At 60.3% G+C, this 200,314-nt stretch carries 165 protein-coding genes, 4 tRNA genes, 1 pseudogene and 1 riboswitch; of the genes and pseudogenes, 51 read left to right on the top strand and 119 right to left on the bottom strand.

Going from position 1 to position 200,314, the window contains the following annotated elements:
- Positions 1–363 precede the first annotated feature (363 nt).
- The 13 genes from CXQ93_RS15400 to pyrR all read right to left on the bottom strand — a co-directional run bounded on the left by CXQ93_RS15400 (position 364) and on the right by pyrR (position 15,791).
- Complete coding sequence (locus tag CXQ93_RS15400) at positions 364–2,580, bottom strand: primosomal protein N' (RefSeq protein ID WP_104111305.1); 2,217 nt, start codon at positions 2,578–2,580, stop codon at positions 364–366.
- A gap of 183 nt (positions 2,581–2,763) precedes the next feature.
- Positions 2,764–3,966: a methionine adenosyltransferase gene (gene metK / locus CXQ93_RS15395; RefSeq protein WP_104111304.1), complete on the bottom strand. Its 1,203-nt coding sequence runs from the start codon at positions 3,964–3,966 to the stop codon at positions 2,764–2,766.
- 82 nt (positions 3,967–4,048) lie between these two features.
- Positions 4,049–5,437, bottom strand: coding sequence for a phosphopantothenate--cysteine ligase family flavoprotein (locus CXQ93_RS15390; protein WP_104111303.1), 1,389 nt, complete (start codon positions 5,435–5,437; stop codon positions 4,049–4,051).
- A 31-nt stretch (positions 5,438–5,468) separates the two neighbouring features.
- Positions 5,469–5,726 (bottom strand): DNA-directed RNA polymerase subunit omega, encoded by a 258-nt coding sequence (rpoZ, locus tag CXQ93_RS15385; protein ID WP_044575390.1) that lies wholly within the window; start codon positions 5,724–5,726, stop codon positions 5,469–5,471.
- A gap of 74 nt (positions 5,727–5,800) precedes the next feature.
- Entirely contained in the window at positions 5,801–6,424 is a 624-nt protein-coding gene (gmk, locus tag CXQ93_RS15380) for a guanylate kinase (protein WP_104111302.1), read from the bottom strand.
- On the bottom strand, positions 6,421–6,741 hold the full coding sequence (mihF, locus tag CXQ93_RS21135; RefSeq protein ID WP_104111301.1) for an integration host factor, actinobacterial type: 321 nt from the start codon (positions 6,739–6,741) through the stop codon (positions 6,421–6,423). The genes gmk and mihF overlap by 4 nt, the downstream gene beginning before the upstream one ends.
- A gap of 144 nt (positions 6,742–6,885) precedes the next feature.
- Positions 6,886–7,812 carry an orotidine-5'-phosphate decarboxylase gene (pyrF, locus tag CXQ93_RS15370; protein WP_104111300.1) on the bottom strand — a complete coding sequence of 309 codons (927 nt, stop codon included), beginning with the start codon at positions 7,810–7,812 and terminating at the stop codon, positions 6,886–6,888.
- Positions 7,805–11,113, bottom strand: coding sequence for a carbamoyl-phosphate synthase large subunit (carB, locus tag CXQ93_RS15365; RefSeq protein WP_104111299.1), 3,309 nt, complete (start codon positions 11,111–11,113; stop codon positions 7,805–7,807). The genes pyrF and carB overlap by 8 nt, the downstream gene beginning before the upstream one ends.
- Entirely contained in the window at positions 11,113–12,294 is a 1,182-nt protein-coding gene (gene carA / locus CXQ93_RS15360; protein ID WP_104111298.1) for a glutamine-hydrolyzing carbamoyl-phosphate synthase small subunit, read from the bottom strand. Before carA ends, carB begins: the two co-directional genes overlap by 1 nt.
- Positions 12,295–12,296: 2 nt before the next feature.
- A complete protein-coding gene (locus tag CXQ93_RS15355) occupies positions 12,297–12,839 on the bottom strand; it encodes a hypothetical protein (protein WP_308470630.1) in 543 nt (180 codons plus the stop codon).
- Positions 12,836–14,164 carry a dihydroorotase gene (locus tag CXQ93_RS15350; protein WP_104111297.1) on the bottom strand — a complete coding sequence of 443 codons (1,329 nt, stop codon included), beginning with the start codon at positions 14,162–14,164 and terminating at the stop codon, positions 12,836–12,838. The genes CXQ93_RS15355 and CXQ93_RS15350 overlap by 4 nt, the downstream gene beginning before the upstream one ends.
- Positions 14,161–15,183, bottom strand: a complete 1,023-nt coding sequence (locus CXQ93_RS15345) for an aspartate carbamoyltransferase catalytic subunit (RefSeq protein WP_104111296.1) — start codon at positions 15,181–15,183, stop codon at positions 14,161–14,163. Before CXQ93_RS15345 ends, CXQ93_RS15350 begins: the two co-directional genes overlap by 4 nt.
- Complete coding sequence (pyrR, locus tag CXQ93_RS15340) at positions 15,180–15,791, bottom strand: bifunctional pyr operon transcriptional regulator/uracil phosphoribosyltransferase PyrR (protein ID WP_104111295.1); 612 nt, start codon at positions 15,789–15,791, stop codon at positions 15,180–15,182. The genes CXQ93_RS15345 and pyrR overlap by 4 nt, the downstream gene beginning before the upstream one ends.
- 207 nt (positions 15,792–15,998) lie before the next feature.
- Between pyrR and CXQ93_RS15335 the strand changes: the two genes are divergently transcribed.
- Entirely contained in the window at positions 15,999–17,372 is a 1,374-nt protein-coding gene (locus CXQ93_RS15335; RefSeq protein WP_104111294.1) for a PrsW family intramembrane metalloprotease, read from the top strand.
- Between the two features lie 96 nt (positions 17,373–17,468).
- Here the strand turns inward: CXQ93_RS15335 and nusB are convergent, their stop codons facing one another.
- From nusB to CXQ93_RS15265, 14 genes are all read right to left on the bottom strand, one after another.
- The gene (gene nusB / locus CXQ93_RS15330; RefSeq protein WP_104111293.1) at positions 17,469–17,918 is read right to left on the bottom strand and encodes a transcription antitermination factor NusB; all 450 of its coding nucleotides are present in this window, start codon (positions 17,916–17,918) and stop codon (positions 17,469–17,471) included.
- Positions 17,918–18,481 carry an elongation factor P gene (gene efp, locus CXQ93_RS15325; RefSeq protein ID WP_104111292.1) on the bottom strand — a complete coding sequence of 188 codons (564 nt, stop codon included), beginning with the start codon at positions 18,479–18,481 and terminating at the stop codon, positions 17,918–17,920. Before efp ends, nusB begins: the two co-directional genes overlap by 1 nt.
- Positions 18,482–18,687: 206 nt before the next feature.
- Entirely contained in the window at positions 18,688–19,188 is a 501-nt protein-coding gene (locus CXQ93_RS15320) for a lipopolysaccharide assembly protein LapB (protein WP_104111291.1), read from the bottom strand.
- A 1-nt stretch (position 19,189) separates the two neighbouring features.
- Complete coding sequence (gene aroB, locus CXQ93_RS15315; RefSeq protein WP_104111319.1) at positions 19,190–20,293, bottom strand: 3-dehydroquinate synthase; 1,104 nt, start codon at positions 20,291–20,293, stop codon at positions 19,190–19,192.
- Positions 20,294–20,302: 9 nt separating this feature from the next.
- Entirely contained in the window at positions 20,303–20,803 is a 501-nt protein-coding gene (locus CXQ93_RS15310) for a shikimate kinase (protein WP_258069039.1), read from the bottom strand.
- A gap of 71 nt (positions 20,804–20,874) precedes the next feature.
- Entirely contained in the window at positions 20,875–22,074 is a 1,200-nt protein-coding gene (gene aroC / locus CXQ93_RS15305; protein WP_104111289.1) for a chorismate synthase, read from the bottom strand.
- A 5-nt stretch (positions 22,075–22,079) separates the two neighbouring features.
- Positions 22,080–23,018 (bottom strand): shikimate dehydrogenase, encoded by a 939-nt coding sequence (locus tag CXQ93_RS15300; protein ID WP_308470629.1) that lies wholly within the window; start codon positions 23,016–23,018, stop codon positions 22,080–22,082.
- Positions 23,019–24,368 (bottom strand): endolytic transglycosylase MltG, encoded by a 1,350-nt coding sequence (gene mltG, locus CXQ93_RS15295; protein WP_104111288.1) that lies wholly within the window; start codon positions 24,366–24,368, stop codon positions 23,019–23,021.
- Complete coding sequence (gene ruvX / locus CXQ93_RS15290; protein WP_258069038.1) at positions 24,365–24,955, bottom strand: Holliday junction resolvase RuvX; 591 nt, start codon at positions 24,953–24,955, stop codon at positions 24,365–24,367. Before ruvX ends, mltG begins: the two co-directional genes overlap by 4 nt.
- Before the next feature lie 7 nt (positions 24,956–24,962).
- Positions 24,963–27,644: an alanine--tRNA ligase gene (gene alaS, locus CXQ93_RS15285; protein ID WP_104111286.1), complete on the bottom strand. Its 2,682-nt coding sequence runs from the start codon at positions 27,642–27,644 to the stop codon at positions 24,963–24,965.
- Positions 27,645–27,762: 118 nt separating this feature from the next.
- Positions 27,763–27,999: a hypothetical protein gene (locus CXQ93_RS15280; protein WP_104111285.1), complete on the bottom strand. Its 237-nt coding sequence runs from the start codon at positions 27,997–27,999 to the stop codon at positions 27,763–27,765.
- A 27-nt stretch (positions 28,000–28,026) separates the two neighbouring features.
- Positions 28,027–28,401: a DUF948 domain-containing protein gene (locus tag CXQ93_RS15275; RefSeq protein ID WP_104111284.1), complete on the bottom strand. Its 375-nt coding sequence runs from the start codon at positions 28,399–28,401 to the stop codon at positions 28,027–28,029.
- A gap of 206 nt (positions 28,402–28,607) precedes the next feature.
- Complete coding sequence (rpsD, locus tag CXQ93_RS15270; protein ID WP_104111283.1) at positions 28,608–29,234, bottom strand: 30S ribosomal protein S4; 627 nt, start codon at positions 29,232–29,234, stop codon at positions 28,608–28,610.
- Positions 29,235–29,593: 359 nt separating this feature from the next.
- Positions 29,594–31,051 (bottom strand): replication-associated recombination protein A, encoded by a 1,458-nt coding sequence (locus tag CXQ93_RS15265; protein WP_104111282.1) that lies wholly within the window; start codon positions 31,049–31,051, stop codon positions 29,594–29,596.
- 31 nt (positions 31,052–31,082) lie between these two features.
- On the opposite strand from CXQ93_RS15265, the gene CXQ93_RS15260 reads away from it, so the two are divergent.
- Complete coding sequence (locus CXQ93_RS15260) at positions 31,083–31,688, top strand: acVLRF1 family peptidyl-tRNA hydrolase (RefSeq protein ID WP_104111281.1); 606 nt, start codon at positions 31,083–31,085, stop codon at positions 31,686–31,688.
- Between the two features lie 52 nt (positions 31,689–31,740).
- Here CXQ93_RS15260 and CXQ93_RS15255 read toward each other — a convergent pair whose 3' ends face one another.
- Together CXQ93_RS15255 and CXQ93_RS15250 are read right to left on the bottom strand one after the other, a co-directional pair.
- Positions 31,741–33,117: an FAD-binding oxidoreductase gene (locus tag CXQ93_RS15255; protein WP_181036179.1), complete on the bottom strand. Its 1,377-nt coding sequence runs from the start codon at positions 33,115–33,117 to the stop codon at positions 31,741–31,743.
- 300 nt (positions 33,118–33,417) lie between these two features.
- On the bottom strand, positions 33,418–34,242 hold the full coding sequence (locus CXQ93_RS15250; RefSeq protein WP_104111279.1) for a GNAT family N-acetyltransferase: 825 nt from the start codon (positions 34,240–34,242) through the stop codon (positions 33,418–33,420).
- A 182-nt stretch (positions 34,243–34,424) separates the two neighbouring features.
- Here CXQ93_RS15250 and CXQ93_RS15245 point away from each other — a divergent pair, with 182 nt between their 5' ends.
- Positions 34,425–35,039 carry an RraA family protein gene (locus CXQ93_RS15245; RefSeq protein ID WP_104111278.1) on the top strand — a complete coding sequence of 205 codons (615 nt, stop codon included), beginning with the start codon at positions 34,425–34,427 and terminating at the stop codon, positions 35,037–35,039.
- A gap of 33 nt (positions 35,040–35,072) precedes the next feature.
- Here CXQ93_RS15245 and CXQ93_RS15240 read toward each other — a convergent pair whose 3' ends face one another.
- The 3 genes from CXQ93_RS15240 to hisS all read right to left on the bottom strand — a co-directional run bounded on the left by CXQ93_RS15240 (position 35,073) and on the right by hisS (position 39,120).
- Positions 35,073–35,615: a GNAT family N-acetyltransferase gene (locus tag CXQ93_RS15240; protein ID WP_104111277.1), complete on the bottom strand. Its 543-nt coding sequence runs from the start codon at positions 35,613–35,615 to the stop codon at positions 35,073–35,075.
- Positions 35,616–35,773: 158 nt separating this feature from the next.
- Positions 35,774–37,576, bottom strand: a complete 1,803-nt coding sequence (gene aspS, locus CXQ93_RS15235; protein WP_104111276.1) for an aspartate--tRNA ligase — start codon at positions 37,574–37,576, stop codon at positions 35,774–35,776.
- Between the two features lie 197 nt (positions 37,577–37,773).
- On the bottom strand, positions 37,774–39,120 hold the full coding sequence (gene hisS, locus CXQ93_RS15230) for a histidine--tRNA ligase (protein WP_104111275.1): 1,347 nt from the start codon (positions 39,118–39,120) through the stop codon (positions 37,774–37,776).
- A 245-nt stretch (positions 39,121–39,365) separates the two neighbouring features.
- Between hisS and CXQ93_RS15225 the strand changes: the two genes are divergently transcribed.
- The 3 genes from CXQ93_RS15225 (at position 39,366) to CXQ93_RS15215 (ending at position 42,696) form a co-directional block, all read left to right on the top strand.
- Positions 39,366–40,190 (top strand): peptidylprolyl isomerase, encoded by an 825-nt coding sequence (locus CXQ93_RS15225; protein WP_104111317.1) that lies wholly within the window; start codon positions 39,366–39,368, stop codon positions 40,188–40,190.
- Between the two features lie 121 nt (positions 40,191–40,311).
- A complete protein-coding gene (locus CXQ93_RS15220) occupies positions 40,312–41,787 on the top strand; it encodes a DUF349 domain-containing protein (RefSeq protein ID WP_104111274.1) in 1,476 nt (491 codons plus the stop codon).
- A gap of 165 nt (positions 41,788–41,952) precedes the next feature.
- Positions 41,953–42,696, top strand: coding sequence for a hypothetical protein (locus tag CXQ93_RS15215; protein WP_104111273.1), 744 nt, complete (start codon positions 41,953–41,955; stop codon positions 42,694–42,696).
- 55 nt (positions 42,697–42,751) lie between these two features.
- On the opposite strand, the gene CXQ93_RS15210 is transcribed toward CXQ93_RS15215, so the two are convergent.
- From CXQ93_RS15210 to pdxT, 9 genes are all read right to left on the bottom strand, one after another.
- A complete protein-coding gene (locus tag CXQ93_RS15210; RefSeq protein ID WP_308470631.1) occupies positions 42,752–45,055 on the bottom strand; it encodes a bifunctional (p)ppGpp synthetase/guanosine-3',5'-bis(diphosphate) 3'-pyrophosphohydrolase in 2,304 nt (767 codons plus the stop codon).
- Between the two features lie 212 nt (positions 45,056–45,267).
- Complete coding sequence (secF, locus tag CXQ93_RS15205) at positions 45,268–46,272, bottom strand: protein translocase subunit SecF (RefSeq protein ID WP_104111271.1); 1,005 nt, start codon at positions 46,270–46,272, stop codon at positions 45,268–45,270.
- On the bottom strand, positions 46,272–48,038 hold the full coding sequence (secD, locus tag CXQ93_RS15200) for a protein translocase subunit SecD (RefSeq protein WP_104111270.1): 1,767 nt from the start codon (positions 48,036–48,038) through the stop codon (positions 46,272–46,274). Before secD ends, secF begins: the two co-directional genes overlap by 1 nt.
- 94 nt (positions 48,039–48,132) lie before the next feature.
- Complete coding sequence (gene yajC, locus CXQ93_RS15195; RefSeq protein WP_104111269.1) at positions 48,133–48,516, bottom strand: preprotein translocase subunit YajC; 384 nt, start codon at positions 48,514–48,516, stop codon at positions 48,133–48,135.
- Positions 48,517–48,837: 321 nt separating this feature from the next.
- The gene (gene ruvB / locus CXQ93_RS15190) at positions 48,838–49,962 is read right to left on the bottom strand and encodes a Holliday junction branch migration DNA helicase RuvB (RefSeq protein ID WP_374953417.1); all 1,125 of its coding nucleotides are present in this window, start codon (positions 49,960–49,962) and stop codon (positions 48,838–48,840) included.
- A gap of 12 nt (positions 49,963–49,974) precedes the next feature.
- A complete protein-coding gene (gene ruvA / locus CXQ93_RS15185; RefSeq protein WP_104111268.1) occupies positions 49,975–50,610 on the bottom strand; it encodes a Holliday junction branch migration protein RuvA in 636 nt (211 codons plus the stop codon).
- 80 nt (positions 50,611–50,690) lie between these two features.
- Complete coding sequence (gene ruvC, locus CXQ93_RS15180) at positions 50,691–51,278, bottom strand: crossover junction endodeoxyribonuclease RuvC (RefSeq protein WP_104111267.1); 588 nt, start codon at positions 51,276–51,278, stop codon at positions 50,691–50,693.
- Between the two features lie 3 nt (positions 51,279–51,281).
- Positions 51,282–52,037: a YebC/PmpR family DNA-binding transcriptional regulator gene (locus CXQ93_RS15175; protein ID WP_104111266.1), complete on the bottom strand. Its 756-nt coding sequence runs from the start codon at positions 52,035–52,037 to the stop codon at positions 51,282–51,284.
- A gap of 2 nt (positions 52,038–52,039) precedes the next feature.
- Complete coding sequence (pdxT, locus tag CXQ93_RS15170) at positions 52,040–52,726, bottom strand: pyridoxal 5'-phosphate synthase glutaminase subunit PdxT (protein ID WP_104111265.1); 687 nt, start codon at positions 52,724–52,726, stop codon at positions 52,040–52,042.
- Between the two features lie 132 nt (positions 52,727–52,858).
- On the opposite strand from pdxT, the gene asnB reads away from it, so the two are divergent.
- From asnB to CXQ93_RS15155, 3 genes are all read left to right on the top strand, one after another.
- Entirely contained in the window at positions 52,859–55,543 is a 2,685-nt protein-coding gene (gene asnB, locus CXQ93_RS15165; RefSeq protein ID WP_104111264.1) for an asparagine synthase (glutamine-hydrolyzing), read from the top strand.
- A 92-nt stretch (positions 55,544–55,635) separates the two neighbouring features.
- A complete protein-coding gene (locus tag CXQ93_RS15160) occupies positions 55,636–57,660 on the top strand; it encodes a M3 family metallopeptidase (RefSeq protein ID WP_104111263.1) in 2,025 nt (674 codons plus the stop codon).
- 4 nt (positions 57,661–57,664) lie between these two features.
- Complete coding sequence (locus tag CXQ93_RS15155; RefSeq protein ID WP_104111262.1) at positions 57,665–58,345, top strand: N-acetyltransferase; 681 nt, start codon at positions 57,665–57,667, stop codon at positions 58,343–58,345.
- Positions 58,346–58,431: 86 nt separating this feature from the next.
- Here the strand turns inward: CXQ93_RS15155 and CXQ93_RS15150 are convergent, their stop codons facing one another.
- From CXQ93_RS15150 to CXQ93_RS15120, 7 genes are all read right to left on the bottom strand, one after another.
- Positions 58,432–59,337 (bottom strand): dihydrodipicolinate synthase family protein, encoded by a 906-nt coding sequence (locus tag CXQ93_RS15150; RefSeq protein ID WP_181036178.1) that lies wholly within the window; start codon positions 59,335–59,337, stop codon positions 58,432–58,434.
- Between the two features lie 145 nt (positions 59,338–59,482).
- Complete coding sequence (gene pdxS, locus CXQ93_RS15145; protein WP_104111260.1) at positions 59,483–60,385, bottom strand: pyridoxal 5'-phosphate synthase lyase subunit PdxS; 903 nt, start codon at positions 60,383–60,385, stop codon at positions 59,483–59,485.
- Between the two features lie 108 nt (positions 60,386–60,493).
- Positions 60,494–61,120 carry a phosphatidylinositol phosphate synthase gene (gene pgsA / locus CXQ93_RS15140; RefSeq protein ID WP_104111259.1) on the bottom strand — a complete coding sequence of 209 codons (627 nt, stop codon included), beginning with the start codon at positions 61,118–61,120 and terminating at the stop codon, positions 60,494–60,496.
- Positions 61,120–61,698: an HIT domain-containing protein gene (locus CXQ93_RS15135; RefSeq protein ID WP_104111258.1), complete on the bottom strand. Its 579-nt coding sequence runs from the start codon at positions 61,696–61,698 to the stop codon at positions 61,120–61,122. Before CXQ93_RS15135 ends, pgsA begins: the two co-directional genes overlap by 1 nt.
- The gene (gene thrS, locus CXQ93_RS15130) at positions 61,695–63,701 is read right to left on the bottom strand and encodes a threonine--tRNA ligase (protein ID WP_374953419.1); all 2,007 of its coding nucleotides are present in this window, start codon (positions 63,699–63,701) and stop codon (positions 61,695–61,697) included. The genes CXQ93_RS15135 and thrS overlap by 4 nt, the downstream gene beginning before the upstream one ends.
- Positions 63,679–67,224 (bottom strand): DNA polymerase III subunit alpha, encoded by a 3,546-nt coding sequence (locus CXQ93_RS15125; protein ID WP_258069035.1) that lies wholly within the window; start codon positions 67,222–67,224, stop codon positions 63,679–63,681. The genes thrS and CXQ93_RS15125 overlap by 23 nt, the downstream gene beginning before the upstream one ends.
- Positions 67,208–67,651 (bottom strand): hypothetical protein, encoded by a 444-nt coding sequence (locus CXQ93_RS15120; protein ID WP_104111256.1) that lies wholly within the window; start codon positions 67,649–67,651, stop codon positions 67,208–67,210. The genes CXQ93_RS15125 and CXQ93_RS15120 overlap by 17 nt, the downstream gene beginning before the upstream one ends.
- A gap of 275 nt (positions 67,652–67,926) precedes the next feature.
- On the opposite strand from CXQ93_RS15120, the gene CXQ93_RS15115 reads away from it, so the two are divergent.
- Together CXQ93_RS15115 and CXQ93_RS15110 are read left to right on the top strand one after the other, a co-directional pair.
- On the top strand, positions 67,927–68,433 hold the full coding sequence (locus CXQ93_RS15115) for a GNAT family N-acetyltransferase (RefSeq protein ID WP_104111255.1): 507 nt from the start codon (positions 67,927–67,929) through the stop codon (positions 68,431–68,433).
- 10 nt (positions 68,434–68,443) lie between these two features.
- Entirely contained in the window at positions 68,444–68,866 is a 423-nt protein-coding gene (locus CXQ93_RS15110; protein ID WP_104111254.1) for a VOC family protein, read from the top strand.
- 54 nt (positions 68,867–68,920) lie between these two features.
- On the opposite strand, the gene CXQ93_RS15105 is transcribed toward CXQ93_RS15110, so the two are convergent.
- Positions 68,921–69,646, bottom strand: coding sequence for an SOS response-associated peptidase (locus CXQ93_RS15105; RefSeq protein ID WP_104111253.1), 726 nt, complete (start codon positions 69,644–69,646; stop codon positions 68,921–68,923).
- A 97-nt stretch (positions 69,647–69,743) separates the two neighbouring features.
- Here CXQ93_RS15105 and CXQ93_RS15100 point away from each other — a divergent pair, with 97 nt between their 5' ends.
- The 3 genes from CXQ93_RS15100 to CXQ93_RS15090 all read left to right on the top strand — a co-directional run bounded on the left by CXQ93_RS15100 (position 69,744) and on the right by CXQ93_RS15090 (position 71,877).
- Positions 69,744–70,001 carry a mycoredoxin gene (locus CXQ93_RS15100; protein WP_104111252.1) on the top strand — a complete coding sequence of 86 codons (258 nt, stop codon included), beginning with the start codon at positions 69,744–69,746 and terminating at the stop codon, positions 69,999–70,001.
- A 158-nt stretch (positions 70,002–70,159) separates the two neighbouring features.
- On the top strand, positions 70,160–71,260 hold the full coding sequence (locus tag CXQ93_RS15095) for an S-(hydroxymethyl)mycothiol dehydrogenase (protein ID WP_104111251.1): 1,101 nt from the start codon (positions 70,160–70,162) through the stop codon (positions 71,258–71,260).
- Positions 71,257–71,877: an MBL fold metallo-hydrolase gene (locus CXQ93_RS15090; protein ID WP_104111250.1), complete on the top strand. Its 621-nt coding sequence runs from the start codon at positions 71,257–71,259 to the stop codon at positions 71,875–71,877. The genes CXQ93_RS15095 and CXQ93_RS15090 overlap by 4 nt, the downstream gene beginning before the upstream one ends.
- A 204-nt stretch (positions 71,878–72,081) precedes the next feature.
- On the opposite strand, the gene CXQ93_RS15085 is transcribed toward CXQ93_RS15090, so the two are convergent.
- The 3 genes from CXQ93_RS15085 to CXQ93_RS15075 all read right to left on the bottom strand — a co-directional run bounded on the left by CXQ93_RS15085 (position 72,082) and on the right by CXQ93_RS15075 (position 74,214).
- Entirely contained in the window at positions 72,082–72,795 is a 714-nt protein-coding gene (locus CXQ93_RS15085) for a lipoate--protein ligase family protein (protein ID WP_104111249.1), read from the bottom strand.
- Positions 72,792–73,613 carry a thioesterase family protein gene (locus CXQ93_RS15080; RefSeq protein WP_104111248.1) on the bottom strand — a complete coding sequence of 274 codons (822 nt, stop codon included), beginning with the start codon at positions 73,611–73,613 and terminating at the stop codon, positions 72,792–72,794. Before CXQ93_RS15080 ends, CXQ93_RS15085 begins: the two co-directional genes overlap by 4 nt.
- 61 nt (positions 73,614–73,674) lie before the next feature.
- Positions 73,675–74,214 carry a DedA family protein gene (locus tag CXQ93_RS15075; protein ID WP_258069033.1) on the bottom strand — a complete coding sequence of 180 codons (540 nt, stop codon included), beginning with the start codon at positions 74,212–74,214 and terminating at the stop codon, positions 73,675–73,677.
- Positions 74,215–74,454: 240 nt separating this feature from the next.
- On the opposite strand from CXQ93_RS15075, the gene CXQ93_RS15070 reads away from it, so the two are divergent.
- Together CXQ93_RS15070 and CXQ93_RS15065 are read left to right on the top strand one after the other, a co-directional pair.
- On the top strand, positions 74,455–76,086 hold the full coding sequence (locus CXQ93_RS15070) for an AMP-binding protein (protein WP_104111247.1): 1,632 nt from the start codon (positions 74,455–74,457) through the stop codon (positions 76,084–76,086).
- 117 nt (positions 76,087–76,203) lie between these two features.
- Entirely contained in the window at positions 76,204–77,121 is a 918-nt protein-coding gene (locus CXQ93_RS15065) for a hypothetical protein (protein ID WP_104111246.1), read from the top strand.
- Here CXQ93_RS15065 and CXQ93_RS15060 read toward each other — a convergent pair.
- The gene (locus CXQ93_RS15060; RefSeq protein WP_104111245.1) at positions 77,114–77,662 is read right to left on the bottom strand and encodes an NUDIX domain-containing protein; all 549 of its coding nucleotides are present in this window, start codon (positions 77,660–77,662) and stop codon (positions 77,114–77,116) included. The genes CXQ93_RS15065 and CXQ93_RS15060 overlap by 8 nt on opposite strands.
- Before the next feature lie 181 nt (positions 77,663–77,843).
- Between CXQ93_RS15060 and CXQ93_RS15055 the strand changes: the two genes are divergently transcribed.
- Both CXQ93_RS15055 and CXQ93_RS15050 read left to right on the top strand, forming a co-directional pair.
- Complete coding sequence (locus CXQ93_RS15055; RefSeq protein ID WP_104111244.1) at positions 77,844–78,770, top strand: hypothetical protein; 927 nt, start codon at positions 77,844–77,846, stop codon at positions 78,768–78,770.
- On the top strand, positions 78,767–80,287 hold the full coding sequence (locus CXQ93_RS15050; RefSeq protein WP_146073234.1) for a hypothetical protein: 1,521 nt from the start codon (positions 78,767–78,769) through the stop codon (positions 80,285–80,287). Before CXQ93_RS15055 ends, CXQ93_RS15050 begins: the two co-directional genes overlap by 4 nt.
- A gap of 94 nt (positions 80,288–80,381) precedes the next feature.
- Here the strand turns inward: CXQ93_RS15050 and yiaA are convergent, their stop codons facing one another.
- The 5 genes from yiaA to nrdH all read right to left on the bottom strand — a co-directional run bounded on the left by yiaA (position 80,382) and on the right by nrdH (position 85,197).
- Positions 80,382–80,840 carry an inner membrane protein YiaA gene (gene yiaA / locus CXQ93_RS15045; protein WP_258069030.1) on the bottom strand — a complete coding sequence of 153 codons (459 nt, stop codon included), beginning with the start codon at positions 80,838–80,840 and terminating at the stop codon, positions 80,382–80,384.
- Positions 80,841–81,061: 221 nt separating this feature from the next.
- Complete coding sequence (nrdF, locus tag CXQ93_RS15040; RefSeq protein ID WP_104111241.1) at positions 81,062–82,039, bottom strand: class 1b ribonucleoside-diphosphate reductase subunit beta; 978 nt, start codon at positions 82,037–82,039, stop codon at positions 81,062–81,064.
- 152 nt (positions 82,040–82,191) lie between these two features.
- Positions 82,192–84,312, bottom strand: coding sequence for a class 1b ribonucleoside-diphosphate reductase subunit alpha (gene nrdE / locus CXQ93_RS15035; protein WP_104111314.1), 2,121 nt, complete (start codon positions 84,310–84,312; stop codon positions 82,192–82,194).
- A 14-nt stretch (positions 84,313–84,326) separates the two neighbouring features.
- Positions 84,327–84,803 (bottom strand): class Ib ribonucleoside-diphosphate reductase assembly flavoprotein NrdI, encoded by a 477-nt coding sequence (nrdI, locus tag CXQ93_RS15030; RefSeq protein ID WP_104111240.1) that lies wholly within the window; start codon positions 84,801–84,803, stop codon positions 84,327–84,329.
- A gap of 127 nt (positions 84,804–84,930) precedes the next feature.
- Positions 84,931–85,197 (bottom strand): glutaredoxin-like protein NrdH, encoded by a 267-nt coding sequence (gene nrdH, locus CXQ93_RS15025; protein ID WP_104111239.1) that lies wholly within the window; start codon positions 85,195–85,197, stop codon positions 84,931–84,933.
- 588 nt (positions 85,198–85,785) lie between these two features.
- On the opposite strand from nrdH, the gene CXQ93_RS15020 reads away from it, so the two are divergent.
- Positions 85,786–86,718: a LysR family transcriptional regulator gene (locus tag CXQ93_RS15020; RefSeq protein WP_104111238.1), complete on the top strand. Its 933-nt coding sequence runs from the start codon at positions 85,786–85,788 to the stop codon at positions 86,716–86,718.
- 24 nt (positions 86,719–86,742) lie between these two features.
- Here the strand turns inward: CXQ93_RS15020 and CXQ93_RS15015 are convergent, their stop codons facing one another.
- The 9 genes from CXQ93_RS15015 to CXQ93_RS14975 form a co-directional block, all read right to left on the bottom strand.
- Entirely contained in the window at positions 86,743–88,155 is a 1,413-nt protein-coding gene (locus CXQ93_RS15015; RefSeq protein ID WP_104111237.1) for an aldehyde dehydrogenase family protein, read from the bottom strand.
- Positions 88,156–88,289: 134 nt separating this feature from the next.
- Positions 88,290–90,617 (bottom strand): 5-methyltetrahydropteroyltriglutamate--homocysteine S-methyltransferase, encoded by a 2,328-nt coding sequence (gene metE, locus CXQ93_RS15010; RefSeq protein WP_104111236.1) that lies wholly within the window; start codon positions 90,615–90,617, stop codon positions 88,290–88,292.
- Positions 90,618–90,692: 75 nt separating this feature from the next.
- On the bottom strand, positions 90,693–91,661 hold the full coding sequence (locus tag CXQ93_RS15005) for a methylenetetrahydrofolate reductase (RefSeq protein WP_104111235.1): 969 nt from the start codon (positions 91,659–91,661) through the stop codon (positions 90,693–90,695).
- Positions 91,662–92,053: 392 nt separating this feature from the next.
- Positions 92,054–92,860, bottom strand: a complete 807-nt coding sequence (locus tag CXQ93_RS15000; protein ID WP_104111234.1) for a hypothetical protein — start codon at positions 92,858–92,860, stop codon at positions 92,054–92,056.
- Positions 92,857–93,858, bottom strand: a complete 1,002-nt coding sequence (locus tag CXQ93_RS14995; protein ID WP_104111233.1) for a VWA domain-containing protein — start codon at positions 93,856–93,858, stop codon at positions 92,857–92,859. Before CXQ93_RS14995 ends, CXQ93_RS15000 begins: the two co-directional genes overlap by 4 nt.
- Entirely contained in the window at positions 93,855–94,838 is a 984-nt protein-coding gene (locus CXQ93_RS14990) for a VWA domain-containing protein (protein ID WP_104111232.1), read from the bottom strand. Before CXQ93_RS14990 ends, CXQ93_RS14995 begins: the two co-directional genes overlap by 4 nt.
- Positions 94,829–95,299 carry a hypothetical protein gene (locus CXQ93_RS14985; protein WP_104111231.1) on the bottom strand — a complete coding sequence of 157 codons (471 nt, stop codon included), beginning with the start codon at positions 95,297–95,299 and terminating at the stop codon, positions 94,829–94,831. The genes CXQ93_RS14990 and CXQ93_RS14985 overlap by 10 nt, the downstream gene beginning before the upstream one ends.
- Positions 95,289–96,209: a DUF58 domain-containing protein gene (locus CXQ93_RS14980; RefSeq protein WP_258069028.1), complete on the bottom strand. Its 921-nt coding sequence runs from the start codon at positions 96,207–96,209 to the stop codon at positions 95,289–95,291. Before CXQ93_RS14980 ends, CXQ93_RS14985 begins: the two co-directional genes overlap by 11 nt.
- Entirely contained in the window at positions 96,187–97,194 is a 1,008-nt protein-coding gene (locus CXQ93_RS14975) for a MoxR family ATPase (RefSeq protein ID WP_104111313.1), read from the bottom strand. Before CXQ93_RS14975 ends, CXQ93_RS14980 begins: the two co-directional genes overlap by 23 nt.
- A gap of 139 nt (positions 97,195–97,333) precedes the next feature.
- Here CXQ93_RS14975 and CXQ93_RS14970 point away from each other — a divergent pair, with 139 nt between their 5' ends.
- The gene (locus CXQ93_RS14970; RefSeq protein ID WP_104111229.1) at positions 97,334–97,531 is read left to right on the top strand and encodes a hypothetical protein; all 198 of its coding nucleotides are present in this window, start codon (positions 97,334–97,336) and stop codon (positions 97,529–97,531) included.
- 72 nt (positions 97,532–97,603) lie between these two features.
- Here CXQ93_RS14970 and CXQ93_RS14965 read toward each other — a convergent pair whose 3' ends face one another.
- A complete protein-coding gene (locus CXQ93_RS14965) occupies positions 97,604–98,809 on the bottom strand; it encodes an ROK family transcriptional regulator (protein ID WP_104111312.1) in 1,206 nt (401 codons plus the stop codon).
- Between the two features lie 195 nt (positions 98,810–99,004).
- Positions 99,005–100,225 carry a methyltransferase gene (locus tag CXQ93_RS14960; RefSeq protein WP_308470628.1) on the bottom strand — a complete coding sequence of 407 codons (1,221 nt, stop codon included), beginning with the start codon at positions 100,223–100,225 and terminating at the stop codon, positions 99,005–99,007.
- A 149-nt stretch (positions 100,226–100,374) separates the two neighbouring features.
- Between CXQ93_RS14960 and CXQ93_RS20875 the strand changes: the two genes are divergently transcribed.
- From CXQ93_RS20875 to CXQ93_RS20865, 3 genes are all read left to right on the top strand, one after another.
- Positions 100,375–100,548, top strand: coding sequence for a hypothetical protein (locus tag CXQ93_RS20875; protein WP_219817366.1), 174 nt, complete (start codon positions 100,375–100,377; stop codon positions 100,546–100,548).
- A 66-nt stretch (positions 100,549–100,614) separates the two neighbouring features.
- Positions 100,615–100,851: a hypothetical protein gene (locus CXQ93_RS20870; RefSeq protein ID WP_219817365.1), complete on the top strand. Its 237-nt coding sequence runs from the start codon at positions 100,615–100,617 to the stop codon at positions 100,849–100,851.
- Positions 100,848–101,216 (top strand): aquaporin, encoded by a 369-nt coding sequence (locus CXQ93_RS20865; protein WP_219817364.1) that lies wholly within the window; start codon positions 100,848–100,850, stop codon positions 101,214–101,216. Before CXQ93_RS20870 ends, CXQ93_RS20865 begins: the two co-directional genes overlap by 4 nt.
- Here CXQ93_RS20865 and CXQ93_RS14950 read toward each other — a convergent pair.
- The 14 genes from CXQ93_RS14950 to CXQ93_RS14885 all read right to left on the bottom strand — a co-directional run bounded on the left by CXQ93_RS14950 (position 101,210) and on the right by CXQ93_RS14885 (position 116,924).
- Complete coding sequence (locus CXQ93_RS14950) at positions 101,210–101,611, bottom strand: YchJ family protein (RefSeq protein ID WP_104111228.1); 402 nt, start codon at positions 101,609–101,611, stop codon at positions 101,210–101,212. The genes CXQ93_RS20865 and CXQ93_RS14950 overlap by 7 nt on opposite strands.
- 202 nt (positions 101,612–101,813) lie before the next feature.
- Positions 101,814–101,889: transfer RNA gene (locus CXQ93_RS14945), tRNA-Ala, on the bottom strand.
- A 112-nt stretch (positions 101,890–102,001) separates the two neighbouring features.
- Entirely contained in the window at positions 102,002–102,769 is a 768-nt protein-coding gene (locus CXQ93_RS14940; protein ID WP_258069027.1) for a histidine phosphatase family protein, read from the bottom strand.
- Positions 102,770–102,817: 48 nt separating this feature from the next.
- Entirely contained in the window at positions 102,818–103,210 is a 393-nt protein-coding gene (gene rsfS, locus CXQ93_RS14935; protein ID WP_104111226.1) for a ribosome silencing factor, read from the bottom strand.
- Positions 103,211–103,237: 27 nt separating this feature from the next.
- Positions 103,238–104,974 (bottom strand): hypothetical protein, encoded by a 1,737-nt coding sequence (locus CXQ93_RS14930; protein ID WP_104111225.1) that lies wholly within the window; start codon positions 104,972–104,974, stop codon positions 103,238–103,240.
- Positions 104,974–105,657, bottom strand: coding sequence for a nicotinate-nucleotide adenylyltransferase (gene nadD, locus CXQ93_RS14925; RefSeq protein WP_258069042.1), 684 nt, complete (start codon positions 105,655–105,657; stop codon positions 104,974–104,976). Before nadD ends, CXQ93_RS14930 begins: the two co-directional genes overlap by 1 nt.
- Positions 105,650–105,895: a hypothetical protein gene (locus CXQ93_RS14920; protein WP_104111223.1), complete on the bottom strand. Its 246-nt coding sequence runs from the start codon at positions 105,893–105,895 to the stop codon at positions 105,650–105,652. Before CXQ93_RS14920 ends, nadD begins: the two co-directional genes overlap by 8 nt.
- 178 nt (positions 105,896–106,073) lie before the next feature.
- On the bottom strand, positions 106,074–107,354 hold the full coding sequence (locus CXQ93_RS14915) for a glutamate-5-semialdehyde dehydrogenase (RefSeq protein ID WP_104111222.1): 1,281 nt from the start codon (positions 107,352–107,354) through the stop codon (positions 106,074–106,076).
- A 56-nt stretch (positions 107,355–107,410) separates the two neighbouring features.
- Positions 107,411–108,538, bottom strand: coding sequence for a glutamate 5-kinase (proB, locus tag CXQ93_RS14910; RefSeq protein ID WP_258069026.1), 1,128 nt, complete (start codon positions 108,536–108,538; stop codon positions 107,411–107,413).
- Positions 108,539–108,561: 23 nt separating this feature from the next.
- A complete protein-coding gene (gene obgE, locus CXQ93_RS14905) occupies positions 108,562–110,178 on the bottom strand; it encodes a GTPase ObgE (RefSeq protein ID WP_104111220.1) in 1,617 nt (538 codons plus the stop codon).
- A gap of 159 nt (positions 110,179–110,337) precedes the next feature.
- Entirely contained in the window at positions 110,338–110,595 is a 258-nt protein-coding gene (rpmA, locus tag CXQ93_RS14900; RefSeq protein ID WP_038462850.1) for a 50S ribosomal protein L27, read from the bottom strand.
- 58 nt (positions 110,596–110,653) lie between these two features.
- Positions 110,654–110,962: a 50S ribosomal protein L21 gene (gene rplU, locus CXQ93_RS14895; RefSeq protein ID WP_044573640.1), complete on the bottom strand. Its 309-nt coding sequence runs from the start codon at positions 110,960–110,962 to the stop codon at positions 110,654–110,656.
- Positions 110,963–111,359: 397 nt separating this feature from the next.
- The gene (locus CXQ93_RS14890) at positions 111,360–113,015 is read right to left on the bottom strand and encodes a bifunctional hydroxymethylpyrimidine kinase/phosphomethylpyrimidine kinase (RefSeq protein WP_104111219.1); all 1,656 of its coding nucleotides are present in this window, start codon (positions 113,013–113,015) and stop codon (positions 111,360–111,362) included.
- Positions 113,006–113,104, bottom strand: a riboswitch (TPP riboswitch). (Overlaps the previous gene by 10 nt.)
- A gap of 166 nt (positions 113,105–113,270) precedes the next feature.
- On the bottom strand, positions 113,271–116,924 hold the full coding sequence (locus CXQ93_RS14885; RefSeq protein ID WP_104111218.1) for an Rne/Rng family ribonuclease: 3,654 nt from the start codon (positions 116,922–116,924) through the stop codon (positions 113,271–113,273).
- A gap of 382 nt (positions 116,925–117,306) precedes the next feature.
- On the opposite strand from CXQ93_RS14885, the gene CXQ93_RS14880 reads away from it, so the two are divergent.
- On the top strand, positions 117,307–117,933 hold the full coding sequence (locus CXQ93_RS14880) for a vitamin K epoxide reductase family protein (protein WP_104111217.1): 627 nt from the start codon (positions 117,307–117,309) through the stop codon (positions 117,931–117,933).
- Between the two features lie 369 nt (positions 117,934–118,302).
- Here the strand turns inward: CXQ93_RS14880 and ndk are convergent, their stop codons facing one another.
- The 7 genes from ndk to CXQ93_RS14845 all read right to left on the bottom strand — a co-directional run bounded on the left by ndk (position 118,303) and on the right by CXQ93_RS14845 (position 126,100).
- Positions 118,303–118,719: a nucleoside-diphosphate kinase gene (gene ndk / locus CXQ93_RS14875; protein WP_062288228.1), complete on the bottom strand. Its 417-nt coding sequence runs from the start codon at positions 118,717–118,719 to the stop codon at positions 118,303–118,305.
- A 43-nt stretch (positions 118,720–118,762) separates the two neighbouring features.
- The gene (locus tag CXQ93_RS14870; protein WP_104111216.1) at positions 118,763–119,212 is read right to left on the bottom strand and encodes a DUF4233 domain-containing protein; all 450 of its coding nucleotides are present in this window, start codon (positions 119,210–119,212) and stop codon (positions 118,763–118,765) included.
- 3 nt (positions 119,213–119,215) lie between these two features.
- Positions 119,216–120,598 carry a folylpolyglutamate synthase/dihydrofolate synthase family protein gene (locus CXQ93_RS14865; protein ID WP_104111215.1) on the bottom strand — a complete coding sequence of 461 codons (1,383 nt, stop codon included), beginning with the start codon at positions 120,596–120,598 and terminating at the stop codon, positions 119,216–119,218.
- Positions 120,598–123,888: an isoleucine--tRNA ligase gene (gene ileS, locus CXQ93_RS14860; protein WP_104111214.1), complete on the bottom strand. Its 3,291-nt coding sequence runs from the start codon at positions 123,886–123,888 to the stop codon at positions 120,598–120,600. The genes CXQ93_RS14865 and ileS overlap by 1 nt, the downstream gene beginning before the upstream one ends.
- Positions 123,889–124,261: 373 nt before the next feature.
- Positions 124,262–125,029, bottom strand: coding sequence for an SDR family oxidoreductase (locus CXQ93_RS14855; RefSeq protein WP_104111213.1), 768 nt, complete (start codon positions 125,027–125,029; stop codon positions 124,262–124,264).
- A gap of 47 nt (positions 125,030–125,076) precedes the next feature.
- Positions 125,077–125,421, bottom strand: coding sequence for a DUF488 domain-containing protein (locus tag CXQ93_RS14850; RefSeq protein WP_104111212.1), 345 nt, complete (start codon positions 125,419–125,421; stop codon positions 125,077–125,079).
- 208 nt (positions 125,422–125,629) lie between these two features.
- A complete protein-coding gene (locus tag CXQ93_RS14845) occupies positions 125,630–126,100 on the bottom strand; it encodes a MepB family protein (protein WP_253599494.1) in 471 nt (156 codons plus the stop codon).
- Positions 126,101–126,152: 52 nt separating this feature from the next.
- Between CXQ93_RS14845 and valS the strand changes: the two genes are divergently transcribed.
- Positions 126,153–128,774: a valine--tRNA ligase gene (gene valS, locus CXQ93_RS14840; RefSeq protein WP_104111210.1), complete on the top strand. Its 2,622-nt coding sequence runs from the start codon at positions 126,153–126,155 to the stop codon at positions 128,772–128,774.
- Positions 128,775–128,905: 131 nt separating this feature from the next.
- Here the strand turns inward: valS and CXQ93_RS14835 are convergent, their stop codons facing one another.
- The 14 genes from CXQ93_RS14835 to CXQ93_RS14770 form a co-directional block, all read right to left on the bottom strand.
- Positions 128,906–129,730: an SGNH/GDSL hydrolase family protein gene (locus CXQ93_RS14835; RefSeq protein WP_104111209.1), complete on the bottom strand. Its 825-nt coding sequence runs from the start codon at positions 129,728–129,730 to the stop codon at positions 128,906–128,908.
- A gap of 6 nt (positions 129,731–129,736) precedes the next feature.
- Positions 129,737–131,080 (bottom strand): UDP-glucose/GDP-mannose dehydrogenase family protein, encoded by a 1,344-nt coding sequence (locus tag CXQ93_RS14830; protein ID WP_104111208.1) that lies wholly within the window; start codon positions 131,078–131,080, stop codon positions 129,737–129,739.
- On the bottom strand, positions 131,077–132,222 hold the full coding sequence (locus CXQ93_RS14825; RefSeq protein ID WP_104111207.1) for a glycosyltransferase family 1 protein: 1,146 nt from the start codon (positions 132,220–132,222) through the stop codon (positions 131,077–131,079). The genes CXQ93_RS14830 and CXQ93_RS14825 overlap by 4 nt, the downstream gene beginning before the upstream one ends.
- A 580-nt stretch (positions 132,223–132,802) precedes the next feature.
- On the bottom strand, positions 132,803–133,429 hold the full coding sequence (locus CXQ93_RS14820) for a DsbA family protein (RefSeq protein ID WP_258069024.1): 627 nt from the start codon (positions 133,427–133,429) through the stop codon (positions 132,803–132,805).
- A gap of 113 nt (positions 133,430–133,542) precedes the next feature.
- Positions 133,543–134,829 (bottom strand): ATP-dependent Clp protease ATP-binding subunit ClpX, encoded by a 1,287-nt coding sequence (gene clpX / locus CXQ93_RS14815; RefSeq protein ID WP_104111206.1) that lies wholly within the window; start codon positions 134,827–134,829, stop codon positions 133,543–133,545.
- Between the two features lie 188 nt (positions 134,830–135,017).
- Positions 135,018–135,692, bottom strand: a complete 675-nt coding sequence (locus CXQ93_RS14810; RefSeq protein ID WP_104111205.1) for an ATP-dependent Clp protease proteolytic subunit — start codon at positions 135,690–135,692, stop codon at positions 135,018–135,020.
- Positions 135,693–135,724: 32 nt separating this feature from the next.
- Positions 135,725–136,345 (bottom strand): ATP-dependent Clp protease proteolytic subunit, encoded by a 621-nt coding sequence (locus CXQ93_RS14805; RefSeq protein ID WP_104111204.1) that lies wholly within the window; start codon positions 136,343–136,345, stop codon positions 135,725–135,727.
- 276 nt (positions 136,346–136,621) lie between these two features.
- Positions 136,622–137,992 carry a trigger factor gene (gene tig, locus CXQ93_RS14800; protein ID WP_104111203.1) on the bottom strand — a complete coding sequence of 457 codons (1,371 nt, stop codon included), beginning with the start codon at positions 137,990–137,992 and terminating at the stop codon, positions 136,622–136,624.
- A gap of 89 nt (positions 137,993–138,081) precedes the next feature.
- Positions 138,082–138,154, bottom strand: a tRNA-Pro gene (locus CXQ93_RS14795).
- Between the two features lie 185 nt (positions 138,155–138,339).
- Positions 138,340–138,410 (bottom strand) — tRNA-Gly (locus CXQ93_RS14790).
- A gap of 239 nt (positions 138,411–138,649) precedes the next feature.
- Positions 138,650–139,792, bottom strand: coding sequence for an Fpg/Nei family DNA glycosylase (locus CXQ93_RS14785; RefSeq protein WP_104111202.1), 1,143 nt, complete (start codon positions 139,790–139,792; stop codon positions 138,650–138,652).
- Between the two features lie 33 nt (positions 139,793–139,825).
- Positions 139,826–140,299 (bottom strand): ribose-5-phosphate isomerase, encoded by a 474-nt coding sequence (locus CXQ93_RS14780; RefSeq protein ID WP_062288188.1) that lies wholly within the window; start codon positions 140,297–140,299, stop codon positions 139,826–139,828.
- A 93-nt stretch (positions 140,300–140,392) separates the two neighbouring features.
- Complete coding sequence (locus tag CXQ93_RS14775; RefSeq protein ID WP_104111201.1) at positions 140,393–141,388, bottom strand: hypothetical protein; 996 nt, start codon at positions 141,386–141,388, stop codon at positions 140,393–140,395.
- Positions 141,389–141,392: 4 nt separating this feature from the next.
- Positions 141,393–142,430 carry a DUF1648 domain-containing protein gene (locus CXQ93_RS14770; protein ID WP_104111200.1) on the bottom strand — a complete coding sequence of 346 codons (1,038 nt, stop codon included), beginning with the start codon at positions 142,428–142,430 and terminating at the stop codon, positions 141,393–141,395.
- 235 nt (positions 142,431–142,665) lie between these two features.
- Between CXQ93_RS14770 and pepN the strand changes: the two genes are divergently transcribed.
- The 5 genes from pepN to CXQ93_RS14745 all read left to right on the top strand — a co-directional run bounded on the left by pepN (position 142,666) and on the right by CXQ93_RS14745 (position 148,177).
- The gene (gene pepN / locus CXQ93_RS14765) at positions 142,666–145,227 is read left to right on the top strand and encodes an aminopeptidase N (RefSeq protein WP_104111199.1); all 2,562 of its coding nucleotides are present in this window, start codon (positions 142,666–142,668) and stop codon (positions 145,225–145,227) included.
- A 153-nt stretch (positions 145,228–145,380) separates the two neighbouring features.
- Positions 145,381–146,208, top strand: coding sequence for an SGNH/GDSL hydrolase family protein (locus CXQ93_RS14760; RefSeq protein WP_181036176.1), 828 nt, complete (start codon positions 145,381–145,383; stop codon positions 146,206–146,208).
- 20 nt (positions 146,209–146,228) lie between these two features.
- Positions 146,229–146,711 (top strand): OsmC family protein, encoded by a 483-nt coding sequence (locus CXQ93_RS14755; RefSeq protein WP_104111197.1) that lies wholly within the window; start codon positions 146,229–146,231, stop codon positions 146,709–146,711.
- Between the two features lie 76 nt (positions 146,712–146,787).
- A complete protein-coding gene (locus CXQ93_RS14750) occupies positions 146,788–147,564 on the top strand; it encodes a mechanosensitive ion channel family protein (RefSeq protein WP_258069023.1) in 777 nt (258 codons plus the stop codon).
- 163 nt (positions 147,565–147,727) lie between these two features.
- Complete coding sequence (locus CXQ93_RS14745; RefSeq protein WP_374953418.1) at positions 147,728–148,177, top strand: globin; 450 nt, start codon at positions 147,728–147,730, stop codon at positions 148,175–148,177.
- A gap of 29 nt (positions 148,178–148,206) precedes the next feature.
- On the opposite strand, the gene CXQ93_RS14740 is transcribed toward CXQ93_RS14745, so the two are convergent.
- Both CXQ93_RS14740 and CXQ93_RS14735 read right to left on the bottom strand, forming a co-directional pair.
- Positions 148,207–148,875 (bottom strand): hypothetical protein, encoded by a 669-nt coding sequence (locus CXQ93_RS14740; protein WP_104111194.1) that lies wholly within the window; start codon positions 148,873–148,875, stop codon positions 148,207–148,209.
- Entirely contained in the window at positions 148,875–149,363 is a 489-nt protein-coding gene (locus CXQ93_RS14735; protein WP_104111193.1) for a thioesterase family protein, read from the bottom strand. The genes CXQ93_RS14740 and CXQ93_RS14735 overlap by 1 nt, the downstream gene beginning before the upstream one ends.
- A gap of 137 nt (positions 149,364–149,500) precedes the next feature.
- Between CXQ93_RS14735 and CXQ93_RS14730 the strand changes: the two genes are divergently transcribed.
- Positions 149,501–150,406 (top strand): acyl-CoA thioesterase II, encoded by a 906-nt coding sequence (locus CXQ93_RS14730; protein ID WP_104111192.1) that lies wholly within the window; start codon positions 149,501–149,503, stop codon positions 150,404–150,406.
- 196 nt (positions 150,407–150,602) lie between these two features.
- Here CXQ93_RS14730 and ettA read toward each other — a convergent pair whose 3' ends face one another.
- The 3 genes from ettA to CXQ93_RS14715 form a co-directional block, all read right to left on the bottom strand.
- Positions 150,603–152,285, bottom strand: a complete 1,683-nt coding sequence (gene ettA / locus CXQ93_RS14725; RefSeq protein ID WP_104111191.1) for an energy-dependent translational throttle protein EttA — start codon at positions 152,283–152,285, stop codon at positions 150,603–150,605.
- Between the two features lie 94 nt (positions 152,286–152,379).
- Complete coding sequence (locus CXQ93_RS21130) at positions 152,380–152,898, bottom strand: DUF6993 domain-containing protein (RefSeq protein WP_258069022.1); 519 nt, start codon at positions 152,896–152,898, stop codon at positions 152,380–152,382.
- A 68-nt stretch (positions 152,899–152,966) separates the two neighbouring features.
- Entirely contained in the window at positions 152,967–153,575 is a 609-nt protein-coding gene (locus CXQ93_RS14715; RefSeq protein WP_181036175.1) for a single-stranded DNA-binding protein, read from the bottom strand.
- A 184-nt stretch (positions 153,576–153,759) separates the two neighbouring features.
- Here CXQ93_RS14715 and CXQ93_RS14710 point away from each other — a divergent pair.
- The 3 genes from CXQ93_RS14710 to CXQ93_RS14700 all read left to right on the top strand — a co-directional run bounded on the left by CXQ93_RS14710 (position 153,760) and on the right by CXQ93_RS14700 (position 156,867).
- Positions 153,760–153,835, top strand: a tRNA-Arg gene (locus CXQ93_RS14710).
- A gap of 402 nt (positions 153,836–154,237) precedes the next feature.
- Positions 154,238–155,734, top strand: a complete 1,497-nt coding sequence (locus tag CXQ93_RS14705) for a class I SAM-dependent DNA methyltransferase (RefSeq protein ID WP_104111189.1) — start codon at positions 154,238–154,240, stop codon at positions 155,732–155,734.
- Positions 155,731–156,867 (top strand): restriction endonuclease subunit S, encoded by a 1,137-nt coding sequence (locus CXQ93_RS14700; protein WP_104111188.1) that lies wholly within the window; start codon positions 155,731–155,733, stop codon positions 156,865–156,867. Before CXQ93_RS14705 ends, CXQ93_RS14700 begins: the two co-directional genes overlap by 4 nt.
- 262 nt (positions 156,868–157,129) lie before the next feature.
- On the opposite strand, the gene CXQ93_RS14695 is transcribed toward CXQ93_RS14700, so the two are convergent.
- Entirely contained in the window at positions 157,130–158,329 is a 1,200-nt protein-coding gene (locus tag CXQ93_RS14695) for a protein kinase family protein (protein WP_104111187.1), read from the bottom strand.
- A gap of 598 nt (positions 158,330–158,927) precedes the next feature.
- Between CXQ93_RS14695 and CXQ93_RS14690 the strand changes: the two genes are divergently transcribed.
- Positions 158,928–162,320: a DEAD/DEAH box helicase family protein gene (locus tag CXQ93_RS14690; RefSeq protein ID WP_258069040.1), complete on the top strand. Its 3,393-nt coding sequence runs from the start codon at positions 158,928–158,930 to the stop codon at positions 162,318–162,320.
- Between the two features lie 944 nt (positions 162,321–163,264).
- On the opposite strand, the gene CXQ93_RS14680 is transcribed toward CXQ93_RS14690, so the two are convergent.
- A complete protein-coding gene (locus CXQ93_RS14680; protein ID WP_104111185.1) occupies positions 163,265–165,712 on the bottom strand; it encodes a hypothetical protein in 2,448 nt (815 codons plus the stop codon).
- 765 nt (positions 165,713–166,477) lie between these two features.
- Here CXQ93_RS14680 and CXQ93_RS14675 point away from each other — a divergent pair.
- The 6 genes from CXQ93_RS14675 to CXQ93_RS14650 all read left to right on the top strand — a co-directional run bounded on the left by CXQ93_RS14675 (position 166,478) and on the right by CXQ93_RS14650 (position 172,244).
- Positions 166,478–167,503 carry a DUF4192 domain-containing protein gene (locus CXQ93_RS14675; RefSeq protein ID WP_104111184.1) on the top strand — a complete coding sequence of 342 codons (1,026 nt, stop codon included), beginning with the start codon at positions 166,478–166,480 and terminating at the stop codon, positions 167,501–167,503.
- 46 nt (positions 167,504–167,549) lie between these two features.
- The gene (locus CXQ93_RS14670; RefSeq protein ID WP_104111183.1) at positions 167,550–167,786 is read left to right on the top strand and encodes a glutaredoxin family protein; all 237 of its coding nucleotides are present in this window, start codon (positions 167,550–167,552) and stop codon (positions 167,784–167,786) included.
- 235 nt (positions 167,787–168,021) lie between these two features.
- Positions 168,022–169,353, top strand: coding sequence for a hypothetical protein (locus CXQ93_RS14665; RefSeq protein WP_146073233.1), 1,332 nt, complete (start codon positions 168,022–168,024; stop codon positions 169,351–169,353).
- Positions 169,354–169,951: 598 nt separating this feature from the next.
- Entirely contained in the window at positions 169,952–170,386 is a 435-nt protein-coding gene (locus CXQ93_RS21275; protein ID WP_308470627.1) for a hypothetical protein, read from the top strand.
- Between the two features lie 456 nt (positions 170,387–170,842).
- A complete protein-coding gene (locus CXQ93_RS14655) occupies positions 170,843–171,064 on the top strand; it encodes a helix-turn-helix domain-containing protein (protein WP_104111181.1) in 222 nt (73 codons plus the stop codon).
- Entirely contained in the window at positions 171,057–172,244 is a 1,188-nt protein-coding gene (locus CXQ93_RS14650) for a site-specific integrase (protein ID WP_146073232.1), read from the top strand. The genes CXQ93_RS14655 and CXQ93_RS14650 overlap by 8 nt, the downstream gene beginning before the upstream one ends.
- Before the next feature lie 215 nt (positions 172,245–172,459).
- Here CXQ93_RS14650 and CXQ93_RS14645 read toward each other — a convergent pair whose 3' ends face one another.
- Positions 172,460–175,000, bottom strand: a complete 2,541-nt coding sequence (locus CXQ93_RS14645; protein WP_219817362.1) for an AAA family ATPase — start codon at positions 174,998–175,000, stop codon at positions 172,460–172,462.
- 447 nt (positions 175,001–175,447) lie between these two features.
- Between CXQ93_RS14645 and CXQ93_RS14640 the strand changes: the two genes are divergently transcribed.
- A complete protein-coding gene (locus CXQ93_RS14640; RefSeq protein ID WP_104111178.1) occupies positions 175,448–176,740 on the top strand; it encodes a restriction endonuclease in 1,293 nt (430 codons plus the stop codon).
- Between the two features lie 1,032 nt (positions 176,741–177,772).
- On the opposite strand, the gene CXQ93_RS14635 is transcribed toward CXQ93_RS14640, so the two are convergent.
- Both CXQ93_RS14635 and CXQ93_RS14630 read right to left on the bottom strand, forming a co-directional pair.
- The gene (locus CXQ93_RS14635) at positions 177,773–178,438 is read right to left on the bottom strand and encodes a response regulator transcription factor (RefSeq protein WP_104111307.1); all 666 of its coding nucleotides are present in this window, start codon (positions 178,436–178,438) and stop codon (positions 177,773–177,775) included.
- Positions 178,439–178,463: 25 nt separating this feature from the next.
- Complete coding sequence (locus CXQ93_RS14630) at positions 178,464–179,477, bottom strand: sensor histidine kinase (RefSeq protein WP_258069021.1); 1,014 nt, start codon at positions 179,475–179,477, stop codon at positions 178,464–178,466.
- Positions 179,478–180,125: 648 nt separating this feature from the next.
- On the opposite strand from CXQ93_RS14630, the gene CXQ93_RS14625 reads away from it, so the two are divergent.
- Complete coding sequence (locus CXQ93_RS14625) at positions 180,126–181,187, top strand: hypothetical protein (protein ID WP_104111177.1); 1,062 nt, start codon at positions 180,126–180,128, stop codon at positions 181,185–181,187.
- 313 nt (positions 181,188–181,500) lie between these two features.
- Here the strand turns inward: CXQ93_RS14625 and CXQ93_RS14620 are convergent, their stop codons facing one another.
- From CXQ93_RS14620 to CXQ93_RS14610, 3 genes are all read right to left on the bottom strand, one after another.
- Complete coding sequence (locus tag CXQ93_RS14620) at positions 181,501–181,908, bottom strand: hypothetical protein (protein ID WP_104111176.1); 408 nt, start codon at positions 181,906–181,908, stop codon at positions 181,501–181,503.
- 145 nt (positions 181,909–182,053) lie between these two features.
- The gene (locus CXQ93_RS14615; RefSeq protein ID WP_104111175.1) at positions 182,054–182,863 is read right to left on the bottom strand and encodes a hypothetical protein; all 810 of its coding nucleotides are present in this window, start codon (positions 182,861–182,863) and stop codon (positions 182,054–182,056) included.
- A 194-nt stretch (positions 182,864–183,057) separates the two neighbouring features.
- Complete coding sequence (locus tag CXQ93_RS14610; RefSeq protein ID WP_104111174.1) at positions 183,058–183,882, bottom strand: hypothetical protein; 825 nt, start codon at positions 183,880–183,882, stop codon at positions 183,058–183,060.
- 715 nt (positions 183,883–184,597) lie between these two features.
- On the opposite strand from CXQ93_RS14610, the gene CXQ93_RS14605 reads away from it, so the two are divergent.
- The 3 genes from CXQ93_RS14605 to CXQ93_RS14595 all read left to right on the top strand — a co-directional run bounded on the left by CXQ93_RS14605 (position 184,598) and on the right by CXQ93_RS14595 (position 194,132).
- The gene (locus CXQ93_RS14605) at positions 184,598–185,509 is read left to right on the top strand and encodes an Abi family protein (RefSeq protein ID WP_104111173.1); all 912 of its coding nucleotides are present in this window, start codon (positions 184,598–184,600) and stop codon (positions 185,507–185,509) included.
- Positions 185,510–186,743: 1,234 nt separating this feature from the next.
- Positions 186,744–192,359 (top strand): Ig-like domain-containing protein, encoded by a 5,616-nt coding sequence (locus tag CXQ93_RS14600; RefSeq protein ID WP_146073231.1) that lies wholly within the window; start codon positions 186,744–186,746, stop codon positions 192,357–192,359.
- A gap of 96 nt (positions 192,360–192,455) precedes the next feature.
- Complete coding sequence (locus CXQ93_RS14595; protein ID WP_104111171.1) at positions 192,456–194,132, top strand: copper resistance protein CopC; 1,677 nt, start codon at positions 192,456–192,458, stop codon at positions 194,130–194,132.
- Between the two features lie 68 nt (positions 194,133–194,200).
- Here CXQ93_RS14595 and CXQ93_RS14590 read toward each other — a convergent pair whose 3' ends face one another.
- Both CXQ93_RS14590 and CXQ93_RS14585 read right to left on the bottom strand, forming a co-directional pair.
- The gene (locus CXQ93_RS14590) at positions 194,201–195,025 is read right to left on the bottom strand and encodes a sensor histidine kinase KdpD (protein WP_181036173.1); all 825 of its coding nucleotides are present in this window, start codon (positions 195,023–195,025) and stop codon (positions 194,201–194,203) included.
- A 253-nt stretch (positions 195,026–195,278) separates the two neighbouring features.
- Complete coding sequence (locus CXQ93_RS14585) at positions 195,279–195,944, bottom strand: response regulator transcription factor (RefSeq protein ID WP_104111169.1); 666 nt, start codon at positions 195,942–195,944, stop codon at positions 195,279–195,281.
- Between the two features lie 1,263 nt (positions 195,945–197,207).
- Between CXQ93_RS14585 and CXQ93_RS14575 the strand changes: the two genes are divergently transcribed.
- From CXQ93_RS14575 to CXQ93_RS14555, 5 genes and pseudogenes are all read left to right on the top strand, one after another.
- Positions 197,208–197,570, top strand: coding sequence for a metalloregulator ArsR/SmtB family transcription factor (locus CXQ93_RS14575; protein WP_104111167.1), 363 nt, complete (start codon positions 197,208–197,210; stop codon positions 197,568–197,570).
- Positions 197,567–198,673: a cation diffusion facilitator family transporter gene (locus tag CXQ93_RS14570; RefSeq protein ID WP_104111166.1), complete on the top strand. Its 1,107-nt coding sequence runs from the start codon at positions 197,567–197,569 to the stop codon at positions 198,671–198,673. The genes CXQ93_RS14575 and CXQ93_RS14570 overlap by 4 nt, the downstream gene beginning before the upstream one ends.
- Positions 198,674–198,951: 278 nt before the next feature.
- Complete coding sequence (locus CXQ93_RS21125) at positions 198,952–199,158, top strand: hypothetical protein (protein WP_258069020.1); 207 nt, start codon at positions 198,952–198,954, stop codon at positions 199,156–199,158.
- 219 nt (positions 199,159–199,377) lie between these two features.
- Positions 199,378–199,686, top strand: a complete 309-nt coding sequence (locus tag CXQ93_RS14560) for a heavy-metal-associated domain-containing protein (protein WP_104111165.1) — start codon at positions 199,378–199,380, stop codon at positions 199,684–199,686.
- 107 nt (positions 199,687–199,793) lie between these two features.
- Positions 199,794–200,314, top strand: a pseudogene (locus CXQ93_RS14555) (heavy metal translocating P-type ATPase); the annotation flags it as partial.

The following is a 200,314-nucleotide window of genomic DNA, read 5'->3' as shown; positions in this document are numbered from 1 at the left end:
ATATCCGGGCATTATTGCTGGCCACCAGTGGGTAGATAACCTGACCGCTGGTGGGCAGAAACTCATGGCCCTTGACAGACGACCAAGCGCTGCAGGTCAAAGCATGCTGGGTGCTCAAAACCCCTCATAAGTCATCAATAGCTATGACGCCCGCTTTTACAACCCAACCACAGCATTCTCGAGACACTTCGGCACCGACGGCGGGTCAACGCCCCCTTCCGTTCCCGGATCTGGGTCAGCTACCGCAGCCAGCACCAGCTCTGGGAGCTCGCACATCATCCGACACGGTAACCGCACCAACTCACCATTGTCAGACCCATACGCAGCCTCTAAGAAAGTTTTAGTAACCTGTTGTGCCGTGTTTTAGAGGACGTCCAAACCATCGCATCGCACTTGGACGGGAGAGCCTACCCTGCGAGCCGCGTTGGACGCCTTCAAGGCACGCATACTGGCCGTGACGGTCGCCGCCATGGAGTAAGGAAAGAGCAGGATAGTCCGGTAATCGGGGGCATCCTCAGCATCGGCACCTCCAGCGCTCGAAGCACCCAGGTGCGCTGCCGCAACGGGCGCGGGTCCGATGCTGCGCACAGTATCCGGCAACTTCAATGCAGCCACAAACGCCTCCACGTCGCTTTCTTGCCCCGTCAACGAGGCCAGCCTCATGGCCGGCGGCAAGCCGAGTTGATGACGCAGCGCGAACTCTCGTTCTGCGTGCCCAGCAGGATCCCAGCGCACCAGCGCAGCCACCTCAGGAGACTCATCTGCGGTGACAACCACGATTCCGCCATCCTTAGCGGAGCGCACCAGCGCAGCCGCGTTCATCCACCGGCGCAGCGTTTCCTCGCCCGCACGCAATGACTCCCTCCGAAGCATGGAATCACCATCGAGCAAGAGCGCAGCCGCGTAGCCGTGAGAAGCCACCGGCTCGGCACCAATGGTGGCCACCACGATGGCCGGTTTATCCGGAACCATTGTTTTGATGTTGTCCCCGGAGGAGGAAATAACAGGCACCGATGGGAATGCCCGGCCTAGCTCTTCGGCAGTGCGCAAGGCACCCACGGTGATTGCCCGCAACTGATTGAACCCGCAGGTGTTGCAGCTGAAGGCATTCTCGGGCTGCCCACACCACTTGCAGGTCACCGCTACGGAGGCAGACCCAGCTGCACGGCTTTGCATAAGCGGGCCGGTGCAGTGCTGGCAGCGGGCCACTTCACGGCAGCGCTGACAGGCAAGTGCCGGCGCATACCCGGTCCTAGCTACCTGAACCAGCACCGGTCCAAACTTCAGAGCCGCCTTGGCAGTCTCCCAAGCCCGGTGAGGCAGACGCGCCATGGCCGCTGCAGGATCGCGTTCTTGTTCGAAGGAGTCCGAGGTGCTGATGACCCTGGCCGCGGCCTTACGCACCTCCGGACGGGCGGCAACAAGGTCCTGTGCCCAGCCCGTCGCAACGAGGCGTTGAGACTCGCTACTTCTACTGTGCCCGGCCATCAAGACAGCAGTATCTTCAATACTTGAACGAAGCAGCAGTACATCCCGGCTGTGCTGGTAGGGGGCGCGGCGTTCAACGTGCAGCTCATCACCGTCATCCCAGCAACAGACCAGGCCCAGATCCGCCACGGGTGCGTAGGCAGCCGACCGCGTGCCAATGACAATCTTTACGTCACCTGACAGGACGCGGAGGAAGTTGGCATAGCGGAGGCTGGGGCCGTCGTCGGCCGTTAGCTTGACGAAGCTGTCCGCTGGGAGCACCTGAGCGAAGGCATGATCCAACAGCTCAAGGTCCCGAAGATCCGGCACCACCACGATGGCTCCCCGACCCGACAGCTGACAATAGGCCACCACCTGAGCAAGCTGCCGGTGCCACGACACGGGACCGAATCCGTGAAGGGTCCCCAAGACAGCCTTGGGGCTATCTCCCATGGCAAGGCGGGTCAGAAAGTCCTCTGCATGCGGGTAATCACCGAAGAGGGAATGACCCGGCTTGGCAGCCGCCGGTGGCTCTAAGAGGGGCTCCAGATGGGGATCGTGGGCCACGGCTCCCCCGGTTCGGCTAGCATCGGCGCCTGCGTCAGCCCCTGACCCACCAGAACCTCCAGCAGCTCGCTCGGCAGCCTTCTTCAGGTACACCTTCTCCAGGCTGGCCACCCGGGGAGGAACGGCAACACGAAGCACATCTGCAACCGTGCCGCAGTAACGAGCCGCCACCTGATGCGCCAGCTCCAGCACCTGCGGAGCCAGCACAGGGACAGCGGAATACACGCGGCTGAGAGGAACTAAGCGCTCGCTCTCGGATACTGCCACGCGAGCAACCAGGAAACCATTGAGGTCCTGGCCGGAGAACTTCACGCGCACCCGCACGCCCGGCTGCGCCTCGGCGTCGAGCTCTAAGGGAACGGAGTAATCAAAGATCCGGTCAAGGTGCGGCAGCGGAGAATCAATGACAACGTGTGCCACCGGCAGAACAGGTGCCAGCACTACGCCGCTGTGCGGATCGGCCACGCGTTCTTTGGCCACAAAGCCACTAAGCAGGCTCAGCTGCACACCCTCGCCCGGGCCATCATGGTGAGCTGAATCAGCCATGGCATTCTCCTGCGATTGGTGGTGCGGCAAACCCGCCTGACTAAGCCCCAAGGGCTCACCCGCTTGGGCTTGCCCCTGAGGGCTTGAAATTTCAGCCGGAAAACTCGGCCTAAAACAAGCTAAGCACAGGCCACTGACAAAGTAGTCGGCGGGCTGTGCTCAGCTGTGGATAACAAAAAGCGATTATGCGTTGAAGTAAGCCTTCAAAGCATCGACGCGATCGAGGTTTTCCCAAGTGAAATCGGGATCGTTGCGGCCAAAGTGACCGTGAGCGGCCGTCTTGGCGTAAATGGGACGCTTGAGGTCAAGGCTGTCAATGATGGCCATGGGGCGCAGATCGAAGATGGCCGCAATGGCATCCTCGATGCGGCGCGGATCCACTGTTTCGGTGCCGAAGGTCTCAACGTAGACACCCACCGGGCGAGCCACGCCAATGGCATACCCGACCTGAATTTCCGCGCGTGAGGCCAGCCCTGCAGCCACAACATTCTTAGCAACCCAGCGCATGGCGTAGGCGGCGGAACGGTCAACCTTTGACGGGTCCTTACCGGAGAAGGCGCCGCCACCGTGGCGGGCCATGCCGCCGTAGGTGTCAACGATGATCTTACGACCGGTCAAACCGGCATCGCCCACGGGACCGCCCACCACGAACGGGCCGGCCGGGTTCAGGTACGTCTTCAGGCCGGAAACATCCAGACCTGAGGCTTCCATGACCGGAGCAATAACGAACTCGCTCAGATCGGCGCGCAGCTTGTCCAGCATGGTGCCTTCGGCGTGCTGACTGGAGATGACAACGGTATCGACCGAGACGGGCTTTTCGCCGTCGTACCCGATGGTCACCTGAGTCTTGCCATCCGGGCGCAAGTATTCCAGCAGGCCTGACTTGCGCACATCGGTGAGGCGCTCGGAGAGCCGGTGCGCCAAGAAGATGGGAGTGGGCATGTAGGAGGCTGTCTCATTGCTGGCGTAGCCAAACATGAGGCCCTGATCGCCGGCACCCTGGGAGTCGTACTTGTCCACGGCGGTGCCTTCACGGACCTCGAGGGCGTTGAAAACACCGTCGGAGATGTCCTGTGATTGCTGACCGATCGAGACGGACACGCCGCAGCGGGCGCCGTCGAAACCATTGGCCGAGGAATCGTAGCCAATGTCCAAGATGGTGTTGCGGACAATCGCCGGGATTTCCACGTACGCATTGGTGGTCACCTCGCCCGCCACATGAACCAGGCCTGTGGTGGCCATGGTCTCAACGGCGACGCGGGAGTCCGGGTCCTCGGCCAGCAGCGCATCAAGGATGGCGTCGCTGATCTGGTCACAAATTTTATCGGGGTGGCCTGCCGTCACGGATTCGGACGTAAATAGGCGCAGGGGGTTCACTGAAGTCACTGTTCTACTTTACTTTGGGATAGCGCGCCACCCATTGCTGTGAGACACGGTTTGTCATACATAGTGTGTTGCCGGTGAGCTGTTAGGTTCGCCCGAGCCGTTGTGCAATGACACGCACGACGGCGTCTGCCACCTGGCGCTTACTGCCTCCGGATTGCACGGGGGCGGCACCGTCAAGAGCCAAAATCTCCACGTGGTTGGTGTCCTGACCGAAGACCCGCTCGCTGCCGGAATCCCCCGGCCCAACTTCATTGACAACCAGCAAATCGCAGCCCTTGCGGCGCAGTTTCGCTTCAGCGTAGCTGCGGGCATCGGCTTCGTCGTCACCGGTTTCTGCAGCGAATCCAACGATGAGCTGTTGTTGGTTCTGCGCGGATCTGTGCGCCACGAGTTCAAGCAAGATGTCCGGGTTGCGGACCAAGGTAATGACGGGGTCCTCGACGTTGTCACGCTTTTTGATCTTGCCAGAGGATACGTTCGCCGGGCGGAAGTCCGCCACGGCAGCGGCCATGATGACCACGTCGGCCGAAGCCGCCGCTGCCAGAGTTGCCTTCCGCAATTCAAGCGCAGTCTCAATCGACTGCAGCTTGGCACCCGCGGGAGGGGGCACTTCCAGATGCGCATGGATCAAGGTGACGGTAGCGCCTGCGGCCAAGGCCGCTTGCGCCAGTGCCACACCCTGCTTGCCAGAAGACTTATTGCCCAAGAACCGCACTGGGTCCAGAGGTTCACGCGTTCCACCAGCAGTGATCAGCACGTGCATTCCGGTTAGCAGGCCAACTACATCCGCCGAAGACTCAAGCAGCGCGTCATCTCCCGGCTGATCCCCTACGCTAGGTGCGGTGTCCGCGGACGCCGGCAATCCGGCGTCGTGCTGTGCTTGCTGTGCCACAAGCTCAAGCGGAACCAAAGAATCAACAGCAGCCGTAGAAACGGCCGCCGTGTCGCCGTCAAGCAAGGCCATGGCAGCAGCAAAAATCGCTTCCGGCTCGGGCAGCCGGCCAGGACCGGAGTCCACTCCAGTCAGCCGCCCCACGGCAGGGTCCACAACGTGCACGCCGCGAGAGCGCAGTGTGGCAACATTGGCTTGCGTGGAGGCATGCGCCCACATTTCCGTGTGCATGGCCGGGGCAAAAAGCACCGGACCACGGGCCATCAGCAACGTGGTGGTCAACAGATCGTTGGCGTGTCCGCCAGCGGCCTTCGCCAAAAGATCGGCGGTGGCCGGGGCCACCACGATCAAATCGGCCTCATGGCCGATCCTCACGTGGTTGACCTGATCCACGGCGTCAAAAACATTGTTGGTGACGGGTCGCCCGCTCAGGGCCTCCCAGGTTGCGACGCCCACAAAATTCGTGGATGCGTCGGTGGGAATGACCGTGACCTGGTGGCCGGCCTCGGTGAAGAGGCGCAGCAATAAGGCTGCCTTGTAGGCGGCGATGCCGCCGCCTACGCCCAAGACAATGTTCAAGGTAGACACAGTGGGTTTGATCGAGCTGCCGTTACGCGGTCTCGACGGGAGTGGAAACCAGCAGGCCCTCGTCGATTTCACGGAAAGCGATGGAGAGGGACTTCTCGTTCAGCTTGGTGTCTACCAGCGGGCCAACGTACTCGAACAGGCCCTCGTGGAGCTGAGCGTAGTAAGCGTTGATCTGGCGTGCGCGCTTGGCACCAAAGATGACCAGTCCGTACTTCGAGTCGGCAGCTTCAAGCAGCGAATCGATCGAGGGATTGATGATGCCTTCGGGTTGTGTAGTCAATTACTTCTCCAAAAAATCGAAAGGGTGTCTTGCAGATCCAACACTGTAGACGTTTAACGGCCCACGTTGCTGGCTCAAGCAGTGTGGTGAGGGGTGAGCCCCATCAGTTCAACAAGCGCGGCTGCAGCCCGGCTGACATCGTCATTGACAATGACGTAATCAAATTCCGGGGCGGCAGCAAGTTCCAGTTTAGCGGTTTCCAAGCGGCGGTGCTGTTCTTCGGCCGTTTCTGTGCCGCGTCCCACCAATCGGCGGACCAATTCGTCCCAATTCGGAGGGCCTAGGAACACAAAATCAGCCTCGGGCATGGCTTCTTTCACCTGGCGTGCGCCCTGCAAATCAATTTCCAACAGCACCGATTTTCCAGCGGCCACAGCAGCCTGGACGGTGCTGCGCAAGGTGCCGTAGCGGTTCACGCCGTGGACAACCGCCCACTCGAGGAGTTCGCCGTCGGCCACGAGGGAATCAAATTCCTCCGCTGACCGGAAGAAGTAGTGCACGCCTTCTTCTTCACCCGGGCGTGCCGGGCGGGTGGTGGCTGAAACGGACAGCCACACATCCGGGTAGTTGTCACGAATGAACGTTGAGACAGTGCCCTTGCCGACGGCGGTGGGCCCGGCCAGAACCGTCACGCCGCTGTGCGGCTTGGTGCGGACGGTACTTTCAGACGGCACGGACGGCACAGATACTTCGCTCATGACTTTTTCCCAAGGTAGCTAATCAAGGCTCGGCGTTGGTGCACGCCCAAGCCACGCACCCTGCGCGTTGGGGCTATCCCCAGCTCGCTCATGATCACAGTTGCACGTACCTTTCCAATGCCCGGAAGGGCTTCCAATAAATCGCTAACTCTAAGTCTGTCCAAGGCAGGCTCGGCCGCAGCCGCATCAAGCACGTCGGCCACACTGGTCTGCCCTGTTTTTAAATCTAGTTTTATCTGGGATCTGACCGCCCGGGCTGCAATGGCCTTAATCCGCGCTTCTGCGCGTTGTTCATGCGAGAGGTGCGGCAAGTTCACGAAAAAGCTCCCTGATGACGGATATCCCCGGCGCGGATGGCGAACACAATAATAGTGTCGAACCTATCCGCACCGGGGATGCAAATCAATCTGCTGGCGCACTTGGCGCAGCCTGAGCAGCTGTTACAGCATGGCGTGCCGGAGTTACTTTAGCCCGGCGAGCGTTTGTGTGGTAGCTGCCCGCAGAGCCGCAATATCCGGTCCGGCAGCGAGGATGCCCCTGCTGGAAGTGCCCAGTACGGCGGGATAGGCAGCCCCGAAAGTGAGCGCCATGTCCGCCCCCGTGGCACCCTGCGCACCGAGGCCCGGAGCCAGAATGGGCCCGTGCAGCGCGGCCAAATCAATGCCGAGCTCACTCAGAGCACTACCAACGGTGGCGCCAACAACCAGTCCAACCGAACCCAGAGCCTGTTCGGCGTAACGGCGATTCTCCTGCGCGGCCGCTTCGACAATGCGCTTGGCCACCGACTCGTTTCCGCCGACGTGCTGAACGGAGGCGCCCTCGGGGTTGGACGTCAATGCGAGAACAAACACACCCCTACCATTTGCTGCCGCAAGATCCAGCGCCGGACGCAGCGACTCAAAACCCAGATACGGGCTCAAAGTCACCGAATCGGCTGCAAGAGCAGATCCATCACGCAGCCAAGCGTCGGCATAGCCGGCCATGGTGGAGCCAATGTCTCCACGCTTGGCATCCGCGATACTCAGCACCTCGGCCTCCGCAGCGGCTGCCAACAGTTCCTCCAGAACCGCCATACCAGCAGAACCGTGACGCTCGTACAGCGCCACCTGCGGCTTGATGGCCGCAGCAAGAGGCTCAACTGCTTCCAGCACTGTCAGCGAAAAGCTTCGCAGACCCTCGACGGAATCCTCAAGGCCCCAGGCTGCTAGCAGTCCCGGGTGCGGGTCGATACCCACACACAAAGGACCGCGGGCGAGCATCGCCGCGGCGAGCCGCGCACCAAATCCCCTGATCGCTCCCCCGTCTCGCAAGCTCGCCGCGGGGCCCTCGCGATCGGGGGCCCCAGCAGCGCGGCCGTCGTGATCCTGTGGTGCATTGTTGTTAGGCATTCGCAGCTGCCTGACCTGCCGCCAGAACCTTGGCGTGTTCCTGCAGGCTAGTGACATCCCACTCGTAAGTGCGCAGTGCCTCCATGGCCTGGACTGCCACGTTGAACTCAGCCACCGTGGTGATGCAGGGCTTGCCGATGGAGACGGCTGCCGCACGGATTTCGTAACCGTCGCCACGAGCCTCGCCACCTGAAGGGGTGTTGAAGATCATGGCGATCTCGCCGTTGTTGATCAGGTCAACAATGGTGCCTTCACCGGTTTCGGAGACGCCCTCACCGATCTTGCGAACGATGGTGGACTCGATGCCGTTGCGACGCAGCACGTCCGCGGTGCCTCCGGTGGAGACGATTTCGTAGCCCAGATCGGCCAGGCGCTTGACGGCCATGATGATGGAGCGCTTGTCACGGTTGGCCACCGAGACGAAGACCTTGCCTTCGAGCGGCAAGGCGCCGTTGGCGGCCGCCTGGCTCTTGGCAAAGGCAGTGTCGAAGTGCTTGTCAATGCCCATAACTTCACCGGTGGAACGCATTTCCGGGCCCAGCAGGGAGTCAACAACGTGACCCTCCACGGTGCGGAATCGCGCAAATGGCATCACGGCTTCCTTGACAGCAACGGGGGCGCTGTCCGGGAGGGTGCCGCCGTCGCCAATTTCAGGCAGGATGTGGTGCACGCTGCGCAGGTGGGCGATGGACACGCCAACACCAATCAGCGCGGCTGCCTTGGCCATCTGCACGCCGGTTGCCTTGGAAACGAACGGGACGGTGCGTGAGGCACGCGGGTTGGCCTCAAGTACATAGAGGATGTCTGCGGCCAGCGCGAACTGAATGTTGATCAGGCCGCGGACGCCTACACCTTCAGCGATGGCACGGGTTGCCTTCCGGACGCGCTCCTGCACGTCCTTGCCCAAGGTGATGGGAGGCAGCACACAGGCCGAGTCACCCGAGTGGATGCCGGCTTCTTCAATGTGCTCCATGATGCCGCCAAGGTACATGTCCTTGCCGTCGAAGAGAGCGTCGACGTCAATTTCGATGGCGTCTTCCAGGAACCGGTCAATCAGGACCGGGTGGGCCTCGGTGATTTCAGTGGCGTTCTTGATGTAGCGGGACAGATTGGCCTCGTCGTAGACGATCTCCATGCCGCGGCCGCCCAAAACGTAGGACGGGCGGACCAGCACGGGGTAGCCGATTTCGTCGGCGATCTTCTTGGCGTCGTTGAAGGACACGGCAGTGCCATTCTTGGGCGCAATCAAACCGGCGTTGTCCAGCACGCGCGAGAACATGCCGCGGTGCTCGGCCAAATCGATGGCTTCCGGGGAAGTACCCAAGATGGGCACACCGGCGTCGGCCAGTTCTTGTGCCAACTTCAGCGGGGTCTGGCCGCCCAGCTGGACGAACACGCCCAAAACGCCGCCGGTACGCTCTTCAGCGGCAATGACCTCGAGGACGTCCTCAAGGGTCAGCGGCTCAAAGTACAAGCGCGTGGAGACGTCGTAATCGGTAGAGACGGTTTCCGGGTTGCAGTTGACCATGACTGTCTCATAGCCGGCCTTGCGCAGAGCCATGGAGGCGTGCACGCAGGAGTAATCGAACTCGATGCCCTGGCCAATACGGTTCGGACCCGAGCCGAGAATGATGACTGACGGCTTCTCGTGCAGCGCAATCTCATCCTCTTCGTCGTAGGAAGAGTAGTGGTACGGGGTGTAGGCGTTGAACTCGGCCGCGCAGGTATCAACCGTCTTGTACACCGGGCGGATGCTCAGAGCCTGGCGCACGCCGCGGACAACAGCCTCGGAGTTGTTGGTCAGGGCACCGATCTGGGCGTCAGAGAAGCCGTGGCGCTTGGCCAGCTTCAGCATTTCCGGGGTTAGGGCGGTGGACTTACGGATGGTTGCCGAAACCTCGTTGAGAAGAACCAGCTGATCCAGGTACCAGGGATCGATACCGGTGGCTGCGTACAGCTCTTCGATGGTGCCGCCGCCGAGCAGGGCACGCTGCACCTGAGCCAGGCGATCCGTGGTGGGGCGCTTGGCTGCCTCGATCAAATCCGGGACATCCAGGGCGTTGACCGACGAGAAGTCCAGGCTGGCGCCCTTCTGCTCCAAGGAACGCAAGGCCTTCTGCAGGGCCTCCGTGAAGTTACGGCCAATGGCCATGGCCTCGCCAACACTCTTCATGGTGGTGGTCAGCGTGGGGTCCGCCGCCGGGAACTTCTCAAACGCGAAGCGCGGAACCTTGACAACCACGTAGTCCAGGCTGGGCTCAAAGGAGGCCGGCGTCTTCTGCGTGATGTCGTTCGGGATCTCGTCCAAGGTGTAGCCCAAGGAGAGCTTCGTGGCGATCTTGGCGATGGCGAAGCCTGTTGCCTTCGACGCCAGGGCCGAGGAACGGGACACGCGCGGGTTCATCTCAATGACGACGACGCGGCCAGTGTCGGGCTCAATGGCGAACTGGATGTTGCAACCACCAGTGTCAACGCCAACCTCGCGGATGACGGCGATGGAGATGTCACGCAGGTTCTGGTATTCGCGGTCCGTCAGGGTCATGGCCGGGGCCACAGTGATGGAGTCACCGGTGTGAACGCCAACCGGGTCAAAGTTTTCGATGGAGCAAACAACCACGACGTTATCGTTCTTGTCGCGCATCATCTCCAGCTCGTATTCCTTCCAGCCCAGGATGCTCTCTTCAAGCAAAACCTCGGTGGTGGGGCTGTACTGCAGGCCCTGGCCCACAATGCGTTCCAAGTCCGACGGCGTGTACGCCAGGCCGGAGCCCAGCCCACCCATGGTGAATGAGGGGCGGACGACCATGGGGTAACCCAGGTCTTCAGCGGCGGTGTACGCCTCTTCCATGGTGTGGATGATGTGGCTGCGTGCTGATTCAGCACCGCAACGCTCAACGACACCCTTGAACTTTTCGCGGTCTTCGCCGAGCTCAATAGCCGCGATGTTCGCGCCGATCAGCTCGACGTTGTACTTTGTCAGCACACCGTTCTTATCCAGCGCGATGGCGGCGTTCAACGCGGTCTGGCCACCGAGGGTGGGCAGGATGGCGTCGGGGCGCTCCTTGGCGATGATCTTCTCGATGACCTCGGGGGTGATCGGCTCAACGTAGGTGGCGTCGGCGAACTCGGGATCGGTCATGATGGTGGCCGGGTTGGAGTTGACCAGGATGACCCGCAGGCCCTCCTCCTTCAGAACACGCAGCGCCTGGGTGCCGGAGTAATCAAACTCGGCAGCCTGGCCAATCACGATCGGGCCGGAGCCAATGACCAAAACTGATTTGAGATCTTCCCTCTTTGGCATTACTTGTTTTCCTGGCTCTGTGCGGTCTTGCTAGCGGTCATAAGAGTGATGAACCTGTCGAACAGGTAGGCGGCGTCGTGCGGGCCGGCCGCGGCTTCGGGGTGGTACTGCACCGAGAAGGCGGGGATGTCCAGGCAGGAGAGGCCTTCAACAACCTGATCGTTGAGGCTGATGTGGCTGACCTCAACGCGGCCGAAGCGCTCTTCGGGGGCCTGGGTGGGTCCATCTAGCGGGGCATCAACGGCGAAGCCGTGGTTCTGGCTGGTGATTTCCACCTTGCCGGTGCTGCGGTCCATGACGGGCTGGTTGATGCCGCGGTGGCCGTAACGCAGCTTGTAGGTGCCGTAGCCCAGGGCGCGGCCCAGGATCTGGTTGCCGAAGCAGATGCCAAAGTACGGCACGCCAGCGTCCAGGAAGCTGCGGACGAAAGTCACCTGGCGGTCGGCCGTGGCGGGGTCACCGGGGCCGTTGGAGATGAAGACGCCATCGGGGTTCAGCGCGGAGGCTTCTTCGAAGGTGGTGGCTGCCGGCAACACGTGCACACGCACGCCACGCTCGGCGAAGCGGGTGGGCGTCATGGCCTTGATGCCAAGGTCCAGGGCTGCGATGGTGAACAGCGGCTCACCCTCCCAGCCGTGAGCGGAAGGCTCGACGACGTATGCCTCGTCGACGCTGACCTCTTCAGCCAGGCGCAGACCTGCCATGGACGGCTGTGCCAAAACCTGGGCCAGCAGCTCGGCTTCTGGAGCGGATGCGTCGGCGCCGGAGAAGATGCCGGCCTTCATGGCGCCACGCTCGCGCAGGTGGCGGGTGATGGCACGGGTGTCCACACCCTGGATGCCAACGATCCCCTGGTTGGTGAGCTCGTCGTCGAGCGTTCCCTCGCTGCGCCAGTTTGACGGGCGGCGGGCGGCGTCGCGAACAACGTAACCGGCAGCCCAGATCCGAGTGGACTCATTGTCTGCCTTGTTCACACCGGTGTTGCCGATGTGCGGTGCCGTCTGAACAATCAACTGACGGGCGTAGGAAGGATCCGTCAAGGTTTCCTGGTAACCGGTCATGCCGGTGGTGAAGACTGCCTCGCCCAGGGCCGTGCCCTGCGCTCCGTAGCTGGTGCCACGGAAAGTGCGGCCGTCTTCCAAGACCAAAAGTGCCTGTGCAGGCATAGTTGCATCACTCATTCTCAATTGTTCTTTCCGTTGCTATGTGTGTCGCTGTCATTAGGCGGCAATGCCTGCGATCCCTGCAGTTCCTGCAATGCGAGTATTAATGGACGCTTGGCGCCTGCCTCGGTGGTCCGGAATCCGGTGTCCACCGCAGCGTTTGCTAGTTGCCAGCTGATAACAACCAGCCCATCCTTCTCTACAAATTTACCGGCCATTCCGGCTTTGGTATCCACTTCGATGAGCGCGTCTTGGGCGATGAAGAGGTTTTGGCCACCTTTTCGCTCAATCACCACACCCTCAGGGTGTACGTGGACAACAGCCGGGGTGCGGATTCCCAGGCTTTGGACGGCCACTCGATCAAGCCAATCGCCGGCCGAGGTGGTGACCACGTATTGGCCCGGAACGCTGATGATGGCCTCAGCAAGATCATCGGGCACTTCTGGCAGGTGTGCCAGCGTGCCTTGACGCTTGAGCTTGTTCCGCCATCCCCAGGCCATCAGCCCGAAGATGATCAGCATCGGTAAGCCTGCGGAGATGACGATGAGTGCTTCCTTGCTCACTGCTGTGTCACCGCCCGGTAAGGGGTGTTCAGCTTGCCATCCAAAACGGTGGGGTGGCCGTGGAAGAACGTGGCAACAACCTTGCCGGGCAAGACCAGCCCGGCAAACGGTGAGTTGCGGCCCTTGGTGGCCATGGCGTACGGGTCAACGTTCCAGCGCGCGGCAGGGTCAACCAGGACAATGTTTGCCGGCTCCCCTACTTCCAGCGGACGGCCCTGATCAGCCACTTGGCCAATCTGGGCCGGGGTGGTGGAGGTGACGCGAGCAAAGTCGGCCCACGTCATCAAGCCGGTTTCAATCATGGTTTCCTGCACTACCGACAGGGCCGTTTCCAGTCCTGTCATGCCCATAGCCGCAGCAGCCCATTCGCATTCCTTGGCTTCGCTGGGGTGCGGGGCGTGGTCGGTGCCCACAATGTCAATGGTGCCGTCGGCAAGAGCCGCACGCAGGGCGTGCACGTCCGCGTCGGCGCGCAGCGGTGGGTTGACCTTGTAGACCGGGTTGTAGCTGCGAACCAGTTCTTCAGTCAGCAGCAAGTGGTGCGGAGTGACCTCGGCCGTGACGGAAATGCCGCGTTCCTTGGCCCAGCGGATGATCTCCACGGAACCGGCAGTGGACACGTGGCAGACGTGCAGGCGTGAGCCCACATGCTGGGCCAATAGCACGTCGCGGGCAATGATGGACTCTTCGGCCACGGCCGGCCAGCCTGTCAGGCCCAGGTCTGCCGAGACCACGCCTTCGTTCATCTGGGCGCCTTCGGTGAGGCGAGGTTCCTGCGCATGCTGGGCGATCACGCCGTCGAACGCCTTGACGTATTCCAGGGCGCGGCGCATCAGGACGGGGTCACTGACGCAGATGCCATCGTCGGAGAAGACCCGGACGCGGGCGCGGGAATCTGCCATGGCGCCCAGTTCGGCCAGCTGGGTGCCGGCCAAGCCTACTGTCACGGCGCCAACGGGGCGTACGTCAACCCAGCCGGATTCGCGGCCCAGGGTGTGAACCTGCTCCACCACACCGGCGGTGTCGGCCACCGGTGAGCTGTTGGCCATGGCGTGGACTGCGGTGAAGCCGCCCAAGGCTGCAGCGCGGGTACCGGTTTCAACGGTTTCGGCATCCTCGCGGCCGGGCTCGCGCAAGTGAGTGTGCAGATCAACCATGCCGGGCAGGGCTACCAGCGCGCTGGCGTCGATCACGGTGGCATCGCCCACGACATCGGTGGTGAGGTTCTCCCCCAGGGCGGCAATTACGCCGTCGCGCACCAAAATGTCCGTTGTCTCTTGGCCCAACAACGACGCTGAACGAATCAAGTAACTTACGGCAGTCATGAAGGGTCCTTTACTGAAGGCAGGGTTGAGGGAACGGCGAGTTGAGCGGGAGTTTCGCGCATTTCCCCGGAAAGCAGGAGGTACAAGGCAGCCATGCGCACCGAGACACCGTTACGGACCTGGGCCAGCACGGTGGATCGGGGTGAATCGGCGGCGGCGGAGGAAATCTCCAGACCGCGGTTCATGGGGCCGGGGTGCATGATGATGGTGTCCTTGAGGTTAAGGGCATCCAGCTTGGCGAGGCGGGCGTCGTCGAACCCCCAGCGGCGGGCGTACTCGCGCGTTGAGGGGAAGAATGACGCGTTCATGCGCTCGGCCTGAACGCGCAGCATCATGACAGCGTCAACCCCGGTTTCCAGCGCGGCGTCAAGGTCATAGCTAACCTCGCACGGCCAATGCTCGACGCCGACAGGCAGCAAGGTGGGCGGAGCCACCAAGGTCACGTGGGCACCAAGGGTACGCAACAGCCAGACGTTGGATCGGGCCACGCGAGAGTGCAGCACGTCCCCCACGATCAGCACGCGCATACCGGCTAGATCGGCGCCCACCGAGGCGGTGCCTTGAATCTTTGACCAGTGGGCGCGCATGGTGAACGCGTCCAGCAGCGCCTGGGTGGGGTGGGCGTGAGTGCCATCGCCGGCGTTGATGACGGCTGCATCAATCCAGCCGGAGTTGGCCAACTGCGCGGGGGCGCCGGAGGCCCAATGCCTGATGACCACCGCGTCGGCGCTCATGGCTTCTAGTGTCTGGGCGGTGTCCTTGAGCGATTCACCCTTGGATACCGAGGAGCCCTTGGCGCTGAAATTGATGACATCTGCGGAGAGACGCTTGGCAGCGGCCTCGAAGGAGATGCGCGTTCGGGTGGAGTCTTCAAAGAAGAGGTTCACCACTGTCCGGCCGCGCAGGGCCGGGAGCTTCTTGATTTCACGTTCGCCAACGGCGCTCATTTCCTGAGCGGTATCCAGGATTTGAATGGCGTTTTCGAGGCTCAGACTTTCGGTATCAAGGAGGTGCCTCATGCGCCAGCCTCAATCACAACTTCATCGTTAGCAGCAATCCCGCCATCGATTTCGACGAGGTGCACGCGCACTTTTTCGCTTGAGGAGGTGGGCAGGTTCTTGCCTACGTGGTCTGCGCGGATGGGCAGTTCGCGGTGGCCGCGGTCAACCAGAACGGCTAGGCGCACAGCGCGGGGACGGCCTAGATCCACCAAGGCATCCAGTGCGGCCCGGATGGTGCGTCCGGAATACAGCACGTCATCGACCAGCACAATGGTTTTCCCATCGATGCCTGAGACGGGCAATTGCGTGCGTTGGGGAGCTCGTGTGGGCTGCTGGGCCAGATCGTCACGGAACATGGTGACATCGAGTTGGCCAACAATGGTGGCTGGATCCACTGTGGGATCGGTGGCGGCCAATTTGACGGCCAAGCGCTGAGCGAGCGGGAAGCCGCGTCGGGGAATGCCAAGGAGCAGCAGGTCCGACAAGCCTTTATTGGCTTCCAGAATTTCATAGGCGATACGAGTCAGCGCCCGTTCAATGTCCGCGGCGCTTAGCACTACACGGGACACAGTTACAGGAGCAGAGTTTTGCTGACTGCCCTGCGATGCTGCAGAGGAAGTAGTCATTCTCGCGTCCCCTTTCCCCGCCTCACAGGACGGAATTAAAAGGTTGGTTGCGTACACCTCAAACTACCACAGCGCCCGCATCCTCCCGCGTCTGCGCGCATGGCTGGCTGGCCGATCACTGGCACGTGTCGGACCGGGTAGGACCGGTAAGAGGCTGTTGCGCGCGGCATCTTTGAGCAGGCCAGCTATGGCCCTACGCTTGAGAGCATGAGTGAACCCGGCCACTGGCAAACCCCCGCAGCAGGGGCACCACAGCAGCAACCGCACTATGCCCAAGCACCCCTGCCCCACGTTGCAGCCCCGGGGACTGCCTTGAGTTACGCGCCCGACTATTGGGTGCACCCAGCCCCCGGCCCGGCAAAAAGGAAAACCCGCGGCACGGCCGTGAAGGTGACCAACATCATCTTGCTCTGTGTCCTTGCTTTGGTCACACTGGTGACCTTAGCGTTCTTCGCCATTTCCATTGGTGCCAACGTCTTTTTGATCTGTGGGGCGCTGGCCCTGATTCCGTTGGCCATTTGCATTGCCACGCTGATGTGGATTGACAGGTGGGAACCGGAACCCAAGACGGCGTTGCTCTTTGGATTCTGCTGGGGCGCCGGAATGGCTGTCATCACCACACTGGTCATTGGCAGCTGGGTGCAACCGCTACTCATGACCACGAACCCCACGGCCGACGCCGACATGGTGGGTGCCGTTATCCAGGCACCACTCGTGGAGGAATTGTGCAAGGGAGCAGGAGTGCTGCTGCTGTTCTTCCTGCGCCGGCGCACCTTTGACGGACCCATTGACGGTGTGGTCTATGCGGGCATGATTGCCGCAGGTTTCGCATTCACAGAAAACATCCTCTACTTTGGCCAGGCGCTCTCCGAGTCCGACGGAGCTGTGGGCGGATTGGTAGGCATCTTCATCATGCGCGGGCTGATGTCCCCCTTTGCCCACGTCATGTTCACCGCAACACTGGGTGTCTGCGTGGGCTATGCGGCCCGCAACGGTGGCACGTTAATGGTCTTGGGCGCCTGGGTTGTGGGCTTGGTTCCCGCCATGCTGCTGCACGGACTGTGGAATGGCACTGCTTTTCTGGGTGGAAACTTCTTCGTCGCCTATGTGGTACTGCAAGTGCCCCTGTTCATCCTGAGCATTGTCGGCATCATTTTGCTGCGTCGCTCGGAGGCGAAACTGACACGCAAACGGCTGTCCGAGTACGTCCCGTCCGGCTGGTTCACCCAAGAAGAAGTGCCGATGCTCGCTACGGGTTCGGGCCGTCGTCGTGCCTTGATATGGTCCAAAACCTTTGCGGCCGGACCCATCATGAAGGAATTCATCCGCTTGGCCACGCGACTGGCCTTCACCCGGCAGCGACTCCTGGTCGATGCCCGAGGCGGGGCTGGCAGCACCGCAGCCAATCGGTTCAGAGCCGGCCAGGAGTTAGAGATGGCGCTGTTGAACAAGATCACAGGCGTCCGCACAGAGCTGTTGGGTCGCCATGCGCACGCCGTGTGGCAGTCACAGAACGTGCAGGCTCAGCAAATACAGGCGCAACAGCTGCAGGCGCAGAACAACTGGCAGCAGCCCCGCTAACGGCGCAGCCGGGTGAGTTTCCCTTTCGGAACAGCCGTTTTAAACACAATGACCCGCAGCCTCAGGCTGCGGGTCATTGTACTGAAGTGCTAAGTGCTAAGCCAAGAGTGTCGGCTTGATCTGCTGCAGGCGACCCAGCAGACCGTTGATGAACTGAGGCGATTCATCTGTTGAGAGAACCTTGGCCAGTTCAACGGCTTCGCTCACGGCAACTCCGTCGGGGACGTCGTCGTTGTAGAGCAGTTCCCAGGTGCCAATGCGCAGGATACTCCTGTCCACGGCCGGCATACGCTCAAGCGTCCAGCCCTGAGAGTAGGTCTGCAGGAATTCGTCAATGTTCTCAGCCATTGCCGTCACACCTTCGACCACTTCAACCGTGTAGAGGTTGATGATCTGATCGGCGATTTCACGCCGTGCCGTCAAGGCAGACATGGCGCTAACTTCACGCTGCTCGGCCTCGAACAAGATGTCCAAGGCGCGGCGACGCGCCTTGGAACGTGCCGAATTCGGTTTGCCCGAGGGATTGTTGTCTTTAGTGCTTGCCACTACTCGCTGACACGTCCCAAGTAGCTGCCGTCGCGAGTGTCAACCTTGACCAGGGTGTTGTTGTCAACGAACAACGGAACCTGGATCTCGAAGCCGGTCTCAACGGTTGCGGGCTTGGTGCCAGCGGAGGAGCGGTCGCCCTGCAGGCCAGGCTCGGTGTACGTGATGCGCAACTGAACCGACGGCGGCAGCTCAATGTACAGCGGGTTGCCTTCGTGCAATGCAATGGTCACATTCAGGTTTTCCAACATGAAGTTGGTGGCGTCACCAATGGTCTTCGCCGACACAGTGATCTGGTCGTAGTTGTCATTGTCCATGAATACGTAGTCTTCGCCGTCCTGGTACAGGTACTGGAAGTCAGAGCGATCAACAGTGGCGGTTTCAATCTTCAAGCCAGCGTTGAAGGTCTTATCGACTACCTTGCCGGAGAGAATATTGCGCATCTTGGTGCGAACGAATGCGCCACCCTTGCCCGGCTTGACGTGCTGGAACTCAATGACGTTCCACAATTGGCCCTCAAGCTTGAGAACGGTTCCGTTCTTAATGTCGTTAGTCGTTGCCACAGTTGCCTCTTAGCGTATAAGTATTATCAAAAATCCATTGTCAATACTACCGCATGCCAAGACTCCGCGCCGCATGATTCCGCCCACTATGACAAGTACGACGCCGGCCTGCCGCCAGTGAGGTGATGCAGCGTTCGCAAATAATGCCCAAAAGGTGATGCAGCGTCGCCGGAAAAACCCCAAAAGGTGATGCAGCGTTGTCGGGCTTAGGCGCGTTCGGCCTGGTCCAGTGCCCGCTTGAGGGAGACGGTGGCTGAGTAAATGGCCGAGGCGTCGGATCCCGAGGCTACCCGCAGCTCCAACGCGGTGGCGAACGTCTTGGCAGCCGTTTCAAATGCGCCGCTGGAAAAATGTACCTTGCCCAGTTGCTGGAAAACCCACGGTTCCATGGGCGTGCCAGCAACTTCGGGCAGCAGGGCGCGGAGGATCCGCTCGGCCCTGTCGTAGTGTTTGCTGGCGCGCAGAATCTCGGCATCAAGAACTTGCAGGCGCAAGGAGCCCGGGTCACCTAGGCGTGCGTCGGCGGCCGCATCGGCAGCCTCAGCAATCAGCCCTCGGGCCAGCAGGACAAAGACCGTATCCGCGGCGTCATTGGATTCGTTCAGGGCCTGCGTGCACGCTTCTTCGTCCACCACCTCGGGCATCAACGTCATGGGGTTGACGGCTGTGCCCGGGAATCCGGCGGAGGGCCAATCTTTCAATCCCATGTCAGGACGCTATTTCTTGGTAGGCGGCAAAGAGCAGGGATTGGTCGGGAACATCGAGGATGCCGGGGCGGCCAATGCCATCGAGCACCACAAAGCGCAGCAGATCGCCACGGGATTTCTTATCGCGCTTCATGCCATCTAGCAGTGCCTGCCAGCGGTCGCGCCGGTAGCTCAGGGGCAGACCCAGCAAGTCAAGGATGGTGCGGTGCCGGTCAGCATCCTCATCGCTGAGGCGACCAACGCTGCGGGCCAGTTCGGCGGCAAACATCATGCCAACAGCAACAGCGGCACCATGACGCCAGGAATACCGTTCCGTGAGCTCAATGGCATGCCCCAAGGTGTGCCCATAGTTCAAGATTTCCCGCAGGCCGGTTTCCTTCAGGTCCTCGGAGACCACCTTCGCCTTGACGCTGATGGAGCGCTCAATGAGTTCCCGAAGTACGTCGGAGCGCGGGTCCGTTACAGCCTCCGGGTTGGCTTCGACCAGATCGAGGATGGCGGGGTCCGCAATGAAACCGCACTTGACCACCTCAGCCATGCCGGAGATGAGTTCGTTGCGCGGCAGCGTGTCCAGCGTGTCCAGATCGACCAGAACACCTGCCGGCGGGTAGAACGTGCCTACAAGGTTCTTGCCCTCGGCGGTATTGATACCGTTCTTGCCACCCACGGCGGCGTCCACCATGCCCAGCAGTGAGGTGGGCATGGTCACGAGCTTGACCCCGCGCAGCCACGTTGCTGCCACGAAACCGGCGACGTCGGTCACGGCGCCACCGCCCACAGCCACCACGGCGTCGGAACGGGTGAAATCATTCTTACCCAGCACTTCCCAGCAGAAGGAAGCCACCTGAATGTGCTTACCCTCTTCGGCATCGGGGATCTCAGCAGTGAGGGCTGTGAAGCCTGCGGCCTCCAGCTCGTCACGTACGGCGTCACCTGTCATGCGCAGCGCACGGGGATGGATCACCAAAACCTTTTTGACCCGCTCCCCCAGGAGCCCCGGAAGGTGGGCCAGCAGTCCACGGCCCACTACGACGTCGTAGTTGTCCTGCGGCAAGACGCCGGTGACCTTGATGACTGTGTTCGGTGCTGCGGGAGTGTTCTGAATATTCACGGTTTAAGAATTCTCTTTCCTTGATTCTGTTTCCAGCAGGTGGATCAGCCGCTCAACAAGCTGCGGCACATTGGAGTTGCCAACATCAAGAGTGATGTCGGCCAGCCTGGCGTACACGGGGCCGCGGACGGCCGCGAGGCGTTCCCACGTAGCGACGGGATCCGCCGCCAAGAGGGGCCGGCCGGTATTGCGGGTAATGCGCTCCCGGACGGTGTCCAGTTCTGCGCGCAGGAAAACTACAGTGGTGCGAGCCAGCAGCTGTTGGGTGCCCGAGTCCAGCACGGCGCCGCCGCCCAAGGACAGGACTACGGGTGCCGGGGCCGGTGCGTCCAGGACATCGGCGATGGCCTTGGCTTCCAGCTGGCGGAAATGATGCTCACCCTTGGCGGCAAAAATCCGCGGAATGGGCCCATGTTTGGCCACAATCTTGTGATCGGAGTCCACAAAGCTCAGGCCCAACACACGGGCCAGTTCGGCACCAATAACCGACTTGCCCACAGCCATGGGCCCAATCATGACGATGGGCCGTTGGGGCGTAAAGTCCGGCACCCCAACCGGATCCCGGCCCCTAATCATCAGTGGCCTTGAGTATCCAGATTGGCAGGAATGGCTGCCAGGTAGCTGTCCATGTTCCGTTTGGTCTCCGTGATGGAGTCTCCGCCAAACTTCTCAACGAGGGCTTCGGCCAGCACCAGTGCTGTCATGGCTTCAGCCACCACGCCGGCCGCAGGAACAGCACAGACGTCAGAGCGCTGGTGGTGCGCCTTGGCGGGTTCACCCGTGGCCACGTCAATGGTCTTTAGGGCGCGCGGGACGGTGGCGATGGGCTTCATGGCAGCACGGACTCGCAAGACGTCGCCAATGCTCATGCCACCCTCAATGCCGCCTGCGCGGTTAGAGGTGCGGATGATGCGCCCAGACTCATCGCGGACAATTTCATCGTGTGCGGCCGAACCGCGGCGGGCTGCCGTAGCAAAGCCGTCGCCCACTTCAACACCCTTGATGGCCTGGATACCCATGAGGGCACCGGCCAAGCGGGAGTCCAGACGGCGATCCCAATGCACGTAGCTGCCCAGTCCGGGAGGCAAATTGTAGGCCAAGACTTCAACCACGCCGCCGAGCGTTTCACCCTGCTTCTGCGCGGTATCTACCTCTTCAACCATGGCCGCAGAGGTGGCTGCGTCAAAGCAGCGCAGCGGATCAGCATCCAGGGCAGCAACATCGGCAAGGACCGGCAGCGCCGCGGTTTCCGGTGAGGCTACGCCGGCAATCTGCACGGTGTGGCTGACCAACTCCACACCAACGGCGGCCAGCATTTGTGCAGCAACCGCGCCAAGAGCTACTCGGGTGGCGGTTTCGCGAGCACTGGCACGTTCCAGGACGGGGCGGGCCTCATCAAAGGCGTACTTCTGCATGCCGGTGAAATCAGCGTGGCCGGGGCGCGGGCGCGTCAACGGGGCATTGCGTGCCTGGCCTTCAAGCTCAGCGGCATCCACGGGGTCAGCAGACATGATCGCTTCCCACTTGGGCCACTCGGAGTTGGCGATCTGGATGGCGACGGGGCCACCCTGAGTCAGGCCGTGGCGGACGCCACCCAAAATGGTGACCACGTCCTGCTCAAACTTCATGCGGGCACCGCGACCATAGCCTAGCCGACGGCGCGCAAGGGCGTCCCGGATGTGGGCGCTCGTGAGCTCCACGCCTGCGGGGACGCCTTCAATAATTCCAACAAGAGCCGGGCCATGTGATTCTCCGGCGGTCAACCAACGCAACATACTCTCTATCCTGCCATGTTCTGTTCATGGGAATCGCGCCTGTGCACGCCAATTGCGTCGCACATCACATTGATGACGTCCCCGACTTGCGCTGTGTCCAGTTCGCCGAACCCTCCGGCCACTGAAAACAGCTTGACTTGTTCAACACCTTGATACAAAAGCATTTCGATGCCGGCCACAACAGTTCCACCGGCTCCCTCCCAGGCCTGACCCAAGGCGCTGGGCCACGGATCATAGGCCACATCCAGCAACAGCGCGCCCGCTACGGCTTCTCCGGCGGTCGCGAATTCCGCCGCGAGCCCATCCGCTCCGCGTGGCGGCAGCGTGGAGATCACAACGTCATAGCCGGCAAGTTTTGCTGCTGCACCGTCAAAAGATTCAAGCACGACGGCGGCACCGAGAGTCGCCGCCACCTCGAGAATCCCTGCGGCCTTGGCAAAGTTACGGACAAACACCGTGATCTCCACCGCGTGAAGATGCGCCAGTGCGGCAATAGCTGACACTGCTGTGCCACCGCCACCCAAGATGGCTGCCCGGGGCCGCTCCCCCAGCCCTGCATGGCGCAGAGAGTTAAAGATCCCAGCCACGTCGGTGTTGTCCCCCAAAAGGTGCGAATGTCCGGCGTCGTCAGTGGTGATCACAATGGTGTTCACGGCCCCCAAAGCCGCCGCCACGGGCGTTAGGGTGTCCATGAGATCCACTGCCGCATTCTTCAGCGGCATGGTCACGGACAGCCCGTACCAAGTGCCGTCGGTGCGCACCTGATCCAGAAAAGCCGCCAACTGGGGCACCTGCAGATCGTAGGCCGTATAGGCGAATGGTGCACCCAGCACGGTGTACGCGGCGTTATGCATGGCCGGCGACTGCGAGTGTCCAATCGGGTGGCCAAGAACCGCTCCCTGACGAATGTCGGGCAGCGGTTCTTGCTGGGGAAGAAAGCGCACTTAGTCGCACGCCCCCGGGTTGTCATCGCACCAGGCAACGTACTTGGCGACGTTGACTTGGTGTTCGGCAAAGGTAGCCGCGTACAGCGTCTCGCCGGTCTTGAGGTTCACTGTCACCCAGAAGTAGTACGGGTTCTTTTCCGGGTGGGCAGCAGCAATAATGGCCTTGACGGCCGGCGAGCCAATGGGCCCCACAGGAAGCCCCGGGTTAGCGAAGGTGTTGTACAGATTAGACGCATCGGCCTTCTGAGCGGCGGTGATGTTGTAGGTTTTCAACCCCAACCCGTAGGCGACGGTTGCATCGGATTCCAAGCGCCCCCCGGTTTCACCGTTGGGATTGTTGATGCGGTTTTCAATGGCACCGGAAATCTTGGCGTAGTTTGCCTCATTGCCTTCAAACTCAATGATGCTGGCAACCGTCAGGATGCGGAACTGCTCCACGGGGTCGGTGACACCGGTTTCGGTGAGCGCTTTCATGGTGTTCCCGACCATTTCGCTCAGGATTTCTTTGGCATCGTATTCCAGCGGGAAACGGTACTCCCCCGGAGCCAGGTAGCCTTCCAGGTCTTTAGCCTTGGCAGGGAGCCCGAACAGTGCCGGCTGGTTGGCCAGTTTAGTGAACTCGGCCACGGGAATCCCGGTGCTCTTGGCTAGTTCCGCCATGACTTCGTTGATGCGCAGGTTCTGCGGCACGGCTGCATAGTGGACCTTGGAATCACTGACAGCCAGCAAGACGGCGACGGCGTCAGAGGCCTTCATTTGATTCTTCATGGTGAAGTCGCCTGGCTGCAAGGAACCCGAGCCATCCGCGGCGCTGAGCGCGTCAAGGAAGGACTGCTCACTGGCTACCACGTCGTTGGCTTTGAGATCGCTGGCTACGGTGCGTCCGGTGGCACCTTCCGGCACCACAATCTTCACCGTTCCCGTGCCTGGGCCCGGATAATCGGGCACAGTGAAGCCGCCCAGCATGGGCTTAACGGCTTGGACGGCAAAGAACACCACAGCACCAAACAGGACCAAGATGACCAAGAAGACAGCCGTGCGACGGCGCTTACGAACCCGTTTGGAGACCCTGCTGTTGCGGCGCGAGGGCAGAGCGGCTGCTTCGGCTTCTGCGTGCTCAGCTTCTACGTGCTCTGCCTCGACATGTTCGAAGGACGGGTGTTGCCCATGCTCTTCGTAGTGTTCATAATCTGAATGACCGGTGTAGGCCGTGTCTTCGCTGCCGTCGGGCCAGTACGTTTCGCCAGCGGCTTGCTCGTCGTCGTACTGCGCGGGCTGTCCGGGCTGCTGACCGTACTGCGCATCGGAGCTGCGGCGCCCTGACCGGTCGCGGAAAAGATCACTCATGGCGCCTCATGCGTGTCGACGGGCGCATTACTAGAGCTGATAATGGTTAATCCCTCTTCGTCTTCAGGTGAATCGGCAGTCCCCACAACGCCTGATTTGACTGCGCGCACGAGCTCCCCGACATCGGAATTGCGCGCCTTTTGCATATCTAAGGCATGCTGCAAGATTTCAACGGCCGCCACTTGATCTACTACTTTACGGTGTTCCCTGCTGTCCAGACCAGCTTGGCGCAGCGCTTGATGGGCACTGACAGTGGTCAAGCGCTCGTCCACAAGCCGCACCGGGACATGCTGACCCGCGGCCGCCAGCATATTTGCAAGATGCTGGGCATAGCCGCGAGCCATCTGCGCCGAAGCCTTTTCCTCACCCTTCATGGTGCGGGGCAGGCCCACAAAGATTTGCTGTGCACCGCGGGTGGTGGCCTCTTTGACCACCACTTTGATGTCACTATTCTTCTTTGTGTCCCGGCTCAGGGTCTTCACGGGTGTGGCCAGAATTCCGTCGGGGTCACAGCTTGCCAACCCCACCCGAACCATGCCTACATCCACACCAAGTTTGACCCCTTGCGGGTAATTCGTTTCCGTCACAAAAACCCTAGGCTCGGTTCTTCACGGCATCGCTGACGGCAGCCAGTGCGGCGCCGATAGCGTTGACGTCCTGGCCGCCACCCTGAGCCATGTCCGGCTTTCCGCCGCCGCCACCGCCCAAGATGCCTGAGGCCAGCTTGACCAGGTTGCCGGCCTTGACGCCTGCCTCGCGGGCGGCCTCATTGGTAACTACCAAGATGATGGGGCGGCCATTGCTGGCACCTGCCACGGCAATGGTCGACGGCGCTGAGCCGAGACGATCGCGCAGGTCAAGTGCCAGCCCGCGCAGATCATCAGCACTGCTGACGTCACCGGCGTCGTGAGCAATCACCCGAATTCCGTTGGCATCAACAGCGGAGCCCACCAGTGTGGCTGCGGCGGCGCTGAGCTGCTCCTTGCGGAGCTGCTCCAACTGCTTTTCCGCATTCTTGAGCTTCAATAGGGTTGCGGAGACGCGTTCCGCCAGCAAATTGGAGGGAACCTTGAGCATGTCGGTCAGCGAGCTGACCAAGGCGCGCTCGGCGGCCAAATGGCGGAAGGAATCAAGACCAACAAAAGCCTCAACACGGCGGTTTCCGGAACCAACTGACTGCTCACCCAACAGGGTCAGGGAGCCGATGCGAGAGGTGCTATCCACGTGGGTACCACCACACAGCTCACGGGACCAGGCGCCGTCGATCTCTACAACGCGCACCTCGGAACCGTAGTTCTCGCCGAACAGTGCCATTGCGCCTAGGGCCTTGGCGGCGTCCAGGTCCATGACCTTGGTGTCCACGCGGTAGTTGTTGCGGATGGCGACGTTGGCCACTTCTTCAATTTCCGAGCGGGTTGCAGTGCTCAGACCTTCACCCCAGGCAAAGTCAAAGCGCAGGTAGCCGGCCTTGTTGTAGGAGCCACGCTGGGTGGCTTCCGGGCCGAGGATCTGGTGCAGGGCGGCGTGCACAATGTGCGTACCGGTGTGCGCCTGTTCGGCGGCGTGGCGGCGTTCCCGGTCCACGGCGGCACGCACCAAAGCGTCCGCTGGCAGTTCGCCTTCGCGCACAATGGCCTTGTGGACGCTCAGGCCCTTGATGGGCTTCTGGACATCCAGCACCTCGACGACGAAGCCGTCACCTGTGATGAGGCCGGTATCGGCACTCTGGCCACCTGCTTCAGCGTAGAACGGGGTGGCGTCCAGAACCAGGGAGATTTCATCGCCGGTTGAGGCGTGCTGCACCGAGACCCCGTTAGCCAGGATGGAGCGCACACGGCCCTCCCCTTCCAGCTCGGTGTAACCGGTGAAGACCGTCTCGCCCTGAGCCAGCAGCTCGTGGAAGACGGAAAGGTCGGCGTGGCCGCTCTTCTTGGACTTGGCATCCTTCTGGGCACGCTGGCGCTGCTCGAGCATCAGGGCACGGAATCCGGCCTCATCAACGGCCAGGCCAGCTTCGCCAGCCATTTCCAGGGTCAGATCGATTGGGAAACCGTAGGTGTCATGCAAGGCGAACGCCTCAGTGGCAGAGAGGTTGCTGTTGGCAGCCTTGGATTCCTTGACGGCTTCTTCCAAACGGGCGGTGCCGCTGGCGATGGTGCGCAGGAAGGATTTCTCTTCGGCGTAGGCGATACGTGAGATCCGGGCGAAGTCGGTCTCAACCTCGGGGTAGGCGCCCTTCATTGCGTCACGGGACACCGGCAGCAGTTCCGGCAACACAGCTGTTTCCACACCGAGGAGACGCATGGAGCGCACGGCACGGCGAATCAGTCGGCGCAGCACGTATCCGCGGCCCTCGTTGGAGGGGGTGACGCCGTCGGAAATCAACATCAAGGCTGAACGGATATGGTCGGCAACAACGCGCATGCGGACATCGTCAGTGTGGTGCGGATCGGCCGGGTCCTCGGTGGAGGTGTACTCCTTGCCGGACAGCTCTGCAGCCTTGTCCAGGACGGGGCGGACCTGATCGGTTTCATACATGTTCTCCACGCCTTGGAGAATCATGGCCAAGCGCTCCAGGCCCAGGCCCGTGTCAATGTTCTTGTTGGGCAGCTCCCCTACCACGTCAAAATCAACCTTGGAGGTGACATTGTCAATCTGGTACTGCATGAACACGAGGTTCCAGATTTCAATGTAACGGGTTTCGTCGGCGATGGGGCCGCCCTCAACACCGTACTCGGCGCCGCGGTCATAGAAGATCTCCGAGCACGGGCCGGCCGGGCCGGGCTGGCCCGTGGACCAGTAGTTGTCTTCCTTACCAATGCGCTGGATGCGCTCCTCGGGGAAGCCCACCTTATCGCGCCAGATTTCCAGGGCCTCGTCGTCTTCCTCGTACACCGTGACCCACAGCCGATCGGCTGGGAGGCCGAAGCCGCCGTCGGCGATTGAGCTGGTCAGCAGTTCCCAGGCGTAGGGAATGGCGGTTTCCTTGAAGTAATCGCCAAAGGAGAAGTTGCCGCACATCTGGAAGAAGGTGCCGTGCCGGACCGTCTTGCCCACTTCTTCAATGTCGCCGGTGCGGATGCACTTTTGCACGCTGGTGGCGCGCTTGAACGGCGGCACCTCGCGGGCTGTCAGGTATGGAATGAAGGGAACCATGCCAGCCACTGTGAAGAGCAGTGACGGGTCGGAGGACACCAGTGAGGCCGAGGGCACGGGGGTGTGTGACTTGCTGGCGAAAAAATCTACCCAGCGGCGTGCAATGTCGTGCGATTTCATTAGCCTGGTGGCTCCTTCATAGTTCTATCGGGCAAAAGCTTTATCGGGCAAAAGGCTTGGATGCGCTGGCGGTGGACGCGCAGCGCGGGTGGCCGGGCAGCGCCCGGCCGGCGGTTGATCAGCGGCGGGTGGTGGCGGCGGGATCCGTGTCCACACCCAGGGCAATCCGCAAGTCACTTTCGCGTTGGTTCATGTTCTCACGGAGAGCGTCGGCGAAGTCGTGAACGGCATCGCTCATTTGGCCTACTGCACGGTTGAGTCCTGCCGGTCCCAGCGCGCCCTTGGCGGCGGTGATTTTTCGGGCTGCGATAACGCCAACTGTGATGCCGACGCCGAGCCAAAAGATTTTCTTCATGGTTTTTATCCTTGGAAAGTGCTTGGCTTAGCGGCTGCGCCGTGCGCGTGTTGGTTTTCCGCGGCCGGCAAAGGCTTGGCGGACGCCGTAGGAAAATGCGGCAACCTTGATCAGCGGTGAGCCAATGGTGGCGGCCACGAGAGCGGAGAGTGCCGAAATGTTGGCTGTGGCATCGGAGACGTTATTGGAAATTCCATCCACCTTGCCCAGTTGGGTATTGGTGGTGGCCACCGTTGCGGTGACCTCATCAATGAGCGGCGTGGTACCGTCACCAATTTGTTTGATGGTCACGCGAATCTCGTCAAACACCTTGCCCAGTTTGAGGATGGGCACGGCCAGTAGAGCCACTAAAACGGCAAAAACTCCTGCCGCGATCAGTCCTGCAATGTCGCCACCGCTCATATGCGTGTCGCCTCAATTCGTTAACTCGTCTGTGACTCGTTTGGCCAATGTGTTCGCAGCCGGGGCTGCGAAACAACATCTTTCCCCAAAGTACCTTAGTCCAAAAGTGGGCTTGGGTGGGTACAAAACAGCCCGCGGCGGAAGCCACGGGCTGTTTTGTGTTTCAAGCTGCGAATGAATCGAGCTCTACTCAATGCTAAGAAGATTTAGCGTGAGTAGAATTCAACAACCAGCTGCTCTTCACAGGTTACGGGAACCTCGGCGCGCTTGGGGCGGCGAACCAGGCGAGCCTGCAGGCTCTCCAGCTTCACGTCCAAGTAAGCCGGGACGGCGGGGAGCACGTCGCGGTGGGCGCCGGCTGCAGCAAGCTGCAACGGAACCATGGTCTGGCTGCGCGGGTGCACGTGGATCAGCTGACCCTCGGCAACGCGGAACGACGGGCGGTCCACGCGGGCGCCGTCAACCATGATGTGGCGGTGAACAACCAGCTGGCGAGCCTGGGCGGTGGTGCGGGCGAAGCCTGCACGCAGAACCAAGGCGTCCAAGCGGCTTTCCAGCAGCTCAACCAGGTTTTCACCGGTCATGCCCTTGGTGCGCTTGGCTTCTTCGAAGGCACGGGTCAGCTGTGCTTCGCGGATGCCGTACTGGGCGCGCAGACGCTGCTTTTCGCGCAAGCGTACGGCGTAGTCGCTGTCCTGCTTCTTGCGGGCGCGGCCGTGCTCACCGGGGCCGTACGGGCGGCGCTCGAGGTACTTAGCTGCCTTCGGGGTCAGAGCAATGCCGAGGGCTCGCGAAAGGCGAGCCTGACGGCGGGCACGTGTGTTGTTAGCCACTTGTGTCCTTCCAATATTTGCAATAAGTATTTGTCTGGCCTCCATTGTGGAGAGCTGGGGCTACTGCGGCCCTTCGCTACAGCACCTGGGCATGGACAACAATTCCTTCAAAAAGGCCGTGAGCACTGTAAATACACGGCAAAAAGCCGTACAAACAGTACTTGGATGTTGTGCATGGAGCCAGAGCTTGCCAGTGCGGGTTTAACTCTACCACTTCAGGGCTGGACAGACGTCGAGGCGAGTTCCTTGAGCGCCGGGCCCAGCCCGGCTTCTGCGCGCTTGTGGGCTCCCGGGCCCAGCCCGGCTTCTGCGTGCTTGTGGGCTCCTGGGCTCAGCCCCGCTGCTGCTGCGCCTTGCCGTCAGCTCTTCTTGGGTGGCGTGCCATTTGACGAGCCGCGAATGATCTCCCGCAGCCTGGTGAGCCGTGGACCGAGATCGCGTTCATGCCCGTTGGCCGTTGGCGTGTAGTAGTTCTTGCCCACTAGGTCATCCGGCGGGTACTGCTGCGTGGCAATGGAATGGGGGGCATCGTGGGCGTAAATGTAGCCCTTGCCGTGTCCCAGACCAGCGGAACCGGCATAGTGGGCATCGCGCAGCGGCGCCGGCACTGTGGTGCCCTTGCCAGCTCGCACATCGGCGATTGCTGCATTAATACCGTTGTAGGCGGCATTGGACTTGGGTGCGGTGGCCACATGCACCACGGCCTCGGCCAGGATGATCCGGGCCTCCGGCATGCCGATCAACGCCACAGCCTGGGCGGCAGCCACAGCAGTTTGCAGAGCTGTGGGATCGGCCATGCCCACGTCCTCGGCAGCAGAAATCATGATGCGGCGGCTGATGAAGCGGGGGTCCTCCCCCGCCTCCAGCATCCGGGCCAGGTAATGCAAAGCTGCGTCAACGTCGGAGCCACGCACGGATTTAATAAAGGCACTGATGATGTCATAGTGCTGATCACCGGCCCTGTCATAGCGCACGGCGGCCGCGTCTATGGCGCGTTCGGCAATGGCCAAATCAATCACCACGGGTTCATCCCCGGAATCCGTTGCCAGCTCTGACAACGCCACGCCGGCAGCAGCCTCGAGGGTTGTCAGGCCGCGGCGGGCGTCGCCAGCGGCCAAGCGAACCAGATGGTCCAAGGCGTCATCGGTCACTGTTACGAGCTTGTCCAGACCGCGCGGATCTTCCACGGCCCGTTCCAGCAGGTCTTGGATATCGGCGTTAGTCAGTGGCTGGAGCGTGAGCAAGATGGAGCGGGAGAGCAGCGGCGCAACCACGGAGAACGACGGATTTTCCGTGGTGGCAGCAATCAGCACCACCCAGCGGTTCTCCACGCCTGGCAGCAACGCATCTTGCTGTGCCTTATTGAAGCGGTGGATCTCATCCAGGAACAACACGGTGGTGCGCCCGTGCAGATCCCTGTCATTCAGCGCCTGATCCATGACCCGGCGCACGTCCTTGACCCCCGCGGTGATGGCGGAGAGTTCAACAAACTTCCGTCCCGGACCACGGGCAATGACGTGAGCTAGAGTGGTTTTCCCTGTTCCCGGAGGTCCCCACAGCATGACGGAGGCAGGCCCGGCCGCTCCCCCGGCGCTGCCACCGGCGGCCAACATTTGCAAGGGTGAGCCTGGACCCAGCAGGTGCTGTTGGCCCACCACTTCATCGAGGCTGCGGGGCCGCATGCGCACGGCCAGAGGGCTGCGTGGGCGTGACGCCGGCTCGGCACTGCCGCCGCCGAAGGACCCGCCGCCCAAGGCGAGGGTGCCGTCGTCGTCCGCGTCATCGTCCCCGCGAAGGGCACTAAAGAGGTCACTCACTCTCCTAGGCTATCCCCGGTAGTCTGGCAGCGTGAACTCAGCCCAACGCACAGCCCATGTCCGCGCCGACCGCTTGAGCGGGTGGGTGGATCGCTTCGCCGCTTCCCACCGGGGATTGGCGTCCACCACAGACACGGACGACGGCGTGCTGCTGGCCATGCGTGACGGCGCCACCGCACTGCTCTGCGCACCCTGGCCCGACGATGGTAGGCCCGGCCGCGGCACCGGGAGCCTGGAACGTTTGGTCTCACTCGCGGCTCAGGAACGCCGTCTGGCTCTTGTGCTGGTGCGGCGCGGCGGCTACGCCGTGGGTATTGCCGTGGGTGGGAAACTGGTGGCACACAAGGTGGGCAGCGCCTCTGCACGCTCCCGCGGCGGGGATGCAGGCGCTGCCGTTGCCGAACGTGCCGCACAGGAGGCTGCCCGAATTTTTGACGCAAGCACCTTTGAATACCTGGCCACGGGCGGCGACAAACTGCTGGTGGAGTCCGCTCTAGCAGCCCCGGCCCTGCGCCGCTACACAACGCTGCCCCGCCTGGCACCCCTGGCCGTGGTGGACCCGAAGATGGACGTGCTGACGCGGGCGGCCACGGACTTTAGTTCCATCCACATCAAGATCACTGACTCTCCGGCTTAGCCAGGCCACGACCAGAGAAGACATCAAGTCTCGTGCGGACCTATTGCTCGTTTCAGGCCACCGGTTTAATGTTCTGGTTGATATGGAAAAGGTTGCCGGGATCGTACTTCGCCTTGATCTTGGCCAACCGGGAGTAGTTGCCCCCATAGTTGTCCTCGATGCGGGACTGGTCATCTGCATCGAGGAAATTAACGTAGCCCGCGCCTGCCCCGTGGGGTTGCAGGGCCTGGTGGTAGTCTCTGACCCACTTCATGTTGGCAACATTGTCCGCCGGAGATTCCCACATTCCGGCGATGGCTACCGAGAAGTTGAGGTCACGGTAGGGAAAGGCCGTCTCATCCTCTCCTACGCGTTGGGCTGCGCCATTGATGGGATAGAAATGATTGGCCGTTTGGGGGCTGGGAACGCCAGCTCCAAAATTCTGGGCCACGCTGATCACCTCGTCGCTTAGCGCTGGAAGAAACTCCGCCTTCCAATACGCCTGGAGGCCCTTCGGCAGCAGCGGGTCGAACAAGGTGTTGAGCATCGGATACGGGAGCGGGCCAAGGAATGACCCCGCTACTGGGGCCACATCAAGGAATTGCTGCCACTGCCGCTCCCCTTCGTCATGGGGGCCGGTCCAGCCACCCACCACGACCACCACAGGTTTGCCGTGGTACTCCTCCGGCAGGAACGGCACCGGTGGACCCTGGTGGAATCCTAGGAAGATTCCCATATCTTCTGGAGCCGTAGCAATGTAGTCCCGGAACAGTTGCGCGACTACCTCAGCATGCTCGAGCAGATAGATGACTACGCCACCATACACCACGTCCACGGGATGCAGGTTGAATTCCAGCGACGTGACGACGCCGAAGTTTCCCGTTCCGCCACGTAACGCCCAGAAGAGGTCGTCATTCTCGGTTGCGCTGGCTGTGAGGAACTTCCCCTCTGCAGTTACCACGTCCGCGGATTTAAGATTGTCGCAGGACAGTCCATACTTTCGGGCGAGGTAGCCGATGCCACCGCCAAGCGTCAGCCCGGCAACGCCCGTGGATCCGATAATTCCGCCGGTTGTTGCGAGCCCGAAGGCGTTTGTTGCGTGGTTGAAGTCGGCCCAGGTGGTCCCTGCCTCAGCCCGGGCCGTTACGGCGGCGGGATCTACCCGGACGCCCCTGCAGTCGGCGAAGTCCAGGACGAGGCCGCCGTCGCACGTCCCGAATCCGGGCGCACTGTGCCCACCACCTCTAAGCGCAAGGTCCAGACCAGCATCGCGGGCAAAGTTGATTCCAGCAATGACGTCAGCCACCTGCGTAACACGCAATATTGCTGCGGGGCGCTTGTCAATCATGCCGTTATAGACGGTCCGTGAGGCGTCGTAGAGTGGGTGTTCGGAAGTGATGACCTGGCCGCGTACCTTTTCCTGCAGGGCCGCAAATCCGTTGTTGTCCATGGTGACTCCCATTCCCCTGACCATGCCATCATGATCAGGGACTGACCACAGCCACCCCGGCCGTGCGGGTCATTCATGACGCAGCCACGTCGGGGCCGAGGCAAGCTAGGCCCGTTCCCGTGGCGGAGACCGGATGCGCCTTGGCTGCGTGCCCTCTGGCACCCGGTTTTCGGCGTAATTCTTCAACGTGCATTTGCCGTCGAGTCCGGTAGTCGGTGTTGGAAAGCACCCGCAGGATTGACAACTAACCGAAGGATACGCCCGCCAGTTTCCTAGGTCAAGGGCAGCAGCAGTGGCCCGTCAGCAGGCCATGGGCACGCGGCGCAGCGGTGCTTGACGGTAGTGGTACCGGCCTTGTTCGGTGAACCCGGCTCGAGTGTAAAGCTGTTGGGCGCCTATGTTGGCAGCTGTCACCATGAGCCAGTAGCTGTGCAGGCCCCTGTCCTCCCCGGCTGCAGTCAGGGCACCCAAGATTTCCGTGGCGATGCCGCGGCGGCGAGCTTGGGGATGGACGGCCATGGAGTACAAGCCGCCCCACCCGGCGGAGCCTGCTACGTTCGGCATGGCGAGGCGTCCGGTGCCTACGGCCACGCCGTGTTGGTCATGAGCTGTGGCGTACAGGGCCGGTGCGGCGATAAGAATGCTGTGGGCCATAGCCATTTCCTGCGGCCCGCCGCGGCCGTCAACGCTCCACCACAGTTCCAACCAGTCCTGCGTGGGGGCATCGCTCATGGTGATGGTGCTCGTTGGCGGTAGTGGATTAGTGACCTCGACCGCTGAGCCGGGTGCCGCCGCGGGTCCTGCCGTGGCGGTCATGATGAGTGTCTGCGACTGCTTGCTATAGGACTGCTGATCGAGCAACGCTTCCAAAGCCGCGTTTTCAGCACGGTGGCTCAGCTGAAAAATCACCGGTTGGCGGCGGTCGGCGTACCAACGCGTCGTGGCCCGCAGCGCAGCGGCACTATCGCTGGGCGCCGACACGGGCCACACAGAGTTGGCTCGTTGAGTGACACCGCCGGCAGAGCGCAGGAACCAGCCGTCCAGGTCTTCTGCATCCGGGGCCGGCCACGCAGCGTTCATGAGCTGCTCTAAAAGGTCAAGGTTTCCGGCGCCCGCAATTGTCATTGCAACAGCTTAACGGCAACCGGGGACCGGCTGAGCGGCAACCCTGTGGGCGAGCCAACAGCCACAGGGTGGCGACGCCGTCGAAAGTTAGAGGAGGGTATTACGGATACCCTGGACCCGGTGCACGTCGGGGACCCGTAGGATCGCATACACGACACTCCTACTCCTCCGAAGGAAGCACTATGGCCGATCCAACGAGCTTCATTTCTCCCACAGCCATTGCCGAACAGGTCAGTCGCGCGCAGGTCCTGTCCCCTGACATTCGCCCTTTGTGGGAAGGTGCTCGGCTGAGCGGGCCGGCCTATACGGTCCGCTGCGCTCCTGGCGATAATCTGATGCTGCATGCGGCGATCCACCGGGCCCCGGCAGGGTCGGTGCTCGTGGTCGATGGCGGCGACGCTTCCCACGCGATCGCAGGAGGCAACGTCTGTGCTGTGGCGCAGCGGCGCGGGATCGCCGGATTGATAGTTGACGGTGCCATCCGTGACGTGCAGGAAATCCGTGATCTGGGATTTGCCGTCTTTGCCCGTGCTGTAGTACCTAAACCTGGTCTGAAAGCTGTAGTCCTGCCGTTGCAGCAACCGGTCAACTGCGGCGGCGTCCTGGTGCATGCTGGCGACTTCCTCGTGGCGGATGAGGAAGGGATCGTTGCCGTGCCAGGGAAAATCCTCGAATCAGTGCTTGAGTCCGTCTCTGACAAGGCGCAGGCAGAGCAAGCTCAAACGCTTGACGAATGGGAAGCGGAACACGATGAGAAGATCACTTCGATCCTCAGAGCAGCGGGAGTGGATTGGTAGCACGCAACACCCCGGGAGCAGGCTGCCGGAGGCTCAGAGCATGATGTGTGCCAGTTCCTCCGCCGTCAGCTCCCGGTCTGCGTAGACAAGCCGAATTGCCGCCGGATCCGGGTTGCCTGCATCGATTCCCCTGTGCGCCAAGGTGAGGCCAACCTTCTCGGCGACGCGTGCGGAAGCCGCGTTATGTTCGAGCAGGTACGCCACAATGGGAAGCTCGGCTCGCCTCAGCTTAGCGGCCATGATGGCTTCACGAGCCAATTCCGTTGCGAAGCCTTGGCCTTGTGTGTCAAAAGCAAAACGATATCCCAAGTTCCAAAACATATCCTGCTTGGCGGAGCAACCACCGTAGCCGATGATGCGCTGGTCACTGGGATTCTTGACCACCCACGGACCCAAACCATCACGGTCCCACACGGCAATAAACTGGTCCAGCATCATCTGGGTCTGTTCCAAATCCGCATGCCGCAGGCTGGGGAAATGTCTCCAGACGCGCGGATCGCTACAGATCTGGTGCAAGCCATCGGCGTCCTCGGTGCAGGGTCGTTCCAGGAGCAAGCGTTTCGTCTCGGTGAGCATTCAGCGATTCTACAGAATTCGCTTGCATGATGGACGGTGCTGCACACGGCACCCTCGCAGGCAACCGCGGAGGTGAGGGAGCCGCCGTCGAGCGTGAAAAAAACAAAATGCCTGCCTCCCCACTAACGGGAAGACAGGCATTTTAGGCAGGCACAAAACTACTTGGCGTCAGTGTCGCCCTTAGCTTCAGGGTCAGCCTTCTTGGCCTCCGGCTTGAAGTCAACGCCGGCTTCCTTGCGCTGCTGAGCCGTGATCGGGGCCGGAGCCTCTGTCATGGGGTCGTAACCGCCACCGGACTTCGGGAACGCAATGACGTCGCGGATGGAGTCAACACCGGCCAGCAATGACACGGCACGGTCCCAGCCAATGGCGATGCCACCATGCGGCGGGGCGCCGAACTTGAAGCCATCCAGCAAGAAGCCGAACTTCTCGTCGGCCTCGGCCTCGGAGATGCCCATGACGCCGAAGACGCGCTCCTGGATGTCGCGGCGGTGGATACGGATGGAACCGCCACCAATTTCGTTACCGTTGCAGACGATGTCGTAGGCGTAGGCCAAGGCCTCGCCCGGATCGGTGTCGAAGGTGTCCATGAACTCGGGCTTGGGCGAGGTGAACGCGTGGTGCACGGCCGTCCAGGCGCTGTGGCCCAGGGCCACATCGCCGGAACCAACGGCAACGCTGGTGGGCTCGAACATGGGAGCGTCAACAACCCACACAAACGCCCAATCCTTCGGGTTGATCAGGCCGGTGCGGTGACCGATCTCAACACGAGCGGCGCCGAGCAGTGCACGGGAAGGGGCAACCTCGCCAGCGGCAAAGAAGATGGCATCGCCGGTCTTGGCGCCAACAGCGTCGGCCAGGCCGGCACGCTCGGTGTCAGTCAAGTTCTTGGCCACCGGACCGGTGAGCTCGCCTTCTTCCTTGATCAGGACATAGGCCAGACCCTTGGCGCCGCGCTGCTTGGCCCATTCCTGCCAAGCATCCAGCTGGCGGCGAGGCTGTGAAGCTCCGCCGGGCATGACAACTGCGCCCACGTAGGGAGCCTTGAAGACGCCAAAGTCGGTGTCCTTGAAGAATTCGGTCAGATCAGTCAGTTCCAGGCCGAAGCGCAGATCCGGCTTGTCGGAGCCGAAGCGAGCCATGGCGTCTCGGTACGTCATGCGCTGGATCGGCATGGGGATCTCAACGTCGATCAGCTTCCACAACTCGGAGACAACTTTTTCGCCCAAGGCGATGATGTCATCCTGGTCAACGAAGCTGGCTTCGATGTCGAGCTGGGTGAACTCGGGCTGGCGGTCCGCACGGAAATCTTCGTCACGGTAGCAGCGAGCAATCTGGTAGTACTTCTCAAAGCCACCCACCTGCAGGAGCTGCTTGAACAGCTGCGGGGACTGCGGCAGTGCGTACCAGGAACCCGGAGCCAGACGTGCCGGCACCACGAAGTCGCGGGCACCCTCAGGGGTGGAGCGGGTCAGCGTGGGGGTTTCAATCTCGATGTAACCCTGATCGTGCAGCAAGTTGCGGGCCACACGGTTGGCTTCGGAGCGCAGGCGCATGTTGCGCTGCATGCCCGGGCGGCGCAGGTCCAGGTAGCGGTGCTTCAGGCGTGCTTCCTCACCCACCTCAACATGGTCATCCACCTGGAACGGCAGCGGGGCCGCTTCGTTCAAGACGATAACCTCATCGGCCATGACTTCGATCTCACCTGTGGCGAGAGCCGCGTTCTCATTGCCTTCCGGGCGGCGAGAGACCGTTCCGGTGATCTGCAAAACAAATTCGTTACGCAGTGCGTGGAAGATTTCTTCCTCACGCACCACAATCTGTGCCACACCGGATGCGTCACGCAGATCCAGGAAAGCCACTCCACCGTGATCACGGCGGCGGGCAACCCAGCCCGAAAGCGTGACGGTTTGGCCAATATGTTCAGCCCGCAAGGAGCCTAGGTCATGTGTGCGCAGCACAACATTCCTTTCAATGGTGGTTAACAGCCCGCGATTCCGGGCCGCACAAGTGTTTGATATGAAGTTTACCGGTGATTGAGCATCACCGTGGTCGAGCGGGCCCTGCCACCCGGTGGCGCTGCATCGATCCGTGAGAAATGGCTGTTATCAGCCCACCATAACGACCAGTTCTCACGGATCGATACAGAGGAGCGGGGCTACGCGACGATGATCTGCGGGGTCAGATCAACGGCGGGCGGCATCCACGTGGCGGGGTCGGCTTCGACCTGCTCGCCGGAGCGGATGTCCTTGACCTGGTGTGTGCCGGACTCGTCGGTGAACCACACGTACGGGATGCCGCGCTTGTCCGCGTACTTGATCTGCTTGCCGAACTTATCCGCCTTGGCGGCAACTTCGGTGGATATTCCGCGGGCGCGCAGGGCCGTTGCCACATCTTGGGCATCGCCCCAGCTGTCCTCATCAAGCAATGTGACGAGCACGGCGGTGGGAACGGAGCGGGAGGCCTTGGCAAATTCCTGGCTGAGGATCCGTGCCACGAGGCGCGTGACGCCAATGGACAGCCCAACACCGGGGAACTTGCGGTTGCCCTTAGAGGCCAGTGCGTCGTAGCGGCCGCCGGAGCAGATGGAACCCAACTGCTCATGACCCACCAGCACAGTCTCGTAAACAGTTCCCGTGTAGTAATCCAGACCGCGGGCAATGGAGAGATCTGCCACAACGGAGCCGGGCGCGCTCTTGACGGCCGCAGAAATGACCTGTTCGAGCTCGTTCAGGCCCTCTTCCATGAGCTCGTCAGTGACGCCCAGTGCGCGCACAGCAGCCACGAAGGAGGTGTCCTCGGTACGGATGGATGCCAGTGCCAGCGCCTTATCTGCCTGCTCCTGGGTTGCACCGAGCTCAGTCTTGAGCAGCTCGGCAACCCTCTCGGCGCCAATCTTCTCCAGCTTATCGATGCTGCGCAGCACGCCGGCCGTGTCCGTGAGGCCGATGCCGCGGTAGAAGCCCTCGGCCAGCTTGCGGTTGTTGATGCGCAGCTTGAAGGCGGGGATCGGCAGGGCGGAGAGCGCCTCGGCGATGACCAGCGCAAGTTCCACGTCATAGCGGAAGGGCAATACGCCGTCGGCCACTACGTCAATGTCCGCCTGCGTGAATTCGCGGGCGCGGCCCTCCTGGGGACGCTCGCCGCGCCAGACCTTCTGAATCTGGTACCGGCGGAACGGGAAGGACAAGTAACCAGCGTTTTCCACAACGTAGCGGGCAAAGGGCACCGTCAGATCGAAGTGCAGGGCCAGCGCGTTGGGATCGTCCTTGGAGGCCACGGCGGAATTTCCGTCGTCGTCCTGCAACCGGGAGAGTCCATACACTTCTTTATCGATCTCCCCCTTGCGCAGAAGATGGCCAACGGTTTCTACAGCCCGAGTCTCAATGGAGCTGAATCCGTGGAGCTCGAAGGTGCGGCGCAGAGTGTCCAGCACATGCGCCTCCACCAAGCGCTCCTCGGGAAGCCACTCGGGAAAACCGGACAAGGAGGCGTTGCGTGCCATGGGTGTTGCTCTCCTAACATGCACCGGGTCCACAAAGTTGTTCGCGGGACTCGGCGGGGCGGGTAAACGTAACGGTGCGCCGCGACCAGGTCATGCTCACCGGAGGGCGGGCATTACATGGGTAAACTGGCACCGGCTGCCATTTTATAAGGTTTGACAGCACACCCCTAACCTACCCGGCCGCGATAGCGCCGCGTGAACAGACCGTTCCATTTTGAAGGAACCATTTGAAGGAAGAGGCACCGTTGGTCAACAGCAACAAGTCCACCCGCGAAACCAAGGCCCGTGTGGCGCGCATGGAGGCCAACCAGGCCTTCCAACGGGAACAGGTCCAGCGGCGTAAGCGTGACAACGTCATCGCCTTCATCGCGATCGGCGTCGCGTTGGTCCTGGCCATTGTGCTGGCCTTGACGGTGTTCACCCCTAAGACGGACGACGTCGTCGCGGACCCGGCTGCCTCCGCGAACAGTTCTGCTCCCGCGGCCACCGCAACGGCCACGCCAACGGCTGCCGCCACCGAGGCGGCACCTGTCGAAACCAACAGTCCCACGGTTCCCAAGGCGGACACCGCCAAAGGCAAAACATTCACCGGCACCTTGACGCTCAACGGCAAGCCGCTGGGTGTGGAGCTTGACGGCACCAAAGCTCCGCAGGCCGCCGCCGTGTTCAAGTCCCTGGCCGACTCCGGCTTCATGGAGGGCAAAAGCTGCCACCGCCTCACCAACTCGCCCAATTTCGGCGTGCTCCAGTGTGGCTCGCTTAAGGGCGATGGCGCAGGCGATCCCAGCTACCAGTGGGGCCCGGTAGAAAACACCCCGGCGGACGGTGTGTACCCGGCCGGAACCATCGCTGTAGCGCGCGCTAGCACCACCTACAGTAACGGCACCCAGTTCTTCATTAGCTATGAAGACACCAACCTGCCGCAGACCGACGGCGGCTACACGATCGTCGGAAAGGTCACTAGCGGCCTTGACGTTGTCACAGCTATTGCCGAGGACGGGATCGACGGAGGTGGCTCTGACGGTGCACCCAACACCAAGGTGACGATAGACTCGTTCAAGCTCAACTAGTTTTCATCAGGCCTTCCCTGATGCGGCACAGCCGCGAACCTCAGGGAAAAGCACCACAGCGGTCCTGGCCAGATTCGTTTGTTCCATCTGCCAGCATCCATCAAGCGAAAGACTTTTAGCGGTGACACACAGTCAAGAATCCGACGAAACACTTGCCTCAACAACAGAGCTTCCCGTAACGGAAAATGCACCTGTCGAAAGCACGACGGCGGCAACTCCCGCCCCTGCACCGGCAGCCGTTCGCGCTCCCTCACCTTCCCCGGCCGCATTTGCCGCGCGCCCCAAGGCACCGGCTGCGCCAGCAGTTTCGGCACCCGTGCCCGCCCCGGCAACTCCCGCCGTCAACCTGGCCGAAGCCGCCAAGTTTGGCCGCGCTGAAGAGGACGGCCATGTCTTCTTGCTCTTGGACGGAGAAGAGTTCCCAGTTGGCCAGTACCCCGGCGCCACGCAGGACGAGGCCCTGAGCTACTTTGTGCGCAAGTTTGATGACATCCTGGCTCAGGTTGTGCTGCTCGAGCAGCGTGTTGAGGCCAAGGCCCCCACCACAGACATGACCAAGACGGTCACCCACCTGCGGGAGCAGCTGGGTGAACGCACCTCCGTGGGCGATGTCAATGCAGCTCTTGCTCGCTTGGTCACCCTTGAAGAGAACATCAAGGCACTGGCTGCGCAGGAGCGATCGGCACACGACTCGGCTCGCGCCGTCGAACTTGCCGCCCGTGAGGCAATTGTGGCCGAGGCAGAGACCATTTCTGCCGAAGATCCCGCCACCATTCAGTGGAAGATCAGCAGCGCCCGCATGAACGAGCTCTTCGAGCAGTGGAAGACTGCCCAGAAGTCGGGCATGCGTCTGGGCCGTGCAACGGAAGAAGGCCTGTGGAAGCGATTCCGCAGCGCCCGGACGGTCTTTGACCGCCACCGCCGCGCGTACTTCTCCCAGCTGGACAGCACCAACGCGACAGCCAAGAGCACCAAGGAATCCTTGATTGCCGCTGCTGAGGAACTGGCCACCTCCACCGACTGGGGCTTTGCCGCAGGGGAATACCGCCGCCTTATGGACCAGTGGAAGAGCTCCCCGCGAGCCAGCCGCAAGGACGACGACGCACTCTGGGCACGCTTCCGCGGCGCACAGGATAAGTTCTTCGCCGCCCGCCAATCCGCCAACAACGCCCTGGATGAGGAATTCGGAGCCAACTTGGTGGTCAAGGAAGCCTTGATCACCGAGGCTCAGGCGCTGCTGCCGATCAAGGATCTCAACGCCGCCAAGAAGGCGCTGCAGTCCATCCGCGACCGCTGGGAAGAAGCTGGCAAGGTGCCGCGCAATGACATGGCGCGTGTTGAGGCTGGCCTGCGCAAGGTTGAAGAAGCCGTCCGCTCCGCTGAGGACGACAACTGGCGCCGCAGCGATCCTGAAGCCAAGGCTCGCACCAGTAGCGCGCTGAGCCAGCTCGAAGCCACCATTGCAGGGCTGAAGGACGATCTGGCTGCCGCGCAGAAGGCCGGGGATGCCCGCAAGGTCGCCAAGGCCACCGAGGCGTTAGCCGCACGTGAGCTGTGGCTGGAGCAAATCCAGAAGGCCGCTGCGGACTTCTCCTGACCATGAGTTCCTGTTTTTGAACTCCTGCGATCATGAGTCCCTGCGGGATTAATCCGCGAGCAGTTTGAGACGGTTTTCACGGTTTTACAAGGCCCTCGGGCTAGGTTGTCCACAGCCTAGCCCGGGGGTCTTTTTCTTCGCCGCAAGGCGGTGCACGCTTGAGGGATGACAATCCCAACAGGCTCAACGAGCCAAGCAAGCCCCACCAATCTACAGACCGAGACGCTTCTGGCGCCGGGAACCCTCTTCATCTTCTCCGAGCTGTCCGCCATGGCCATGGACGGAGTTCTGAGCCACGTTTTTGGTCAGGTTTTCCGGCCATCCTCGCTTCCTGAAACCCCTGCCGTGCGGGCGGCGGCGCTGGCACATCACATCCCTGCGTTTCTGAGCCACCGGGCAGTGCTGAGCCAGCTCACGGCGGCGTGGGTGTACGGTTGCGCTCCACCGCCGGGAGAGATCGCCCTGCTGGTGGACAATGACGGCAACAGTGCCTCGCTGCCCCGCCGTAGCGGCTGCTCGGTGCGACAGGTCCAGTTGGACGCACCCTGCGTGCTCACCTTGGAGACCACACAGCTAACCGACGGACTGCGCACGGCGTTGGATGTTGCCCGAAGCGCACCGGAAGCCCTGGCTCGCCCTGTCTTGGCCGCCCTCGCCGGGGAGCCTGCCCTGGGGTGTCCGCTCGAGCGTATTCTCCACGCACTCGCAGGAGCGCCGCACGTCCCCGGCAAGCTCCGCGGCCAGGCCCTCGTGCAGTCAATGCTCGAAGACCCCGCGAGCCGTTCCCTTGAGGAGGGCATGTTCCGCGACCTCGAGGGCGCGGCCCTGAACCCCGCAGAGCAGACCGCCATGCTCCAAGCGTTCCTTGCCCCGCTTCTGGCTCCGCCGACAGCGGAGCCCGAATGCTAGGCGCAGCGCTGGCAGACACCAGAATTAGCCCTGAGATGGGAACCGAAACTCTACTCTACGCGCGGCGCTGGGAGCCGGTGGCCCGGTAAACGTCGTACACGCCGTCGATGCGTCGCACCGCGTTCAGGACGTGGTCCAGGTACTTGGGGTCGCCCATTTCGAACGCGAACTTGGAGATGGCAACACGGTTGGTGCTGGTGTTGACGCTGGCTGCCAGAATGTTCACATGACTCTCCGCCAAGACTCGGGTCACGTCGGAGAGCAGGCTCTTGCGGTCCAGCGCTTCGACTTGAATCTCCACCAGGAAAACTCCCGATTGTGTGGGGGCCCAATCAACCTCGACCAGCTTGTCCGGCTCAAGTTTGAGATGCAGCAGGTTGGGGCAGTCGCGGCGATGCACGGAAATACCCGAGCCCTTCGTGACAAAACCTGAGATGGGATCCGGCGGCACCGGAGTGCAGCACCTGGCCAGTTTCACCAGGACATCATCCACGCCGTGGACGATGACTCCGGAGTTTGAAATCCTTGACCGGGCATTGGAAATACGAGTTTCCAACGGCGGGGCAACTTCTTCAACATCGGCCACACCCATCACGTCGCGGAGTCGCTCCACCACTGACTGGGCGGAGGTATACCCGTCCCCCACAGCTGCGTAGAGACCAGCTATGTCTTGATAGTGGAAGTGCTCGGTCACAGCCATGAGGGCGTCATGGGTCATCATTTTCTGCAGGGGCAGATTCGCCTTCCGCATGGCCTTTGTGAGGAGTTCCTTGCCCTTTTCAATGGACTCGTCACGGCGTTCCTTGGTGAACCACTGACGGATCTTATTTCTGGCCCGGGGGCTCTTGACGAAGTTCTGCCAGTCCTGGCTGGGACCGGCTCCTTCAGCCTTGTTGGTGAAGATCTCCACGGTGTCACTGTTGGAAAGTTCACTGTTCAGTGGCACCAGTTTTCCGTTGACGCGGGCGCCAATAGTCCGGTGCCCCACTTCGGTATGCACGGAGTATGCGAAGTCCACGGGGGTTGCCCCGGCAGGCAGCGCCACCACCTTGCCCTTGGGCGTGAAGACATACACTTCTTTGGCGTTCATTTCAAAGCGCATGGAGTCCAGGAACTCGCCCGGATCCACTGTCTCCCGCTGCCAGTCCATAAGTGAACGCAGCCAGCTCATATCGTCCTGATTGGTGCCAGCTGGTACCTTATTGCCGCTCTTGTACATCCAATGCGCTGCTACACCATATTCAGCCCGCTGGTGCATTTCTCGGGTACGAATCTGAATTTCCACAAGCTTGCCGCCGGGACCCAGAACCGTGGTGTGCAGTGACTGGTACATGTTGAATTTGGGCAGCGCGATGTAATCCTTGAAGCGTCCCACCAAGGGCGTCCAGAGTGAGTGGACCTCGCCCAGCATGGCGTAGCAGTCCCCCACTGTCTCCACCAAGACCCGGACCCCAATGAGGTCGTTAATGTCATCGAATTCTTTTTTACGAACCACCATCTTTTGATAGATGGAGTAGTAGTGCTTGGGCCGGCCGCTGATTTCACCCTTGATCTTGGTGACACGCAAAACGTCAAGCAGTTCACGGCGGATCAAACCCAGCTGCTTTTCACGCTCGGGTGAGCGGTCCTGGACCATACGAACTATTTCCTCATACACCTTCGGGTACAAGGCAGCGAAGGAGAGCTCCTCCAATTCCCACTTCATGGCATTCATGCCAAGGCGGTGGGCTAGCGGAGCAAAAATATCCAGGGTTTCCCGGGCTTTCTTACTCGACGACTGGGCTGAGACAAAACGCCAGGTACGCGCGTTATGTAGCCTGTCAGCCAGTTTAATGACAAGCACCCTGATGTCCTTAGACATCGCGATGACCATCTTGCGCAGCGTTTCGGCTTGCGCGGCCTCGCCGTAATCAACCTTGTCCAATTTGGTGACGCCGTCCACCAGCAAGGTGATTTCCTTGCCGAAGTCACGTTCCAACTCGGCCAGGGTGTAGGGAGTGTCTTCCACCGTGTCATGCAGCAGTGCTGCGGCCAAGGTGCTGCCGCTCAGACCCATTTCAGCCAAGATAGTGGCCACGGCCACCGGGTGGGTGATGTAGGGATCTCCACTCTTGCGCTTTTGGCCGTCGTGGTACTTTTCGGCAATGACGAAGGCGCGCTGGAGCAGGTCCAGGTCTTCTTTGGGGTTCTTGGCGCGCACAATGCGCAACAAAGGCTCCAGGATGGGTGAGTAGCTTTCCGTGGACCAGCCGGTGAGGCGGGCTAGGCGTGACCTAGTGCGTTCACGGCGACCTGGAAAGGTGGGCCGAATATCTGCAGGCCGCTGACCGGAACCTTCACCGGTGGGCTGCGCTTTCACGCCGGAATCTGTCGCTAGCTCATTCGAGGGCGATTCATCGTTCAACGCATTACCTCCCTCACACACGTACGTCCTGTGCGCCCCTGCGCCGGGGCATTAACCCAGTCTAAGGTGCCCGGCAGAGCAATATTGACCAAAACAGGGCCGGGGTCGAATGCTTGGCATTCGACCCCGGCCCTGTTGGGTGCCGCAGAAACTTCAGTGGCGGATCCCTAAGCCGTAGTGGACACGGCAACTGCGTCATTGGCGCGGCGCTGTTGCACCTTTTTGGCCTGTTTGGCCAGAGCAGGTTCACGCTCGCGCAGCCATGAGTACATGGGAGCTGCCACGAAGATCGTGGAGAAGGTGCTCACAATAATTCCGATGAACAAGGCCAGCGAGAGGTCGCGCAGGGTTCCAGCACCGAGCAGGAGTGCACCGATGAATAGAATGGATGCCACCGGCAGCACGGCCACCATCATGGTGTTGATGGAGCGCACCAGGGTCTGGTTCACCGCGAGGTTGACCTCCTCGGCAAAGGTCCGGCGCTCGGACTTGGTGATGTCCACCGTGTTTTCTCGAATCTTGTCAAACACCACCACCGTGTCATACAGGGAATAGCTCAAGATTGTCAGGAAGCCGATGATGGCCGACGGCGTGACCTCGAAACCGGACACGGCGTAAATGCCCGCTGTGACCACCATAACCACCAGCATGCCCACCATGGCCGCAATGGACATGCGCCAGGTCCTGAAGTACAGAGCCATCAAGACGGTGGCCAACAGGACAAACACGATGAAGCCGATGATGGCCTGGCGAGAGACATCCTGGCCCCAGCTGGGACCAACAAACGTGGAAGTGATGTGGTCCTCAGTGACACCATAAGCGGACTTCAAGGCATCCTTGACGGCCAGAGTCTGGTCATCGCTGAGCCTGTCAGTCTGCACCTGCATGGTGTCGCCGGCCACGTTGGTGACTACTGCCGCCGTATCGGGGGCCGCCTCGGCAACGGCCGCTTCACCGATGGCAACATCAGTGTGCGTCACCGCGGAGATAGTGAACTGGGAACCGCCGCGGAAATCAATGCCGAAGTTGAACCCGCCACCCAACAGCGGGAACAAGATGGACAGCAATACCAAGACGCCAGCAATGCTGAACCAAATCTTGCGTTTTCCAACGAACTCGTAGGACCGTTCACCGGTGTACAGCTCGTTGCCGAAAGTAGCGAAACTCTTCATTACTTGCTCTCCTTCGAGTCACTGGACTCGGACTGTGCAGCCCCAGCGCCCTTGCTGCCAACCATTTCTGCTTCCTTCGCAGCCAACCTGCGCTCAGCGATGGTTTGGCGGCGTTCGGCTTCGCCCGCGGCACGGACGTTCTTGCCCTTGACCACGGCTGCGGTTTCTTCCGGAGTGCGGAAACGTCCTGCGCCACGGTACAGCGGAATAGCACCCAGCTGTTTCGGGTCAAGACCGGAGAAGCTGTGGCCTTCACCGAAGAACTTGGTGCGTGCCAGCAACTGCAGTGTGGGGTGGGTGAACATGAAGACCACAATAAGGTCAGCCACGGCCGTCAGACCAAGCGTGAACGCGAAGCCCTTGACGCTACCAACAGAGACAAAGTACAAGACCAGGGATGCAAGAACGTTGACGGCCTTGGAAGCAAGGATGGTGCGCTTGGCGCGTGCCCAACCGTTCTCCACGGCGGCAACGAGCCCACGACCATCTCGCAGCTCATCTCTGACGCGTTCAAAGTACACAATGAACGAGTCTGCGGTCTGTCCAATGGCCACGATAATACCGGCCACACCAGCCAGGGACAGGCGGTAGTTTTCCGCCCAGCCCAGCAGGACGATAGCCAAGTAGGTGAGGACACCTGCAATGACCAAGGAGAAAATGGTCACCAGACCAAGGGCCCGGTACTGGAACAGCGAGTAGATGACCACGAGGCCAAGACCGATCAAGCCGGCCAATAGACCCATTTCTAGCTGCTGCAAACCGAGGGTTGCAGAAATCTGAACTTCGCTCTGAATCTCGAAGCTGATGGGTAGCGAACCGAACTTCAGCTGATCGGCCAGAGCCTTGGAGCTGGCTTCGTTGAAGTTTCCGGTGATGGAAGACTGACCGTCAGTGATGACCGCTTGAGAAGCAGGCGCTGAAACGACGCTGTCATCAAGAACGATCGCAAAACGAGCCTGAGGATCGTTCGGGTTGGCCAAATACTTCGCATACAAGCGCTGTGTTACGGCCTTAAACGCGTCGGCACCCTCCGGCTTTTCCAAGGTCAGCTGAACTGACCACTGGTTGGTTGTAGCGCCCTGGGCACCGGACTGCAGACCATAGGACGCGGTCTTGATCCACTTGCCGGGAACTTCCACCGGACCGAGAATGTACTTGACGCCAGTATCGGGTTCACAGCTGACAATCGGCTTGTCCGCATCCGACGTGGTGGGGCGGTCCGTCAGCGGATTAATGCAGCTGGTGGCTTCAAATTGCTTCATGAGTGCCGCATCAACCCAGTTGGGATCGCTGGCATTCAACGGGGCGGCGGTGGGCACCGGAAGCTCAGCCTCAGGAGTTCGCTCAGCTTCCGGGACGGCACCACTGGGAGCGTCAGTAGATGCAATGACGGGGCGGAAGTTCATGTTGGCCGAAGCCTTGATGAGGTTGCGCTCCTCATCCGTGGGCTTACCCGGCATGCTCACAACAACGTTGCGGCCGCCTTCCGTGGAGATCTGGGCTTCAGAGACACCCGAACCGTCCACACGCTGGCGAATAATGGACACAGCCTGGTCCAATTGTTCAGCGGCGATATTGCTGGTTCCTTCAACCTTGGGCGCCAGAATCATCTGGGTGCCGCCCTCAAGGTCAAGGCCGAGCTTTGGCGCCCAAGTGGTGGCACCAGCGAGGACGCCCCCACCTACTGCCAGGGTGCATGCAATAATGAGCGCCGCAAGCCACAGAAGAGTTCTGCGGGCTGTTGACGCCGGACCTGTTCGTGCCATCAAGGGATCCTTCTATTGGTCACGGGATTGTGAACATGGCAATGCTGCTGCACCAAGGAAGTCCCCAGTACAGCAGCCGCCAACCCGGATAAGGCTAGTTGTCTTTGTTGTTTTCGTTCTTCAAACGTTCCAAAGAGTCTTCTACGGACTCAGGAGCATCGGGGGTCTTGTCAAGGTTCAAGGTCAGTGACGATGCATCATCGGGAACAATGGCCTCAACCTCATCCGCAGGCTCGATGATCTTGGCAACAGTCTGGCTGTGCACGGTTGCCGTGGTTCCGGGGGAGATTTCCATGAGGATCTTGTTCTCCTCAGTATCAATGGAAAGAACCTTGCCGAAAAGGCCAAAGTTGGTCATGATCTCAACACCCGGGGCCAGCTTGGAACGCTTTTCAGCAGCAGCAGCCTTGGCCTTCTTTTGCTTGCGCATCATCATGAAGATGAGCAGTCCAAACATGACGAACAAGAGAATACTCATCGGGTCCATGAGAACCCCCCAAGGGTGGAGTTGTTGGTCAGATTACTACTCAAGGCCACAGCTGGATTTCCATTCTTTAAAGTTCAAGGTCAAGTCAGCTCGAAACAAACGTGCCGGACGTCATAACAGTCTAGAGGGTAAAGCTGGACGCGAGATGAGAATCCACCCAGAACCGCGCATATCTACACAGATTGACAGCAAAAAACCTCAATTGACGGGTTTGTGCCGCTACATATGCCGCTCTGAGCGGAATTCAAAACTGTCGACGGCGGCGCTTCCATCATTCTGTGCCCGTAACCTCGGTGCCCAACCATCGCCATCTCAAACGTCGTTGTCATCTCCGTCGAAGGGGATCATGGCAGCGGCAACGGCGTTGCCTGGCATTTTCAGCCCTAGGTGGGCCCATGCCGATGGCATGGCGATGCGGCCGCGCGGGGTTCTGCCCAACAGACCTTCGCGCACCAGGAACGGTTCTGCCACAGTCTCCACGGTTTCAGGCTCCTCCCCCACGGCGATGGCTAGCGTGGACAAACCTATGGGCCCGCCGTTGAACTTATTGACCAAGGCTTCAAGAACGGATCGGTCCAAGCGGTCCAGGCCGCGGGCGTCCACCTCATACATGTCCAGGGCCGCTGACGCGGTGCGGGCATCGATGGATTCGATGCCATGGACCAGCGCCCAGTCACGGACGCGGCGCAGCAGCCTGTTGGCGATGCGTGGTGTGCCACGGGAGCGGCCGGCAATTTCGGCGAATCCGGCGCTGGTGAGCTTTAGATCCAGCATTCCTGCGGAACGGCGCAGCACCAGTTCAAGTTCGGCAACCGAGTAGAACTCAAGATGCCCCGTGAATCCAAAACGGTCGCGCAGCGGACCCGGCAACAAGCCGGCGCGGGTGGTAGCACCAACCAGGGTGAAGGACGGCAGCTCCAAGGGAATGGCCGTGGCTCCGGCACCTTTTCCGACAATGATGTCCACACGGAAATCTTCCATGGCCATGTACAGCATTTCCTCGGCCGGGCGTGACATGCGGTGGATTTCATCCAAAAACAGCACTTCGCCCTCAGTGAGTGAGGACAGAATTGCGGCCAGGTCTCCGGCGTGCTGAATGGCAGGTCCTGAACTAATACGCAGGGGCGCGTTCATCTCGGCGGCCACAATCATGGCGAGGGTGGTCTTACCGAGGCCGGGAGGACCTGACATCAGTACGTGATCGGCGCTGCGTCCACGAATTTTCGACGCTGCCAGCACCAGAGCCAGCTGCTTGCGGACCCGTTCCTGACCCACAAAATCATCAAGGTTTTTGGGCCGCAAAGCCGCTTCGAGCTCACGTTCCTCTGGTTCGGCGACGGGCGCGGCCGGATCGGTATTGGCAATGCCGGCACCTCGGCCAGCACTGGCGTTGCCAATACTGATCTGACCCGGCAGAAGCGGGATTGAATTATCCATGGCAGCCATGCTTTAGCGCACACCGCTCTTGGCTCGGGTATGGTCCTGACCGAGCCATCGCAGGGTTGCCCGCAGCACGGCCGGCACGTTGGCGCCTTCGGCCAGGTCGGGCTCGGCAGCGACGGCGGCATCAATGGCCTTGAGCGCATCACGTTCATTCCAGCCCAAGCTGGTCATGGCGGCCACAACCTGATCCTTCCATTCCATGGCGGCAGCTGCGGCAGGGGCAGCAGCCACAGCCTCCCCTGTCGGCTTGAGTTTGCCCTTGAGCTCCAGAACAATGCGTCCGGCAACCTTGGGACCCACGCCGGGAACCTTGGTAAAGACCTTGCCATCGCCGGTATCCACACCGATCCTGATGCTCTCCGGTTCCAGCACTGAGAGAATGGCAAGCGCCAGGCGAGGACCAATGCCGCTGACGGTCAAGAGCGTGTCGAAGACCTCCCGCTCACCGGCGTCGGCAAAGCCAAAAAGCGTCATGGAGTCTTCGCGCACGATCATGGCTGTGGTGAGGGTGGCCTCCTCCCCCAGCCGCAATCCGCCCAAGGTTTTCGGTGTGGCATGCACCAACATGCCAACGCCATTGACGTCGATGACGGCCTGAGCCAAGGAAAGCGAAGCTACCGGCCCACGGACAAAACTGATCATTGCTTACGTCTCCTGACAAAAACCGGACCGACTGGCCACGTTCATTATTACCCATTGTATCGAACATACGTACTAAACATCTAGCGCCACTTGGCGTCAGGCTTTTCCTTGTTCTTCTTCACTTGAGACTTAGCTTCGGCATCACGCCAAAGCTGCTGGGCCGCCGTCGTACCTGCAGAGTCCTTGCCCACGGAGCTCCCACTGCGCCAGGCATGTGCAATGGCCAGCGCTAAGGCGTCAGCAGCATCAGCGGGACGGGGAGGTTCAGACAGGCGCAACAGCCGGGTGACCATGGCCGTGACATTGGCTTTGTCGGCGCGGCCATTACCGGTGACAGCGGCCTTCACTTCCGACGGCGTGTGCATGGCCACCGGGATCCCGCGCCGGGCAGCAGCAACCATGACCACCCCGGACACCTGGGCCACGCCCATCACGGTACTGAGGTTGGTTTGGGCAAAGACGCGTTCAATGGCCAAAACATCTGGCTTAAACGCGTCCAGCCACTGGTCAACCGCTTCCGCGATTACCAGCAGCCGGGCGTCAAGGCTCAATTCATGCGAGCTTCCCACCACACCGACCCCCACGAGGGTGGCCTGGCGGTTGGGGGCGACGTCAACGACGCCGAGCCCGCACCGGGTCAAGCCCGGGTCAACTCCTAAAACACGCAGTTCCTAGTCCTCGTCAAGCGCGGCGAGAACCTCTGCGCTCATGTCGGCGTTGGAGTAAATGTTCTGCACGTCGTCCAGATCTTCCAGGGCGTCGTAGAGCTTCATGAACTTGCGGGCGTTCTCAACATCGAGTTCAACCTGCATGGAGGGGACAAAGCCAGCCTCGTCGGATTCGTACTCAATGCCGGCCTCGGTCAGGGCTGCGCGGATGGCCGGCAGGTCCTGAGGATCGGAGATCACTTCAAAGTTATCGCCCTGATCCTTGACCTCTTCGGCACCGGCGTCCAAGACGGCCATGAGCAGATCATCTTCGGTCAAATCATTCTTGGGCAGACCCACGATGCCCTTGCGGGTAAACATGTAGGCAACGGAACCGGGATCGCCCATGTTGCCGCCGTTGCGGCCAACGGCCAAACGGACCTCGGAGGCGGCCCGGTTCTTGTTGTCTGTCAGACATTCAATCAAGATGGCTGAGCCGGCCGGACCGTAGCCCTCGTACATGATGGTCTGGTAATCGACGGCGTCGCCGAGCAGGCCGGCGCCGCGCTTGATGGCGCGGTCAATGTTGTCGGCGGGAACCGAGGTCTTCTTTGCCTTGGAGACGGCAAGTTCCAGCGCCGGGTTGCCTTGGAGGTCGGCTCCGCCACCGCGGGCAGCAACTTCGATGGTCTTGATGAGCTTGGCAAACGACTTCGCCCGTCGGCTGTCGAGAATTGCCTTCTTATGCTTGGTGGTTGCCCATTTGGAGTGGCCTGACATAGTTACGCTTCTCCTCTAATCATTCGAATAAATAGCTCATGGATGCGGCGCTCCCCCGTCACTTCCGGATGGAAGGAGGTGGCCAGCAAATGCCGTGAACGAACGGCGACAGCACGAACTTCTGAATCAATCCTAGCGTTTTGCGCAGCATCCGGCAGAGTTACGCTTGCGAGCACCTGCACCCCGTCCCCCACACGCTCCACCCACGGCGCTCTAATGAACACGGCATGCAAGGGCGTTTCGGGTTGGCCGGCCGAAGCCAGACCGGTGAAATCGAGCTCCGTTTCAAAGGAGTCAACTTGGCGGCCAAAGGCGTTGCGGCGCACCGTGATATCCAGCCCGCCCAGGGTCTGCTGAGGGTTGCCTGCCATATCCGTGGCGGGGTCTGCAATGTCCTTGGCCAGCATGATCATGCCAGCGCAACTGCCGTACACGGGCAATCCCGCGGCAATCCGTTCACGGAGCGGATCCCGCATCTCGAAGATCCTGGTGAGCTTGTCAATAGTGGTTGATTCCCCGCCTGGAATGATCAAACCGTCGACGGCGGCCAACTCGCCAGGGCGGCGCACGGCAACAGCCTTGCCGCCGCATGCTTCGATGGCGCGGGCGTGTTCGCGAACATCTCCCTGCAGCGCCAAAATTCCTACTGTGGGCCCGCTTGCTGTGTTTATGGTGGAGTCAAAAGTCACGTCCCCATCATATGTGGGCGCTATCTCACACTTTTAACTTCCCTCACGCGCCGGGCTGGGTGGGCAAGAAGTCCGACGCAAGCAAGTAGCATTGACCGCAGGACTGACGTACTAAAGATGAGGTAAGTAAGTATGTGCGGAATCGCCGGTTACTACGGTTATGGGGACGATGAATCCCTGTTGCAGGAGATGAATGCCTGCATGGTGCATCGAGGCCCCGATGGTGAGGGCATCTACACGCAGGGCAACGTAGGACTGGCGCATCGACGCCTCTCCATCATTGACGTGGCCCATGGCCAGGAACCCATGTTCAGCGCCGACGGTGAAACCGTACTGGTGTACAACGGCGAGGTTTATAACTACCTTGAGCTGCGTGCCGAACTTGAGGCGCTGGGACGCACCTTCTCCACCAAGTCGGACACCGAAGTTGTCCTGCAGTCTTACGAAGAGTGGGGAGATGCCGCTTTTGACAAGTTCAACGGCATGTTCGGCTTCGCCATCCATGACCGGAAGAACAACCGTCTGGTTCTGGCCCGCGACCACTTCGGCATCAAGCCGCTGTACTACGCCACTGCCGGCACCGCTGAGGCGCCCACACTGCTGTTCGGCTCCGAGATCAAGCCGCTGCTGGCCAGCAACAAGATCACCGCCGAGGTCGATGAGCGGATCTTGTACCGCTACTTGCAGTTCCGGATCCACGACGACGAAGCCAACACGTTCTTCGCCGGCGTACAGAAGCTCATGCCCGGCGAGAAGCTGGTTGTGAACACCGTGGACACGGCAGCCGGACCGGCCGGAACCGCCACTATCAGCTCGTACACGCGGTTCAAGGAAGAACTGGCCGAACTGGCCAAAATTGAAACCCCGTACTCCCAGGCCGTCATTGACGAATACCGGGAACGCTTCACGGAAGGTGTTCGCCTGCGTCTGCAGTCTGAAGTCCCCGTGGGTACCGCCTTGTCAGGCGGACTGGACTCGTCCGCCGTCGTTGTTACCATCAACAAATTGATGCAGGAGAACGCCGCAGCCACAGACTCCCTCGGAGCCAAGCAGCAGACGTTCTCGGCTATTTTCCCCAACTCCATCAATGATGAGGAAAAGTACGCCGACGCCGTACTGGCCCGTTGTGAAGGCAACGTCATCAGCCACAAGATTCTGCCCCAGCCGGGAGAATTTGTGGATGACCTGGAAGACTTTATCCGCACCATGGAGGAGCCCATCATCTCCTCGGGCCCCTACGCCCAGTACCAGGTCATGCGCGAAGCGTCCAAGCACGTGACCGTTCTGCTCGATGGCCAGGGTGCCGACGAGATGATGGCCGGCTACATCCCCTACTACTTCGCGTACCTGCGACAGCTGAAGAAGAACGGTCAGAACGCCAAGCTGGCCAAGGAATTGGTCTCCAGCTCGGACATCTTGTTCCGTCTGGCACGGTTCCGGATCCAGAGTAAGCTCAGCTTCAAGAAGGAAGTTGGCGTTTCTGCGCTGTTGAACAAGAAGTTCACGGCCAAGTACAAGGCTGAGAAGTTCTCCAACATCCCGGATAACTTGAAGCTGCGCCTGATCGACGACCTGTTCCATAAGTCCCTGCCGGCAGTGCTGCGCTACGAGGACAAGAACACCATGCGCTTCTCCCTCGAGGGCCGTGTGCCGTTCCTGGACAAGGAAGTGGTGAAGTTCCTCTTCAGCCTTGACGATGAATCCATCATCAAGGGCGGCTGGAACAAGCGCATCCTGCGTGACGCCACCCGCGAGCTGCTGCCGGAAATGATCAGCAACCGCCGGAACAAGATCGGTTTCACCACCCCGGAAGCGGAGTGGTTTGGGCACATGAAGGAAAAGATCTACGAGATCTTCCTGTCCACTTCCTTCGGCAACCGCCCGTACTGGAACCAGGATGCCGTCATTTACGCGTTCGAGGAGCTCCTCAGCGGCAAGAGCGGCGGTTCCACCATGGTGTTCTGGCGCCTCATCAACACCGAACTGTGGCTGCGTGAATTCTTCGATGTACCCGAGGTCAAGGCCGGAATCGTGGGCAAGAGCGATTACATCCCCAACGCCGACAAGCAGTTGGACATCACGCTGCCCGACAACGCCGGAACGTTCCGCCGCTACCCGCTGCGCACCGATGTGTTCTACAAGGAAACTGACTTTGACCCGGAGGTCATGAAGTTCGTCAAGCGCTTCTTTGACGGCCTGCCTGCCGCTGGTGGGGACCATGGCGCCGCCACCGCGGACACCCCGTGGTACCTGTTCCTCTCGGAAAAGATTGTGGCCATGACCCAGGGACGGTCCATTCCTGTCTGGGACATCAAGGTCAGCAATGCGGCCCGGTTCTTCTCCAAGTTCGTCACCCGCAACCCCGGTGGCATTGGCTTGGCCAGCCCCTGGTCCATGCAGTTGGCCATCGATGAGGTGGGCCTGCCCAAGATCATGTACGCCTCCGCTCGCTCCGTTGTGGGCAAGCTGCAGGGCAAGTCCGGCGTGTTCTATGAAGTGGTTGGCCACAACATCAACGCGATCGACGGCGCTGCCGGCTACCAGGTGGGCACCTCCACTCACTCTGTGAAGTACGCGCCGGTTGACCCTGACGGCGTTGCAGCCCGCCTGAGCGCTTTGGTCCGGGCTTCGGTTCCAGCCGAGTACGCCGCAACATTTGCCGGAACTGCCATCATGGACGCGAATGATCTGGGTGTGGTGGCCTTGGGTCACGACACAGCGCTGTCCAAGACGGTTTTGGAGAACATCTTCCGCGACAACCCGCAGGGCCAGACCACGGAGACCACTCCCATGTCCCTCGTGTTCACACAGAAGTAAGCCACCGAAACCCAAGCGGCACCTTTCCAAGGACGACGGCGAAACTCTCGTTTCGCCGTCGTCCTTGGGTTAAACCATGAAAGAGTCAAAGCATGACCGAGGAAAACTCACCCAAGCCGTTCTTGCAGGCCAGCACGCTGGAGTGCCAGCTGCCGGACTTTGCCGCCATTGACGTCTCGCATTACCTGCCCGCGTTTCAGGCCGGATTTGCGCAACAGTTGGCGGAGATCGCGTCCATTACGGCCGACCGCGCCGCGGCAACGTTTGAGAACACCGTGCTCGCCATGGAGCGTAGCGGGGCCATTCTGACGCGTGTTCAGAACGTGTTTTTCAACATTGCCAGCTCCCATGGGACAGCTGATGTTCAGGCGTTGGAGGCAACGCTCGCCCCGCTGCTCGCCGAGCATGAGGACACGGTGCTGCTCAATGCGCCGTTGTATGAGCGGATGCTCGCCGTACCTTCGGAGGGCCTGGATGCCGAATCGCTGCGCTTGCTCGATGAATACCGCAAGTCGTTCACGCGCGCCGGCGTTGCGCTGGATGCCGCATCACAGGACCGTTTGCGCGAACTTAACGGTCAGCTATCCTCGCTCAGTACCGAGTTTTCACAGAATGTCATGCAGGCCGGCAATGATGCGGCCGTGCATGTTCTGGACGTGGCCGAGCTCCACGGGCTCAGCGACGATGATCTGGCGACGGCGGCGGCCGCAGCCCGCGCAGCAGGTCACCTTGACGGCTACCTGCTGACACTGATTTTGCCCACGGCACAGCCCGCCCTTGAGGTGCTGACGAACAGGGAGACGCGCCGCAAGCTCCACCTCGCTTCGGTGAGCCGGGGCAGTGGTTCAGGGGATTCAAATGTGCTGGACTTGGCCGCCGTCATGGCATCGCTACGGGCAGAGAAGGCCGCGTTGCTCGGTTTCGCCTCGGAGGCGGAGCGTTCCCTTGAACCGCAGACTGCCCCTTCCTTGGCGGCCGTGCACGCCATGCTCTCCCCCATCACCGCCGCTGCTGTGCGCAATGCCCGTGATGAGGAGGCCAAGCTGGCCGCCGTGGCAGGACATCCCATCGAAGCGTGGGACTGGGCGTTTTACTCCGAGCAGGTCCGGCGGGACGAATACGGCGTAGATCTTGCAGCGCTGCGCCCCTGGTTTGAGCTTGACTCGGTGCTGGAGAACGGCGTCTTTTATGCAGCCACCCAGCTCTACGGCGTGAGCTTTACTCTCCGAAGCGATCTGCTCGGGTACCATCCTGAGGTCCGAATTTGGGAAGTCAAGAATGCCGACGGCTCAACGGTGGGATTGTTCTTGGGCGACTTCTATACCCGTGACACCAAGCGTGGCGGGGCCTGGATGAACTCCTTCGTGGAGCAGTCTTTCCTTGACGGCACCCAGGCCGTGGTGGTCAATAACCTCAACATTCCCAAGCCTCCCGCCGGGGAGTCAACCTTGTTGACCTTCGATGAGGTGGTGACATGCTTCCACGAGTTCGGCCACGCCTTGCACGGACTGTTCTCCGCAGTGCGCTACCCGAGGTTCTCCGGCACCAACGTTCCTCGTGACTTTGTGGAATACCCGTCACAGGTCAATGAGATGTGGATTCTGTGGCCTGAGGTGCTGGCCAACTACGCCAAGCATTACCGCACGGGCGAACCCTTGCCGGAGGGGACGGCGGAGCGGCTTCAGGCCGCAGCACTGTGGGGCCAGGGGTTCGCCACCACCGAATACCTGGGCGCCACCTTATTGGATTTGGCATGGCATGAACTAGCTCCCGGTGCACCCGTGGATGATCCACTGGCTTTCGAGGCAGCAGCTTTGGCCGCTGCCGGAGTCAATCTCCCGGCGGTGCCGCCGCGCTACCGGACCGGCTACTTCAACCATATTTTTGCTGGTGGCTACGCTGCAGGCTACTACTCCTATATCTGGTCCGAGGTGCTCGACGCCGATACCGTGGCCTGGTTCAAGGCCAATGGCGGGTTCACCCGTTCCAACGGTGAACACTTCCGCACCACGTTGCTGCGCCGCGGTTTCGCTGTTGACCCTTTGCAGGCTTTCAGGGACTTTGCCGGCCGCGATGCAGATACCGCTCCCCTGCTGGCTCGTCGGGGGCTGATCTAGGCCCATGGTGACACTTGCAGATTGTCAACGGACGCAGCACGCATGGTTCCGCGCTTTGGCCGAGGCCACTGGCGGTCGGGCTTTTTCCACGCACCGCATGGACTGGGTGTGGCTTCCGGAAACCCGTGAAATGTTGTGCATGTTCCCCCAGGAAATTACCGACGCCGGCCTGCAACCGGCGCTGGCCGAAGCCGAGCGCCGCGGCGCAGCCACTGTGGGCATTTGGATGAATGCTGCCGTGCGGGAGGGGATCTTGCCGGCCTACCGTTTTGAGCGGGGCTGGCAGCCCTGGTGGATGACCCGCGCCCTGGATGTAGAAAGCGTGGTGGCGGCCAGCGAGAGTGCCGATGACCGAGTTGATTTGACCTGCCTCACGGACGATCAAGTGTGGCTGGCCACTGCTCGCAGCGCGGATAACTGGGCGGGACGCTCTTATGCGTATTTGCCGCCGAACCAACTGGGTGGCAAGCACCTGGCGGGCATCTTTGACATGGTGGTGGATCCAGACCATCGCCGTACCGGGCTCGGGACTGCCCTGCTCAATGCGCTCTCCGAGGCGGCGTTCAACGCCGGGGCGGAACATTTGTTGCTCAACGCCACCCCTGACGGTCAGCGGCTCTACCGCAACCGCGGATTCGAACTCATCGGCAAAGGCCAGACGTGGTGGTTCCACCCGCCCCAGTAACCCCCTGCAACGCCGCACCACTTTACGGCCGTTTATCAGCAACGCCGCATCACTTTACGGCCCATTCCCGACGCTCGCGCAGCTGGCTAGCCGTAAGTTGCGGCGCTTAGCTGCCAGGTTTCCTCCAGAGTGGCGGCGGCAAAGGGTCCCCGGGGCGCAGCCGTCGGAACACCGATGACGTTGGACAGGGCGTGGAGTGCGCCGATGGGGTGAGTCATGCCAGCCAGGGCGTGCGCGATGGCCTGCAACCGCGCCAGGCTGGCACCCTGCGGCGCCCCTGCCTGGGCGAGTCGCCACACGTTGATGTACTCGCCCGGCAGCATCCCTGCCAGGCCACTGTGCCAGGCATCAACATCTGGGCGTTCGTCCAGCAACTGCACATCGGAGCTGAGTCCGATGGAAAAGTCCGGCCCGACGGCCGCCCTGAGCTCGCCAACACGGCCCACGACATCCTCGCGCCGCATGGTGTCCTTAACCGCGCGTAGGTGGGTATTGCTTGCCAAATAGGCAAGGGTTACGGGGCTGACATCAAAGTGCGTCTGCATAGGTTTGTTGTAAAAGCATATCGGCAGGGTTGTTGCTTCGGAGACTGCCAGGAATAGTGCACGAACTTCCGTATCCGAAAGCGGCAAATAGGAAAACGGGGCTAGCAGTAGACCGGAGGCTCCAGCACTCTGCGCATCCTGCGCCAGGCGTACCACCTCGAGTGTGGACGGGGCGCTCACCGCCGCATACACGGGCATGGTGGATTCCCGCAAACCTTCCGAGGTACCTACCATGGCTGCTGACTCCACGGCAGTTTGCACTACTGCTTGCCGTTCACCCCTGTCAAAAGTCACCCCCGCACCAGAAGTGGCGAGCACGCTCACCCCTGATATGCCCGCGAAAGACGCGTTGCGCACGAGGTGAGCGAGAGACGCTAAGTCGAGTTCGTCGTCGTCCCTCAGGGGCGTGATGGGGTAGGCCAGAAGGCCGGCGAAGGGCAGCGTCATGGTGTCAATCTTGGCTGGGAGGAGCCAGGAACACAAACGGTTGAGGGAGAAAAGAATCTCCCTCAACCGTTTGCACGCCGGCGGCGCCGTAAAGTGATGTAGCGTCGCGAAAAACACGCCGTAAAGTGATGCGGCGTTGGAGGGGCTACCAGCCGCGCTCGGCCAGACGGTGCGGCTCGGGGATGTCGGCCACGTTGATGCCCACCATGGCTTCGCCCAGTCCGCGGGAGACATTAGCAATGACGGAGGCATCGTCGAAGAACGTGGTGGCCTTGACCACGGCTGCCGCGCGCTGGGCCGGGTTGCCGGACTTGAAGATGCCGGAGCCAACAAACACGCCGTCGGCGCCGAGCTGCATCATCATGGCCGCGTCAGCGGGTGTTGCAATGCCGCCAGCGGTGAAGAGCACCACGGGGAGCTTGCCGGCCTCGGCAACCTCCTTGACGAGCTCGTACGGGGCCTGCAATTCCTTGGCGGCAACATAGAGTTCGTCCTTGGGCAGGGCTGCCAGCTGAGCGATCTGCGTGCGGATCTTGCGCATGTGGCCCGTGGCATTGGAGACATCACCGGTGCCCGCCTCACCCTTGGAGCGGATCATGGCAGCGCCCTCATTGATGCGGCGCAGTGCCTCACCGAGGTTGGTGGCGCCACACACGAAGGGAACCTTGAAGTTCCACTTGTCGATGTGGTGCTCGTAATCGGCCGGGGTCAGCACCTCGGACTCATCCACGAAGTCCACGCCGAGGGACTCTAAAACCTGCGCCTCAACGAAGTGGCCAATGCGGGCCTTGGCCATGACGGGGATGGACACCGCGGCGATGATGGCGTCAATCATGTCCGGATCGCTGGCGCGTGACACGCCACCCTGTGCGCGAATATCGGCGGGGACCCGCTCGAGCGCCATGACGGCTACGGCGCCGGCATCTTCGGCGATCTTGGCCTGCTCAACGTTGACCACGTCCATGATGACGCCGCCCTTGAGCATGTCGGCCATGCCGCGCTTAACCCGGCTGCTGCCGGTCACAGGTGTTACCTCAGGTGTAGACACAAAAAACCCCTCTGGGAAGGAACGGAATAATTCATAAACCCGCATACGTGACATGTTTCACGGGTGCGGTCAGTCTATTCCGGCCCCCAGAGGGGATAAAAACAAGTGTTACTGTCCGTTCGAGATAACCGCCTCCATGGCCTGACGGCGGACCGTTCCCATCCTCTGGAACACCGTCACCAGGCTGGCGACGGCTAGCAGGACAAGGACGACGGCGAGCACGGCTTCGGGGATCCCGAGGCCTACCAGCCCGGTCGCCACGAGGACGACTACGAGCCGATCTGAGCGCTCGGCGATGCCGACATTTGCGGTCATGCCCAACCCTTCGGCCCGTGCCTTTGCGTAGGAGACAATGGAGCCCAGCACCAAGCACGTCAGCGCCATGGCTGCGATGAAGTGGTTGTTGCCACCGGTGTAGAACCACACCACGATGCCGGCAAAGACCGCCCCGTCCCCCACCCGATCAAGGGTGGAGTCCAGAAAAGCTCCCCAGTTGCCTTTGCGACCAATCATCCTGGCCATGAGCCCGTCAATGATGTCGGAGAACACAAAGACGGTGATGACCACTGTCCCCCAAAACAGCTGGCCGAGCGGATAGCCGATCAAGGCGCCCGCAGCAACACCCAAGGTGCCAATGATGGTCACGGCGTCGGGTGAGACCTTCAGCCGCACCAGCAGAGCCGCGATGGGGGTAAAGATAGCGGCGAAAAGTGCCCGGGCATACTTGTTGAGCATTACTGTCCTAGGTCCGTGTTATTCCAGGCATCAGCCACTTGCGCGCGGACATCACCGAGGGTTTGGGTGATGGCCTTGGTGCCGGCAATGATGGGCAGGAAGTTTACGTCCCCACCCCATCGCGGAATAATATGCTGGTGCAAGTGCGCGGAAATACCGGCACCGCCTGTGACACCCTGGTTCATGCCCAGGTTAAACCCCGAGGGGTTGGAGACTGCGCGCAGCACCCGCATCGCCTTCTGCGAGAGGGCCGCGAATTCCGCTGTCTCCTCCAGTGTCAGGTCCGTGTAGTCGGGCACGTGCCGGTAGGGGCACACCAAGATATGCCCCGGGTTGTATGGAAACAGATTCAAGATCACAAAAGCAAGCTCGCCGCGGTGCACAATGAGCGATTGTTCATCGCTGCGTTCGGGCGCCTCGCAGAACGGGCAGTCGTGTTTGCCGGTGACCTGCTCCTGCCCGCCTTTGACATAGGCGAGCCGGTGGGGCGTCCACAGTCGTTGGAAGGCGTCAGGAACCCCGGGGAGTTCAAAATCATCGACAACAACGGGCTGTGACGCCCCACCTAGTTCACTCACGCCGTACGGTTCCGAACTGCTTCAACAATGCGGCGGACGGCCTCTTCAACGGCCACGCCATTGTCCTGGCTGCCGTCACGGAAGCGGAAGGACACTGCGTTGGCATCGGCGTCGTCACCGCCGGCGATCAGCACGAACGGGATCTTGTCTTTGCTGGCCGTACGGATCTTCTTCGGGAAGCGGTCGCTGGAGATGTCCACCTCGGCACGGATGCCGGCCTTCTTCAGCTGCGCGACGACGTCGAACATGTAATCGTTGAACGCCTCAGCCACGGGGATGGCCACGACCTGAACCGGGGACAGCCACGCCGGGAAAGCGCCGGCGTAGTGCTCTGTCAGCACGCCCATGAAGCGCTCCACGGAACCGAACAGTGCGCGGTGAATCATGACTGGACGCTGGCGTGTGCCATCGGCAGCCTGGAATTCAAGCTCAAAACGCTCGGGCAAGTTGAAGTCCAGCTGGATGGTGGACATCTGCCAAGTGCGGCCCAGCGCATCCTTGGCCTGCACGGAGATCTTGGGGCCGTAGAACGCGGCTCCTCCGGGATCGGCGACCAGTTTCAGACCGGATTCAGTGGCAACTTCTTCCAGGGTGCGGGTAGCTTCTTCCCAGACGTCGTCGTCACCGACAAACTTTTCCGGATCCTTGGTGGAAAGTTCCAGGTAGAAGTCCTCCAGGCCGTAGTCCTTCAGGAGAGACAGCACAAAGTTCAGCGTCTCGGTGAGCTCCTCCTTCATCTGATCTTTGGTGCAATAGATGTGAGCGTCGTCCTGGGTCATGCCGCGCACGCGCGTCAGACCATGAACCACGCCGGACTTCTCGTAGCGGTACACCGAACCGAATTCGAACAGGCGCAACGGCAGTTCACGGTAGGAGCGTCCGCGGGAGCGGAAGACCAGGTTGTGCATGGGGCAGTTCATGGGCTTGAGGTAGTAATCCTGGCCGGGCTTGCGCACCGTGCCGTCCTCGTTCAGCTCGGCATCAACATGCATGGGAGGGAACATGCCATCGCGGTACCAGTCAAGGTGCCCGGAGACCTCATACAGGTTGGCCTTGGTGATGTGCGGGGTGTAAACAAAGTCGTAGCCGGCCTCCACATGGCGCTGGCGGGAGTAATCTTCCATCTCCTTGCGGATGATGCCGCCCTTGGGGTGGAAGATCGGCAGACCCGAGCCCAACTCGTCGGGGAAGGAGAACAGGTCCAGTTCCACACCGAGCTTGCGGTGATCGCGGCGCTCGGCTTCGGCAATGCGTTCCTGGTACGCCTTCAGGGCGTCCTTGGTGGGCCAGGCCGTGCCGTAGATGCGCTGCAGCTGCTGGTTTTTCTGGTTTCCCAGCCAGTAGGCGGCGGAGGTGCGGGTCAGCGCAAAGGCGTTGGAGATCAGCTTCGTGTTGGGCAGGTGCGGGCCGCGGCACAGATCGCACCAGATTTCTTCCCCGCTCTTGCGATCAATGTTGGAGTAGATGGTGATGTCTCCAGCACCCACCTCGACATTGACGCCTTCGGCGGCGTCAGCCACGTCGTCGTTCTTCTTGCCCAACAGCTCCAGCTTGTACGGCTCATTGGCCATGGCCACGCGGGCCTCGTCCTCGGAGACAACGCGGCGAGCGAACTTCTGGTTCTGGTTGACGATCTTGAGCATCATCTTCTCAAGGGTCTTCAGGTCTTCGGGCGTGAAGGGCTCGGCCACATCAAAGTCGAAGTAGAAGCCGTCGGTGATGTACGGGCCAATGCCAAGCTTGGCGTCCGGGCGCAACGCTTGAACGGCCTGAGCCATGACGTGGGCGGTGGAGTGACGGAGCACATCCAGACCGTCGGGGGAATCAATGGTGACCGATTCCACAGCGGCGCCGTCTTCCAATACGGCGGCAAGATCCTTTAAAACCTCATCGACGCGCATGACAACAACGTCGCGGCGTTCAAAGAACAGCTCCGCTCCGGTGGTGCCTGTGGCCACCGTAGTCGTCTCGCCGTCGACATTAATGGTGATCTGTGAATCCACTGGCACTGGTAACTCCTTGTTTGTCATGTATGGCCCCATATCCAAGCAACATACGGGGGTTGCTGTGGGCCTCTTCGATGGTATCGGTTTGCCGGGGCAGCAACCAACCCGGGCGCTCCGGGCCCGGCGGCAGATTTTGCAGGTCCCACGCCTCCAGAGCCTGGATAGTGATGCCGCGGGGACCGGTGCGCCGGGTCAGTCCCCGAATCAGCAGCATGCGGGTGCCAAAAAGCAAGGGCCCGGATTTCTCCTGTGCCTCGGTAAAGAAGGTGCTGTCCACGCAACCTGTGCCGTCGTCAATGCTGATGAACACCACCCGCTTTCCACCCCTCATGGGCGGGGTTTGGGTGGCCACCCGCACCCCCGCCACCAAAACTTCACTGTTGTTGCGCAGTCCCAGGAGCGCCTCTGCGCGGCTCACACCGAGGCGGTCCAGCAGCGGAGCATAACTTTCCATGAGGTGGCCGCTGACATCCAGGGATAGCAGGTCCAGCTCCGTGGCCACGGTTTCGGCCAGCCCGGCCTCGGGGTGTTCGGCTGCGAGCGCAGCCAGTTCTATATCCTCCATGGGCAGTGCCAGCTGCCCGAGGAGAGGTTCTTTGCGTTTGCTTCCATGGTGCGCTGGCAGGCTGTTGACGTGGGCTACCAGGTCTGCGCGGTTAGCCGTGTTTGAGGTGTGGCTTTTGGCTTGGCGGTGCAGTGAGTCAAGGGCGCCCAGCTGGGCGAGCCGCTTCAGGGTTGGCCGGCTGAGTCTGGCCCGGTCGCGCAGCTCCGCCAAGGAGTTGTAGGGCTGGCCGGCCAGGATGCGTTTGAGTTCCGTGGCGGAGAGTCCGTAGACCCCGGCGAGGCTCAGCCGGACGCCAGTGGCCCCGGGGGTCCCGTCCCCTGCATCCGTGCGTTCGGCGTGGTACTCGCCGGTGCTGGCGTTGATGTCCAGGGGCAGGATGGGGATGCCCATGCGCCGGGCTTCGGCGACGAGTAGGCGGCGCGGGTACATACCAGGATCGTGTTCCCAGAGTCCTGCCATGAATTCTGCCGGGTGATGAGCCTTGAGCCAGGCCGATTGGTAGGTGGGTACGGCAAAGGCGGCCCCGTGGGCTTTGCAGAACCCGAAGCTTCCAAAGGCGGCCAGGGTCCCCCACACCTCCTCAATGACGGCGGCGGTGTACCCCTTTGCCGTTGCCTTGTCCCTAAAGTACTGTTCTACGGTCGGTTCGACGGCGGGGTTCCCCAGCCCGCGCCGGAATTCGTCGGCTCGGGAGAGGGTGCAGTCGGTCATGGTGGCGAAGGTGCGCAGTACCTGTTCATGGAAGACAGTCACCCCGTGCGTTTCCGACAAGGCCGGGATGAGGTCCGGGTGGGCGTAGTGCGGTTTGGCGAACCCGGCCCGGCTTTCCAGAAAGGGCTTGACCATGTTGGATTTCATGGGTCCGGGGCGGAACAGGGAAATGTCAATGACGAGGTCGCTGAACTCGGCGGGGGCCATCTTGCCTACTAGCTCCCGTTGACCCGGCGATTCGATCTGGAAGCACCCCAGCGTGTGGGTGCTGCGGATCAGCTCAAAGGTGGGTTCGTCGTCGAGCGGTACGGCATCAAGGTCAATGGCCCCGTCCTCCCCTATAAAGGGAGCGTCTGGCGCATGGCCACCGTGGGCGGCGACCTCTTCACGTGAGGGGTGCAACTTGATGATCTCCCGCACCGCATGGGCCATGGCGCTCTGCATGCGCACGCCCAGGACATCGAGCTTGAGCATGCCCATGGCGTCCATGTCGTGCTTGTCGAACTGACTCATGGGCAGGCCCATGCCACTGGGCTGCACGGGGGTACGGTTCAGCAGGGTGGAATCGCCCAGGATTACTCCGCACGGATGCATGGAGATGTGCCGAGGTAAACTATCCAGCCGTTGGGTGATATCCACCAGCAGATCCAACTGGGGTGCGGGCCCATCATCCCCCTCCGTGGCATAGCGGGACTGGTTTACATGGGCTGCCAGCTCACGCAGTTCCGGCTTTTCCTCCAGTGCCTCCCGGAAGGATCCGGCCGAGAAGCGCCACAGCTGCTTGGCGATCTGATCAATCTCACCCTTCTCAACACCTAACGCCAGGCCCGCATCCCGCACGGCGCCCCGGGCCCGGTAACTGTTTTGCATACTCATCAGGGTTACCCGCTTGGCTCCGAAGCGTTCAAAGATGGCCCGGTACACGTTGTGCCGCTGTGCGCTTTCCACGTCTAGGTCAATATCGGGCAGGGTAGCCCTGTCATTGGAGAGGAACCGTTCAAAGAGGAGATCGTTGGCTAGGGGGTCCACGGCGCTGATCCCGAGTAAGTAATTGACTAACGACGACGCACCTGAACCTCGTGCGGCTCGGCGCACCCCCATGGTGCGGATCATTTCCGAGACCTCAGCCACTGTGAGAAAGTACGATTCAAAGCCAAGCTTCGAGATGGTGGCGAGCTCAACCGACAACCTGTCCCGTGCTTTTTCTAGCTTGCTGGGAGAAAGCCCAGTAAAGCGTTGGAGAAGAGCTGACTCTGTGCGCTGTTGCAGTTCTTGGCGGGCGGGTTGCAACAGGCCAAGCACATCGCTTTCCGGGGTGCGTGGCTGCTTCCAGCCCAGATCCTTGTGCGGATCCAGACGGCACTTATCCGCCAGTTGTGCCGTGTTGGCCCAGAGTTGCTGAAGTCCGGAGGTGCCGTAGCCGCCGTAGTCCGCAATGTCCCGCACTACTTTCTCCATCTCGGAGGAACTTTTCAGCCATGCCTGCCCCGTGGGTTGCAGGTCCGCCAGTTGATCCAGGGGGGCAATGTTTCTGGCGGCATCCAAGACATCGGCCACAGGGGCGTCTTCGGGTCCTGCATAGCGGACGGCGTTACTCAACACCGCCGGCACATCAAATTCATGCGCCAACTTCACCATACGCACAGCGTGGGTGGTGCTCAGCGGTGCTGCGGGGGTGTTTAAGTGGCTGGTAATTTCCGCCACGAGGGAGCCTGCGGGCATGGCTTCGCGCCACTGCCTGAATTTGCTTCGGGGAAGCAAATATTTGCGGCTTTCCATGGCCCGGCCCACAGGAGAATGCGGACCAAGTAACACTGTCAGCACAGGGTGGCCTGACGCTGGGTCAACAACGCCCTGGGCCAACTGCTCAAGTGTCAGCCCCACAGGCCGCTTGGGCTGGTGGTGCGCCAGAGAGATTAGCCGGCATAGTGCCCCATAGCCCGCGCCAGGGTGCCCGGCGGCCCCGCCATGAGCCAACACCACAACCCTTCCGGTGACTACCGGGCCGCGCTCTCCTTCTTCTACAACAGCCAGATCAACCCCGAGGATCGGATCAATACCGGCAGCCATGCACGCCTTGACATGCTTGATAGCCCCATACAGCCCGTCTCTGTCGGTGATGGCCAGGGCATCGGCGCCGTCAGCTGCGGCCGCCTGGGCCAAATCTTCGGGCCAGGACACACCATAGTGCGCGCTGAAGGCCGTGGCGGCATGCAGGTGAATGAAGTTACGCACTGTCTTCACACTCCGCAGTGCCTTCACTTTCCACAGTGCCCGCCGCCAATAATTCGGTCTCCTGAAACTGCTCCGGGCACTCCGGTTCCTGGAACTCGGGCTCCTCGGATTCCGGCTCCGCTTCGGTGACTTCGCGCTCTACCCGGGGGTGAACCTTAATGACTCGCCAGCGCAGACTGGGCCGGTACAGCAGCACGTCCATGGTCAAGATCCCGGGTTCGCCGTCACGGACCATCTGCAAGCGCCAGATTTGAGTGTCCACATACCCCACGCCTTCGCCCGGGCGCAGGCTCGTATGGTCCTGCCACCACGGGCGGCGCTGATACCAGCTCTGGGGTTTGGCAACAATTTCGTGGCACAGCCCGCGCCACCACATCCGCACAGGCTCCCCGTCAGGGGAACATTCCATGGTGACGGACTCAGTAAAGGTGCCCATGTGCGCACTCCAATCTCTACCCGACAAGGACAACCATGAGGACTTTTCAGGGCAGACACAATTTATTAGAACATATATTCGAACCTAATTTCAGTGTACGCTCAATTTCACGCGGCACCCATCCGCCACCTTGGGAAAAAACGCAAGAGCCGGCACAAAACATGTGCACAAAACGTTATGTAGATGGCTGAGAACTCGTCTTGCGTCTAGCATGGCATTATGGCTACCGGCTGAGTCCTACCCGCAGGCGCCACAACAACTTAAAGGAGCGTTCCATGACTGACATGGTCACCCTCATCGCCAAAACCACACCACTTGAACGAGAGCTCAAAACAGCATCCCGGACAGTGCAGGAAGCCGACATCACCCGTCTCGGCGAACTCTATTTCACCGCTTACGACGCAGGCGTTGCCGCAGAAACACTGGAAGCCGCCATGGCTGACATGCGGGCATCGTACGCCGGCAAATACGGCGAGTTGCTCCCCGATGCTTCCCACGTTGCCTTGGATGAGGACGGCAAGATTGTGGCCGCCGTGCTCGTCGTGGAGCATGCCCTGGGCAATGACACCCCGGATACCCCTTTCATCATTGAGCTGATCACCGACCGTGAGCACCGCCGTCGCGGCCTGGCGGAGGATTTGGTTCTGGCCACGCTGGACACCCTGTTCAACAATGGCCACAAGGACGTTGCCCTGCGGGTTGAAGCCAACAACTCCGCAGCCCTGGCTCTGTACCTCTCACTGGATTTCCACCGCTGGTCCCCCGAAGAAGAAGACGACTAAGGGGCTTTCCGTGGAGCAGCGGCTGAGCTTCATTACCTTAGGTGTCAGGGATGTTAAGCGCTCACGGGAGTTTTATCTCACACGGCTTGGCTGGACGGCGCATCACGAAGTCCCCGGCCAAGTCATCTTCTTGCAGCTCAACCACGGGCTGATCCTTTCCCTGTGGGACCGCGCCGCGATGACCGCCGAGCTCGGCGTTGAGCCATCCGACGGCGTCCCTGCCCTCACACTGAGCCACAACGTTGCCAGCCCAGCCGAGGTTGACGCGGTCTTGGCGCAGGCACGCGAGGCCGGCGCCGCCGTCGACCATCCCGCAGTTCAGCAGGAGTGGGGCGGCTACAGCGGCTATTTTGCCGATCCGGATGGCTTCCGCTGGGAAGTTGCCTACAACCCCACCTGGACCGTGGACGACGCCGGACACGTCACCGTTTAGCCGCACCTCACCCCCGGCCCGGACACCAGCCAGGGAGCCGGCAGCCAGGAAGCACTACACCGTGATGGCCTCGATGAGCTCGGGGCCATTGTTGCGTACATTGCCCACGGCTGCGCTGACAGGATCAAGAACCCACTCCGCAGCCAGGGTCCACGCTTCTGCGAGCGCAGCCTCCAGCAGAGCGCCGGGCGCCCTATTCTCCGGATCCAGCCACTCGGCCAACGCTTCTTGGCCCAGCGGTACGGGCAGGCGGTCGTGCAGGGTGGCCAGCTCCCCCTCTGTCGGGGAGGCCATGGTGAGGATGGTGGTGCTCAGGAGCCACTGATCGGGTGCCCCTTCGGGTTTGGCCGGGTCCTTCCACCACTCATACAGGCCTGCAAAAACAATCAGGGAACCATCGGCGCTGTGCACAAAGTAGGGCTGCTTACTCAAGCCGTCCGGTGACTTTTTCCATTCGTAATAACCCTGCACGGGCACCCCGCAGCGCCGGGCCTTGATGGCGGCACGGAAGGTGGGCTTTTCCAGGACAGTCTCACTGCGGGCATTGAAGGCACGCACCCCCACGGCGGGGTCCTTGGCCCAGCCGGGGACCAGCCCCCACTTAGCCACATGAACCTGCCGGTGGAGGGCGCCGTCAATGAGACGCTCCAGCACAATGGGCACATCCGAGGTGGGGGCAACATTGTAGGAGGCTCGCAATTCCAGCGAGGCCTCCGCTTCCGCTTCCAGTTCCGCTACTAGGTCTCCCACGGCCCGGGCAATGACATAACGTCCACACATGTCATCCATGGTGGCACAGGAAGCCCGGAATATCCCCTGTGCCCGGTAGCGTTGTCAGTAATAACAACCGCACACTTTCCCTCAAGGAGCATTACCCGTGGATTTCACCCCCGACGCCGGCACCATCACCATGTTCTCCACCACCTGGTGTGGCTACTGCAAACGTCTGAAGAAGCAGCTGGACGCCTCAGGCATTGGCTACACGGAGATCAACATCGAGGACGTTCCCGGCACTGCCGAGCTCGTTGAGAGCCTCAACAACGGCAACCAGACAGTGCCCACCGTCCTGTTCCCGGATGGCTCCGCAGCCACCAACCCCTCGCTCAAGGATGTTCAGGCCAAGCTGGGCGTCTAAGCACATCGTCTAAGCACATCAGGCGACGGCAAGTTTTTCGGCGCAGAGCCAACCCGCCGCCTCCTTAGCAGAGCCTCCTTAAGCACCAAATCCGTGTAGCCTTTCAGGAACCCCCAATGGATGTTCCGAGTCGGAACATGGCGCTTAAGGAGCTCTTTATGGTTAACAAGACTGTTCACAAGGTCAAGGGCGCAGTGGTGCTGAGTAAGAACGCACCTGTCACCATCGAAACCATTCTGGTGCCGGATCCCGGCCCGGGCGAGGCCCTGGTCGACATCCTGACCAGTGGCGTTTGCCACACCGATCTGCACTACAAGCAGGGTGGCATCAATGATGACTTCCCGTTCTTGCTCGGTCACGAAGCCACCGGCGTTGTCAGTGCTGTGGGCGCTGGCGTCACCAACGTGGTCCCCGGGGATCGGGTCATTCTGAACTGGCGTGCCGTATGCGGTAACTGCCGCGCGTGCGCCAAGGGTCAGGCCCAGTACTGCTTCAATACCGCCAACGCCACGCAGAAGATGACGCTGGAGGACGGCACGGTACTCTCCCCCGCACTGGGCATTGGCGCGTTCATTGAAAAGACGCTCGTTGCTGCAGGCCAGTGCACCAAGGTCGACGCCGATGTAGACCCCGCCGCTGTTGGCCTGCTCGGCTGCGGCGTCATGGCCGGCATTGGTGCTGCCATCAACACCGGTGGCGTCAAGCGTGGTGACACTGTCGCCGTGATCGGTTGCGGCGGCGTTGGCTCGGCAGCCATTGCCGGTGCGGCGCTGGCCGGCGCCACCACAGTGATCGCCGTGGACCGCGATCCCAAGAAGCTCGCCGCCGCCGTGGCACTGGGCGCAACCCACACCGTCGATGCCTCCACCGAGGACGCTGTTCTCGCTATCCAGAACCACACCGGCGGGTTCGGGGCAGATGTGGTGATTGACGCCGTCGGACGTCCAGAGACCTACAAGCAGGCTTTCTACGCCCGCGATCTGGCCGGCACAGTGGTCCTGGTCGGCGTCCCCACCCCCGAGATGACGCTGGAACTGCCGCTGCTTGACGTGTTTGGTCGCGGCGGCTCGCTGAAGTCGTCCTGGTACGGCGATTGCCTGCCCTCGCGTGACTTCCCCCTGTTGGTTGAGCTCTACAAGCAGGGAAAACTGGATCTGGACGCCTTTGTCAGCGAGCGGATCACCATCAACGATATTGAAGCCGCATTCGCCAAGATGGGCGAGGGTTCCGTGCTGCGTTCGGTGGTGGAATTCGCATGAGCGCGCGCATTGAACGGCTCGTGACCGCCGGCACCTTCTCGTTGGACGGCGGCACTTGGGACGTGGATAACAATGTCTGGATTGTTGGCGATGAGCGTTCGGTGTACGTCATTGATCCCGCGCACGACGCCGGTGCTATCGCCGCCGCCGTGGGCACCCGCACGGTCAAGGCCGTACTGCTGACGCACGGACATGACGATCACATCCGCTACGCCCGCGAGTTCGCCACCTTGGTGGAGGCCCCGGTGCTGATGAACTCAGCTGACCAGATGCTGTGGGAAGACATCTACCCGGGCACCACACCTGACGGCGCCATTGTTGATGGTGAGCGTTTCGAGATTGCTGGCACTACCTTGACGGCGCTGCACACTCCGGGGCACTCCCCCGGCTCCGTGTGCTTCTACGCGGCGGATCTGGGCACCGTTTTTTCCGGAGACACCTTGTTCAACGGTGGCCCAGGTGCCACGGGACGGTCCTACAGCGACTTCCCCACGATCGTTGCCTCAATCACCGAACGGCTGTTAAGCCTGCCGGGCGAGACAGTGGTCAACACCGGACACGGCGATTCAACCACCATTGCCGCCGAGGCGCCGGGCGTTTTGGCTGCCGGGAAGTAAAACAGATCCACTCTGCCAGCCGATGACAGCTGAGCCGATTCCAAACAGCAGATAACCGGGGTTGCCCCCGCCTTTCCGATTCCAATTGGCAGGTAAACGGGGTGCCGGACCGGTTTACCCCCTTTATCTGCTGTTTGGAATCCGAACTGTTTGGAATCAACGCCTCAATCAGGGACCGCCGGCTTGCGGGGCAGCCCGGGCAGCTCAGTGGTACACAAGCTCCGCGTGGTGCGCGTACGCCGCTAGGACTGCTGCTTCCACGCTGTCCACGGTGAGTCCCGGGCGTAGATCCTCGGCGGCTCCCGCGGTTGCCGGATCCCAGTCCAGGCCCAGCGCTGCATAGGTATCGGTCAATACTGCACGGATCGGCGCTGATTTTTCCACCACGATGACCGAGCTGAACAGCCACGCGCCAGCCACAACGCGCTGTGCCGTGCCCACAAGCTTGATGCTGTGGGCGGGGCCGCGTCCGTAAACACTGAATTCCCCAGGACAATATTCACCAGGAATCTCTCCCACCCCAGCATCCACGCCCAGTGATTTCAGGGCCTGGGTGAAGAGTTCGCCAAAGAACCCAAAGCGTCCCTTCGCGCCGAGAATGGCATCATCCTCGCGCTGAATGTGGTCCACCACCAACGTGCCTTGATGATAGGCGGCAGCCCGGCCGCCAGCCTTCCGCACCGCCGGCTCGAAGCTATGATTGCGGGCTGCTTCTTCAGCAGCGGCGAACCCAGGCAATTTGGCGTCACGTTGCCCAAAAGCCACCGTGGGTTCGGGACGATAGAAGCGCAGCATGGCTTCCCGGGTCCCGTTTTTGACCTCACCCAGCAGGTCCAAGGCGTAGTTAAGGTCGACGTCAGCACCTCGATTGACCAGCTGCCGGTGCACCTCCAGAACTGGCGCTAAGAACGTATTCACTGGGCGGACGGAATGGGGCGGACGGTAAGTATTTGTTCAGAACGTCCAAAGGGGCCCGTCACATCGTGGAGTACCGAGGACGTCAGCCCTACTCCATCGGAACCAATCGTTACGTGCGTAGCCAGCCCCAACCATTCGCCCACCGGCTCCCGGTAGAGGTGGATCGAGAGGTCCACGTTGGGATACATCCACCCGCCAGGTTTCGGGTCCATGCGGGCGGCGACACCGTTGGCACTGTCAGCCAGACCCAGCAGGCGAACCAGCGCTGAGGCGTGCTCTCCGCCGTCGAGCATAGTGTACGGGCTGTGCAGCCAGGCACGGCCGTGGCCCGGGCGGTGATCGGGCAGGGAACGGCCTACCAGAGTCTTGATGAACCCGCCGGGCCAGGTGCTCATGCCGTCCCAAGGAATCGCCGTCTCCACGGCGCCCAGAGGTTCGTCCTCATAGGCTTCAACGGCGGTGGTGTCATTCTTTTGCAGGCGCCAGGCCGTGGCGCGCACCGCCGGGCGGCCCTGCGCCAACAGCTCTACTTGGAGAAGTTCAATGGTCTTACCCGGGCGCAGAAGCGTGGTCTCAAGGGTGAATTCACCCGCCGGAATCAATCCGAGGATGTCAAAGTTAATCCGGACCAGGCGCATGTCCGCCCGATGCGCAAATTGCTCCAGCGCGTGGACCATGAGCCCGGCCACGGGTGCCATGTGCTGCTCATGTGGATTCCAGGCGCCCTGAGCATGATCAGTTGACTCGTAGCGATTCCCACCAAGGTGGCGATAGTACGATGTGGCCTTGACGGCGGTAAGTGTTGTGGAGTCCTCCATGGCAACGACTCTACCGCCAGCCACTAGCTGCCCCGCACATCAATCGCCGGCAGCTACGGCGTTAAGCCTTGGCAGTGGAGTTGCTGCTTTCCATGCCCATCACGGGGCAGTCTTCCATGGCGTTCGCATCCAGCTTGCGGGTGCGCGAGACGCGGAAGAGGTGGACACCCAGAACTACTGCACCAACAGTCACAATCAGGATGATGAGGGCCAGAGGTGAGCCCGCGGCTGCGGCAAGAGCTGCGTCAAAGGCGGCCAGGCCGATAGTGGCGTAGATGCAGGCCCAGGCTATGGAACCAACCACCGTGGCGGGGATATAGCGGCGCAAGGGCATGCGGCCAAGTCCGGCAGATAGGTTCACGGCCGTCTGAATACCAATCGTCAAGAAGCTCACGCTGACGGCGGGTGCGCCCCAGCGAGCAATGAGCTTTTCCGCCCGCAGCACAGCCGGTGAATTGAGGTGCCGCTGCAACTTCGTCTTGCGGCCACCAGCAGCAAGGCCACGGCCTGCCCAGTACGTGCCATTGGAGCGCAACATGACAATCACAAACAGGATCAAGAAGGCCCACACGAACGGGAGTGAGGTGATGCTGTCCATCATGAGTGTGAGCTCCCCAAAAAGAAAATAATATAGCAACAAAATCCTGCGTTATTAGTCTTACCTTATCTTATCGACCGCCAAGCAGCTAAGCGGCTTCCGGCCCAGGCAACAAGGCTCATCCGCTGCGTCGCAGGCGGCACGCCGGGGCACCATGTCACGCATCATCCTTGGAGTTCATCCCGCCAAAAAACACTCCGTGAGTTAGCGCACATTAACCCACGACCGTACTAGCATCGTCACATGACCATTGATGCTCATGCCTCCCAGACGTCCGGCTCCACCACCACAGCGCTGATTGAGGAAACAATTGGTGCCAATTTCCAGAAAGTGGTGCTGAAGTTTCCGGAGCGGGACGCCCTGATTGATGTCCCTTCTGGCCGTCGCTGGAGTTACTCTGCGCTAAACCACGACGTCGATGCCCTAGCCCGCGGCCTCCTCGCCACCGGTCTGACCAAGGGAGATCGCGTGGGCATCTGGGCGCCCAACGTTCCCGAGTGGGTGCTGCTGCAGTTGGCCACCGCCAAGATTGGCGCCATCCTAGTCAACGTCAACCCGTCCTACCGGGTCCACGAGCTAAGATATGCCGTCCAGCAATCAGGTATGGCCATGATTGTGGCACTGACCGATTTCAAGGGAACCAACTATCAGGCCATGGTGGAGCAAATTGCGCCGGAATGCCCCGATCTAAAGACTGCCAGCTACATTGGCACCCCGTCCTGGGACGCGCTCGTGGCGGGCGGAGAAGCGGTGCCAGCGGCCGCCGTCGAACATGCCATGGCGGCCCTGGAGCCAGGTGATGCCATCAACATCCAGTACACCTCCGGCACCACCGGCTACCCCAAGGGTGCCACGCTCAGCCACAGGAACATCCTGAACAACGGCTTCTTCGTCACCGAAACCATCGGCTTCACGGAGCACGACAGATTGTGCGTTCCGGTACCGTTTTATCATTGCTTTGGTATGGTCATGGGCAATCTCGGGGCTATCACGCACGGGGCCGCGATCATCATCCCGGCAGCGGCCTTCGATCCGGCCGCCACGCTCCGTGCCGTGCAAGAGGAGCGCTGCACAGCCCTCTACGGGGTGCCCACCATGTTCATCGCAGAGCAAAACCTGCCCAATTTCGCCAGCTATGATCTCTCCACCCTGCGGACCGGAATCATGGCCGGCTCGCCCTGCCCGGTGGAAGTCATGAAGCGATGCATGACCGAGATGCACATGGAGGGCGTCTCTATCGCGTACGGCATGACGGAAACCTCGCCGGTGTCGATGCAGACTCTCATGGACGACGACGTGGCCCACCGAACCGAGACCGTGGGCCGGGTGCACCCTCACCTTGAGGTCAAGATTGTCGATCCTGCCACGGGTGAGCGAGTCCCGCAGGGGACCCCGGGCGAATTCTGCACGCGCGGATATTCGGTGATGTTGGGCTACTGGAACGATCCGGAAAAGACAGCGGCCGCCATTGATGCGCAGCAGTGGATGCACTCCGGCGATCTTGCCGTGATGTATCCCGACGGTTACGTCAACATTGTGGGGCGTATTAAGGACATGGTGATCCGGGGCGGAGAGAACCTCTACCCGCGTGAGATCGAAGAGTTCTTGTACAAGCACCCAGACATTGCCGATGTCCAGGTGATCGGGGTGCCCGATGATCGCTACGGCGAGGAACTGTGCGCTTGGCTCCTCATGAAGCCCGGCGTCGCACCGTTGGATCAGGGCGCCATTGCCGCTTACTGCGACGGCCATCTGTCCCGGCACAAGATCCCGCGCTATGTCCTGGTGGTGGACGAATTCCCCATGACAGTCACCGGCAAGGTGCGCAAGATGGACATGCGCGAACGCACCATAGAGATTCTGGGGCTAGGGTAGCGCCGTTACGGTTGGACAGAAACGGGTTGTGGATCCGGCCGGGCCGTTACGATGGAACGGCAGGTCTCGGACTCCGGGGCTTGCCGCACTTTTCAACATGGCAAATCTGGGGGTTCCATGGAAACGCATTCAGTTCCGGCAACGGCGAGGGCACTAGTTCCTTATTTCATCCTGGGGGTGGCTTCGGCAACAATTGGCCTGCTGCCTTGGATCCTGACCGGAATGCGCCTGCCGCTACAGAATCTCTGGGCGAGCGCCACCCCGCCGGACGATATGCCGCTGGTGCTGCTGCCCTTCAGTCAGTATCTACTCACGCTGATCGTCGGGTTGCTGGTGACTGGTTCGGCCATCGCCGGCATCATCAGCCGTCTGAGCAAGCCCCGCCATCCCCGATTCGCACTCACGGCCGTGGCGATGGGGACGGTCGGCGTTCAGCTCACGGCCACCCTCCAGACTTTCAATACCGTTGGTGACGGGCTCCTGCGCAACTCGGCCGCGGAGCTTTACCTCACGGCCTTGCTGTACGGGTCAATTGCCTCGATTTTGATCGGCCTACTGGTTCTGGTGCTCATAGCGAAGGCCCCGGCTCCGGGCGCCGTTGCAGCAAGCAGTATTGCTGCGGTTTGTTGTGGACTCTGGCTGGAGGGGCTGCTCTTCCCCATCGACTCGCTGGCTACCCCGTCCGCGGCGGCGCTCGCCCTGGTCCGCTGGTCCCCGGCGGTGATTCTCGGCGTGGCGGTGGGGATCGCTGGCCTGAAATCCGTGGGACGGGTGCTCGCCGCAGTGTTCGGCGTCCTCATGCTGTGGGTAGCACCCGCGCTCTTCACTGCCATCAGTGTGGGAGGCGGAACACGAGTCCTCGCCTACCAGCCAGCCGCAATGGCACAGTTGGGTGCCGAGGTTTTCCTCAACACGCTCCACCCCACCCCCAGCACCTTGGTGCCGCTCGCCATTGCGGTCGCCGTAGCTGTGCTGGTTCTGGCCGTGAGCAGGACCGTGCGGCGCGGCAAACTCAGCCGCGTCGCGGTCAGGTGAGTTCGGCCAACCGTGCGCGTAGCTCCGGCCATGCCTTACCGAATCCCGGGTGCAGCGGGCGTTGGGCAACCTCGCTCGGCTTGACCCATTCCAAAGCCAGGCTTTCGGGGTCGCTGATGATTGCCTGGAACGGGACCACAGCATTGACCACCACGGTGGTGTAGCGCCAATAACCCACATCGAAGACCGAAGTGAATAGCAGCTCCACGTTCTCGCGAGGCACTCCCGCTTCTTCCCATGATTCGCGCAGTGCGCCCTCCACTGCACTTTCACCCACGTGTAGGGCTCCCCCAGGAAGGCCCCACGTGCCACCATGGTGAGACCAGATGGCCCGGTGTTGCAGCAAGATTCCACGTGCGGCGTCGAACACTAGAAGGCCGGCAGAGCCGAACCGGCCCCAGAACTTGCCGGCGTCTCCTTCAACCCAGGCGTCGCCGGAATTGCGGCTGCTACCCAAGTGGCCGGGGCGCACCTTAGCAGCGGCGTCTTCAACAAACCGGGCCTTCGTGAGATCCTGCGCGACTGTACTGTCCTCATCCATGGCTTCAACGCTACCAACAAGTGAGGATCACTTCCGTTGAGGTTACAAGAACGTCAGAGAAATATGACTCGCTTGACAGTCTTGACAGTAAAGTCATGAACGTCGGCACAATAGAACAACTCCGTTGCCTCTGAACTGAGTATTGGGCTACTGGCTAGGGCCGGGGAAATGGAGCGCTAAGGTGCAATTCGCGCCAATCTTGGATGCACAGAAGTTGGCTCGGAAGAATCGGGCAACGTGGGAGCGCGTCAATGGCAAGGTCCAAGAGCTTACTGAGACCGGGGGCAGCGTCCAAGGAGTTATCGACCTAGCCCTAACACGGGCCTTCGATGACTTCTTGGGACCCTTCGCCACACTTTTCGCCCGACTAAAGAATGTCGCCCTGGACGAACTGCCAACAGTAGCCGCGGTTCCGGAGCTGATGGGGCTGGATATTGAGCTGAAAGCAACGGGACTTAAAGCACTGGGTGGCCTGTCAAGCACTCTGGGTGGCGGCGTGGCTGGAATTGCAGCCGGCGGCGCCAGCTTGGCCGGGGTAGCCGCATTCGCGACGGCCTCCACCGGAACAGCTATCAGCACGCTAAGTGGTGCTGCAGCTTCCAGCGCAACCTTGGCGTGGCTCGGCGGAGGATCGCTTGCCGCAGGCGGTGGTGGCATGGCAGCAGGAACTCTTGTCTTGGGTGGGATTATTGCGGCTCCGGTAGCCATTGCTTTTCTGAGTTACATCCACATAAAAGGCAAGAAATCGTACCGGGAACAAATGGAAATCAAAGCCCAACTCGATGAATCCGAATGGGATGTGGATATTCAGACAGCCAAGGTCGCTCATGCAGCCAAGCATGTTGACAATACGGCGACTGTCCTCAACACGCTCACGCATGTGGGCGTGGAGCAATTACAATCGCTCGCAGATCTGCTCGATCGTTCTGAAGACTACGCCGCATACACTCCAGCTGAACGTTCTCTGGTCGCCGGACAAGCAGGCCTTGCCACGACGATCGCCGCAGTCATCGCGTGTCCACTGTTGGATCAAGACGGCCGCGTCACTGCTCTGTCACATGACTCTCTCAAGGCTGCAACACTGCTGGCGAATAGGCTCGCGGCATGAATCCCCAGCCGGCCGATGGCCCTGATGCGAAAGACCCGGAAATTCCAGCAATCCCGCAGCCTAGCACTCTAAGAGTTTCCGGTGCCCGAGCTACTATTTGGGAAGCCACCGTCATAGTGACAGGCTCGGCCCGCGGTCAACTTTCCCTGCTGCTAGCCGATCGCGAATGGGCCGAAACCATGGCTCGCAGATTCGCCAACGTGGGTGATGGGCAACGGCAAGGCCATGTTTTTGAATGGCTTCATGAACTCAGCTTCAATCTGAACGCTGTCGCCACCAACGCCGATGTCCGGCTGAAGATGACCGAGCGCATGGGGGCTCCGCATGACCCAGCGGACCTCCGGCTTTTCGATTCCGCAGGACGTACTGTGGGAGAATTTCAGGCCAAAGTTGTCGGCAGTAGCTCGACTCGGCTTTCTTCAACAAAGGGCCTGGCTGCCGAGAAATACGCAGGGATGGGCCTTTTGGTGCCAACGGAACATGTGGAGGAGACCCAGTCTCTGATCAACCGTCGCTTAGCCATGCCGGAGGGGCCCATTCACGGCAGATACCGTGGGGTAAAAGTGAACCTCAACGACCGAGTATCCAGTGGCAGCATCGAATCCCGCAGAGTTTCGTTAGCTGAACTCAAGTCCGCAGCTGACGATCCCGAAAAGTATTTGCGTCAACGGATACAGGCAGCCCACGCACAGCAGTTGGCAGGCGCCACATTTGTTGCTGCCATGGTGGGCGGCATTGTTGACGGCGGCAGCGTGCTCGCGTCGGCGGCAATCCGTGAACGTTCGGTGTCGGAGCTGCCGTGGGCGGAAGCTGCTCGTCGGGCTGCATCCGGCAGCGTTAGTTCGGCCGCTAAGTCGGTGCTGGCGCAGAGCATCTCGCTTGCATCCCAACACGCTTTGGCCAATGGAGTCGCGCCAGCCGTGAGCTCCGTCATTGGCGGGACACTTTCTGCCGCCATGGCCCAGTGCACCGTCGAGATCGCCGCCATTGCCCATGGCACCGCTACCGGCCGGCTCTCAACACTTGATGCGGCCTCCGCCGCAGCCGAATCCATGACGAGAACAACCATGATCTGGGCCTTCGGCGCGATGGGACAAGTTCTGATTCCCGTTCCGCTGCTGGGTTCCATGATTGGCGGCCTGGTGGGCCAGTACGGTGCCGCGATGCTCATCCAAGGAATTCAAATGGCCTTGATCGCCCGTGACGAATCGACACAATGGGACGCAGGATATGAACAGCTTCTGGTCTTTATTGAGCAGATCGAACGTGACTCGGCGGCTGAACTTTCCGCGATCAAGGAGCAATCAAAGCGAAGCGACACAGCATTCAGGCAGTTCATACTCCCCCAGCTGGCAGCCATTTCCCAGACTCTGGGATCCTCCAACCCCGATGCCCTCCTCAATCAGCTAGGACAACTCTCAGTTCAATACGGCGGCAAACCGGTCTTCACAACACTTGCAGAGTTCGATGCCTTCATGGATGACCCGATGTTGACTTTGAACCTGCGTTTGAGCTGAAGGGCGCAGTGCTTCGTTGCGGTGTTTCGGGACGAGGACCCGCCGCTCCACAGTGTGCGGCACCGGCGGGTCGAGTGAGACGAAGAGTGACTCTTTAGAACTCAGGCTTGTCCAGGAACGTGGGCCGCACATGCTGATCGGGGTAGATGGCCCGGTGTGCCGCGAGATCCCTGATGTTCTTCTGCACTGCCACGACTGCAAACAAGCTCATGGCGAATCCAATGCCATAAAAGCCCTTCTCGGACAACAGCAGCTCCGCGTTCCACAGACCAATCGCCAGCAAGAGCAGCGACGCCAGCAGGGCAAACCAGGCTATCCCCAGATAAATGGAGGTCACGGGAATGTCTTCTGCCTTATCTCGCACGGCCTTCTGCAGTGACACGGCGGCGAAGAGCCCAAACAAAAACACAGTGAGATAGAAACCCTTTTCATTGAGTTCCATCTTGGCATTCCAGAGGCCAATGAAGTAGACCCCCATACCCAGCCCTAAAGCAATCCAGGAAGCTCCGATGAAGGCCCCCGTTGGTTTCCCCAACTGATTCGACTCGCTCATAATAGCCATTCCCCTCGTGGTTGATACATCAGCATAAGTGAAGTATCACTCTTGTACGTTAATTTGTCCATCATATGGGCAAATTAACGTGCGATGCGCCACCGACGCGAAACAGGCAGGGTTCAGGCTGGTTTCTGGCAGTAAAAATGCCCGCAAGCTGATCCCTGCGGATCGGCTTGCGGGCACACTTTTCGCACTGTTAGTTCAGCGACAGCTAAGGGCTAGAAGTCCCAGTCGTCGTCTTCGGTGTTGACTGCCTTACCGATGACGTAAGAGGAACCCGAACCGGAGAAGAAATCGTGGTTCTCGTCCGAGTTCGGTGAAAGCGCCGACAGGATCGCCGGACTTACATCGGTCACAGCGGCCGGGAACATGGCCTCATAGCCCAGGTTCATGAGCGCCTTATTGGCGTTGTAGTGCAGGAACTTCTTGACGTCCTCGGCCAGGCCAACGGAGTCATAGAGATCGTGCGTGTACTGAACTTCGTTTTCGTAAAGTTCAAACATCAGCTCGAAAGTCCAGGCCTTCAGCTCTTCACGGCGCTCCTCGGAAACCTTTTCCAAGCCCTTCTGGTACTTGTATCCGATGTAGTAGCCGTGGACGGCCTCATCGCGAATGATCAGGCGGATCAAGTCAGCGGTGTTTGTCAGCTTGGCCCGTGAGGACCAGTACATGGGCAGGTAGAAGCCCGAGTAGAACAGGAAGGACTCCAGCAGCGTGGAGGCAATCTTGCGCTTGAGGGGATCGTCGCCGTGGTAGTAGGACTCAATGATCTGAGCCTTCTTCTGCAGGTTCACGTTCTCCACCGACCAGCGGAAGGCCTCGTCGATTTCCTTCGTGGAGGCCAAGGTCGAGAAGATCGAGGAGTAGCTCTTGGCGTGGACCGATTCCATGAACGCAATGTTCGTGTAGACGGCTTCCTCGTGCTGGGTGATGGCGTCCGGGATCAGCGAGACGGCGCCCACGGTGCCCTGAAGGGTGTCCAGCAGGGTTAGGCCGGTGAATACGCGCATGGTGAGCAGCTGCTCGTCCGGTGTCAGTGTGGCCCACGACTGGACGTCATTGGACAGCGGCACCTTCTCAGGCAGCCAAAAGTTGTTGCACAGGCGGTTCCAGACTTCAACGTCCTTCTCGTCCTCGATGCGGTTCCAGTTGATGGCCTTCACGTGGCCCGCCAACTTCAGCTTGTCCGGTGTCATCGCTGCTTCTCTCCTAGTAAAAATCCTGGTGGCCGCGCAGGCCTTGTCAATCTTAAGCCAAAGGCACGACGGCGGGGACTCTCCCGTCGTCGTGCTCTTCAGTTTCGGTCAAAATAACCTAATAATTAGAGGTTAGCTTGATACAAAGCCTACTACAGTTGGCAGGAGACACAGTTTTCAACTTCCGTCCCTTCCAGCGCGAGCTGGCGAAGGCGGATGTAGTAGATGGTCTTGATGCCCTTGCGCCAGGCGTAAATCTGCGCCTTGTTGATGTCACGCGTGGTGGCGGTGTCCTTGAAGAACAGCGTCAGGGACAGGCCCTGATCCACGTGCTGCGTGGCGGCGGCGTAGGTGTCGATGACCTTCTCGAAGCCGATCTCATAGGCATCCTTGTAGTACTCAAGGTTGTCGTTGCTCAGGTACGGAGCCGGGTAGTAAACGCGGCCCAGCTTGCCTTCCTTGCGGATCTCGATCATGGAGGCGATCGGGTGGATCGAGGAGGTGGAGTTGTTGATGTAGCTGATGGATCCTGTGGGCGGGACGGCCTGCAGGTTCTGGTTGTAGATGCCGTGCTCCATGACGGAGGCCTTCAGCGCACGCCAGTCTTCCTGGGTGGGGATGTGGACGCCGTCGAACAGCTCAACTACCTTGGCGGTCTGAGGAACCCACTCGCCGTCGGTGTACTTGTCGAAGAACGCACCGCTGGCGTAGGTGGAGTTCTCGAAGCCGGCAAACGTGCTGGCGGTTTCGATCGCCAACAGATTGGAGGCCCGGATTGCGTGGTAAACCACCGTGTAGAAGTAGATGTTGGTGAAGTCCAGGCCCTCTTCGGAACCATAGTGGACGCGCTCACGGGCAAGGTAGCCGTGCAGGTTCATCTGGCCCAGACCAATAGCGTGCGACTCGTCATTGCCCTTGGCAATGGAGGGAACGCTGGTGATGTTGGACATGTCTGATACCGCGGAAAGAGCGCGGATGGCCGTCTCAATGGTGTTGCCGAGGTTCGGGGAATCCATGGCCTTGGCAATGTTCAGCGAGCCCAGGTTGCAGGAGATGTCCTTACCAACCTCGTTGTACGAGAGGTCATCGTTGTACGTGGTGGGCGCTGAAACCTGCAGGATCTCCGAGCACAGGTTGCTCATGATGATCTTGCCCTCGATGGGGTTCTCGCGGTTCACCGTGTCTTCAAACATGATGTACGGGTAACCGGACTCGAACTGGATCTCGGCGAGAGTCTGGAAGAACTCGCGCGCCTTGATCTTGGTCTTCTTGATCCGGGAGTCGTCCACCATTTCGTAGTACTTCTCGGTGACCGAGATGTCGGAGAACGGCACGCCGTAGACCTTTTCGACGTCGTACGGCGAGAACAGGTACATGTCCTCATCGCGCTTGGCCAGCTCGAAGGTGATGTCAGGGATGACAACGCCCAGAGACAAGGTCTTGATGCGAACCTTTTCATCAGCGTTCTCGCGCTTGGTGTCCAAGAAACGGTTGATGTCGGGGTGGTGAGCGTGCAGGTACACAGCTCCTGCACCCTGGCGGGCACCGAGCTGGTTAGCGTAGGAGAAGCTGTCTTCAAGAAGCTTCATCACGGGGATGACACCGGAGGACTGGTTCTCGATCTGCTTGATCGGCGCACCGACCTCGCGGATGTTGGTCAGCGCGAAGGCCACACCGCCGCCGCGCTTGGACAGCTGCAGGGCAGAGTTGATGGAGCGGCCAATGGACTCCATGTTGTCTTCGATACGCAAGAGGAAGCAGGAGACGAGCTCGCCGCGCTGTGCCTTGCCGGCGTTCAAGAAGGTGGGGGTGGCGGGCTGGAAGCGGCCGTCGATGATTTCATCGACAATCTTCAGGGCCAGCTCTTCGTTGCCGCGGGCCAGGTGCAGGGCAACCATGCACACGCGGTCCTCGTAGCGCTCCAGGAAGCGGTTGCCGTCAAAGGTCTTCAGCGTGTAGGACGTGTAGAACTTGAAGGCGCCCAGGAAGGTCTCGAAGCGGAACTTCTTCTTGTAGGCCTGCTGGAACAGGCCGCGGATGAAGTTCATGGAGTACTGATCCAGCGTCTCGCGCTCGTAGTACTCGTTCTTCACCAGGTATTCGAGCTTTTCTTCCAGGTCATGGAAGAACACGGTGTTGTTGTTCACGTGCTGCAGGAAGTACTGGCGAGCAGCGGCCTTGTCCGCGTCGAACTGGATTTCACCCTTGGAGTTATACAGGTTGAGCATGGCATTGAGCTCGTGGTAGCTCATGCCCTCCCATGCCGCGGGCATCTCCTTTGATGCCTTCACAGCAACTTCTTGGTCAGAGACAATCGTGTCCAAAATTCTTCCAATCCTTCGCGAACCAGGTCTACATCATCAGATGTTCCCATGAGTTCAAAACGGTATAAATGCTGTACGTGGCACTTCTCGGCGACGATGTCCCCGGCGAGGCAATACGTTTCCCCGAAGTTGGTGTTTCCCGCGCCGATGACGCCGCGGATCAACTTCCGGTTCTGTTCCACATTGAGGAACTTGATGACTTGCTTTGGTACTGCCCCCAGCCGATTCTCCCCGCCATAGGTGGGGAGGACCAAGACAAATGGCTCTTGCGCCAGGAGGGTTTCTTCGTAGGTATAAATTGGCAATCGGGCCACGTCACCTCCCAGTTTCATTACGAAACGGTGGGTGTTGTCAGAGGCTGAGGAAAAATAGATCAGCGGGCTGCTGGTGGTTCGAGACGTGATCTCACCTACTGCGGCTTCTGCTGCAACGGCTGACATGGCCTTCGCTTTCAACTACTTACGTGCGGGTGTGTGGCTGGCAGTTTTACTGACCAGCCACCACGTGTGCGCGTGGTGCGCACGGGAACTGATGTCGATTCCGCAGGCACCAGGCCCGCAGGATCACTTAAGCTACGCTGACGCTTTCCAGGACAGCATCGCTTTCGACGGCGGCAGCCAGTTCGGCAATCTTGTCCGGGCGGAAACCTGACCAGTGGTCAGCGTCGGTGATCACAACAGGAGCTTGCTGGTAACCCAAGCTGAGCACGTGCTCGAGAGCTTCCGGATCGGTGGAGATGTCCACGCTCTTGTAGGTGATGCCCTTTTTATCCAAGGCGCGGTAGGTGGCGTTGCACTGGACGCATGCAGGCTTGGTGTAAACCGTAACGGTCATGATCGAGTTCCCCTTTTTTCATAAAACTGTTCTTAAAATTTAGCGTTCATGCCCCGCGGGGCCCGCTCACCGCCTATGGGGCCTGACAGCTTCCGCTACGGCCTCGCCAGTGTTTTTGGGCATCGGCCCAAACTGCTGTAATCGATGATTCAATACTACATCTAGTGCATGCCCCCGCGAAAGACCCCAACATGATGTATTACACCTTTGTTATTTTATGCACCCGTCATCCACAGGCTGTGGATTTTAAATGCGCCAGAACTCAAGGTTTAAAGCGAGCTGTCCACAGGCTGTGGACTACTTAGCCACAAATTAATGTGCGGCGTGTCTAGTTTTGCGGCGTGTCGCCTCTAGTGTTTGGCCCCCGGTGAGCAGGGCAGCGCGAGGCTGCTGGTATAGGGCCTCAGATGGCCGAGCAACCCGATGATCAGCCACCCGTGCGCTGACACCGCCAGTAGTTGCCCATCGCCTGGCCACCGCCTCCGTCAGCGACTCGGAAGCCGCCCGTCTATGCTTTCCCTAGAGCTCTCCATGGCTCTCCCACTAACTTTCAAGAAAAGCGCCAGTCCATCAGAAAGAGGCTCCCCTGTGATCAACCCGCTGCACCTGCGGACCCTGCTCGAAGTTGTCCGCCGCGGTTCCTTTGCCGCCGCGGCCACACGACTGGGGTACACGGCGTCGGCCGTTTCACAGCAGATGGCCACCTTGGAACGAGACAGCGGGGTACAACTTTTCCAACGCTCCGCCCGCAGTGTGCAGCCAACGGATGCCGCCCTAGTCATGGCACGGCATGCAACCAAGGTACTCACGGACATTGACGCCCTCCTGGCTGCGAGCGCCAGGACCGAGGCGGGCACGGGTCAGGACCTGCGTCTGGGCATCTTCCCTTCCTTGGCTACCCATGTGTTGCCGCGGCTCCTGGCCAGCCCGCAATGGCCGGACCTCGGCATCAATTTGCATGTCTCAGTCGGCGAGCCACAGCAGACCATTGGCGGTCTGCGGACGGACGGCGAACTTGATGTGGCCTTGGTGTATCAAGTGGGGCAATCTGGGCTGGCGTGGCCGCACAGCCTCAACCGGCAGTGGATCGGCGACGATAACTTCAGGGTGGTGCTACCCAAGTCGTGGGGTATCCAGCCCGGATCAGTCATGGAGGCCGCTCAGCTTTCTGACATGCCCTGGATCATGCACCACCCGGGGACCAGCGATGCGGCGGTGATCGAGCGGCTGTTTGCCAGCTGTAATCTGCATCCGCGCGTGGCCGTTTACAGTGACGATTTCAACGCCAGCCTGCAACTGGCTGGCGTGGGGATGGGCGCCGCCTTGGTGCCCGAGCTGGCCTTGCAAGGGCGGGCCGAGAACGTAGTGGTCCTGGACGTTCCGGAGATTCGGCTGGCCCGGAACATCTTTGCCCTACTCATCAATGACAGCCGAACGGCCCGGGTGGAGCTGTTTGTGGACAAGCTGGCCGGCGTCCTCGCCGAGGTTACTGGCACCAGCCACGTTGACCTCAAACCGTAACGGGCCCTGAGGCTTCTGGAACTTCTAAGACTTCTTCGGCTTCTTCGCCGGAGCCACAAGACGCTTGATGATTTGTTTCTTCACCGCACCGTACGGCGGGTAAATCAGCGAGAGGGTGTCCGGGGACAGCGGCTTGTCCAGCACAGCCTTGTGGTGGGAGAAGGACTCTACGGAAAGTTGACCGTGGTAGCCTCCCATGCCACTCTCCCCCACCCCGCCAAATGGCAGCCCGGGAATGGACAGATGCGCCACGGGGACCCCGAAGTTCAGAGCACCGGAGGATGTTTGTTCCATGAAGTCCGCCCGCACACTTTCATCGCTGCTAAAGACATATAGCGCAAGCGGCTTGTCCCGCTCGTTGATAAAGGCAATGGCCTCCTCTGCGGACCCTACGGTGAGCAACGGCAGCACGGGGCCAAAGATCTCCTCCTCCATCAACTCGGCCGCGGCATCCACATGGAGCACCGTCGGTTCGATGTAGCGCGTGGCAGCGTCCGAGCTTCCCCCACTGACGAGAGCAGATCCGGCGTCGTCCGCTAGATCATGGGCCAAGAGTCCGGTGATCCGGGCAAAGGCGCCGTCATTGACGATCCTGCCGTAGGCCAGGCTGTGCGCCGGCTCCGCGCCGTAAAGGTCCTCGATGGCCAGCGGCAGTTCTTTGGCGAGCTTGGCCAGAGCCGCGTCGGTGCCCAGCACATAGTCCGGGGCCACACAGGTTTGCCCGGCGTTCATGAACTTTCCCCAGGCGATCCGGCGGGCGGCGGCAATCATGTCCACGGACTCGTCAATGTAGACGGGCGATTTTCCGCCCAGTTCCAGCGTCACGGGCGTCAGGTGCTTGGCGGCGGCGGCCATCACAATGCGCCCAACTCGCCCATTGCCCGTGTAGAAGATGTGGTCGAAGCGTTCCTCGAGCAGCATGGTGGTCTCCGGCACGCCACCCTCCACGATGGTCACCGCCCCCTCGAGGTATTCGGGGATCCAGCGGGCCAGCGCCGCCGAGCTGGCAGGTGCCATTTCGCTGGGCTTGCCCACAACGGTGTTACCGGCTGCGAGCGCGCCGATCATGGGAGCCAGCAGCAGCTGGATCGGGTAATTCCACGGCGCAATGACCAGCACGACGCCGAGCGGCTCAAGGACCGTTTGTGCCCGGGCGGGCGCAAGTGCAAGGGGCACAGGAACCTTGCGCGGTTTCAGCCAGCCTTCGAGATGCTTGATGGTGTGAGCGATGTCCGAGGTGAGGAAGCCCAGCTCGGTCAGCCATGACTCTGCCGGGTGCTTGCCCAGATCGGCGGCCAACGCAGCGGTGAAGTCGTCCCTGTGCTCAACGAGCATGCTATTCATGGCTTGCAACTGCTGTACCCGCCATGCCAGGGGCTTGGTGGCGCCGGTCTTGAAGACTGCCCGGGCTGCTGCGACGCTCTCTTGTACACTCATGGCTTTAATCTACCCCTACCCGCAACCCTGACGTTACCCGCCAGTAATATGCGCTGGGTGCCAACAGCACAGCGCCCCGGGCCATTACTTGTGTAGTGGCCCGGGGCGCTGTGTGGCTGGTAGAGCTGGTGGCGCTAGTGCGTGTGCGAGACGAGCTGGGCGCGAACTTCCTTCGTGGCCTTGACCAGGTTGCGCAGGGACTCTTCGGTCTCGGCGTAGCCGCGGGTCTTCAAACCGCAGTCCGGGTTGACCCACAGCTGACGGGCCGGCACGTGCTTGACGGCGGTGCCCAGCAGCTCGGAGACCTCAGCCTGTCCGGGGACGCGGGGGCTGTGGATGTCATAGACACCCGGACCAACACCGCGGCCAAAGCCGTGTGCCTCGAGGTCATTGACTACGTCCATGCGGGAGCGGGCCGCCTCAATGGAGGTCACATCGGCATCCAGTCCGTCAATGGCGTCAATGATGACCCCAAATTCGGAGTAGCACAGGTGAGTGTGGATCTGGGTGGCGTCGCCCGCACCGGCAGTGGATAGGCGGAAGGAGTTGACCGACCAGTCCAGGTAAGCGCCTTGGTCGGCCCGGCGCAGCGGGAGCAGTTCGCGCAGGGCGGGCTCATCCACCTGGATGATCTTGATACCGGCGGCTTCCAGATCAGCGATCTCATCACGGAGTGCCAGACCCACCTGGTTGGCGGTGTCGCCCAGGGGCTGATCATCGCGGACAAAGCTCCACGCCAATATCGTGACAGGGCCCGTGAGCATGCCCTTCATGGGCTTGCTGGTCAGTGACTGGGCATATTCGGCCCAGGAAACCGTGATGGCCTTCTCGCGGGTCACATCTCCCCAGAGGATGGAAGGACGGGTGCAGCGGCTGCCGTACGACTGAACCCAGCCATGGACCGTAACGTCAAAGCCTTCGAGGTTTTCAGCAAAGTACTGGACCATATCATTGCGCTCGGGCTCGCCGTGCACCAAGACATCAAAGTCCAGCTCTTCCTGCAGCTCGACGACGCGCTTGATCTCATCCTTCATCAGCGTGGTGTACTCATCGGAGCTGATGGCACCCTTGTTGGCGCGGGCACGGGCCGAGCGGATTTCCCCGGTCTGGGGGAAGGACCCGATGGTGGTGGTGGGCAGCGGCGGCAGTGCCAGCGCAGCTTCCTGCGCTGCCTCACGCACTTCATACGCCGAGCGGTTGAAGTCGGCCGGGGTCAGTGCGGCCAAGCGGTCACGCACCTCCGGACGGTTGACACCTGCCGCCACGGCGCGGGAGGCAATGATGGCTGATGCTTGCGCAATAGCGTCAGCGGACGACGCCGGGTCCGCCAGGTGCGCGGCGAGCGTCACCACTTCGGTGACCTTCTGGTCTGCGAACGCCAACCAGCTGCGCAGTTCCGCCGACAGTTGGGTTTCCTCGGTGACGTCATGCGGGACGTGCTGTGTGGATGTAGAGGTGGAGACGGTGACCGTGAGGCCGGCAGCCTTCAAGGTATCGAGCCGGGCAGCCGATTCGGCCAGATCGTTGAGCCAGATATTATGACCGTCCACAACACCGGCTACTACCGTCTTGCCGGCCAGCAGGGCCAGCTCTTCAGAGGAGGGAACGGCACCCTTGAAGGCGTCAATGTGCAGGGCCTCGATGGGCGCACCTGCCAGGGTAGGCAGCAGTTCCCGCAGGGCGCCGAACGGGGTGGAGACAAGGATCTGCGGACGGGAGACTGCTGCACCAAGCACCTCGTAGCTGCGGGCAACAGCAGCCTGGATCTCGGCGAGCGGCACATCCTGATCGGCGACCAGCGCCGGCTCATCCAACTGCACCCAGCTGGCACCGGCGGCACCGAGGCGGCTCAGCAGTTCAACGTAAACCGGGAGCACATCTTCCAGACGGGACAACGGGTTGAAATCTGCCGGTGCTTCATCGGAGGCCTTGCTCAACAGCAAGAACGTGACCGGACCAACCAGGTACGGGCGAGTTTCAAAACCGTTGGCCAAAGCGTATTCAAACTGTTCCACCACGCGGGTTGAGGTGAGCGAGAAGGAGGTCTCCGGGCCGATCTCCGGCACCAGGTAGTGGTAGTTGGTGTCGAACCACTTGGTCATTTCCAGTGGCTGCTGCTCAACCGTGCCACGAGCCAGAGTGAAGTAGGCGTTGATGTCCAGCTGGCCATCGGCGTTGCGCAGTTCACCAAAGCGGGCCGGGACGGCGCCAATGTGGGTGATGGCGTCCAGCACCTGATCGTAGTAAGAGAAGGTGCCGGGAATGGCTCCAGCTTCGCTCAGTCCCAGCTCGGCAAGGCGGCGGGCAGTGCCCAACTGGATTTCCTTAGCTGCAGCATCCAGCTCGGTGGCATCAATCTTGTTCGCCCAGAAGCCCTCAATGGCCTTCTTAAGTTCGCGGCGGCGGCCAATGCGAGGGTAGCCCAGCAGGGAGGCGGCGGGGAATGCAGAGGTGTTTGACATGGCTATTTCCTTAGATTTTTAAGACAAAGATTTTAATGTTTGAAGAGCAAAGGTGTGGTGGGCCAGGCGAAGCGGCTAGGCCCGCACTAGGCGGGATGCGCCGGCTCGGGGCCCTACTTGGGGACGTCCAGGCCGGGGCAGCTGGAGCTTGTCCAGGACTTCAAGAGCTGCCGCGTGCTCGTTGAACGTGTACAGGTGAATGCCGGGTGCGCCAGCGTCCAGGGCGGCTCTGGCCAAATCCACTGTGGCCTTGACCCCAACCTTCCGGCTCTGCGCTGCGTCATCGGCGCGGCCCAGATCATCCAGAAGCTGCGCACTTGGCTCAACCCCTGTCAGGTCTCCCAAACGCTTGACACGACGCAGGCTGGTGAACGGCATAACCCCTGGAATGAGGGGAATGCTGACTCCAGCGCGGCGGGCCCGGGTGACCAGGCTCTTGTACTGGTCTGCGTGGAAGAACACCTGGGTGATGGCGAAGTCAGCACCAGAGCGTTGCTTGGCCAGTAGCACTTCCACATCGTGTTCAATGGACGGCGATTCCGGGTGTCGCGCCGGATAGGCTGCCACACCAATGGCCACCTTCCCGGCACACAGCATCGCCGAGCGCCGCTGTTCCACGCGGCGGATCAGTTCAATCAGGTCCTGGGCGTAGTTCAGTGATCCAGCTTTTCGTTCCGCCGGAGCATTCTGGGGCAAGTCCCCCCGCAGGGCCAAGATGCCACGGACGCCGTGGTCCAACAACTCCGTGACGATCTCCGCCAGTTCATCTGCTGTGTTCCCCACGCACGTCAAGTGCGCCAGGGGCAAGAGGGAGGTCTCCCGCAGGAGCCGATGGAGCAGTTCAACGGCCGTGTCACGGTTACTGCCATTGGCGCCGTAGGTGACGGAAACATAATCCGGATTGGTGGTTTCCAAGGCGCGGATGGTGTCCCACAGCGTGGACTCGGCGACATCAGTCTTGGGTGGGAAAAGTTCATAGGAGAGGGCAATCGGCGCACTGTGCGATGCTTGCGCCGACGCCTGTATCAGGCTCGGTGGAGACATTTGCTGGGGTCCTTGAGGATGGGTCGGCCGTTGCCACCGCAGGCTTCTAGAACACCTAAAGGGAGCAACAGTCACATTTTCGAAGAAAACATACGGAGGCAAGCGCTGGACTGCGCGCTATGGCGCATTCAGTGGCTTGATCCGCGAGCAAATGTCAGGCCCACATGGGGGCACCCACACCTTCGATTGATCTGAAGGTCGCTGACACACGTTGAGGAGCTAACGTGTGTCCACTATAGGCAGCCCCGTTCTCCCCATGCAAGCCAAGGATCGAATTACTACGAGACTTTACGGAATATTTCAGCAATCCCGTTCGACTAATGGTGACTTTTGAGTCAGCAAACCGAATTAGTGCACCATTGTGGGTCGATCATGAGTCCATAACGAAGCCGTCACCAAGGCTTCGCGTGCGGCTCGGGATCCTGTTCAAGAAACTCGTCCATCTTCTCGCCTTTGTTACGTTCGGCCTGTGCCTTCTGGCCGGACTCCTGCAACTGCTCCATTTTGCTCGCGGGCGGCGGCGCTTGCTGCTCAGACTCGCCATCCCCCTCTTTGCCTCCCTCTCCCCCGGACTGAGCGGCAGACTGCTTATCCTGAAGCCGCTTCGCCGCATCACGGAGAGCATCACCCTCCCCGTCTTCATTGTTGGGGCTGCTGGGAGCAAAACAATCCCGCGGTGCCTGCGCCACTGTTTCGCTGCCTTGGGCAAAAAATTCCATGGCCGACGCCGTGTCCCCAGCTTTTTCCTTCGCCTCACCAAGTTTCTCAAGAGTGAGCACCAGGTTCACCCGCACCTTGCAGGACTCCTGCGCCGGTACCAGTTCCAAGGCTGCATCAAATTCCTCTTTAGCCGCGGCGAAGTCTCCGCGCAGCACGTACCCATCCCCCACAGCAAAATGGGATTTGTAGCGCTCCACCATATTCAGCACGCCCAGGGCCTGCCCGGCGCGGACCGTTCCGTCTGCATTGCCGGCCTCGTAGGCATGCGCCGCCTGCCCAGCGGCCAGTGGCAGGCTGAGCAGTTTCAGTGCCACCACTGCGGTGACCAGAACCGCTGGGGCTGCGATGAGTAACAGCTTGCGCCGCCTGTGCCGAGCAGCAGCTTGCAAGGAAGGGGCATCGGGCGTGGCCGTGGTGTCAGAAACGGTGGCTGAGGTTTTTGCTGACTGATTCTTATCCAACGCTCGAGGGTTCATCATGAGCGGTCCTTACCCGGGGTTCGCATCTGCCGGTAGGCGCGGTTGAGTGAAAGAAGTTCCCATGTCGCTACACCAAAGGCGGCCAAAGCAAAGATCCAGTACAGTTCCGTGCGCCCAGCGCCGGGGCGTGAGTCCGTTCCCTCAGGTGCGGAGGCGGCTGCCTTGGGGCTCGCTTTCCCCAATGCCGAGGAAATGTTCCCTGGCTGCTCTCGGTGGACGTAGGGCACCTGCAACTGTTCGGCTATGCCGGCCAGCGCCTTCTCGTCAATGCGTGAAATGGCGGGTTGGTAGTTTTTTGACTTATCCAAGATGTAACCACCGGGGGAACCGCTGCTGAAGCTGAATTCGCGCATTTTTCCTCCCGCCGCGGTCCCGTAGCCAAGCACGGCACCGCCGTCAATCAGCTCCACATTTTCTTTAAACGGCTCCGGGGCAGAATCCGCTGTCTGTTCGCCGTCGCCCAAATAAAACACCAATCGCGGCCGTTCGGGGTGAGTCTTGGCTGCTGCGGCCAGCCTCTGGGCCAGGAGTTGCTTGGCCACGCTGATACTGCTGCCTTGGGAGATGTACACGGCCTTGGGCGTGAGTACTTGGGTCATTGTGTCCAGTGCCGTGGCATCGGTGGTCAGGGGCATAGTGACGGACGCCTTGGAGTCGAAGGTGAGCAGTGAGAACCTTGCCCCGGCCAGTTCGGTGGCGAGCGCCCGGATATCTTCCTTCATACCGTCCAAGCGCGGAGATTTTCCGTTGTAATCCTCGGCGGCAACACTGGGTGTCACGTCAACCACAAAGTACACATTGAGTTCGGTGTTCGCCACCGGTGCGCTGGCGCCCACCAGCCCCGGACGGGCACAGGCAATCAGGACGAGCAGCACCAAAGCACCATAACGCCAGCGCGCTGGTGTGGCACCCTTGGCCAGTAAGAAGGTAGCGCCGGCCACCAGCAGCACAGCCAGGATGATGAAGAGCCAGATCGGCAATATCGGAAGAAGTGTCATCGTCGCAGCCTCCAGCCCGCGGTGAGCAAAACCAGCAAAGACACCAGGGCCACCCCCAGCGGCCAGCCAGGATTATCCAACAAGGTACGCTGCGGAGCGCCCTTGAGGAGTGCCGCTTCTGTGGCCTGTACTTTTTGCACAATGGCAGGAACGGCTGACTCAGACTCCAGCGCGTAGTAGGCGCCGCCGGTCACTGAGGCAGTTTTTTTCAGACCATCTGCAGCTTTCCCGAACAGCGAGTCGGCCCCATAGTCATTAGGGTTCAAGGCATAGATCCGAATGTCCGCCTTCTGGGCCAATGACGTGGCTTCAGACAAGCTAAAGAGTGGCTTTCCGGCTAACAGATTATCGGTAGCCAGAACCACCGACCTGGACCGTTTCGAATCGGCTACGGCGGGGAAGCCGTTGATACAACTGGCCAGTCCGTCACCAATGAGCGAGGACCCTGGCGCCTCGTAGGTTCCAGCAAAGTACTCAAAGGAGGTGGAATCCACACTCAGCGCCTTTTGGGCGATCTTGAGCTCTTCGGCCACAAAATCATAATCGTCCGTGAGCGGGAACACCGTGACAGCAGATGAATCAAAAATGGTCAGGCCAATCCGCTCGCCCTTGAATTTTTCCACCAGCTTGGCAAACACACGCACAATCGCTTCATCGGTGTCGAGCATGGAACCGGAGACATCCAGGCACAAGATGATGTCCCGGTTGAGCTGTTCGGGAATGCTGGTGCGTTCGGTGACGGGGCGAGCCGCAGCTACCAGGAGTGACACTGCCAGCACGGCCACGGCGGCCACGGCAGTGGTGAGCCACGTCCTGCGCCGTTTCACGGCGCGCTGATAGGCGGGCAGGGCTGTGAGCCGCTCCGCATGGGCCACCGGCAAATGGCTGTTTGTAGCGGTGCGACGACGCCACAAGACCACCACAACGGTAACCAAGGCAGCAAGTCCTAGAGCCAGGAGCCACCAATATTTCAGCGCCATTGCGACACCACATTCTTGGCTGTCTGCACCGAGTCCGCCACGGAAGAGTGTCCGCTGGCCCGGGAAAACTCGGCCGGGTAGAACAGTTCCACGGCGTCTCCGGCCAATGGCAGCCGGTGTTCGCGCAGCTGGGACAGGGTCATGCGCTGGGTCTTGAGCCCTGTCATCTCGTGCACAAAGGTGCGCACGGCTAGGCTCAGCTCAAGGTGGGCCGCACGCATGTCCAAGGCTCCGGCGTCGTGCCTGTTTTGAATGTCCACAATCAGGGCCCAGTACTTTTCCTTGACGGCCGAGGGGTTCCGGGGCGCCACAAAATCCGGGACCCCCGTGGTGCTGGCAGGTTTCGTGGCAACCCAGATCCAGGCCACCGCACCGGCGCAGAGAATGAGCAGCAGCACCCCGAGCAGCGGCCACCACACCGAGTAGCCAAGGGGCGCATAAAATTCGCCTTCAGCGTGCACGTCGGTGCCTTTCCAGCAGCGCAAAGACCTGCTTCATGACGTCCTCCGTTGCGCCAATGCGAGTCTGCGCAATGCCATTGGACTTGAGAAGTTCGGCCAGGCCATGGGCGCGTTCCGCCGTTGCTTGCGCATAGTGGCGGGCAAGTTCCGGTTCGCTGGCCAGGAGCAACAGCACCTGCTCCATCCCCTGCACATCCGTGCCCACACCGTCCGCGTTATGGACCGCATCAGGGCCGGCCAGAACGGCGTCGGCAATTTCCACCCAAAGGATTTCATGCTGCGCGTTGAGACGCCGGAGGACCTTGGCCAGGCGCTCACCCACTGTGATCTCATCAGCGATGACCACCATGAGGGTGCGGGTCTTGATGTGGGAGGCGGCATATTCCAGCCTGGCGCAGAGGTCGCTGGACCCGTGCTCCAGCGAGGAGGCATCCATGTGGCGCAACACGTTCTCCACATGAGACTCGGTGCCCTTGGCCGGCAGGGATGAGGTGCTCGCCCCGTGGCCATGAACCAGCGCCACGGAGTCACCGTGCCTGATGGCCAGCAGGCCCATGACACCCATGACCATGACGGCAAGGTTCTTTTTGATATCACCGCCGCGGGATGTGGCAGCCATATTTCGGCCGGTATCTGCCACGAAGAGAAGCTGCTGCCTGCGCGTGGCCACATAACGCTTGATCAGCGGTGTGCCCACACGGGCTGTGGCTTTCCAATCGATGTCGCTAATCTCATCGCCGGGCACGTAATCGCGCAGGTCATCGAAATCCAGACTGCGGCCACGGAAGATAGAGGCATATTCGCCGTCGAGCACGCCGCGGGCCCGGCGGTGGGCAAAGATATACATTTTGGCTTTGACGCCTGTCAACAGTGTTGTCACGGCAGTCTTACGGCGTTTGAACGGAGTCAACGATGGCGGCAATCACCTTTTCAACGCCAACGTTTTCTGCCACTGCTTCAAAGCCCATGATGATCCGGTGCCGCAACACTCGATCTGCCAGAGCCTTGATATCTTCCGGGATGACATGGTCGCGGCCCTGCAGCAAGGCTAGTGCCCTGGATGCTTGGGTGAACGCAATGCTGGCCCGGGGGCTGGCCCCAAATTCAATGAGCCTGGCCAATGCCGGATCAATGTACTGGGCAGCGTGCCGGGTCACGTAGACCAGGCCAACAATGTAGTTGATCAGGGCCGGGTCCAAATAAACTTTTTTGACGCTTTCCTGCAGGGCCCGAATGGCCGCCAGATCAGCGACAGGCGCTGGGGTTGCACCCGCTAAGAACACGCCGGAATCAATGCGCCTGATCACTTCGGCTTCCTCAACGGGGCTGGGATAGTCCAGCACATCCTTGAGCATGAACCTGTCCATCTGAGCTTCCGGCAGCTGGTAGGTTCCTTCTTGCTCAATGGGGTTCTGGGTGGCCATGACCATGAACGGCTGCGGCAAGTGGTGGACGTGGCCCCCAATGGTGGTTTGACGCTCCTGCATGGCCTCCAGCATGGCCGACTGCGTTTTGGCACTGGAGCGGTTAATTTCGTCCAGGAGAACGATGTTGGCATGCACCGGGCCCAATTGCGTGACAAAGGTTCCCTGTGCGGCGTCATAGATTTGAGTGCCCACAATGTCACTGGGCAGCAAATCGGGGGTGCACTGGATCCTGTGGAACAGGGCGCTCACTGATTCTGCCAACGTCTGCGCGGCAGTGGTCTTGGCCAGGCCCGGCACGGATTCGAGCAACACGTGCCCACCGGTCATGAGCGAGATGAGCAGGGTCTCGCGCAGGCGTTGCTGCCCCACGACTTTGTGCTCAAAGCTTCGAGAAATTTTGCCGATGACCTGCTGCGCTTGCGCTAACTCGGCCTGATCGAGAGACGAGCTGACGCTAGTTGAAATCACGATGGTGGAACCTTTCATATGACACTGATCAGGGGCAGATCATACAGACCAGTTCATACATTCTAGGGTCCAGGTGCAATGGGGAGAACTTCCCATACACCCCTGTCCACCCGTGTTGGCACGGACTACAGTAAGGTTCATGAGCCAGTTACCAGCTGTGTATGAGGCGTATCTGCAGGGCAAGGACGAGAACTTTATTGCCACCGTCCTACCGGTATTGCAGCAATCAGTGGCCGAGAAAGACCACGGGGTGCGGATCGTACGCACACCCCATGTACTTCAAGCCCACACAGATCCTGCCATCCCTTTCGGTGAGATCGTGGAAGACGTGGACTAACCCTGGCTGGGCCGCCGGAAGCTGCTTAGCAGCCCCAAAGTGCTGCCCGCCCGGAGGCGGGGCCGGGCAGACCTAGCCCTTGGAGTCCAACAACAGCTGGGCCGCCCTGGGGCTGAAGGTCTTTTCCATGACCAGGCAGGCTGCCCCAAAAGCTTCCTCCCCCGAGTTCACAATGGTGCCTGCAACGTCCACGGAATGAACGCTGTCCGTGACGCTGAGGTGTGTCAGGAGCGCTGGCATCTGGGCCAGGTACGTCGGTGCCAGGGCCGGCCAGAAGGGCCCGCCGAAAACCACCCGCTCCACATCCAACAAGTTGGTCAGGACTGAAACAGCTCCAGCCAAGCGGCGAGCGGACTGCGCCAACACGTCCTTGGCAGCAGAATTACCATCGGCAGCGGCTGCCACCAGGGCTGCCACGTCATCGGGCAACGACGGCGTTTGTCCCTCAGCGAGGCCCGGCAGGGCTCCGGCCGCACGGGCCTGAGCAACTAGGGTCTCGGGCATGCACGTGACTTTGACACAGCCGCGGCGTCCGCAATCGCACGGCGGCCCGTCCGGATCGGTAATGATGTGCCCAATCTCGCCCACGTTGCCTGAGGCGCCACGGACTACTTCGTCATTGAGCACCAAGCCTGCTCCAATGCCTGTACCAATGTAGACAAAGATGAAGTCGGTAGCGCTGGCATCGGCCCCGGCCCACAGCTCGGCGACGGCCGCAGCCGTGACGTCTTTGTCCATGACGACGGGCAGTTTGGTGATCTCCTGCAGGATGTCGCGCAGGGGTACCCGGTGCCATCCGGTCATGTGGGGCGGGTCAACAACGGTTCCGCTGCTGGCATCCACGGGGCCAGGGGTGGCTACGCCTACGCCGGCAATCCTTTGCTCGGGAATGCCCGATTCTGCAATGATGTGGCGGATGCGCCGTCCCATGGCGGCCACGGCTTCCGCTGGCGGACTGCAAAGATCGGTGGGTTCATCCACGGACACCAGAACGGAGCCTACAGCGTCCAACAAGGCATAGCTGGTCAGCGCCGGGTCAATGTGGAGGCCGATCGCGTACATGCCTTTGGGATTCAGACGCAAAATGGTGCGTGGCTTGCCGGGACCGGAGGTCTCCTTGCCAGCTTCCATGATCAGTTCTGAATCCAGCAGGCGGCGGCAAATGTTGGACACCGTCTGAGCAGCCAAACCGGCGGAGGCGGCCAATTCAACACGGCTCAGGCCTTCTTCGGACCGTCTGATGGAATCCAAGATTACTGCCTGGTTGAAATCTCCCATTTTGGGGAGGTTTGTACCGCGGCGGCGCTGCGGCACAACCAACTCAGGAACACCCAACTTATTTCTCCTTGAAAAATCATGCGCTGGTGACTACCAGCTGTTTGGGCAATGCCGTCCCCCACCATTCCCAGATGCCAGATTACCCCGGCGCAAGCATGTACAGGTGCACGCCACGACGGGCTGTAGAACTTCTGTTTAAGCGCTTGCTAACTGGGCCTTGATGGATACCGTAACGGTGAACTTGCTATTGCGTCCGGCCACGCGCGTTTCCCCCACCGTTTTTGCCAACGCACCCTTGTAATCCAGGTGCCTGTTGTACACGCACCACAGCTCTCCCCCGGGTGCCAGGACGCGTGATGCCGCAGCGAATAGCTTGTGGGCAATGCCAGCATGAACGGTGGCACCAACGTGGAACGGTGGGTTGAGAACAATCAGATCGGCCGATCCTGCGGCGAATCCTGCCAGCGCGTCATCGCGCACGGCTTGAATCCGATCTGCCAGTCCATTGGCCAGCGCGGTAGCTTTCGTGGAGGCAACAGCGGCGGCCGATTGGTCCGTGGCGATGACGCTCAAGTCCGGCCGGGCCTGCGCCAGCGCCGCAGAGATGGTGCCGTTGCCTGATCCCAGATCGATGGCCACGGCCGCGTTCTGACGCATCTCCGGCAGGAATTCGAGCAGAAAGCGGGTGCCAACATCAATCTTTGTGCCGCCAAACGTTGCCCCGTGGGAGCACAGCCAGAGCCGCGCATCGGCGTGGAATTCGCGTTTTGGGAAGCTCGACGCCGTGCCCTCCTGCACCGGACCGGTCACCGTGAGCGGGCGGGACTTTCGCCAGGCTCGGCCGGGGACCACGGAAGAGAAGTGTGCCGCCAAAACGGTGTTCATGGCCAAGGTCATATGCTTGATGCGGCCGCCAGCAAAAACCTGCACGTCCGCAGCAGCATGGGCGCTAATGAGCTGCGCTATCTCTGAAAGTTCCTCGAGACTGCGCGGCAGCTGCCACAGCACCACTTGGGCATTGGCGAACAGTTCCGGCCCCAAGGCCATGGACGTGTACTGCCCGGAAAGACCTGCCCGTTCGGCGTTGCCTGCCAAGGCACGCTCGCCAGAGAGCCCGTCTTGCTGGACCCGCAAAGACGTAAGCCCGTGGATCGACGCGGTGGCCAGGGTCAGCGCCCCGTACCGGTCCCCCACAATGGCGACGTGTCCGCCGTCGGAGATTGCCAAGACACTGGCCGCTTCCCGCAGGATCAACTCATCGGTGGGGTCGTGGGCAAAGAGGTTCGCCGCCTCGATATCGGGAAACCTCCGCAACTGCCCAAAATCAAAGGCAAGGCTGTCACTACGCTCGCTACCGACCGTGACACTGCGCGCTGGCTGGCCTGAGTCGACTGGGATACCGCTATTTTCCTCCACTGCTCAACTCTACCGTGCAGTGTTTTAGTGATCTGGCGAAAAGTTCCCACACACCTCAGGGTGCCTAAGATCACAGCAGATCTCTACAGAAATCAGTCTCTTCAGTCAAAGATATGTCGCCATCATCGACGACTCGAAGGATGTTAGAAATGAGTGAAATCACACCGCTGCACAGAACCGTTCGGGATGGCAGCAAACTCAAACGTGTGGGCGGAGTGTGGGGAGAACTGCTCGCGGAATTCCTCGACACGTTCGTCGTGATTTGTTTTGATGGCGGGGCGGTCGCCCTGGCCGTCGCGGCACTTCCAGGGACTGGCTGCTGATCACGTGGGGTTGGCCTGAGCTGTGGCGCTGGTGGTGGCGCCTTTGCCGCCGCAGCGCTGCTGTACGTGGTGTACTTCAACGCCATTGACTCATTCAATACGGCGGCCAAGACTCAGCGGGACCAAGCCGGAGGTCTGGCGACCCTCTCCATTTTCGCCAGGTTCCCCGCACCATACTTCAAGGGAGATCTTTCCATCCCGCTGATCGATCAGATCGTGGGTACGGCGTTCTTGGTGATCTTCATTGTTGCCACCATGGATATGCCTAATATGGCGCTCAAGGTGAATCTGGGCCCCTCATGATTGGCTTCGAGGTGGCCGCAATCGGCATGTCCTTCGGAGCGAATGCCGGATACGCCATAGACCCTGCCCGTGACTTTGACCCCCGTGTCTTTGCCTGGTTGGCCGGCTGGGGCGATGTTTCCATCCCAGGGACAATCACCGGAGTGCCTTGCGCGTTCAGCTGGTACTTCTGGGTGCCTATTGTGGGACCGATCATTGGTGGTGTCATTGGCGTGTTGCTGTATGACTGGTTCATTGGAGACATTCTCCACGCGCGCCACGCGTTGGCCGAACAGGCCACCGCCGCAGCACCCACAGGTGGTTCACAAGCTGCGCCACCACAGGCTGCGCAAGAACCTAGACCAGCCGGCGAGGAAGACTACTGAAGATCTAGCGCTTTGACGTACAGCCACTGTTTGCCGGCTTTGACGAAGCTGCTGGTTTCCGTGAAGGAATCGCGCAGCTTCCGGTCGGCAGCCGAGCGGTAGTGCGCGCGGAAGGTGACCACGCCATCACTATCAAATGGGCCGCCGCGTTGCGTGCCGAGGATTTCCAGCAGGTACCACTGCTGATCGGGGTCCAACTCCAGCGAATCCGGGCGTTCATCTGGGTGCCAGGTGCGCAGGAGATAGTCCGCATCGTGCAGGGCGAAGGCGCTAAAGCGCGAACGCATCAACGATTCAGCCGTGGGCGGGTAGCCGGGCTGCCCGCCAACAGTAACGGTGAGGTATTTAGCGCAGCAGCTTTCGAACTGCTCGCCGCTGTGACAGGGGCATCTCATGGCATCGGCTCAAAACTGCGGGCGGCGGGAAAAGGAAGAGATTTTGGCGTGGACACGCCATCATTGTGCCACTGCGCGCACGATCTTGGTGAATCTGTGCCCGATGAGTGCGCAGCCCAGTTCCTAACCCCGGTAGCCCTTGGATTTCTTGGGCAAACAAAAAGTCCGGCCAGCTACAGAAGTAGCTGGCCGGAGTTTGTTTTGGTGGAGCTGAGGGGACTCGAACCCCTGACCCCCTGCATGCCATGCAGGTGCGCTACCAGCTGCGCCACAGCCCCAAACACTTTGTTGCCTTGTTGCTTTTTCCCTGACCTGTCGGTCTTGGCTGAAGCAACCTGTCTATCTTAGAGCACGTTTTGGCGTAGTGCCAAATCGGCGATGTTACGGACTTTAGTCCTCGACCGGTTCGGCTAGATCTTCGGGTGTTTCATAGGGCTGCGGAAGCGTTCCGACATTGTGTTCAAGCAACCGCCAACGCCCCACACCCGTCCCATCAACCGCAGGATCTGCGGCTTCAACCACTGACCAATGGCAGTTGGAAAGACCGGACAGAGTGCGCCACAACGGCTCGGGCAGACCCAGGATCTTAGCCAGAGCCACCCGGGTAGCCCCGCCATGCGTGGCCACGACCAGAGTGCCGCCGTCAGGCAATTCCGCCACACTGTCCAAAACCGCGTCCACCATCCGCTGGGCCACTTCAACGCGGGTCTCTCCCCCACCGGCCCGGATACCTGGCTCATCACGTTGCCAGAGCTTGATTTGTTCGGGATAGCTGGAGATGATCTCCTCGAAGGTCTTACCCTCCCATTCCCCGCCAAAGGTTTCCCGCAGGCGCGGATCCGCCGCGACCGGAGTGCCAATCAACGAGGCTAATTCTTGTGCAGTGGAGTAGGCGCGGGACAGATCCGAGGAAATGATCCGCACAGCGTGGTCCGCATTGCTGGCAGAACCCAATTTACCGGCGAGCAGGGCAGCTGCTCGGCTCGCCTGCGAGGCACCAACGTCATCCAGGGGAATGTCGCTTTGCCCTTGGAAGCGTCCGGCAGCATTCCAAGAGGTACGCCCGTGGCGCCAAAAAATCACCCGCCGGCGTGGACCGGCGGGCTGCAGGACTGAACGCCCAGGTGAGTGGTTGACCATCAAGTGATAATGTCCCATCCAGAGCCCCACACGGGGCAATTCAGAGTGCTGATTCTGGTCTTCGAATTACTCTGCGGCAGGAGCAGCCGACGGGTCGGCCGCATCAAGCTGCAGGTCGATGACGGGGCATTCCCCGTACAGCCGCTCCAGGGCGTAGAAGACACGGTCTTCTTCGTGCTGCACGTGGATAACGATGTCGGCATAGTCGAGCAGGACCCAACGGCCGCCTGACCGTCCCTCGCGGCGAACCGGACGCAGACCAAAGTTGTGCAATTCATCTTCGATGCCATCAACGATGGCGTTAACCTGACGCTCGGTGGGAGCGGAGGCGATGAAGAAGATATCGGTGATGGCCAGACGCTCACTGACGTCGATGGCTGTCACATCCTGAGCCAGTTTGTCCGATGCTGCCCGCGCCGCAGCGCGTGCCAAGTCAATGGACTGTTGTGTTGCTGTCACTGGTGTTCCTTTGATTGTTGTAAAAAACTAGTTAAGAATGTTGGTCAAGACCATGATGGCTCCAGCCACAAAAGCCGCGCCGCCAAGAATGATGCTGCCCCACTGAATGAAGAGATTGCGCTGCGTGCGGCCCAACCCAGCAGTCATGGCATCCAGCGGTTCCAGCCCGTGGGCATAATCTGCGGGCATGGGCGGCATTTGTGAGCGTTGCACCGGCGCCGTAACAGCGGCTTCCCTTACAGGCTGCACACTGGGACGTGCCGCGGGTACCGGTGACGGAACAGCCACAGAGGCACCGTGATCCACCGCTGCCATGGCCTCGGCACGTTTGAGCGTGCTGCTTCGACCACCGGTCAGGGGACGGTTTCCCGGACCTGGCCTGTGCGCGGCACGTGCTGCCAGTGCCGCATCGAACCGTTCGGCACTGACGTTGGGAACGCCAGCTCCAGCTTCTCCACGTTGGGGTGCACCCTGACCAGAACCCGCCGGACGCGCTGACGTGCCGGCAGCTTTCCCCTTATCAGGAACCGGGCCCTTGGGCCGTGCCGGCGCCTGGCGCGGGGTACTGCGCGTCACGATCGGCACATGGGTGGTGGTGGGCGGGCGCATTACCGGCCGTTCAACCCCCGGAACATCAATGAATTCCATGGGCGTGACCATGGCCAGATTGTTCGTTGCCGTGGGATCCGCCGCGGGGCGCCGGTTCTTGGCGTTCTCCTGTGCCAGCCGTTCACGAGCTTGGGCACGCTGAGCCAGAATGGCTGTCCGCTCGGCCTCTGCCTTTTCTGCGGCGAGAAGTTGCAGATCCTGAGTGCTTGGGGGCACAGGTGGGCCAGCCGAGATTGGGTAATAGTCGCCGCCAGGCACAAGAGCTGGCAGGGGTGGGACATGAGCACTGGACTCAGCTGCGCCCTGTCCCCCTGTGGTCGAGGAGTCAGCTCCTGGTGCCTGTGCGGCATCCGCCGCAGCGTCCACAGTGGCCGCTTCAGGCACAGTCAATGCGGCAACTTCTGGAGACACGGAAGACACCAAGCGGCTACCCGGCTTGGTGGTCGGAGGGCTGGGCACGTTTACTGCTGCAGGGGCAACGGTCTGTGCCGCAGCATCATCAGGATGCTGATTTTCGCCTTCACCCGTGGTGGAACGGACGGGAACGGCATACTTGTCATTGGCAACGGCAGCGGCCCGTCGGCCTCCCCTGGTTCGTGGGGCCTGCACGGACGCCGGTGCCGCGGAGGTGAGCGAAACGCCGTCAACTGCGGCAGCATCCGTAGGGCTGGCAACACTGGGGCTGGGCTGTGTTGGCGGATTCGTGGGCGTAGAAGTGGCGACGGTAGCTGCTGTTGCCCTGACGGACACCACGGGGTTCAGAGCAGTGATGGGGGCGCGCTCGGCGTCGAGCTGAGCCTGGCGCAACGCCTTCCGAGACGGCAACGGGTCCTGGGCCGGCGAATCAGCGAGCTCCTTAAAGGCTCGCAACGCGGCCCTGTCACGTGCTCTGATCTGGGATTCGCGTTCACGCGGCAGCGCTGCATCGGCGGCCGGAGGCGTCTTGCCGGGCAACTCAGATGCGGGTGCCTCAAGCGCAGGCGCCGCGGATGCAGGGGCTTCAGATACCGGATCCGCAGGTACAGGCGCATCAGGGGCAGGCGAAACAGGCGCAACGCCGGCAGGCGCCGCGGATTTATCCGGGGCGCCAGTTGTCTGTGCCGACTTCTCGCGCAGTTGCCTGCGGCTGAGAGTCGGCTCTGTTTCCTTGCTCATCACTTACTCATTCGGTTCTCTTTGGTCACCGGCAGCATGCCTGCACTGGCATCTGTTCCGGGTTGCACGTACAGCCCATACTTGGCAATATATTGCACCACGCCGTCTGGAACCAGATACCAAACGGGGTTTTGCTCTGCCACGCGTTTGCGGCAGTCGGTGGAAGAGATCGCCATGGCGGGCACTTCCAACAAACTTACATCGGTTCGACCCATGTCATCCAGCACATGCCCGGGACGGGTGACACCCACGAAATGGGCTAGATCCCACAGCTCGTCGTTGTCTTTCCATGACATGATCTGGGCCATGGCATCGGCACCTGTAATGAAGAAGAGGTCCGCGTCAGGACGTGCTTTGTGCAAATCACGCAGCGTATCAATGGTGTACGTGAGTCCCGGACGGTCAATATCGACCCGGCTGACGGTGAACCGCGGATTCGCTGCCGTGGCAATCACTGTCATCAAGTAACGGTGTTCAGCGGCACTGACCTGGCCCTTGGTTTTTTGCCAAGGCTGGCCGGTGGGCACAAAAACTACTTCATCAAGTTCAAAAACGCTTGCAACTTCGCTTGCTGCAACAAGGTGTCCATGGTGGATCGGATCGAACGTGCCACCCATGACTCCAACCCGGAGACGGTCCCGGGTACCTTCAACCGAAGATACCCGGAGTGTTTCCTCAGTGATTGGAGGACGCCGAGTCGTGGCCGTGCAGGTGCTTGTTGGTGTGCTGGCGGTGCGGATCTTCCGTCTCCGGAACGGCCGCGTGACGGTTACCCAAGTTCATGAACGACACCGTCACAAACATCAGCAACAACAGGCCAGCAAGCATGACGCCGCCAACCACAAACGGCGGCGCAATCAACGGCGCGAGTTCGTGTTCTTCTGCGGCGGCCAGTACGACGCCGGCAAGCTGGGTCAGCATTATTTCTCCCCTTGGGTACGCGGCCGGGCGGTTTTTTCTCCGCACCTAGCCAATTGTTGCTTGTATTTCTTCTAATGGTACGTGCAATCGGCTCACCGTGGCGCACCATCAACGCCGTGTGCGCCACACTTGGCCACTTTTCTTGGGCCCAAGTGGTTGGGCCCACATTCTTGGCTAGTTAGCCTCGAACTTGGCCTTCGCCTTGCACGATCCACTTGGTGGTGGTCAGCTCCGAGAGCCCCATGGGCCCGCGGGCATGAAGTTTCTGGGTGGAAATACCTACTTCAGCGCCGAGTCCAAGTTCTCCGCCGTCGGTAAATCGGGTGCTGGCATTGACAATAACTGCTGCGGAATCAACCTCGGCAATAAACTTTTCAGCATTGGCGAGATCGTTGGTCAGAATGGCTTCGGTGTGTCCGGTGGTCCATGTGCGGATGTGTTTGATGGCCTCATCCATGGAATCGACCATTTTTACGGCCAAGTCTAGGTCCATGTATTCGGTAGCCCAGTCTTCGTCAGTGGCAGCCTCTGCCGTGATTCCTGCGGGCAGCACCGCCTGAACACGGGGGTCAACGTGCAGCCGGACTCCGGCCTTCACCAACGCCGAAAGTACCGGCGAAAGCACTTTGCTGTCCTTGTGCACCAGCAGCGTTTCAACAGTGTTGCAGACGCTGGGACGCTGAGTCTTGGCGTTGAGCAAAATGTCAACGCTCATCTCTTCCTTCGCACTGGCGTCAATGAAGATGTGCACATTACCCTCCCCGGTTTCAATGACGGGGACGGAAGAATTGTTCACGACGGTCTGGATGAGCTCCCGGCCGCCACGGGGAATGAGCACGTCCACGGCCCCGCGAGCCTTCATGATCAAGGTGGCACCCTCGCGGCCGAACTGATCCACGGACTGCACGGCGTCCGAGGGCAGGCCGACAGAATCGAGGGCATCGCGCAGGATGCTCAGAAGCGCCTTGTTGGTGTTGGCTGCTGCAGTGCCGCCGCGCAGAATGACGGCGTTGCCGCTCTTGAGCGCAAGTCCGGCGATGTCGACTGTGACGTTGGGACGCGCCTCATAGATGGCGGCCACAACCCCCATAGGCACGTTGATTTGGCGCATACGCAAACCGTTGGGAAGTGTCTGTCCCCGCACCACGTTGCCGACGGGATCGGGCAAGGTTGCCAGGTTTTCCAGCGCATCGGCCAGACCCTGCATCCGCGGTTTGGTTAAAGTCAGTCGATCGAGCATGGGGATCGAGGTGCCGTTTGCCCGGCCAGCGGCCACGTCCTTGGCGTTAGCCGCCAAGATGGTTTCCTGGTTCGCTACCAATGCCTTGGCAATGGCACGCAGCCCCTTGTCTTTCCAGGCGCGGTTCGCTCCAGCCATGCGGCGGGCGGCCCTGCGGGCGCGGTCGGTGATCGCCTTAACTTCAGCGGCGACATTAACTTCAACAATCTGCTCGGTCATGACCCAAGTCTAGGGTACCGGCGCTCAGCGCGCTGTGATGAGAGCCGCAGCTTGTCCTAGGCGTTGAGCAGGACCAGATCGTCCACATGGACCACAACACGTTCAAACTCGCGTCCCAATTCCTTGGCTAACGCCTTGGTGGAGCGTCCCAGCATTTGCGGCAGGTCCGAATGCCGGTAGTTCACCAGACCGTGGGCAAAAACATTGCCCTCTGAGTCGCTGATTTCTACCGCGTCTCCGGCGTCAAAATCGCCTGTAACGGCCGTGATGCCGGCTGGCAGGAGCGATTTGTGCCGCTCCCCCACAGCCCGGACGGCGCCGTCGTCCAAGATCAAACGGCCACGAATGTCAGCCAAGTGAGCCAGCCAGAGCATGCGGACGGGGCGCTTGTTGCCGTTGATGCCGAACCAGGTTCCCACGTCCTCCCCCGCCAAGGCTTGCGCTGCTTGGTCGGTGGAGGTGACGAGTGCCGGGATGCCGGTTTCCGCTGCGATCATGGCCGCCTGGACCTTGGTGGCCATGCCGCCGGTGCCGATCCCGGCCTTGCCGGCACTCCCAATGACAATGCCTTCGAGGTCTTCGGCGGAATCCACCTGACTGATGCGGGTGGCCCCTTCCGAAGGAGGACCGTCATAAAGGGAGTCGACGTCGGAGAGCAGCACCAAGGCGTCGGCCTTGATCAGGTGGGCCACCAGGGCAGCCAGCCTGTCGTTATCGCCAAAACGGATCTCATGCGTGGCGACAGTGTCATTTTCATTGACAATCGGCACCACGCCTAAGTGCAGCAGACGTTCCAAGGCCCGGTGGGCGTTGACATACTGGTGCCGCCGGGAGAGGTCTTCAGCCGTCAGGAGGACCTGTGAGGCTGTCACACCATGCGAGGCGAAGGCCTGGTTGTAGTGCGCCATCAACAGGCCCTGCCCTACGCTGGCAGCAGCCTGTTGAGTGGCCAGATCCTTGGGGCGCTTGGACAGTCCCAGGGGCAACAAACCTGCAGAAATTGCGCCGGAGGAAACCAGAATGATCTCGGTTCCGGCCAGCTGGCGCTGTGCAAGCACAGCCACCAGCTTCTTCAGCGCTTCCTCGGAGATCCCGCCAGCAACAGATGTCAATGACGAGGAACCGACCTTGACAACAATGCGTGACGCTGTCGCGATCGAACTGCGAGAAGTGAGTGAGCTCACCTGATCCTGCCCCGTGCTTCCCATTAGTTCTGTGCTGCACCTGTGTCGCTGGACTCGCCCTCGGCTGCCAGCTCGGCGGCAATGCTGTGCGCCTCGCTGGTGGTCCGGTTGTCGCTAAGCTCGGTCCAGATGCCGGCCTTGCGCTCAGTTTCCAGCTCGGCTCGGGCTGCAGCTTTGGCGTCGCGACGTTCCTGCTGTTCCTGACGCTTCTGTGAACGTGTGGGGCGATCGCCCAGGTCGAGCAGACGGAGGTCGGTGCCTCGGGGGGCGGCCAAGTGCTCGGCTCCACCCATCATGGTGGGCTCCCAGTCGAAGACCATTCCGTTGTCGCCACCAATGACCACGGTATCGCCGGGTGTGGCACCGATCCTAAAGAGTTCCTTCTCGACGCCGGCCTTGGCCAGCCGGTCTGCCAGGTAGCCAATGGCTTCCTCGTTCTGGAAATCGGTCTGCTCAACCCAACGCTCGGGCTTTTCACCGCGAACGCGGAACAACGGAGACAGGTTGCGCTCTTCGCGGTGAATGGTGAAGGACGATTCGTTGATGGCACGGGGGCGCAGAACCACGGGGGTGACCTTGGCGGGGGCATCGGAGACTGCCTTACGTGCTGCCATGACAATTTCTGCCATCGCGAAGCCAAGCTGCTTCAGGCCCTCATGGCTTGCAGCGGAGACTTCAAAGACACGGTAGCCGCGGGCTTCCAAGTCCGCCTTGACGAATCCGGCCATGTCCCGGCCGTCCGGTGAATCTACCTTGTTCAGTGCAATCAGGCGGGGTCGCGCGTTCAGGGGTACCACGTCACCGTCGGTTCCCGCAAAGCTCATGTCGACATCGTACTGGTCGAGCTCGCGCTCAATGATGGCGAGGTCTGTGATGGGATCGCGGTCGGCCTCGAGTGCTGCGCAGTCAAGGACGTGCACAATCGCGGCGCAACGCTCCACGTGGCGCAGGAAGTTGTGGCCAAGGCCCTTGCCCTCGCTGGCACCCTCGATCAGGCCCGGAACGTCGGCCATGGTGAAGCGGACGTCGCCGGCTTGGACAACACCCAAGTTGGGGATCAGGGTGGTGAAGGGGTAGTCGGCAATCTTGGGCCGCGCCGCAGACATAGATGCAATAAGGCTGGACTTGCCGGCTGACGGGAAACCAACCAAGGCAATGTCTGCAATGGACTTCAGCTCAAGGACAATGTCAGCCTCTGTGCCTGCAATACCCAACAGTGCGAAGCCCGGGGCTTTACGCTTCAGTGAGGACAGGGCATTGTTACCGAGCCCGCCTTGGCCACCGGCAGCAGCTATGTACTCCGTGCCGATGCCCACGAGGTCGGCAAGGACATTGCCTTCCCGGTCTTTAATGACAGTGCCGTCGGGAACTTCAAGGATCAGCGACGCCCCGTCCTTGCCGTCACGCCAGTCACCCATGCCGGGCTGGCCATTGCCGCCACGACGGTGGGGTGCATGGTGGAAGTCAAGCAAAGTGGTGGTCTGGTCGCTGACACGGAAGGTGACACTACCGCCGTCGCCGCCCTTGCCGCCGTCGGGCCCACCCAAAGGCTTAAACTTTTCACTGTGAACTGAGACGCAGCCGTGGCCGCCAGTCCCGCCGGATACGTGCAAAACAACCCGGTCAACAAAGCTGGCCACTGAAATCTCCTTGAATAGAACTTGCTACTGCGGACTAATTCTAGTCCGCTACTTAGCGGGCGCACCATTTCGGTGGGCACCGCTGATCAATAAAAAATGCTTGTGTTAAAAGCCAGTGGAGCGAGCCATGCGGCCCGCTCCACTGGAAAAGCTTTGGTATTAGACCGCAGCTGCAACGATGTTTACAACACGACGTCCACGACGTGTGCCGAACTCGACTGCGCCTGCGTCCAATGCGAACAGCGTGTCGTCCTTGCCACGGCCGACGCTAACGCCGGGGTGGAAGTGAGTGCCGCGCTGGCGAACGATGATTTCGCCAGCCTTGACAACCTGACCGCCGAAGCGCTTTACGCCCAGGTACTGAGCGTTGGAGTCACGACCGTTGCGAGTGGAACTCGCACCCTTTTTATGTGCCATTTGAAAATGCCTGCCTTTTTACTAAAAGTATCTAAGTGGATCGAACCGTCAGCGCTTATTAAGCGATTGAGGTGATCTTGACCTTGGACAGTTCCTGACGGTGACCCTGACGCTTCTTGTAGCCGGTCTTGTTCTTGAACTTCTGGATGACGATCTTCGGTCCACGAAGATCCTCCAACTTCTCAGCCGTAACCTTCACATTAGCCAGGTCCTTCGCGGCTGTGGTGAGCTTGTCACCATCAACCAAGAGCAAAGCGGGCAGCTCAAGCGTGCTGCCAACTCCACCGGGGACGCGGTTCATGGTCACGTGGTCTCCTACGGAAACCTTTTCTTGACGGCCGCCTGCGCGGACAATCGCGTACACCACTGGGGAACTCACTTCTCTCGACGTTTATTACAAAGTTTTTATGCCGGCTTGGATCATGATTGATCCTTACCAACCGCATGCGCCGCAGTTCAAGAATGAACAAGTACGGGGTGCATACTATGTGCCTCAACGCCGTGGACCTCAATGGAGTTCTACCATGGAGTGGTTGCCCTAGGTGTTGGCGTAAGCACCGAAGATCAAGAATACGCTAATTCTGGCTCCGGGGGCAAATGAGACTGATTCCTCGGTCCGTGCACACCTAGGGGCGAAACTTTCATTTCATCCCTTGGCTACTGCGTTCCGTGGAATCGTACTAAGTTACTTTAGCGCGACTCTGGCAGGAAACGTGCATTTGGGGTCAAAAATCGCCAGTTTTTTGTTCAAGTGGCAGGTGGTGTTAATCACCAAGGGTCATGATCGGCTCTGGCGCATGGGTATGCGGGGCCGCAAAGAAGTCCAACTCATACTGTGCAGAATGGGCAAAGGCGGCTTTCATACCGGCCCGATCCCGTGCAGATCCGCGCCGGGCCGCGCCGTCCATGATGCGCACAGCGGTTTGTGCGGCGTGTGCGAAATCGTCGCCGGCGTAGCTTTGCAGCCAAGCACCGTAGGGGTGCTCGTGAGAGTTCTCGCCGGAGAGGGCAACATAGTCGGCGTGCAACACGCGGCCCACTTCCGCATAGAGCCAGTAGCAAGGCAACACGGCGGCCACCACTTCTGCGTAGCTTCCAGAAAAAGCCACGCCCTGCAGGTGATCCACATAGTGTTTGGTGACGGGGCCCGGTGCCGTAGCTGTCGTGGCCGTCACGCTCTGGGCCGTCCCGGCAGTGTCTGCTTGTGCCGTCCCGGCGGGTGCCATGGAGTAGCTGCTGAGCCAGTCGCGGTGCAGCGAAGCCTCCACGTCAATGCAGTTTTGCGCCCCGCCGGCCCAGAACTTTTGCTCCTCCTCGGTGGGAGCCAGGGCACTGGCTCTGGCCAGAACCCTTGAATAGGTACCCAGATACAGCGCATCCTGGGCCAGATAGTACGCAAAGTGGTGCCGGGACAGCGTCCCCGCTGCAAGTTCCTTGATAAAATCGAGTTCCATGATGGCCGCACGCTGCTCGGCGCAATCGGCCCAAAGCTCCTGACTGAAGCTGTCCATTCGCGGCGCGGCACTGGCCCACAGCTCATTCAAATGGTTAACGGGTCCCGGTCCGCCGCCAATGCCTAGCTCCTGTGACGTTTCCAAGGCCTGGACAAGCCAGTCTTTTGCATGCCGAACGCTCGTACCCCAATCGCCGAACCGAGCCTGCAACGCCGCCACCGCTGCAGAGAGCGAACATCCCGTCCCGTGCGTGTTGGGCGTGTCAATCCGCGGAGCACGGAATTCCTCCACGGTGCCCTCGAGCGTTATTAGGGCATCCGGACAGTCTGGTCCCGGCAGGTGTCCGCCTTTGACGAGTACCCGAACGTGGTGCGCGGCCGCCAGCTCCTGGCCCTGCTCCAGCGCTTCCGCCCAGCTGGTGGCCACAGGTTTGCCCAGCAACACGCCGAGCTCGGGAAGGTTCGGAGTCACCAGGTGCACCTGCTTCAGCAGCGCCACCATGGCGGTGCGTGCCGCAGGGTCCATGAGCTGATCCCCGCTGGTTGCCACCATGACCGGATCAAGCACGACGACGGGAGGTTGGGTTCGGCCCAGCCACTCCCCTACAGCTGTCATCACCGCAGCGGTGCCCAGCATGCCGATCTTCACGGCGTCAATGGTGATGTCCTCCGACAGTGCCTCCAGCTGTACACGAAGAAACGCCACCGGTGGCACGTGAATGTCTTGGACGCCGCGCGTATTTTGGGCGGTCAGCGCGGTGACGGCCGCCATGGCGTAACCACCGTGGGCTGAGATGGCCTTGATGTCGGCCTGGACTCCGGCCCCTCCGGACGGGTCGGAGCCGGCAATGCTCAGGACTCGCGGATGTTTGACAGGCATCGTCTGCTGAGCAGTTGCCTCGCTGGCAGCTGGGCAATCGGGTGAAAGGGCAGGTAGAGCGGGTGAAAAAATTGCAGTGGTGTTCATCAGGACATCCCTTCGCCGGTGCTAACCGGGCAGGTTCAACGGGTATTGTCTCAGCCGGCCCTGATGGCCTGGCACCCCGTGTCGCACTCCACACTAACGGCAAAGGTGCCGCCCCAAGAAAACATGTCCCTTTACCCGCGTAGGAGACCCCTCATGATCCCAGGAAACAAAACTGGGCCGCAGCTGTGATGCGAAAAACACGCTGGGAGCGTCCACTTCGCGTCACTGCTGCGGGCCAGTATGGGGCCTGAGTTCTTAGAGCTCGGAGGCCGGTACCCCAACACCTAGGATGATGGGCTCGGCGTTCTTCTTGACGGCCGGTGCCGGTGTGAGCGCTGCGCTCACGGTGCTGCTGTGCGTCACAGAACCCTGGCCGGCGGCCGGGGTCTCGATGGTCTCCACGCTCATATCGGCTCCGCCCTGTGCACTGCGGGCGCTGCGGTTGCGGCGGCCGCGGCGGGCCCGTGAACGGTTGCCTCCGGGCTCACTACCCTCGTGGTCCGGCTCGTGACCGGGCGCGGCTAGCTGATCCAGCGCCTGCGTCAGATCAGCCAAGGCGGCTGCCTGATCGGCATTGTTCGGCTGAGCGAAACCACTGCTTTCACTGCGGTGTCCGCGGGGCAGCTCAATGGCTTCCCCACCAAAGGTGAGGGTGGCGGCGTCGGAGGATTCCTGCTGATCTACACGCTGCGAGGCGCCCTCGCCAACAGCCTGCTCCTGCACCTTGACGTGTTCATGGTGCGTGGCGGCAGCAGCTGCGGCAATGTTGGCCAGGGCGGTGCGGGCTTCGTGGGCCTTTTGTGCCATTTGGGCCTTGGCAGCGTCGGAGAGCTCATCATGAGCAGACGTGTGAACGGGCGCATGCACAGGAACAGCTAACGGAGCAAGCGCTGATTCCTGCGCCGTCTCACCCGATTCGCCCTGCTGGCCGCGATTGCGGTTGCGCTTGCGTTCGCTGCGGGTTGACCGGTTGGCCGAACGCTCGGGCTCGCGCTGCTCCACCTTCGGTGCGTGAGTGTGAGCGGCAGCAGCTTCCACAGCCGGGGAATGCGTGCGGCGGTGCTCTACGGGAATCTCATGCGTGACCATGCCGCGGCCAGCACAGGACGGGCACAGCTCGCCAAAGACTTCCAACAGACCGGTACCCATGCGCTTACGCGTCATCTGGACCAGACCCAAGCTGGTCACCTCGGCTACCTGGTGCTTGGTCCGGTCACGGCCCAAGCACTCGACCAGGCGACGCAGGACCAGGTCGCGGTTAGATTCGAGCACCATGTCGATGAAGTCAATGACGATGATGCCACCAATGTCGCGCAGGCGAAGCTGACGCACGACTTCCTCGGCAGCTTCGAGGTTGTTCTTGGTGACTGTCTCTTCCAGGTTTCCACCGGATCCGGTGAACTTGCCGGTGTTGACGTCAACCACTGTCATGGCTTCGGTACGGTCAATGACCAATGAGCCACCCGAGGGCAGGAAGACCTTGCGTTCCAGAGCCTTGTTGATCTGCTCATCAATGCGGTGCGCGGCGAAGATGTCCTCGGACTTGCTCCACTTTTCCAGTCGGTCCAGCAGATCCGGGGCCACGTAGGTCACGTAGGCCTCGATGGTGTCCCAAGCGTCCTCGCCGGAGACGACCAGCTTGGAGAAGTCCTCGTTGAAGACGTCACGGACCACCTTGATGGTCAGATCAGGTTCGCCATAGAGCATCTCGGGAGCAAGGGTCTTGTGTGAGGTGGCGCGCTCATTGATGCCAGCCCACTGGGCACGCAAACGGTTGATGTCGTTTGTGAGCTCTTCCTCGCTGGCACCCTCGGCCGCGGTGCGCACAATGACGCCGGCGTTTTCGGGCAGGTGGTCCTTCAACACGCGCTTGAGGCGATTACGTTCCACATCGGGCAGTTTGCGGGAGATCCCTGTCATGGAACCGCCGGGTACGAATACCAGGTAGCGCCCGGGCAGTGAGATCTGGCTGGTCAGGCGGGCGCCCTTGTGGCCCACGGGGTCCTTGGAGACCTGGACCAGCACCGAGTCACCGGATTTCAGTGCGTTCTCAATGCGGCGCGGCTGGCCGTTAAGGTTGGCACCATCCCAGTCAACTTCACCGGCGTACAAAACGGCGTTGCGGCCGCGGCCAATATCAACGAACGCAGCTTCCATGCTGGGCAGCACGTTCTGAACCTTACCCAGGTACACGTTGCCGATCAGCGAATCCTGCTGCGTCTTGGAGACGAAGTGCTCGGCCAGGATGCCGTCTTCCAAGACACCAATCTGGATCCTGTCATCAGCCTGACGAACCACCATGACACGGTCCACAGATTCGCGGCGGGCCAGGAACTCGGCTTCGGTGATGACTGTACGGCGGCGGCCGGAGTCACGCGAGTCGCGGCGACGCTGCTTCTTGGCTTCCAGACGGGTGGAACCGCGCAGGCTCGTGACACGGTTGGAGGCGCTGGCGCCGGTCTCCGCAGGAACGCGAGGTGCCCGGACACGTGTGACGGTGTTGGGCGGATCCTCATCGCTGCCACCTGTCAGTTCCAGATCTGCATCACCACGGCGGCGACGACGACGACGGCGCGAGGTCACGCCGTCGTCGGCACCATCGTTATCATCGTCAGGGGCATCCGTTTCTTCAGGACTTTCGACGGCTTCCCCGTCATTGCTGCGAGGGCGGCGGTTACGGTTGCGGGAGCGGCCGCGCTGCTCAGAATCTGCACTCTGCTCAGCTTCACCGTCAGCGCCATTTTGGGTGGAGCTGGCGGTGGCAGCCGGTACTGCCAGGCTCATATCCGGAGCCAGGAACAGTGCCAAGATGCCGGCGTCAGGGGCCATGAACAGGGACTCAGTCACGGGAGCATCCGGAGTCTGCTCTGCTGTTTCTGCGGGCGCTACGGTTTCCGCTGCTGCTGTGGGCGCTTCGGGTGCTGTGGGCGCTTCGGGTGCTGTGGATGCTTCGGGTGCCGCCACGGCGGGGCCGGCAGCCTTGGATACGGTGCGGCGGCGGCCACGCGTGTTCTTGGGGGCGGCAGGCTCTACGGTAGGAACAGCAGCGTCGTCTGTGGCCTCAGGGGTTGCCGTGACGTCTGTGGTGACCGGAATCTGAGTCTGGGCGGCAGCGGTGGATGCAGTGGCAGGGGCGCCAGCCTTCGCGGCGGCGCGGCGCGCCGGTGCCTTAGTCCGGCCAGCCCGAGGAGCCGTGGCCTCCTTGACCGGGGCGAGAACTGATTCGGTTGTGGGGGCCATTGCCTCAGGGGCCGTTGCCTGCACTGCAGCTTCTGCGGCCGGAGCTGCATCGGCGGGCGCAACCTTGGTGACGGGAGCTTTTGCGGCCCGGCTGCGCCTGGCCGGAGCCTTCTTGGTGGTGGCAGCATCCACTGCAGCAACTGGAACATCCAGTGCCTCGGTTGCTGCTCCTTCGCCTGCCAGGCTCAGTTCGCCCTGTCCGGAAACCTCTGCCGAAACAGGTGCCGTGACAGGAGCGCTGGCGCGGCGGCGAGTGGCCTTCTTGACGGGTGTAACTGTTGGTGCTGATGCGGCGGTGCCTGTTGTGGCAGGAACGGCGATTCCATCGAGCAACGACGGACCGGCGTTGTTGGCTTCTGACGCCGGTGCCCCAGCTGAGGCTGCGGAGTCAGCTGCATCAGTGACTGTCTCAGTCTTCTTGGCGCGGCTACGTCGAACAGGAGCTTTCTTAGCCGGAGCAGCTTCGGCAACCGGAGCGGCTCCCGCAGTCGCGGCGGCGGCTGCAGGTGAGGTGGCAGCCGACGCTGCAACCGGAGCGGACTGCGTGGCTGCGGTGGCGCCGGGGCTGGTCACAGCAGAGGTGGCACGGCGGGATCGCGTGGCCCTGGTCTTTGCCGGGGCTGCCTGCGCAACATCTGTGTTATCTAGAGTGGGCTGTTCATTTTCCATTGTGGGCATTACCTTCGCGCCGACTTGGCACCCCCACATAGAGTGCCAGGTTCGGCCGATGTGCCAACACCCTCGGGCGTTGACGGAAGTCGTCTAATTACTTCTCAGGCGGCACCAACTTCCGGGTGCGCAAGCTCTGACAAGCCAATGGTTTGCGAGAAACGTGGCTGGTGGATGGCTGCACACGAGGCAGCTTCTGCTCCAGCAGCCCGTGAGCGTGCCATTGGACCGAGGGGCGCATGTGGATCGCCAACCAGCCGAACTCATTGTCTCATACGCGCTAGTCCACACGGCGATTTCACGCAGGGCGCGCCAAGAATCGCACGCTACAATCAGGACACGATCAGGACAAAATCATGCCTCTCGGCAGGAATAGGACGCCATGCCCAGCACGAATGTTTCCACCAGCGATCCCGCCGAGCTGGATAAACCTGCCATGACGCGGGCTAAACCGTTTGGCTGGCTGCTGGTCATCACAGGTGCCATTGCGTGGATTGCCTCCTTCACCCTGGTGATGGAACGGCTGCATCTCTATGCAGACCCGAACGCTGTGATGAGTTGTGACTTCAACTCGTGGATCTCCTGCGGAGATGTCATGAAGACCCCAGAAGCCGCCATACTGGGCTTCCCCAATCCGTTCATTGGCATCTGTGCCTTTGCCGTCATCATGACCATCGGTGTGGTCCTGCTGGCCGGTGCACGCATGAACCGTTGGTTCTGGATCTGTGTGCAATTAGGCATCACGGCAGGGATGGCCTTGGTGAGTTGGTTCTGGTTTACGGCCTTGTACACGCTGGCTATTCTGTGCCCCTACTGCATGATCGTGTGGGCCATGATGATCCCGCTCTTTGTCTTCATCACAGTGCGCAACGTCAACCATGGAGTCATTCCGGCACCGCCAGCGCTGACCAAGTTCCTCAACAACTGGGCCTGGGTGATCGTCGGCCTGCTCTACATTGCCGTGTTGGCCTCCATCTTCTTCCGCTTCATGTACGCCATCATCGGCTAAAGCGGACAAAAAAGTGCGACGGCGGGTGGTCACCTTGAAGGTGACCACCCGCCGTCGCTTTTTTGCGGGCTGGGCCTAAGCTCGCCAGGTTCCCAGCAAATCGCGCCAGCGAAATTCTAGGGGCCGGCTGGGCCCACGCTCGCCAGGTTCCCGCGAAATCGCGCCAGCGAAATACTAGGGGCGGGCTGGGCCCACGCTCGCCAGGTTCCCAGCAAATCGCGCGAGCGAAATACTAGGGGCCGGCTGGGCCCACGCGCCCGAGGGACCCAAGGAAAGACGCGCCAGCGGATTTCCTTGGGAGGGCTGGGCCCACGCTCGCCAGGTTCCCAGCAAATCGCGCCAGCGATTTACTGGGCCGGCGAGTGGGGACTAGGCGAACCAGATGCCAATCTCACGCTCTGCGGACTCTACGGAGTCGGAGCCGTGGACCAGGTTCTGCTGAACCTTCAGGCCCCAGTCGCGGCCGAAGTCGCCACGAATGGTGCCGGGGGCTGCCGTGGTGGGGTCGGTGGTTCCGGCTAGCGCGCGGAAGCCTTCGATGACGCGGTGGCCCTCGAAGATCGCTGCAACAACCGGGCCGGAGAGCATGAACTCAACCAGCGGCTCGTAAAACGGCTTGCCCACGTGCTCTTCGTAGTGCGCCTCGAGCTGCTCACGGGTAGCTGTGACCTTCTTCAGCTCGGCCAGGGTGTAGCCCTTGGCTTCGATGCGGGCCAGAACGGCACCGGAGAGGTTGCGTGCCACGCCGTCGGGCTTCACAAGGACAAGAGTGCGCTCAATGCTCACGAATAACTCCAATAATTAGGTAAAAAGGACTATCAACAACAGTTTACTTGGACGGCTCGTCGGGAGCAGATTCCACCGGATTCGCCGCATCCCATTCGGCCTGCAACTTCGCCCGAACAACGTTCTCGCGGTCAATCCTGGCACCGGCAAACAGGGCATACCACCAAGCGACCGCGAAGAGCACGCCCACCACAAACATGGACGGCTCCCAGAATCCTCCCGCAATGAGCATTAGCTGCAGGATCCAGCCAACGGCCACACCCCAAGACTTACGCACCACCCCGCAGGCAAGAATAAGTAACACCGCCAAAACGGCACCCGCAATGAGGTAAACCGGGTTCTTATCCTTCAAGCCGAAGAGCGCCAGCCCCAAGAAGAGGGCCACGAACGCCTCGAGCATCAGGACCACCGAGGCGAACATCATCTTGGTGGAGCGCAGCTTCTTGGGCGTATTAGGCCGCCACTCTCGCTGAGCCTTAGTCAGTTTTGCCATGAACTAGGCGCCTTCCTTTTCGCCGGGGCGGCCCAACAGGATCCGAGCCTCGCCCACCAGGGTGATAGAGCCGGTGATCAGGACTCCACCGGCCAGGTCATTATTAGCTTCGGCGCGCTCCACAGCCCACTCGATGGCGTCGTCGAGCTTCTCGGCAATGTGAATGTCTTCCTCATCCCAGCCAAGGTCGACGGCGATTTCAGCCAGTTCCGCTGCCGGGATGGCGCGCGGGGACGTGGACTGGGTCAAGCACAGTTCCGCAGCTTCATCGCCGTACGCTTCCTTGATGGAATTGAGGATTTCCTCGGCATCCTTTTCGACCAGGACACCCAGAACCACCACGAGCTTGCTGAAGGCAAAAGACTCCTGCAGGGCGGCGGCGCTGGCGGCAATGCCTGCCGGGTTGTGCGCGGCATCGACCACAATGGTGGGCGAAGTGCGCATGACTTCCAGGCGGCCGGGCGAGGTGACGGCGGCGAAGCCTTCCTGAACCAGTTCCCTGTTCAGCTCCTTCTCTCCCCCGCCCAAGAATGCTTCCAGCGCAGCAAGTGCGACGGCGGCATTCTGGGCTTGGTGTTCACCGTGCAGCGGGAGCAGGATGCCCGGGTATCGCCCGGCCAGACCCTGCAGGTCCAGCATCTGTCCGCCCACGGCGACGGTGCGTGCTTCGACGCCGAACTCCACGCCTTCAAAGCGGAAGTCGGCGTGCTTGTCGCGGGCCGCCTCCAAGATGACCTGGGCAGCATCCTGTGGCTGGGCTGCGCTGATGACAAACGCGCCCTCCTTGATGATGCCTGACTTCTCCTGTGCAATGAGCCCCGTGGTGTCGCCCAACAGTTCGGTGTGATCGAGGGAGATGGGGGTGATGACAGCAACCTGTCCATCGCCCACGTTGGTGGCATCGGTGATGCCACCCAATCCAACTTCCATGACTGCTACATCTACCGGCTGATCGGCAAAGATGGCGAACGCAAGGATGGTCAGGCACTCGAAGTACGTCAGACGGTTTTCGCCCGCGGCTGTGAGTTCGGCATCGACAATGTCCAGGTAGGGGCGGATTTCATCCCAGATCCGCACAAACGTCTCGTCGCTGACAGGAGCCCCGTCAACGCTGATGCGTTCGGTGACCTTCGTCAGGTGGGGGCTGGTGTAGCGGCCCGTGCGCAGATCGTGAGCCAGCAGGCCACACTCGATCATGCGCGCCGTAGAGGTTTTCCCGTTGGTGCCAGTGATGTGGATGATGGGGAACGCCTTGTTGGGGTCACCCAGAATGTCCATGGCACGGAACAAGGGAGCCAGACGCGGTTCCATTTTGTTCTCCGGGGCACGGCCCAGGAGCTCGGCGTAGACACTCTCCACCGAGAATTCGTCGTGGTGAGCGCTCATTAAGACACTGTCCGTTCAACTGTGATGGTGGTTTCAACGTCACCGGGGATGAGTTCAAGCTTGAGTGTTAGGGTCTCGCCCTTGACCAGCTCGGCGTTGGCATGCAGGGCATCGATGACGTCCTGCGGGGCGCTGATGATGGTGCGGATCCGGTCACTGACCTGCAGACCGGTGTCCTTGCGGGCCTGCTGGATGGCGCGGATCATATCGCGCGCCGTGCCCTCAGCCTCAAGCTCGGGGGTCAACTCGGTGTTGAGCACCACGAAGCCGCCACCAGGCAACATCGCAACGGCACTCTTACCGCCGTCGTGCCCGTCAGCCACAACTGTCTCCAGCGTGTACTCGGACTCTTCCAGCGCCAGGCCACCGGCAGTGACAACGCCGTCGGTGACGGACCAGTCGCCGGACTTGGAGCCCTTGATGGCGAGTTGGACGTTTTTGCCTAGGCGTGGGCCGGCGGCACGGGCGTTGACCACGAGCTTCTGGGAGATGCCGAACTCCTCCGGGGAAGCGTCGGCAGAGTCAACAAACCGCACGGAGCGGATGTTGAGTTCCTCCGCAACAATGGCGGCGCCGTCGTTCAGATCTGCGGCGTTGGGGGCCACCACGGTGAGTTCGGCCAGCGGCAGGCGGACGCGCAGCTTGGCGGCCTTGCGCAGGCTGGAACCGGTGGAGCAGACCTGCTGGATCTGATCCATCTGATCAACCAGAGCAGCATTGGCCAGGAACAGATCGGCGTTGGGCCAGTCGGTCAGGTGCACGGAGCGCCCGCCGGTGAGACCGCGCCAGACTTCCTCGGTGACCAGCGGCAACAGTGAAGCTGCCACGCGGCACACAGTTTCCAAGGCGGTGTAGAGCGCGTCGAAGGCGTCCACGTTCTCGTCAAAGAAGCGGCCGCGGCTACGGCGGACATACCAGTTGGTGAGCATGTCAAAGTAGCTGCGCAGGGAATCGCACGCGCCGGAGACGTCGTAGTCGTTGAGCTTGGTTTCCATCTCGCGCACCAGATCGCCGGTGTTGGCCATGAGGTACTGATCCATGGGATCGGAGTAGTCGTCATAGCGCAGCTTGGCGTCGTAGCCCTTGCCCTCGTTGGCCGTGTTTGCGTACAGGGTGAAGAAGCTGTACACGTTCCACAGAGGCAAGATGACCTGGCGGACACCCTCGCGGATGCCCTGTTCGGTCACCACCAGGTTGCCACCGCGCAGGATGGGGCTGGCCATCAGGAACCAACGCATGGCGTCAGCGCCGTCGCGGTCCAGCACCTCGGAAACATCCGGGTAGTTGCGCAGGGACTTGGACATCTTCTGCCCGTCGGAGCCCAGGACGATGCCGTGGCTGATGACGTTCTTGAACGCCGGACGGTCAAAGAGCGCCGTGGAGAGCACGTGCAGCATGTAGAACCAGCCACGGGTCTGCCCGATGTACTCGACGATGAAGTCGGCCGGGTTGTGCGTGTTGAACCAGTCCTCGTTCTCGAACGGGTAGTGGACCTGGCCGTACGGCATGGAGCCCGAGTCAAACCAGACATCCAGGACGTCTTCCACGCGGCGCATGGTGGACTGGCCCTGCTCCGGCGTGCGGGGGTCGCTCGGGTTGGGGCGGGTCAGCTCATCGATGAACGGGCGGTGCAGATCAACCTCGCCCTCCTTGTTCACCGGCAGGCGGCCAAAGTCTGCCTGCATTTCGGCGAGGGAGCCGTACACATCGGTGCGCGGGTACTCGGGGTCATCCGACTGCCATACCGGGATGGGGGAACCCCAGTAGCGGTTGCGGCTGATGGACCAGTCGCGGGCGTTGGCCAGCCACTTGCCGAACTGGCCGTCCTTGACGTTGCCGGGGATCCAGTTGATGTCCTGGTTCAGTTCCACCAGGCGGTCCTTGAACGCTGTGACCTGAACGTACCAGGAGGACACGGCACGGTAGATCAGGGGTGTGCGGCAGCGCCAGCAATGCGGGTAGCTGTGCACGTAGCTGGCCTGGCGGACCAAGCGGCCGGCGTCCTTCACTACGCGGGTGATGGTCTTGTTGGCGTCAAAGACCTGCACGCCGGCGATCTCGCTTAGCGGACCGCCTGCAAAGAGCGGGAGGAACTTGGCACCCTCATCGACGGAGAGGACTACCGGGATGCCGTACTGCTCGCAAACCTTCTGATCTTCTTCACCGTAGGCCGGAGCCTGGTGAACAATACCCGTTCCGTCGGTGGTGGTGACGTAATCGGCCACCAGGAACTGCCAGGACTTGGCGGTGCCGTACTTCTCGTCGTCGGCGAAGTAGTCCCACAGGGGCTCATACTTCAGGCCTTCAAGCTCGGCACCCGCGTACGTGGCGGTGACAGCGGTTGTTGCGGCAGCTCCGTCGTCGTACCCGAGGTCCTTGGCGTGCGCGGCAACCAGGTCAGCGGCGAGGAGGAACTTCTCGGCCGAGGCGCCCGTACCGGAACCGTTCGGGCCAACGGGCACGACGGCGTAGCTCACCTTGGGTCCAACAGCGAGGGCCTGGTTGGTGGGCAGGGTCCACGGCGTGGTGGTCCAGGCAATCGCGGCGACGCCGGCCAGTTCCTGGGACAGCGCGGATTCGCCGGCGAGGATCGGGAAGGTGACGGTGACTGTCTGGTCCTGGCGGTCCTTGTAGACGTCGTCATCCATGCGCAGCTCGTGGTTGGAGAGGGGGGTCTCATCCTTCCAGCAGTAGGGCAGCACGCGGTAGCCGTTGTAGGTCAAGCCCTTGGAGTGGAGCTGTTTGAAGGCCCAGAGCACGGACTCCATGTACTCGACGTTGAGGGTCTTGTAGTCGTTGTCGAAGTCGACCCAGCGAGCCTGGCGGGTGACGTATTCCTGCCATTCGCCGGCGTACTTCATGACGGAGGAGCGGCAGGCGTCGTTGAACTTGTCGATGCCCATGGCCTCGATCTGGGCTTTGTCTGTCATACCCAGCTGCTTCATGGCTTCCAGCTCGGCGGGCAGGCCGTGCGTGTCCCAGCCGAAGCGGCGCTCAACGCGGCGGCCAAGCTGCGTCTGGTAACGAGCCACGAGGTCCTTGACGTAACCGGTCAACAGGTGTCCGTAGTGCGGGAGACCGTTGGCGAAGGGCGGGCCGTCGTAGAAGACGAATTCGTTGGACCCATCCTGGCCGGCGTCGCGCGCATCAATGCTGGCCTGGAAAGTGCCGTCTTCGTCCCAGTACTTCAGGACGAGTTCTTCCACCTTCGGGAAATTCACGGAGGAGGGAACGTGCTTGGATTCGGCATGGAGGCCGGCGGCGGCTGAGGCCTTCGGGAAGTGGGTCATCACATCATCCTGGTTGTGGGTGTTCAGGTTCAGGATGCAAGGACGGCTTGCGCCGCGGTACCACCTCGCTTACCGTGCCCGTTTTTACACAGGTGCGGCCGCTCATTAGCTGCTGTGACGGGCTTACCCGTCCGGTTCTACTTGCCCTTTTTCATCAGGACGTTCTTCCGGAAGCTCACCGGTGATGGCCGGGTCGAAGCTTTGTCCATTATTCTACCGGATACTTACGCGGGGCTGGCACTGCACCCATCTGGCTCTCGCGAACCCTCATCGCCCCTGGCTCTCGCGAACCCTCATCGACCCGTGAGATATGGCTGCTTTGGGCGCAGCTAAAGCGCCTTTTCTCACGGATCGATGCGGCGAAGGCCCTGGGCTAGCGGCGAATCACCTTGTGTGCTGCTGCCTGGGCCACCGGACGCATGACGATCTGATCCAGGTTGATGTGATGGGGAAGCCCGACGGCGTACGCCACCACCTCTGCCACGTCCTCAGCCGTCAGTGGTTTGTCCACGCCCTGGTACACCGCATCTGCGGCTTCCTGGTTCCCGCCGAGCCGGTTAACAGTGAATTCATCGGTGCGGACCATTCCGGGGGCCACCTCGATGACGCGGATATTGTGTTCGGCTTCTTCCAATCGCAAGGCACCCGTCAGTGCGTGCTGGCCGAACTTGGCGGCGTTGTAGCCAGCGCCGCCTTCATAGGCAGTGTGCCCGGCGGTGGATGTCAGGTTCAGAACCGTGCCAAAACCGTGCTGACGCAAATCTGGCAGGAAGGCCTTGAGGACCTTCAACGTGCCCAACACGTTGACTTGATACATCCAGTCCCAGTCGTCTTCATTGCCGTTGGCCACGCTGTCCACACCGCGAGCGCCGCCGGCAATGTTGACCAGGGTATCCAGGCCACCTGATGTTTTGAACGTCTCGGTAGCGAAGGTGCGAAGGCGCTCAATATCCTCACTGACGGTGACGTCCACGGTGAACGGCGTGGCACCAGTTTCCTGTGCCAGCTGGGCCAAGCGGTCCTCGCGGCGAGCCACGGCAATCACGTTCCAGCCGTTGCGCCGGAGTTGACGGACAGTAGCGGCACCTATTCCGGAGCTGGCGCCAGTGACAATTGCATTTTTGGAAGTGTTTTCAGCCATGCTTTTAATCTAGCGCGGTTGCACGGAGACGGTGAACGGGACTCTGGCTATGACGTGGCATTGAGGAAACGTAGCAGCACGGCGGCCTGGTTTTGTTGGTGATCCTTGGCGCCGTAGAGCAGCACGACATGCTCATGTTCTCTGATGAGCTCACGCAGCCCCGTCACTGCCGGGTTTCCGTGCAGCTCCGCTGTGTAGTCACGCTCAAAGGTCTCGAAGTGTTCAGCCACGTGACCAAACGCGTTGCGTACCTCTGTACTGGGGGCTGCTTCCTTGAGCCAAAGGTCAATGGTGTCCTTTTTGATCCCGCGCGGCCACAGCCTATCCACGAGAACGCGGTACTCCCCCGGTTCCGGCTCTTCATAAACCCGCAGAATCCTGATGGTGCCCATGTTGGCATGATAGCCCCGGCATCGCGGCTGCGTCAGGGCCCGTGCAGCTGAGGGACTTTGTTTATACGCAGCTGCGCCCGTTTCGGCTTGCGGTAGAACAAGAGCACCGCAACTTGGCCGGGCGTGGCGTGGGTACAAATAAAGTGGAGTTTGTTTATACGCAAGCTGCCCGGGCGTGGCGTACGTATAAGGTTCGGTTTCCACTGCGTCAGGCCGCGTACAGCTCCCTGACACGTTCAGCCGGAGCGTCATGGGCCACAAAGTACTCACACTGCCATGCCTGCGTTCGCTGGGCCTGGGCACTGGTGACTTCAACGTGGGGAGGGTAGACACGCATGGCCCGTTTCCCGCCCTTCCCGGAAACAGACACCACCCCGTGGCGAGCTAAAACGGCAAGGGGGAACATGAACATGCCCAGCCCCGCACCGACGCCGGCCTGAACAACAAACAGCTCAACGCCGTCGGACGTGTCAAAGGGCCGGATAGGACCGGCCACGGAACGCTGCCACAGCGTCACAAACTGACCAACCTTGGTGGGCGTGGTTTTAGCAACACGGAACACCGCCCGTCGGCCGGCGAGGGACAGCGTGTGGGCTTGATACTCGCTGCTTTCCGGCTCGGGCGCCACATCCGCAACCGGCAGCTCCCACTGTTCCCACATCTGACACGAGGATTCCACGCAAAAAACTCCTGAATCTAGGTTCCGGGGCAACTCATGAAAGACTTGACCCATGGCTGAAATCATTCCGGGCACAGACACGCCCGCACCCACCACAAGCAACGTTCCCGACAAGCCCGTTTTGGAGGGCCTCGAAGAGTCTCTGACCAAGCGCTGGCTGGAAGAGGGTACTTACAAGTTTAACCGTGAGACCACCCGTGAGCAGGTGTACTCCATTGATACTCCCCCGCCCACGGCGTCAGGTTCCCTGCACGTGGGACACATGTTCTCCTACACGCAGACCGATGTGCTGGCACGCTTCCAGCGTATGAACGGCAAGAATGTCTTCTACCCCATGGGTTGGGACGACAACGGCCTGCCCACCGAACGCCGCGTGCAGAACTTCTATGGTGTGCGTTGCGATCCGACGTACTCCTACATCGAGGGGTACCGCCCCCCTGCCACTCCGGCCAAGAACCAGCGCGACTGGGATGTCATTTCCCGCAAGAACTTCATCGAGCTGTGCGAAGTGCTGGCCGTTGAGGACGAGAAAGTCTTCGAGCACCTCTTCCAGACCTTGGGTCTGTCCGTTGACTGGGCGCTGACGTACCGCACCATCGATGACCATTCACGAGCAGTCTCGCAGCGCGGCTTCCTGGAAAACCTGAAGGCCGGCGACGCCTACATGGCTGAAGCCCCCACCCTGTGGGATGTCACCTTCCGCACAGCTGTTGCACAGGCAGAGTTGGAAGACCGGGAAATGCCGGGCGCGTACTACCGCTACCCATTCTTCGCCGAAGACGGCACCAAGATTTACATTGAGACCACTCGCCCGGAACTGCTCGCAGCATGCTCGGCCCTGGTCGCTAACCCGGACGATGAGCGCTACAAGCCGTTGTTCGGCAAGAAAGTCACCTCGCCGCTGTTCGGTGTTGAGGTTGAGGTCCGTCCGCACCCGCTGGCCAAGGCTGACAAGGGCTCCGGCATTGCCATGGTCTGCACCTTCGGTGACCTGACCGACGTCATCTGGTGGCGAGAACTGCAGCTGCCAACCCGCGCCATTGTGGGCCGTGACGGCCGCATCTTGGGTGAAACCCCCGAGTGGATCACTACTGAGGAAGGTCGCGCCAACTACGCAGCCATTGCTGGCAAGACCGTCTTCAGCGCCAAAGAAAGTGTCATTGCGATGCTGACCGAGGCCGAGCTGCTGGACGGCGAAGCCAAGAAGATCATGCACCCCGTGAACTTCTTCGAAAAGGGTGACAAGCCCTTGGAGATCGTCTCCTCCCGCCAGTGGTACATCCGCAACGGTGGCCGCGACGAGGAACGCCGCGAACGCCTGATCAACCGTGGCAAGGAAATTGAATTCCACCCCGCGTTCATGCGATCACGCTACGACAACTGGATCTCCGGATTGAACGGCGACTGGCTGGTTTCGCGTCAGCGCTTCTTCGGCGTGCCGGTCCCCGTCTGGTACCCGCTGGATGCCGACGCTAACCCGGATTATGATCACCCGATCCTGCCCACCACGGAGATGCTCCCGGTTGACCCCGCAGCAGATTCTGCTCCTGGCTACACCGAGGAGCAGCGCAACGTTGCCGGCGGTTTCGTGGGCGACGCGGACGTGCTGGACACTTGGGCCACGTCCTCGCTGACACCGCAGATTGTTGGCGGCTGGGGTCAGGATGAGGACCTCTTCTCCAAGGTCTACCCCTTTGACCTGCGTCCCCAGGGTCACGACATCATCCGCACCTGGCTGTTCTCCTCCGCCGTGCGCGCCGACGCCCTGCAGGGCAGCGCACCGTGGAAGCACGCCGCCATCTCCGGTTGGATCCTTGACCCGGACCGCAAGAAGATGTCCAAGTCCAAGGGCAACGTGGTGGTGCCCACCGACGTGCTCAACGACTTTGGCTCCGACGCCGTCCGCTACTGGGCAGCCTCCGCCAAGCTCGGTGCCGACACTGCGTACGAGATTGCGCAGATGAAGATTGGCCGCCGCCTGTCCATCAAGCTGCTGAACGCCTCCAAGTTTGTGCTGAACTTGGGCGCCACCGAGGCTAACGTGCTCACAGCCGACACCGCCGTGCTGACCAACCCGTTGGACCGCGGCCTGCTGGCCCAGCTCTCCGAGGTTGTCGCTGCGTCAACGGCTGCGTTTGAAAAGTACGATTACGCCCGTGCTTTGCAGATCACCGAGAGCTTCTTCTGGCACTTCACCGACGACTACGTTGAGCTCATCAAGGACCGCGCGTACGGTGCCTCCGGTGAGGAAGGCCAGGCTTCGGTGCTGGCCGCCCTGGCCACCACCCTTGATTCGCTGCTGCGCTTGTTCGCGCCCTTCCTGCCGTTCGCCACGGAAGAAGTGTGGGGCTGGTGGCGCACGGGTTCGGTGCACCGCGCCCCGTGGCCCACCGCTGTTGGGGTGGACGACGGCGACACCACCTTGCTCTCGACCGTTGGCGACGCCTTGAGCGGCATCCGCAAGGCCAAGTCCGAGGCGAAAGTCAAGCAGCGCACGCAGGTACTCTCAGCGACGGTGACAGCAGCTCAGGTTCAGGCCACGCAGTTGAGCGCCGGTTTGGGTGACCTCAAGGCTGCTGCCAACGCCCTTGAGCTTACGGTTGCTGTGGGCGAAGGGGAACTTGCCGTGTCCGACGTCGTGCTGGCGCCGGCTGAGGAGCCCGCGCAGGCATAACCGCTAATTGCCTGCCAGACTGTGGCCGCCACCCGATCCGGGAGGCGGCCACAGTTGTTTCCAACGCTCGCATATCTGAAGAAGCGTTGCCCAAAAAAGCCCCAGATGTGATGGAGCGTCTGGCGGTGGGGTCAGCTGGCGGCGGTGGAGGACTGGCTGCGCGCCACCTTCTTCAGGCCCTTCCTTGGTGGGACTCGAAGGGGTTCAGGCCAGCGAGGTGTCAGCGCATCGCCTAGGGTGGTGCGCCGGATTTTGCGTCCAATGAGCGGTACCACCCACTGCGCCACCCACAAATAGTGTCCGTGTCCGCGCTGCTTCCACGTGAGTTTGGGCGGGTGGCTTTTCTCCTTGAGCACGATCCCATGAGAGACATGTAGGACCTCCAGCACGTGGGCGGCCAAGTATTTGTGCCCACGCTTTGACATGTGCAAGCGGTCCGAGCACCACATGCGCGGGTTGGCGTAGGCCTGTAACGCCGCGTAATCCACCACTGTGGCCCCATACTTTGCCGCGATCGCCTTGATGCCGAGGTTGTATGCATGGTTCTTGCGGCGCAGCGGTGCCAGCAGGGGCGAGACCTCCACGTCATATCCCGTGAAGAGCAGAATTGTCGCCTCCGATTCAGCCAACCGCGACACTAAGAATTCGTACTGATCAAGGATGCTGGTGATGGAGGTCCCCACGTCCATGACATCGTTCCCGCCGGCATAGAGGGTGATCAGCGTTGGCTCCATGGCGAGGGCCGGTTCGATCTGTTCGGCAATAATGTGGCGTAGCCGTTTACTGCGGATGGCCAGATTAGCGTACTCCCAGCCAGGCGTGTCGCGGGCCAGCGCCTCAGCCACACGATCCGCCCACCCTCTGACACCGTTGGGCAAATGCCTGCTGGCATCGCCTACCCCTTCAGTGAAGGAGTCCCCCAGCGCTACATACCTGCCCGGAATTCTCCGTGTCACAGTCCGCTAAAACGCAGCCTGCGGACGGGGTGCAAGTGCCGCAGCGGCCCGCCCCACTCCGTGGTATTCCCACCCGGCAGCACGCCACACCGCACCATCCAAAGCATTGCGTCCATCCAGCATGACAGGACGCTGCACTAGGGTGGCGGTATGGGCCGGATCCAAGGCGAGAAATTCCGGCCAGGGCGTCAAAAGCAGAACCAACTCGGCACCATCCAACGCTGTCTGGAGCTGATTTTCAAAGGTCAGCTGCGGGTATTGCAGCCACGCCGTTTCGACTGCTTGCGGATCGTTCACGCTCACCTTGGCGCCCTGGTTGCCCAGCTGGCAGGCCACATCCAGCGCCGGCGAATCCCGAATGTCATCGGTGTGCGGCTTGAATGAGGCGCCCAGAACGGTGATGGCCCGTCCCTTGACGTCTCCACCCAACAAGCGAACGGCCGTCTCGGCCACGCGATACCGTGCATCGGCATTCACACCATCAACGAGAGACAACATCTCATCGAGCGATTCAACACCGTGGGCTTGCGCCTGTGCCCGGAATGACCGCAGATCCTTGGGCAGGCAGCCACCGCCAAATCCGACACCTGCTTGAAAATACTTCCCACCAATGCGGTCATCGTGCCCCAGAGCCTGCGCCAATTGCACGACGTCGGCCCCCGCCTGTTCGCAAAACTCGCCCACCGCGTTGATGTAGGACAGTTTCAAAGCCAAGAAAGCGTTGGCGGAAACCTTGATCAGTTCCGCTGTGGCGAAGTTGGTGATGATGCGCGGGGTGCCCCGTTCCAGCAGCGGGGCGTAGACGGCATCCAGTGCCGCGGCTCCCTTGGCTCCGGCGGTGCCGTCCTGGGCTCCATAGACGAGCCGGTCCGGGATCAGGGAATCCTGGACGGCCGTGCCCTGACGCAGGAACTCCGGGTTCCACGCCAGCACCGCACCCGTGCCAACGAGTAGCTGTTGGATCCGTGTTGCAGTACCCACCGGCACTGTTGATTTGCCCACCACCACCGCCCCCGGATGCAGATACGGCAGCAGGGCCGTCACGGCCGACAGGAGAAAACTCAAGTCGCTTTCATTGCCGGTCTTGGACTGTGGCGTGCCAACACAGAGGAAGTGGACCTCCGCCTCAGCCAGCAGCGCCGGGTCGGTGGTAAAGGTGAGGCGGCCGCCGTCGTGCCCTTCTTTCAAAAGCTCCACCAAGCCGGGCTCATGGAACGGCGCAACCCCGGCGGCCAACTGCTCAATCCTGGCGGCATCCGTGTCCAGCCCGATGACCTGATGGCCCATGGCGGCCAAGGTGGCTGCATGAACCGTGCCCAAGTAGCCGGCTCCAATGACTGAAATCTTCATTTTGTTCCTCTCAGTTCGGCGGGCATGGCTGAACCCGCTGCAATGGCATGACGGTAATGTTCCATCAGTTGATCTCCCAAGACTGTCCAGCTGCGGCCTTGCACTTGATCGAAGGCGGCGGAAGCAAAGGCGGCGCGCTTGGCATCGTCGCCAATGAGGTCCATGGCGTAGGCGCGCAGTTCGTGCAAGTTGCCCGGGGTGTAGAGCCAGCCCGTGCGGGAGGAATCCACCAGGTCAACGGGCCCACCGCGACCTGTGGCCACCACCGGCACACCGGAAGCCATGGCCTCCTGAATGGTCTGGCAGAACGTCTCCAGCTCACCCGGGTGCACAAACAAATCAAAGGAAGCCATGACAGTCGCCAAGTCAGCTCCCCCGAGGAAGCCGGTGAAATGTGCTTGCGGCAGGGCCGCTTCTAGAGCTGCCCGCTGGGGGCCGTCGCCCACAATGACGAGTTGGGAATCTGGGATGTCCGCCAACACCGCCAAGTCCTGTACTTGCTTCTCCAGCGCCAGCCGTCCCACATAGCCAATGATCTTGGTGCCGTCGGGTGCAACAGCTGCGCGGAATTGTACGTTGCGCTTGCTGGGGTGAAATCTTTCGGTGTCCACACCACGGCGCCAGAGTTGCACTCGGGGGATGCCGTGGCCACGCAGTTTGTTCACCGAGTCGGAGGAGGGTGCCAGCGTTGTGGTCGCTGCAGTGTGGATGCGTTCCACCCGCTGCCACGCCCAATTTTCTAGGTACGTCAGCCCGTATTTGGCCGCATACCCTGGCACATCCGTTTGGTAGATGGCCACAGTGGGAATCCCCAGGGCTGCTGCGGCACGAACTGCCCGCCAGCCAAGGACGAAAGGTGAGGCAAGGTGGACCACGTCCGGATTGAACTCGGCAAGGAGCACCTTCACCCTCCGGACGCCACCGACGGCAATCCGGATGTTTCGATATCCCGTGAGCGGAATGGCAGGTAGCCGCCGCACCGTTGCGCCTTCAACCACAGCAGGCGCGTCGTGTAAGGTCGACGGCGCAATGACCAGAACATCGTCACCGCGGGCGTCGAGGTATTGGAGGATTTTCAGGAGTGAGTGGGTGACCCCGTTCATCTCCGGCAAGAATGACTCAGCTATGATGGCAATCTTCACGCTCTAACCGTGACGCGTTGAGGTTGCCGCCACGGGCTGTTGCAGGAACATCACGGTGAAGACTAGATGAACGGCCTGTGCGCGTGAGTATTTGCGGACGCGCTACCCGGCTGCGGGGGTAGTTGTTGCCATTTGCGGACGCTCTACCCGGCTGCGGGGGTAGTTGTTGCCATTTGCCCCCGGCGTACCAGTGGCGAATGGTAATGACTACCCCCGCAGCTGATTTTGGACAAAGGGGAAGCCCCATCGGCTGATTGCCGTCGGTGGGGCTTCGACTTTCATGCCGCTTGTGACGTTCGCGGTCTGGTGGATGCTAATGGTTTTCAGGACAGTCACCGCGTCACCGGTGCTAATGAACCTTTGCGAGCGTCCCGCCGAAACGGTGCTCAATGATCAGATGGTTCAGTCACTAAATTTTTTAGTATCTACCAGCCCTTTCCTTGGCGGATTGGGTAAGAACAAGTATGCTCCTGCCCCCGGACACAAACAAGGGCAGGTGGAAAAGTTTTTATAAGAAACTTTTCCACCTGCCCTTGCTCGCCACAATGGGCACCAGGGAAGGCACCAAAACTGTTGCTATTTAGCCGAACTGCGGGTCTTCCGTGCGGCTTCGCTTGATCTCGAAGAAGTACGGGAAGCTGGCCAGTGTCACCGTGGCGTCCCAGAGCTTGCCGGCCTCTTCACCGCGCGGGATACGGGTAATGACGGGGCCAAAGAATGCGGTGTCATTGAAGGCCACGATCGGTGTGCCCACGTCTTGGCCAACCTTGGAAATGCCTTCACTGTGGCTGGCGCGCAAGGCGACATCGTAGGCATCCGTGGTTGCTGCAGCTGCCAGTTCTGCCGGCAACCCTGCCTCAGCCAAAGCCTTGGCAATGACATCTGAAATGTCCTTATTGCCGTTGTTGTGGATCTGCGTGCCCATCGCGTCATAGAGGGGCTTGATGAACTGCTCGCCGTGTTCTTGGACGGCTGCCATGATGACGCGGACCGGGCCCCAAGCCTTCGCCATGAGTTCCTTGTACTGCTGCGGAAGATCCTGGTTGTTCTCATTGAGCACCGAGAGGCTCATGACATGCCAGTTGACCGAGATATTGCGAACCTGCTCCACTTCGCCGATCCACCGCGAGGTCACCCAAGCAAAGGGGCAGGTGGGGTCAAACCAAAAGTCGGCTGTTTCGGGTGCAGTCAAAGTACTTTCAGACACGAAAAATCTCCTAGGTAGAGCATGGGTTCCAACTACTGAGCGGGCCAAAGCCCATCACCAATTCCAACGACTCCGGGCTAAAAACTATTCCGGGCAGGAAGTCCAAGCTTCAGTTACGCTGACTTGTTCCGACGCTTGGCCACTACCTCATGCGGGATCAAGGTGGGCTCGGCTTTCTTGCCTACTACCTCGGCCGTGATCACAACGGTGGCAATATCTTCACGGCTGGGCAGATCGAACATGACAGGCTGAAGTACTTCTTCCAAGATGGCGCGCAGGCCTCGGGCACCGGTTCCCCGGTTCAGGGCCAGCTCAGCAATGGCCGTCAGCGCCTCATCATCAAACTCAAGGTCCACGCCGTCGAGCGTGAACATCTTTTGGTACTGCTTGACCAGCGCGTTCTTGGGCTCGGTGAGGATTTGAATCAGGGCTGTGCGGTCCAGCTGAGTGACGGTAGTGATAACGGGCAGGCGACCAATGAACTCCGGGATCAGCCCAAACTTCAGCAAGTCCTCCGGCATGACGTCGGCGTAGCTCGCCTCGGTCTGCTTCAAGGCACTGAGCGGTGCACCGAAACCAATACCCTTCTTGCCCGCACGGGAGCCAATGATTTCTTCCAGACCGGCAAACGCGCCGGCCACAATGAAGAGCACATTGGTGGTGTCGATCTGGATGAATTCCTGATGCGGATGCTTGCGCCCACCCTGCGGCGGCACGGAGGCCACGGTTCCCTCAAGGATCTTCAGCAGTGCCTGCTGGACTCCCTCGCCGGAGACGTCACGGGTGATGGAGGGGTTCTCGGACTTGCGCGAGATCTTATCAATCTCGTCAATGTAAATGATGCCTTGCTCGGCCTTTTTAATGTCAAAATCGGCGGCCTGAATGAGCTTGAGTAGGATGTTTTCCACGTCCTCACCCACATAGCCGGCCTCCGTCAAGGCGGTGGCATCGGCCACGGCGAACGGGACGTTCAGGCGCCGCGCCAGAGTCTGTGCCAAATACGTCTTGCCACATCCAGTGGGTCCCACGAGCAGGATGTTGGACTTGGCGATTTCTACTTCGTCGTGGACACCGCCGGAAATGGTGGTGCTCTTGACGGCGTGCCCGGACTGGATGCGCTTGTAGTGGTTGTAGACGGCCACAGCTAGTGAGCGCTTAGCGGGCTCCTGGCCAATGACGTATTCCTGCAGGAAGTCAAATATTTCCCGGGGCTTAGGCAGTTCAAAGGCGTCCAGATCTGCCACTTCGGACAGTTCCTCGTCAATGATCTCGTTGCACAGTTCAATGCACTCGTCGCAAATGTAAACGCCGGGTCCAGCAATGAGCTTGCGGACTTGTTTCTGGCTCTTTCCGCAGAAAGAACACTTCAGCAGATCGGTGCTTTCGCCCATCCTGGCCATTGACGTGTCCTTCCACGAATAGCCCACCGGCGGCGGTGCTACCCCTACTACATCGATCATTCCGCGGCTTATGCCGGAAACGTCCTTCACATTACATTCAACTCTAAGCCACGGGTGTGACATTGGGTGGAAGGCAAACGCCGGAACAAGGGATTTCTTCCCTTGTTCCGGCAGGTACAGCACATCACTTAGCGCGTGATGGCTGCAGCCTTCATCTTGCGCGGTGCCAAGACCTCATCGATCAAGCCGTATTCCTTGGCCGCAGCGGCGGTCAGGATGTTGTCACGCTCAATGTCATTGCTGACCTGTTCCGGCGTGCGGCCGGAAAGGTCGGCAAGGGTGTTTTCCAACCATTCACGCATACGCATGACCTCGTTGGCCTGAATTTCCAGGTCAGAGGCCTGGCCGCCCTGGCCGCCGGAGAGTGCCGGCTGGTGGATCAGCACGCGAGCGTTCGGCAGGGCCAAACGCTTGCCGGGTGCACCGGCTGCCAAGAGGACAGCTGCTGCGGACGCCGCCTGACCCAGGCAGACGGTCTGAATCTGGGGGCGAATGAACTGCATGGTGTCGTAAATGGCCGTCATGGCCGTGAACGATCCGCCGGGAGAGTTGATGTACAAGGTGATGTCGCGGTCGGTGTCGTCGGCTTCCAGCACGAGCAGCTGGGCCATAACATCGTCGGCCGAGGCATCATCAACCTGGACACCCAAGAAGATGATCCGGTCTTCGAACAGCTTGGTGTACGGGTCCTGGCGCTTGAAACCGTACGGTGTGCGCTCCTCGAACTGCGGGAGTACGTAGCGGCTGGTGGGCAGGTTGCCGGCAGTTTTGCCAAACGCTGTGCTGCCAAAGTTGTAAGTCATGGTTTTACTCCTGAAATCTTTGTCTTCGGCTTTTACTTGGCGTGGGTTCCGCCGCCACCGGCAACGGTTCCTGCATGGCGAGAGATCTTGTCAAAGAAGCCGTATTCCAGGGCTTCCTCGGCCGTGAACCACTTGTCGCGGTCGTTATCGGTGAGGATCTTCTCCACGGTCTGTCCGGTCTGCTCGGCCGTCAGTTCGGCCATGACCTTCTTCATGTGCAGGATCAGCTCGGCCTGGATCTTAATGTCCGACGCCGTTCCACCAATTCCGCCGGAAGGCTGGTGCATGAGGATGCGTGCGTTGGGCGTCGCGTAGCGCTTACCCTTGGTGCCCGAGGAGAGCAGGAACTGCCCCATCGAGGCTGCCAGCCCGGTGGCGACGGTGACGACGTCGTTCGGGATGAACTCCATGGTGTCGTAGATAGCCATGCCGGCTGTGACCGATCCACCGGGTGAGTTGATGTAAAGGTAGATGTCCTTTTCAGGATCCTCAGCCGAGAGCAGCAGCAGCTGCGAGCAGATCAAGTTCGCGTTGTCATCACGAACTTCCGAGCCCAACCAGATGATGCGCTCTTTGAGCAGTCGGTTGTAGATGTACTGGTCCGAGCCGGACGGGTCCGCGCTAGCCATCGTGGGGGTGTTGTGCTGTGCCATGGTGGGTTTACCTCTCCTTCGTGCGGCTAGTTGAGTATGTCCAACGTAGCCATCACTAATGTTCACTACTTGGACAGTAGCCCTTTTTCGGCCGGGATTATCCCCCTTTGGCGCACTGTTCGCTGTCGGCGCACGATCACCGCAGCCACCCCACTAACGGGAATAAAACGGCCCCTTGGCGACGCTGAGTCTGGGAAACAAAAAACCGTTGCCGGCTCCTTAGCAAGGAACCGGCAACGGCTTTTTCGAACATGTTTCCCTTAGGCGGGAAGGGCCTTAGATGCGAGCTTCGCCCGGATCAGAAACTGCTGTGGCCTCGAGAACCTCGTCCTCGGAAGCAACTTCTTCTTCCTCAGCGGCAACGGACACGAAGTCGGTCAGGTCCACTGCGGCGCCCTCAGAATCGGTCACGGTGGCCTTGGCCAGAACAGCGGCAAGAGCCTTGCGGCGGCGAACTTCGCCAACAATCATGTTGACCTGGCCGGAGGAGTCCAGCATCTGAGCGAACTGGTTCGGGTCCATGCCGTACTGGCTGGCGGAGGAAACGATGTAGTCGATCAGTTCAGCCTGGCTGACGCTGACTTCTTCCTTCTCGGCGATTGCATCGAGGATGATCTCGTTGCGGAATGCCTTCTCGGTGTTTTCCTTGACCTCGGCGCGGTGCTCTTCGGTGTCGTGCTCTTCGGGGCCGTGCGAGTTCTCCGGCTTGAAGTGCTGCTCGAGCTGATCGGCGATGACGGAATCCGGAACCGGAACCTCAACGAGGGCAACGAGCTTCTCAAGAACCTTGTCGCGAGCTTCAACGCCCTGCTCAACGGTTTTGGACTCGGCAGCCTGCTTGGCCAGGTCTTCCTTCAGTTCGGCAATGGTGTCGAACTCGGAAGCCAGCTGAGCGAAGTCGTCGTTTGCCTCGGGCAGTTCGCGAACCTTCACGGAGGTCACCTTGAGGTTGACCTGTGCTTCTTCACCAGCGTGCTCGCCACCGGCCAGCTTGGTGGTGAAGATGGCTTCTTCGCCAGCAGAGAGACCGGTTGCGGCCTCGTCCAGGCCGTCAAGCATGTTGCCGGCACCGATCTGGTAGGAAAGGTCAGATGCTGAGTCAACCTCGACGTCGTCGATCTTGGCAGCGATGTTGATGGTGAGGAAGTCGCCATCAACGGCCGGACGATCTTCAGCCTTCAGGGTGCCGAAGCGACCGCGCAGCTCATCCAGTGCCTTGTCGGTGTCTTCGTCGGATGCCTCAACAGCGGCAACCTCAACCTCGATGCCTTCGTAGTTCGGCAGTTCGATTTCGGGGCGGATGTCCAGCTCAACGTGGAACTTGACTACACCGTCGGTGCCGGTCGGGTCCGGAACTTCGGTGATTTCAACCTCGGGACGGCTCAACGGAACCAGCTTGTTCTCGACAACTGCTTCCTGGTACCAGCCGTTGAGGCCGGAGTTGATAGCCGTCTCCAGAACGTAGCCACGGCCAACGCGCTGATCGATCAGCGTGTTGGGGACCTTGCCCTTACGGAAGCCGGGTACCTGGACCTGCGTACCAATGGTCTTGTAAGCCTCGGTGATGCTGGGCTTCAATTCCTCAAAGGAAACCTCAACATCGAGCTTTACACGAGTGGGTGTGAGGGTTTCGACAGCGCTCTTCACAGCGTGGTACTCCTGATGGTCTGTTGATGGATTATTAGGCCCAGCACATGGGCAGTCACTGACCAAACGTGATCCGGATAATGCTGAAGTCGGGGCGACAGGACTCGAACCTGCGGTCTCCTGCTCCCAAAGCAGGCGCGCTAGCCACTACGCTACGCCCCGTAGTGCCCGCAACAGTCTACGGGCAAAAGTTCCCAGATGCACAATCGGGGATTGTCGGCTGAGGAATCCGCGGTATTTTGACGTTTTCGCCCTAGTTCTAACGTGTTCTAACGTGCGCGAAAACGTCAAAGTACCGCGGAACGCAAAAGTTCCCCGGCCAAGTGACCGGGGAACTCTCAACGCGGAGGGGGCGACGGGAATCGAACCCGCGTCATCAGTTTGGAAAACTGAGGCTTTACCATTAAGCTACGCCCCCAGTTATGGGGATCATTGTGGGCTTTCGCCGGAACAACTCCGTAACACTATCAACCACTTTGCCGGTCCTGCAAATCGAGCTCTCCCAAGCCCAAAAATGCCGCAGATTCCACATATTGCCGCCGCTCTACTGGAGGCGATACACGGTCCTTGCATCAATAGGCTCTCCCCCGCGGCAGCAACGGCGGCAGGCTTCCTGGGTGGGCAACTAGAGGCATGAATGGCTAGCATCGTGGAGCGCTAGCGTCCTTGGCAGCTCGGACACCAGTACAGCTTTCTTCCACCGAGCTCTTTCAATGCAATCTCGGTGCCGCAGTGTCTGCACGGCCTACCTTCGCGTTTGTACACATAGTGCGCATCATCCACCGGCACGTCCTTGTTGGTGGCTGAGGCCGTGGCTGTGTTGGCGGCTACGCCGCTGACGCCGCCGGCGATGGACCCAACGGTGACAGGCCCAGCGGTGACGGGCCCAACAGAGACAGGCAGAGTGCGTTCACGCAGCCCGTGCCCCACCTCCAGTCCCTCACCCGAGGGACGATCACTGAGCTCAGTGGTGATGATGCGGCCATCGCGGACACCGTCTGCCATGATGCGCCGAATATCGTCCCATAGCGCCTGCGCCTCATCGGCCTGCAGACTCTTGCCAGGGCGCATGGGGTCAAGGCCCAGCCGGAACAGCACCTCGGCTCGGTAGACGTTGCCCACACCGGCCAACACCTCCTGTTTCATCAGCTGTGCGGCAACGGACGTGGAACTCGAACAGATCCGACGCGCAAACTCCTGCGCGTCACCGGGCAGCTTGTTCAGTGGATCAGGTCCAAGGCGGCGCCGAACCGCCTCCGCTTCGGCTGGGGTAATAACCTCGCAGGCCGTGGGTCCGCGAAGATCAGCCCAACCGTGATCCGAAACAAGACGCACCCGCACGGCGCCCTTAGGTACTGGCGGGCCCTGATATTCCCCACGCCCTCCCCCTGCTCGCAAGCTCACCGCGGGGCCCTCGGACGCGTGGCCCCACCCACGTTCTCCCCCGGCTCCCAAGCTCGCCACGGGGCCCTCGGACGCGTGGCCCCACCCAGGATCCTGCGCTACTTCCCGTTCACCAATGCGACGCGGCGCGCCAATGCTGGAGGCCCCAGTGAACGTTGAGTCCCCACCAAAGTCCCACGCCCCGTACAGGCCAAGGTGCACCCGCATCACCAGATCGTGAGAGAAGTACAAGAACATTTGCTTCCCGTGCGCCTCGGCCCGTTCCAGCACCTGACCGTCAACGAGCAACGCGCCAGCAGCAAACTTTCCCTGCGGGCTGGAGACGGCCAGCGCGGCACCAGCAAAGACGTCGCTGAACTGCCGCGCCAGGCGGTGCACTGAGTGCCCCTCAGGCACTAATCCCCCTAAAAACGACTGACACGCTGCGCTTTACTCGACAACGTCGCCGGTGGTCTCATACGTGGCGATCTTGCCGATGCGGCGCACGTGGCGTTCGGCGTCGCTGAAGGGCTCGGCCAGGAATGCTTCGATAATTTCCGTGGCTTCTTCAACGCTGTGCTGGCGGCCGCCCACGGCAACCACGTTGGCGTCGTTGTGCTCGCGGGCCAGCTGCGCGGTGGACAGGTTCCAGGCCAGTGCTGCGCGTACACCCTTGACCTTGTTGGCCGCGATTTGCTCGCCGTTGCCGGATCCGCCCAACACGATGCCCAAGGCGTCAACGCCCGCGGCCTGGTCTGCCACTACGGCCAGGGCTGCGTTGATGCAGAAGGAGGGGTAGTCATCCTCGGCGTCGTAAGCCTGCGGGCCGTGGTCAATCATCTCGTAGCCCTTGGCGGACAGTGCGGTGATGAGGTGGGCGCTGAGCTCCATGCCGGCGTGGTCGGTTGCGATGTGAACGCGCATGAGAATTCCTTAAGTTCGAGGTGATTGTGCTGCGTCTAGCCTACCTAACCAGCGCGCCTTGCTCCCGCCGAGGTGCCGCCCTGCTGCGAACGTTTAGCGCTGTTGCGGCGTTTTACCGGCCCTGCGGTTGAGGATCGCTGAGAGCTCATCAGCTGCGTCGAGGTTGGGCGCACCCACCACGACCTTCCCGCCGTCGTTCTCTCGAAGTACGACGGCGGCGCCTGAGCGAGCCAAGAAGGTTGCGGATCCGCTGTGCTTACGCAGGCCCCAGCCACCGTAGTCACCCGCCACAATGTCTAGGGACACCGCCGCAGCCACCCCTTCGCACGGTGCCACCAGCACGGGAACCACGCCAATGATCTTCACGATGAGCCGCTCCCGGTCAACCTCCACGGTGGCGCACAGCATGGCAATGACTACCAGGGCTGCCACCACCAGGGCCAACAGGATCCACGGCGAGATCAGTGCCAAAAACGCTCCCGGCATGACGGCAGCCAGCAAAATCATGATGACGACGGAGCTGCGCGGATGCAGGAAATAGGCCAGCTGATCCCGAGCAGCCTGCGGGTCCGCTTCGGCGCTGAGGAGAGCGGCGAAGGCGCCGTCGTCGGCAGACGTCCACTGTTCATCAGGTTTGAACGTCAACGCCAGAACCACGCCCATGGCCAGAGCCAGGCCACAACCCATAAGCAGCACGTAGTCATCCACCCGCTCCGGCGTCAATTGCCCGCGCGCTCCCTGTCCCAGCAGCGCTGCCACAAAAAGAGTAAAGACCGATAATTGCAGCGCCACGGCCAACCCGAGCACAATGCGGCGCAGCATCCGCGGCAAGGTGGTGCGTGCCCCCTGGCTGCCAAGCCCCGCGCCCACAAGAATGATGCTTGCCACGCCGACTCCCAGGAAGACGGGCACGGGCACGGGGTTTCCACCCAGGGGCATCACCACACCGGCCGGGAGTTTGGCGGCCAACATGAGCCCGCCAAAGATGAGCCCCACGGCCAGCAGTCCCGGGAATACCAAGGAAAAGCGCAGCGCCTGAACGTCAAGGTGCCGCTCGCTGGCGAATTTGTCTTCACTATCGCGTGCCATGAGACTAGTTTTTCACTTTCGTGCTCCGGACATAACCATTTACCAAGGCAGCGGCCTCGCCGGCGCTCCGGGCATCCGGCATGGAGATGACGTATTTTTGGTGGAATCCACACTCCAAGACCAAGGCCGGGCCGCTTCCCATGATGAAGCCGATGGCCCCGCCGGTCATCCGGTAGCCCCAACCGCCGTAATCCAAGGCCTTGATATCCTCCACCGAGGCGGCACGGACTTCCTTCCACTCCAGCGGCATGACCTTCCAGAAACCGCCGGCCAGAACCTTCACGCCGTCGGGAGCGATGACCACCGTGCCACTGCAGAACACCCAAATCACCGCAGCAACCACCAGTCCAATCAGGGTCAGCACCGGAAAAATGAAGTAGGTGCTGACGGCAACGATCCCACCAACGCCCAGGGCCAAAACCCAGGTCCAAACGCCCATGGACACCTTGATCTGCTGGGTCTCCCCGCGGGCCGCACGCGACACGCCAGCCTGCGCAACGGCTTCGCCATCAGAGGTTGCAGCCTGATTCATGCGCACAACCTCCGGGCTTTGCGTCCTATCCACCTCTCCGGGCTTGTACAGCCAGAGCGCGAGGAAGCCAACCACAAACGCCAGCGCCAATCCAGCAGCCATGACGGGCCCGGATAGTTTCGCCTGAGAGGTGTCCTCCAGATCCAGCTGCCCCGCAACCATGGCAACGGACAGCGCTACCATGCCAATGCCGAAGGCCAACCCGGCACCCACACCAACACGGGCAAGCAGCAGAGACTGGGCGCGGAACAGCAATCCCAGCGGTGCGAGCAGGGCACCCAGGGCGCCCATCGCCACCGTCATCCAGGCGGTGCCGGCCACAGACATCCAGCCATCCACCTCATTTTTCGAGTTCCAGTGCGAGGCCAACTCTGCAGGCAGCCTGCCCGCCTCGCCGAAAATCCACACGGCGGCCAGGACCCCCATCAGCAACGGGCCCACAATCAGCCCCAGCAACCACCGCCGATTGTAGGCTTTTTCGGCGTCAATGCTGCGCACTTGCTCCCCCACGTAAAAAACTCCATCGTCACGCTAGATTTATCGGCCCCAACTCGCGGTCCCTTTGCCACCAACCCTGCCCCACATCGAGACGGGACGGCAACTTGCCCAACTGCGGCACCGTGGGGGCGTAACGTGGAAGAATCATCGTAAATCCATCACCGCCCACTGCACACAGCAGTGAACGACGATGGCCATCCCGGAATTTTCCACGAGAACCTGAACGGACGGCATCACCTTGCCTGGTATGAACCTCACTCGCGCCGAAGCTATTGAGCGCACAGCCACCCTGAGCGTCACAAGCTATGACGTAACTCTTGACTTGACCACCTCCGAATCTACCTTCGCCTCCACCACAACGGTGCGGTTCAGCGCGAAGGAGGGTTCGTCGTCGTTCATTGATGCGGTGACCAAAACCGTGCACCAAGTGACCCTGAACGGGGTTGAACTGGACCCCGCAGAGGTGTCCGACGGCGTCCGCATCCAGCTGCCGAACCTCGCCGCCGAGAACGAACTGACCGTGCGCGCCGATGCGCTATTCATGAACACCGGCGAAGGCCTGCACCGCTTTGTGGACCCGGCGGACGGGGAGGTGTACCTGTATAGCCAGTTTGAGGTGCCGGATTCCCGCCGCATGTTTGCCGTGTTTGAGCAGCCGGACCAGAAGGCAAACTTCACCTTCCACATCACGGCCCCTTCGCACTGGGACGTCATCTCCAACTCCCCCACCCCTGCCCCGGAAGCTGCGGGCGAGGTTGACGGGGTCAAGACGTCCGTCTGGCACTTTGAGCCCACGCTGACCATGTCCAGCTACATCACGGCCCTCATCGCCGGTCCGTATGAGAACGTGCGCGGCGAGCTGACCAGTTCCGACGGTCGCATCATTCCCTTGGGCGTGTTTGCCCGCAAGTCCCTCATGGAATTCATGGACGCCGAGAACGTCTTTGAACTGACCCGCCAGGGCTTTGAATTCTTCGAGAAGCAGTTCGGCACCCCGTACCCGTTCCCCAAGTACGATCAACTCTTTGTGCCCGAATTCAACGCTGGCGCCATGGAAAACGCTGGCGCCGTGACGTTCCTGGAGAGCTACGTGTTCCGTTCCAAGGTCACCGATGCCATGGTGGAACGCCGCGCCATCACCATCTTGCACGAGCTCGCGCACATGTGGTTCGGCGACCTCGTGACCATGCGCTGGTGGAACGATCTGTGGCTCAATGAGTCCTTCGCCGAGTTCATGTCCACCCTGGCCGCCGCGGAAAACACGCAGTACGTGGATGCGTGGACCACGTTCTCCTCGCTGGAAAAAAGCTGGGCGTACCGTCAGGATCAACTCTCCTCCACGCACCCCATCAAGGCGGAGATCAACGACCTCGAAGACGTGCTGGTTAACTTTGACGGCATCACCTACGCCAAGGGCGCCTCGGTGTTGCGCCAGCTCGTGGCCTGGGTGGGTCAGGAAGAGTTCATGGCCGGCGTCCGCGCCTACTTCGCCAAGCACGCCTGGTCCAACACCGAGCTGCCGGACCTCATGGTGGAGCTCGAGGCTGCCAGCGGCCGCGATCTGTCCACCTGGACGGAAAAGTGGCTCGAGACGGCTGGCGTCAATACCTTCAAGCCCGTCATTGATGTGGCGGACGACGGCGTGATCACCTCATTCTCGATCGCCCAGTCCGCTGTGGAACAGCACCCAACGTTGCGCCCGCACCGTGCAGCCATCGGCTTCTACGATCTCTCCACGGACGGCGCGGACGCCGGCAAGCTGGTCCGCACACACCGCGTTGAGTTGGATATTGACGGAGCCCTCACGGAGGTGCCGGAACTGGTAGGCATGAAGCGCCCGGCGCTGATCCTGCTCAACGACGATGATCTGGCGTACGCGAAGATCCGCCTCGATGAAGTTTCCCTCGCCACGGCCAAGGCTCATCTGCAGGACTTCCGCGACTCGCTGCCCCGCACCTTAGTCTCCGCGTCGGCCTGGGATGCCGCACGTGACGGCGAAACCCCTGCCCGTGACTACGTGGACTTTGTGCTGGCGACGATTGCTTCCGAGAGCGATTCAACCGTCATCATGGTGCTGCTGCGGCAGTTGTCCACGGCGCTTCATTACTACGTGGCACCGGCACACCAGAAGACAACCGCCATTGCTGCGGCCGATTCCTTGTGGACTCTGGCCCAGAATGCTGCCGCTGGCTCAGATGCGCAGCTGCAGTTTGTGAAGGCCTTTGCTGGCCACGCACAATCGGCGCCTCAACTTGATGTTGTGCAGGCCTTGCTGGACGGTGAGCAGCAGCTGGATGAGCTGGCACTGGACACCGACATGAAGTGGGAGTTCTTAATCTCGCTGGCTGCTGGTGGCCGTGCCGATGCCTCCGTTATTGCGGCCGCCTTGGCTCTGGACAACACGCAAACGGGTCAGCTTGCGGCAGCAACTGCGCACGCAGCCATCCCCACAGCCGAGGGGAAGGCTGCTACCTGGGAGTCCGTCGTCGTCCGAGGTGAAGGAGCTAACGCTCTTCAGCGTGCGGCGATCGATGGCTTCACAAAGGTGTGGGATACGGCCCTGCTGGAGCCTTATGTGGCTAAGTACTTCGGCGCCATCCGGGAGCTGTGGGAGGCCAAGTCGTACGAGACGGCGTCCTCCATGATCACGGGCCTGTACCCGTCGCAGCTGGTATCCCAAGCAACGCTGGATGCTACGGATGCTTTCCTTGACGCGTTGAGCCCGGATGTTCCGGCCCTGCGGCGGCTGCTGGTGGAAAGCCGGGACACTGTGGTGCGCGCGCTGCAGGCACAGGCCGCCGACGCCTAAGCATCTTTTTTCGGGTGCGTCCCAGCTGTAAAAAAGCTGCGGACGCACCCGTTTTTGCATGCGGCTATTCCAGCCGACACGCAGGCGCCGGCCATGAAAAAGCACGTCCTTGCAAGTCTATGCCCGCCCGGTTCTGCGGCGTATCTTCAGGGCATGGGAATACATAATTTTAAGGGATTTGCTGCCCGCGCAGGCGCTGTTGCGCTCCTATCCATCGGGATGATTGCAGGCTTCGCCGGAGCACCGGCCATGGCCCAAACACACACCAGCTCAACCACCGTCAGTTACACCGTGTTGGGCGATTCTTACTCGGCCGGATCCGGCGGAGGCGAGGAATTTGGCGGCTGTGGCCAGAGCCCTCATGGCTATGGCACCTGGGTTGCCGCACAGATTGGCACCCCAGTGAGTAATCTGGCATGTGCCGGGTTCACCACGGAGCAGGTCCGGACCTTGGAAGTCCCTTTGCTCGCGCCCAACACCACACTCATCACGCTGACGGCCGGTGGTAATGACATTGGCTGGACCGCCGCCATTGCGGCCTGCCTTGCACCTACCTCGACCGAGGCCATCTGCAAATCAGCCGTGGCAAACTCGATCTACCTCATGAAAAGTCTGCCCAAGTCCGTCGCTTCCATGATCAAAGCCATCAAGGCCAAGGCCCCGGGGGCAAGGGTGCTGTATCTGGGCTATCCGCGGCTCTTTGAACCGCAAAACATGGCCGCTTTGGGTTACACACCCACTCAAATCAGTGGGACTAAAACACTCAATGCCGCCGCCGATCTCCTCAACGGAGTACTAGCGATCAGTGCGCTCTCGAACCGGACAGCATTTGTTCCCGTGGCTTATCTATTCCGCGGTCACGGCGTTCCTTCGGCCTCGCCGTGGCTGAACTATCCGGGAGGGCCAAACCCCTTCGCCTTCCATCCCAATGCAGCCGGGTACCAATACGGATACGCTGCGGCACTACGCCCGTTCCTCTGAGCGCCGCTACGCTTAGCTTCATGGCACTGAATGAGCATCATTACGAGATCAACATCAATTGGACCGGGAACCGGGGAACCGGGACCTCCGCTTACAAGGCTTACGGCCGCGACCACACCGTCACGGCCGTTGGCCTGCCCGTGCTGCTTGGCTCGGCCGATAAGACCTTCCACGGAGACCGGGACCGCTGGAACCCGGAACAGTTGCTCCTGACGGCGTTGGCGCAGTGCCACATGCTGTCCTATCTGCACGTGGCACTCAAGCATGGCGTGGTCGTCACCAAGTATGAAGACCACGCCACCGGCACCCTCATCCTGAACCCCGATGGCAGCGGACAATTCGCATCGGCCACACTGCACCCAATGATCTACGTGGCCGATCCTGCCACCGCAGATCTGGCACTATCCCTGCATGCCGAAGCAGCGTCGCAGTGCTTCATCGCGCGGAGCGTGAACTTTCCTGTGCAACACGTTCCTGGGCTGCTGAGCGCCACGCAGGACTAAAACCATGCCGTGCCCGCGTTAGGGTTGGTAACGAGGCCCATTTCCAACCCCCGAACGGATGCAAGGTAGATCTCGAGTGCAAGCGACAAATTTCTTTGGTGAAGCCAACGACACTTTCCTCAACCATCTAGCATTGGCCGGCATCACCATCGCCATTGGTTTCCTGGTATGGCTGGTGCTGCACTATTTGATCCGGATCGTCGTTAAACGCGCCAGGGCAGACCGGGCCCCGTTGGAGCACCGAACCTTGCGCTGGGCCGCCCCCATGCTGCGCAACCTCGACCCCGTAGTCCGGGCGTTGGAAAATGAGCGACGCGTGCAGCGAGCCCGCACCATCGGCACCCTGTTGAACTCGGTCCTGACCATTGCGGTCGCCGTGGTGACCAGTTTCTACGTGCTGATCGCCTTCGAGATTGATATCGCCCCGCTGCTGGCCAGTGTTGGTGTTGTGGGTATTGCGATTGGTTTCGGTTGCCAGCAGCTCATCCGCGACTTCCTTGCCGGGATCTTCATCGCCATTGAAGATCAATACGGTATTGGCGACGTGATCCAGACCAGCGAGGTCATCGGCACGGTTGAGTATGTGAGCCTGCGCATCACCCGGGTATTGGGTGAAGATGGCACGCTCTGGTACCTGCGCAACGGGGAAATATTGCGCCTGGGCAACCGATCCAAGGGTAGCTACATCGCCCCCGCAAGTGATACTGACGCTGACACTGACGACGGCGCGTCCCCGACCGCCGCGGCAGGCGCAGCATCGGCGCAAGGAACGGCTCCGGCGTCGAACGGCAGTAGCACGCCCAACAGCAGCAACGCACCGAGCACTAGTAGCGCCAACGAGTCCACCGAATAAGCACCCAGAAAGATCTGAACAAATCATGAATTCCGAGTACACCCCCACCTCCGCCAACGGACCGGCTGCGAACGATGCGGCCGAAAAGACGGCTACTGAGGGAACGGCCATTCCGTCGCGCTTTGGCGAGCCGCTTGCCACCTTGCTGCCCATTCCCACCACTGTGGGCCGCCCGCTGCCTTCCACATCGGGCCCCGCAGCGGATGAGCCGGTGGATTATTCGGACACGTTTTACGGGCAGGTGGGCGGGCACGAGACGTTCAAGAAGATCATTCACGTCTTCTACCAGGGCATCGCCGCCGATCCGTTGCTGCACGCCATGTACCACGAGGAAGATCTGGGCCCGGCCGAGCACCGCATGCTGATGTTCATTGAACAGTATTGGGGCGGACCGCGCACGTACCTGGAGGAACGCGGCCACCCGCGCCTGCGCATGCGTCACGTGCCGTTCGCCGTCACGCCTGAGGCCCGCGACCGCTGGCTCGCCGCCATGCGAAAGGGCGTGGATGCCGGTGAATTGTCGCCCATGCATGAAGCCACCTTGTGGGACTACATGGAGCGCGCAGCTCATTCGCTGGTCAACGCCCCGTCAGATCCGACTCAGGCGCTGTAACGAGTAGGCGCTGCAGTGAGCGGGCGCTATTACAGCAGCGACGCCGGCTTGATCAGGATATGGCCGCGGTTGGTGCTGATCCGCAGCCAGCGGTGGGAGCTGTAAATGGTGCCGGTTTCGCCCGGCGCCACAAAGCCCAGTGCGTAGGCTGCGAAGGCCGCCCCGCCCGGGATCTCACCCGGTACCCCGTCCATGGGGCGCCCCCAGACGGAGGCCCGGACGTTGTTCACCAGCAGGGCGCCCGGGTTAACGGGGATAATCTGCCCAATTTCCTGAACGCCAGACTTCGCCACGGCGATCAGTTCGTCGGCAGAAATGGTGCCAATTTCTTCCCAGGCGCTGCGCGGAGCGCTGATGCCCGTCCAGGATTCCTGAACCGTCATGGGCGGAACTGGGAGCTTGGCATCCCCTTCGTCCATGCGGGCCAGGCGGTCGGCCACCGCTGATAGTGACACTGTCACATCAATGTCCGACGGCGTCCCCAGAGCCATGGTGCGCAGCCCCAGAATGGTGGGGGTCCCCTCCCCCAAAAGCTTGCCGCGCATGACGCAGACGTACGCCGCGAGAACGTGACCGGCCCCCTGAAGGCGGATGGCGCCGTCGTCCGCGTTGCGCGCACGCGTCACAAAGGTGCGTAGGTCAGCGACCGTTCCGGCGTCGGCAAGATCAAATTCCTGGGTGTGTAGGGCGGTGGACATCAGCGGTTTCCTTCTGCGGTGGTGATCACGGGGCGGGCGGGGCTGCGCTTGAACGGCACGGGATCCCCGCGCCAGACGTCCAGGGCGCTGCGCTGTTCCGGGGTCAGCCGGATGGGGCGGCCGGTGGTGCGCGAGACCAGAACCATGGAGGTGGCCGCTTGGGCGTAAATGATGGAGGTGTCAGCGTCTGTGACGGAGTAGCCGAAATCGAAGCTGGAGCCGCCCACGTTGGTGACCCAGATGTTCACGTAAACGGGCTCGGTGCCGAAGCTGATGGGGGCCAGGTATTCGATCTCGTTGCGGCCCACGAGGATGAACAGTTCGGTGCCGATCAAGTCCTGGAAGGTGCCACCACCGGGCAATTGGGCATACGTCAATTGGACCCGGGCGTCCTCCAGATACTGCAAATACACCACATTGTTGACGTGGTTGTAGGAATCAATGTCGCCGAAGCGGATTTGCTGTGAGTGCTGGAAACCGGGTGCCATGCCTTCATCATGTCAAAGCCGCAGGGGTGCCACCAATTGACGTTCCCCACGTCACAGAGAATTGGGGCCCGGCTGAGGGGATTCATACGGGATTGCCCATTTGTCGCGGCATCCCCTTGACACATAGAGTCACGGTTATGAATGTGACACCATCAGCAACAGATCCCATGGAAACACTCCTGCGCATGCTGGATCTTTCCGATGCCGGCGGGGCCCAGACCGATGAAGATGTGTTCGTGGGGCTCGGCGATGCCAGCGCACCGCGGCCTAGGCTTTTTGGCGGTCAGGTCTTGGCGCAGTCCATCATGGCGGCGGCACGCACTGTGGGCGAGGACCAACTGGTGCACTCCATGCACGGCTACTTCCTGCGCCCCGGAGATGCCGCGTCTCCGCTGACGTTCGGCGTGCAGCGCCTGCGCGACGGACGCTCCTTCGCGGCACGCCGCACGCACGCCTACCAGGGCGGTGTGCCGATCCTGTCCCTGATCGCATCCTTCCAGCGCCCCGATAGCGGATTGGAGCACCAGGAAGCCATGCCGAGCGGCATTGTGGCACCTGAGACACTTCCGACGTCGGCCGAACTGTTGGGCGGAATCGACCACCCCGTGGCCCGCGCCTGGGCGTACGAACGCCCCTTCGACATTCGCCACATTGGCCACAATATTTACTTTGATGTCAAGGGCGAGCACGTTGCCCATACTGCTGTGTGGTTGAAGACGTTGGGCCCCATGCCGGCGGATCAAAATCTGCACCGCGCGGCCCTGGCTTATGCCAGCGATTACGTCCTGTTGGAGCCGTCGCTGCGCCGCCACGGAATTAATTGGGCTACGCCGGGCATCAGCGTTGCCAGCCTGGATCATGCCATGTGGTGGCACCGTCCCGTGCAGGTGGACGACTGGCTGCTGTACGTCGCCGAGTCCCCCAGCGCGTCGGAGGCACGCGGGCTGAATCTGGGCCGCTTTTACACCCGCGACGGCGTGCTGGTCGCCTCGGTTGCCCAGGAGGGCATGATCAGGATTCCTGAAGGAACACCGCACGACTGATATTTACAGGCGTAAAAATAGCCGGCCCCGTGAAGGGACCGGCTATTTTTATGTGTATTCATGCGGTGTGGGCCACGCTGGGCCCACGCCAGCTAGGACCGCCAAGGAGATACACACCTTGGTCCCACGCATGGGCCCACGCTTGCCAGGTTCCTGAGAAATCGCGTCAGCGATTTCTCAGGCCGGCGAGTGGGGACTAGTCGCGGGTCAGGCGACGATGGGTAACGCGGTGCGGACGTGCCGCATCGGCGCCCAAGCGCTCAACCTTGTTTTCCTCGTAGGAATCGAAGTTACCCTCGAACCAGTGCCAGTTGGCCGGGTTCTCGTTGGTGCCTTCGTAGGCGAGGATGTGGGTAGCAATTCGGTCCAGGAACCAGCGATCGTGCGATACCACGACGGCGCAGCCGGGGAATTCCAGCAGCGCGTTTTCAAGGCTGCTGAGGGTTTCCACGTCGAGGTCGTTAGTGGGCTCATCCAAAAGCAACAGGTTTCCGCCCTGCTTGAGGGTCAGCGCCAAGTTCAAGCGGTTGCGCTCACCACCGGAGAGCACACCTGCCTTCTTCTGCTGGTCCGGGCCCTTGAAACCGAATGCGGCAACATAGGCACGGGAAGGCATTTCTACCTGGCCAACCTGGATGAAGTCCAGACCGTCAGAAACAACTTCCCACAAGGTCTTGTCTGGGTCGATTCCGCCACGGCTCTGGTCCGCGTAGGAGATCTTGACCGAGTCGCCAACTTTGAGGTTTCCGCCGTCGAGCTCTTCCAGACCAACAATGGTCTTGAACAGCGTTGACTTACCAACACCGTTCGGGCCGATGACGCCAACAATGCCGTTGCGGGGAAGCGTGAAGGATAGTCCGTCGATCAGGATGCGATCGCCGAAGCCCTTCTTCAAGTTATCCGCTTCGAGCACGATGCCACCCAGGCGCGGGCCCGGCGGAATCTGAATTTCTTCGAAGTCGAGCTTGCGGGTGCGATCTGCCTCGGCAGCCATTTCCTCGTAGCGAGCCAGACGAGCCTTGGACTTGGTCTGACGGCCCTTGGCGTTGGAGCGTACCCACTCGAGTTCTTCGGTGAGGCGCTTGGCCTGCTTGGCGTCCTTCTTGCCCTGAACTTCAAGGCGGGCGCGCTTCTTCTCCAGGTAGGTGGAGTAGTTGCCTTCGTAGGGGTAGAGGTGACCGCGGTCAACTTCTGCGATCCATTCGGCCACGTGGTCCAGGAAGTACCTATCGTGGGTCACGGCGAGAACGGCGCCGGCGTAGCTCTTGAGGTGCTGTTCCAACCAGTTCACGGACTCGGCGTCCAAGTGGTTAGTAGGCTCATCGAGGAGCAACAGGTCAGGCTTCTGCAGCAGGAGCTTGCACAAAGCAACGCGACGGCGCTCACCACCGGAGAGGAGGGTGACGTCGGAGTCTCCCGGCGGGCACTGCAATGCGTCCATCGCCTGCTCGAGCTGGGAATCAATGTCCCATGCATCGGCAGTATCGATGGCTTCCTGCAGTTTGCCCATCTCTTCAAGGAGTGCGTCAAAGTCAGCGTCGGGGCTGGCCATTTCCTCGGAGATTTCGTTGTACCGCTGGATCTTGGAGTAGATCTCTCCAACGCCTTCCTGGACGTTGCCCAGAACGGTCTTTTCCTCGTTCAACGGTGGCTCCTGGAGCAAAATGCCCACAGTGTAGCCGGGGCTCAAGCGAGCATCACCGTTGGAGGGGGTGTCCAGACCAGCCATGATTTTCAGGATGGTGGACTTACCGGCACCGTTAGGACCCACGACGCCAATTTTGGCCCCCGGGTAGAAAGACATACTTACGTTGTCAAGAATGAGTTTTTCTCCAACAGCCTTGCGGGCATTGGACATCGTATAAATAAATTCCGCCATACCCCCAAGGTTAGTGGGTGCGGGCATATAACTCACATTCGCTACGACGGAAGTGAGCAACGCGGCACAATAGGGTCAATCCCTAGGGCGGTTGTTAGTGCGTATCTCCGACAAAGCACAGCCCTGAAGCGAGAACAGGAAGGACAGTGACTGCAACACTTCCGTCCCGCACCTGCCCAATGACGCACTCTTTACCAACCAAGGTTGCTGACTCAACCGCATCAACAGCAAGGCCCGTGGGTGTGATGTCTATGGACAACTCCACCTTTTCCTTGACGGCGCCAGCTTCCAACATTGCTGCCATCATCTGTTCGCGGTTGGGCGACTTGGTGCTGGAAGCAAGTTTCTTCAGTGAAGCAGTCATCTTGCCGGACATTTCCTCGGCGGCAGAGACGGGTTCCGCGGGCTTTTCTACGGGCGCTTTTTCATCAACTTTGACTGGAGTCTCATTGGTGGCTGCCGGAGCTGGATCTGGGACTGGCGACTCACTGGACAAGAGTGAGCAGCCGCTCATGGCCATGGATGCAGCCAAAAGAACCGATACGGCAACAGCCCGGACGCTTGGGCGGCGCTGAGCAGGCTGGCGGCGGGAAGCCATCTTTTCCAAAGTCACCCCGCCATTGTGCCATGTCCACCCGACACTCTCACCCTCCGGCGATCGCGATTCCCTCGCCCACCCGGCTAATAGGGGGCTGCGTTTACTAGGATCTCCCCTGTTTCTTCGTTGGCATGTTCGCCTTCCTGGAGCCCTTGCGCAGCGGCGCGATCGTCGTCGTCGCCGTCGTCGGACTGGTCTGTGTCTCCGCTGCGGCCGCCGTCATTGACGCCAACCTCTTCAGGATCCTCATCGGGGATGTCGCCTTCGTCGATGTCCGGGGGAACCGATCCGCCGGCGTGGTCTGCACCAGCGGCACCGTTATTTTGACTGTTCGATGGCATGCGGTGGTACGTGACGGTGCCAAAGTTGAGGTCAAGGCCGATGCTGTCCGCTTCGATGTCAACACCGTTTCCGGGTGTCCCGTCCTTGCGAAGGTAAGAACTCACCTTGAGCTTGCCAGTGAGCACGATTCGGTTGCCCTTGTGAATGCTGATCATGGCGTTGGTGGCCAGCGCCCTGAAGGCACTGACCTGAAACCAATTGGTCTTCCCGTCAACCCACTGGTTGGTGACGGGATCCTGCTGACGGGTGTTTGAACCCATGCGAAATTTTGCGATCACGAGACCGCTGTCCGTGGTGCTCATGGTGATGTCTGAGCTAACAAATCCCCGGAGGCTGATGTAGTTTGCCATTTCACTACCTTTCATTGGGCCGCGGATACGGCGATACTTCCTTGAGCTCTAGCCAACGCCGATCGAAGGACCTAAACCAGAGGGAAACACCCAAATGTGGACTTAACAGCCTCTGCCGCGCCTGTGGAGGAAGAGATCGGTGAATAAACCTGATAATTTAGATGCGGCCCTTGGTTGGGCCAACGCCTCGGTAGCTCAGCGGATAGAGCAGGAGCCTTCTAATCTCTTGGTCGTGGGTTCAATTCCCGCCCGGGGCACCAAAAAGCGCCTCTGACCTGCGGTTTCATTCCGCAGGTCAGAGGCATTTAAGGCGAAAAACGGCCCAACTCCCCCTTTACTCCCCCAATTCAGCAAAATTTTCTTCCGATTTCACTCCCCCTTTTCAGAAGGGCGAGCTCCCCCTTTTGACATCTCAGTTGACGGTTTACCCTTCAGTAGTCACGTTGCCTATTGGCGGATGCCGGATGCCGGATGCCGCAAGAGTCACCACGAAACTCGGTTAGCGGGACGATCAGACGCTCACTGCTGGACGGCAACGAATGGGGGGCGCCATGCCAGATTCGTTTGACGCCACCTGTTCACCTTCGCCAGTAGCAGGTGAACAAACACGCGGCCGGACCGACCGGCCCTGCATGAATGGTTTCCGGCGCTAAACTCAATTGGTGATCACAGGTGAAATCAAGTCCCAGGTAGACAAGGTTTGGAATACGTTCTGGACCGGCGGAATCTCCAACCCCATCGAGATTATTGAACAGGTCACGTACCTGCTCTTCTTGAAGCGGTTGGACGAGGCGCAGACCCGGGCTGAAAAGCAGGCGCTGCGCACCGGCAAGACGGCGCACAACCTGCCGTTCCCGCTGGGCAACGACCACTTGGGCCGGCCGTGGAGCGACCTGCGATGGAAGAACTTCCAGGATCTGTCCAAGGATCAGATGTTCAAGCTATTCAGCGACCGCATGTTTGTGTTCCTTCGCGAGGTGCTGCCCACACAGTCCAACGGCGAGGTCTCCAGCTACGCCAAACACCTTGAGGGCGCCCGCTTCACCATCCCCACGGCCAACGTGCTCGGCACCGTCGTCGATGTCATCAGTGGGATGGACATGTCCGGCAAGGACACCAAGGGCGACCTCTACGAGTACATGCTGTCAAAGCTGTCCACAGCAGGCACCAATGGCCAGTTCCGCACGCCACGCCACATTATCGACCTGATGGTGAAAATGCAGGCACCCCAGCCACTCGAGGAAATCTGCGATCCGGCGTCCGGTACGTGCGGCTTCCTTGTCCAGGCTTCCGAGTATCTGCGTGATAACAATGCAACGCTGCTGACCAACCCGGAAACGGCCAAGTTCTACCACAACGAACAATTCCACGCCTTCGACTTCGACAGCACCATGCTCCGCATCGGCGCCATGAACTTGCTCCAGCACGGAGTCGAGAACCCCGAGGTCACCTACCGGGATTCCCTCGCCAACCTCCACGGGGAGGAAGAAGAGAAGTACAGCCTCATCCTCGCCAATCCCCCGTTCGCCGGCAGCTTGGACTACGACAACGTCGCCAAGGACCTCCTCAGCATCCTCAAGACCAAGAAGACCGAGCTGCTGTTCTTGGCCCTGTTCTTGCGCCTGCTCAAGCCTGGCGGCCGCGCGGCCGTGATTGTCCCAGACGGCGTGCTGTTTGGATCCACCAAGGCGCACAAGGAACTGCGCAAGTTGATCGTCGAAGGCCACCGCCTCGACGCCGTGGTCAAGCTCCCCTCCGGCGTTTTCAAACCCTACGCCGGAGTCTCCACCGCCATATTGTTCTTCACCAAGACCAACGCCGGCGGCACCGAAAACGTCTGGTTCTACGAGGTTAAGAGCGACGGTTTCTCCCTCGACGACAAGCGCACCCCCCTCGGAACTTCCGACCTTGACGATGTCTTCTCCCGCTGGATGACGCGTTCGACGACGGAACTCACACGCGCGCGCACCGACCAGTCATTCTGCGTCCCCCGCACTGAGATCGAAGCAAACGACTACGACCTCTCCCTCAACCGCTACAAGGAAATCGAATACGACGAGGTCGACCACAAGTCGCCCGAAGAAATCCTCGGCGCCCTCGACAAGCTGGAAGCGTCCATCCTCAGCGGCATGGCCGAGCTCCGGGAGCTCCTCAAGTGACAGTAGTTGAACAGACTTCACGGATCACTCCTGTCGAGACCAAGGCATTCCTCGACGTTTTTGCGGACAAGACGGGAGGCAATCCCAAGGTCCAGACTTCAAATTACCTTAAAACCGGAAAGTTCCCGATCGTTGACCAAGGACGCTTGGAAATCGCCGGATATTCCAACGATCCGTCACTGGTCGCCGCGCCCCATGGACCAGTGATCATTTTTGGCGATCACACGCGCGTCCTCAAATACGTTGAAGGCCCCTTTATTCTGGGGGCCGACGGAACCAAAGTTCTCGTTCCAAAGATCGATGCAAACGTCCGATTCCTATTTCATTACCTCCGATTCGTCGACATTCCCTCTGCCGGCTACAGCAGACACTTCAAGTTCCTCAAATCAGTTCGTATCCCCCTCCCGCCCCCGCCCGAACAGCGCCGGATCGCGGCCATTCTGGACAAGGCCGCCCACCTTCGCACCCAGCGCCGCGAAGCCCTCGCCCACCTCGACGCACTGGCACAGTCGATCTTCCATTCGATGTTTGCCGACGGCAGCTTCCCGATCACCACAGTCTCTGACGTTGGGCGCGTTCAACTCGGACGACAGCGTGCTCCGAAATACCAGTCAGGGAAATACACGACTCCATACATGCGAGTCGCTAATGTACGGCTAAATTCACTTGCCCTAGACGACGTCCTGTCCATGGATTTCGACGAGCACGACACTCGCCAGTATTTACTAAATCATGGGGACATCCTGCTCAATGAGGGTCAAAGTACGGAGCTCGTTGGTCGACCGGCCATGTGGCGTAACGAGATTGACGGCTGCTGTTTCCAGAACACGCTAGTCCGGTTTGTCGCAGACCGGTCAAGGTTAGCCCCTGAATTTGCCCTTGCTGTGTTCCTCAAGCACTTCCGAGACGGCGAATTCGCCAAAATCAGCAGCAAGACATCAAGCGTGGCCCACCTCGGAGCATCCCGATTTGCTCGGATGCCATTCCCTGTTCCACCGCTTGAACTGCAGCAGACCTTCGCAAGACGCGTGGCCAGCATCGAGCGTTTGAAGGAGCAGCACCGCACCCAGCTGGCCGAGCTGGATACCCTTTTCGCCTCTCTGCAACACCGCGCATTCAGAGGCCAGCTATGACAACCTCGAGTTCCCGCTGAGACAGACGGCAGTCCCGCGCTGGTAGGACTCATTGATGGTCCTCCTTACAGCTCACGAGCGGGCTGTTTCAGGAACGCCACATATCGCCCGCTCCTTGACCAAAATTTGGTTTACGAATAACGTCGAAGACACAATTGATAATTCAGCTCCCTATGCGAGTGTCCAACTCTAAATAATCCGGCCCATCGACACGCCACGCAAACATAAGCGGCATAGCAAAGTGCTAGCTCTTCTAACGAACTCAGGCAGAGACACCTTCGGCCGAAATATCTAGTGCATCAAGCGCATCCACAATTTCCAGAACGGACTGGTAGCGTTCTTCCGGCCTCGTATGCGAGCACTTATGAACGATCTTCGACATCGCACTTCCATCACTCATCAAGCTCTGACGACCGCTAAAGATGTAAGAGAGAATGAAGCCAGCTGCATATATGTCATTGATCGGCGCATATTCTTTGAAATCCCGAAGAGCCGGATCTATGATAGAGCCTGCAATTTCAACACCCGTCCTCGTGTAGTCCGAAGAATGGTCCTTGACTAGGCCAAAATCCGAAAGCTTCACAACTACGGCTCCGGACCCATAGCGTCTGAGCAGGATGTTCTTATAGCTAAGATCACGATGGGAAAAGCCCATGAGGTGCAGGTAATTCAGTCCATACAGAAATTGTAATGCAACTCGGCGGCGCGTGGCCCTATCGAATGAGTCCTGCCCATTTCGCTCTTTGACATAGGCCTGCAGAGTGTTTTCGCAGTATTCCATAGTGTAAGAAACTTTTACATGGTCATATTTATAGACTTGCAAGATGTACGGAAAGCTGAGGTTGCTCATGATCTCAAACTCTTTTCGGAACCTCTCGGTGTCATCCGCGCTAGCACCCTTCTTGAGCGTCTTGCGAGCAAATCTGATACCATAGGCCGGATCCTCAAAGGAATGAACTCTGGCGAACGATCCCTCGCCTTCCATCTTCAGAGCGACGTCTTCCCTCTGGTCGATTTTCACGACGGTTTCCTCACCGAACGAGAATACGGGTTCGTGCCTCTTAAATTCTATAGGGGTCAGCCCGGAAGGAATCGGACTGCCGTTAGTAGCGACCAACCAATCATCAGCACTATCAATGAAATTTTCATACGCCTCATCAAGAGTCAGCGTACTTCCCGCTCGACGCACAGCACTCTTCAAAGAGTTGATGTCACCAATCAGTGAGATTAACTCTCTACTGTTCTCTGCGTTAAAGTGCCCACTAGAACCATTTGGAGCCTTGCCGTTCATGAATTTTATGTGCCGATCAAGTTCCTCATGCAACCAAGCCAACCCCAACGAGATCACATCGTCACCTTCGTAAAGTCTCAAGTACTTGTCCGCAGGTGTTGCATCCTCGTACTCGTTGAAGAGTTCTCGGATCTTCTTCAACGGGTCTGGGGTCCAAGGGTCAAAAGCCATGACGCCAGCCTACTGGGTCAGCGCTACGCTAGCGGAACTGGCATCGACACATCCGAGGAACCTTGATCATCACGGAATCACAGAGCTCCGACGCAAGCGCTCAGCCAATGACCACAGGTACAGAAAGCTGTCGTCATGAACCTACACGCACAATCCCCCAGCCAAGTTTCTGTAGGGAATTGAACTCTTCGATCCGACTTCGCACAAGACCCTGTACATCTCGGCTGGGAAATATTATTCCGTCCACGACAGGGGTTTGCGACGATGCCTCAATTGCTGATGCGCGAGCCGCTCTGGACACGGTGCACAGATGACCGTGGATTGCGCACACCTATGAACTATTCCGGGAACCTGACCTTGACTTGACAGCAATGACGGTTGCAGTCGTAGTCATCGTCAGAGTCACCCGGCACGTTTGAGATTCGAGCACCTCAGCGTCGACGAATCTACGCACCCAGACCAGCCGTCCGTCGTCGTACGTCACCGCAATAGTCCTCCGGACGTCAAAGAGCAGCCTGTACACCTGTTGTGTCGCAGCTGCATGGTTCAATGATTGAAGAGAACAATCAGTGCTACGAATGGAGCGATCTTGGGGGAAGTGCAAAGCAATTTTGCTTTCATGCTGGCACAGTGGCCGGACCTGGCCCAGCGGGCCCGCAGGGCCGAGCAGTTCGCTTGGATAGATCCACGCGTGTCCATGATGTATGCCCGCCACACGGCCGAGCACATTGTGGACTGGATATACGAGCACGAAACCGACATCCCCAGCCCCTATCAGCGGGATTTCAACGGCCTGCTGAACCAACCCGAGTTCAAGGCCCTGGTGGGCAGCACCATCACCAGCAAACTCAATGCCATCCGCAAGGCCGGCAATAACGCCGTCCACGGCAAGCCTGATCCTTCCCGTCAGAACTCACAGTTTGCAGTGGCTGAGCTCTTCCACGTTTGTTACTGGCTGGCCCGCACCTACACGATCGACGCTGCGCACCTCCCCACCACCGGCATGGCCTTCGACGTTGAACTGCTCAAGCCGAAGCTGAAGACTCCCCCGCCTGCCCCCTCTTCCATGGAAGCCGTGGCCAAACTTGCCGACGAGCTCGCCGCCAAGGACAGGGAACTTGCCGACGCCCGAGCCAAGTCCACCTCGCTGGAGCAGCAGCTCGAGGATGCCCGGGCCCAGATCGCTGCGCTGGCTGGGGCCAAGGCGCGCAACCAAGCGTCCCCAGACGCCCACAACTACGACGAGGCACTGACCCGCGCCTACCTCATTGACCAGGACCTGCACGACGCCGGATGGCCACTCACGCAGGACGAGGACCGTGAGTACCCGGTCACCGGGATGCCCAGCTCCAGCGGGGTCGGCTATGTGGACTACGTGCTGTGGGGTGCGGACGGACTGCCGCTGGCCCTCGTGGAGGCCAAGCGTTCCACCAAGGACCCCTTAGTCGGCAAGCAGCAGGCCAAGCTCTACGCCGACTGCCTGAAGGCCAAGTTCGGACGCCGCCCGATCATCTACTACAGCAACGGCTACAAAACATGGATCTGGGACGACACCCTGTACGGCGACCGCCCCGTCCAGGGATTCCACACCCGCGACCAGCTCGAACTGATGATTGCCCGGCGGACCACGCGCCGGCACCTGACTGGCGAAGCCATCGACAATTCGGTTGTGGAGCGCGGCTATCAGCACGGCGCCATCCGCGCCGTGACGGAAAGCTATGAGGCGTCGTCCCGCAAGGCATTGGTAGTCATGGCAACGGGAACGGGTAAGACAAGGACCGCCGTCGCACTTTCCAAGCTGCTCATGGACGCCAACTGGGCCAAGCGCATCCTGTTCCTCGCCGACCGGGTATCCCTAGTGGCACAGGCGGCCCGGGCGTTCAAGACCCACCTTCCCGGCAGCGCTCCGGCGATTCTAGGCCGGGACAATGACACCGACAGCCGCATCAACCTGGCCACGTACCCGACCATCATGAACATGATTTCCGGCAGCACGGGCGGTGCGGACGGTGAGCCGTCGTTCGGGATTGGGCACTACGACCTGATTATTGTGGACGAAGCGCACCGCTCGATCTACCAAAAATACCGGGCCATCTTTGACTACTTTGACTCGCTGCTGCTCGGCCTGACCGCCACACCGCAGGCCGATGTGGACCGCAACACCTATTCCATGTTCGACATTGAGGACAACGTCCCCACCTTCGCCTACGAACTCGATGAGGCGATCGACGCCGGCTACTTGGTGCCGCCGCGCGTGGTGCCAGTGCCGCTGAAGTTCCCCTACGAGGGCATCCGCTACGACGAACTGTCCGAAGACGAGAAGGAACAGTGGGACGAACTCGAGTGGGATGAAGAGGGCGAGATCCCCGACGCCGTGGACCCCGCCGTGGTCAACAGCTGGCTGTTCAACACAGACACCGTGAACAAGGCCCTTGAGGTGCTCATGACCCACGGACACAAGGTGGCCGGCGGCGACAGGCTCGGCAAGACCATCATCTTCGCCAAGAACAACCACCACGCCAACTTCATCGCCAGGCAGTTCGACAAGAACTACCCACACCTCAAGGGGCACTTTGCCCGCGTGATCACGTACCAGGAAACATACGCGCAGAGCCTGATCGACTCCTTCAGCCGCGTGGAAGACAATCCGCACATCGCCGTCTCCGTGGACATGCTCGACACCGGCATTGACGTCCCTGAAGTGGTCAACCTGGTGTTCTTCAAGATGGTGCGCTCCAAGACCAAGTTCTGGCAGATGCTGGGCCGCGGCACCCGCCTGCGCCCCGACCTCTACGGCCCGGGACAAGACAAACAAGACTTCTTCATCTTTGACCTCTGCCGCAACGCCGAGTACTTCAATACGGGACTGCCCGGCAACGAGGGCTCGGTGGGCAAGTCGCTGTCCGAGGCGACGTTCGCCACGAGGGCCAAGCTGCTCGTCGCCTCCCGGGCCGCCGGGATGGGGTCTCTGTCCCTGGTGACGGACCTGGTGCAAGGGCTGTCCGGGCAGGTTTACTTGTTGCCTGCTGCTAACTTCCTGGTGAAGCCACACCGGCAGGCAGTCGAAAAATACTCGACACCGGAGGGCTGGGCTTCGCTCTCCGACTCCGATGTGGCCGAACTGGAGACCGGTTTGGCCAAGGTTGCCGGACAGGGCGCCCCCGCCGAGAAGGAAGAAGCGAAACGCTTTGACCTGATCGTGCTCAACGCCCAGCTAGCGTCTTTGGTAGACCCCGGAGCAGTGGACACGTACCGGAAAAAGATCCAGGACATCGCGGCCGCGCTGGCCGACCAGCCCAACAACCCAGCCATTTCACCGGTGCTGGTGCTGCTGGAACAAATCGCCGACGACAACGAATGGGCGTCCGTATCGGTCGAGTGGCTCGAGTCCATTCGGCGGAAGCTGCGCGGTCTGGTGCACCTGATTGAAAAGAAACGCCGCAACGTCGTCTACACCAACTTCGAAGACGAGCTCGGTGAACTACTGGAGATCCAACTCGACGGCGTCCACTCAGGCGTGAACAACTTTGACCGCTACCGCCTAAAAGCGCAAATGTACCTGCGCTCTCACCTGGACCTGGCCACGCTGCAGCGCCTGCGCCGCAACAAGCCACTGACTCCACTTGACCTCTCCGAGCTGGAACGCATCCTTCAGGAAAGCGGCGCCGGCACGCAGGAGGACCTCACACGGGCCCGCACCGAGGGCCTGGCCCACTTCGTTCGATCCCTGGTGGGGCTGGACCGCGCAGCCGTCGAGGAAGCCTTGTCGGACTTTGTCGCCGGTGCAACCTTCAACGCCGCGCAGCTGAACTTCTTGACGGTGTTGACAACGCAGCTGTCGGAAAATGGATCTGTGGACGTCGGTGCGCTCTACGACTCCCCCTACAGCGAGCTGGCGCCCACCGGACCGGACGAGCTGTTTGGCGACGACGTGCTTGACCGGCTGGAACTGGTCCTGAAGTCCTTCGATGAAGGGCTGAAAGTCAGCTGATCGAGTCGATTTCTACCAATAGGCCACTGGTGTGGTGGCGAGATATCATTGCAGTTCCTACCCACATTTCGGGGCAAAAATCCATCTAGTATTCACAATGCAGCACAATGACTATCCCAGAATTTTCACGCTGGGTGGTGCCAGCAAAATTGAATAGAACTGGGACTCCCAGGCCCTGCTGCTGGATCCTATAGTCTTATGTCATTCGATTGCATCTGGGGGAAGTTGAACATTATGGTCAGGACAAAAAGTGAGTCCAAGAAGTACAACAAAACTCCGGGATCACACGGCACCCAGCTTCGAAAGGCTCCCCCGCGTTCCCCGTTCGAGTGGCTGGAAAAAATGGATCGAAAAGCCCGTTACACGGTCACTTGGGATGATGTGGATCGGCAATGGGCGCCCATGAAATTGACCCTCAGCCATGCACTCCGGGTCGCCGAGACCGAAGCTGTGGAGCTCATGGCTAGGCCCGATGCGGCTGATCTCCGTGATGCACGGGAGCGAGCAAAGAAACTTTATGACCTGCTTCACGGGGTCAAGGATTCAACAACCAGCACGCAGCCAACTCTAACGGGAAGACTGATATTGGGCGGACGAGCTAAAACAGCGGACGAGATGCGTCAAAACCGCCGCCGTGACAACGGAGTCTGAGCGCCTCGCCGCTAATGCGCACATTCATCCTGAGCGGCTAGGCCCATAATGCAAACTTGGGCGCGTCGTGGAAAGTCGACCTGAGCTCAGTGTCAGGACAAATACATTCGATTGGGAAATACACGGCGCGGAGACCGTGGTACAGTAACCATTTTATCAGCGATTAGCAATGCAACAACAAGATAGCGCAGCAGCTTCACCCTGACGAAACACGCACGCCACTAATGGACTAGTTCAACTGACCAGGGACGTTGAGTTCATTGGCTGAGTGCAGTGATCCCTTTTGTCCCTGCTCAGCGCCTCTTCTTATTCCTTTTGGCCTTCAGCCGGACGGTCGTCCGCCTCGCCGACGGGGGGATGCTGTTTCCCGTACGTCGAGGATCTCGGAGACCTCGTTCAACGACCAACTGTTCCATGGCTTGGCTGTACACAAACTTGTCGTTCCTGTACTGGACGTTCACGAACTCTGAACGCTCGTTAACTACTACGCCTAGTGCCCTGTCTGCACGAAGCTGATACTTTTTCACATGGACATACGATTCGAGGTGCTCACTGCAACGCTCTAGCGACTCCGTGGCAGGCTTCGAGCAAACCAGAAAAACGCCATGCCCCCACAAGTCAACATGATTCTGGGCATAGGAATGAACTCTCCCATCACTTCGCGTGAGCTTGACAACCTCCTTGAGGTTTCTGCCCAGTCCGTTCTGGCTCGCTTCAGAGAGTCCCGCTATATCCGCCCCAAATCGAAGCCATCCTGGTTTATGGTCCTTCTGAAGGAAGTCGAGTAGGGCCGAGATCAGGGGCACAGCCGTCCGTTCTGGCTTGCTGGCGGGGACGGAGCTTTGACCCTCTTTGTAGTACATCCACGCGTCAAGCGGATCCGTCAGTGTACCAACCCTTGTCGGAACGCTACTCTCCTTGTAGCGTCGACGATCTCTCGACGTTGGAACAGATGACACAGGATGTAGTTTGTGAACAACGTCGGGATCAGGATCGAAGTAAAAATTGCCTTGAATGTGCCACATTACAAGGTCAAGCTCATCCACTGCGATAAATAATCGGGCCGAGCCGGAGTCAGTCCGACGCCGTAGATACGTCAGGAAGTCAGCCGGCCGTTCAAGCAGGGTCTCAATCACGTAGAGATCGTGAAGCGAAACCAGCCACGGGATAGTATTCGATTTGATGAAACCAGATCGAACTAGCGCATCAGTGGCGATGGCGAGTGGACCCCAGTCGTCCAAACAAACTACGACCGAATGAACTTCCCGAACGCTTGAGAGGTCAAGCCACTTCCCATTACTTTTCCATAACCCATGGTTGGTTTCAATCAGTTTCCTCAGCCTTTCGGCTTGATCAGCCGCCTCACCTATGGTCTTCTTTATGTCCGTTTCAACGCGCAAAGCATTACCGGAACGCGCCTTTTCCGTGATCGATCCCGCTTTGACCTCCAAACAAATAGCGACGTCGTCGGTGACAAATAGGGCATCTGCCTCGGTGTCTAAGGTGTTGTGTCGGGGATCTTTCGAGTCACGCGATAGATCGAAAGTGCCCGTCCCAGATGGCGCCCTGTATTTGAGCGAAAAATATGTAGGCGAGTCTTCATCGAGTAACCCGGCAATCAAACGTGCGGCAGACTCCTCCACCCAGTTGTCTCTATGACGTTGGTACTGATTCCATTTCTTGGGCGTCTTCTTAAGGTCCGACTCAATCTTCGGTCGCACATAGTCATGTGGAATTGGGTCTCCAATGATCAAATAACTGCCATCAGGATCCCTCAACATTCCTTTGCCTGCAATCGGACTCGTGCCATGTACGAACCTCGTGCACCCGTCTACCGGGCTCATGGTGAGGGAATCGACACTGAAATTCTCAAGGACCGTGGTGACAACTTTCTCATCAACACCGCATTCTCTGGCAACATCTTCCGCAGTGAACCGGGTCCCGAGTCCCGGTCTCTGAAACTGTAACCTAGCAATTTCCTTGCCTTCGTCAACAGTCGCTTGCGACTGTTGATCACCGCTAGCCCACTCCTGCGCAATCTCCTGCAACCGCTCCAATCGGCCAAAAACGAGAGAAGTCAAATAGCTTTGGATGCCGTCCCAGACAGATTCGAGTTCCGAGTACGTGTATCCGGAGGTTTGTTTCACTATTGCTTGGATCGAAGAAGGGTCAAAAATTTCGTGTGCTATGGTCCTGGATGTCGAAAGGTAGTTCCTTCCTCTAACGGATACGTCGTGGGAACGCAGGATACCAGCAAGCTCCGCAGCCTTCCCACGATGCTTTTCTTCGGAGGAAGCCACGGGCAACATGTGGGCCAAATGAATAATCTGCGCTGCAGAAGCATAGATTCTCTCGACAAGTCCCTCCGGCTCGGAAGATACCACCTGCCGCTTCGTACTCCCCGTTTCAGTGCTGACGGCAGAAATCCCGACAATTGCGACCACCTCCACAGCTGCAGGAAAACGGACATACTCGCTCTCCTTAAAGTTGGAGAGGCTAGTTGGTGAAACGAACTGGCGAAGGTTGGTCAGCACATCCCAAAAGTCTCGTCCCCAGAGTTCCGACTTGATCGAAGCAACACATGAAGAAATGACATAAGGTGCTTGATCTCGGAGTTCATCCCAATTTTCAGCTGACGTCAGCCCTTGCACGGCATTGTTCATGTTCGTCATCAATGCACCTAAGGCAGCATTGCCATCGACGACGATTTTCGATACCAATTCATCTTTTTGGCCGGACATCAAGCACCTCATTCTATTGTTCTACGGCCTAAGTGTGCCATGAATGACCCACGTGGCCCTTTGGTGTTCGCCCCGTCGTTGCTGCCCATGCCCTGTACTGTGGCGAACCCGTTGGAGATGGTACCGCGACATATCCTCTCCAATCGACAGCACTCCATAAGGAATCCCAATACGCACGGAAATCTCATTCGGCGATTCCGTGCGCAAGTTTCTGGCGCCCATATTCCCAATCCTGCCAATTGCGACCAGGGCCAATACCGACTCCGTCCCAGTTCACCACTGACAGCGGGAGCCACGATATTTGCCGACTTTCGGCCGCGCACGTACCCTTCAAATCGACTCGCAGCAGTTGAATCCAGCCGTCTAGTTACGTATGTGGGGCGTTCCAGCCCCATGAACAGTGATGAAGACAGAAAATGGCTCCGGAATATTACACATGGAGCAGCAACGGTCAGTCCTAACGCAACTGCGACTCGATGGACCCATATGAACACATGCCGAACCACGTTGTGCCTTCTGGTACCCCATCATCGCTGGGCGGGCCCTCCACGCAACCAGGGCGCTACGCGCCGGGCACTCCCCCAAAAATTCTTCCTCGGCGCTCCTGCGTCGCTTATGTCCTCGAAACAATTTTCGCCCCGTGCCCGGTACCCCAAGTTGCCCTCCGGCCCCTAACACCCAGCGGTGATTCCTCTTACCAGAAGGCACCAACAGAGCAGGCGTCCGCGAACACCCAGCCACCGAACACAAAAGAGGAGCAGGACAATGGAACCGATCAGAATCAGCAGCCCAGCCGACGCCATCAGCTACATGGGCCACAGCCTCGGCTACTGGCCGAAGAAAAGCCTCGTCTGCGTCGCCCTCGACGGCGCGGCCCTCGGCCCCACCCTGCGCGTGAACCTGCCCGTCGCCACAGAATTCGTAGAGACTTACGCTGAAAGTGTCGCCCACTCCGTCGGTTTCGACCCGGACGCCACCGCCGTCCTCATGGCCCTGTTCACCCACCAGCCTTGGGGCAAGGGAAACCCCAAGCCCTTCGCTTCACTGATCCAAGGAGTCAAGCGACGGTTCTTGGCTGCCGGGCTACTCGTCCATGACGTATGGATCGTCGGCCCCGAATCCTACGCCACCTACGACGGCGCCAACCCCACCACCTGCGGCAAGGAAACCCCACTGGAGGCCCTCGAGTCCAGCACCCTCAACGCCGAACTGGTCTACCAAGGCAGCCTCATCGGAGAGCGCGACACACCCGCCATCCCCGAGTTGTTCGCTGCCGTCGACCACGACGCCGTCGAGTCAGCCATACGAGACATGACCACCAACCCCGCCAAGAGCCTTGACGCGGCCTACCGGTTGTGGATGGATCTCATCGACCACGGCGACGACCCCACCCATGAGCAGTCGGCTAAGATTCTGGCCGGGCTGCAGCACGTCGGACTCCGCGACCAGATCCTGGCCGACATGCCAGGCATCAACGAACCCATGGGATCCACACTCTTTGGTGCCACGGACGAAGCCCCGCAATGGGAGCGGATCGACGGCTCTGAAAAGCTGCTGCGGCAGCTGCTCACCATCACAGCCCCAGCTCACGCGGCGGCCCCGTTGACGATGCTCGGGCACATCTGCTGGTGGAAGGGCAGGGGAACAGCTGCCGCGAACTACATGCACGTCGCCCTGACGTTTGACCCCGACTACCACCTGGCCAGACTGCTGGACCAGATGCTGGGCGCCGGCGTCGTGTCCGGCTGGGCACAACACAAGAACACCGCATACCGAAACCACAACCAGTAGTTCCACGCGATCCAGCACCAGAAAAACAGAGAGTGAGGTGAGGGAAATGAACGTCACGGTCTACAGCAAGCCGGGCTGCCAGCAGTGCAAGTTCACCTGCCTATCCTTGGACCATGCCGGCATTCTCTACAGAGTCGTTGACCTGACCGCTAACGCCGCCGCCCTCGAATACGTCCAAGACCTCGGCTACTCCCAAGCCCCGATCGTCGTCGTCAACGACCACCACCACTGGTCAGGATTCAACCCACTCGAGATTGAACGATTGCAACTCGCAATCCAATAACTGACAGCACCAAAATTGAAAAAAGCGCTGTAATATCCAATCATGCGGCGTCTAACTATGCCCCTTCCGATCCAACGCCACCTTTATCTTGACCAGATTGATACGAGGGGTCCCCATGGCCAACAGGGCCACATCAGTTCGAAGCCACCGACCACGACGGCCATAAATCATTTGGATAAGCTAGTACAGTGTTGAACTGGGACGTATCGAATGAACTTAATCTTTGGGGGAAGTCTTGACGAAAAAAATGAAGGTAGCTGACGTGTTCGGTATCGGGGTGGCTTCAAACACTCCGGCATACGTAGATCGTGGTGACTTGGATCTCGTGTTCAGCCGAGCCCTTGATTCGAAAAGGCACGTCAGCATTCATGGAGGAAGTAAGCAAGGAAAAACCTGGCTAAGACAAAAGGGACTTCAGCCAAAGGCGTCTATTCTGGTGCAATGCACGACTACTTCCAAAGCAAGTACAGTCCTTGAAGAGGCGCTCTCTCAGATAGGTGTGACTGTCAAGTTCTCCAAATCTGGAAAGGACTCCGTTACCGGAAGTATCGCGTCTTCTGTCGACGCAGAAGCAGGAAACTCTTTATTTGCCAAGATCAAGGCATCACTCTCAGCTTCTGTAACAGAAGTAGAGGAGAGGGAAACCCTGGAACATTTCCTAGGTCAAACTGTGGCCAATCTCCAATGGGTGGCAACTGCTGTCAAATTTTCCGGAAAGCGCCTCGTGCTAGAGGACTTCCATTACCTACCTGAAATTCAGCAGGAAGTTTTCGCTTCATGGATGAAGGCACTCGGCGAATATGGTGTGCACGTAGTCATTGTTGGAGTCTGGCCGAGAGATCACCAGATGACCTATTTCAACGGCGATCTAGACGGTCGGGTTGACGACATACACCTAACTTGGTCCGACGACGACCTGAAAAGGGTACTAGTCGCCGGAACAGCCGCTCTCAAAGTAAAGCTAACAGATAGTCTCGTAGCGGCTTTGGTACAGGACTCATATGGAAATGTTGGACTCATTCAGCGTCTTGCAGAACGACTTTGTCACGCAGCAAAAATTGACGAACATACCGACTGGGTCACCTTAGACCTGGGGCCGGAGCTTGCAGAGGCACGGCGCGTTGTGGCCGATCAAATGCGCGGAAGATTTGAAAAATTCGCCTCTAACTTCGTGAGAGGTATGCGGAGGATGCCAGAGGGCTTAGTTGTCTATCTTCATCTTCTGCGTGCATTCACTGCAGCGGATGATGCGGTGCTTCTGCATCAAGGCTTCGACACCCGCGCACTGTTATCTGAATTCGGGGATCAGAACATTCGACAAAGCGACCTAACACAAGCGCTAGACCGAGTACAAGCACTGCAAGTGAAGATCAAGGTAAGCCCTCCCGTTCTTGCATACGAAGCTGCAAGTAGACGGGTGGTGCTCCTCGACCGAGCATTCTTGTTCTTTCGCAGACACGGCACTCCGGTTTGGCCTTGGGACGAGAGTGATTACGAAATCACAAACGACCTAGCACAAAGCGAACCGATTAATCTTGACGAACTCTTGGACGTCACTACCCCATAGCGGTAGTCCATTTAGCATTAATATTTGGCGCGGGCAGGGTGCTGACGCTCCCTGCCCGCGTTGTTTAGACTCTCCGGATGTTGGCGACGAAACTTCTCAGGATCGGCGTCCGAGTCCAATCGTCTTCGTTGGCATCCCACCTTGACTGCAGAAAGAAACCTAAGAAAAGAGAAGTTCGTGCGCCCACACGGGGAGGATTCTAAGAAGCGTTGAGCCCCAACTAAGATACGGGCTGCGGGGCAATTGTTGAACCGACTCTGGGTGCACAACTTCTGCGCAATCTCTAGTTTGGTTCCTTCGGCGCTTGTTTTCCATTCCCGGTTCGACGCCATGACCGCCGGTTATCCGTTGGGCACTTCAAGATTTTCGATACCTGTCCGTTGCTTGGCCTACTACTTTGCGTCGGCCAAGGAGTCTAAGATTTCTCCCAGATTGATCGCTACCATCGCACCTAAAGCGGCGCCACGACGAGGGCCTCGCAATGGTGCCCCACATCTACAAGTCGGAAAAGCTGCTCCGAGAGCTGCTCACCATGGCTGCCCCGCCCCATGCCGCGACCCCATTGACGCCGTTCGGGCACATCTGCTGGTAGAACTCCATGGGAACCGAAGCCGCGAACTACATGCAGGCCGCCTTGTTGTTCGACCCCAACTACCACCTAGCCAGGTTGCTCGATCTGATTCTCGGTGCGGGCGTTGTTTCCAGCCGGGCACAACACAAGATCACCACTTTCCGGAACCCACCACTAACAATTCCGTCCGAATCAAAACCATCCGTGCGAATCAAAACCAGAGGAAGCATAGAGCGAAGCGAGGGCAATGACCAACACGGCATACAGCAAGCCAGACTGCCAGCGATGCAAGTTCACCTACTGGCTCTGGACCATGTCGGCATCACCGACAGCGTCGTCGACCTGACCACCAACGCGACCGCCCTCGGGTACTCCCAAGCCCCGGTCGTCGTCGTGAACGACCACCACCGGTCAGGATTCAACCCTACCGAAATCGAGCGGCTCAAGCTCGCCACCCAATAGTCACCATAAGCAAGAGATCCAGTGCCGTATGAAAACCTCATGCGGCACTCCCCTGCGCCACCACCAGCCCACCGATATTTCCACAAACCTATCGCAGCAGCCAGGTCCCATCACCACCTGTTCCCTGGCAAAAGAACCCCACCCCACCATGGAACTGCCGCAACCAAAAAGCCCTTTACACTTCTGGCACCGAAGCGGGCTGCCGTCACGGCCAGCGTGACGGCATGTCATGGAGTCACCGGGTCGGATCGCTATGAAGAGGGATGACCAAGCAAACCGGCCCCGACTGCAACACCACGTTCACTCCCGCCAGCAACCTGCAGCTCTTCTGCGTGCCGCGCCACGATATTTGGTGAGGTGATCGCCGTCGTGCTTCCGACATGGCAACAGCAATCATGTAGTTCCAGTGCTTTTCAGCATGGACAGGTGTAGGTCCACGTTGAACAGGAGAAGCCGATGAGCGAGCAAACAAGCCAGGCCCCTTCCACCGCAGCAATCGCGGAGGAATGGCTGACCCCACGGGATATCTGCCGGGAACTGCAAATCCCCGAGCAGACCTTCTACCAGTGGCGCGTCAAACACCTTGGGCCACGGGCACACCGGATTGGACGGCACCTGCGCATAAGCCGGAGCGACCTGAACGACTGGCTCGAAACGACGGAAGATCACTTTGCCTAGAGCGCGCTTGCCGTTGGGTACTTGGGGTCAGATCACACGCAAGCAACTCAAGCCAAAGATTTGGCGCGCTCGCGCCAAGTTTCGCTCCTTCGACGGTGCAGTCCGCCGATACGAAGCCTGGGGACCGTCTGGCCCAAAAGCAGAGGCAGCACTGATTCACAAGCTCACACTGTTGATCCCGATCAATGAGGATGAGATCGGACCGGAGATGCAGCTGCGCGAGCTTTCACGGATTTGGTGGGCCGAATTTGAAGACCTCGGCAGGGCTGCCAACACCAGCAAACGGTATAGGGAGCTCCTGGACACCCACATCCTGCCAGGCACCGGTGAGCTGACCATTAGGGAAGCCAACGTCAATTCCCTCGACAGGTTCCTCAAGACCATCCGCACCAATAGCGGCGCCACGACCGCGAAGATGTGCAAGACCATCCTGTCCGGGATGCTCAGCCTCGCTACTCGGCACGGCGCCATCGGCGCCAACCCATTACGTGAAGTCGCCAAGATCCCCATCGTCACCAAAGAAGTCCGCGCCCTCACCCTGGAGGAGGTCATCGCCCTTCGTAAAGGCGTGCACACGTGGCAGCAACCAACCGGGCGCCCCAACGGGCTGCACGAAAAGGACATCCTAGACGTCGTCGACATCATGCTGGCCACCGGTGCCCGCATCGGCGAGGCCCTTGCCATACATTGGACTGATGTGGACCTAGAGTCCGAAAAGCCGACAGTGACGATCAATGGGACCGTCATCAAAGTCAAGGGCACCAGTGGACTGAAAATTCAAGATCATCCGAAGAGTTCCAACTCTCGGCAGAGGTACTTCTTGCCTTCCTTTGCCGTAGAAATGCTCCGCAAACGTCAAGCCGACACTACGCGAACCAACAACCTTGGCCTCGTCTTCGCCTCCAGCGTGGGGACAATCCGCGATCCAAACGGCTACCGCAAGCAATGGCGCGAGGTCAGAGAAGCCCTCGGCTACGACTGGGTCACGCCGCACACGTTCCGGAAATCGGTCGGTACGATCCTCGCCAACACCCAAGGTATTGCCGCCGCGACGGCCCAACTCGGCCACTCTGACGAAAAGATCACCAGTAAGCACTACGTCCAGAAGACACACGCGGCGCCGGACAATACCGAGGTGCTGCAGGCATTTGGTGAGCTGACGACGAAACAAGCAACTTAAATCACTTGATCCGCTACCGCCGGACCCGATGACCCGCGCAAGTACTGGACGACAGTTCCTTCTGGATCGACGGAGCCTAGAAAGTCTCACTCGTGGGCTTGGCCCTCACCTCTATCCAATCACCTCCACACCCGAATTCATCACAGCGCAACCTCAGCTAAACACTGTGTATAAAAGGCCCACCAACGGGCGCACCGGAGATGCCCCTGGGGCCTCTAACTATTTTGTCGGTAGGCATTCTTACGGGAATTGAAGTCCTTTGCCCAGTCTCGGGCCATTGCTACCCTATCCGTCATGTCAGTGGGAGTAGGGAGAGATACTTGGTTACCTGCACCCGTGGAATGAACATAGTAGGAATTAACATCCATGCCGTTATCTATCGCTCCCACATCAGCCTGGGTGACTACTACCAGGCTGGAAAGCATGCCTGTCCTGATGGCAGGTTGATTTCGTGCAACCACGCCACCAATCATGATTTCCTCAACCGCATACTCCCAAGCGTTACGGAGGTCGGTGGCAAACCATACGCAATCATTGGCATAAGCAGTCATATCCATGTCCGCCCCGCTGTAATGCTTACGTGCAACGGGTATCACTTCATGCTCAAGCTTGGCGAGAAGGTTCCTGAAGCCCTGAGTTGGCGTGCCAGTTCCCGCAACTTGCAACCCAGCCCCCTCTTCTGGATGCCTTGTCAGTTCAACGTAGTTCGCTTCAACCTTGGTCGGGTTGGCAATTTGTGCCAGTGCCTGCCGGCGGATGTCCTTTTCCACGCCTTCATGCCACAGTGCTCCCACAAAAGACACATTGTGGGTAAAAATGATGACCTGTCGATGATGGGCTTCTTCAACCAGTCGTACGGCGATTTTGGTCTGGAAGTCATGGTCAAGGCTTGTCATGGGGTCGTCAAAAATGATCGCTGAGCCATCATCGCTACTGGTGACATCAGCAAGAAACGCCGCAACCGTAACCGCACGGAGTTCGCCCTCACTGAGAACTCCGTTAGCCCTTTCGGTGGCACTGATTGCACCGTCCACATTGAAGCCGATGGTGTTGATGCCACGGTCGACAGACTGAACCAGCTTCACCCGCAGACGGGCTTCACTCTCGGGAGCATTCTGTGACAAGTTTTCCATCATGCGGAGGTTGGCAGTGAAGTCAGTGGCAATGCGTTCAATGTAGTCCTTCACCAAGGACTTGGACTTGAGGGAAAGCCCCCGAGTTGCCGTTTCAACCCCCACCTTTTCCAAGGCACCGATGTAAATAAGACGGTTGTGGTGGTCTCGCAATACTTCAAGGGAACCAGCAACCTTGGAGCGCTCTTGCAGTTCCAACAGCCGTGTTTCCTTGCCGGCAATGTCAGAGCCATCCTCGGTCTCGCCCTGGATAGCCTTCACCGTGTCGTCTAAGCCCTTGGCTATCGTCTCAAACAGGCTGACAGTCTCTTCCAACTCGCCAGCAACTGTGGGATGGATTAGGACACTTGGGTTAACTGTTTCATCGTCGAGGAACGGTGCGGTGATTTCGTCAATGAGCTCGTTACTTACAAGCAGACCCGTTGTTGGTGTTTCAAGCAGTCGGTTGACCAGGGCAAGGTTGGCACGGAACTTGGTGATGTCTTCCCGATGGTCTGTTTCCAAGACTGTCAGCATGTCCGCATTGATATTGTCGCTGGATACGGCAGTCCTGATGCCGGCAATGATAGCCGTCATCTGCCGTGTGAGCCGTTGCTTTTCTGCGTCCAGATCCTTTGCCATCGCAGTCTTAAAACTGTTTAGACGGTCATGTGCTTCTGGCGTGAGTGTCTGGTGGCAGAGTAGGCAATATTCACTGTCGTCAGAGGGGAAGCCATCTGTGAGCTCTTGCTCTTCCCGTGCGAATTCTTGAGCTGCATCCCACATGGACTTCCATTTTGGGCTAAGAACGCCAGAGACAGGTTCAGTCGTGAAGTCATGATGGATTTCCACTGCCTGTTCTGCGTCAATCGCACGCAAGCGGATCCAGATAGACCGCAGGGCTTCTACCTGCTCGTTGCTGACCTTCCCAGCCAGTGTTTTGATGCGGTTGGATTGTGTGCGGTAGTTCGTGCTGGCAACTTTGGCTGTGCCTTCCCGAGCCGATTTGCTGTTGCCTTTAAGGTTGGATATCTCGCCCGGTAGGGTTGTCAGGTCTTGCTTGTCGTCGTCCGTCAGGGTTCCAAGGGTGGTCACCAGTTCAATGGCGGCAGCCTTACCCAGATAGTCCATGGCGGTGCGGACACTTGTTGACACTGCATCCACAACAATGGTTGGAACCTGCTCTGCTTTGAGAACAGCAATCCTGCTCTTTGCCTCTTGGGCGATGGATCCATATGTTGCCGTCATGCTTGTAACGAGTTCCAAGCCAGGGGGAATGAAGGACAGTTCTGTGGGGCTCTTGCCTACATGGACTGATGCTGACTGGCTGTCATACACAGCAACCCTGGGCAAGTCAGTGTTGTCAGTTTCTACCCGTGGGTTCCACTCATGGTCCAGGTCGGTGCCGCCCAACTGATACCAGACTTTGGCTTGGGGTTCAGGTTGTTCGGGTTGGAAGACATCGCCCTTGATTTCTTCTTTTGCTTTGGCGTGACAGCACGATTTGAGGATTCTCGTGTATCCGCTCTTGCCCACGCCATTCAAACCGAAAATAATGTTCAACCCAGCAGGTTGGAGTGTCAGTTCAGCCCCAGGACGCAGACGATTGACGCCCTGGATGTGTTGGATCTTGGACAGGGCCACCGGTGGGGCTGCTGATGAACTGCTGGGGACATGTTTTTGAGTGAATGGGACTACGGCAGGGTTGCTGAATGTGGTCTTTTCGCCATCCCTTTCGTCAAGGTTGATGTTGTCTTTGAGGTTGGCTTCATAGGCAATATCTGTCAGGACTGCGATGTCTTCGTCAGATAGTTCGGCTGTGGTTGTATGCCGTCGAAGGGCATCCTGCTGCCATGGTTTGAGTGTCGCTGAAAATACAATGAGTTCGTCGTAGATACTGCCAGCCATGGTGATGCCCCCAGATAGTTTCGTATTCCTCATGCTACCCATGAATAGCAATGGCAAGAGACGTGTGTTTCGTCAGTTGTGAATCGGACATATCAGCGCTAAGCAGCAGGCCATCGTGGGCCTACTGAAAGAAGAATACTGGCCTGCCCTGGCGGCCTCGGGGTCTGCTCCCGCATCACACCCATGAACCGTTCACTGGGGATCATACTGACCAGTAACACGCCAAAAATCGCAGCAGCTACAGGTAGCGCGACGTACGCAGCGTGGCTGACCGGTCCGGGCGCCAGGAGAAGCTATGGTTCCAATATGAATACGCCGTTTCGTTCTCGCCATAATCAGGAGATCCTGCTTGCTGATTGGAGCGATGCGGAGGATCTAGCAGCATGGTACATGCGCACATATCTTGGAATGCAGGACGCCAGAACCACAGGTTCTGGCAATGACCAAGGCATCGACGTTGTCTCCGATCGCGGAGTCGCCCAGGTGAAACATACGGCGGTCCCAGTTGGGGGTCCCACAGTTCAGTCCGCACTCGGTGCGGGGCATGGAAACGTAGCCGTGCTCTTCCTTTCCCTGTCAGGTTTCACTCGTCAAGCTGAAGAATTCGGGGAACGAGCTGGAGTTGCTCTGTTTAGCTTTGACATCTATGGAGATGTGCGACCCCATAATGTCCACGCCCGTCTTCTTGTGACGCTTGGAGGCCGTAAGCGGACGTTGAGTGTTGAGGACGTACGCTTAAAAAAGCTACGCGAGAAGGCTCTGCCGGCCATGACAAAAATGGAACAGCGCCGGAGCGAAGTCGACGCTCTGGCCGCTGAACTCGAGAACACCACCGGCCTCGAAAGCGACAGCCGTACCTTGGCCTGCATCGTCGGGGAGTACGCGGGATTCCTGCACACGATTGGAGCCCAACGATTGGGTACCGATAAGCTCCTGGAGATTCTTGACGACGCGAGGGCTGGTAGAACTCGTATGGGAATCTACGACAAGCCGGAGCTCATCCCCGTGCCAGCCGTTGAAGCCGGATGCCAGGGACTCATTGAGCTTTACGAGGAAATCGATGACATTGAATCGCTGCGCCTCCTCACCGCCAGCAAATGGGTTAAGAAGTTCTTCGACTGGGATATTCGCAGAGAACACATAAATTACCTCATTGAATATGCGAGATTCTCGCCGTTGGACAAGGAACCACCTCTAGAAGCCATACAGCTCCAAACCACCATCGAAATGGACAGCAAGCTAAATTATTCGATTGCATCGCGTTGGCTAGATAACTTTCCCGAGGGCGTTGAATTAAGCTCGTTCCTTGCGGCGGCAAAAAAAGACCCCATCGGACGTGAACCGGACCACTGCAAAGGGCTGCTCGAGCACTTCTGGTTGATCGAACTTGAAGACGAAGACACACCCCCTGCATATCCCCTCGGATACGAAGCCCACGACATAGAACGAGTTCGACAAGCTCTCAATCCACAATGATTATTCTTTCCTTCGCCCTGTAACTCTTGTTTCAGCTCCTAGCAAATCAGCCTGACGTTCTTCCATGGAAGTCATGATATTTAGCTCACCTGATCACTCGAAATTTCCTGTGGCTAGCTTTGTTGATCATGTTCGCTCCAGGTACACAACCTCAGCACCGACAATCGATCAGGCCACGGGCGTAAAATAGTCACCATGGACAGCGACCTCCACTCGATCGGCACCACAGACGTGGCCCACTCTGCCCAGAAATTGAACCCGTACCCGGACAGCGCCGCTGGCTCACGGAGAAGCACTCCCCTTTTACTCCCCCTTTTCAACCAATAACTACGGCAATGCACGACATGCCACAGTCTTCGGAAACAACCAGCAGCCCCGGAAACACGCAGATTATGGCAAGTAACCGCACCTAGCAGAATCCAGATAGCTAGATTCTCTTGGTCGCTGGTTCGATTCCAGTCCGGGGCACAAAAAGGGCCTCTGACCTGCGGTTTTACTCTTTTGGCCGGGTGCGCCGAGGTGCCAGATCACGTTCTACTCACGTTATTGAACGAAAAGTTGGTCACGTTTTTGACATTTTCGGGGTCTATTTCGACTCCACCTGAGGTCACGTTTCACAATCCGCGCGCATAAAAGTGGCGGAAATCCGCGGTTCCTTCATACCCTGGTGGTTTGAAGCCGTCGCTGCCAACTATTGGCCCTCCGTTCGTCCTGCTCCCGGCAATGACGATCGTCGTTTAGCCAAGAACTTCCCTCGAGACTGCAAGCATCCCGGCGTAGCAGATTCAATCTTCCAGCTCTAACAATTCGGCAATATTGCCGTGAACCACCATCCCAACGATGGGCTGCGGCGGGTGCATTCCAACGCAATAGACTTACGTTCAGCCAGACTGTCAACTCGCCCCCAAGAGGACCTTGGCGGGACGGTTCACTTCTTCCGTGGTGATCACGCCGGGGAGGCTGCGGCACGGGTAATGCGTGTTGTGGGGACCGATCGGTGTGGGCCTTCTCAAGGGGCGGTTATTGTTGCATTTAGGCTTGGCCTGTTGAGCTGCCCAAGAGGTGACGTTCATAGGCAAAGGCGACTAATTGAATTCGTGTGCGGAGCTCCAGTTTGTTCAGGACACTGCGTAGATGGGTCTTGATGGTGGCTTCAGAGACAAACAAGCTTTCCGCCATTTCGCCGTTGCTCAATCCTTTGGCTGCGAGTACAAAAATATCTCTCTCCCTGACTGAGAGGACACTGAGAACGGAGAGGTCCGGGCCTAGATCGGGGTAGCTTCGGGCAGCATGCTCAAAAAGTGTATGGATCGATCCGGGGGCAATGACGGAATATCCTGTGTATACCGTTCGAATGGCGGCCAGGAGGAATTCCGGTTCGGCGCTCTTGAGTAGGTATCCGCTGGCCCCAGCTTGAACAGCATCAACTACGGCTTGATCCCGGTTGAAGGTGGTCAGGGCGATGATCTTGGGTTTTTCGAGACCGACCGCGTCGGCGTCTTGAAGGATCTTCCTGATCGCGGCTACTCCGTCCATGACAGGCATCCGCAAGTCCATTAACATCACGTCAGGACGCTTTGCAGCGGCCAAGGCAACGGCTTGTTCGCCGTTACCAGCCTCGCCAGAGAACGACATATCCTCTTGGCTGTCGATGAGCATGCGTATTCCTGCCCGGAACATCGGCTGGTCATCCACCATGGCTACAGAGATGCGAGAATCTGTTTCACCCACGGGAGACCGTCGTTCCTTCAATTGCGGCCTCGTCCTGATGCCCCTCAACGGTCAATGTTGGGCCTCGCCCAACGCCGGCCATTGCGGCAACGGGGTTCCAATTCGCTGCCAGGGCGTCGTCTCCATCCACACCGTTTGCCCGGATTCCGTAGGGGACGAAAGCAGCCACACGGAAGTGTTCGCCATCAGGGCCAGCCGTCATCCAACCGCCTGCTGCGTGTGCGCGCTCTCGCATCCCTGGAAGGCCACGTCCAATACGGGACGTGGTGGAAACCTCAAGGATGTCAGTTTCGGCCACCGCCATGGCTGAGGCGACATGTACGGTCAGGCCGGGGCCCGACCAGTCAAAATGCAGCCTGACATCAGTACCTCGACCGCCATGCTTGAGTGCGTTGGTCAGACACTCCTGCACGATACGGAAAACGGCCATTTCCTGCCCGGTTGAGAGTTCCACAGCTGTCCCAGACTCGCTTGAATTGATCTTCAAGCTGCCACGTTGCATGCCTTCAACCAAGGCCGGGATGTCATTCAACTGCGGCTGTGGTGCGACCATTCCGTCGCCACCGACTCCCTCAATAACGCGTTGAGCATCGATTAATGCGCGTCGGGCTGCGCTAGCGATCGTCTCTAGCGCGTTAACGACTGATTTAGGCTGATCCTTGCTCAGATAGCGTGTCCCGTCAGCCTGAGCCGCGATGACCGCTAATGAATGGGCCAACACATCGTGCAGATCTCTGGAGATACGTGTTCGTTCCTGCTCCACGACCAAGGCAATTTCAGTCTCCATGAGGCTGCGTTGGGCCAGTTCCTTCGCGCGGAACAGATTGCCTCGCTCCTCGTACTGCGCTAACAAAACGCCTACAAGTCCGCAACATACGCCTATAAGCAATAGGAGCGCAAACAACTGCAGTCCATATTCCTGAAGCATCGGCCGGTCACCATAGTTCAAAGGCAGATACCAGCCGACGCCGTCACCGTACCGCCACGAGAGGATCAAGAAAGCCATAACGGCAGCGGCTAACACGTTGATTCCGGCAGCGATCCACCTAACTCGTCTCGAGGCCCCCCAAAAGATAAAGGAAAGAGCAATAAAGGAGCCAACATAGATGGCCCAATGGTTTGACTCCATCGCCGGAACGATGTGCGTCAGCTGCCCGATAAGTAGTACCACCGTGAAGCTTAGAGACAGATATGGCATCCACATGGCCGTTGCAATGGCTAGAATCATCAAAACCAGTGGCCACCCCCCGGGCCAGACCATGAACGAGTCCCCCATGCGGCCGGCTTCACCCACACACCACAGGGAAAAGAAAACGACCGCCACAAGAGGGGCGCCCCAACGCTTCGTAAACTTCAAAACTGATTCCATGTCTGCAACCCTACCCACGCCAAACACGGCACAAACCCCGAACTTGGCGATCTCAACCTCAAAGCCAAATAGTTCAGTCTTTGAGCTGAAAATCGCCCTCCATTCACTAGAGACAACGCGGCCATTATCTTTCTCAGGTTGTTATGCGAAGCACGCCAAATCGTCACTAACAGGAACCTTCACCGGACACCAAAAGACTGCGACCGAATGAACCGCCCATAGAACTCCGCCACACGGCACTGACGATCCCTGCTACTCTTCCCCCAAGGGAATTGAGGCCACTACATGGGCATTCTGATCCGCGACGCGGAAAGCGGTTGGCGTGAGCCCGCCGGCACGGGCTACGAGAATGAAAGCGCCCTACAGCAGATCTTGCACGACCACCCAAACCTAGTACCCGGCGTCTCCGACCAGGCCGTGGCGTGCCGCGAATTCCAGTCCGGTGCCGGCCGAGCGGACGTCGTCATCTTGGACACACAGGGGAACCTTACCCTCGTGGAATGCAAGCTGGCTGCGAATCCGCAGGTGCGACGCGAGGTGATTGGGCAAGTCCTCGACTACGCATCCAAGATGTGGCGCATGGACGTGGACGAGTTCGAGCGGGTATGGCGGCGCGCCGACGGCGGCCGTGTCTCCCCGTTCGAGGAGCTGGATGACCAAGATGGCCGGATTAGGACTGCAGCGAAGGAGAACCTCGCATCCGGCCGGTTCAATCTTGTCCTCGCCGTCGATGATCTGAACGACGACGTCAAGCGGATCGTCGAGTTCCTCAACGCCGTAACCGTCCCCGCAACCGGGGTAATCGTCGTCGAATTCACACATGCTCAGGATGGGGACGTCGAGATCCTCATCCCCACCGCGTACGGTACCGATCTCGTCGAGGCCAAATCCGCATCGCCGGCCGCGAGTGTGCGGACCTGGAGAGAGGAAGACTTCCTGGCCTGGTGCGAAGCAAATGACCCGACTGCGACGCCGCTTATCCTAGAGTTTTTGGGCGCCTTACAGTCCGCCGGGTTCCAAATTGTAGGCGGCAAAGGACAGACCCCGTCCCTCAACTGCTCGATCACCTCGCCTCGCGGCGTGAGGTGGCCAGTGGCCCTGTATGCTTTCGCTTCCGCAAAGGAGGTCTCGGCGAAAATCGAGGTGAGGTTCCCCGACTATCGACGGCAGCCCGAACTACGGGAGGCACTCGCGCAAGGGGTGGAGGCGATCCCCGGAATCCCGATCCCCGTCGACCTCGTACGGCAATCCGACTTCGGTAAGCGGCCGAACATCCCAGCCCGAGACTTTACGTCCGAACAGCTGCGGGCACTGCCAACGGCGGTGGCGGCCGCGATCAGAGGCTAAGGCTTGACCACCTTCCACGGTCGTGCAAGCCCGGCGTGCCCGGGCCTCGCACCGGTGAGCAAAGCCCCTAGGAGTGGATCCAGCCGAGACGTGCAAGCTTCGCATATAACGGAATCTCCGTGACTCGCTAACTTCGTTGCAAGTTCCGGGACACGCGTGCTAGCAGGAATCGCGCGAGTGCCGTCAGCTTCCGAAGTCGCCCAAAGGGATGACCGAAGCCCTCTGAATACCCTTCTTCAGAGACTGAAGGCTGCCCGATTGCGGACCCTTGACCGGGACAGTGAACTTCAGCTTGTGGAATGCCAGTCATCCATCACGGGGTCTGATCTAGGCCTCTGACAAGTGCTAGTAGCTCGGGTAAATCGTCTGCGAGCTTCCTTTTTCTGGCATAAATCTCCGCCGCAACGATCGACTCTTCAAGGAGTCGGTGCAAGTACGTTGGAATGTCTTCAACGGGGTCAAGACTGATTGCTGCCTGAATCATGAGTTTTGATTGCTTCTTCGAGAACCTGCCTGTCCTTATGCCAAGAAACTCATTCGGGACAAGTTTCCCGTCAACGTGAAACACCACATTGACTCGAATGGGACTGACGATGTCCTGCCGGGCATTCTGAACTTTCTGGCTTAACACGTTGATCTGCCGACTCCAGGCCATGTTCTTTGAATCTGAGTCGCCGAGTATGGCGCCAATGGTGAGGGCGGGTTCGATGTCAGACGGCATATCATGGAACTTTCAGTTAGATCCGGCTATTGCTTGATCGTCGGTTGTGACTGTTAATTCTATTTGGCGGTTAAATCGCAGCTCTAAATGGCGGTTCGCGCAGTCCCAATAGCGGACGCTCACCGGACAGTCGCGCCAGCATCTTCTACTTCGTAAAGGTCACCCTGCCGCCGGCCAGCCCGTCGATACTGATCTCGAACTCGACGCCACCCAAGTTCGACATACTCCACCCATCCTTGAATTCGTAAGTCTCCCCAGGTGCAAGCGTGTCAAAGCTCAAACCATCGCTCACGGTGTCGTCGCTCACAGAAAGGACATCACTTTCCCCCTCCGTGGCATTCGTTGCATGAGTAAAGATGAAGCTACTGTCGCGAGCTTGGCCTGAGACGTTCTTGATTGTCACGGGAAAGTAGATGTTTACGGGCAGCCGAGGCATCTCGTGGGCTCGGCTATTCCAGAAGGTCGCGCTGACACTCGGCGTGAACTCAACGGGATCCAGCACGGTGATTTCGAGTGCAACGGCTCCCTCGCGCGTGGTGTAGGACACGGTCTGCCCAAACGTGCAATCCGCCGAGGCCCCCAACATAGAACAGTCGGTGGTCGCGTTCACACTGGGTGTCGGAGTCGGGGAGCCTTCTTCGCTAGTTCTCGCAGGAGCTGTTGCAGTTGATGCCGGAGACTCAACCACATCGGGCGTTGCGCTCCGCTCGCTGATCACACCGATAGTGATGATGACCGTCAGGACGGTAGCAAAGACGACAGCGCCGACGGTCCTTAGCAGACGACGAGACTTCGCCTTCGGGCGTCGAAGCGTAATCTCTGTGCGGAACTTCCCTGGCGACTGGGACACGATTTCCCAGCCGTTGTCCTCCCACTTCTTGATCGTGCGAGGTTCCATGCCGCGTACGGCGCGAATCGACCGGGTCTCGTAGTTAGCTTCGGTTTCGGTCGTCATCGCCTGTATGTCCCCAGTTCTGGGCCGGTGGCGACCCTGGTCGATCCTAGTCGATCCTAGTCGATCCTACAGATTACGCACGCTCCTCCCGGTCGCCGAGACAAGGCCATTGAGCCAAGGTGGTGTGCCGACAATCTCAGCGCCGCCCGTAAGCCAAACGGTCAATGGAACGCCATCCATTTGGAACCTGGAACCTACTCGGCAGGACTTGCAGGGGCTGTTGCTTGCTGAAGGTCTTCACGGAGGGCTCCGATTATGCTGTTGATTTCGTCGGCCGCGATGTCTCCGACACCGAGAAAGTCATAGAGAAGTCGTCCGCCGTTTCCAAGAGCAAAATCAGACAGTTCCATATTGATCAAGGGCAGGTTCATCCTCGGAGTCTTTTTGGATGGAGCGCCCATGATGCTTAGACCGAATGGCCCCATTGCCCTCAATTCATCATGGATCGCCCAGCCCTTCCACGAAGCGATTCCTTGACCGACCTCGATGCCTTCGAGGTCAAACTCATCTTTGCGGCCAACCATGGAAATTAGTACGTATGGAGTCCAGGTAAGGCGCTCAGCCATGTTGACCATTACCATGGCAGTTTCCACAGAAATGTTGTCACTGTAGGCGATCTGTGCAAGCAGACAGCCAAAATACTCAAGTTTCTTTTCCTGCGGTTCACGCTTGGCAGCCATCAGGACCGCCTCAATGACCTCTTCTCCAGGACTTGGGTAGCCCCCGTCGGTTGCCCAGAACGCATCACTTCGAAGACGACCACCATCGGCTCGAAGAGCTTCCATTGATTCAAGGGCAAAGACCATCACCCCACCAAGCCGATGCTCTTCTCGCTTGCTCATCATCCGATGAGCCACGTCGTTTGCGATACCAGCCACAAGGGGGCCGGCCGCACCGCCAATGAATGCAGCCGCCTCAGGTCCCGCTGAACTGAGTAGCAATCCGATGCCAGTTGCACCGACGGCACCGAGCGACTCAGCCGCTCGGGAAATTATCTTTTCCAGCTTCCCATCGTTCATACCTCAAGATACATGTCGAAGTGCCAGACGGAGTCGGTAGGCGCTAGTACGGCTCATCCCAGGAACATCTGAACCATACAGAACGAAGACGTCCCGCAAGCCGGTCGTTCACCGGAACGAGTGCAGACGACTTCTGAAATATTCGAATCTATGTAGTTCCGCAGGTGTCACATTCCCGTATACCCCTAGAAAAAGCCCGGTCATGGGAGGTTATCTGGGACACCTCTCTGACTCGACTTCAGACGAGTGCTCGACGTTGCCGGCAGGTTCAGATCCCGAGCGTTCACCGACCATTTGGATCACGAGAATGTCCCGCAGTCACCCCCCGCCGATGATGTTTCGACGTTGCTTCCTGTTCGGGTGTTTGTGGGATTTGGATGCATTCATCAACCGCTGCGATGCGTATTGCTACCACATCGAGAGGGTATGCAGGCGCGCGTTTCGTGGTCTCAGGCTATTGCAGCTGTCGCTTGCCAGACCGAAGATCATCTGCAAGACGGCGCTATTGGTGGCGGGTGTGTGACGAAGCGGAAGTAGTCAACACCCAAAGAACAGACACCCCGTTTACGCACGGTTTGCGATAGACTTGATGTATTAAGCCCCAGCCCCTCTGCCATCGGCAAGGGCTGGCTTTCTTTAACTCGGAGGGGCCATCCTGGAACCGAAACCGCATCGCACCTACGAGCAACAGCTGGAAATCCTCCTCTCACGCGGGATGCTCATCCCCAGCCACGAGTATGCGCTACGAGATCTGCGGAATGTCGGCTATTACCGATTGGCCGCCTACTGGTATCCATTCCGCGAAATTGACCACGTTGATGCGGACGGGACCGTTGTCCGCTCGGATCTACTAAAAGCAGGAACAACGTTCGATGACGCCCACGCTTTGTGGACGTTTGACCAACGACTCCGCCTCATACTGCTCGAGGCGCTGGAACAGATCGAGGTTGCCCTGCGTGTCCGGACGGCTCACTGCATCGGCGCCCAAGATCCTTTCGCTCACTTAAACGCCTCCCACTTGGACACGGCCCGCTGCCTGGCAACCGTTCAAACACCGCAAGGATCAATGACCGCCCATCAATGGTGGGTGGCCCGCTACGAAGAAAAGCTTGCAAGCACCCACGATGACATTCTGCGGTTGTACAGGTCCCGCTGGGAACTCAAACCCCCTGTATGGGTTGCCGTTGAGCTGCTTGACTTCGGGATGCTCTCTGCATTCTTCCGGCAGTTTCTGACCAAAGCCCAGCAAAGCGAAATCTCCCGGACTTTCGGCATCTCCCAAGGCAGCTTTCTGGTCAACTGGATCAAAGTCCTCAATCACGTCCGCAATATGTGCGCCCACCACGCGCGCGTCTGGAACCAGCCAGTGACCTTCCGGCTCCAACGAATACCCACCGGAATATCACCCCTTCTAGACCCACTCAATACGCTGACCGGAACGCCGAAGACCCGCATCTACTCAGTGCTGTATCTCTGCGCGTTCCTCCTTGACAGCCTTGGTGAGAACAGCGACTGGACGAACAAGGCACAGGCTCTCCTGACCTCCTTCCCTAACGTTCCCGGACTGACCATAAACGACATCGGCGCACCAGAGAACTGGCAGACTCACGCAATCTGGAACACCTAAATCTGAGAACACCCAGCGGCGAGAATTCACAACACCGGCGTGGGCCCGCTCAAGCGATGAGGAACCAGATTCGCACTTCATCGCGTCCGGCAGTCATTTTTAGGTTCGCAATTTAGCCCCGAGAAATGATCCCAATCCATACCGGAAAAGACGATAGATAAGGCACAAATTGCCCCTAAATCACGGAAGTTGATGCTCCAATCGCCCAATGAGAAGTCACCAAACCGCATCTTTGCACTGGCAATTAGCCGTCTGACGGCCCGGAAGGAAACCGCGCCCTGAACAACACCTGCCGTTGCCGCACGACGGCCCGCTACCGACAACCGGTGACATGACGTCGACCATGCCGATGAACCTGCAAACGGCCTTCAATCAGCAGCTCCGGCGCTACCCTGCAGGTCCTCGTCACGTTTTACTCACGTTTTTGAACGAAAACCCATGGCAATCTATGACATGTCAAAGGGGCCCCGTTGTTGCACACTCCCCCGGAAACATGCGGTTTTTGACGTGAAACGATCACTGTTGGCATGAGAATCCTGAGTTTCTCTTGGTCGCTGGTTCGATTCCAGTCCTGGGCACAAAAGTGGCCTCTGACCTGCGGTTTTACTGTTTCGGCCGGGTGCGCTAAGAAGCCAGATCACGCTTAACTCACGTTATTGAACAAAAACCTGGTCACGTTTTTGACATTTTCGGGGCCTATTTCGATTCCACTTGAGGTCACGTTTTTCAATCGGCGGGCTGAAAATCGCCGGAAATCCGCGGTTTTTTCAGACTCTGATGACTTGAAGCCGACATTGCTAAATATTGGCCCTTCGATCGTCCAAGTCACAGCCTTAGACTGCGTCGACGACCGAGAAATGTGACTCTACCCGGGTTGGTAACTGCCGACAGGGATTACGACCAAATCCGTGAGAAGTACGGAACATTTGATCGCCATGTCTGTCGCCGCGCATTCACATGCGTCTGTCGTCGGCGTCGATACTCACGCCCAGCATCCAACTCCACATGCACGACATCTCTGCACCAACAGCGGCTGCGGACACAATGTCGCACCAATAGCCAAGGACAGGTTAGTCAGACAGCCGACAAGCTGTGGTCCCCGAAACATCGCGCTTCATGAATGCTCGTGGCCAGATGACACTTATGTCATAAACGGCACGTCCTGGACATCGAGGGGTGCACACTCTTCACATAGATCCCGCAATCCAGCGCACCGTCTGTTAGGGGAACCATCATGCAACCATCTGTCAGCAACCCCCTCCGTCAGGCCCCGAGGAGGCGCTTGGCCCGGCCGGCCATCATCGCGACGCTCGCCCTGCTGGTCAGCATCATCGGACCGTTGGGAGGGATGAACAAGAGCTCCAGCCCCGATGTTGCTGCGGCCGCGGTCCCCTCGAGCGCCACCGACGTGACGAAGGTGCCGCACTACTTCGGCCCCTACCCCAACTGGGCGAACAGCCCGCAGACGTTGGCTGACGCCATGGTGAAGATCAGCGTCGGGACACCGACCCCGGTCCTGTACGGTAACCCGCTGACCAAGCGCACGTACGCGACCGATTATGCGAAGCCCACTGGTGAAATGGGTCCGGTGCTGGTGGTGCTTGACCATACCAAGCTACCCGCCGGAACCCTCAACGACTTCCAGAGCTGGAACCAGGGCATCGCCGGTGCGAGCCCGACCCCCTCGGCGGGCAACATCTTCCACGCACTGGTGCTGCGACCCACCGCTACAGCGGGGGAATACACGGTCGTCTACGCCAGCGACGAGCTGAAGGTACCGACACCAACCGTGGAGAGCGGAGAGGTACAAACCTATGCCGCACCAGCTGTCACAGTCCAAAAAGACGATGTGATCGGCTTTTACGGACAGGGCATACCGGTCGACACAGACGTCCCCGCCAACGGCGACACCTTGAGCACTCCGGCAAGCGGGGACACGACGCTGACCACCAACGTCGCACCTGCCAAGGACAGTACGGTCAAGCTCGGCGCATCCAACTATCCGGACTTCTCCCACGACCGCACCTACTCCTTTGGGGCGGACGTCACACCGACCATCACCGACCCGGGCACAGGCGCGGAAGCTACTGCCTCAGTCGATCCAAAGACGGGTGCCATCTCCGGTGTCACCGTAACCAGCCCCGGTGCCGGCTACGCAGTTCCCCCGACGGTGGAGATCACCACCGGCGGAGTCACCCCCACCACGGTGGCCAAGGCCACCGCAGAGATCGCCACCGGCGTCATCACCGGCATCGACGTCAATGAAACAGGCTACGGATTCACCGCTCCCGCAGTGACCCTGGCGGGCGGGAACCCCACGGCAGGCTCCGAGGCGCATGCACTGGCCAGCGGGACCGTCGACAACCTGAAGCTGACCGACGGCGGCAACGGCTACCAGTCCCAGCCGCTCGTAAACATCTCCAAGCCTGACCTTGCCGACGGCGTGCAAGCCACTGCCAGTGCGGCGATGGACGCCAACGGTGTGGTCACCGGCGTCGACATTGCCAACGCCGGCAGCGGGTACACCACCGCCCCGACCGTGACCGTCACCGATGCCAGCAAGACCGCTCCCACCCAAGCGGCCACAGTTGAGGCCACCATCGGCGTCACCCGCATCGACGTCACCGACGGCGGTGCCGGCTACGACTCTGCACCGACCGTGACGATCGCCGACACAGTAGGCACGGCCGACAAGGGCGCCAGCGCCACTGTCAGGGTGGCAGTCAAGGGCTCGGTCACCGACATTTTGGTCACCACCCCCGGAGCGGGCTACCTCACCCCAGGGATCAAGAAGTTCGTCGACACCCTTCCCGGCCAGGGAGAAGCCAACGCAAACGATTTGGGCCAGTACATCCCAGTTGCAGTGCCCGACACCACCACCTACCCCGGCACCGACTACTACGAGATCGCGGTTGTGCAGTATCGGATGAAGTTCCACCGCGACCTGCCGGCCACCCTGCTTCGCGGGTACGTCCAGCTCTCGACCGGTGTCGTCCCTGGCAAGAAAGTTGCCCTCGGCAACGCCAACCTCGACCCGTCCCTGCCCGACAGCCCGATCAGCTTCACCGGTGTGGACAAGCCGCACTACCTGGGCCCCACGATCGTCGCCACGAAAAACAAGCCCGTCCGGGTGCTGTTCCGCAACCTGCTGCCCACCGGTGTGGATGGCGACCTGTTCCTCCCCGTCGACACCACGGTGATGGGTGCCGGTGCCGGCCCCGAGATGATGACGCTTGATCCCGTTACCAAGGTCCCTGTGGACATGGCTGTGGACGAGAAGAGCGTCCTAGACGGCGTGCGCAACCCGATGTGTGGAGAGACGCCGAAGCCGACCACCTGCTACTCGGAGAACCGTGCCACATTGCACCTGCACGGAGGCATCACCCCGTGGATCAGCGACGGCACACCGCACCAGTGGGTCACCCCGACCGGTGAGAACACCGCGTACCCGAAGGGTGTCAGCGTCAGCAACGTCCCGGATATGCCGGACCCCGGTCCCGGAGCGGAGACGTTCTTCTACACGAACCAGCAGAGTGCGCGGATGATGTTTTACCACGACCACTCGTGGGGTATCACGCGGCTCAACGTATACGCCGGCGAGGAAGCCGGGTATATGATCACCGACGAGACGGAGCAGAAGCTGATGGCTCCCGGTGGAGCCCTGGAAGGGCTCGGCATGGGGACCTCGCTCACCATCCAGGACAAGACCTTTGTGCCGAGCGCGACTCGGATGGCCCAGCTCGACCCGACCTGGGACGCGAAGAAGTGGGGCGGTGAGGGGAACCTCTGGCAGCCGCACGTCTACATGCCCGCGCAGAACCCCGGTGACCCCAGCGGCATGAGCGCGTTTGGCCGCTGGTTCTACGGCCCCTGGTTCTGGCCGCCGGCCAAGGACGCCAAGTACCCGCCCATGGCCAACCCCTACTACGACCCCGCTTGCGACGCGAATGTGGCTGACTTCTGCGAGCCGGCCCTGATCCCGTCGACACCGAACAATTCGGTCGGCATGGAGGCGTTCCACGACACGCCGATCGTGAACGGCACCGCCTACCCAACGACGACCATGGACCCAAAGTCGTACCGGTTCCGGATCCTCAACGGCTCTGACGACCGGTTCTGGAACCTTTCCTGGTACGTCGCCGATCCCGCCACCGGCACCGAGGTCGCGCTGAAGTCCAGCGAGGTCGCCATGGCGCAAACCGACCCGGTCGTCACACCAACACCGGACACCGCCAAGAGCCCCAAGGGCCCCAACTGGATTCAGATCGGCAACGAGAGCGGCTTCCTGCCAACCCCGGCAGTGGTCCCCGCCCATGAGACAACATGGATCACCGACGCGACCAGGTTCGACGTCGGCAACGTGGACCAGCATTCGCTGCTGCTCGCGCCGGCCGAACGGGCCGACGTGATCGTAGACTTCTCCGCCTACAAGGGGAAGACGTTGATCCTGTACAACGACGCACCGGCGGCGTTCCCGGGCCGGATTCCCGGCTACGACTACTACACCGGAGGACCGGATATGTCCCCTGGTGGCGCTCCCACAACCCTGCCCGGCTATGGGCCCGACACCCGGTCAGTCATGCAGGTCAAGGTTGCCAACACCGCACCCGCGCTGGCCTTCGACCGGCCCAACACAACAGCTGACCAGATGGGCAAGCTGATGGCTGCGTTTGACCACCACACCGACGCCGCCGGCAAGCCCGCCGGGGTCTTCGAGTCCAGCCAAAATCCGATCGTGGTCGGCCAGTCCGCCTACAACCAAGCTTACGGAACGAGCTTCGTCGGCAATGGGTACTGCAATACGGCCACCAACCCCGCAGCCAAATGCGACGGCTTCGCACGGATCGCCGAACAAGGAGGAGACAAATTCAAGTTCGACACACTCTCGGGCTCCCAGCTCAGCATTCCCATCGAGGGCAAGAGCGTGCACGACGAGATGAACTCAGCGAACTTCGACGAGTGGGGCCGGATGAGCGGCAACATCGGATTGGAGGCGCCAGGAGCAACCCCGCTGCTGCAAAACGTGATCCTCTATCCGTTCGTCAACCCTGCCACGGAACTGTTGGACGGCACCAAGGGGACCAACAGCCTCAACGTGACCCCAATCTCCACCAGCGCCGACGGCACACAGATCTGGAAGATCACCCACAACGGCGTTGACACCCACCCGCTGCACTTCCACCTCAACGACGTCCAGCTGTTGAATAGGGTCACATGGGACAACATCATCATCCCGCCCGAACCTAACGAACTCGGCTGGAAAGATACAGTGCGCGTCAGTCCCTTGGAGGACACGATCGTGGCGGTCCGGCCCATCCTGCCGAAACTCCCATTCGCCATCCCAGACAGCAATCGGCCGCTAAACCCCATGATGCCGCTGGGCGCCAAGGGCTCCACGACTGGACCGAACGGGTCCGAAGCCGGCTTCAACAACACCGACACCAACGGCAACCCGATCACCCCGATCAGCAACAACATGACCAACTTCGGCTGGGAGTATGTGTGGCATTGCCACATTCTCAGCCACGAGGAGATGGACATGATGCGGCCCATCTCGGTCAGCACACCCCGCACACTGCCAGATGCCCCGGTGGTTAGCTTCACCAGAGCTACAAGTGAGGTGATGCTGAGTTGGACCGACGGGACCCCGGTTTCGATCACCAATCCCGCCACCTGGGGCAGTGCAAAGAACGAGATCGGCTACAAGATCGAGCGTGCACCCCTGACCAACGGCACGGTCGGGGCCTACGCCCAGTTCGCCACCACACTGGCAAACGTCACCACCTACACCGACAAGACCGCCGGGACCGGGCAGTATGCCTACAGGGTCACGGCGTGGAATGCGGCCGGGAACACGGTGTCCGCACCACTGCTCACCGCATCCACCACACCGAAGGTGACCGGCAACAGCCCCGCACCCGGAGCAACCGGGGTGGCGGGCAACGTACGGCCGACCGTCACGTTCAATGAAGCCGTCACCGGTATAAACAACACTACGTTCACGTTGAAGCAAGGCACCACGGTAGTTCCGGCGTCGGTCGCCTACAGCACGGCGACGCGGACGGCCACCCTCACCCCCACAGCGGCACTGGCGGCGGACAAGAGCTATACGCTCTCATTGACCACGGCCATCAAGAGCGTCTCGGGCGGCCCGCTCGCGGCGACGGCCTGGACCTTCATCACCGGTCCTGTGCCGACGGTCACCACCACCAACCCCGCTGCCGGAGCCACCGGCGTCGGGCTGGGAACGGCCACCACGCGGACCCCGTTGAGTGCAACATTCAGCGAAGCCGTGACGGGCCTGCCCACCACCGCTGCCAGCACACCCAACTTCACCCTGAAGCTGGGGACGGCCACCATCGGGTCGAAGGTGAGCTACAACGCAACCACCCGGGTCGCCACGCTCACACCGGACGCCCCGCTGGTCAGTGACAGGACCTACACCCTGACCCTGAACAGCGCAGTCAAGGACGTGGCCGGCAACCCGCTGGCCACCAAGACCTGGACGTTCGTCACCGGACCCATCCCAGTCGTCACGGCTCGCACCCCGGCGGTCAACGCCACTAGGGTCAGCCGGACGGCGAACATCACCGCAACATTCAGCGAGACTGTCACCGGCCTGCCAAGCGCGGCCGCGGCGAGCGGGAACTTCACCATCAAGCGCACGTCGACCGGAGCCGCGTTCACCTCAGTGGTCAGCTACTCCGGCACCACCAGAGTGGCAACGCTCAACCCGACCGGCACCCTGCTGGCCAACACCCAGTACACCGTCACCCTCAGCAGCGGAATCAAGGACACCGCTGGCAACCCGCTAGTACCCGTCACCTGGAGCTTCACGACAGGCAACTAGCATCCACCGCACCATTCAACGCCGCCCGGCCCTGTGGCCAGGCGGCGTTGCATCCTGATTAGCTCGTGCGCTGTCACACCGAATGAGGAGGCGATCGTGACCAGAACATCCCCCCGGATCAGCGGCCGGCATCCCCGTGTCCAAGGAATCATCGCGCGCCGGTTCCTCGAATTGATTTTCGCAGCACTAGCGATAGGGCTGATGCTGCCTGCAACCCCGGCAGTGGCCCACGCTTCGCTGCTGCATTCAACGCCGACCGACGGCGCGGTGCTACCCCAGGCTCCTGGCGTGGTGGAGCTGGTCTTCGGCGAACCAGTTGCCCTGGCCCCCGATGGCTTTCAGCTCTACGACGACACCGGTGGCCATCGCACCATGCCTGCCGAGCAGTTGGACGCGACTGTGAGTGTCTCCCTACCGTCGGACCTACCAGAAGGCGGCTACACGCTCGGTTGGCGGGTAGTTTCCGATGACTCCCATCCTGTTTCCGGCATGCTCTCATTTACCGTGGGGCTATCCAGGGCTTCAGTGCCCACAATCGTCCAGAACGACACGGCGTCTGTTGACGCCCTGTACGTGGTGCTCAACGCTCTTGGCTATTTGGGCCTGTTCTGTCTTGTGGGCCTGACGGCGTTCGACCTGTTCGTTGTCCGAATCCCAACGGCCGATCGAGGGCTGTCCAAGGTGGCCGCACTAGTTGCCGTGAGCGCCTATCTCGTGCTTGTGCCCCTCACTGCGGCGCATGAGAGAGGTGCCGGCCTCCGCGCGCTGTTCGATCCGGGGGTTGCCGTCACTGGATGGGCGGGGGGAGCCGCGTTGACGTTTGTCCTCGCTTTTTCCGGGGCAGTCCTCATGGTGATTCGTGGACGACTGCCGCGTCAGACGGGATTCTGGGTTGGCACGGTAGGGGCAGTGATTGCGCTCGCCTCGGTCCTGCCCGTGGGCCACACGCGGACCTTCGGGTCCGCGTGGCTCATGATGGGCGCCGACCTGACCCACGCCGCGACGGCTGCGGTCTGGTTGGGTGGACTCTTGGCCCTGATCCTGCACGTTACCCGTGCACGCCGGCGCAACGGAGACCCCGCCGAGACCGCCGCGGCCCTCGGCAGGTTCTCCACCCTGGCCGGTGGCGTCGTCTTTTTGTTGGGCATCACCGGGACGGTCATGGCGGTCGTGATGGTCGGCTCCGTGACAGTCCTCCTGGGCAGTTCCTATGGGCAGTTGCTGCTGGTCAAGCTCGCCATGGTCGCGGCAATAGGCGGGCTGGCGGCGTGGAACCGATTCGGTCTGGTCCCCCGCTTGGCGCGCGAAGGAATCAAGGGCACTGCTTGGAGCCGGCTGGCCTTGGCCATCCGGCTGGAGGCGGTTGGGCTGGTGATCGTCATCGGGCTTACCTCGGTCCTGACACTGCAAAACCCACGCGTGAGCGAGGCTCCCGCTGCAGGTGGCACACCGGTACTCGTCGAGCTTGGCACCGGCCACCTGACCGGCCGGTTCGGCCCGGGAACAGTGGGTACCAACGTCATCACCTTCGAGCTCACAGACGCTGGTGGCACCCCCATTGTTCCGATCAGCATGCCGCAAGTATGTGCGGCGGAGCCCAATCTGAGTCTCGGACCGCTGGCTGCCAAGATCGAACCCGGAGGGAAGCCGGGAAGCTACCGGTCCGAGATGACGCTACCCGTTGCGGGACAATGGAAGATCACCGTAGCCGTCCGGGTCAACGAGCTCGAGCAGCCCGCCGCCGTCGTCGAAGTCGTGGTCGTCGTCGGCTGAGCCTCGCCGGTTCCAACTCGGTCCACGAGGCCGGAAGCCTGGCAGATGAACCCGGCGGGGTGGACATGTCAGCTACCGACCCCGGCAGGTTCATTGAGTGGACCACGGTCCGCTGAATCGGGAGGGTGTCCGGGTGGGATCGGCGGCGCAGGTCGCAGCGGGAATCGCAGGGTGAAGGTGGTGCCCCGGCCGAGCGAACTGGCAACCGAGACGGTGCCGCCACGTGCCTCAGCGACGGCCTTGACGATGGCCAGGCCCAGCCCGCTACCGGCTCGCTCGCCTGCAGTCGCCCCGGTCCGGAAAGTATCGAAAATGGTGTCCAGATCGGCGGCGGGGATGCCTGCCCCGGTGTCTCGAACGACCAGCACTAGCTCGCCGCCCTCAGCGTCCGCCGCCATCGCGATGGTGTCCCCTGGACCAGTGAACTTGACCGCATTCTCAAGCAGGCAGTCCAGTATTGCCTCGAGTCGCTCACTATCGCCCTGAAGGGTGCCGACCGTACTCCGGGCGTTCCAGATCCGGTCGGCAGTGACCGACCATCGGCGCAGGATCTCGGCCAGCAGTTGGTCGACGTCGACAGGTTCGGGGGCCGACGGCTCCACGACCCGGACCAAGGTGAGCAGGTTGGTCGCCAATGCGGACGCCTTGATGAGTTCGGCCACCACCAGTTCGGCGTCCTCTCGCACCGTCGGCTCGGCCGACTGGTCGGCGATGAGTTGCGCGTAGCCCCTCGCGATCGTCAGCCGTGTACGCACCTCGTGCGAACCGAACCGGGCGGCGTTTTCCCGCTGCTCACTACGGTGGCGGTCGGCTTCCTGCAGTGCTCGCAGCCGGGCTTGGGCGGCCCATTGCCGGTTCACGTGCCAGATCAAAATCGATATGATGGTGCCCATCAGGACGATCTCGGTGCACTCTTCCCATTCGATGGTCCCCGCCATCGCGTGGCGGACCAGGGCAACACCGGTCACCATTGTGATCACTGCGACGACAACCAAGGTGGCACGGCGGGGCCACGGGCAGATTCCGTAGACCAGCGCGAAACTGGCCCATACGAGGTGAAAAGGGATGGTCTCCCTGCCAGGCAGCGAGAACGTCAGGTAGCAGTTCACCGCCGCGAAAACTGCCCAGGTAGCGGCGAGAACTATCTTAAATCGCGATCCGATATCCGACATTTCGCACCGTTTCGATTTTATCGTTCGACAGTTTGGATCGCAGCCGACGCACACAGACGTCGACGATGTTCGTGCCGGTGTCGAATGTCGTCCCCCAGACGCGCTCGAGCAGCTCGGCCCGGGTACACGGCTCGGGCGCCCGCTGGAGGAGAAAAGCCAGGAGCGCGAACTCACGCTGCGTCAACGAGATACGGCGCCCGTCCACCACGAGTTCGCGTTGTTGAACATCGACCTCGACACCGGCCCTGCGGAGGTAGCGGGGCACAGACACGGTCGGTGCTGGCGCCCGGAGGCGGGCGTTGATCCGGGCCAAGAGCTCGGCGTTGGCGAACGGTTTGGCCAGGAAATCCACCGCACCGCCCTCCAAAACACCCACCCTAGTCGCCACCTGCGTCATCGATGACAGCACCAGGACCCGACTCGAGGGGCGGAAGCGCATCAGTTCGACCAGGACGTCCTCGCCACGTCCGTCCGGCAGCACGAGATCCAGGACGATCAGGTCCGGGTCGACAGCGCGTATCAGGGTCAACCCGCCAGCCACCGAGCCGGCCACCGTGACCGTATGGCCAGCACCACCTAGGATCCGCTCGAGGAGCCGGGCAAGGATGGGTTCGTCCTCGATGACCGCGATGCGGCTCACATCGGTGTCCGTTCCTTGGTAAAGTCCTGCGTACCAGTGGACTCCGTCGCAGAATCTGAATCCAAAGCCTTGGATGAGGACCTCGCAAAGACTTTGGCTGGCCGGAATACTCTCCCGCGCGCCTTCAAGGCCGCCGCCGCTTCCGGGAGGATGGATGACGACGCAATATGGTCCTTCATGCGACGACCCCAATTCATTAGCGAATAGTCTTCACAACCACGCGGCTCTGCCGATCACGTGAGTGTCCAGATGCGCTCATCGTAAGCTGCGGCACCACTGCTGTCAACGCCTCAGGTTCGCGGAGGCACTCCTATGAGACAACAAGGGCTTGTAACAAAGCCACGGAGTGTGTGGCTTTGAATTCACGTCAAACCAAACGGTCCCTTAACATCCTGCCCTGACGTGTTCATTGCATTCGCGGTTTGGCTCACGAAAATGGTCCAAATTCTGACCCACCGGAATTGCAACACCGAAACAAACCGTCACCTGAGTTCTTGATATTCATGCTCATCTCCTCCACCAAAAATGCACCAAACGGCACGTTTCGCGACCTACATCGGCAGTCCGTTCAGCCGGACCGAATCCGCGCCCAAAACAACGAAGTGCGTTGAAGTACGACGGCCCTCCATTCACAACCAGTGACATGCCGTGCACCATGCTGATGAACCTGCAAGCGGTCATCAGTCAGCAGCTCCGGTGCTGTGCTGCAGGGCTTCGTCACGTTTTACTCACGTTTTTCAACGAAAAACCGTGGCAATCCTTGGCATGTCAAAGGGGTCTCGTTGTCCCGGACTCCCCCGGAAACTAGTGGTTTTTGATCGTCAACGGAGACTGCTGACATGAGAGCCCTGAGTTTCTCTTGGCCGCCGGTTCGAGTCCGGCCCGGGGCACAAAAGGACCTCTGACCTGCGGTTATACCCTGCAGGTCGGAGGTGTTTGAGGCCAACTCCCCTTTAACTCCCCCAATTCGTCAAAATCTTCCGCGAGTTTCGCTCCCCTTTTTCAGCAGGACTGACTCCCCCTTTTCGACCTTGACCACTTTTTTCTGACCTGTTGGGCATCTTCATTCTGGTGACTCGCTGGCTGACTTAGTATTTGGCAAGGATGCCAGCCGCTGTCCGCATCCCAAGGGCTTCGTGAGTCATGGACGAGAGTTACGCAGCAACGGAACTCAGGCATAAGTTCCCCGTCAGGTGCTCAACGATCGCCAGTAGCCCAGGACCGACCCTGACAAGAAAAGATCCCTAGTGTTAGTATCTGCGTATGAATGCAGATAAGAAGGCTTGTTCGTTGGATGTAGACAGTCAATACGTGGAACTGGCGGTGGAGGTCTTCTCCATGCTGGCCGATGCCACACGTGTCCGGATCATTCTTGCCCTGCGCGAGGGCGAAATGGCGGTTGGTGCGCTGGCTGATGTGGTGGGTAAATCACCGGCGGCGGTCTCACAGCACTTGGCCAAGATGCGGCTTGCACGTATGGTTTCCACCCGTCAGGACGGCACGAAGGTCATGTATCGGTTGGAGAACGAACACGCCCGACAACTCGTGATCGATGCAATCCACCAGGCCGAACACGCACTCGGCGGGATGCCCGCGCACCACCAGGCTGAACGGGCCACGACATGAAACTCATCAACCAGTCCGGTCACCATCCTGATAGTGACAAGGAAAAGCATGGGCATCCCCACGAACCACACGCCCATGACCATGGCCATGGCCATGACGGACACTCTCACAAGAACCACTCGGGTTTCAAGGGTTGGTTGTTTGAACTATTCGTCCCACACACCCACGACTCTTCCGATTCAATCGACGATGCCTTGGAGGCGAGCAAGGAAGGCGTCCGGGCGCTGAAGATCAGCATGGTGATCCTGCTGGCAACCACGGCGCTGCAGGTCATCGTGGTGGCGATCAGCGGTTCGGTGGCGTTGCTGGCAGATACCATCCATAACTTCTCCGATGCGTTGACGGCCGTGCCGCTGTGGATTGCTTTTATCCTGGGCCGCAGGGTGGCCACGAAACGCTATACCTACGGCTATGGGCGCGCCGAGGATCTGGCCGGCTTGTTCATAGTTTTGGTCATTGCACTGTCTGCGGTCCTGGCCGCATGGCAGTCCACCGTGCGGCTATTCAACCCACAGCCGCTAGAGAATCTATGGTGGGTGCTTGCTGCTGGCGTGATCGGCTTCGCTGGCAATGAGATCGTGGCGGTGTACCGCATCCGGGTCGGGCAGAAGATCGGTTCGGCCGCACTCGTCGCAGACGGCGTGCACGCCCGCACTGACGGATTCACGTCCCTTGCCGTAGTGTTCGGTGCCGTGGGCGTGATGCTCGGTTTCCCACTGGCGGACCCGATCATTGGTCTTCTCATTTCAGCGGCAATCATTGTGCTGCTCTTGGGGACGGTGAAGAGCATTGGTCGTCGGCTCATGGACGGCATCGAACCTGACCTCGTAGCCAGCGCGCAAACCGCCCTGGCTGGCACGCCCGGTATTCTCTCCGTGCAACGGCTGCAATTGCGCTGGGTCGGGCACCGACTGCAGGGCGCAGCAACCGTTGTCGTTGCCGATAACACTCTGTCAGCGGTCGAAGAGACCATCCGGGATGCTGAGCATCGGCTCGGGCATGCGCTCCCGAAACTCGATGACGTGGTGATCAAGGCCATCACGACCCCTGTGGGTGAAAACAAAGCCACCCTTGATTTGTCCTTGCACGACGCGCATCAATGAAACAGTCACTCCGATGACATCGTTGATGTCAGGTCAGCGCCTCTCAGTGAGAATCCCCGGTCTTGGCAGCTTCACCGTGACCAGGGACGCGGTGGAAGATGATCGAGGTGTTCGGCGGACTGCTGCATTGCTATCAAGGCCGAGGAGGCTGTCGCATGCAGGGCCTGTACTTCTCACGGACGGAACCCAAGAAACCCCTCCGTTGCGCGCTCACTGACCCGGGATGGCCAGACAGTGATTCCCTTGATGTGTGGAACCAGCCGAACCATAGAGGGATCATGATTAGTGTCAGCCACGACCTGGCGCCCAAAATCGACGGCGCAGTCCTGGACTTTGGCGCCTACAACAGGATGCAACGCTTCGTGTGGCTGTACATGCCGGCCGTCAAGGGCCCCCCCTGCACGTGTTTGCGTTCCATCGGGCCAGCCACCGGGAAGCACTCAATCTGCCTCAACGATCAGGGGATCGGCCTCAGCGACCTCTAGGTTGATGGATTTTCCTGCAGTCCCCTTGTCCCCCAACGACGAACACCGTTGCCATTGACGCCTGAATCACAGCTACGATCCCTTGACGCGCATACCCCTAGGGGGTATGTTTGGGGTGTTGTCAGTGAAGTAGTTTGTCGCCGCCGTTGATCTTTCCGGTCGCCACTGCCGTTCAACCCACAACGCACAATTCATCCTCTTTCTAAGGACTCACCCGATATGTGCGGAACCAATAACCGTGAAGACCTCAACCTGACGCCCACCCAGGAGAGTTCCTGCGCGTGCTGCTCCACCCCGACAACATCCGCCCAGCCAGCCGATGCATCAGGGACGGTTTTTGAGCTGGAAGGGTTGACCTGTGGGCATTGCGTCCAGACCGTGGAGAAGTCCGTCCGCGCCGTAGCCGGCGTAGATTCAGTGGCCGTTACTCTGGTATCCGGGTCCATCTCAACCCTGACAGTCGCCGGTCCGGCAAGCCCAGAAACGGTACGTGCTGCCGTTGTCTCTGCAGGCTACACGGTCGTCTGAAGTTGGTTGACGACCACCATTCCAAGCCATCAGGGAGAGCCATGGAAACGCCCGAGAACAAGCACAATCACGAACGCCACACGATGACGCAGACGCAGGCGCCCAGTATGGATCACTCGGCCATGGGACACGGCGGCATGGACCATGATGACCATGCCGTTCATGCTGCGGGTCAGCATGCCGGGCACAGCACCGCCATGTTCAAGAACAGGTTCTGGCTGACTCTGGTCCTCTCGATCCCCGTTGTGTTCTTCAGCCCGATGGTTGGGCACCTGCTCGGATATACCCCGCCACAGTTTGTGGGTTCAACCTGGGTTGCGCCTCTGCTGGGAACCTTTATCTTCTTCTACGGCGGCCAGCCGTTCCTCAAGGGTGGATGGCAGGAAATCAAGGCCCGGCAACCGGGCATGATGCTGTTGATCTCCATGGCCATCACTGTGGCCTTTGTCGCCTCTTGGGTGACCAGTTTGGGTATCGGCGGCTTCGATCTGGATTTCTGGTGGGAGCTGGCCTTACTGGTCGCCATCATGCTGCTGGGACACTGGATCGAGATGCGGGCCCTCGGCTCAGCCCGCGGCGCACTCGATGCACTGGCCGCATTGCTGCCCGATGAAGCGGAGCGGGTCAT

The organism is Arthrobacter sp. N199823 (genome assembly GCF_002929705.1).
In the GTDB taxonomy this organism is placed as follows: domain Bacteria; phylum Actinomycetota; class Actinomycetes; order Actinomycetales; family Micrococcaceae; genus Specibacter.
This window is presented reverse-complemented; position numbering and strand designations above follow the sequence as displayed.

Coding starts and splice junctions, on each gene's coding strand:
- CXQ93_RS15240 (WP_104111277.1), bottom strand. CDS start 35,615: ATGCTCACCGAGACGAAACGCTTGCTCCTGGAACGACCCTGCACCGAG.
- CXQ93_RS14940 (WP_258069027.1), bottom strand. CDS start 102,769: ATGGGACATTATCACTTGATGGTCAACCACTCACCTGGGCGTTCAGTC.
- CXQ93_RS14630 (WP_258069021.1), bottom strand. CDS start 179,477: ATGGCTTTCTTGATCCTCTCGTGGCGGTACGGTGACGGCGTCGGCTGG.
- CXQ93_RS14655 (WP_104111181.1), top strand. CDS start 170,843: ATGAGCGAGCAAACAAGCCAGGCCCCTTCCACCGCAGCAATCGCGGAG.
- CXQ93_RS14880 (WP_104111217.1), top strand. CDS start 117,307: ATGCCCAGCACGAATGTTTCCACCAGCGATCCCGCCGAGCTGGATAAA.
- CXQ93_RS15310 (WP_258069039.1), bottom strand. CDS start 20,803: ATGGCTGTGGGCAAGTCGGTTATTGGTGCCGAACTGGCCCGTGTGTTG.
- CXQ93_RS15320 (WP_104111291.1), bottom strand. CDS start 19,188: ATGGGATTGAAAGATTGGCCCTCCGCCGGATTCCCGGGCACAGCCGTC.
- CXQ93_RS14570 (WP_104111166.1), top strand. CDS start 197,567: ATGAAACTCATCAACCAGTCCGGTCACCATCCTGATAGTGACAAGGAA.
- CXQ93_RS14850 (WP_104111212.1), bottom strand. CDS start 125,421: ATGGGCACCATCAGGATTCTGCGGGTTTATGAAGAGCCGGAACCGGGG.
- gmk (WP_104111302.1), bottom strand. CDS start 6,424: ATGAGCGAAGTATCTGTGCCGTCCGTGCCGTCTGAAAGTACCGTCCGC.
- CXQ93_RS15095 (WP_104111251.1), top strand. CDS start 70,160: ATGGTTAACAAGACTGTTCACAAGGTCAAGGGCGCAGTGGTGCTGAGT.
- CXQ93_RS14610 (WP_104111174.1), bottom strand. CDS start 183,882: ATGAACGATGGGAAGCTGGAAAAGATAATTTCCCGAGCGGCTGAGTCG.
- CXQ93_RS14760 (WP_181036176.1), top strand. CDS start 145,381: ATGGGAATACATAATTTTAAGGGATTTGCTGCCCGCGCAGGCGCTGTT.
- CXQ93_RS14920 (WP_104111223.1), bottom strand. CDS start 105,895: ATGCTGACCCAGCTTGCCGGCGTCGTACTGGCCGCCGCAGAAGAACAC.
- CXQ93_RS21125 (WP_258069020.1), top strand. CDS start 198,952: ATGATTAGTGTCAGCCACGACCTGGCGCCCAAAATCGACGGCGCAGTC.
- CXQ93_RS14740 (WP_104111194.1), bottom strand. CDS start 148,875: ATGTCCACCGCCCTACACACCCAGGAATTTGATCTTGCCGACGCCGGA.
- yajC (WP_104111269.1), bottom strand. CDS start 48,516: ATGAGTATTCTCTTGTTCGTCATGTTTGGACTGCTCATCTTCATGATG.
- CXQ93_RS14805 (WP_104111204.1), bottom strand. CDS start 136,345: ATGGCACAGCACAACACCCCCACGATGGCTAGCGCGGACCCGTCCGGC.
- CXQ93_RS15255 (WP_181036179.1), bottom strand. CDS start 33,117: ATGGACAACAACGGATTTGCGGCCCTGCAGGAAAAGGTACGCGGCCAG.
- valS (WP_104111210.1), top strand. CDS start 126,153: ATGGCTGAAATCATTCCGGGCACAGACACGCCCGCACCCACCACAAGC.
- yiaA (WP_258069030.1), bottom strand. CDS start 80,840: ATGAGCGAGTCGAATCAGTTGGGGAAACCAACGGGGGCCTTCATCGGA.
- asnB (WP_104111264.1), top strand. CDS start 52,859: ATGTGCGGAATCGCCGGTTACTACGGTTATGGGGACGATGAATCCCTG.
- CXQ93_RS14780 (WP_062288188.1), bottom strand. CDS start 140,299: ATGCGCGTTCACATCGCAACCGACCACGCCGGCATGGAGCTCAGCGCC.
- CXQ93_RS15345 (WP_104111296.1), bottom strand. CDS start 15,183: ATGAGGCACCTCCTTGATACCGAAAGTCTGAGCCTCGAAAACGCCATT.
- CXQ93_RS15275 (WP_104111284.1), bottom strand. CDS start 28,401: ATGAGCGGTGGCGACATTGCAGGACTGATCGCGGCAGGAGTTTTTGCC.
- CXQ93_RS14855 (WP_104111213.1), bottom strand. CDS start 125,029: ATGGCTGAAAACACTTCCAAAAATGCAATTGTCACTGGCGCCAGCTCC.
- CXQ93_RS15060 (WP_104111245.1), bottom strand. CDS start 77,662: ATGGATGAGGACAGTACAGTCGCGCAGGATCTCACGAAGGCCCGGTTT.
- CXQ93_RS15160 (WP_104111263.1), top strand. CDS start 55,636: ATGACCGAGGAAAACTCACCCAAGCCGTTCTTGCAGGCCAGCACGCTG.
- CXQ93_RS14930 (WP_104111225.1), bottom strand. CDS start 104,974: ATGAGCAAGGAAACAGAGCCGACTCTCAGCCGCAGGCAACTGCGCGAG.
- clpX (WP_104111206.1), bottom strand. CDS start 134,829: ATGGCCAGGATGGGCGAAAGCACCGATCTGCTGAAGTGTTCTTTCTGC.
- CXQ93_RS14995 (WP_104111233.1), bottom strand. CDS start 93,858: ATGACACTTCTTCCGATATTGCCGATCTGGCTCTTCATCATCCTGGCT.
- CXQ93_RS14590 (WP_181036173.1), bottom strand. CDS start 195,025: ATGGGCACCATCATATCGATTTTGATCTGGCACGTGAACCGGCAATGG.
- pgsA (WP_104111259.1), bottom strand. CDS start 61,120: ATGCTCAACAAGTATGCCCGGGCACTTTTCGCCGCTATCTTTACCCCC.
- CXQ93_RS15005 (WP_104111235.1), bottom strand. CDS start 91,661: ATGTCTCCACCGAGCCTGATACAGGCGTCGGCGCAAGCATCGCACAGT.
- CXQ93_RS14810 (WP_104111205.1), bottom strand. CDS start 135,692: ATGACTTACAACTTTGGCAGCACAGCGTTTGGCAAAACTGCCGGCAAC.
- mltG (WP_104111288.1), bottom strand. CDS start 24,368: ATGAGTGATCTTTTCCGCGACCGGTCAGGGCGCCGCAGCTCCGATGCG.
- CXQ93_RS15115 (WP_104111255.1), top strand. CDS start 67,927: ATGACTGACATGGTCACCCTCATCGCCAAAACCACACCACTTGAACGA.
- CXQ93_RS15245 (WP_104111278.1), top strand. CDS start 34,425: ATGGCCGATCCAACGAGCTTCATTTCTCCCACAGCCATTGCCGAACAG.
- ruvA (WP_104111268.1), bottom strand. CDS start 50,610: ATGATCAGTTTTGTCCGTGGGCCGGTAGCTTCGCTTTCCTTGGCTCAG.
- CXQ93_RS15075 (WP_258069033.1), bottom strand. CDS start 74,214: ATGATGGACAGCATCACCTCACTCCCGTTCGTGTGGGCCTTCTTGATC.
- nrdE (WP_104111314.1), bottom strand. CDS start 84,312: ATGCCCGCGGCATGGGAGGGCATGAGCTACCACGAGCTCAATGCCATG.
- CXQ93_RS14950 (WP_104111228.1), bottom strand. CDS start 101,611: ATGAGATGCCCCTGTCACAGCGGCGAGCAGTTCGAAAGCTGCTGCGCT.
- CXQ93_RS14680 (WP_104111185.1), bottom strand. CDS start 165,712: ATGTCCGGCCAAAAAGATGAATTGGTATCGAAAATCGTCGTCGATGGC.
- ettA (WP_104111191.1), bottom strand. CDS start 152,285: ATGGCGGAATTTATTTATACGATGTCCAATGCCCGCAAGGCTGTTGGA.
- CXQ93_RS15090 (WP_104111250.1), top strand. CDS start 71,257: ATGAGCGCGCGCATTGAACGGCTCGTGACCGCCGGCACCTTCTCGTTG.
- ileS (WP_104111214.1), bottom strand. CDS start 123,888: ATGACCCACTTCCCGAAGGCCTCAGCCGCCGCCGGCCTCCATGCCGAA.
- CXQ93_RS15015 (WP_104111237.1), bottom strand. CDS start 88,155: ATGAGTGTACAAGAGAGCGTCGCAGCAGCCCGGGCAGTCTTCAAGACC.
- CXQ93_RS15400 (WP_104111305.1), bottom strand. CDS start 2,580: ATGGCTGATTCAGCTCACCATGATGGCCCGGGCGAGGGTGTGCAGCTG.
- CXQ93_RS14695 (WP_104111187.1), bottom strand. CDS start 158,329: ATGGCTTTTGACCCTTGGACCCCAGACCCGTTGAAGAAGATCCGAGAA.
- CXQ93_RS14575 (WP_104111167.1), top strand. CDS start 197,208: ATGAATGCAGATAAGAAGGCTTGTTCGTTGGATGTAGACAGTCAATAC.
- pyrR (WP_104111295.1), bottom strand. CDS start 15,791: ATGACTACTTCCTCTGCAGCATCGCAGGGCAGTCAGCAAAACTCTGCT.
- CXQ93_RS15150 (WP_181036178.1), bottom strand. CDS start 59,337: ATGACGCTGCCCTTCGCCGGCCTTCTGGCCTACCCCATCACGCCCCTG.
- secF (WP_104111271.1), bottom strand. CDS start 46,272: ATGAAGAGTTTCGCTACTTTCGGCAACGAGCTGTACACCGGTGAACGG.
- aroC (WP_104111289.1), bottom strand. CDS start 22,074: ATGTTGCGTTGGTTGACCGCCGGAGAATCACATGGCCCGGCTCTTGTT.
- CXQ93_RS21275 (WP_308470627.1), top strand. CDS start 169,952: ATGGGAACCGAAGCCGCGAACTACATGCAGGCCGCCTTGTTGTTCGAC.
- CXQ93_RS15335 (WP_104111294.1), top strand. CDS start 15,999: ATGAGTGAACCCGGCCACTGGCAAACCCCCGCAGCAGGGGCACCACAG.
- CXQ93_RS14830 (WP_104111208.1), bottom strand. CDS start 131,080: ATGAAGATTTCAGTCATTGGAGCCGGCTACTTGGGCACGGTTCATGCA.
- nrdH (WP_104111239.1), bottom strand. CDS start 85,197: ATGACCGTTACGGTTTACACCAAGCCTGCATGCGTCCAGTGCAACGCC.
- CXQ93_RS14635 (WP_104111307.1), bottom strand. CDS start 178,438: ATGGTGGATGACCAGCCGATGTTCCGGGCAGGAATACGCATGCTCATC.
- CXQ93_RS14625 (WP_104111177.1), top strand. CDS start 180,126: ATGGGCATTCTGATCCGCGACGCGGAAAGCGGTTGGCGTGAGCCCGCC.
- CXQ93_RS14755 (WP_104111197.1), top strand. CDS start 146,229: ATGGCACTGAATGAGCATCATTACGAGATCAACATCAATTGGACCGGG.
- CXQ93_RS14870 (WP_104111216.1), bottom strand. CDS start 119,212: ATGGCAAAACTGACTAAGGCTCAGCGAGAGTGGCGGCCTAATACGCCC.
- CXQ93_RS14730 (WP_104111192.1), top strand. CDS start 149,501: ATGAATGTGACACCATCAGCAACAGATCCCATGGAAACACTCCTGCGC.
- carB (WP_104111299.1), bottom strand. CDS start 11,113: ATGCCAAAGAGGGAAGATCTCAAATCAGTTTTGGTCATTGGCTCCGGC.
- CXQ93_RS15105 (WP_104111253.1), bottom strand. CDS start 69,646: ATGTGTGGACGTTATGTCATTGCCCGGGCCGTGGGAGACCTAGTAGCG.
- CXQ93_RS15155 (WP_104111262.1), top strand. CDS start 57,665: ATGGTGACACTTGCAGATTGTCAACGGACGCAGCACGCATGGTTCCGC.
- CXQ93_RS14890 (WP_104111219.1), bottom strand. CDS start 113,015: ATGAACACCACTGCAATTTTTTCACCCGCTCTACCTGCCCTTTCACCC.
- CXQ93_RS14675 (WP_104111184.1), top strand. CDS start 166,478: ATGGAACCGATCAGAATCAGCAGCCCAGCCGACGCCATCAGCTACATG.
- CXQ93_RS15120 (WP_104111256.1), bottom strand. CDS start 67,651: ATGGGCACCTTTACTGAGTCCGTCACCATGGAATGTTCCCCTGACGGG.
- CXQ93_RS14670 (WP_104111183.1), top strand. CDS start 167,550: ATGAACGTCACGGTCTACAGCAAGCCGGGCTGCCAGCAGTGCAAGTTC.
- CXQ93_RS14560 (WP_104111165.1), top strand. CDS start 199,378: ATGTGCGGAACCAATAACCGTGAAGACCTCAACCTGACGCCCACCCAG.
- CXQ93_RS14640 (WP_104111178.1), top strand. CDS start 175,448: ATGAACCGTTCACTGGGGATCATACTGACCAGTAACACGCCAAAAATC.
- rpmA (WP_038462850.1), bottom strand. CDS start 110,595: ATGGCACATAAAAAGGGTGCGAGTTCCACTCGCAACGGTCGTGACTCC.
- CXQ93_RS14865 (WP_104111215.1), bottom strand. CDS start 120,598: ATGAGCGCTCACCACGACGAATTCTCGGTGGAGAGTGTCTACGCCGAG.
- alaS (WP_104111286.1), bottom strand. CDS start 27,644: ATGAAATCGCACGACATTGCACGCCGCTGGGTAGATTTTTTCGCCAGC.
- nrdI (WP_104111240.1), bottom strand. CDS start 84,803: ATGTCAGCCGTTGCAGCAGAAGCCGCAGTAGGTGAGATCACGTCTCGA.
- CXQ93_RS14605 (WP_104111173.1), top strand. CDS start 184,598: ATGCTCATCCCCAGCCACGAGTATGCGCTACGAGATCTGCGGAATGTC.
- CXQ93_RS14620 (WP_104111176.1), bottom strand. CDS start 181,908: ATGCCGTCTGACATCGAACCCGCCCTCACCATTGGCGCCATACTCGGC.
- CXQ93_RS14715 (WP_181036175.1), bottom strand. CDS start 153,575: ATGGCAAACTACATCAGCCTCCGGGGATTTGTTAGCTCAGACATCACC.
- CXQ93_RS14885 (WP_104111218.1), bottom strand. CDS start 116,924: ATGGAAAATGAACAGCCCACTCTAGATAACACAGATGTTGCGCAGGCA.
- CXQ93_RS20865 (WP_219817364.1), top strand. CDS start 100,848: ATGATTGGCTTCGAGGTGGCCGCAATCGGCATGTCCTTCGGAGCGAAT.
- hisS (WP_104111275.1), bottom strand. CDS start 39,120: ATGGCACGCAACGCCTCCTTGTCCGGTTTTCCCGAGTGGCTTCCCGAG.
- metE (WP_104111236.1), bottom strand. CDS start 90,617: ATGTCAAACACCTCTGCATTCCCCGCCGCCTCCCTGCTGGGCTACCCT.
- pyrF (WP_104111300.1), bottom strand. CDS start 7,812: ATGCCTAACAACAATGCACCACAGGATCACGACGGCCGCGCTGCTGGG.
- CXQ93_RS15065 (WP_104111246.1), top strand. CDS start 76,204: ATGGAAACGCATTCAGTTCCGGCAACGGCGAGGGCACTAGTTCCTTAT.
- CXQ93_RS15000 (WP_104111234.1), bottom strand. CDS start 92,860: ATGATGAACCCTCGAGCGTTGGATAAGAATCAGTCAGCAAAAACCTCA.
- CXQ93_RS15215 (WP_104111273.1), top strand. CDS start 41,953: ATGACAATCCCAACAGGCTCAACGAGCCAAGCAAGCCCCACCAATCTA.
- CXQ93_RS14775 (WP_104111201.1), bottom strand. CDS start 141,388: ATGGCACGCGATAGTGAAGACAAATTCGCCAGCGAGCGGCACCTTGAC.
- CXQ93_RS15070 (WP_104111247.1), top strand. CDS start 74,455: ATGACCATTGATGCTCATGCCTCCCAGACGTCCGGCTCCACCACCACA.
- carA (WP_104111298.1), bottom strand. CDS start 12,294: ATGAGTGATGCAACTATGCCTGCACAGGCACTTTTGGTCTTGGAAGAC.
- CXQ93_RS15175 (WP_104111266.1), bottom strand. CDS start 52,037: ATGTCAGGCCACTCCAAATGGGCAACCACCAAGCATAAGAAGGCAATT.
- CXQ93_RS14915 (WP_104111222.1), bottom strand. CDS start 107,354: ATGACCGAGCAGATTGTTGAAGTTAATGTCGCCGCTGAAGTTAAGGCG.
- CXQ93_RS15250 (WP_104111279.1), bottom strand. CDS start 34,242: ATGACAATTGCGGGCGCCGGAAACCTTGACCTTTTAGAGCAGCTCATG.
- CXQ93_RS15350 (WP_104111297.1), bottom strand. CDS start 14,164: ATGACTGCCGTAAGTTACTTGATTCGTTCAGCGTCGTTGTTGGGCCAA.
- CXQ93_RS20875 (WP_219817366.1), top strand. CDS start 100,375: ATGAGTGAAATCACACCGCTGCACAGAACCGTTCGGGATGGCAGCAAA.
- pepN (WP_104111199.1), top strand. CDS start 142,666: ATGAACCTCACTCGCGCCGAAGCTATTGAGCGCACAGCCACCCTGAGC.
- CXQ93_RS14735 (WP_104111193.1), bottom strand. CDS start 149,363: ATGGCACCCGGTTTCCAGCACTCACAGCAAATCCGCTTCGGCGACATT.
- CXQ93_RS15050 (WP_146073234.1), top strand. CDS start 78,767: ATGAATCCCCAGCCGGCCGATGGCCCTGATGCGAAAGACCCGGAAATT.
- CXQ93_RS15280 (WP_104111285.1), bottom strand. CDS start 27,999: ATGAAGAAAATCTTTTGGCTCGGCGTCGGCATCACAGTTGGCGTTATC.
- secD (WP_104111270.1), bottom strand. CDS start 48,038: ATGGCACGAACAGGTCCGGCGTCAACAGCCCGCAGAACTCTTCTGTGG.
- CXQ93_RS14600 (WP_146073231.1), top strand. CDS start 186,744: ATGCAACCATCTGTCAGCAACCCCCTCCGTCAGGCCCCGAGGAGGCGC.
- nrdF (WP_104111241.1), bottom strand. CDS start 82,039: ATGACACCGGACAAGCTGAAGTTGGCGGGCCACGTGAAGGCCATCAAC.
- ruvB (WP_374953417.1), bottom strand. CDS start 49,962: ATGGATAATTCAATCCCGCTTCTGCCGGGTCAGATCAGTATTGGCAAC.
- CXQ93_RS15080 (WP_104111248.1), bottom strand. CDS start 73,613: ATGGAGGACTCCACAACACTTACCGCCGTCAAGGCCACATCGTACTAT.
- CXQ93_RS14965 (WP_104111312.1), bottom strand. CDS start 98,809: ATGGGAGATTTCAACCAGGCAGTAATCTTGGATTCCATCAGACGGTCC.
- CXQ93_RS14970 (WP_104111229.1), top strand. CDS start 97,334: ATGAGCCAGTTACCAGCTGTGTATGAGGCGTATCTGCAGGGCAAGGAC.
- CXQ93_RS14990 (WP_104111232.1), bottom strand. CDS start 94,838: ATGGCGCTGAAATATTGGTGGCTCCTGGCTCTAGGACTTGCTGCCTTG.
- CXQ93_RS14615 (WP_104111175.1), bottom strand. CDS start 182,863: ATGACGACCGAAACCGAAGCTAACTACGAGACCCGGTCGATTCGCGCC.